The 230,686-nt window shown below is 56.5% G+C and carries 167 protein-coding genes, 3 tRNA genes and 1 pseudogene (2 of these 171 only partly in view); 104 read left to right on the top strand and 67 right to left on the bottom strand.

From position 1 onward, the window contains the following. A protein-coding gene (locus ACGY09_RS09820; RefSeq protein ID WP_397571395.1) for a hypothetical protein crosses the window boundary here: on the top strand, positions 1–1,857 show its 3' portion. It extends 87 nt beyond the left edge of the window; the window shows 1,857 of its 1,944 coding nt (coding positions 88–1,944); the start codon falls outside the window, past its left edge; its stop codon occupies positions 1,855–1,857. A 137-nt stretch (positions 1,858–1,994) separates the two neighbouring features. On the opposite strand, the gene ACGY09_RS09815 is transcribed toward ACGY09_RS09820, so the two are convergent. After that, a complete protein-coding gene (locus tag ACGY09_RS09815) occupies positions 1,995–3,266 on the bottom strand; it encodes a tagaturonate epimerase family protein (protein ID WP_373650440.1) in 1,272 nt (423 codons plus the stop codon). A 407-nt stretch (positions 3,267–3,673) separates the two neighbouring features. Between ACGY09_RS09815 and ACGY09_RS09810 the strand changes: the two genes are divergently transcribed. Both ACGY09_RS09810 and ACGY09_RS09805 read left to right on the top strand, forming a co-directional pair. Next, a complete protein-coding gene (locus ACGY09_RS09810) occupies positions 3,674–4,462 on the top strand; it encodes an SDR family NAD(P)-dependent oxidoreductase (RefSeq protein WP_397571394.1) in 789 nt (262 codons plus the stop codon). A 269-nt stretch (positions 4,463–4,731) separates the two neighbouring features. Next, entirely contained in the window at positions 4,732–5,796 is a 1,065-nt protein-coding gene (locus ACGY09_RS09805; protein WP_397571393.1) for a ThuA domain-containing protein, read from the top strand. 282 nt (positions 5,797–6,078) lie between these two features. Here the strand turns inward: ACGY09_RS09805 and ACGY09_RS09800 are convergent, their stop codons facing one another. Then, complete coding sequence (locus ACGY09_RS09800) at positions 6,079–8,193, bottom strand: prenyltransferase/squalene oxidase repeat-containing protein (protein WP_397571392.1); 2,115 nt, start codon at positions 8,191–8,193, stop codon at positions 6,079–6,081. 732 nt (positions 8,194–8,925) lie between these two features. Between ACGY09_RS09800 and ACGY09_RS09795 the strand changes: the two genes are divergently transcribed. Together ACGY09_RS09795 and recG are read left to right on the top strand one after the other, a co-directional pair. After that, a complete protein-coding gene (locus ACGY09_RS09795) occupies positions 8,926–9,117 on the top strand; it encodes a hypothetical protein (RefSeq protein WP_373650444.1) in 192 nt (63 codons plus the stop codon). Positions 9,118–9,420: 303 nt separating this feature from the next. Beyond that, positions 9,421–11,520 (top strand): ATP-dependent DNA helicase RecG, encoded by a 2,100-nt coding sequence (gene recG, locus ACGY09_RS09790; RefSeq protein ID WP_397571391.1) that lies wholly within the window; start codon positions 9,421–9,423, stop codon positions 11,518–11,520. A gap of 120 nt (positions 11,521–11,640) precedes the next feature. Here recG and ACGY09_RS09785 read toward each other — a convergent pair whose 3' ends face one another. Next, positions 11,641–11,958, bottom strand: a complete 318-nt coding sequence (locus ACGY09_RS09785; protein WP_373650446.1) for a hypothetical protein — start codon at positions 11,956–11,958, stop codon at positions 11,641–11,643. 306 nt (positions 11,959–12,264) lie between these two features. Continuing rightward, a complete protein-coding gene (locus ACGY09_RS09780; RefSeq protein ID WP_397571390.1) occupies positions 12,265–13,452 on the bottom strand; it encodes a hypothetical protein in 1,188 nt (395 codons plus the stop codon). Positions 13,453–13,752: 300 nt separating this feature from the next. On the opposite strand from ACGY09_RS09780, the gene ACGY09_RS09775 reads away from it, so the two are divergent. The 10 genes from ACGY09_RS09775 (at position 13,753) to ACGY09_RS09730 (ending at position 27,121) form a co-directional block, all read left to right on the top strand. Beyond that, positions 13,753–15,144 (top strand): aspartate aminotransferase family protein, encoded by a 1,392-nt coding sequence (locus ACGY09_RS09775; RefSeq protein ID WP_397571389.1) that lies wholly within the window; start codon positions 13,753–13,755, stop codon positions 15,142–15,144. 375 nt (positions 15,145–15,519) lie between these two features. Beyond that, entirely contained in the window at positions 15,520–16,698 is a 1,179-nt protein-coding gene (locus ACGY09_RS09770) for a cupin domain-containing protein (protein ID WP_397571388.1), read from the top strand. Positions 16,699–16,994: 296 nt separating this feature from the next. Beyond that, on the top strand, positions 16,995–17,810 hold the full coding sequence (gene fdhD / locus ACGY09_RS09765) for a formate dehydrogenase accessory sulfurtransferase FdhD (protein ID WP_397571387.1): 816 nt from the start codon (positions 16,995–16,997) through the stop codon (positions 17,808–17,810). After that, a complete protein-coding gene (gene fdhF, locus ACGY09_RS09760; protein ID WP_397571386.1) occupies positions 17,807–20,737 on the top strand; it encodes a formate dehydrogenase subunit alpha in 2,931 nt (976 codons plus the stop codon). Before fdhD ends, fdhF begins: the two co-directional genes overlap by 4 nt. Positions 20,738–20,915: 178 nt before the next feature. After that, a complete protein-coding gene (locus ACGY09_RS09755; protein ID WP_373650452.1) occupies positions 20,916–21,392 on the top strand; it encodes a DUF1641 domain-containing protein in 477 nt (158 codons plus the stop codon). Between the two features lie 67 nt (positions 21,393–21,459). Continuing rightward, positions 21,460–22,026, top strand: coding sequence for an antibiotic biosynthesis monooxygenase (locus tag ACGY09_RS09750; protein ID WP_397571385.1), 567 nt, complete (start codon positions 21,460–21,462; stop codon positions 22,024–22,026). A 54-nt stretch (positions 22,027–22,080) separates the two neighbouring features. Continuing rightward, the gene (locus ACGY09_RS09745; protein WP_397571384.1) at positions 22,081–23,298 is read left to right on the top strand and encodes a trans-sulfuration enzyme family protein; all 1,218 of its coding nucleotides are present in this window, start codon (positions 22,081–22,083) and stop codon (positions 23,296–23,298) included. A gap of 156 nt (positions 23,299–23,454) precedes the next feature. Next, on the top strand, positions 23,455–24,201 hold the full coding sequence (locus ACGY09_RS09740; protein ID WP_397571383.1) for a DUF1080 domain-containing protein: 747 nt from the start codon (positions 23,455–23,457) through the stop codon (positions 24,199–24,201). Between the two features lie 182 nt (positions 24,202–24,383). Then, the gene (locus ACGY09_RS09735) at positions 24,384–25,361 is read left to right on the top strand and encodes a DUF1080 domain-containing protein (RefSeq protein WP_397571382.1); all 978 of its coding nucleotides are present in this window, start codon (positions 24,384–24,386) and stop codon (positions 25,359–25,361) included. Positions 25,362–25,600: 239 nt separating this feature from the next. Then, positions 25,601–27,121, top strand: a complete 1,521-nt coding sequence (locus tag ACGY09_RS09730; protein WP_397571381.1) for a sugar ABC transporter ATP-binding protein — start codon at positions 25,601–25,603, stop codon at positions 27,119–27,121. Positions 27,122–27,217: 96 nt separating this feature from the next. On the opposite strand, the gene ACGY09_RS09725 is transcribed toward ACGY09_RS09730, so the two are convergent. Further along, complete coding sequence (locus ACGY09_RS09725; protein WP_397571380.1) at positions 27,218–29,833, bottom strand: tol-pal system YbgF family protein; 2,616 nt, start codon at positions 29,831–29,833, stop codon at positions 27,218–27,220. A 125-nt stretch (positions 29,834–29,958) separates the two neighbouring features. Continuing rightward, positions 29,959–32,832, bottom strand: coding sequence for a hypothetical protein (locus ACGY09_RS09720; RefSeq protein ID WP_397571379.1), 2,874 nt, complete (start codon positions 32,830–32,832; stop codon positions 29,959–29,961). A gap of 486 nt (positions 32,833–33,318) precedes the next feature. On the opposite strand from ACGY09_RS09720, the gene ACGY09_RS09715 reads away from it, so the two are divergent. Beyond that, on the top strand, positions 33,319–34,692 hold the full coding sequence (locus ACGY09_RS09715; RefSeq protein WP_397571378.1) for a BBP7 family outer membrane beta-barrel protein: 1,374 nt from the start codon (positions 33,319–33,321) through the stop codon (positions 34,690–34,692). A 133-nt stretch (positions 34,693–34,825) separates the two neighbouring features. Next, complete coding sequence (locus tag ACGY09_RS09710) at positions 34,826–36,010, top strand: DegT/DnrJ/EryC1/StrS family aminotransferase (RefSeq protein WP_373650461.1); 1,185 nt, start codon at positions 34,826–34,828, stop codon at positions 36,008–36,010. A gap of 175 nt (positions 36,011–36,185) precedes the next feature. On the opposite strand, the gene hemW is transcribed toward ACGY09_RS09710, so the two are convergent. Continuing rightward, positions 36,186–37,334 (bottom strand): radical SAM family heme chaperone HemW, encoded by a 1,149-nt coding sequence (hemW, locus tag ACGY09_RS09705; protein ID WP_397571867.1) that lies wholly within the window; start codon positions 37,332–37,334, stop codon positions 36,186–36,188. 104 nt (positions 37,335–37,438) lie between these two features. Further along, the gene (locus tag ACGY09_RS09700) at positions 37,439–38,329 is read right to left on the bottom strand and encodes a 1-phosphofructokinase family hexose kinase (protein WP_397571377.1); all 891 of its coding nucleotides are present in this window, start codon (positions 38,327–38,329) and stop codon (positions 37,439–37,441) included. A gap of 562 nt (positions 38,330–38,891) precedes the next feature. On the opposite strand from ACGY09_RS09700, the gene ACGY09_RS09695 reads away from it, so the two are divergent. Next, positions 38,892–40,442, top strand: coding sequence for a hypothetical protein (locus ACGY09_RS09695; protein ID WP_397571376.1), 1,551 nt, complete (start codon positions 38,892–38,894; stop codon positions 40,440–40,442). 440 nt (positions 40,443–40,882) lie between these two features. Here ACGY09_RS09695 and ACGY09_RS09690 read toward each other — a convergent pair whose 3' ends face one another. After that, a complete protein-coding gene (locus ACGY09_RS09690) occupies positions 40,883–42,346 on the bottom strand; it encodes a hypothetical protein (RefSeq protein ID WP_373650464.1) in 1,464 nt (487 codons plus the stop codon). A gap of 280 nt (positions 42,347–42,626) precedes the next feature. Between ACGY09_RS09690 and ACGY09_RS09685 the strand changes: the two genes are divergently transcribed. Together ACGY09_RS09685 and ACGY09_RS09680 are read left to right on the top strand one after the other, a co-directional pair. Continuing rightward, positions 42,627–42,863 (top strand): hypothetical protein, encoded by a 237-nt coding sequence (locus ACGY09_RS09685; RefSeq protein ID WP_397571375.1) that lies wholly within the window; start codon positions 42,627–42,629, stop codon positions 42,861–42,863. 81 nt (positions 42,864–42,944) lie between these two features. After that, positions 42,945–43,970, top strand: a complete 1,026-nt coding sequence (locus tag ACGY09_RS09680) for an NAD-dependent epimerase/dehydratase family protein (protein ID WP_397571374.1) — start codon at positions 42,945–42,947, stop codon at positions 43,968–43,970. Between the two features lie 106 nt (positions 43,971–44,076). Here the strand turns inward: ACGY09_RS09680 and ACGY09_RS09675 are convergent, their stop codons facing one another. Continuing rightward, the gene (locus ACGY09_RS09675; RefSeq protein ID WP_373650467.1) at positions 44,077–44,910 is read right to left on the bottom strand and encodes a hypothetical protein; all 834 of its coding nucleotides are present in this window, start codon (positions 44,908–44,910) and stop codon (positions 44,077–44,079) included. Between the two features lie 178 nt (positions 44,911–45,088). Next, positions 45,089–46,720, bottom strand: coding sequence for a hypothetical protein (locus ACGY09_RS09670; RefSeq protein ID WP_397571373.1), 1,632 nt, complete (start codon positions 46,718–46,720; stop codon positions 45,089–45,091). A 530-nt stretch (positions 46,721–47,250) separates the two neighbouring features. Here ACGY09_RS09670 and ACGY09_RS09665 point away from each other — a divergent pair. The 4 genes from ACGY09_RS09665 (at position 47,251) to ACGY09_RS09650 (ending at position 55,198) form a co-directional block, all read left to right on the top strand. Continuing rightward, positions 47,251–48,045: a hypothetical protein gene (locus ACGY09_RS09665; protein ID WP_397571372.1), complete on the top strand. Its 795-nt coding sequence runs from the start codon at positions 47,251–47,253 to the stop codon at positions 48,043–48,045. A gap of 361 nt (positions 48,046–48,406) precedes the next feature. Then, positions 48,407–50,008 carry a family 16 glycoside hydrolase gene (locus tag ACGY09_RS09660; RefSeq protein ID WP_373650470.1) on the top strand — a complete coding sequence of 534 codons (1,602 nt, stop codon included), beginning with the start codon at positions 48,407–48,409 and terminating at the stop codon, positions 50,006–50,008. 310 nt (positions 50,009–50,318) lie between these two features. Beyond that, the gene (locus ACGY09_RS09655) at positions 50,319–53,885 is read left to right on the top strand and encodes a PVC-type heme-binding CxxCH protein (RefSeq protein ID WP_397571371.1); all 3,567 of its coding nucleotides are present in this window, start codon (positions 50,319–50,321) and stop codon (positions 53,883–53,885) included. Positions 53,886–54,082: 197 nt separating this feature from the next. Next, positions 54,083–55,198, top strand: coding sequence for an ABC transporter permease (locus ACGY09_RS09650; protein WP_373650472.1), 1,116 nt, complete (start codon positions 54,083–54,085; stop codon positions 55,196–55,198). A gap of 3 nt (positions 55,199–55,201) precedes the next feature. Here the strand turns inward: ACGY09_RS09650 and ACGY09_RS09645 are convergent, their stop codons facing one another. The 3 genes from ACGY09_RS09645 to ACGY09_RS09635 form a co-directional block, all read right to left on the bottom strand. Next, on the bottom strand, positions 55,202–56,713 hold the full coding sequence (locus tag ACGY09_RS09645) for a PQQ-binding-like beta-propeller repeat protein (RefSeq protein WP_397571370.1): 1,512 nt from the start codon (positions 56,711–56,713) through the stop codon (positions 55,202–55,204). A gap of 168 nt (positions 56,714–56,881) precedes the next feature. After that, positions 56,882–58,708, bottom strand: coding sequence for a S1 RNA-binding domain-containing protein (locus ACGY09_RS09640; protein ID WP_397571369.1), 1,827 nt, complete (start codon positions 58,706–58,708; stop codon positions 56,882–56,884). 232 nt (positions 58,709–58,940) lie between these two features. Further along, positions 58,941–59,930 (bottom strand): tetratricopeptide repeat protein, encoded by a 990-nt coding sequence (locus ACGY09_RS09635; RefSeq protein WP_397571866.1) that lies wholly within the window; start codon positions 59,928–59,930, stop codon positions 58,941–58,943. Between the two features lie 558 nt (positions 59,931–60,488). Between ACGY09_RS09635 and ACGY09_RS09630 the strand changes: the two genes are divergently transcribed. Then, on the top strand, positions 60,489–61,118 hold the full coding sequence (locus ACGY09_RS09630) for an adenylate kinase family protein (RefSeq protein ID WP_373650475.1): 630 nt from the start codon (positions 60,489–60,491) through the stop codon (positions 61,116–61,118). 129 nt (positions 61,119–61,247) lie between these two features. On the opposite strand, the gene ACGY09_RS09625 is transcribed toward ACGY09_RS09630, so the two are convergent. The 3 genes from ACGY09_RS09625 to ACGY09_RS09615 all read right to left on the bottom strand — a co-directional run bounded on the left by ACGY09_RS09625 (position 61,248) and on the right by ACGY09_RS09615 (position 66,952). Beyond that, positions 61,248–62,237, bottom strand: coding sequence for a carbohydrate deacetylase (locus tag ACGY09_RS09625; protein ID WP_397571368.1), 990 nt, complete (start codon positions 62,235–62,237; stop codon positions 61,248–61,250). Then, positions 62,234–63,082: a glycosyltransferase gene (locus ACGY09_RS09620; RefSeq protein WP_397571367.1), complete on the bottom strand. Its 849-nt coding sequence runs from the start codon at positions 63,080–63,082 to the stop codon at positions 62,234–62,236. The genes ACGY09_RS09625 and ACGY09_RS09620 overlap by 4 nt, the downstream gene beginning before the upstream one ends. A 171-nt stretch (positions 63,083–63,253) precedes the next feature. Further along, complete coding sequence (locus ACGY09_RS09615; RefSeq protein ID WP_397571366.1) at positions 63,254–66,952, bottom strand: hypothetical protein; 3,699 nt, start codon at positions 66,950–66,952, stop codon at positions 63,254–63,256. 563 nt (positions 66,953–67,515) lie between these two features. Between ACGY09_RS09615 and ACGY09_RS09610 the strand changes: the two genes are divergently transcribed. From ACGY09_RS09610 to ACGY09_RS09590, 5 genes are all read left to right on the top strand, one after another. Beyond that, positions 67,516–69,384, top strand: coding sequence for an MFS transporter (locus tag ACGY09_RS09610; protein WP_397571365.1), 1,869 nt, complete (start codon positions 67,516–67,518; stop codon positions 69,382–69,384). Between the two features lie 176 nt (positions 69,385–69,560). Then, positions 69,561–71,153, top strand: a complete 1,593-nt coding sequence (dacB, locus tag ACGY09_RS09605; RefSeq protein ID WP_397571364.1) for a D-alanyl-D-alanine carboxypeptidase/D-alanyl-D-alanine-endopeptidase — start codon at positions 69,561–69,563, stop codon at positions 71,151–71,153. Positions 71,154–71,462: 309 nt separating this feature from the next. After that, a complete protein-coding gene (locus ACGY09_RS09600; protein ID WP_397571363.1) occupies positions 71,463–72,689 on the top strand; it encodes a M16 family metallopeptidase in 1,227 nt (408 codons plus the stop codon). A gap of 59 nt (positions 72,690–72,748) precedes the next feature. After that, a complete protein-coding gene (locus ACGY09_RS09595) occupies positions 72,749–74,470 on the top strand; it encodes an SMP-30/gluconolactonase/LRE family protein (RefSeq protein ID WP_397571362.1) in 1,722 nt (573 codons plus the stop codon). A gap of 168 nt (positions 74,471–74,638) precedes the next feature. Then, positions 74,639–76,747 (top strand): elongation factor G, encoded by a 2,109-nt coding sequence (locus ACGY09_RS09590; RefSeq protein ID WP_397571361.1) that lies wholly within the window; start codon positions 74,639–74,641, stop codon positions 76,745–76,747. A 380-nt stretch (positions 76,748–77,127) separates the two neighbouring features. Here the strand turns inward: ACGY09_RS09590 and ACGY09_RS09585 are convergent, their stop codons facing one another. Further along, positions 77,128–77,319, bottom strand: coding sequence for a hypothetical protein (locus tag ACGY09_RS09585; protein WP_397571360.1), 192 nt, complete (start codon positions 77,317–77,319; stop codon positions 77,128–77,130). Between the two features lie 1,034 nt (positions 77,320–78,353). On the opposite strand from ACGY09_RS09585, the gene ACGY09_RS09580 reads away from it, so the two are divergent. The 3 genes from ACGY09_RS09580 to ACGY09_RS09570 all read left to right on the top strand — a co-directional run bounded on the left by ACGY09_RS09580 (position 78,354) and on the right by ACGY09_RS09570 (position 84,061). Further along, a complete protein-coding gene (locus ACGY09_RS09580; protein WP_397571359.1) occupies positions 78,354–81,311 on the top strand; it encodes a TolC family protein in 2,958 nt (985 codons plus the stop codon). Between the two features lie 88 nt (positions 81,312–81,399). After that, positions 81,400–83,256: an efflux RND transporter periplasmic adaptor subunit gene (locus ACGY09_RS09575; protein WP_397571358.1), complete on the top strand. Its 1,857-nt coding sequence runs from the start codon at positions 81,400–81,402 to the stop codon at positions 83,254–83,256. A gap of 91 nt (positions 83,257–83,347) precedes the next feature. Further along, complete coding sequence (locus ACGY09_RS09570) at positions 83,348–84,061, top strand: ABC transporter ATP-binding protein (RefSeq protein ID WP_373650487.1); 714 nt, start codon at positions 83,348–83,350, stop codon at positions 84,059–84,061. Positions 84,062–84,420: 359 nt separating this feature from the next. Here ACGY09_RS09570 and pgsA read toward each other — a convergent pair whose 3' ends face one another. Then, positions 84,421–84,993 (bottom strand): CDP-diacylglycerol--glycerol-3-phosphate 3-phosphatidyltransferase, encoded by a 573-nt coding sequence (gene pgsA / locus ACGY09_RS09565; RefSeq protein ID WP_397571357.1) that lies wholly within the window; start codon positions 84,991–84,993, stop codon positions 84,421–84,423. A gap of 225 nt (positions 84,994–85,218) precedes the next feature. Here pgsA and ACGY09_RS09560 point away from each other — a divergent pair, with 225 nt between their 5' ends. Next, entirely contained in the window at positions 85,219–85,458 is a 240-nt protein-coding gene (locus ACGY09_RS09560; protein ID WP_373650490.1) for a hypothetical protein, read from the top strand. A 268-nt stretch (positions 85,459–85,726) separates the two neighbouring features. Here ACGY09_RS09560 and csrA read toward each other — a convergent pair whose 3' ends face one another. Further along, positions 85,727–85,921 (bottom strand): carbon storage regulator CsrA, encoded by a 195-nt coding sequence (gene csrA, locus ACGY09_RS09555; RefSeq protein WP_373650491.1) that lies wholly within the window; start codon positions 85,919–85,921, stop codon positions 85,727–85,729. Positions 85,922–86,300: 379 nt separating this feature from the next. Between csrA and ACGY09_RS09550 the strand changes: the two genes are divergently transcribed. Continuing rightward, positions 86,301–87,221 carry a ThuA domain-containing protein gene (locus ACGY09_RS09550; protein WP_397571356.1) on the top strand — a complete coding sequence of 307 codons (921 nt, stop codon included), beginning with the start codon at positions 86,301–86,303 and terminating at the stop codon, positions 87,219–87,221. A gap of 324 nt (positions 87,222–87,545) precedes the next feature. Here ACGY09_RS09550 and aspS read toward each other — a convergent pair whose 3' ends face one another. Next, positions 87,546–89,309, bottom strand: coding sequence for an aspartate--tRNA ligase (aspS, locus tag ACGY09_RS09545; protein WP_397571355.1), 1,764 nt, complete (start codon positions 89,307–89,309; stop codon positions 87,546–87,548). Positions 89,310–89,796: 487 nt separating this feature from the next. Between aspS and ACGY09_RS09540 the strand changes: the two genes are divergently transcribed. Beyond that, the gene (locus tag ACGY09_RS09540) at positions 89,797–90,357 is read left to right on the top strand and encodes a carboxypeptidase-like regulatory domain-containing protein (RefSeq protein ID WP_373650494.1); all 561 of its coding nucleotides are present in this window, start codon (positions 89,797–89,799) and stop codon (positions 90,355–90,357) included. Positions 90,358–90,531: 174 nt separating this feature from the next. Here the strand turns inward: ACGY09_RS09540 and ACGY09_RS09535 are convergent, their stop codons facing one another. After that, entirely contained in the window at positions 90,532–91,395 is an 864-nt protein-coding gene (locus ACGY09_RS09535) for an ABC transporter permease (protein WP_373650495.1), read from the bottom strand. 274 nt (positions 91,396–91,669) lie between these two features. Between ACGY09_RS09535 and ACGY09_RS09530 the strand changes: the two genes are divergently transcribed. After that, complete coding sequence (locus tag ACGY09_RS09530; protein ID WP_397571354.1) at positions 91,670–93,100, top strand: DUF1501 domain-containing protein; 1,431 nt, start codon at positions 91,670–91,672, stop codon at positions 93,098–93,100. Between the two features lie 132 nt (positions 93,101–93,232). Here ACGY09_RS09530 and ACGY09_RS09525 read toward each other — a convergent pair whose 3' ends face one another. The 8 genes from ACGY09_RS09525 to ACGY09_RS09490 form a co-directional block, all read right to left on the bottom strand. After that, a complete protein-coding gene (locus tag ACGY09_RS09525; protein WP_397571353.1) occupies positions 93,233–94,012 on the bottom strand; it encodes a TatD family hydrolase in 780 nt (259 codons plus the stop codon). Between the two features lie 337 nt (positions 94,013–94,349). Next, complete coding sequence (locus ACGY09_RS09520; protein ID WP_397571352.1) at positions 94,350–94,790, bottom strand: hypothetical protein; 441 nt, start codon at positions 94,788–94,790, stop codon at positions 94,350–94,352. Between the two features lie 139 nt (positions 94,791–94,929). Beyond that, a complete protein-coding gene (locus ACGY09_RS09515) occupies positions 94,930–96,564 on the bottom strand; it encodes an NADH-quinone oxidoreductase subunit N (RefSeq protein WP_397571351.1) in 1,635 nt (544 codons plus the stop codon). A 54-nt stretch (positions 96,565–96,618) separates the two neighbouring features. Continuing rightward, positions 96,619–98,208 (bottom strand): NuoM family protein, encoded by a 1,590-nt coding sequence (locus ACGY09_RS09510; protein WP_373650500.1) that lies wholly within the window; start codon positions 98,206–98,208, stop codon positions 96,619–96,621. Between the two features lie 59 nt (positions 98,209–98,267). Further along, on the bottom strand, positions 98,268–100,697 hold the full coding sequence (gene nuoL, locus ACGY09_RS09505; RefSeq protein WP_397571350.1) for an NADH-quinone oxidoreductase subunit L: 2,430 nt from the start codon (positions 100,695–100,697) through the stop codon (positions 98,268–98,270). Positions 100,698–100,833: 136 nt separating this feature from the next. After that, positions 100,834–101,145 (bottom strand): NADH-quinone oxidoreductase subunit NuoK, encoded by a 312-nt coding sequence (nuoK, locus tag ACGY09_RS09500; protein ID WP_373650502.1) that lies wholly within the window; start codon positions 101,143–101,145, stop codon positions 100,834–100,836. 50 nt (positions 101,146–101,195) lie between these two features. Next, complete coding sequence (locus tag ACGY09_RS09495; protein WP_397571349.1) at positions 101,196–101,888, bottom strand: NADH-quinone oxidoreductase subunit J; 693 nt, start codon at positions 101,886–101,888, stop codon at positions 101,196–101,198. After that, entirely contained in the window at positions 101,885–103,153 is a 1,269-nt protein-coding gene (locus tag ACGY09_RS09490) for an NADH-quinone oxidoreductase subunit H (protein ID WP_397571348.1), read from the bottom strand. Before ACGY09_RS09490 ends, ACGY09_RS09495 begins: the two co-directional genes overlap by 4 nt. Before the next feature lie 379 nt (positions 103,154–103,532). On the opposite strand from ACGY09_RS09490, the gene ACGY09_RS09485 reads away from it, so the two are divergent. The 5 genes from ACGY09_RS09485 to mnmA all read left to right on the top strand — a co-directional run bounded on the left by ACGY09_RS09485 (position 103,533) and on the right by mnmA (position 108,524). Further along, positions 103,533–103,808 (top strand): hypothetical protein, encoded by a 276-nt coding sequence (locus tag ACGY09_RS09485; protein WP_373650505.1) that lies wholly within the window; start codon positions 103,533–103,535, stop codon positions 103,806–103,808. A 640-nt stretch (positions 103,809–104,448) separates the two neighbouring features. After that, complete coding sequence (dapB, locus tag ACGY09_RS09480; protein WP_397571347.1) at positions 104,449–105,249, top strand: 4-hydroxy-tetrahydrodipicolinate reductase; 801 nt, start codon at positions 104,449–104,451, stop codon at positions 105,247–105,249. A 113-nt stretch (positions 105,250–105,362) separates the two neighbouring features. Beyond that, complete coding sequence (locus tag ACGY09_RS09475) at positions 105,363–106,622, top strand: aminotransferase class V-fold PLP-dependent enzyme (protein ID WP_397571346.1); 1,260 nt, start codon at positions 105,363–105,365, stop codon at positions 106,620–106,622. 133 nt (positions 106,623–106,755) lie between these two features. Then, positions 106,756–107,193 carry a Fur family transcriptional regulator gene (locus tag ACGY09_RS09470; protein WP_373650508.1) on the top strand — a complete coding sequence of 146 codons (438 nt, stop codon included), beginning with the start codon at positions 106,756–106,758 and terminating at the stop codon, positions 107,191–107,193. A gap of 146 nt (positions 107,194–107,339) precedes the next feature. Next, entirely contained in the window at positions 107,340–108,524 is a 1,185-nt protein-coding gene (gene mnmA, locus ACGY09_RS09465) for a tRNA 2-thiouridine(34) synthase MnmA (RefSeq protein WP_373650509.1), read from the top strand. Between the two features lie 201 nt (positions 108,525–108,725). Here the strand turns inward: mnmA and glgX are convergent, their stop codons facing one another. Together glgX and ACGY09_RS09455 are read right to left on the bottom strand one after the other, a co-directional pair. Next, entirely contained in the window at positions 108,726–110,957 is a 2,232-nt protein-coding gene (gene glgX, locus ACGY09_RS09460) for a glycogen debranching protein GlgX (protein WP_397571345.1), read from the bottom strand. Between the two features lie 325 nt (positions 110,958–111,282). Further along, positions 111,283–111,768 (bottom strand): DUF6194 family protein, encoded by a 486-nt coding sequence (locus tag ACGY09_RS09455; RefSeq protein WP_397571344.1) that lies wholly within the window; start codon positions 111,766–111,768, stop codon positions 111,283–111,285. Between the two features lie 233 nt (positions 111,769–112,001). Here ACGY09_RS09455 and ACGY09_RS09450 point away from each other — a divergent pair, with 233 nt between their 5' ends. The 8 genes from ACGY09_RS09450 to ACGY09_RS09415 all read left to right on the top strand — a co-directional run bounded on the left by ACGY09_RS09450 (position 112,002) and on the right by ACGY09_RS09415 (position 118,613). Next, positions 112,002–112,349 (top strand): DUF2089 family protein, encoded by a 348-nt coding sequence (locus ACGY09_RS09450; protein WP_397571343.1) that lies wholly within the window; start codon positions 112,002–112,004, stop codon positions 112,347–112,349. Then, positions 112,300–113,142 (top strand): hypothetical protein, encoded by an 843-nt coding sequence (locus ACGY09_RS09445; protein ID WP_397571342.1) that lies wholly within the window; start codon positions 112,300–112,302, stop codon positions 113,140–113,142. The genes ACGY09_RS09450 and ACGY09_RS09445 overlap by 50 nt, the downstream gene beginning before the upstream one ends. Before the next feature lie 406 nt (positions 113,143–113,548). Continuing rightward, a complete protein-coding gene (locus ACGY09_RS09440; RefSeq protein ID WP_397571341.1) occupies positions 113,549–114,064 on the top strand; it encodes a hypothetical protein in 516 nt (171 codons plus the stop codon). A 321-nt stretch (positions 114,065–114,385) separates the two neighbouring features. Then, entirely contained in the window at positions 114,386–114,775 is a 390-nt protein-coding gene (locus tag ACGY09_RS09435) for an HU family DNA-binding protein (RefSeq protein WP_373650515.1), read from the top strand. A gap of 203 nt (positions 114,776–114,978) precedes the next feature. Next, positions 114,979–115,200 (top strand): hypothetical protein, encoded by a 222-nt coding sequence (locus tag ACGY09_RS09430; protein ID WP_373650516.1) that lies wholly within the window; start codon positions 114,979–114,981, stop codon positions 115,198–115,200. Between the two features lie 289 nt (positions 115,201–115,489). Next, positions 115,490–116,452: a dihydroorotate dehydrogenase gene (locus ACGY09_RS09425; protein ID WP_397571340.1), complete on the top strand. Its 963-nt coding sequence runs from the start codon at positions 115,490–115,492 to the stop codon at positions 116,450–116,452. A 98-nt stretch (positions 116,453–116,550) separates the two neighbouring features. Then, positions 116,551–117,945, top strand: a complete 1,395-nt coding sequence (locus tag ACGY09_RS09420; protein ID WP_397571339.1) for a (Fe-S)-binding protein — start codon at positions 116,551–116,553, stop codon at positions 117,943–117,945. Between the two features lie 281 nt (positions 117,946–118,226). Continuing rightward, the gene (locus ACGY09_RS09415) at positions 118,227–118,613 is read left to right on the top strand and encodes a GlsB/YeaQ/YmgE family stress response membrane protein (protein ID WP_373650519.1); all 387 of its coding nucleotides are present in this window, start codon (positions 118,227–118,229) and stop codon (positions 118,611–118,613) included. Positions 118,614–118,731: 118 nt separating this feature from the next. On the opposite strand, the gene ACGY09_RS09410 is transcribed toward ACGY09_RS09415, so the two are convergent. Further along, on the bottom strand, positions 118,732–119,499 hold the full coding sequence (locus ACGY09_RS09410) for an SMP-30/gluconolactonase/LRE family protein (protein WP_397571338.1): 768 nt from the start codon (positions 119,497–119,499) through the stop codon (positions 118,732–118,734). Positions 119,500–119,991: 492 nt separating this feature from the next. Between ACGY09_RS09410 and rbsK the strand changes: the two genes are divergently transcribed. The 4 genes from rbsK to ACGY09_RS09390 all read left to right on the top strand — a co-directional run bounded on the left by rbsK (position 119,992) and on the right by ACGY09_RS09390 (position 124,793). Continuing rightward, the gene (gene rbsK / locus ACGY09_RS09405; protein WP_397571337.1) at positions 119,992–120,957 is read left to right on the top strand and encodes a ribokinase; all 966 of its coding nucleotides are present in this window, start codon (positions 119,992–119,994) and stop codon (positions 120,955–120,957) included. A gap of 363 nt (positions 120,958–121,320) precedes the next feature. Continuing rightward, on the top strand, positions 121,321–122,736 hold the full coding sequence (locus ACGY09_RS09400; RefSeq protein WP_397571336.1) for a flagellar hook-basal body protein: 1,416 nt from the start codon (positions 121,321–121,323) through the stop codon (positions 122,734–122,736). A gap of 452 nt (positions 122,737–123,188) precedes the next feature. After that, positions 123,189–124,127, top strand: coding sequence for an alpha/beta hydrolase (locus tag ACGY09_RS09395; RefSeq protein WP_397571335.1), 939 nt, complete (start codon positions 123,189–123,191; stop codon positions 124,125–124,127). Positions 124,128–124,151: 24 nt separating this feature from the next. Continuing rightward, positions 124,152–124,793: an adenylate kinase family protein gene (locus ACGY09_RS09390; protein WP_397571334.1), complete on the top strand. Its 642-nt coding sequence runs from the start codon at positions 124,152–124,154 to the stop codon at positions 124,791–124,793. A 547-nt stretch (positions 124,794–125,340) separates the two neighbouring features. Here ACGY09_RS09390 and ACGY09_RS09385 read toward each other — a convergent pair. Genes ACGY09_RS09385 through ACGY09_RS09370 form a run of 4 tightly spaced genes read right to left on the bottom strand, consistent with a single transcriptional unit; the run spans position 125,341 to position 130,317 of the window. Next, entirely contained in the window at positions 125,341–126,375 is a 1,035-nt protein-coding gene (locus ACGY09_RS09385) for a sugar ABC transporter substrate-binding protein (protein WP_397571333.1), read from the bottom strand. 56 nt (positions 126,376–126,431) lie between these two features. Next, positions 126,432–128,099, bottom strand: a complete 1,668-nt coding sequence (locus tag ACGY09_RS09380; protein ID WP_373650526.1) for an ABC1 kinase family protein — start codon at positions 128,097–128,099, stop codon at positions 126,432–126,434. Between the two features lie 33 nt (positions 128,100–128,132). Beyond that, positions 128,133–128,726 carry a 3-isopropylmalate dehydratase small subunit gene (gene leuD, locus ACGY09_RS09375; protein WP_373650527.1) on the bottom strand — a complete coding sequence of 198 codons (594 nt, stop codon included), beginning with the start codon at positions 128,724–128,726 and terminating at the stop codon, positions 128,133–128,135. A 43-nt stretch (positions 128,727–128,769) separates the two neighbouring features. Then, positions 128,770–130,317, bottom strand: coding sequence for an MFS transporter (locus ACGY09_RS09370; RefSeq protein ID WP_397571332.1), 1,548 nt, complete (start codon positions 130,315–130,317; stop codon positions 128,770–128,772). A gap of 303 nt (positions 130,318–130,620) precedes the next feature. Here ACGY09_RS09370 and ACGY09_RS09365 point away from each other — a divergent pair, with 303 nt between their 5' ends. The 10 genes from ACGY09_RS09365 to atpC all read left to right on the top strand — a co-directional run bounded on the left by ACGY09_RS09365 (position 130,621) and on the right by atpC (position 138,674). Further along, positions 130,621–130,857, top strand: coding sequence for an AtpZ/AtpI family protein (locus ACGY09_RS09365; protein WP_373650529.1), 237 nt, complete (start codon positions 130,621–130,623; stop codon positions 130,855–130,857). 21 nt (positions 130,858–130,878) lie between these two features. Further along, positions 130,879–131,268, top strand: a complete 390-nt coding sequence (locus tag ACGY09_RS09360; protein ID WP_373650530.1) for a hypothetical protein — start codon at positions 130,879–130,881, stop codon at positions 131,266–131,268. Positions 131,269–131,308: 40 nt separating this feature from the next. Continuing rightward, the gene (atpB, locus tag ACGY09_RS09355; protein ID WP_397571331.1) at positions 131,309–132,295 is read left to right on the top strand and encodes a F0F1 ATP synthase subunit A; all 987 of its coding nucleotides are present in this window, start codon (positions 131,309–131,311) and stop codon (positions 132,293–132,295) included. Between the two features lie 61 nt (positions 132,296–132,356). Further along, entirely contained in the window at positions 132,357–132,680 is a 324-nt protein-coding gene (gene atpE, locus ACGY09_RS09350; protein ID WP_373650532.1) for an ATP synthase F0 subunit C, read from the top strand. 47 nt (positions 132,681–132,727) lie between these two features. Then, positions 132,728–133,402: a F0F1 ATP synthase subunit B gene (atpF, locus tag ACGY09_RS09345; protein WP_373650533.1), complete on the top strand. Its 675-nt coding sequence runs from the start codon at positions 132,728–132,730 to the stop codon at positions 133,400–133,402. Between the two features lie 13 nt (positions 133,403–133,415). Then, complete coding sequence (gene atpH / locus ACGY09_RS09340; RefSeq protein ID WP_397571330.1) at positions 133,416–134,060, top strand: ATP synthase F1 subunit delta; 645 nt, start codon at positions 133,416–133,418, stop codon at positions 134,058–134,060. Next, a complete protein-coding gene (gene atpA / locus ACGY09_RS09335; protein WP_397571329.1) occupies positions 134,011–135,537 on the top strand; it encodes a F0F1 ATP synthase subunit alpha in 1,527 nt (508 codons plus the stop codon). The genes atpH and atpA overlap by 50 nt, the downstream gene beginning before the upstream one ends. Before the next feature lie 112 nt (positions 135,538–135,649). Beyond that, positions 135,650–136,540, top strand: a complete 891-nt coding sequence (gene atpG / locus ACGY09_RS09330; RefSeq protein ID WP_397571328.1) for an ATP synthase F1 subunit gamma — start codon at positions 135,650–135,652, stop codon at positions 136,538–136,540. 92 nt (positions 136,541–136,632) lie between these two features. Further along, a complete protein-coding gene (gene atpD / locus ACGY09_RS09325; RefSeq protein WP_373650537.1) occupies positions 136,633–138,072 on the top strand; it encodes a F0F1 ATP synthase subunit beta in 1,440 nt (479 codons plus the stop codon). A 191-nt stretch (positions 138,073–138,263) separates the two neighbouring features. Beyond that, positions 138,264–138,674 (top strand): ATP synthase F1 subunit epsilon, encoded by a 411-nt coding sequence (gene atpC, locus ACGY09_RS09320; protein ID WP_373650538.1) that lies wholly within the window; start codon positions 138,264–138,266, stop codon positions 138,672–138,674. A gap of 99 nt (positions 138,675–138,773) precedes the next feature. Here atpC and ACGY09_RS09315 read toward each other — a convergent pair whose 3' ends face one another. Beyond that, on the bottom strand, positions 138,774–139,499 hold the full coding sequence (locus ACGY09_RS09315) for a uracil-DNA glycosylase (RefSeq protein WP_397571327.1): 726 nt from the start codon (positions 139,497–139,499) through the stop codon (positions 138,774–138,776). Between the two features lie 131 nt (positions 139,500–139,630). Between ACGY09_RS09315 and ACGY09_RS09310 the strand changes: the two genes are divergently transcribed. Next, positions 139,631–140,548: an alpha/beta hydrolase gene (locus ACGY09_RS09310; protein ID WP_397571326.1), complete on the top strand. Its 918-nt coding sequence runs from the start codon at positions 139,631–139,633 to the stop codon at positions 140,546–140,548. A gap of 130 nt (positions 140,549–140,678) precedes the next feature. Here the strand turns inward: ACGY09_RS09310 and gatA are convergent, their stop codons facing one another. After that, positions 140,679–142,166: an Asp-tRNA(Asn)/Glu-tRNA(Gln) amidotransferase subunit GatA gene (gene gatA, locus ACGY09_RS09305; RefSeq protein ID WP_397571325.1), complete on the bottom strand. Its 1,488-nt coding sequence runs from the start codon at positions 142,164–142,166 to the stop codon at positions 140,679–140,681. Between the two features lie 129 nt (positions 142,167–142,295). Continuing rightward, on the bottom strand, positions 142,296–142,496 hold the full coding sequence (locus ACGY09_RS09300; protein ID WP_373650542.1) for a DUF6800 family protein: 201 nt from the start codon (positions 142,494–142,496) through the stop codon (positions 142,296–142,298). 943 nt (positions 142,497–143,439) lie between these two features. On the opposite strand from ACGY09_RS09300, the gene ACGY09_RS09295 reads away from it, so the two are divergent. From ACGY09_RS09295 to ACGY09_RS09285, 3 genes are all read left to right on the top strand, one after another. Next, positions 143,440–144,729 (top strand): beta-ketoacyl-[acyl-carrier-protein] synthase family protein, encoded by a 1,290-nt coding sequence (locus ACGY09_RS09295; RefSeq protein ID WP_397571324.1) that lies wholly within the window; start codon positions 143,440–143,442, stop codon positions 144,727–144,729. A 373-nt stretch (positions 144,730–145,102) separates the two neighbouring features. Continuing rightward, a complete protein-coding gene (proC, locus tag ACGY09_RS09290; RefSeq protein WP_397571323.1) occupies positions 145,103–145,927 on the top strand; it encodes a pyrroline-5-carboxylate reductase in 825 nt (274 codons plus the stop codon). Positions 145,928–145,998: 71 nt separating this feature from the next. Then, positions 145,999–146,069 (top strand) — tRNA-Gly (locus ACGY09_RS09285). Positions 146,070–146,264: 195 nt separating this feature from the next. Here ACGY09_RS09285 and ACGY09_RS09280 read toward each other — a convergent pair. Then, positions 146,265–147,188 carry a PP2C family protein-serine/threonine phosphatase gene (locus ACGY09_RS09280; protein WP_397571322.1) on the bottom strand — a complete coding sequence of 308 codons (924 nt, stop codon included), beginning with the start codon at positions 147,186–147,188 and terminating at the stop codon, positions 146,265–146,267. Between the two features lie 564 nt (positions 147,189–147,752). Between ACGY09_RS09280 and rpsU the strand changes: the two genes are divergently transcribed. The 4 genes from rpsU (at position 147,753) to ACGY09_RS09260 (ending at position 151,770) form a co-directional block, all read left to right on the top strand. Further along, a complete protein-coding gene (gene rpsU / locus ACGY09_RS09275; protein ID WP_373650546.1) occupies positions 147,753–147,983 on the top strand; it encodes a 30S ribosomal protein S21 in 231 nt (76 codons plus the stop codon). Positions 147,984–148,628: 645 nt separating this feature from the next. Beyond that, complete coding sequence (locus tag ACGY09_RS09270) at positions 148,629–149,480, top strand: MlaE family ABC transporter permease (RefSeq protein WP_397571321.1); 852 nt, start codon at positions 148,629–148,631, stop codon at positions 149,478–149,480. A gap of 58 nt (positions 149,481–149,538) precedes the next feature. Beyond that, positions 149,539–150,537, top strand: a complete 999-nt coding sequence (locus ACGY09_RS09265) for an ABC transporter ATP-binding protein (RefSeq protein WP_397571865.1) — start codon at positions 149,539–149,541, stop codon at positions 150,535–150,537. 54 nt (positions 150,538–150,591) lie between these two features. Continuing rightward, positions 150,592–151,770, top strand: a complete 1,179-nt coding sequence (locus ACGY09_RS09260; protein WP_373650549.1) for an MlaD family protein — start codon at positions 150,592–150,594, stop codon at positions 151,768–151,770. 215 nt (positions 151,771–151,985) lie between these two features. On the opposite strand, the gene ACGY09_RS09255 is transcribed toward ACGY09_RS09260, so the two are convergent. After that, positions 151,986–153,143, bottom strand: coding sequence for a hypothetical protein (locus ACGY09_RS09255; RefSeq protein ID WP_397571320.1), 1,158 nt, complete (start codon positions 153,141–153,143; stop codon positions 151,986–151,988). 288 nt (positions 153,144–153,431) lie between these two features. Between ACGY09_RS09255 and ACGY09_RS09250 the strand changes: the two genes are divergently transcribed. Further along, complete coding sequence (locus tag ACGY09_RS09250) at positions 153,432–155,288, top strand: hypothetical protein (protein WP_397571319.1); 1,857 nt, start codon at positions 153,432–153,434, stop codon at positions 155,286–155,288. A 114-nt stretch (positions 155,289–155,402) separates the two neighbouring features. Here ACGY09_RS09250 and coaD read toward each other — a convergent pair whose 3' ends face one another. After that, entirely contained in the window at positions 155,403–155,921 is a 519-nt protein-coding gene (coaD, locus tag ACGY09_RS09245; protein WP_373650552.1) for a pantetheine-phosphate adenylyltransferase, read from the bottom strand. A 73-nt stretch (positions 155,922–155,994) separates the two neighbouring features. Next, entirely contained in the window at positions 155,995–157,455 is a 1,461-nt protein-coding gene (locus ACGY09_RS09240; protein WP_373650553.1) for an MATE family efflux transporter, read from the bottom strand. Between the two features lie 483 nt (positions 157,456–157,938). Between ACGY09_RS09240 and ACGY09_RS09235 the strand changes: the two genes are divergently transcribed. Genes ACGY09_RS09235 through ACGY09_RS09225 form a run of 3 tightly spaced genes read left to right on the top strand, consistent with a single transcriptional unit; the run spans position 157,939 to position 161,934 of the window. Further along, positions 157,939–159,471 carry an SGNH/GDSL hydrolase family protein gene (locus ACGY09_RS09235; protein ID WP_397571318.1) on the top strand — a complete coding sequence of 511 codons (1,533 nt, stop codon included), beginning with the start codon at positions 157,939–157,941 and terminating at the stop codon, positions 159,469–159,471. Beyond that, positions 159,468–161,297 (top strand): carbamoyltransferase, encoded by a 1,830-nt coding sequence (locus ACGY09_RS09230; protein ID WP_397571317.1) that lies wholly within the window; start codon positions 159,468–159,470, stop codon positions 161,295–161,297. Before ACGY09_RS09235 ends, ACGY09_RS09230 begins: the two co-directional genes overlap by 4 nt. Continuing rightward, a complete protein-coding gene (locus ACGY09_RS09225; RefSeq protein WP_397571316.1) occupies positions 161,263–161,934 on the top strand; it encodes a DUF5989 family protein in 672 nt (223 codons plus the stop codon). The genes ACGY09_RS09230 and ACGY09_RS09225 overlap by 35 nt, the downstream gene beginning before the upstream one ends. Before the next feature lie 119 nt (positions 161,935–162,053). Here ACGY09_RS09225 and ACGY09_RS09220 read toward each other — a convergent pair whose 3' ends face one another. Further along, positions 162,054–163,550: an APC family permease gene (locus ACGY09_RS09220; RefSeq protein ID WP_397571315.1), complete on the bottom strand. Its 1,497-nt coding sequence runs from the start codon at positions 163,548–163,550 to the stop codon at positions 162,054–162,056. A 13-nt stretch (positions 163,551–163,563) separates the two neighbouring features. Beyond that, the gene (gene hisA / locus ACGY09_RS09215; RefSeq protein WP_373650558.1) at positions 163,564–164,301 is read right to left on the bottom strand and encodes a 1-(5-phosphoribosyl)-5-[(5-phosphoribosylamino)methylideneamino]imidazole-4-carboxamide isomerase; all 738 of its coding nucleotides are present in this window, start codon (positions 164,299–164,301) and stop codon (positions 163,564–163,566) included. A 393-nt stretch (positions 164,302–164,694) separates the two neighbouring features. On the opposite strand from hisA, the gene ACGY09_RS09210 reads away from it, so the two are divergent. Next, positions 164,695–165,858 carry a 3-oxoacyl-ACP synthase III gene (locus tag ACGY09_RS09210; protein ID WP_397571314.1) on the top strand — a complete coding sequence of 388 codons (1,164 nt, stop codon included), beginning with the start codon at positions 164,695–164,697 and terminating at the stop codon, positions 165,856–165,858. Positions 165,859–165,872: 14 nt separating this feature from the next. Here the strand turns inward: ACGY09_RS09210 and lexA are convergent, their stop codons facing one another. Beyond that, positions 165,873–166,463, bottom strand: coding sequence for a transcriptional repressor LexA (gene lexA / locus ACGY09_RS09205; RefSeq protein WP_397571313.1), 591 nt, complete (start codon positions 166,461–166,463; stop codon positions 165,873–165,875). Positions 166,464–167,879: 1,416 nt separating this feature from the next. Here lexA and tkt point away from each other — a divergent pair. Beyond that, complete coding sequence (tkt, locus tag ACGY09_RS09200; RefSeq protein WP_397571312.1) at positions 167,880–169,919, top strand: transketolase; 2,040 nt, start codon at positions 167,880–167,882, stop codon at positions 169,917–169,919. Positions 169,920–170,250: 331 nt separating this feature from the next. Here the strand turns inward: tkt and ACGY09_RS09195 are convergent, their stop codons facing one another. Then, on the bottom strand, positions 170,251–170,559 hold the full coding sequence (locus tag ACGY09_RS09195; protein ID WP_397571311.1) for a DUF167 domain-containing protein: 309 nt from the start codon (positions 170,557–170,559) through the stop codon (positions 170,251–170,253). Between the two features lie 119 nt (positions 170,560–170,678). Then, positions 170,679–170,918, bottom strand: coding sequence for a small basic protein (locus ACGY09_RS09190; RefSeq protein ID WP_373650563.1), 240 nt, complete (start codon positions 170,916–170,918; stop codon positions 170,679–170,681). Between the two features lie 258 nt (positions 170,919–171,176). Between ACGY09_RS09190 and ACGY09_RS09185 the strand changes: the two genes are divergently transcribed. Next, positions 171,177–171,247: transfer RNA gene (locus ACGY09_RS09185), tRNA-Gln, on the top strand. Between the two features lie 925 nt (positions 171,248–172,172). Next, a complete protein-coding gene (locus tag ACGY09_RS09180) occupies positions 172,173–173,132 on the top strand; it encodes a DUF1571 domain-containing protein (protein ID WP_397571310.1) in 960 nt (319 codons plus the stop codon). Between the two features lie 170 nt (positions 173,133–173,302). On the opposite strand, the gene aroE is transcribed toward ACGY09_RS09180, so the two are convergent. The 5 genes from aroE to ACGY09_RS09155 all read right to left on the bottom strand — a co-directional run bounded on the left by aroE (position 173,303) and on the right by ACGY09_RS09155 (position 181,551). After that, positions 173,303–174,781: a shikimate dehydrogenase gene (gene aroE, locus ACGY09_RS09175; RefSeq protein WP_373650589.1), complete on the bottom strand. Its 1,479-nt coding sequence runs from the start codon at positions 174,779–174,781 to the stop codon at positions 173,303–173,305. Between the two features lie 105 nt (positions 174,782–174,886). Then, a complete protein-coding gene (gene mutL / locus ACGY09_RS09170; RefSeq protein ID WP_397571309.1) occupies positions 174,887–176,923 on the bottom strand; it encodes a DNA mismatch repair endonuclease MutL in 2,037 nt (678 codons plus the stop codon). Positions 176,924–177,392: 469 nt separating this feature from the next. Further along, a complete protein-coding gene (locus tag ACGY09_RS09165) occupies positions 177,393–179,843 on the bottom strand; it encodes a hypothetical protein (protein WP_397571308.1) in 2,451 nt (816 codons plus the stop codon). Between the two features lie 132 nt (positions 179,844–179,975). Continuing rightward, entirely contained in the window at positions 179,976–180,758 is a 783-nt protein-coding gene (locus tag ACGY09_RS09160; RefSeq protein ID WP_373650592.1) for an SDR family NAD(P)-dependent oxidoreductase, read from the bottom strand. Between the two features lie 259 nt (positions 180,759–181,017). Then, positions 181,018–181,551: a thioredoxin family protein gene (locus ACGY09_RS09155; RefSeq protein ID WP_397571307.1), complete on the bottom strand. Its 534-nt coding sequence runs from the start codon at positions 181,549–181,551 to the stop codon at positions 181,018–181,020. Positions 181,552–181,735: 184 nt separating this feature from the next. Between ACGY09_RS09155 and ACGY09_RS09150 the strand changes: the two genes are divergently transcribed. From ACGY09_RS09150 to ACGY09_RS09140, 3 genes are all read left to right on the top strand, one after another. Further along, entirely contained in the window at positions 181,736–181,987 is a 252-nt protein-coding gene (locus ACGY09_RS09150) for a VF530 family DNA-binding protein (RefSeq protein WP_397571306.1), read from the top strand. 228 nt (positions 181,988–182,215) lie between these two features. After that, on the top strand, positions 182,216–183,481 hold the full coding sequence (locus tag ACGY09_RS09145) for an exonuclease SbcCD subunit D (protein ID WP_397571305.1): 1,266 nt from the start codon (positions 182,216–182,218) through the stop codon (positions 183,479–183,481). 241 nt (positions 183,482–183,722) lie between these two features. Continuing rightward, complete coding sequence (locus ACGY09_RS09140; RefSeq protein WP_397571304.1) at positions 183,723–186,878, top strand: AAA family ATPase; 3,156 nt, start codon at positions 183,723–183,725, stop codon at positions 186,876–186,878. A 274-nt stretch (positions 186,879–187,152) separates the two neighbouring features. Here the strand turns inward: ACGY09_RS09140 and ACGY09_RS09135 are convergent, their stop codons facing one another. Both ACGY09_RS09135 and ACGY09_RS09130 read right to left on the bottom strand, forming a co-directional pair. Beyond that, positions 187,153–187,251, bottom strand: a complete 99-nt coding sequence (locus ACGY09_RS09135) for a 50S ribosomal protein bL37 (RefSeq protein ID WP_373650597.1) — start codon at positions 187,249–187,251, stop codon at positions 187,153–187,155. 637 nt (positions 187,252–187,888) lie between these two features. Then, positions 187,889–188,905, bottom strand: coding sequence for an AAA family ATPase (locus tag ACGY09_RS09130; protein WP_397571303.1), 1,017 nt, complete (start codon positions 188,903–188,905; stop codon positions 187,889–187,891). 321 nt (positions 188,906–189,226) lie between these two features. Between ACGY09_RS09130 and murA the strand changes: the two genes are divergently transcribed. Then, on the top strand, positions 189,227–190,624 hold the full coding sequence (murA, locus tag ACGY09_RS09125; RefSeq protein WP_397571302.1) for a UDP-N-acetylglucosamine 1-carboxyvinyltransferase: 1,398 nt from the start codon (positions 189,227–189,229) through the stop codon (positions 190,622–190,624). A gap of 221 nt (positions 190,625–190,845) precedes the next feature. On the opposite strand, the gene argH is transcribed toward murA, so the two are convergent. Together argH and ACGY09_RS09115 are read right to left on the bottom strand one after the other, a co-directional pair. After that, positions 190,846–192,255, bottom strand: coding sequence for an argininosuccinate lyase (gene argH, locus ACGY09_RS09120; protein WP_397571301.1), 1,410 nt, complete (start codon positions 192,253–192,255; stop codon positions 190,846–190,848). Between the two features lie 228 nt (positions 192,256–192,483). Then, on the bottom strand, positions 192,484–193,398 hold the full coding sequence (locus ACGY09_RS09115; RefSeq protein ID WP_397571864.1) for a metallophosphoesterase family protein: 915 nt from the start codon (positions 193,396–193,398) through the stop codon (positions 192,484–192,486). A 407-nt stretch (positions 193,399–193,805) separates the two neighbouring features. On the opposite strand from ACGY09_RS09115, the gene ACGY09_RS09110 reads away from it, so the two are divergent. From ACGY09_RS09110 to ACGY09_RS09100, 3 genes are all read left to right on the top strand, one after another. Further along, complete coding sequence (locus ACGY09_RS09110) at positions 193,806–195,047, top strand: NAD(P)/FAD-dependent oxidoreductase (RefSeq protein ID WP_373650601.1); 1,242 nt, start codon at positions 193,806–193,808, stop codon at positions 195,045–195,047. A gap of 319 nt (positions 195,048–195,366) precedes the next feature. Continuing rightward, positions 195,367–195,924: a hypothetical protein gene (locus tag ACGY09_RS09105; protein ID WP_373650602.1), complete on the top strand. Its 558-nt coding sequence runs from the start codon at positions 195,367–195,369 to the stop codon at positions 195,922–195,924. A 299-nt stretch (positions 195,925–196,223) separates the two neighbouring features. Next, positions 196,224–198,917 (top strand): O-antigen ligase family protein, encoded by a 2,694-nt coding sequence (locus tag ACGY09_RS09100; RefSeq protein WP_397571300.1) that lies wholly within the window; start codon positions 196,224–196,226, stop codon positions 198,915–198,917. Between the two features lie 150 nt (positions 198,918–199,067). Here the strand turns inward: ACGY09_RS09100 and ACGY09_RS09095 are convergent, their stop codons facing one another. Then, the gene (locus tag ACGY09_RS09095; RefSeq protein WP_397571299.1) at positions 199,068–200,870 is read right to left on the bottom strand and encodes a hypothetical protein; all 1,803 of its coding nucleotides are present in this window, start codon (positions 200,868–200,870) and stop codon (positions 199,068–199,070) included. A 55-nt stretch (positions 200,871–200,925) separates the two neighbouring features. Next, positions 200,926–202,014: a hypothetical protein gene (locus ACGY09_RS09090; protein WP_397571298.1), complete on the bottom strand. Its 1,089-nt coding sequence runs from the start codon at positions 202,012–202,014 to the stop codon at positions 200,926–200,928. 342 nt (positions 202,015–202,356) lie between these two features. On the opposite strand from ACGY09_RS09090, the gene ACGY09_RS09085 reads away from it, so the two are divergent. From ACGY09_RS09085 to ACGY09_RS09055, 7 genes are all read left to right on the top strand, one after another. Beyond that, positions 202,357–203,592, top strand: coding sequence for a cytochrome-c peroxidase (locus ACGY09_RS09085; RefSeq protein ID WP_397571297.1), 1,236 nt, complete (start codon positions 202,357–202,359; stop codon positions 203,590–203,592). 870 nt (positions 203,593–204,462) lie between these two features. Then, positions 204,463–205,536, top strand: coding sequence for a PepSY domain-containing protein (locus ACGY09_RS09080; RefSeq protein WP_397571296.1), 1,074 nt, complete (start codon positions 204,463–204,465; stop codon positions 205,534–205,536). Positions 205,537–206,232: 696 nt separating this feature from the next. Next, entirely contained in the window at positions 206,233–207,219 is a 987-nt protein-coding gene (locus tag ACGY09_RS09075) for a DUF1559 domain-containing protein (protein WP_373650608.1), read from the top strand. A gap of 51 nt (positions 207,220–207,270) precedes the next feature. After that, positions 207,271–207,717: a carboxypeptidase regulatory-like domain-containing protein gene (locus ACGY09_RS09070; RefSeq protein ID WP_397571295.1), complete on the top strand. Its 447-nt coding sequence runs from the start codon at positions 207,271–207,273 to the stop codon at positions 207,715–207,717. A 185-nt stretch (positions 207,718–207,902) separates the two neighbouring features. Further along, positions 207,903–208,949 carry an ABC transporter substrate-binding protein gene (locus ACGY09_RS09065; protein ID WP_397571294.1) on the top strand — a complete coding sequence of 349 codons (1,047 nt, stop codon included), beginning with the start codon at positions 207,903–207,905 and terminating at the stop codon, positions 208,947–208,949. Then, on the top strand, positions 208,922–210,007 hold the full coding sequence (locus ACGY09_RS09060; protein WP_397571293.1) for a FecCD family ABC transporter permease: 1,086 nt from the start codon (positions 208,922–208,924) through the stop codon (positions 210,005–210,007). Before ACGY09_RS09065 ends, ACGY09_RS09060 begins: the two co-directional genes overlap by 28 nt. After that, a complete protein-coding gene (locus ACGY09_RS09055) occupies positions 210,004–210,801 on the top strand; it encodes an ABC transporter ATP-binding protein (RefSeq protein ID WP_397571292.1) in 798 nt (265 codons plus the stop codon). Before ACGY09_RS09060 ends, ACGY09_RS09055 begins: the two co-directional genes overlap by 4 nt. Before the next feature lie 118 nt (positions 210,802–210,919). On the opposite strand, the gene ACGY09_RS09050 is transcribed toward ACGY09_RS09055, so the two are convergent. Together ACGY09_RS09050 and ACGY09_RS09045 are read right to left on the bottom strand one after the other, a co-directional pair. Further along, on the bottom strand, positions 210,920–211,621 hold the full coding sequence (locus ACGY09_RS09050) for a hypothetical protein (protein WP_397571291.1): 702 nt from the start codon (positions 211,619–211,621) through the stop codon (positions 210,920–210,922). Between the two features lie 8 nt (positions 211,622–211,629). After that, complete coding sequence (locus tag ACGY09_RS09045; RefSeq protein ID WP_397571290.1) at positions 211,630–212,259, bottom strand: hypothetical protein; 630 nt, start codon at positions 212,257–212,259, stop codon at positions 211,630–211,632. Between the two features lie 358 nt (positions 212,260–212,617). On the opposite strand from ACGY09_RS09045, the gene ACGY09_RS09040 reads away from it, so the two are divergent. Then, entirely contained in the window at positions 212,618–213,907 is a 1,290-nt protein-coding gene (locus ACGY09_RS09040) for an MFS transporter (RefSeq protein ID WP_397571289.1), read from the top strand. Positions 213,908–214,230: 323 nt separating this feature from the next. On the opposite strand, the gene ACGY09_RS09035 is transcribed toward ACGY09_RS09040, so the two are convergent. Continuing rightward, positions 214,231–215,670: a neutral/alkaline non-lysosomal ceramidase N-terminal domain-containing protein gene (locus ACGY09_RS09035; RefSeq protein WP_397571288.1), complete on the bottom strand. Its 1,440-nt coding sequence runs from the start codon at positions 215,668–215,670 to the stop codon at positions 214,231–214,233. A 286-nt stretch (positions 215,671–215,956) separates the two neighbouring features. Then, positions 215,957–216,790 (bottom strand): DUF1559 domain-containing protein, encoded by an 834-nt coding sequence (locus ACGY09_RS09030; protein WP_397571287.1) that lies wholly within the window; start codon positions 216,788–216,790, stop codon positions 215,957–215,959. A gap of 446 nt (positions 216,791–217,236) precedes the next feature. On the opposite strand from ACGY09_RS09030, the gene ACGY09_RS09025 reads away from it, so the two are divergent. From ACGY09_RS09025 to ACGY09_RS09005, 5 genes and pseudogenes are all read left to right on the top strand, one after another. Beyond that, positions 217,237–217,617: a YciI family protein gene (locus ACGY09_RS09025; protein WP_397571286.1), complete on the top strand. Its 381-nt coding sequence runs from the start codon at positions 217,237–217,239 to the stop codon at positions 217,615–217,617. A 566-nt stretch (positions 217,618–218,183) separates the two neighbouring features. Then, a pseudogene (locus ACGY09_RS09020) lies at positions 218,184–218,444 on the top strand (AAA family ATPase); the annotation flags it as partial. A gap of 130 nt (positions 218,445–218,574) precedes the next feature. Continuing rightward, positions 218,575–220,086 carry an IS21 family transposase gene (istA, locus tag ACGY09_RS09015; protein WP_397571285.1) on the top strand — a complete coding sequence of 504 codons (1,512 nt, stop codon included), beginning with the start codon at positions 218,575–218,577 and terminating at the stop codon, positions 220,084–220,086. Between the two features lies 1 nt (position 220,087). Next, the gene (gene istB / locus ACGY09_RS09010; protein ID WP_397568067.1) at positions 220,088–220,867 is read left to right on the top strand and encodes an IS21-like element helper ATPase IstB; all 780 of its coding nucleotides are present in this window, start codon (positions 220,088–220,090) and stop codon (positions 220,865–220,867) included. A 193-nt stretch (positions 220,868–221,060) separates the two neighbouring features. Continuing rightward, a complete protein-coding gene (locus ACGY09_RS09005; protein WP_397571284.1) occupies positions 221,061–221,789 on the top strand; it encodes a hypothetical protein in 729 nt (242 codons plus the stop codon). 1,297 nt (positions 221,790–223,086) lie between these two features. Here ACGY09_RS09005 and ACGY09_RS09000 read toward each other — a convergent pair. Continuing rightward, positions 223,087–223,159, bottom strand: a tRNA-Phe gene (locus tag ACGY09_RS09000). Positions 223,160–223,452: 293 nt separating this feature from the next. Here ACGY09_RS09000 and ACGY09_RS08995 point away from each other — a divergent pair. The 4 genes from ACGY09_RS08995 to ACGY09_RS08980 all read left to right on the top strand — a co-directional run bounded on the left by ACGY09_RS08995 (position 223,453) and on the right by ACGY09_RS08980 (position 229,524). Continuing rightward, on the top strand, positions 223,453–224,379 hold the full coding sequence (locus ACGY09_RS08995) for a M48 family metallopeptidase (RefSeq protein WP_373650619.1): 927 nt from the start codon (positions 223,453–223,455) through the stop codon (positions 224,377–224,379). A 161-nt stretch (positions 224,380–224,540) separates the two neighbouring features. After that, entirely contained in the window at positions 224,541–225,983 is a 1,443-nt protein-coding gene (locus ACGY09_RS08990) for a serine/threonine protein kinase (RefSeq protein WP_373650620.1), read from the top strand. A gap of 285 nt (positions 225,984–226,268) precedes the next feature. Then, positions 226,269–228,035, top strand: coding sequence for a protein kinase (locus ACGY09_RS08985; protein WP_397571283.1), 1,767 nt, complete (start codon positions 226,269–226,271; stop codon positions 228,033–228,035). A gap of 370 nt (positions 228,036–228,405) precedes the next feature. Then, entirely contained in the window at positions 228,406–229,524 is a 1,119-nt protein-coding gene (locus ACGY09_RS08980; RefSeq protein WP_397571282.1) for a serine/threonine protein kinase, read from the top strand. A gap of 125 nt (positions 229,525–229,649) precedes the next feature. Here the strand turns inward: ACGY09_RS08980 and ACGY09_RS08975 are convergent, their stop codons facing one another. Together ACGY09_RS08975 and ACGY09_RS08970 are read right to left on the bottom strand one after the other, a co-directional pair. Continuing rightward, positions 229,650–230,462, bottom strand: a complete 813-nt coding sequence (locus ACGY09_RS08975) for an ABC transporter permease (RefSeq protein ID WP_397571281.1) — start codon at positions 230,460–230,462, stop codon at positions 229,650–229,652. Continuing rightward, positions 230,462–230,686, bottom strand: the 3' end of a protein-coding gene (locus ACGY09_RS08970; RefSeq protein WP_397571280.1) for an ABC transporter ATP-binding protein. Its footprint extends 702 nt past the window's final position; 225 of the gene's 927 nt are visible here — the last part of the coding sequence; its start codon lies beyond the right edge, outside the window — the gene reads right to left on this strand; it ends in the stop codon at positions 230,462–230,464. The genes ACGY09_RS08975 and ACGY09_RS08970 overlap by 1 nt, the downstream gene beginning before the upstream one ends.

Here is a 230,686-nt window from a genome sequence, read left to right as displayed (position 1 = left end):
CTGTCGGCGACTCAGGAAGCGATCGAGATGCGGTATCGCCGCTTTGAGATCACCCTGGAACAACTGAGCGACTATCTGCGCAAGACCGATGCCACCCGGTCCGAACTGTTGCTGCGTGCGATCGGCAAAAGCAAGGAAGGTCGAATCACGGACCAGTTCAAATCACTGACCGAACTGCTGAAGAAAGACCAGTTGGGGGACGCGGTCGAACGGCAGGAAATGGTTGTGGCCGAGCTCCAATCGCTGCTGGAACTCTTGATGAGCGAGGCGCGAAAAGACGACCTGGAGCAGGAAAAGAAACGCATCCAGGAATTGATTAAGGACGTCACCAAGCTCATCGGTAAGGAAACTGATGCGCGAGCGAATACCGAGCGGGGGGCGAACGCTGCGGAACTGCAGAACCAGCAGAAGCAGGTTTCTGATGAGACGAAAAAACTGGCCGAGAAAATTAAATCTCAGGATGCAGCCAAAAAAGGAGCTGATTCCTCGACGGAAAAAGAGGCGGGAAAGAATGCCGACAAATCGGGCGGCAAATCTGGAGACGATCAATCCGAAAAGAAAGAATCCGATTCGCAGGACGGAGGAGAATCGGACAACGCGGACAAGCCCGACAGTGGCGACGACTCTCAGGAGGGAAAGCAGCCCTCGCCCGACCAAAAGGGAAAGTCGAGTCAAAAGGGGCAAAAATCGAGCGACGCCAACGGCGAACAGAAGCCAGCGGATGCCGAAAAACCCGCTGGCGATGAAGATGCGAAACCCGAGGAGGGGGAAAAGGGTTCTACTGAAGACGAAGGGGCACCAAAGTCGGATGACCCTGAACAGTCCAAAAACGCTCAGGAAAAATCCGAGAACGGGAAGCAGGGGAAACCTCAGCCCGGAAAGAAACCCTCTGGCAAGCCCCAGAAAGGAAAGCCTCAGCAGGGAAAGCCGCAAGAGGGAGAACCTCAGGAAGGACAGGAGCAGCAGGAGCAACAAGAGGGACAGGAGCAGCAGTCCGACTCGCAAGAGCAGGAATCAAGTCCTCAAAAGCAACCCCAGAAGACTGCGGGACGTGACGAAATTGAGCGAGCCCGACAGGAAATGGATCGTGCAATTGAAGAGCTGAAGCGGAATAACCGCAAGGGGGCTTCCGACAAGCAGGATCAGGCCATTGCCGAACTGATGAAAGCGAAAGAGAAGCTGGAAGAAATTCTCCGTCAGTTACGGGAAGAAGAACGTGAGATGGTGCTGGCGCAACTGGAAGCTCGCTTCCGCGACATGCTGCAAAAGCAGGAGGCCGTCAATAACGCGACTCTCGCGATTCACGCGGTGCCCGTCGACAATCGGACCGATCGCCATCGGAATCGATCGGTCGAGCTGGCTCGAAATGAAGAAGAGATTTCATTGCTGGCCGCGAAGGCCCTGACACTGCTCAAGGAAGAAGGTTCTTCCGTTGCCTTCCCGGAAGCGGTCGAGCAGATTCGGGACGACATGCTGACGGTCGCACGTCGACTGGAACGAGTGGACGTTGCCGAGATTACCCAGAACATCGAAGAAGATATCGTGGAAGGATTGCGGGAAATCATCGAAGCGCTGCAGAAGGAAATTGAGAAAGCCAAAGACAAAAAGCAGGAACAGCAACAGCAGCAACAACAACCCCAGGAACGGCAGAAGGAACTCGTCAATAAGCTGTCGGAGCTGAAGATGTTGCGTTCGCTGCAATATCGGGTGAACCGGCGGACGAAACTGCTGGGCCGAATGGTCGATGGTGAGCAGGCGCTGGACGGGGATATTCTCAATCAATTGCGGCAATTGTCGGATCGACAGTCCAAGGTCCAACGTGCCACGTACGATCTTTCGACCGGCAGGACGGAATAGCGAGCCGTCCTCGCGCGATCACGGATCGGCGGATCTCCAATACGTTGAAGTCCACTGGTATGACCACGTCTCACCAGTGGACTTTTCAGTTCGTTACACCTGATCCGCAGTGCGTCACCTCTGCAGAATCAGAAGCCTTACATCCCAGCGTTGAGGGCGTCCAGGTGTCTCACGAAGTGTTCGCGCAGCACTTCTGTGTAGCTGGCCACGTTTGCCGCCAGAAGCGATTTGACTTCCTTCCCCAGGACGGGATCCGTCAGTGTTGAGCCGAACGTGCAGTGCAGAATCTGCCTACCCGGTTCCGTGAAGCCCCGGCCCTGAGGGACGTCGCTCCATCGCTCAAGGTAATGGACTTCAAGCTGCCCGGCGTCAGGACAGTCCGTGGTCGAGGGGGCCGAGTCGAGTGTCGCGGAAACGTGGTAGGTGGCTTTATCTCGCATGTAGCGGTCACGTGCGAAATCGATGATCCGCCGGAACAGGGATGCGTCATGGTGAGCCACAACTCGAAGTGCTTCGAGATAGCTGGTTCCTGCGGTTTTGACGTGGAAGCAGCCCTTTGTTGCCCGTGCCAGCGAGCCGTACATCGAGAGTTTGTCAGACCCGGAATGCAGGCTGAGCTTATAGGGTCCCAGCAGCCTGGCGATGGCGGCGTGATCGGCCAGGGAGCGATCCAGCAGACTGGGATCTCCCTTGAAGTCGACACCTTTCTCAAAGTCGCCAATAAATCGCGGGGCCAGACTGACGAGCTTCATTCCTCGAGAAAGTGTCTGGTCGGCGATGATGTAGTGTTCGGCAAGTGTTGTCGGTTGATCGGTCTCGTCGACACTCAGTTCGATCTCGTAGTCGCGCTGCGCGGCAGTCTGGACCGTGCGAATGTGATCTGCAAGAGAGACCGCTGCGTTGATGGCCCGGCCGTACTTCACCGCCGCACGAAGACAGGCTTCTTCGGTCAGTTCAATCGTGGTTCCGGACGAGAGTGTCACCCGGCGACCTCGGTAGGACTCGATCCAGTTGACTTCGCCGGCCAGCGAGGCGAATTTTTCTCGCACCTCGTTTTCAGGATAGTCATCCGCCTTCTGGTCAACGTGACCGGATGGGTCGATGGTGAAGAAGGTAAAACCGACGGCGGCTGTCTCATCGACGTCGTTCGTCGTTTTCAAGTGGTCTGCGTCGGCGCCGATATCACCCTTCCAGCCACATTCTTCGGCCGCTCGTAGTGCATCCGACATCACCTGGGAAGGGGTGCGTGAGGTTCGCGACATTTCGCGAATCGACTGTTGCGGGAAGATCGGCAGAATGCCCGCTCCTGCTTCCTGCATCGCGGCGACATGGCCGGGGGTGGCCAGACCGATGCGATCGCCAAATCCGAAGCTGGGGGTCATGCCGAGTGTTTTGCACTGCAACGCCATTTCTCGCCTCACGTGAGTAGTTAGTCGGGATCGTCGTGGGAAGATATATAACCGAAGAATAGGGGCCTGTCGCGGGAGCAATGGTTTGATGAGTGGTGACCGTGAACAGTCGAGGGCATCCGAACAATCGCTGCCGCGATTTGATTTCGTGCCTGACCGTGTTCCGGGTGACAATCGGTCCGCTTGTTAATCAGGAACGTTACGGTCAATATTCTGTCTTCCTGCCAAGTTTCGATCCGTGAACGTGCTGTCCAGCGGGGTGGGAGTGTGCCCGGTCTGCGATGGATCCCCGCCTGATGCGAATCAGAGGGATGAACCAGCAATGGACGACGCTCCGGCCCCCTTGCGAAACAGGCGCAGTCGCTGTGGAAGAGTTTTTTTCATCTGAAATATCGGAAGAATGTGTCATGAGTACAGGTGAGTACCTGCAAGGGATGTTCGGTCTGAATGGGCTGACGGCTGTCGTGATTGGCGGAACCGGGACGCTGGGTGGGGCCTTTTGTGATGCCCTCGCCAGCGCGGGAGCCCACGTTGTCGTTGTTGGGCGAAACGACGAACATGGCAACGAGCGGGTACGCCTGATTAAAGAACGAGGCGGCCATGCCGAGTATTTCTCTTGCGATGCCACCCGGCATGATGATCTGGATCGGCTTGTGGAACACCTCAAGTCCAGTCACCGCGAAGTCAATGTGCTCGTGAACGGTGCTGGCGTGAACTCGCCCACCCCGTTCCTGGAAATTGGCGAAGAAGAGTGGGAACGCATTCTGAACGTCAATCTGCGCGGCGTTCGCCTGGCCTGTCAGGTCCTTGGTAAGTATATGCTCGATCAGGGAACGAAGGGCTCGATTATCAATATCGCCTCGGTCAGCGCCGGCCCGCCTCTGTCGCGCGTATTTACCTATTCGCTGTCGAAGGCGGCCGTGATCAGCCTGACGCAAAACCTGGCACGGGAATGGGCGACAAAAGGCATCCGCGTGAACGCTCTCTCGCCCGGTTTCTTCCCTGCAGAGCAGAACAAAAAGGTTCTGACGCCGGATCGTGTGGAAAGCGTCATGCGTCACACTCCGATGAACCGGTTTGGTTCACCGGAAGAGCTTGCCGGCGCCATCCTGTTGCTCGCCTCGCCCAACGCGGGAAGCTTTTTGACGGGGCATAACCTGCTCGTCGACGGCGGCTTCACCGCGATGACGATCTGATGGAAGTATGGTGACTCGCCGTTAGGTCGACTCGCATCGGCAAAGCAGACTCAGTTCGATGTTACGGCGCTGCTCGCCGGATCGGTGGCAATCCTGAGAACGTTCGCAACAACTCAGGAAACTGCAGTGGTCAGTTCGGAGGGGGCCGGAGCCCCGCGTCACTTCGCCGAGTATCCTTGAGGTGTCGCGATGAGCGCAAATTGCACATGATTTTATGGGTCACGTCGGAAACCGAAATCCTCATTCCGTTACTCCTGGAAGGACACAACGTGCATAAGTCGACAATCGCAATCGGGATGTGCGGCATCAGTCCCCGCATTCGCCGCCTGGCCTGTGTCATGAGTGCCTTGCTCGCCATGTCGGTTTCCGGAACCGTACGAGCTGACGAGTCGTGGCTGAAGTTCCCCGGTGGGGAAGGGCCTGGAAAAGGGAAGCACATTGTGCTGGTGGGGGGAGATGAAGAGTACCGTTCGGAAGAATCGCTGCCTCAACTCGCCAAGATTCTCTCCCGACATCATGGATTCGACTGCACGGTCCTGTTCGCTATCGATCCGCAGACCGGGGAAATCAATCCAGACGTCAACAACAACATTCCCGGAACCGAGGCACTCAAGTCGGCCGACCTGATGATCATCGCGACACGATTCCGCAATCTGCCTGATGAACAGATGCAGCACATCGTTGAGTATCTGGAGTCAGGACGGCCGGTGATGGGGCTGCGGACGGCGACACATGCCTTCAACATTCCTGCCGGGACGAAGTTCTCTCAGTATTCGTGGAACTCCAGCGATAAAGCCTATGAGCAGGGGTTTGGTCGGCAGGTCTTAGGCGAAACATGGATCAGCCATCACGGAAACCACGGCTCGCAGAGCACCCGGGGAATCCTGGTGAAAGACCAGGCAAAGCATCCGGTTCTGACAGGGATCAAGGATGGCGAGATCTGGGGACCGACTGACGTGTATGGTGTCCGGTTGCCGTTGCCTGGGGACAGTAAGCCACTGGTCCTGGGACAGGTCGTGCAAGGAATGAAGCCCACTGATCCCCCGGTGGAGGGTGCTCAGAACCAGCCGATGATGCCAATCGTCTGGACGAAGTCTTACACGAGTTCATCCGGAAAGACAGCGCGCGTGTTCACGACAACTATGGGATCATCGACAGACCTTGAGAACGGACCCCTTCGTCGACTGCTGGTGAATGCCGTCTATTGGAGCGTCGGGCTGGAAGACAAAATCACCGATCACCTGAAGACCGATCTGGTAGGTGACTATCAGCCATCGCCGTTCAATTTCGGCGGGTATGTGAAGGGCCGCAAACCGGAATTCTATGGTAAGTAAATCTGCCTCGGTCGCCGACGGGTGTACCGGATGGCTCACACGAAGGGCATACGCTCTGCACGCCCGCGGTGGTTTGTCGAAGATCGACCCCAAGCAACCGTCAATGTCAGGATGTCCGAAGGTCAGGGTGGGGCTGAGGCCGCCGGCCGGCTTTCAGGTTTTGGGATGAATAAACCCCTGCTTCGCTGTCACCAGTGAAGCAGGGGTTTTCTGTTTGCTGCGGTGTCATCGCAGGCAGGTGTCAGTGGTACCAGTCCGGTCTGGCCACAGAGCCCGGGCGGCTCAGGCAATCGCCTTGCGGTAACGGGCGAGTGCCATGAGTGGGAAGTACAGCGCGTAGTAGTGGTACTTGAGGTAGAACACGCGGGGGAAACCGGTTCCGGTAAATTCGTGTTCGTACCATGTTCCGTTCGGACGCTGTGTGCTGAGCAGGTAATCGACACCCCGCTGGGCGGCTTCAGAGTGGGCTTCACCGGCGGCAATCAGTCCCAAGAGAGCCCAGGCGGTTTGTGAGGCTGTGGGGACGCCAGTGCCGCGCAGAGTCGGATCATCGTAGCTGTTCGCTGTTTCGCCCCATCCGCCACATTCCTGCTGATGATCCTTAAGCCATTGGACGGCTCGCTGGATCCGAGGATCGCGGGCAGGAATGCCGTGGGTCACCAGGCCGACGATCACCTGCCATGTCCCGTAGATGTAGTTGACGCCCCAGCGGCCGTACCAGCAATGATCCGGTTGCTGGTCTTGCCAGATAAAGTCGAGAGCTTTCTTGTGGACTTCGCTGTCAGTGCGGATGCCGACTGCGGCGAAGCTTTCGAGGACTCGCGCGGTGATGTCGGCCGTGCTGGGGTCGATCATCGCGTTATGGTCTGCAAAAGGAACCTTCGTCAGGACTTCACGTGTGTTGTTCGCGTCGAAGGCACCCCAGCCCCCGTCTCGGCTTTGCATGGCTTTCAGCCACATCACACCGCGGCGCATTGCATTCACCATGGGCGACGCGGCTTCGAGTTCGGCGATGGCCTGTTCGGCGCTGGCGGATCGGCCGCTGAAGACAACTGGAGCATTGGGGTCTGTTGCGGCACGGTCGTCGAACAACTCCATCGTCCAGTCGGTTCCCATTCCTTCAGGAAGGCATTTCCCGAAAGCGATCAGCACCATCGACGTGTCATCGACGTCGGGATAGAACTCGTTGTTGTATTCGAAGTACCACCCCCCAGGGGCCAGCTTGGGGTTACGTAACGACCAGTCTCCCTGCTGGCGAACCTCTTTTGAAAGCAGCCACTGCAGCGATTTGCGAATGGCCGGATCGTGACGTGGAACTCCGGCATCCCGCAAGGCGATGGTCGCAATCGCAGTGTCCCAGACAGGAGAGAGGCAGGGTTGCAGTCGCAGGCGTGCGACACCCTTCGCGTTGACGTCGCGGATCATCAACTTGTCGAGCTCTTCGAACTGCGACACGATGACCGGTGAATCATCCGGGTAACCGAGGCAACGAAGTCCGATTAATGTCCAGACGATTGGCGGGAAGATCGCGCCGAGGCCATCACTGTCTTTCAGTCGGGCGAGAATCCATTTTTCGCAGAGTTTGATCGAATGCTTTCGCAGGGGCTTGATACCGAGTCGTTCACCAAACTTGATGGTCTGATCGACGCGCTGGAAAAACTTCGTCCAGTTAATCCAGCCTTGCGACGGCCCTTCATGGTTCACTCCACCGATCGTGGCGGGCAGCCTCTTTTCAGGTGAGGCATAGAGCTCGTCGATCTGATGTTCGGGTGGAAGAGTCGTCTTCGGCTGACAGGCCCACAGCAGGCTGAGGGGGACGATGATCGTGCGAGACCAGGCAGACATCTCATAGATGTTGAACGGTGCCCACAGGGGCAGCAGGATCATTTCAGGAGGAACCGCAGGACACAGCTCGTACGGGATCAGACCGAGCATCGCGAGATAGTAGCGGGTGAAGCTGTTGACCTTCTCAACACCTCCCGCACGCAGGATGGCTTCCCGAGCGCGGACCATGTAGTCAGCTTTGGGGTCATGGCCGGTGATTTTCAGTGCGAGGTAAGCCTTCGCCGAACCACTGATTTCCAGGGGACCGCCGGGGAACATGCCCCAGCCACCATGGTCGCACTGCTGATCGAGCAAGTAGGCGGCAGCTTCTTTTGCCTGTTCTGACTGGCCCTTGCCGAGGAAGGCCAGCAACAGGATGTACTCGGATTCAAGGATGGTGTCTCCTTCCAGTTCGGCACACCAGTGGCCGTCTGGTTGCTGGAGACTCAGCAAGTGATCGCGGGTTCGTTCGATGCCCTGTGCCAGGGAGGTGATGGAAGACGCATCACGCGCGACTGTCATCGTTGACTCGCCTGCGTGTTGCGATCCGATACCCGCTTGCTTCGAACTCATTTCAGGCCTTTCTTCCGTGTTACTGACTTCGATGTCATGAATGCGGCGGATCGTATTCGGCAACTACTGCTGATGACAACAGAGATTTTCGTCCTCGTATGTGATGAGCGAGGTCGATGGATGTGCCAATGGGCTGCGATGTTCATTCAAGACCGCAGAGCAACATGATGAGCGGCTGCGTCCAGGGATCTTTGCAGGTGGTATTTCGACTTGGGGAGCCTGGTGCTTCAATTCGCCTGGTTGCGAGAAATCACTGTTTTTTATGGGTTTTTACGGTGTTGCGTGGTTCGTGTGGATGACTCGGCCAGGGCTTGGCTGACACTCTATGACAGTTGTCATAGTAACAGAGGCGACGTGTGGTGAGGCATCAATGAAGGTCATCGTTAAGACCAGTGAGATGGGCTTGAATGAGTCTCGAAAGTTCAAAAAAACAGAGAATTTATGTGGTGTCGGGGCGAGAAATGGCTTGAACAAAAAGATGAAATTCGTAGGATGATCGCAGTTTGTTGTTGGAACTCGTAAGGATATCACTGTCAAGTCAACAAAAAGTGGTCGCTGCCGTGGCTAACTGATGTTGTGAGTGACGAATGACGAGACCAACAGGCGACTTGTCAAGGTTGACAAGTCGAATGGAATCGATGTGGATGATAAGTCTTAGCCGTACTGCTTAGCCCGGTGCGCCAGCGGTCGAGACAAGTCACTCACGGGGTCTCTTGGAAAGAGGACTTGAAAATGGCTAAGAAGAAGGCTGCTGCTCCAGCTACGAAAGCTGCTCCTGCTACGAAGGCTGCGCCAGCTGCGAAGGCTGCTCCTGCTACGAAGGCCGCTCCTGCGAAGAAGGCTGTTAAGAAGGCCGCTGTTAAGAAGGCTGCCGCGAAGAAGGCTGCTCCTGCCAAGAAAGCCGCCAAGAAGGCAGCGAAGTAGGCCCTAAAGCCACGTTTTTCGGCTTCAGTATCTCATCGATACTGAACTGCGTCGCTTGATGCGATGCGCGTACTACAACAAGCAAGAGGGGGTTGGTTTTCCAGCCCCCCCTTTTTTTTGCATCTGCATTAAATAGCATGGCCCGCTAAGGTGGTTTCACCATTGTTGCGAGATCTGGCAGGCCAGTGTGGGGATGGGTGCCGTCACGGGTGGTTGCCCGGATGTGAGCTGGAAAAATTGGAGTCCCGTCAGGATGATGAACGGTGATTCTGTTCTGTCAATCGTCTTTGATTCGCCGCAAGAATGTCGCCTAACTCTTCTGACGACCCGCTGCAAACACCTGTTCGATTTCTCCGCGGGATTGGTCCAGCGCGCTCTGATCTGATGGCGCGGCTCGGGATTGCGACGGTCACAGACCTGCTCTGGAATCTGCCTCGCGATGTTCTTGATCTGACTCACATTTCAACGGTCTTTGAGCTGAAGGAAGGGGTGTTGTCGACCGTCTTTGGTGTTGTTGTGGATCGGGATTCCCGCCATACCTCGACGGGGAAGACGATGACGGCGATTCTGCTGCAGGCTGATGGTGGGTTCGTGCGGGGGGTTTACTTCAATCAGCCTTATATGCTGAGAAGGTTTGAATTGGGGCAGCGAGTTCTCTTTTCGGGGAAGCCCAAATTCATTGCCCGGCGCTGGGAGTTTTCTCATCCCACTGTTCAGTGGCTGGGTGATGAGGAGATCGAAGAAGGGGGCCGGGTGCTGCCGGTTTACTCGCTCACTGAAGGTCTCTCGCAGCACGAAATGCGCAGACTGATGAAAGGGGTAGTGGAGGAGTATGCGGAGTTGGTTCCGGACCCGCTGCCCTCTGGCTTTCGATCTCGCGCCAATGTGATTGAGCTCACGTCAGCACTGCGATGCGTGCATTTGCCTGCTTCCATGGATGAGTATCGGGCCGGGATGCGTCGGATCGTGTTTGATGACCTGCTCGAGTTTCAACTGGCGCTGGCGATGCGTCGCCGATTCTGGAGGGCCGAGAATGCGGCCGTTCCTTTACAGACCTCGGCCAAAATCGATGCACGAATCAGGCGACTTTTTTCATTTCGCTTAACGCCAGGGCAGGATCGAGCGATTGCCGAGATCGTCGAAGATCTGGGGCGACCCTATGCGATGCATCGGTTGCTGCAGGCGGATGTGGGTGCCGGGAAAACCGCGATCGCGATTTATGCCATGCTGGTGGCGGTTGCGGCCGGGGTGCAGGCGGTGATTATGGCGCCGACCGAGGTTCTCGCGCAGCAGCACTGGAGCACCATTGATGCTCTGCTCGAAGGGAGTCGGGTAGAGCGTCGTTTGTTAATTGGAGGGTTAACCGCTGCTCAGCGTCGCGCGACGCTCGAGCAGATTTCCTCGGGTGAAGCGCAGCTGGTGGTGGGGACTCAGGCGGTTATTCAGGATGCCGTTGCCTTCAAGAAGCTGGGGCTAGCGGTCATTGATGAGCAACACAAGTTCGGAGTGGTCCAGCGATCTCGCTTCTCATCGGGTGAGACGGCACCTCATGTCCTGGTGATGACGGCCACACCCATACCTCGAAGCTTATGTCTCACGCAGTACGGCGATCTGGACTTAACCGTCATCTCAGATTTACCGCCGGGGCGTCAGCGGGTGGTGACCAGTCGGGTTGTGGGAAGTGGATCAGCCCGACGGGCTTGGGACTTTATTAAGCAGAAGTTGAGGGATGGGCGTCAGGCCTACGTCGTTTGCCCTCGGATTGAAGACAATCCGACAACGGCTTCCAGTGCGGATGTTTATGGGAGTGCTGAGGCCATCTATCGCGAACTGTCGGAGCGGGAGTTTCGGGAGTTTCGTGTGGGTCTCGTCCATGGTCAGCTTGATCGCGATGAGCGAGTCCGGACGATGGAGATGTTTCGCAATGGTGAACTCGATCTGCTTGTGGCCACAACGGTCATCGAGGTGGGGATCGACGTTCCCAATGCGACCATGATGGTGATTGAACAAGCAGAGCGGTTTGGTCTATCGCAACTTCATCAGCTTCGCGGTCGGGTGGGTCGGGGTAAGGTGCAGGGGTACTGCTTCCTGTTCTCCGATTCGGATTCGCCAGAGGCGGCCAAGCGTCTGGCGGCGATGGAGTCGACAGCCGATGGGTTTAAGATTGCGGAGGCAGATTTTGAGCTGCGCGGACCGGGTGACGTGTTGGGAACGAGACAGAGCGGGTCGCTGCCGCTGCGTGTCGCTGACCTCAATCGGGATCAGGCCCTGCTGGATGAGGCGCGCGTGGCGGCGTTCAATCTGGTCGAGTCGGAAGAGTTTGATCAATTGGACATGGCGCCGCTGAAGATTCGTGTGCTTGAGCGATTTCATCGCTCAATGGATCTCCCCCAAACGGGTTGATGTCGATTTCGCGGTTCGCTCTGGAGTAAGAGCGGGTAGACGAGACGAGGACTGGCACTCATCTCGTCTACCAGGGTGTCAGTTCAACGGCCTGTCCGGCTCGAAAGCCGCAACGAACCGTCATCGAATATAGATACCAAATCCTGGAGTGCTCAGTCCGAATCCAGAACGGCCATAACCATACCCGGGGCCATACACAGGACCGTAGGCAGGTCCATACGCGGGGCCGTATACGGGAGGGTATGAGTACACGGCGGGAGGGGGCACAATGACTCGAGGTGGGGCCACATATCGATACCCCCCATAGAATCCTGGGCCGTATCCGTACCCATGTCGATGGCCATGGAATCCTCGAGGCCCGTGAGCCGACGCGGTTCCCCCCGCAACGCAGATCAGACCCGCCACCGCCACCAGGGCAACTACTGTTCGTCGCAACATGTTCTTATCCTTCTTTCATGAAATTAAGTTGTCTCAACCACGGAAGGATAGAAAGCAGGGTTCGTGCCAATCGGCAGAAACTGCGGGCGGGGATCGCTTCGGGGGCTCGATTTCAGTTGAAAATCAGATTGACGCGTGTCATTTGTTTTCCTTTGATTTTGTTTAATTCATTTTGGAGTACGATTTTGTGGGGAATGGTTGTGTGCTGATATTGATTCGGGCTCTTCACAGGAAGTGAGTCAGATTGTAGGCGTGATTCTCTTCTGTGTTGTCGAATTGATGTGGCGTGTTGTCGATTGTGTCGCGTTATTCGGACGTGAGTTTTTCGGAAGGGGCTTTCTTCTCGTCTGAGTCGGTCGGCGGTGAGTTTTCGGTGTCCGGTTTCTGCAAGCTGGGCAGCGGACTGATCGAGCCGTCTACGTGGACCTCGATTTCCAGCGGGACAGGGGCTTGACCGTCGGCGTGAGTTTGTCCGACGATCTTAAAATCCGTCACTCCTGGGGGAAGCAGGAAGTAGTAGCCTCCCTCTCGATCCTGGTAGACGCATCGGTACAGCGTGCGCGCGTGTTGCGCTACCAGTTCAAAGCCAAGGCCCTGGACCAGTGCGGGGATTGCCATGGAATCTCGGAAGACCGTAATGCTCTGGGCGCTGGTCTCTTTCGCGATCACCTTGCTGTATGTCTCAAGGAACGCGGTCGCAGAGGTAGTGATCTGGGAGAAACGCTTCTCTTCCAGGTTGAGAAGCTGATGAGACAGGTATTTCTTGAGTGTCGGCAGCTCGTCCAGTTCCACTCGATAGAACCGCGCCTGCTCGCCCGCATCGAGACTGACGGCGAGGCCTTCCGTCGATCCTTTCAGTCTGATTTGCATCATCTGGCTGTTGAGGGGGACGGGGTTTTGCTCCAGTTGGCTGAGGGCTTCGTCGACAAATTCCGAGGGAAGTTTGAAGTGTGATTTGCGAATCACGACCGGAGGAAGGTCCAGGCTTTCTGCCGTCTGTGCGCTGACTCGCCCTGTGATTTTGGTGCTCATCGATAGCGAAAATGCATAGATTCCGGCTGCGATGAGGGCCACTGCCAGAAGAGTGAATCCGATCCCTTTGGCCAGCGGGTTGGGTTTCTTCTTCTTTTCAGGGCGGCGAGTGATTGCTCTCGCGCGGGGCGGTGTTTCGACGGGCAGTTTTCCGAGGCGGTCGGACACCGTTTCCGAGGGGGGCGGGAATTGCTGTTCGGAGTGGGTCAGTTCGGGCGGTGCCTCTGCAAACACGATGGGGCCATCCGTGTCGGGTTCGTCCTCTGCGGCCTGTAACGTCACAGGCTCATCTTCCTGCTTGAACAGTTCGACTTGCTGAGGGGCTTCGGTGTGAAGCGGTTGCGATTTGGATGGGACGGTGATCCGCATGGCGCATTTGGGGCATCGCCCTTTGCCCCCTTTGGCGCTGTCGGGAACACGGATGATTGCCTGGCAGTACCGGCAGGGGAACTCAATCGCCATGAGGGTCGGTTTCTCACAGAGTGAGGGGAATGTCACTTTCAGTTGTCATCCCATCATGCGGGTGACAACTGAAAAAGCAATCGGCCAAGTCGATTCCGGCTGCAGCGGGTCTGATGAAGGTAAGCGGAACGCGAATTCCACTTCGTCCGCGCAGAGCTGTGTGCTGCGCCTCGGAATTTCAACAAAATCGACGTGGCATCGCGGTTTTGTACATCAGCAGGCTTTTACCGATACCTGAATTTTGAAATACTCAAACAGACTTGAGAAAGGTACGGCTAAGACTTACAGGAAGACCACGCGATGACTGTGTCGATTGAATTCCCCAACGAAAACCGTTCAAACGTTGCTCGTAAGATTGTTGCTCAGCACGAACCCGTGGCGTTGCGGACGTTCACACCATCCCAGGCAGTCTTTGCCAAGTCGGCAGGTGTCTACCACTGGACGCCGGAAGGTCGAAAGCTGTACGACTATTCTTCCGGTGTGCTGGTTGCCAATCTGGGCCACAATCCCAAACGCTGGCTGCAGGCGCTGGGGCGGTATATGGGTTGGTCGCCCGAGTTTTTCGGTGGATCCCCCGCAGGGGCGAACGAGTATGTCCCCGCGGTAACGCTGACGGCGTACAACGGGATTACCGAAATCGAAACACAGGCTGTCGAACGTCTGCTGGCGAACCTTCGCCGCAGCAAAGGGAGTGAACGGCTCGACACAATCGTCTGGGCCGCTTCGGGATCGGAAGCGGTTCAGAAAGCAATCTGGGCAAGTCTTTCCCGGGATCGAACCCGAGACATCATTCTGGCGACCCGTTACGGGTTTCACGGAAAGAAGGGGCTCGCGAATGCCGTAACCGGATCAGAAAAGGATGCCGAAAGAGATCCACGAGTCCGATTCATCAGCTTCCCGATGGAAGAGATTATCGACGCGGGCTTTGATCCCGCCGCGATTGACCTGTCTAAATATCAGCAGGAACTCGAAGACCTGTGGCGCCAGTTCGGGCGGAAAATCTCGTGCCTGATTACCGAACCGTATCTGGGGGGGGGAGGAAGTTTCCATCCTCCTGCCGCTTATCATCAGATGCTGCAGAAGTTCTGTCGCGAGCATGACATTGTGTTGATCTTCGATGAAGTCCAGGCCAACTTTGGCCGGACCGGGGCGATGTACGCCTTCGAAGCTTATGGCATCGAACCTGACATGGTGGTGCTTGGCAAGGGCTTGGGGAACGGTATTCCGGTCGCCGCCGTAGCGTCTCGTGGTGATGTCTTCGCCACGATGAAGTATGGCGAGGCCTCCGATACGTGGAGTGCCAATCCGCTTTCCTGTGCAGCGGTTCTGGCAACGCTTGATGAGTTTGAATCGACGGACGTTCTGAATCATGCCCGCAAGCTGACGCCCCTCTTTATCAAGGGACTGGAACGCCTGAAATCAACTGGACTGGTGAACCACGTACGTGGGGAAGGGCTGGTGTTTGGGTTTGAGTGCGCCAGTGTTGGACAACTCACTGCCGGTGAAGTCGCCGCGAAAATCGTGCAGGCGTGTTACGTCGGTCAGGACAATACCGGCATTCACCTGCTGGGAGCTCTCGCAGGCAAGGTGCTGCGCGTCAGTCCACCGCTGACGATCACGGTGGAAGAAGCCAATCAGTCGCTCGACCTGTTGTATGACCTGATCGCATCACTGGCGAAAACAATTCGGTAGTCAGATTCCCCGTAAGACTTTTTCTGATGACAGGCGAACCGGACGGGGTGGTGCGCCTGTTCTTCTATTGAATTTCTCGACTTTTCATTTTGCTGAAGTGAAACGGATGTTTCACGCCGGTACCGGCGCGCTTTGTCGCCGCGGTTGTTGCTGATGTCCCATCATGAGCGGGAGAAATCGCGCGCTGCCATTCTCCCTCTGCCGATCCCCCAGCGTCTCTCCCTGAGCGGCTGGGCTGTCCACGTCTTACGCTAAGTAATTCGACTGCCTCCGATCCCGTTCCCGGTTGATGTTTGTTGCGGGGGCGAGGGGCAGGTCATTTGTGTCGAGTGTGATTTCCTTCAGACTTCTCTGACGTATTGAATAGGAGTAATCATGACTCAATTCGGTCGGCGTGATTTCCTGTCGGTTGCAGCCTCAGTCGGTGCCGTTTCGACATGGGCCCTTGCAGGCACCCAGGAGGCCGAAGGGGGAAACTCCACCTTCATGAATAACGTTCCCGATCCCTTGCTGGCGGACAAGGAACTGCCGACGTTCAAATTTTCACTGGATAAGTCGGTCGGCAAAGTCATCGGCGGAAGTTCGGGAAAGGAAGCGACGGTGCTGCAGCTTCCGATTTCCAAAGGGATCGCTGGCGTTTCGATGATTCTCGAACCTGGTGCGATGCGGGAACTTCACTGGCATGCTACGGCTGCGGAGTGGGCGTTTGTGCTGAGTGGTCGGGTGCGCACATCGGTGATTGATCCTCAGGGGAACGCAGAGATCAACGATTTCGGTCCCGGTGATGTCTGGTATTTTCCACGCGGCCATGGGCACATGCTCGAGTGTCTCGGGCATGAATCGTGTCACTTCATTCTGATCTTCGATAATGGATACTTTTCCGAGTTCGGCACCTTCAGCGTATCAGACTGGATTGGTCATGTTCCTAAGTCGCTGCTCGCCAAAAATTTCGGGGTCCCTGAGTCTTCGTTCAATGGCTTCCCCAAAGAAGAAGTCTACTTTGCGCGAGGTGCCGTTCCTCCGGACAATCAGCCGATTCCCCTCCAGAACAAGAAGTTGCCTGCTCAAACGCACAAGTATGAGCTGCTGTCTCAGTCACCTCATGCCACGTTCAAAGGGGGGAGGGAATGGCGAGTTGATTCCACTTGTTTTCCGATCTCGACCACCATTACTGGAGTGATCCTCGATCTCGAGCCGGGCGGTTTGCGAGAACTGCACTGGCATCCCACGGCAGACGAATGGCAGTATGTGATTGACGGCAACATCAGCGTCACAATGTTTGGCTCACACGGACGGTATCGGACTGAAGAGCTGGAGCGAGGGGACGTGGGCTATATCCCACAAGGATACGGTCACTCCATCGAGAATATCGGATTAAAACCATGTCGTGTGCTCATCGGATTCAATACAGGGGTCTATGCCGGGATCGATCTGTCGCAATGGCTCGCCGGAAACTCGCTCGATGTGCTGGCAACCAACTTCAGCAAGCCTGCCACCCTGTTTGAGAAGTTCCCTCACAAAGATGTTTTTATTGCGGATCAAGAAGGTCACTGACGCTGGATCGGTCAGTTCTTCCGAACAGTTCCAGGCACTCTGTGAAGGGAAATTCGGAAAGGGATGAAGTGCCTGTGGCTGCTGAATCAGAGCGGAATGCAAGCTCAATTTACTCGACTGACTTACCAGAAGTCGAGCAGGATCCGTGCGGGCGTTCTGCCAACTGAGCATGTCTGGGGAGTTCGCACCTCCATCCGGTACGCCAAGTTATAAAGGCGATTCCAATGTCTTTCTTCAATGCTGGCCTGACACGGTCCCCGATTCAATGCGTTGAGGGTGGAACTGTCTCGACGGAGATGGATGAGGTATCCATTGAAGAGCCACTGCAGATCGAACTGACGCATGTCAGAGGTGGGAAAAAACATCGCTACTCGGTGGCGGTCATGATGCGTACTCCCGGGAATGACGCAGAACTGGCCGCAGGGTTTCTCTTCACGGAAGGGATCATCAAAAGGCACGATGATTGGAGCCGAATCGAGTACATCGACAATAACCATGTACTGGTCGAGTTCAGCCGATACGCGTATCTGGACGTCTCCAAGCTGGAACGCCAGTCGTTCGTCTCATCGAGTTGCGGCGTCTGTGGCAAGAGATCAATCGCCGCAGTATTCTCAGAACAGCAATATCCTCTCACCCCCGGCAGCCCCCGTCTCGAGGTCGACCTGATCCATCGTTTGCCGGAGATTCAGCGAAAGGCTCAGGATAATTTCCACCGCACGGGAGGAATTCATGCGTCGGCTCTGTTTGACGCCAACGGCAATCTGCTGTCCCTGTTTGAGGATGTTGGACGCCACAATGCGCTCGACAAATTGATCGGCAATCAAATGTTCGCCGACAAGCTGCCTCTTACGCAGCACATCCTTCTCTTGAGCGGTCGCGCGAGCTTTGAACTGATCCAGAAAGCCTGTATGGCGGGGATCCGGGTCGTGGCCGCCGTGGGGGCTCCCTCAAGTCTCGCGGTGCAACTCGCAAGAGAGACATCGATGACACTCCTGGGCTTTGTTCGTGAGAACCGTTTCAACGTATACGCCGACGCCGGTCGTCTTCAATTTCACCGTACCTCAGCGCCCGAGGTTGATTCCCAACCGACTGAAGAGAGCAAACTTCAATGACCACAATGACACTCAATGGAACGGTTCACGAAGTGAACTCGGGAGAGCGATTGATCGACGTGATTCAGCGGGCGGGGGTCGAGTTACCGTCGGTCTGCTACCACTCACAGCTTGGGCCCCTTAAGACGTGCGATACCTGCATGGTCGAAGTAGATGGGCAACTTGTCAGGGCGTGCGCCCTGACGGTGGCCGATGGGATGTGTGTGGTCACGACGACGAATGCGGCACGTTTGGCACAGAGACAAGCCTTCGACCGGATTTTGGCCAATCACATGCTTTACTGCACTGTGTGTGATAACAACAACGGCAACTGCACGATTCACAACACGACGAAGATGTTGAAAGTCGAGCATCAGGAAATTCCGTTCGAACGGAAACCATACGAGGTCGACAATTCTAATCCCTTTTATCGGTACGATCCTGATCAATGTTTGCTGTGCGGTCGATGCGTCGAAGCTTGTCAGAACGTGCAGGTCAACGAAACTCTGTCGATCGACTGGACGGCGGAACATCCGCGCGTGCTCTGGGACGGCGGAGCCGACATCGGCAATTCCAGTTGCGTCTCGTGTGGGCACTGTGTCACGGTTTGTCCCTGCAATGCGCTGATGGAAAAGTCCATGATCGGCCACGCAGGGTTTCTGACAGGGATTCCCAAAAAGGCCCTGGATGGAATGATCGATATCGTGAAGGGGGTAGAGCCCGAATCAGGATACAGTGCCATCCTGCAGGTGTCGGAAGCCGAATCGGCGATGCGAAAATCACGCGTCCGCAGGACTAAAACGGTCTGTACCTATTGCGGAGTGGGATGCAGTTTTGATGTCTGGACCAAAGACCGCCACATCCTCAAAGTGGCACCGGAAAAGGGACCTACGAATGGAATCTCGACCTGCGTCAAAGGGAAATTTGGCTGGGATTTTGTGAACAGCGAAGATCGACTCACGTCGCCGTTGATTCGCGAGGGGGACTCGTTCCGTCAGGCAAGCTGGGACGAGGCTCTTGATCTGGTCGCGCGGCGGTTTGCGGAGATCAAACACCAGAATGGTCCTGACGCGATTGCATTGATCTCTTCGTCGAAATGCACCAACGAAGAGAGTTATCTCATGCAGAAGCTCGCCCGAGCGGTCATCGGGACAAACAACATCGACAACTGCTCTCGCTACTGTCAGGCCCCCGCGACGGTGGGGCTCTTCCGGACAGTCGGGTACGGCGGAGATGCCGGTTCTATCTCTGACATCGCGCAGGCAGGGCTGGTCCTGATCGTTGGCAGTAATACCGCGGAAAGCCATCCCGTTCTCGCGACCCGGGTGAAGCGAGCTCACAAGTTACACGGGCAGAAACTGGTCGTCGCGGATCTGCGCGAGCACGAAATGGCACGGCGTGCAGATGTGTTCTTCCAGCCTCATCCGGGCACGGACCTGGTCTGGCTATCAGCGATCAGCCGCTATCTGATTGATGAAGGTCTGATCAATCATGAATTCCTCGGTCGCTGGGTTCATGGCCTGGAGGAGTACCGACGAAGTCTGGAGATGTTCACTCTGGAGTTTGCCGAGACGACGTGCGGAGTTTCCGCTGCCACCTTAATGAAGGTGGCTCAGATGATCGCCGCGGCGGATGGGGTGTGCGTGCTGTGGGCGATGGGAGTGACTCAGCACACCATGGCCTCGGATACGTCGACTGCCATATCGAACCTGCTGCTGATCACCGGCAATTACATGCGGCCGGGGGCAGGTGCCTATCCGCTACGAGGGCACAACAACGTACAGGGGGCCAGTGATCAGGGAGCCATGCCGGCAATGCTTCCCGGTTACCAGTCGGTGACGGATCCCGAGGTCCGAGCACGCTTTGAAAAGGCTTGGGGCGTCACCTTGCCTCGCACTACGGGCCTGGATAACCACGAAATGGTCGACGCCATTCGCGATGGCCAGCTGAAGGCGATGTACCTGTTTGGTGAAGAAATGAGTCTTGTTGATTCCAACGCGAACTATGTCGAAGAGCAGTTCTCGAAGCTGGAGTTCTTTGTCGTTCAGGACATTTTCTTTACCCATACCTGCCAGTTTGCGGACGTGATTCTTCCCGCCGCCCCGAGTCTGGAAAAAGAGGGGACTTTCACGAGCACGGAACGACGGATTCAGCGACTTTACGAAGTCATGGAGCCGCTACCAGGAAGTCGTCCCGACTGGCGCATCATTCAGGAATTGGCCAATCGAATGAATGCGGGATGGAATTATCGACATCCTTCCGAAGTGATGGACGAAATGGCCTCACTCACCCCGTTATACGCGGGTGTCTCCTATGAACGGCTGGAGGGTTATCGCTCGCTTCAGTGGCCCGTCGCGGAGGACGGAACTGATCAACCGCTACTTTACACCCAGCAGTTTGCATTTCCCGACGGAATGGCGAGGCTATACCCGATCGGCTGGACAGTGCCGACAGAACAGCCGGATGCCGAGTACGACTTGCATCTGAACAACGGCAACTTGCTGGAGCATTTCCACTCGGGCAATCTGACCTACCGCGTCCCCGGGATCAAAACCAAGACGCCGGATGTTTTTGTGGAAGTCTCTCAGGAACTGGCTCGAGAGCGAGGTATTCAGAGTGGCACGATGGTGGAACTGACATCACGTCACGGCAAGATTCAACTCCGGGCTCTTGTGACAGACCGTGTGAAAGGCCATCAGTTGTTCATGCCGATGAATTCTGCGGAGTCGGCTGTGAACCGGTTGACGGGCAGCAACACGGACGCCGTAACGCACACGCCGGCATACAAAGAAACCGCGGTTCGTATGCGCGTTGTTGCGGGTGATATTCGCAGCCCGCTGCCCCGAATCAATCATCGCTTCGGCCATCCTACGCCAAAGCCGGGTGTCGAAGTCGAACTGAAGTGGAAGCGGAAAGACTATTCCGTACCAGGAGGCGACCTGGTTTAGCTCGAACCCTATTCCCGGCCGACGTAAGCAATTGACAACTTTTATTAATACAGCAGGACCTCAGGAATTCTGTCGTCGTCTCACTGGTTCCGCGGCTCCGGATGACTTCGCGTGGATGACGCACGTCGAAATTCCAGGTGGACTTACCACTTCCAACACAAATGGGAAGAGTGACAACATGGCAAAACCGATCCCGAAGAACATCAACCACCCTGATCCCCGGATTGAACTTCAAACGAGACTGCAGAATGCTTCTGTTGAGCATGCCGAGGCAATCCTGTCGGGGCTGGAGACGCTGCAATGCCTGCACGAGTGCGGGGCTATGGAGTTCGTTCGCGGACTGCTGGGGTCCAGTGACGAGGTCCTTCAGATCGCTGTCGATGCCGCAAGGACTCCGTCATCCATTCGAGGGATTCGGAACTTGATTCTGCTGATCAACATGTTCAGCGAAGTGGACCCCGAAACGCTGAAGGCGGTGACCCGTACACTGCCGCAGGCGCTCAAGTCGATGAGTGCGAGCACGGAAACTCCCTCCACATGGCGACTTTTCACAGAATTGTTACGGAATCAGGATACTCGACGAGGGCTGGGTGCAATGAATAAAGTCCTGGCCACGTTCGGACACGAACTGTCGGCCGCTCATGGGGCTCAGTGAGCCCAAGAGACATTCAGTTCCTGCATGAGAGACGCCGGGCGTTCCGAATCCTACGACAACTCAGGTGATGATGAGCGAATCGAAAATCAAACCGGCTGATACGATCACCGTCCTTGTCACGAGGAGGATCCGAGATGGCGGAGATGATGCTTTCGAAGATGCTCTGAAACAATGGATCCCGCGACTGACCCGGTTTCCGGGACATCTGGGAGTTCAGATGTTGCGTCCCTTACAGGGGGACCGGGAATACGGTGCGGTCATCACCTTCCGGTCAACGCAGGACTGGGAAGCATTTCAGCAATCATCCGATTACCGGCAGTTTCTCGAAGAGATCAAGCCTCTTCTTGATACAAATCCTGGGTTTGTCACTGCCAACGGCTTGGAGAGCTGGTTCTTACCTCCGGAAGATCGTGGTGCATCCCTGCCACCACGCTGGAAGATGGCGATTGTGACCTGGATGGGAGTGAGCTTTACGGTCTATATCGTGACGACATTGCTGGCCCCGCATCTGAGCAATTGGCCGTGGCTGCCGAGATTTCTGTTGAGCAACGCGTGTGTCGTTAGTGTACTGACATGGTGCGTGATGCCGGTTCTCACCAGCGTCTTTCGTTCGTGGCTTTCTCCGCGAACTTGAAGTTTAATAGCATCGTTCCGGTCGCCGCGCGATGTTCAACGGAAGTATCTTGCTATGACTGATCAGCCATCCAACGCATCCAACGCATCCAACGAATCCTCGCCTGATCCCGCCACAATCGCCGCTCGAGCCGGGTTGGCCCCCCCGTTCACAACGCGATCAAGTTCTCCTCCAATCTATATGACCACGGCGTTCGACCTTGAGTCGCTCGAACAACTCGATTCCGTAGTCGGAGGGCGAGAGAAAGGGTACATCTACACCCGTGATGGCAACCCGAACCATGAAGCGTTCGCAACCGATGTAGCTCAACTGGAACATGCCGAATCGGGAGTTGTCACCGCGTCCGGTATGGGGGCTCTAACTGCGATTCTGATGGCCACCATGAAGACGGGTGACCATGTCCTCGCGGCCCGCGTGCTGTACGGTCGCACGGGGCAGCTTCTGGCTCATCTGGCGGCCTCATTCGGCATCCATGTGACTTACTTCGATGTTGAAGATGTGGCCTCACTCAAGTCACTCATCACACCTCAGACGCGGCTGTGCATTGTGGAATCGATCTCTAATCCACTGCTCGAAGTGGCCGACCTGCCGGCGATTGCGGCCGTTCTGGATCAGATCCCCCTGCTGGTCGACAACACGTTCGCAACCCCATGTCTGCTGCGACCGATTGATTATGGTGCGTCGCTGGTCTGGCACAGCGTCTCCAAGTATCTGAACGGACACGGGGATGTCATGGCGGGTATCGTCGTCGGGCCAGAGGGGCTCATTCGCAAGATTCGAGCCATGTCCAGTCTTTATGGAGTGAACGCCAACCCATTCGAGTCATGGCTGGCCACACGCGGACTTCGGACTTTGCCGCTGCGTATGCAGCGAGTTTCAGCGACGGCTCTCGAAGTTGCGCGGTTTCTGGAATGTCATCCACACGTTGCGAAGGTCTACTACCCGGGGCTGACCAGTCATCCAAACTTCGAACGTACTCAACGACTTTTGCCGCATGGACAAGGTGGGATGCTGGCGTTTGAAATCACCGGTGGTCGACCAGCGGTGGACGTGTTGTTTCGGCGGCTAGCTGAAGTAATTCCCTTTTCCCCCACGTTGGCGGATGCACGGACAACCATGTCCTATCCGGCAGGAACTTCCCACAAATTCATGAGTTCCGCAGCGCGAGCGGAATATGGAATCGGGGATGGCCTGGTTCGACTATCGATTGGGCTCGAGGCGCCTGACGATCTCAATCGGGAACTGGGTGCTGCGCTGTCACCTCCTGTTTGATGTTGGACACTAGGCGAATCCCAACGCGCTGAGATATCATTCCGCTTCGCACTCAATCCTCTAAGTCACATTCGAGCCGGTCACCTTCTTCAGAGGTGGGAACCGGTCGGAACTGACTTTTTGCCCGTTCGAGCATAACAGGAAAGTAGTACTCTAATGAGATGTTTTGGATTGTTGGTCGTTTGTGCCGTCTTCTTCAGTTCCATTGAGGCTGCGGATTTCCCTCGCGAGAAATTTGACGACTCGGCATTCGAGACGATCTTTGATGGCAAGTCGCTGAAAGGCTGGCACGTCAGTACACAGACAGGGCACAGTGCGGCGAGTATGCATACCAGCGGGGGACGCTGGAAGCTCGAAGACGGTGCCATCATCGGCAGTCAGGACATTCCCGGAAATGGGGGAATCATTCTGACAGACCGGGCGTTTGGAAACTTCGAAGTAATCGTCGAAATGAAGAATGACTTCGGACCCGACAGTGGTCTGTTCCTGAGAAGCAACGAACGGGGGCAGGCTTACCAGTACATGATCGACTACCACGGTGGTGGAAATCTCGCCGGCATCTATGGCGAAGGCTTGTCGGGCGGTATCCACCACCGCAACTTCGATTTCCTCGACGCCGTCACCAAAATCAAAACGATAGACTCACTCATTCCCTGCCCGGTTCAGCCGGCTGACTGGCCTCAATTCTGGAAGCACGGCGAATGGAATGAACTTCGGGCCCGGATTGAAAGCAATCCCCCGAAGATCACCACCTGGATCAACCAGGTGAAGTTCATGGAGTTCACCGATACAGAGAAGCGGCATTCGGACACGGGAAGTATTGCGCTTCAGGTCCATGGCGGCGGGGACTATACGAAACAGTACGTCCGTTACCGGAACGTCCGTGTTAAAGAGTGGAAATAGCTTCTGCGCTCCGGAAAAATTGACGGGACTCACCTGCGTCAATCAGCGAGTTGTCTGTTCCCCCGCATACCTGCATGTGGGGGTGTCGATTGAAGTCCCACATTACGGCCGCACATTTCAGTTCCCTGTACCTTCAAATTTTTCTGTTATTGAATTCTGTCATTGATGAGGAGTCGCGTCTCATGAGTCGTACATGGATTACCTCTGCCATCGTGTGCGGGTTGCTCGCCAGCACACCCTTGATGAGTCAGGACAAACCAAACGCCAAGCTCGCGTTCCTCGATTCAAAGTCGGCTGGTCCCGACTACCAGATTCAAGGTGAATACATCGGCAAAGTGAACGGGAAGACGATCGGGGCGAACGTGATTGCCCGTGGAGACGGCAAGTTCCACGTTGTCGCCTTCCCGGGGGGCCTGCCGGGCGCGGGTTGGGAACCTGGTACTGCAGAAAAGATCCAGCTCGATTTCGAGACAAAAAACGGGGTTGTCAAAGCCGTTGATCAAGGCAATGAAACGACCATTTCCAATGGCATTATCTATGTGAAACATGGTGATTACAAAGGCGAACTGAAGCGACTCCATCGGGAATCGCCCACGTTGGCCAAGTCGGCACCTGAAGGGGCGATTGTCCTCTTCAATGGGACCAACACCGATCAGTGGGAACCGGGTAAGCCCGAGGACGTGGGACTGATGGGGGTGGGGACTCGCACGAAAAAGGTCTTCACCGACTATCACCTGCACCTGGAATTTCGCACGCCGTTCATGCCAAACGCCACGGGACAGCAACGTGGTAATAGTGGATTGTATCTGGGTGACCAGTATGAATGTCAGATTCTCGACTCGTTCGGTCTGGAAGGACTGGACAACGAGTGCGGGGGAATCTATCGAAATGCCAAGCCCAAGGTGAATATGTGTTACCCGCCACTCGCGTGGCAGACGTACGATGTGGACTTCACCTGTGCCAAATTTGATGCCGATGGAAAAGTGACCGCTCCGGCGCGAGCCACGATTCGCCACAACGGCGTCGTCATCCATGACAACATCCCGCTTTCCCCGACCCCCGGGGGAAAGCAGTCGGACGAGAAACCCGGAGCCATTTTCCTGCAGGATCATGGTGACCCGGTTCGCTTCCGAAACATCTGGCTTGTCGAGAAGAAGTAGCACCACTCTAGCTCAGATGGTCGCTCTGGCCGTCGTTGCGGGATGTTGAGGGTAAAGAAATTGCCCATCAGACCCTCCACGCCCCCTTCAGGGTGTGGAGTGGTTGATGTACCGTCTCGCACTTGGCTGATCAATGACCATGGCGATGAGAGCTGTCGTTCATGTCGCTCGGGCGGGTAATGACTCGCCCGGTGATTACGACATCGCTCAGCGATTTCTCAGTGATAGATTGAGTCTCGATGTCGACGACACCCCCGCCTCCGCTCCTTGATTGTCGAAAGATCGGTGTTCGCTATGGGGGCGTTGTCGCGCTCACCGATGTCGACCTGAGTCTGCAAGCAGGCGAAGTTCACGGTGTCGTTGGTTGTAACGGGGCTGGTAAAAGTACCTTGATGAAGGTTCTGGCCGGCGTGGTGCCGGACTATTCCGGCGAAATTCTGCTGGACCAGAAACCCGTCCGATTAAGCTCACCGCGCGCGGCACTTTCTCATGGCATCGCCATGGTCTATCAGGAATTATCTGGCATCGAGCAGCTTTCCGTCGCTGAAAATCTGTTTCTCGGACGGCAGCCGGTCACTGCCTGGGGGCAGGTCAACTGGAAGGCGATGAACCGCAAGGCGACAGAAGCACTCGCGCAGCTCGATATCCACATCGACGTCCGGAAGCGGCTGGGCGACTTCCCCCTGGTGATTCGCCAGATGGTAGAAATAGCCCGGGGACTCGACAGTGGTGCAAGGATCCTGATCCTGGATGAGCCGACCAGTGCGCTCAGTCTGCCCGAAGCCAAACGCCTGTTTGAGCTGATTAAACGCTTGCAGAAGCGCGGAGTCTCCATTGTCTTCATTAGTCACTTTCTGGAGGACGTACTGGCGATTTGTGGCCGCATCACCATCATGAGAGACGGGCGAAAACTGGCGACTCGCCCCGCGTCCGAGTTAAATCGGGCCACGATTCTCAGTCAGATGGTCGGTGCGGGGGAAGGCGCGTCGTCAGAGGAGTGTATCGAAACTATTCTGCCTGCTGCCGTATCGGGCGTTCCCCGAATCGAATTGAAGGGACTGACCCGTGCAGGGCTATTTGATGAGATTCACCTGGACGTGAAGCCGGGTGAGTGCCTGGGGCTGTATGGTTTTGTCGGGGCAGGCCATCAGGAGCTGACACACGCCATTGCGGGAGCATTGCGTTTTGAACGGGGAGAGATCCTGCTGGACAGCAAATCATTCCGCACGGGAGATGTCGCCACGTCCGTGAAGGACGGAGTTGTGCTGGTGGCGGCAGATCGCGCGGCAACGCTGGCTCGTCGTGCACCGATTGCACACAACATGACGCTGGCTCACTTGCAGAAGAACCTGGGCAACTGGATCGTTCGTCGTCGAGAACTGAGCGTCTGTCGTCCAATGCTGGAAACCGTCGGCTGTCGACCTCCTAACCCGACTCTCCGTGCCGGTGCATTGTCGGGCGGAAATCAGCAGAAAGTCGTCCTGGCCAAGTGGCTGTTGGGGCCGATCCGGGTACTCCTGCTGGAAGAGCCCACTCGGGGGATGGACGTACACGCCAAGGCGGAAATCATGGAACTGGTCGCGAAACAGAAACGACAGGGGGCCGCAGTGATCCTCGCGTCCACCGAGCCCGAACTGGTTCTCTCCCACGCCGACCGGATTGCGACGTTTGCTCGAGGCAAGGTGACGCATGTCTTCGGTGAAGGGCGCGTGACCAAACATGATTTGATGCGACACGCCGAAATCGAATCTCAAAACTGACTCGCTGTCGCCGTCATGTCCACCCTCACCAGTGAGCCAGGTCAGTGGGCGACTTCGCCGGGCGTTTGCGGAATCGAATGAAAAACGCTGTGGGACTCATTTTCCTTTCGAGAGACTCTTTTCGAGCGCATCAAACTGAGGCTTCAAATCCTTGCCCCCCAGTTCCGGGTACAGGACTTTGGTGATTTCCAGCAGTTTCCGTCCTTCATCCAGTTGATTCAGACGCACGTAACACTGAAGGACTTCGTACCGAGCTGTCATCCATTCGGTTGTCCCCGGCTTGTTGAGTGTTTCAACCCGCCGCCAGAGTTGCTGAGCCAACTTCTGTCCGTCAGTCGCTGGCGATTCACTGAGGAGCGCTGCCAGTTGCCGTTGTTTTTCAGGGTGTCTGGAGGTGGCCTCCGACAGGGACCGAGCTAACTCGAGAGCTTCTGAAACCTGGCCTGTGATCAGGTAGGCGTTCACGAGATTCTGCTGAAGTTGTTCCTTCTGGGCCTCTGAGAACTTGTCTGCCTGTGTCAATAATTTCTGACCAGCCCGGATCACGAGACGTGCGAGCGGAGGACGTTCATCGACAGGAGCCGCGACCGTAACACTGGAAAGCTGAGCGACAATCTCCAACTGTTCGGCTGGTGAAAGCGATGAACTCTCGAGCGTTTTTCCGGCCTCGAAAAAGTTTCCGTCCCGCGCGAGCAGCAGGATTTCAAATGGAACGCTCCGTGACTTGAGTGTCGCAATCGCTTCGTGACCGTCCGTGCGTGAGGCGTTGCGAGCTGTAAATTGCTCGACGCGATTCAACCATGCGCGGGCCTGCTCGTATCGACGTGCCTTTGCCGAAGTGTGAGCGGCGTCGTGTGAGGGCGAAGATCCTGGGGTCGAATTTTCCGTTCGTGAAGCGTCTGCCTCCATCAGCAGAATCGAGACGAACCTGAGCGCAATATCGGCGTGGGTTGTCGACCATTCTTCTGCCGGTGGTGCGCCAGCTTCCAGGTATTTTGAAAGTGTCTCGATCGCGGCTTTCGTGATCTCGGTGGAAGGAAGTTGCCGCTCGCGCATGCGGCGCAGAATCGCCTCATATGATCTCGCTGCTCCCGCCATGGCTTCGAGTGCCCGGGGATGGTCTGCTGCGACCTGGAGGTACAGCGGAAGTGCTGCTGTCGACTGAAGTCGCTGTTCCTCCAACTGTCCTTTGAGAAACCGGACTTCATTCGCGGTTTCATCCAGAGGGTAATCGGTCAGGTGTCGATCAAGTGCCTCGGTGTAGGAACCGCGTCGCGCCAGCGTTCGGTGGGCGTCATAGGCTCGTCCGAGGGAGTATGTCCCTAAGAGATGAAAGTTTGCCGATCGGGGCGAGGAGGGGTAATCCTGGACCAAACGAAAATACTCTGTTGCGGCAGCGTCAAACTTCTTGCCGTTCAGCAGGATGGATGCTCCCGTGGAACCCAGTTCCATCGCCAGATCGGTTTGACCATGGCTCTGAGCGACCTTTTCCGCTGCGGAGTATTTACTGACCGCTTCTTCAAATCGGCCGGATGTGAAGTCGGTTCGAGCCTGTTGCATCAGGGCATCGAGTTCCGGCCCGTACTGATGCGCTGATTTGGAGTCGGCCCAGAGGACGTGGCAACGTCGAGCCCAGTAGCCGCCGACTTGCTGCTCACACCGTTCGATCGCCGCCGCAATCTGTTCCGCCAGCTCATCGGAAAGAGCTTCCTGTTTCTTTTCGATCGTCACATCGCGCAAGGCAATTAGCGAACGGGTTCGCAGAAACCAGAGCTCTCCGGTCAGTCGACGTCGCTTGCTTCGGACCTTCACGAGAAGATCTGCCGCGTCGATGGGACGCTGCTGGTCGAGCAGAATGCGGGTCTGTTCTGCCAGCATTTCATCCGATGGCCCGGCTTCAGTCTTCTCTGCAGTTCCGATGACAAGGCCGATCAGTTCGGTCGCCCGGTCGAGCCTGCCTGCCAGTCTGGCACAGGTGGCCAGCAGGATCCGAGCGCGTGTCTGAAGAGGTTCGTCGGCAACTCCGACCAGTTGTTTCATGTACTGCTCGGCGCTGGCAACATGGGCCGCTCGGTCGGCGGAGTCAGGGGATGCCAGTTCAGCCAGATTTCGATATCCCACGCCCAGTTCCCAGCGGACCTGGTGCAGGAGCAGTCGCATCTGGTGATTCGTCGGTCCACTGGTGTCTGCTTTTTTTCCGGTCATATCAACCGGGGGATCTACGAGCATCTGCTCGATCGGACGCAGAATTTCGATCCCCGCGATGGCAGTGGAATGAGCCCGTTCCAACAGTGCTTCGTCGTACGGATGATACTCCCGTTCTGCCCGCATCCAGGTGCTCTCTGCGATCCAGACGGATGCGAGTTGAGTTCGCAGAAGCAGCATCGCGCGCGGGTTCAGGGGGGCCTGATCCAGACGTTCTTCAATCAGTGTTCTCGCTCGGATCCATGAGGCGTCGCGCTGGTCATCGGGCAGATTTCCGGCCTGTTCAGCCAGCGTGCGGGAAAGCTGAATCGTGAGTTCATTTTGTTCAGTCGGGAGGATCGACGGATCGGACAATCGCGACATGGCCTCGGCGATCGCGATGGCGTGGAGGCTGCGCTGGCGTAACTGTTCGAAATATCGGACGAGATTCTCATCTGCCTGGCCGAGGGACGTATGCAGCACAAGGAAGAAAAAGAGTGCAATCAGTCGAAGACGGCCGTATCGCATTTCGTTTCGAATCCTCGCACATCGCCGGCCAACAGGAAATTGTCCTCATGACAAGAAAGATGCCCCGGAAGCGGTTGCTCCGGGGCATTATACGTCTGAAAACTCAGGATTTCTCAACAGCCTGATTACTTGAGGATGTCATGGACGATCTGAATCGTCTCATCGCGTCGATGGGGCTTGCTGAGATGCTCGGCCGAGATTTCCAACTGAATTTTGGCATCGGCTTCTTCGATCGGTTCCAGAGTCAATTCGAAGCCAGCGTTTCCTTGAGGATTCAGTTCATCGATCGATTCAAAGAGGATCTGATCGCCTTGCTGCTGGTATCTGCGACCGCGGACTTCGACCAGCCGCAGTTCAGGCGGAATTCGCAGGCTCAGTCGAACATTGCGGGCCGGAGCGGTGCCTGAATTTTTCAGCTGCATCTTTGAGGTGATCCGGTCACCCACTGAGACCACCCCCGTGGCACTCAAGGTTTCCATCTGAAGCTCAGGACGTCCGACGACCTCGACAGTAGAATTGACCGATGCCGTACTGCCGGAAGCCCCCGTCGCGGTGACCTTACCTACGTGTGTTCCTGTTTCTTTCGGTACGTATTTGACGCTGACGGCAAGGTCGTCTCCGGGGCCCAACGGGCCAAGTGTCCAATGGACGGCCCGTTGTTTGGGATCGTATCGGCCCCCTTCTGAGGCCGCTTCAAATTCCATTCCTGCCGGAACCACTTCCGAAATTCGCACATTGGCTACGCGCTGGTTTCCTTCATTGCGGATATTGCTGGTGAAGGTAGCGGGCCGGGATACGTACACGCGGTTGTGTCCGGATCGCGTCAGGACCAGAACTTCACCAACCACATTGATGGTGTGGTCGAGTTCTTTCTTGATTCCGCTGTCCGCGGTCAGGATGGCACGGTTCGTTCCCGTTCCAGTCGACATCGCGGTGACGGGGAGCACGATTTCACGGACTTCGTTCGGTGCCAGCTTACCGATGGCACATTCGATGTCGGTCCCTTCATCGTGTTTGAAGTTCTCGGGGATGATATCACGGACCAGAATGTTACTGGCGTCGACCGTCCCGATATTCTTGAGATAGAAGATCAGATCGACCGTCTGTCCCGGACGGACTTCGTGCGGCGCTTTGACAGTGAAGTCCAGTTGAGGAGTTGCGACCTGGATCTCTGCAGAAACTTCTGTGGCAAAGTAGAGTCGTGCCACGCTGCCGATCGGCCCTTCCTGTTTGGGAATCACCTTGATCGAGATCTTTTTCTCTTCGTTCGGCTTCAAGACAAGTTCGTTCCAGATCAGTCGCTTCCCGACCAGTTCTGCACGGGGTGATGTCCCCATCAGTTCGGTCCCTTTGGGGATGCGATCTTCGACGACCACATTGTGAGCGACAACGCTGCCCGTGTTTCGCACGATGATCGTGTAGATCAGTGGTTGATCGACCACTGCCTGATGCTGTGCGACTTTCTCGATCGTCAGTCGTGGTTGCTGCACGCCCTGTTGCGAGGGGTCACCTGCCACGCCATCTCCAACCAGATCACTTGGAGCGATGCTATCGGGATCGGAACGACGCTTGGCTGGCTCCCGGGGCGAAAACGGTTCGCGGTCTGAATCGTCTTCCTCACGCGTGTCTCGCTCGAACATCTCGGGTTCGGGCAGACGGCGATTGGGAGTGGTCTGTGGCTCCAGAGGAAGTCCGGGGAGCGAAAGCCGCTTTCTGTCAGAAGCAGGCGATTTCGGTGCTGGCTCATCATCCACAGGGAAGAGTCCGGGCGGGGTACTCAGTGTGTCCGTGGAGGGATTTCCGAGTGCTGGAACGGGCTCTCGCTTCGGTTCCGGAAGTGACTGGATCTGCGATTTGGCAGGGGGAGTCACTTTGGTTTTTGATTTGGGGGCAGGCTCTTCTTCCGCGTCGAATTCTTCGAATGCAGGAGGGGCCTCCACAGCGGAGGGGGTCTCATCCTCTTGCTTTTCTTCTTCCACCATTCCATCGCCTGGCAGGAGAGGATCAGACTTGGGTTCTTCCTCGATCGATTCGGGCTCGTCCTGAGGAGGGGCGTCCTTGTCCGTTGCGGCCTCTTCGGGGGTTTCCTGGAACGAAGGTGCTTCGGTGGCGGCAGGCTCGGCCTTCTTTTCCTGACCCTCGGTTTTCTTTTCTTTACCCAGAGTCGCGCGGCGTGAGCGTGGGATGACGGCCTCATCTCCAAAGTCGATGACGGACTTTGAGGGGGCCGGTTCGGCGACTTCTTTCGTTTCCGCCTTCGTCGCTGATTTTTCTGAGGGGCTGTTTTCTTCTGTTACTTCTTCGAGTTCGTTAAAAGCGGGGGGAGCTTCGTTGACGGGTTCGGTCTCAACGTCTTCTTTTTCTGCCGGTGAGTCGCCGTCGAAGGGATCAAATGATGCTTCAGGAGCCGCGCTGGGCGCCTCTTCTTCTGCTTGCTCCTCTTCTTCAGAGGCTTCGGCAGATTGTTTCATTGATGGTTCATCGGAATCAGAGAAGAGGGATTCTTCTTCTTCGTCGGGAAGGCTCTGCGGTGCTTCTGTTGCCTCTTCTGGCACTTCCAGTTCGACGAGTTCAACATCATCCCGGAAGCTCAGCCCTCTGGCGGGTGGCTGCAGATCAATGGCAGCAACTTGTCGATCAGACGAGGACCGGGCTTTCGTCGCTCCGCCCATTGCGGTTTTGACGGTGGCTTTCTCGGAATTGAATCGTCCGACCAGATCGATTCGCCCTTCCTCATAAGTATCGGTGGGGCGCTTGCGCGGAACGGGCGAGCGTTGCTCATCCAGGCGCGAGACGGAGACTGACGAAGCCGCTCCGGCGTCTGGTGCTTCGCTGTCAGTCTCTTCGGCGGAATCTTCAGGAGTATCGACATCACCCAAGGCAACCGATGGATGCATCGTCGCAGCGCGGTTCATCCCCTGTTGTGCCTGAAAAACGGCGAATAATCCAACGCCGATCACTCCCACCATGACGGTGAGCTTCCAAAATCCGTTCCACATGGGAATCCCTTCCCCCAAATGCCCCCCGATAATCGCGAAACCACTGCATTGTGGTCGTTGCGCCGGTCAGAGCATGAGGTGGTGCCACTCAATGAACATCACAATTCAAGCATCCCTGCCGGAGTTGAATCGAGTGTCTCTAACAGATTTACAATCATCTGGAAAGAGGAGTCTCCTTAAAGATTGCCTCAAGATCAAGGTGGAACAATGCCCAAAATCAGAATCTTCCTCACGATCTGACTTAACGGAAAAGTTTTTCCAGAAGTTTCACGATCGTCAGAACCGATACTTCAGGCATAGGCGTTAGTGTCGGTGCGTCAATGGCAATACGTAATGTTGACGACACTGAAAGACCCGTCGGGATGCACTTGTCAGGGAAACATCATGACCGGACGGATTCCATTCGGTTTGCTCACAGTACTGGCTGCATTGGTATCAGTGCCAATACAGGCTCAGGGCCAAATGGGACCGCCTACTGGAAACGGAGTGCAGCCTGCTGGGTTTCACACCTTTCACGAGGCGGCCATACCAGGCCAGTACCACGGGAGACCTCAGAGCTACCAGCGTAGCGGCGTGGAGCGATATCCCGGTCCGCCAGCACCCACGATCTACGAGGAGCTGCCTGACGATCTGGGATTTCTTTACGACGAAAGTCCGCTGGGGAACTTTCTCACGGACACGTTCCGGCATGCCTGGTTCCGCGGCGAGTATCTGCTGTGGAACATTTCGGCTCCAGGCGATGTATTGCTGGGGGCTCAACCTTCCAGCGGCGTCGTCGCTGTGAACAACAGCAATCCCTTATCGAATTACGGGTTTCCTGGACGACAGCAGCTTGCCGAAAATGTGCAGTTTGCCCGAACTGTGAATGGCGTCAGCGGTGCTGCCATCGCCCCTGGTCTTGACTCGTTCTCCAATAACAACCTGAATGGATTCCGCGGTACGTTCGGACTGCCGGTTTCGACAGGGACAGTGGAATTGGGTGGTTTTGTCCTGCAGGACAGCGGCAATACCTACAACGGTGGTAATACACTTGCCAGCGTGTACGAGTCCGGGGTCAATCGGGGAATCGGAACGGGCTACATCCAGGAGCAGATCGACGCGAATCCAGCCGTCGTCATCGGCGGGAATGTCGGAGCAGACGGAAACCCCGCGACGAACGGGCAACAAGCTCAGTTCATCACGCAGCCTGTGCTCGTCAACGGCGTTCCTCAGAACATGACGGCCACATCCTCTGCCATCGACTACGACGTCAGCTATCAGGCCAAACTGCTGACATCGGCCTGGGGTGCAGAAGGTAACTACGTTCTGGACAGTCCGGACCCCAATGCCATCATCCAGCTTCGACCGATGATCGGTGGTCGTTACTTCAATATCCGTGACCGCTTGAACCAGTTCGGCCAGTACAACGAGCAAGACGCGATCGATCCTACGATCAATAACGTGATTTCTCGAACGATTGACTCAGCCGGTAACAACAACATCTTTGGTCCTCAGCTCGGTTTGCGAGCCGAAGCGATGCACTCCCGATTCCTGATCGGTGTCGAGCCCAAGTTCACCTTCGGTATGAACACCTGGAAAACCAATCTGGATACGACCAACGTGTTCGGTTCCGACGATCCGGCACAGAGCCTGACGCTGAAAGGAACGACATTCAGTCCCTTGTTCGACGTGAAATTCTACTCGAACGTGGCACTTTCGAAGAACTTGTCGGCCTTCGTTGCCTACAACTACATCTGGGTGGGTCAGGTCAACAAGAGCTACAACGACGTCGTCTACAACCAGCCTGACTTCCGTCTGACTCGAAACTACTCGGGGACGACTCTCCAAGGACTTTCGTTCGGACTTGAGCTTCGCTACTAGCGTGAATTTCAAGGGTCAAAATGAAAACCGCGATCAACGTCGCGCTTCATCTTGACCCCAATCACCTTCCCACCTAGATTCCGCGACCTGAATCACTTCATCGATGTCAACGGATGCGAAAGGAATCGCAGAGATGACCTACACCTTGGGTATGACTGACGAAAGACCGATTCCGTTTATCGATCTGGTACCCCAGTTCAACGCCATGTCTGAAGAAATCATGGCGACCGTGGAGCGGGTCTTTAAGGAACAGAAATTCATTCTGGGCGAGGAAGTCTCGGAACTCGAACGAGAAATCGCCGAGTATTGCGATGCTCGCCACGCGATTGGGTGTAACTCGGGAACAGATGCTCTGATCATTGCTCTTCAGGCGATGGGAATCGGAGAAGGCGACGAAGTGATTACGACGCCGTTCTCATTCTTCGCGACGGCAAGTTCCATCTGCCGCGTGGGAGCCACCCCCGTCTTCGTCGATATCGATCCTGATACCTACAACCTTGATCCGCGTGCCGTGGAAGAAGCTGTCACGCCGCGTACCAAAGCAATCATGCCGGTTCATCTGTTCGGCCAGTGCTGCGAGATGGATGCTCTCTGGCGAGTCGCTCAAAAACATGACCTGCAGATCGTCGAAGACGCTTGCCAGGCGATTGGGGCAGAGTACCAGGGCCGAAAGACGGGCGTCCTTGGATCCGTCGGCTGCTTCAGCTTTTTCCCGACCAAGAATCTGGGTGGGGCGGGCGATGGCGGGATGATGACCACGGACGATCCCGAACTGGCTCAGCGACTGAAACGACTCCGAGTCCACGGGGATGTCGGACAATACGAACATATTGAAGTCGGCATGAACAGCCGGCTGGATGCCCTGCAGGCAGCCGTCCTGCGAGTCAAGCTGCGACAGCTTGATCATTGGACCGAAGCCCGGCAGCGGAACGCTGATCGCTATGGCGACATGTTCCGCCAGGAAGGGGTCCTTGATTCGATCGCTCTACCCAAGGTCGGTGCAAATCGCCGCCACGTTTTCAATCAATATTGTATTCGGGTGCGACACGGAAACCGCGACGCCCTGATGCAGGAACTGAAATCGCGCAAGGTCGGTTGTGCCGTCTATTATCCCAAGCCGCTGCACCTGCAAAAGTGCTTCAAGCATCTGGGATATCGTCCCGGCCAGTTCCCCGAGGCGGAAGCCGCATCACGAGATATCCTCGCGCTGCCCAGCTATCCGGAACTTCCCGCCAGCGATCAGGCTCGGGTCGTCACGGCCGTGACCGAAATCTGTCATGAGTTTCGTGCGGCCCGCAGTCAGAAGCGTGCGGCCTGACGCCCCTCTTCCTACTGTGTTACGGCAGTTCGGTCGACGTTCAACGATCACCGAACCGCAACACAGGTGGGCGTGACAACATCGACGAATTTGAGACTCTCACAGCTTAATCCACGTGATTAAGCTGTTTTTGTTTACGGTTTCTGTGTGACGATGCGGCTTGCCGGATGTCGCCTCACAGAAATTCCATTGCCACACGATCCGCAACGAATCGACCGGCAAGCGTCAGTTTCACGGTTTCACCATCATCTGTGACCAGTCCCAACTGAATCTGCTCTTTGAGGGTGTCTCTGTAAAGATCATCGAATCTGATGCCCGTGCGAGCAAAAAACTCTGTTCGCTGAAGTCCGGCGATGCGACGAAGTCCGAGATAGACGAGTTCTCGGGCACGATGATCGGGGGCCAGTTCTTCCGCATCGGCAACAGGGGATTCTCCCCGTTCGATCCGTGACAGCCATCCGAGGACGCTCCGGATGTTCGTTTCACGCCGGCCTCCAACGTAACGGGCGGCACCCGGCCCGAAAGCCCAGTACTCGTCTCCGCTCCAGTAGACCTGATTGTGCCGACATTCAAATCCGGGACGGGCGTAGTTCGAGATTTCGTACTGATGAAATTGCGCCTGGGGCAGGATCTCCATCGCGAGGGCGTACTGATCCCTTTCGAGTTCCTCATCGGCTGCCTGTAACTGACCTCGCTCACGGCGAGTCCAGAACTCGGTCCCTTTTTCAAAGGTGAGGCCGTATGCGGAGATGTGAGCTGGTTCCAGATCGATTGCCTGACGCAGCGTGCAGCGCCAATCCTCCAGTGTCTGGCCCGGTACTCCAAAAATGAGGTCGAGCGAAATGTTTTCGAATCGCGGCTTGAGGCGTCGCATCACGTCGACGATTTGAACGGGATCATGATCTCTCTCCAGCAGCTTCAACGACTGGGGTGAGAATGATTGCACTCCCAGGCTGATTCGGTTGACTCCCGCTTCCTGCAGGAGTTGCAACTTCTCTTCGGTCAGATCGAGCGGGTTCGCTTCGACACTGAATTCCGTTTCCGGTGTGTGTGGAAACGTTCGTCGAACGAGTTCAAACAGGCGTCGCAGTTCGTCAGGATGAGGATGAGTAGGTGTCCCGCCGCCGAAAAAAATTGTCTTTACGGGGACCGCTGGGGGAACGTGCGCCGTTTCAATCTCAAGTTCCAGTGCACGCAAATAATCTTGCACCAGATCATCACGCCCCGCGACCAGCGTGAAATCGCAGTATCCGCATCGATGTGCGCAGAACGGAACGTGGATGTAAACGGAGTGTGGAATTTGTCGCTCGTACAGTCTGATCAATGAGAAAAACGCTGATTTCGTGCCGGTCAGTGGGGCGGTCGCATGTGATGGCACGTCGGTGATCGCAGGCCGTCGCTCCGACTCCCAAGGTCATGCGTGCGTCATCAATCCTCGATGAGTTTTGTCAGGTTCCTCGCTGGAAGCAACTCTTGGGCATTCATCACGGCAGCACGAATGCCGATCTCCAGACACTGCCGCATCGGATACTGGTGATCGATTCCCGCGGCGATACCGGCGGCCAGGCAGTCTCCGCAGCCAATCGGATTGATCACATTGACCTTGGGGATTGGAAGCTTCAGCAGCCCATCCGGTCCGAGAGCCAGTAACGGTGCTTCGCCCTGACTGACAACAACCCAGGCAGCACCGCGATCTCGAATCTCTGACATGGCCGACACCAGAGCATCTTCGGTCGTCAGCCCCCTTCCCACAGTCCGCGAGAGTTCCTCACGATTGGGCTTCACGACGAATGGTCGAAGCGGAAGGGCTGCCTCGAGTTCTGCTCCTCGGATGTCCAGCACGGCTTTGGTCGTCGTTTGTTCGAGAAGTCGCCGGTAGAAATCAGCAGGAGTCGTCTCGGGCAGCGATCCACTCAGCACGACGACATTGGCAGTCCGGGATTCCACAGCGAAGGCTGAAAGGAACGCGGCCCGATCTTCGTCCGGGATAGGGTGCGAGTTCTCGACCAGTTCTGTCGTTCTTCCTGTGGTTTCGTCCAGGATGGTGGTACAGGTCCGGGTGGGGACCTGCGACCGAATCCACCGGACTGAAACTCCCAGACGGGCAAAATCGGCCGCGATCAGCTCGCCCGAGGGACCCCCCACCAGGCACAGCGTTCTGGCAGAGGCACCCAACTGGTGCAGTGCCGCTCCGACGTTCAGAACTTTGCCAGATCCGCACCAGGCGGAGCGGTGGGCTCGGTTGACTTCACCGGGCACAAATTGCCGGAACGACAGTACCTGCTGCCAGGCGGGGGTTAATCCGGCGGCGAGAATCACGGATGTCGATCCTTTTTCGTTGTGGGATAGAAGTCGTTGGAAGGTATGGGGAAAGCTGATCCAGAAATTCCGACCATCGTGGCTGTGCAATCAATACTGCGGCGAGGGGGGAAATCCCCATCTTGCCAGAGGGAGAATTCGGGATTTTCTTGACTGACCCGACGTCAGGCTGTTAGGGTAGTCCAAGTGGTGCAACGACTCCAGCCCCATGCATTTCCGTATCCACACATCGTGGAAATTTTGCCTCTCTCCAGTTCCTCATAATTTAATTTGGTTTCCAGCTCGGTTCTGAATTTCCTGTTGAGGATGCTCTGGTTCCCGGCGATGATTGAACGATTGAATGACAATTCGCTTTTGCTCTGCGGACAACCAGGCACGCAACGAACTCGCCCACAAATGTTAAAGCCGCGAAAACCGGTACTGCGATCGGGTGGCAAAACAGCGCCGATGTGGTTAATTTGTCGCGACTAACAAAACCGGGCTTGGTGCTGAGACCCTCATGTCCATGAACCGACTTCGTCAATATTCGAACCCACACCATTCTGATGTGAAGGATGGGTCCATGCACGACCTTCATCGGGCCGAATCCTCATCCTCGTCGCAGTGGGTGGGAACCGTCTCCCTTTGGAATCTGCTCACGCGGGCTCGGTCGCTCCGGCTCACTTTGGCCGTCGGGATGGCGATCAGCTTTTCTGATTCAGTGTCATTCGCACAACCCGGGCTGAACCGGCCTGCGGTACCCAAGAAAAAAGCCGACTCAAAGCAGACCAAGAAAAGCACCCCCGACAAATCCACGTTTGAGCAACCCGATCCTGATTGGCTTCCTCCCTCATTTCAGCCGTTGCCTGAACCACCGGCGATTATGGAACTGGAACAGCCGATTGCGACGGCTGACGAGGTCGCAAAACTCAAGAAAGACTTCAGTGGCAAGTTTGCCAAGGTTTTGCGTGACTGCGATCTGAGCACGAACGGAAAACAGGTGATCGCCGGGGGACTTCGTTTTAAACTGGCGGAAATGACCCAGGGCGAAAAGCGGAAACTGCTGCCGGATCTGCACAAAACCCTGATGCGAGAAATTACAACCGGCATCGGTAGTCCTGGAAGCAAGCCCGCAGACGTTGCCAGCACAACGCAATTCGTCAATCAGGAGCTTCTCAGACAGGTTCCTGAGCTTCTGGTCAACAATTTCTATGTCCGGTTGCATGCTGTTCTGATTCTCAGCGAGCTGGATTATGCACCCGCACATACGCTTCTGGTTCAGATGATCTCGGCGAAGGATATCGAAGAAGACCCTGTAAACGGGCAGCCTCAGGCAGTCAAGATTGCAGCAATGCAGGGACTGATCCGCATCCTGAAGTTCGCTCAGCCACAGGCCACTGTGAAGGAACGCGGAACGATCGCGGTCGCGATTGTGTCCGAGCTGGCAAAGCCAGAAAATCACTGGTGGTATCAGCTTCGATTAATTGAGGGGCTTCGGAACATGACCGTTGCCCTGGACACCGCGAACAACACTCCCTTTGTGATTCAGTCATTGCTGGCCGTTGTGAAGGACCCGAATCGCGTCTGGACGGTTCGAGCCAAAGCCTGCTACGCCCTGGGACGAGTTCCTGTTCCGCCCGTGGTCAAAGTCGATGATCTTGTGACGGCGATCTCTGAGTGTGCCCTGCAGATGGCCAATGACGCCCAGGCGAAGCCTAACAATCCGATCTGGAAGGGCTGCTTCTGGGACCTCTATCTTGCCTTTAAGCCAGACGGTTCAAAGGATAAGGATGGCAAAGACAAAGATCTCGACGCTGAGGGTAAAGCCCTTGGCGGCCTATTGGCACGTTTCCGTCCAGTCGCTCAACCTGCCTACGATGTGATCGTCCCGATCTGTTCCGGAGTGATTCAGGGTAAGGCTCCCGATCCGGGGGACGTCCAGAAACTCGGCGGATTCGTCCGGGCTCGACTGGCCATGCACGGCGGTGCCCGTGATATCATTCCTGTGAACAATCAGGTTCCCGAAAAGCCCGCGGAGCTTCCTGATTCAGACCGGCCGACGAACAACAACGCCGGCGTCGTCCCCGCGGTACTTCCGAACAACAGCAGTGTGCCCGCCGGGATCAAGCCCTGATCCAACGCTGACGGCTTCAGTTGCACGTCACTTGGCGTCTCAGGTGAGGTTGTGAAGTCCCGGTGTCGTCGTTGGAATGTGTCTCACATTCGTTGGTTTCGTCCTGGAGATTCCTCTTCCAGCCGATCCGAATGAGTCCCGCGTCGGCTTCGCGCTTTGATCCGGCTCCATCGTTCCGCCCGGGTGAATCGAGCCTTTGATGTTTCGCCGATCCGTGGCCTGCTCTCATGGGGGGCTGTTCTCGCCTCGGCTGGTCGAACTGTGAGCAGATAACGTTATCCGTTTGAACTGTTTCGCCTCGACTGGAAATCCCACTACGGAATCCCGCAGTCCGTCAATCGCTCGGATCGTTCACTGGCACCTCCCATGAAATGCGAAGAACCCGGCTTTGTCTGTCGGACAAAACCGGGTTCTCAAGATTCATTCGACGACTGCGTCGACTATTCTTCGATTGGCAGCGGGACTTCTGCGAACTCCGATGGCGACTCATTCACAATGACGTCATCGATGGCCGATGCTGGACCTTCGACATCAAGAGCAGCCGTCCGGTTCTCAATTACTTCCTGAGCCAGCCGTTGTGCTTCATCGCTGATTCGTGGGGTAGAGACTTCGACCAGAGGACGAGAAGCACGGGTGACCTTGGAAAGTTGTTCTTCGATCTGGCCCAGTTCAGCGAGTTCCTTCTGAATGCTCACCAGAGACTGAATGTGGGCATTCAAGGTTTCGCGGAAACCACGCAGAGTTTCGATCGTTTGAATCGCTTCTGCAACAGAGCCCGTCTGATCAGCCAGAGTCGACTCAAGCTTCAGCAGGTTCGCCAAGTTCTGCTCCGAGGTGGCGATCATCGCTTGTTCGCCCGCAAGCTTTTCGTTGATGCTCAGCAGATTCGCCAGGTTCTGTTCAGAGACGGCTGCGGTTGATGGATCGGATGCCAGCTTCCCCTGGATGTTGAGCAGGCTGACCAGATTCTGTTCCGAAGCGGCCACGTTCAGTTCGTCGCTCTTCAGTTTGTTCTGAATGTTCAGCATCCGGTCCAGGTTTTCTGACGAGGCAGCCACGTTCAGTCCGCCTGCAATCAGCTTGGAGTTAATCGCAATCAGTTTTTCAGCTCGTTCAGCAGCGATTTCTGCCTGCTGTTCTCCCACAGCCAGGCGACCCTGAAGGCTGACGACTTTGTCTGCAACACTTTGAGCTGCTTCCAGGTTTTCTGCGGCGGCGTAGAGTTCGGCCTTGAGCGAAGCGAGTCCGGTCAGGCTGGTGCGGGCGAGTTCCATCTTATCGGACTGACGCTGCAGGTCGTCACTCAATCCCACCAACTGAGCCAGAGAAGCCTGAGCCTGATTGATGTCTTTCCCCTGTGCTGAAGCGGTCTCTTTGAGCGAGATCAACTGCTCAAGTGATGCAGTGGCGCTCTCGTGAGATTCGCGCTGGTCGATGATGTTGTTCTGAAGCGACGCCATCAGGTCGAAAATCTGAACGGCACCGATCGTCTTCGAGTGCTGGTCAATGATGCGATCCTGCAAGATGTCCATTCCAGCGATTGCTGAGCTGACGACATCGTTCTTGGCAGCAACTTCAACCAGTTCGCTCCGCAGATCGTGAATCGCACGAAGAGCACGCTGTGCGTCGAGCGTTTCGGCCTGCTGGATCCGCAGGTTGGTGAGCAGGCTGTTGGTGTCGCCGACATAGTCGCCGACGGCCGTCAGCTCTTGCACACGCTGTTCCATGACATGAAGGGTCGATTTCACCTGGGCCAGTTCACGAGCGGTTGGCTGGGTCACGAAAAAATGCAGACCGGCAAAGCCGAGTGCGGCTCCCGTCAGCATCTTCAACCAGGACTGTTTAGACTGTTCGGCAAGTTGATTTTCAATCACACTCGATATTGATTGTTCGTTCGTAAGCATTGGCTGCTCCTCATCCCGTCGAAACGGAAGAACATTAAAAGGGGCAGGCCATCCGGGGCCGGAATTCTCATCCTGAAGTCGCGGATCATCCACCATGGAAAATCCGCTCCTCCTAGAATATCGCCTTGACTGTTCGGCAAACTTTGCCGTTTGACGAAGACTTGTCGACGCGATTCGAATCATCAGAGAAACTGGATCGATTGTGTGGGTTGGGATTGCTATCCCGCAGGTGAGAGACGACGTTAAATCATGCAAGATTTCAGAAAGAGTGAGGGCCTGCATGCGATATCGGGAAGAGGAGAGTGATGAATACGAAGTCGAAGATGACCAGGAGGATGACGGTTATGTTCCCTGCCCTCATTGCGGCGAATTGATGCTGGAAGCAGCGGACTATTGCCCGGCTTGCGATCGGTGGATTTCTTCCGAAGATGCAGCGAAAAAACCGCGACCCTGGTGGATGGTCGTTATCTTGATCATCCTGCTGGCGACCTTCCTCCTGACTGTCTTGCCATTCTGACCATGTCGGCCTGGTGTGAGGGCTCAAGAAGACGGGTTGCAGCATGCCGAGCTCACGTTTTTTCCTTGAAAGTGCAACTGAATGCGAGTTTTGGTTACCGGTGGAAATGGGTTCCTCGGGAAGGCAATCGTTGAACGACTGGTCGACCGGGGCGAACAAGTCTGCTCACTCCAGCGCAGCGACACGCCCGAGCTTAAGGCTAGGGGAGTCGAGTGCTTTCGCGGCAACCTTGGTGATGCGGCGGCCGTGGATCAGGCCGTCACTGGTTGCGAGCTTGTCTTCCATGTCGCTGCCAAAGCGGGGGTCTGGGGTCGTTACGAGGATTACCATCGCATCAATGTCGTCGGCACAGAAAACGTGATCAATGCCTGCCGGCGACACGGGGTTTCGAGGCTGGTTTACACCAGTTCGCCCAGCGTGGTGTTCAACGGGAAGGACGAGACTGGCATTGATGAGTCCGCTCCGTACCCCGACCACTATTTGACGCATTATCCCCAGACGAAGGCGCTAGCAGAGCAACGGGTGATTGCCGCGAATGGAGCCGATCTGGCAACGGTAGCTCTTCGGCCACACCTCATCTGGGGGCCCGGTGATAACCACCTGATTCCGCGATTGATTCAACGAGGACGAGCGGGCGAACTGCGCCGTGTCGGTGACGGCCGAAATCTGGTTGATGCCACCTACATCGACAATGCGGCTGATGCCCACTTGCTTGCTGCCGATCACCTGATGCAAGGTTCTGGGTGTGCCGGTAAAGTCTATTTCATCTCCAACGGAGAACCTTTGCCGTTGTGGGATCTGATCAACCGGATCCTGGGATGCGCGAACGTCGCACCGGTGACTCGAACTGTTTCAGCGAATGTCGCTTACGCTGCGGGGGCGGCCATGGAACTGGTCTACAAGCTGACAGGACGACAGGATGAACCAAGGATGACGCGGTTTGTCGCCCGCCAGCTTTCAACCAGTCATTGGTTTCGGCTCGATGCGGCGCGCAGGGATCTGAACTACGTTCCTCAAGTCACCGTCGAAGAGGGGCTTAGACGCCTGGCGCGGCACTTGTCTGATGTTGGCCTGGATCGGGTGGAAGTGGGAAACAAGCATGCCTGAAAACGCCAGCAGGCAGGTCCGATTTGACGATCGGGACCTGCCTGATGTTTCAATCAATCAAGATTCTTCAGCGTGGGCTGTTCTGCGGAGAGCATCCTCGCTGAGATCAGCGCGTAACGGTGTTTCGCGTCTGCCATACCGAAGCAGCCGAGGGAACGCCATTGAACATGGACGTCTTGCGAACCGGGGCCGACGCTTCCTCTTTGGGAACAGGGACGCTGCGTGCGGGAACGGTTTCATAGTCACTGGAAGAAGATGAATGAGCTGGGTCGGAAACTGCGGGAGTCGGATAAAGGGCCGCAGGGTTGTATGCCGTCTGGGGCAGAGGAGCCACGACCACCGGAACTGTTGAAATTGTCGCCGTGGTGTACGGAGCGACCATGGTGGTGGTGTAAGGAACCGTCGGGTAGACCGGCGGCAGGTAGCTCATCTGTGGTGTCATTCGAGCCGGCCCGAAGGCACGGCGGGTGTTGCATGTATTGCAGCCCGGAGCGGCAACGGCCATCGTCTGGACCGGAACTTCTTCGGTGACAAGCTGCACAGACTGGACCGGGACCATTTGTGTGGTCATCGTCGGAACTCGTCTCGTGACCTGTACCGGCACCGACACGGTCTTCACCTGTCGCTGAATGGTCGTCTCTGCAACTTGCTTGGTGACCGGTTTCGGGACCCAGACCATCTGGTATCCCCCTTCATCGACCGTTACGTTCCGCGTCGTCGTGATTGGGACGTTCTCGACGACTTGCTGCTGCTGCACCTGAGTCTCTGTCACATCGCAGAACGTCGTGACGGCCTGTGGGCGCAACTGCGTCGTAACGACGGGACGCGTCTGAGAGATGGTGCAGTTGAATGGAGTTCCTGCAATTTGAGCAGAGGCACCTGAGGGAATCAGGCCACCTAAACCCGCGATAGCGAAGCAATGCAAAAGTGTGCGGTTCATGGATCCGGCTCCTCTGGTTCTCAATTGCTTGATGGCTGGCGACCAAGCTCGGTTGATATGACGGTGCCGACTCGGCACAAGACCCGCTCTTCGTCACATCGACAACGCGACCTCGCAGACTGAAGCGAAAATCGGCAAAATCAAAATAATCTGCCTGATCGCTACTTTCCGGTCGTGTTTACGGCGCTGATTGCCGCTGCACGTAGCCTCTATCGGCAGGAAGTGCCGCTTGTGATTGCTCAAATCGGCGAAAGACCCGCACAAATTCCGGCTCACATTGACGGAGAAGCAGGCTGGGTAAAACCGCCACGAGGAGTGCAAGTACGTAACTCAGCACGGTCGTCCGGGGAAGTGCTTTGAAGAGCAATGCTCGGAAGGTCCCCTGTTGTTCTGCCGAGAATCGATCGTTCAGCATGTGAATGGCTTTAAACACGATCAGAGTAACTGCTGCTGCCATGATTGTGACCAGTAATAAACTCTCGCGAAACAGTTCTGAAATGATGAGCGATCCACTCGAAAAGAAACATAAAACGGGCAGGCCGGTCAGCAGTAGCAGTGTGCGAGTATGGAATCGAGGTTCGGGAGGAAGAGCTGCCCCGCTGGACCCTGCGTTCCCGACGGTTAACAGGACTGCACACATCAACACGTTGAGCTGTTGCTGCATCAGCCACGTCCCACAGAGCCCGATCCGCGAGAATGTGTAACTTCCCATCAGTGACAGCCCCGATAGGCTGAGGAAGGCATATGCGATCAGATTTCGCTGATCAGCCGTATCGAACACTTTCAGTGCCCCCCAGATTGCGCCACCGACAGAGGCGATCACCACCCATTCGTCAAATGAAGCCAGCAGGTCAGGAGAGAGCGGCATCACGAACCGGAACCAGCCGATGCGGTTTGCGGAGAGACCGCCGACGACATACAGCAAAGCCAGTTCAGCGGGAACGTTCCTGATGATATTGATCTGGGAAGCATGAAAGGGGAACAGACCGGAGACGATCGCGAAACCGATGGAGATGACGAGCAGCATCCACGGGAAAATCTCGCTTTGATAATGAAACGCCAGTTCGTTTCGCGTCGTCCAGCGCTGGATATCCTGAACGATACTGGAGACGCTTGTTGAGAGTGCTGGCGTTCCGATGGAATCCTGCAGTTTCATCCACGGGATCGACACGACCAGCAGAGAGAAACCCATCAGAATCAGTGAACCACCCCAACATTGTTCCCACAGATACCTTTCGGTGATCGCGCGTCGTTCTGTCGGTCCATAGTTTCCGATCAAAAGACTCAGGCTGGCGACGCTGAGTCCCGAAAGCAGCAGGAAGACGATGACGTCGTTCGCGAGCAACGTTCCCAGGGCTGCGGACTGAAAGAAAAGTATGAGGGGAACGGAAAAATTCCTGTCGCTCTGCGAAGGCTTGAACCGGTAGACGACGAGCGTGGTCACGACCGACAACAGGAGTGCCGGGAAAATGTTGACTCCGTCAGCGACGAATCGATGATTCTGGATTCGTTCGCTTCTCATGCGGTCCAATTTGCGTCGGACCTGTTCTGGGGCGGCGATCTCGCTATTTTCTGGGGATTGAGCCTGCTCGGCAAATCGAATAATCGCAGCCTGGTTGACCAGGTCAGACTCATAGTGCCACTCGATCCCGACGAGGATGAGCAGCGTGCAAAAGCAATTCGAAACAGCGAAGTATCGCGTCAGATCCGGGGCCTTGAGTACGGCAACGGAGGCGGAAACAAATCCGATCAACGGCGACAGCACGAGCAGCAGCGGAAACTGATCTCTGAGTGATGTCAGCCAAGCCATGGAGTTCCAATCCTTTTCGCAGGAATGCTAAGCGAAGCCAGGCAGAATCGGTAGCCTTGGAGCCCGACGCACGATTCTATGAATTGCTCTCGTCGGCTGCGGAATTCGTCATCGAGACCGTGCGGCGGGGCCTGATCAACGAAGGGGTGCCTTTCTCATTAAGTTCCGCCTAGGAGATCGCTTGTGTGTACGAGATTGCCTGGCGATTGAGTGCTTGTACACATCGGGATTCACTGGATGTCCAAAATCGAACCCCTACGAATGTGGTGAGCCGTCCAGAATGAAGAATTTGTTGGAGGATGTGCGGGTCGGTTTTCAGGAATTGTGAAAAAACGGTTTGATTCGTCGGCAATCAACCGTACCGCCGCCTCTGGCTTTGACGACACAGTAGCGTGATAAAAGGCCGAGCGATACGATTTCGCCTTCCCCATGGAAGGGTGACGTTCACTCGGCGAATTGAACTCGCCCTTGTCCAAGACAGGCCACGTCTTCGGACAATTTTTGATTCTGTTACTCCTTGGGAAGTTGAAATGTCGCATTCCGGTTCTGCGGAAGTTGTGCGTGAAGAAACCGAAGCCTCGTTGATCGCTCGTGCGCAAGTTGCCGTCAGCCGCTGTAACTGGGAAGTCGGTGAATGTGCCGCACTGTGGACGAAGCGATTTGCGCGAGGACGAACCGACGCAGACTTTGCGGCGCTGGTCTCTCTAAGCGCCGATCAGGTTTACCAGCGACGACGTGTCTGGGAAACCTTCGGAGACGTCAGCGGTAATTACTCGACGCTCAAGTGGTCTCACTTTTATGCGGCGATTAACTGGGACGATGCTGCGGAATGCCTGCAGTGGGCCGATGATGTCCAGGCCGGTGTCGCGGAAATGAAGGCCTGGCGCCGTGCACAGCGCGGTGAGGACCTGAGCACCCCAGCCGTCGATGAAGCCCTGGACGGCTTGCCGACGGAACCCGCACTGGCCCGTGAAGCCGCTCCCTTTGATCATCAGTCAACGTTTTCGGTGTCAGCAAATCAGTCTGACGAAGGTGAAGAAACGTCAGCACCAGTTCCACCGTTCGGGAATCGATTGCCCGAAGAGACAACTGAGTACGCTCCTTTCAATCCCCACGCGACGACCGTCCCGCCACGCGAAACGGGGGAACGACCTAATCTCAGCACCGAGCAGATTGCCAAGCGGTTTACGACGACGATCGAACGGTGCCAGAATCTGCTGACCCCGCAGTTCTGCGAGGAATTCGCTGAGCTTCCCGAAAAGGTCCGTAAACGCCTGCTGAAGGCGGTCGAGATGCTTGCGGAAAAAGTCAGGGAGATTGGCTAGTCGGAGTGAAGATCTCCATCGATGGTGACTGCGGTGTCATCGAAATCACAAAAGTCTCTCGCCCTGGATCGGGAACGAACGAAATTCGTGGCCCGATCCAGGGCGTTGTGTTTTGGGAACCGCAAACTTCGCGATCGAATGTCTGCGTGCCGCAGGAAGACGGTTCCGACATTTTTCCAGGCCGCATCCGCGCTCGATCCACTTGCTCACTTCATCGCGCAGGTGCGTCCCTTCGCAACTCGGCACCAGTTGCGGATCGAGTTCCGAATATGCTCAAATACCGATTCGTCAATCTCTTTCCCGATCGGCGGGTCGATATCCCCGGCAAAACACATTCACGATGAATCAACAGGAGATGCTCATGCGCATTCGGATGGGATGGATACTGTGTTCGATGGTCATGACCGCTCTGGTAATGTCCTCAACGGTACGTGCAGAGGATGGCTGGGTTTCCATCTTCGACGGCAAGACGCTGGAAAAATGGGACGGCGATCCCGAACTGTGGAGCGTTGAAGACGGGGCGATTACCGGCAAGACCACTGAAGACAAACCGATCAAGGCGAACACCTTCCTCATCTGGCGTGGTGGAGAGACTGCTGATTTTGAGCTGAAGCTGGAATACAAGATCATCAACGGTAACTCGGGGATTCAGTACCGAAGTTTTGAACTTCCTGATCGGAAGTGGGGAATCGGCGGTTACCAGGCCGATGCCGAAGCGGGGGACAACTATTCCGGAATCAACTACGGTGAAAACTTCCGCGGCATCCTGGCCCTGCGTGGAGAGAAAACCGTGATTGGCGACGACCACAAACCCAAGGTGGTCGAAAAGTTCGCTGATACCAATGAGATCCAGGCGAAAATCAAGAAGGAAGACTGGAACGAGTACCATATCTCTGCGAAGGGATACGTCTTCGAACACCGGATCAATGGCGTACTGACCTCAGTCGTCACCGACGAAGACAAAGAACAACGACGTGCCAAAGGTCTGCTTGCTTTCCAGCTACACGTCGGTCCCGCGATGAAAGTTCAGTTCCGCAATATCAAGCTCAAAAAGATTTCCGCGGAAGGGAAGACCAGCGATTCGGGTAAGAAGAAAGCTCTTCTGATCGCAGGTAATCCCAGCCATGGATTTGGTGCTCATGATCATCTGTCGGGCTGTTCTCTGCTGGCTCGCTTGATCAACGAGAGTGGCCTGCCCGTGACAGCCGAAGTCCATTCCATCCAGAAGCAGGGATGGCCTTCCCCAGAGAAGCTGGCCGCCGCGAATACGATCGTGATCTATTCAGACGGTGGAGCAGGGCATCCCTTCAATGCTCATCTGGAAGAACTCGATGGATTGGCGAAAAAAGGGGCTGGCATCGTCTGTATTCACTACGGAGTCGAAACTGTTGCCGGTAAGCCGGGAGATGCATTCCTGGACTGGATCGGTGGATTCTTCGAACCACACTGGTCCGTCAATCCCCACTGGGTTGCCGACTACAAGAAGCTGCCCGAACATCCGACAACGCGCGGGGTCAAGCCGTTCTCGACCAATGACGAGTGGTACTATCACATGCGATTTCGAGAAAAGATGGATGGCGTCACAGCGATCCTGACCGACCTGCCGCCGAAAGAATCACTCAGCCGTCCCGACGGTCCTCACAGCGGCAATCCCGAAGTTCGTAAGGCGGTCCTTGAGCGGAAAGAACCACAGCACACGGCATGGGCTCGCGTACGTCCTGACGGTGGTCGCGGTTTCGGAACGAGCGGCGGACATGTTCACTGGAACTGGGGCAACAACCAGTTCCGCAAGCTGATTCTCAATGCCATCGTCTGGACGTCGGGAGCGGATGTTCCGGCTGACGGGACCCCCGCAGGGAATGTTACCGTCGACGATCTGCTGCAGAATCACGACGAAGCGATTCCCGCTGATTTCAACAAAGCGATGATTCAGGCGATGCTGGATCAGTGGAACAAGAAGTAAGCAGGACTGGTCTACCGGGGCACGGTCACTTCGCCATAACAAGGGAGTGACCGGATCGCTCCTCACGTTCGACGTTTGAAAATGCACGGGGTGACGCCCAGAGTGTCGCCCTGTATCGTCTGCAATTCGCTATCTGCCTTGTCGGTCTGCAACAAATGCGGCTCTCGTCCGCTGGGTGAAGTTGAGGCTTCGAGCCGGTCAGATCAATGGCTCTTCCACTTCGTCTCGGATTCTTCCACTGGCGGTCCCTGATCATCCGCCCCTCACACGGTTAGATGCAGTTCCTCTTGCCCATTGGAGCGATGCGTTCATGCTCTCACGTGCTCTGAACTTTTTTGCCTTGCATGTTGCCATCTGTTCGTGTGCCATGGCCCAGGACCCGGTCTGGCAATCCAAGGTGATCAACACGCTGACTCCGGGGCACGCCGTTGAGGTCGATGTGGATGTCGCAGGGGCGAAAGAGCTCTTCCTTGTGGTCCGCGATGGGGGGGATACATTCACTGCCGACTGGGCTGATTGGGCCGAGCCCCGGCTGATCCTGGACTCCGGTGATAAGCGGCTCACTGAGCTGAAATGGAAATCGGCTTCAGCCGACTGGGGCCAGGTACGAATCAATCAAAACGCCGATGGCGGTCCTCTTCGTATAAACGGCAAGGCCGTGGAATACGGGATTGGCGTGCACGCGAATTCCGTTGTGGCCTTCGACCTGCCCCCCGGAGTTAAACGGTTCAAGGCGCGAGCGGGAATCGACAACGGAGGATCGGACCAGGGAGCGTCCAGTTCGGTTCAATTCCTCGTCTTCACAACAAAACCTGGGGCGAAATACCTTCAGCCCTCTGGGGGGACTCCCGGCGGAAGCCGCGACCCACAGGACGCGGTTTCGGGGCTGGATGTCGCAGAGGGTCTGGAAGCCACACTCTTTGCTTCGGAAGCTTCGGGGTTACTGAGTCCAGCCAACATCGACATTGACCATCTCGGTCGCGTTTGGGTCTGCGAGGTCGTCAATTATCGTGGTCGCCTCGGCGAGCGGGCCGAAGGGGACCGGATCCTCATTCTCGAAGACTCGAACAGCGATGGTGTGGCTGATAAGCAGCACGTTTTCTACCAGGGACGCGAAGTGGATTCCGCCATGGGAATTTGTGTTCTCCCCACAGCCACGGGCGAAGGAACCAAAGTCATCATCTCGTGTGCGCCGCACGTCTGGATCTTTACGGATGACGATGGAGATTTGAGAGCGGACAGAAAAGAGCTGCTGTTCAGCAAAGTCGGCGACCCGCAGCATGATCATTCCACACACACCTTCGTGATGGGGCCTGACGGCAAGCTGTACTGGAATATGGGAAACACCGGACGCCATGTCTTCGACAAGGATGGCAAGCCCGTCATCGACGTGATGGGCCGGGAAGTCAATGAACGCGGAATGCCGTATCGCCAGGGGATGGCGTTCCGCTGCAATCTGGATGGGTCTGAGTTCGAAGTCCTCGGTCACAACTTCCGGAATAATTACGAGGTGACCGTCGACAGCTTCGGTACCGTCTGGCAGTCAGACAATGACGACGACGGGAATCAGGGGGTGCGGATTAACTATGTGATGGAAGGAGGCAATTTCGGCTATACCGACGAGATGACCGGTGCGGGATGGCAAACTCCCCGTACGAACATCGAAGCCGAAATTCCACGTCGCCACTGGCATTTGAATGATCCCGGAGTGGTTCCCAACCTTGTGCAGACGGGCGGCGGGTCTCCCACCGGGATCTGTGTCTACGAAGGAACCTTGCTTCCGAAGCTGTATCAGAACCAGATCATCCATTGCGATGCGGGGCCGAATGTCGTCCGGGCTTACCCTGTGAAGAATTCTGGTGCGGGATATTCCGGCGAGATGGTCAGTATTCTGCACGGTGCCCGAGATAACTGGTTTCGCCCCTCTGATGTTTGCGTGGCACCGGATGGTTCACTGATCGTGGCCGACTGGTACGATCCGGGTGTCGGGGGCCATCGTATGGGAGACGCCGAAAAGGGGCGTCTCTTCCGGGTGGCTCCACCCAAGACTTCATACCAGATTCCCAAGTTGGATGTTTCGACCCCTAATGGGGCGGCTGATGGACTGAAGAGCCCCAACCTTGCGGCGCGTTATCTCGCGCGGACGACCCTGCTGTCGTTTGCGACTCGGGATGCGGGGAAGACTGTTGGCATCCTCTTCAATCGCTTCGAGCGAGATTCTGACCCTCGGTACCGAGCCCGCGTGCTGGCGATTCTTTCGCAAATTCCCGCCGCGCGAGAAAAAGCGATTTCGACCGCAATCAGCGATCCAAACCCGGATCTCCGAATCGCCGGTCTGCGACTGGCACGTCAGAAATTGCCGACAATCGACAGCGACAAGCATACACAGGGATTAGTCAAGATTCTGTCGACGCTGGTGAGCGATTCGTCGCATCAGGTCCGACGAGAATGTGCCTTGGCGCTTCGGCTTTTGAAGTCCTCTGTGAAGGCGGAGTTGTGGGGAAAGCTTGCTGTCCAGCATGATGGAACTGATCGATGGTATCTGGAAGCGTTGGGTATCGGTGCTGATCAGGACTGGGACAACTGCCTTGCTGCCGCCGCCAAAGCCGCAGGTAACCCGTCTTCCGAGAAAATCGTGGCAAGTCCCGTCGCCAGAGACATCCTCTGGAGATCCCGCGGAACCGCGACCCCCGAAGATCTTTATCAGATCCTCGCGTCCGACTACGTGACGGAAGCGGACGCTCCCCGCTATCTGAGAGCATTCGACTTCCTCACAGGACCGGCCAGAGAAGCCGCGCTCATCAAATTGGCGTTTGGTCAGTTTGGCAGTCCCGCAAAAACCCAGTACGTGAATGCAGAAGCCATCAGTCGACTTCAGCGATTCGATCTCGCTCCCAATTCACCTGAACTGGCGGCGATGAATCGAGTCCTGGATGGAATGAAGGGGCAACCCTCATTCGTCCAGCTTGTGGGAAAGTTCAACGTCACAAATCGATTTCCTGACCTGCTCGCCCTGACCCAATCGATGCCCGACGAGCAAACGGGTGTCGACGCCGTTCGGGTGCTGGTAGACAAGAATCAGAAGGATCTGCTGAACGCAGCTCTCAGATCCACTGAAGGAACGTCAGCTGTCGCGGTTGCCACCGCGCTCAGCCACTGCGGAAGTGCACAGGTCGCAGAAATTTTGTTGCCCCTGGTTGCAGATCAAAGCTTTGCCTTGGATCTCCGACGGGAAGCGATCAAGGGGGCTTCTCGATCACGGCAGGGGGCAGCGGAACTGATTAAACTTGCCGAGTCGAACACGTGTGATGAATCACTGATTCCCGCATTGGCTGCTGCACTGCATAGTTCGACATTTGACGACGTGCGGAAGTCGGCTGAAAGGCTGTTTCCGTTACCTCCCGGTAAAGATTCGAAGCCACTTCCTCCCCTGGAACAGCTGGCTCAGATGAAGGGAAACAGTGGTAACGGGCAGAAGCTGTTCGCATCGACGGCGAAGTGCAATACCTGTCACGTCGTCCACGGGCAGGGGAAAGAGGTTGGTCCGAATTTGTCAGAGATTGGATCTAAACTGAGTCGACAGGCTCTGTACGAGTCGATCATTTTTCCAAGTGCGGGGATCAGCCATAACTATGAATCCTGGACGATTGTGCTCGCAGACGGGACGTCGCAGACCGGGATCATCGTCAGCGAAGACGGTGAGAAAGTGATCCTGAAGGGGAGCGATGCCATCGTTCGCACCTTCCCTGTCAAGGCGATTGAAGAACGCAGCAAGCAGACCGTTTCGCTCATGCCTGCTGACTTTGCTAAACTCATTTCTCAGGAAGAACTCGTCGACATCGTCGAATATCTCACCACACTGAGGAAGCCACGATAATAACGTCGAACTCCATCGAATGAATTCTCGATAGAGCTCGACGCTACGTCGGTGTGCCTGTTCTGTATGTCAATTGGACGTCTCCGGTGATGCGAAACCTTGATGTTTCCTCGCCTTCGAGGGGATCCAGGCTCGCTGGCCTGAGATCATTTCGCTGCGATTGCTTTCATCCACTTTTGCTAACGTGAAGCTGCTTTATGTCGAAACCCGAAGAAGCTGGGCTCGCTCCCCGATTTCAACTTGCGGACTTCGCGCCGCTGATCAGTTTTTTCACGCTCGTCCTGGTTTTCTCTGTTATTGCCAGTGACTTCCTGAGTCTCACTACGTTGACGCTTATCTTGAAGCAGGGAGCCGTTCTGGCCATCGCCGCAACAGGACTGACCTTTGTCTTGCTGTGTGCCGAGATCGACCTCTCAGTAGGGATGGTCGCGCTGCTCTCGGCTTGCCTGTGCGGGGTCCTTTGGGAATCGTCATTGGCTGCAGGGCCAAAGGAAGTGAACGGGGCCGGGAACGTCTCGTACCTTGCAACGGGGCTCGTGATCCTGATTCCTCTTTTAGCGGCAGTGTTAATGGGACTGTTGTCAGGTTGGCTGACAATCTCATCGGGACTTCCCAGTTTCATTATCACACTGGCAATGATGAACATCGCGCTGGGGCTCGCCCGGTTCCTGACTCGCAGTCAGAAATTCGCGGTACCGCCAGTTCTGGGAGAGTTGGGGAACTCGCCGCTGCTCGAATTGCACTTGGGGCGATACGGGACTCTCAGTATTCCTCTGAGCGCCGCTTTGGCCGCCGCGGTTATGATTGCGGCCCACCTGGTACTGCAGCACACCCGTTTCGGCCGGTACGTCTACATGACGGGTGGCAATCGTCAGGCGGCCCGGCTGGCAGGAGTCAGAACCGAACGGATCGTCATCGCCTGCCTGGCAATTTGCGCGACGACCGCCGCGTGTGGAGGAATGGTCAACTCAGGCCGCATGAACAGCGTCAGTCTGGACCAGAACGCCGATCTCCTGCTGGATGCCGTCGCGTGCGTGGTTCTCGGCGGCACGAGCCTGTTCGGGGGGGAAGGGAGTATCGGTCGAACCCTGATTGGTGTGCTCAGTTTTACCGTTCTCAAAGTTGGACTGAACATTACGAACGTGGAACGACTGATCAAGCAGTCCGCACTTTCACCACAGCTTAAAGAGGAATGGCTGAAGGCGAGCTGGGTGACCCATTTTGATCTCCTGCGACCGTTCCTGATGGGTGTTGTCCTGCTGCTGGCACTTGTGATTCACGGCCGGCTGGTCAAGCACCGCAGCGATTCGTGACGGCTATTTCGCGGAGGATTCGGCCTTGGCGATATCGAGGCAAATCAGGTAGTCCTCACCCCGGAGGTAGAGTCGTCCGTGTGAAACAACCGGAGCGGCCCAGGCTGGATAGCGGATCTGGGGGTAAACAGCCCGGCTAATCTGCTCGTATTTGTCTCGGCTCAGTTTACCCAGGACGAGGATCCCGCGTTCACCCAGCATGATGAACTTGCCATCCACGGCGGTCTTCGAGCCACGGCCGAAGAACGTCACTGGCTTGCCTTCGCGATCCACGATTCCCCCATCGGGACTCGCACGAAGTTCCGTCGGGGCTCCTTCGAAACCATTCGTTTCCCACAGCAGTTCGCCACTTTTCAGGTCAACACACTGCAGCATCGCTTCGCCTTCGTGGCGACCACTGAATCCGTAAATACAGCCGTCCTGGAAGATCGGGGTCGACCAGTGTGTCGACATGCCTCGCTTATTGCGCCAGACGACCTCGTAGTCTTGTCCGTCGGGTTTGACTTTCAGCAGCGCCGCCCCCGTTTCATAGGCGGCCGAGAGGAAGATCGTATCGGCAACGACGACAGGTCGAGCCGCATTCACTGACTCGTGGACCCGGGACCGGAACCAGTACTTGAAGCGAACATTCCCATTGGTCGGGTCCAGCGACACCAGACCGTGCCGCACCAGGCACAAGAGGTGCCTTGTCCCGTGGATGGTGGCAACAATGGGTGACGAATAGCTGACGACCATTTCGTCGCCGGTCCACCGGTATTTTTTACCGGCCTGATCAGTGGCGACGCCGTCCCAGGTATCTTTGCCGACGCTTTCCCAAATGACCTCGCCAGTCTCCGCATTGAACGCGACGACGCCGGAATTGGGTTGTCCCCCGACGAGGACGATCAGCAGATTTCCTTCAAGAATGGGCGTACAGCCCGCACCGAAGAAATGTTCCGGGACGTTCCATTTCTTAGTGGTCTCGACTTCCCAGATCAGCTTGCCTGACTGCAGGTCGAGGCAGACCAGCCGACCTTGCGCGCCGAAAGTGTAGCAGCGATTCGCGGTCAGCACGGGAGAACATCGCGGGCCGTTGTTGTATCCGTACGGGTCCGAGAAGTCCGTTTCGTACTCATGCGTCCAGAGCCGTTCGCCGTTCTGTGCGGTGAGGCATTCAATCACGTCCCGGTCACGCTGGCGGTGATGGACAACGACATGCCCGTCGAGGATGGAGGGAGAGCTATAACCTTTGCCGATTCGCTTGCCCCACAAGACTTCGGGACCATCCTCGGGCCATTCGTCGAGCAGGCCTTTTTCGTCCGAAATTCCGGTACCGTGAGGGCCGAGGAAAATGGGCCAGTCGATTCCAGGCCGTTCATCCCGTACCGCCGCTTTTCCGGGAGAAGCCGATTTCGCTTTCGCCAGATCATCTGCGGCATGGACGAGGGACGTGCTGAACGTCGTTGATACCGCTCCTCCACAACCCAGTGCCACACAAACCAGTGAACTGAACAGTCGGGGAAAAGTGAATCTCATACGTCCCATCCGACAAACGGTGACCATTGCACTCGGTTCGCGCATCGCCTTGGTCTGGCAGCGAAAACTGAGTCTAAAAAAAGCCGTTCAGGGAGCAAACAGAAGTTTGCCACACCTGACGGCTTCGGAATAAGTCATAGAGCAAGCAGTCGCAGACTGCTTATTGGATCAGCGGTTGAAGTCGCCAGGGTTCCCAAAAAGTCCCCCGCTGCTTCCCATCGCTTTGCCACCACGCAGTGGTTCTTTGCGTTTGCGTTCGTACGGCTCGCCTTTGCCGGGGGCCAGATCTTCGTCTTTCGGCTTTTCCGGCTTCTGCTTGAGGGCCTTCAGTGACAGGCTGATTCGCTGGCGGTCAGGTGCGACTTCCAGGACTTGTGCCTGAACTTCCTGGCCGATGTTGACGACATCAGTCACTTTGCGGATTCGCTGGTGATCCATTTCGCTGATGTGGATCAGGCCTTCGACTCCCGGTTCGAGTTCAACGAATGCACCGAAGTCAGTGGTTCGTGTGACTTTCCCGGTCACTTCTTTACCAACGGCATAGTTGGTTTCAACGCTGCCCCAGGGGTTATGTGTCAGTTGACGCATTCCGAGGCCGATTTTCTGCTTCTCCCGGTCAAGCGACTGCACGACCACTTCGCACTTCTGGCCTTCCTGAAGAACTTCAGAGGGATGCTTTACTCGCGTCCAGCTCATCTCACCGATATGGAGGAATCCGTCGGCACCACCCAGATCGATGAAGACACCGTAGTCCTTGATCGTCTTGACCGTACCGGTGAACTGCTGGCCAACTTCGACCTTTTCCCAGAACGCGACCGCCAGTTCCTTCCGCTCTGCGATCATGACAGAGCGACGGCTGACGACGAGGTTGCGCTTGGCTGGGTTGAGTTCGGTAATCTGTACCGTCAGCTTCTGTCCGACCAGAGCGTCCATCGAAGAGACGAAACCAAGGTCGACCTGACTGGCGGGAAGGAAGGCTCGCAAACCACCGACGGTGACTTCGAGGCCGCCTTTGTTTGTCTTGTTGACGATACACTCCGTCACCTGGCCAACGGTGAGTTCGTCCCAGTTGCCGCGTGCCTTACGGGTCGCCTTGGGCAGGTTCACCAGAATGACGCTGTTTTCCGGATCGTACTTTTCCACGATCACGAGGAACTCTTCGCCGACGCGCGGCTGCTTTCCCTGTGGGAACTGCCGAGCGGGCAGCAGACCGGGAGAGCGATAACCGACTTCGCAGAATACGTCGTCAGCGGTGACGCTCTGAACCTTGGCCTTCAGTTTGGTGCCCGCTTCTAACTGATCTTCGGAGGCGGGAAGTTCTTCTGCGATGGCCGACGAGGTCGGAGTCACGGCACCGGCGGGCGGGGCGGTGGGGGATGTCATCTGGCCGGACATCGCCGCTTCGATTTCTTTTTCGAGACTGTCATCCAGTGCGACTTGCTTTGGAGGCAGTTCGATATGGCCGATGGGACCACTGGCTGTACTGGTCTGGGCCTGAGCTGCGGCCGCGGCAGCGAGGGTTGCTGCTTCGGACTCGACTTCCGCTCCAATGCTGCCCACAGCGCGCGACGACTGGCCGCTGACGTCCGGGTTCAGGACGGGCTTCTTGCGAGCTTCTTCGCCGGTTGCGGCAGCCGTCTCGGATGTTGGCGTGGATTCGCTCGCGGGAGCATCTGCAGAGGACATCGCGGCGACGGGGGCGTCGGTTGCGCTGCTGACAGCCTGTGATTCGGTCGGTGTTACCACGGCGGGGTCCATTGCGGCGACGGGCTCTGCCACGGTGGCCTCTTTCGTTGTGAGTGTATCCGCCGACGCTGAGGCGACCGCAGCATGAGCGGCCGACAATGCGTCCGGGGTTAGCGGCTGTCCAGCCACCGAACCGACGTGTGGTTCCGCCCCTGTTTGCGAAGTGGGTGTCGCGGTCGGGCCGTCATGACTTGTCGTCTGTGCAGCCGGAGTTTGAGCGTCCCCAACCATCGTCTCATCACCATTCATCGTACCAACCCCAACTCGTCGAATGACTCGCGCAACGCCGAATTGCGATGCGCCGATATGTAACCTTATCAAACGGGAACTGTTTTGCGAAATCCGTCTTATTTTTGATCTAGCAAAACCGTTCCACGTTCAGATTCCCCGATCGAATTCGGGCTACGGTAATCGAATCTGCCAGGGAACGCCAGTTTTCCGTATCGCTTTCACTGAATTCTGACAAAACGGTTCCAGATTTCTAGAGATCGGGCATTGGCACGGGAGCACCCGGTAGCGGGGCAAGTTGCCCTCGTTTCGTGCCATTCTGTTCGCCACGATCCCCTGCGAATCCCTCTGCTCCCTGTGCGGGAAATGGCATCGGCAGGGGGACGTCGTTTAATTTCGGGATCGCGGGATCAACGGGCTCGTCCTGCGGTGCAGCAGGGGCGTTCGCCGCGTGATCGAGAAACGCCAGGATGTGACTGTTGTCCCCTTGTCGTTTCATTCGATCGGCGGCCTCAAGAAATTCGCGACTTCGGGCGTCCCCTTCAAAGTGCAGCAGCACGCCCAGCACAAACAATCGGTCCGATTCTCGATAGTCCTCCCGCACCCAGTCCATCACTTTACTGATGATGGACGAGCGGACGACGTCGCTTTCGGGGCCGAACAGGATCTTGGACTGGTTCCCCGATGCCGGAATGGTAGGGTCAATGAAGACGGCACGTTTCAGTTCACGGATCGCCGGCTGAAAACTTTGAATCGTGATGAGACTCAGCCCGAGTCGCAGGTGAGCTTCGGCCCGGTCAGGAGCTGCGTCCACCGCGGCCCGATAGGCCGCACGCGCATCGGACCATCGTTGTTCGCGCAGCCGCTGGTCTCCCCGGGCCTGGTGCTGAAGACTCCGCAACCGGGCCGCAGGACTGGAGGGAACCACAGGAACCTTGGTCGGCTCGAACGGTGTCTCACGCTGCTCGTTGGGAACGAGGAACGACGGTTCACTCATGGGCTGCGGGATCGTCAGGTCGGGGGTAAACGGGTTGATTCGTGGGGAAGGATAGTAGCCAACCTGATACGAGATGGTCCGTGTGTACCCCGGTCCCATGAATCCACTGTAGCCCATCGCCGGTGCGACCACCCACGGGGACCAGTGACGACGGAAGCTGTAGCGATGGTCACACTGTTGTGCGTCGGCCACGGTCGGCTCGTACAGAGCAACAAGGCTAAGAAGCATCACCAGCCAGGGCTTCATCACTCAAAGCTCCCTTCTTCGTTGTGTGACTGTTGCAACAGCATCGTGTGCGCTCCTGGGCCGTGAAGCCAAAAATTCGTCAGCGGAAGCACAATCGGAAATGGCTGCAGCAGTGGTTCATTTGGCATTATCAGATGCGAGCTGCGCGGGTGCAATATAACCTCTCAAATCCGTCAGGTTTTCCGGGGCACAGCAGCCGCGGATTTCAGATATGCTTGAGACTCCACGTGAGCCGAAGACCGTCCGAGCGGGGAATGGAAACGGGTGAAGTCCCCTGGTGGCAGGAGACGATTCTGAGACTGTTGAGTCTAAAAGGCTCACCAGATTAAGATGCCTGCAGCGTTTTCCGTTTCCAGATGAAAGCCCCGGAACCGGGGGAAGGGAAATCGAGAATGACGTGATGCGGATGAGAATGATAATTCGCCGCGGATTTGCAGAATGTTCGGCAGATATTTTCCCGCCGCAAGAGACGGAACTCTGGTCATTGCTGATCGTCACGCCTGACGCATTACAAATCGTGAATCGACCGACCGAGAATCAACCGACGAAGGGTGACACATGTTTGATGGACGATTTCCGACGGTTCTCCTGTTTGGAGCACCGGGGGTCGGAAAGGGAACGCAAGGATCAATTCTGGGGCAGATCCCCGGCTTTTATCACCTCTCTTGTGGCGATGTTTTTCGCTCGCTGAACATTAACTCGGCGGAAGGGCGTGAGATCTATCAGTTCAGTTCTCGCGGACAACTGGTTCCTGATGAACTGACGGTCCGTATCTGGACCAAGGCTCTGAACGGACACATTGCTGTGTCCCGTTATCGTCCGCCCGATGAACTGCTGGTCCTCGATGGGATTCCCCGAAACCCCAATCAGGTGGAAATGCTGAAGAACACCATCAATGTTCTCGCCATTATCCATCTGATTTGTGTCGATGAATCGCAGATGATCGACCGCATCAAGCGTCGCGCGATCCGCGATAACCGGGCTGACGATGCGAATGAAGATATCATCAAGACCCGGTTCAACGTTTATCGAGCTGAGTCGGAACCCGTCATCAACTGTTACCCGAAAGAACTGATTAAGTGCGTAGACGCGATGCAGTCGCCTCCCGAAGTTCTGGTCGACGTTCTTCAGCACCTGATCCCGATCCGGAACAAGTGGTTGTCGGAACTTCCTGAAGCACCGATGTAAGAAAGCGTCTCTTGCGGAGTCGTGAGCCATGAGCCGGTCATCTCGACCGGCTCTCGCTTTTTGCAAACACACCCGCGTGGAAACCGGATTCGCCGGACTCCCCGCGCGGGGTTGCTATGCCTCCGAAATTCAAGTCGCCTCAGTGGCCCATGTCTCAGTGGCCAAGGCAGAGAGTCGGCCCAGACTGAACTGCCGCGAGCGGAGTTCTTCTGCGAGTTTCGAACTGCAGAGGAGTTTGAGCTCCTTCGATCGGAATTCCGCCAGGGGATCAAACCAGGGATCCGATTCCGCTGGGGTGTCCGGGCCGGGATCGATGGCGGGATGAACCCCGATTTCTGTCATCCTTGTTCCTCGTGCACTCGCGAGAAACCGCGTCATTGTGGCGTCATCAATGCGGCCAGCGTGCGACGTTCCAAAAAATCGATCTGGAAACGCGACGTTGGTGTTAGCCATCCGTCGCCGAAATGCCCGCGCGAAATGTCGTTTGACCAGTCCAAGTCCCCAGCCTGTGACGTCCCCCTGCAGCAGGACGCTACGGAACAGGCCCCGTTCGCAGGCAACTCTCACTGTCGGGATGGCGTAGTCGTGTAACAGGGCGGGGACAATCGCTGCGATTCGCGGAATCAGTTCAATGTATTGATGGCCATTCAAATGCGTCGGGTGGTGGCCCCGGGCGATCATCCATTCGATCTGGGCTCGGAGTTCTGCTTCGACGGATTTCATTTGAGCGTCGCTGGCATGATTAATACGAGCGAACAGTTTGCCGATCCCGGGGAAGCACCCCTCCTCGTCGAGTAACTCCGGCGAGAAGTCATTCGATGTCAGCGGTCGGCCCTGGGTCAAATTCAGATGGATGCCCAGGTCAAACGGGATGAGGGGGTCGCTCAGCATGTGGCGACGTTCGAGGGAAGAAAGTCGACGTGTCTGCACGTCTGCCATCAGGGCCGGCCACACGCGGCAGGCATCTTCTGCAGCAGGAGCATTCGCCAGGAGCGAAGTGCTCGTTAACAGACCCTCGCGAAAGGCTGCCTCAATTCCCGCGTTCACGGCCGCATTCATGCCGAAGTCATCTGCATGAAAGACGATTGAATGCCGGGGACTCGAAGAGGCCGACATCATGCCGCCTTCCTCGCCGGCGTCGTCGCGGCGGAGGTTGGATTGAGCACTTCGATATCGGGGTGATAGCCGTTTCGCAAGCCATGCAGTCGGACACCGACGACGTCAATGAGCATCGGAATGGCATTCCGCGTCAGTGAGATTGTGGTTGAGTAGTCGTTGACGAGCGTTACCGCAACTTTCTCAAAAGAAAGGTTCAACAGATGGGTCAAATAGACGACCTCGGCGTCGAACGCGAAGCCGTTGACAATCGTCCGCGAGAAAATCATTCGAGCGGCACGGCGACTGAAAACTTTCAGTCCGCACTGGGTATCAGTGATCTCTCGGGAGACAAGGCACATCATGCAGGTGCGGAACACGAACGAAGCCAGTGTCCGCATCAACCGGCGTTCCACGCGCGATGTGGCTCCTTCGATGGTTCGGCTTCCGAAGACCACGTCTCGCCGGCCGGTCTCGATGATCTGGTAAGCAGTCTTCAGCGCGTCCAGGTCGTAGGGGAGGTCTGCATCGGTGAAGCCGATCACCTTCCCGCTGGACGACATCATCCCGTTACGGATGGCGGACCCTTTTCCACCATTGGTCTGTCGGATCGTCGAGAACCTGCGGCCGAATGCTTCGGTCAGCTTTGCGGTTTCATCACGACTGCCATCGTCGACGACCAGGACACGGTAGTTAATCCCCCAGGCATCCAGATACGACTTTGCGTCCGCTAACGTCCTTGGGAGCCGTGCCTCTTCGTTGTAGGCCGGAATGACGAGCGTCAGGTCATGATCGACGTGTGTCTCTTCCTGAAGTGACTTGGTGGCCATCTTCAAGATGACAGTTTTTGAGCTTCCAGCAAAGTGCATCTCGGTGCGCTCCATCGCCCCAGGGCCGCCGCAGACAGGTCGTTCTCTGCGGCCGTTTATTCGTTGTAAGAGGATACTTCGAATGAGGATGCGCGCCTATGGCAGCCTGCCTGGACGGCATTTTCTGCCGAATTTCGCCCACCTCATTGGGAAGGTTGCTTTGCTGCGGAATTACCAGTTGAACGACAGAAGTGTCGACGGTGGAGGGGATTCACTCTGCTCATGATCCCAGAATTTACGCCAGTCTTCCCAGTCAATGTCGTGCAAATTGAACACCAGCGCCCCCATGGGGAACGCGGTCAAACCAGCCGCGCGCGCGGCGGACCGAGGGCGGGGATGAGCGACAGGTTGATCGTCCAGAACGTAGTGAACTTCGTGTTCGTAGTTGCGATGCGGCCAGACCACCAATCCCGTCGAGTTGATGTCGTACGCGTGTCGCTTTCGATCGGCGGGGACTCCGTTGCTGGCCACAGACTTCGAGCCAGGTTGTGTGGATTGGGCCAGTTGAATTTCAATTTGTTCCCGGACCAGATCGACTGCGGCGAGCTTGTAAAGACCCATTACAGCGACTTTGAAGACTTCGACATCGCGAGCCGGTAACTGACTGAGCCATCCTGGTTCCCGGACTGTGGCAACGAGCCAACCGGATTGCTCTGCAAACTCCAGTTGCAAGGGCGTATCCGCAGGGAAAGCTGTTTCTTTGCTGCTCTTGTCGATCCAGATGACCACTCGATTGGTGGCGAGTTCGACGTCGCGGACCTGAAAGCGGTCGTCGCGGAAAGTGCGACTGATATCGAGTAACGCAACAAGTTCACGTTCGATGAAGTGCCTGAGCGCGGCTGCTTCGTGATGCAGTCGCTCGGCGAAGCGGGCCTGGTTGTTCCACGAGAAAGTATCGACGTCACGTCTCGCCGCGCGTCGCTGTTTGGCAAACAATTTCGGGATCGTCCCGGAATGGAAACCGGGGCAGAGAAGCCGGAGCAAGGTCTCTCCATGATCGCCGATTCGCACTGGCCGCAGCTTGGGAGAGCGGTTGGCTTTGTAAAGCCGCCAGTTCTCTTTGAGTTCCCACGCGAGGAATCCAAAGACTCCGGGGATACACATGAGGATCAGTGTCGAGGCGGTATAGGCTGTCGCCACTCGGAGATCAAACAACCGTACGAGACTCTGGCCGAGCGGCAGGTAGAACGTGGCGAACAGGATTTTGTGTGAGACTGTGACAACGGGAAAATGTTTGATCGGATTCAGTTGAGGTTCGATCAGCAGCGTCACGCAGAACCGGACGACGCCATGAATGAAGGACCAGATGAGTCCAAAGATGGCTTTGGCTCCGAGGGTCAGATGGGACTCACCACTACGGAACCGTAACCATTCATCGACCGCATAGAGAATTCGCTCAATCCAGTCGGTCAATGCACGAAAGACATCCACGATCAGTGTGAACATGCCCATGACGAGATGGACGCGGATGCGATACCAGGTACGTCCGAAGAATTCGCGGGCCAGTTCTTCAGTGTCACGCCCGACGCGAGAATTCAGAACGACAAACGACGCAATGAAGATGGCCAATCCCCACCAGCGGTTGAGAAGACTGTAAAAGCCCAGATGAGGAAGGACCTGCCAGAAGAAGAATGTTGCGATGAGCGGGGCGAGGGCAAACCGACGGAAAAGCATCATGGGAAAACTTTTCATCAGCCAGTCGACCCAGGGCCAGCGGAGCACTGCTCGGGGTACTTCAACCAGCAGCACCTTGAGCACGGCCCAGGATTTGACCAGAAACCAGATCACCCATTGTCGGAACCGGGGGAAGTGAATCAGCATGAAGATCACACACCCCAGAATCAGCATCGCCTCGTGGCTGTAGACCAGATGGCGACCATGTCCCGCAGCGTGTTGCTGCAGCACTGCGGGAGGGATGGCTGTCTCATCCGCCTCGTCCAAAGTTGGCGGTGGCTCTTCGGCTACGAGTTCCGAATGGGGTACCGGTTCATCTGCGACAGTGGCATCAGCGACGGGGGGCAGAACTTCAGGTTGATCCTCGGCTTGTTGTGCTTCGACCGGAGCTTCGCCCTCGTGTCGTAATTCATCGTGCGGATGAAGCTCCGCCGCGACGTGCTGCGGAGCGGGACCGAAGCCGAGGATGAGATGTCCAATTTCTTCGATCGACATTAGCAGCAGGAATGAGAGGCCAAACGGGAGAGCGATATACTGCGTCAGTAATCGGCCCCAGTGGATTCCGTAGGCGAGTGAGTTCAGTTTCTGGAGAAAACGCAGGTAGAAGGGACCGCGCTGATAAACCCCGGCCAGCGAGACTGACATCAGTTTGTCGGCACGAAGCAGTGGGTCACCCTTGAAGAATTCTTTCACATCGACCAGATCGGGCATCTTGAGCTGGTTACGGGAAATGGTGTCCCGCAATCCTCCTAGCGTGATGAAGCCTCGCTCAACGATGCCGTCGGAAAGCTCCTGCACCATCTTCTTGAGTGCCACTCGCTCGACGATGCTGGCTGGGACGAATCCGGCATCCTCCAGATTTCGCTCGATCGTTGGTCCGACGCGCGATCGCAAAATCTGCTCGGCGGCATCGGCGGCCTCGTGAATCAGGTGGCTTAGTTCAGTCTGGCCCTCGGGATCGATATCAATGTTCGGCACGCGCAGCGCGGCACGACGCAGATGCTTCGACATCATGACGATTCGCTGCATCGGCAAGGGGCGTTTGAGTGGCGATTTTCCCAGGCTGAAAGCCCATCGCAGCAGATCCACCCGGTAAATCTCCTGCTCGCTGTCGATACAGACAGACTGCAGGTCGTAGAGCAGCCGCGCGTTTGGATTCCAGAATCCCGTTTGAGCGGCGGGCAACAGCTTTTCGCAGATCGCGATCCAGGGAAGTGCTTCCTCATCGCTGAATTCCAGCGCTGCCTGCAGTCGATTCACCAGTTTCTGGACTTCACTTCGCAAAAGATTACGAGCATCGTCAATTGACGTCTCTGGAGCGACTTCCAGGGCTGACTGGAGCGTTAAGGAGGCGCGAACGTGGTTTCCTTTTGCGCTGATCCTGGCGGCTTTTCGGATAAGACTTTCGTAGTGACGGGCCGAGCGGCGTGGGACCTTCGACGGGACAGGCTCTTTCTTCACTTCTGTGGTCAGTGCGTAGTTGATCTCCACATCCGCCGGGATATCGCGAGCCAGGTCCAAGGGTCGCGTCTCGTCCAACAGGCGAGTTGCATCACACTCGCGATTGATGACCTTCAGGACCTGATCTGCGGGAGGCAGGCTGGGGAAGTAGAGAGGAATCAGCCGCGAGGCAAAGGCGGTCAATTCGTGGTACACCGCGACGAATTCAGAATAAACGTTCCGATCGTCGTCGGGTTTGGTCAGCATTTGTTCGGCGCGCAGAACCGACCGAATTTCATCAAATGCGGTCTGGCCGAGCTGGTCGATCCGACTGCGCAACTCAGATGCCGTCATGCGGCCTCGACTGGCGTTCTTCAGCATTTCGGAGTCGATGCGGGCATGAAAGACCAATCGCCAGTAATGCCGCAGCAATTCTTCCCGAGTCATCTTTTCAAGCTGATCTTCTTCGGGTTGAGCGATCAGAATGATCTGCTCAGGCAGGGCAGCACGGTCACTGACGCCGAGCTCGTCACGATTCACCAGCCAAAGCAGGCGATCCCGCTGAATGACATAAGTCTTGCGGTGAGGGGGCTGCTGCAGTGGGCTGGCGATGTCGAGTTCGTTCTGCAGCACACGGCGGACGACACGCGGCAAGACGAAGTAGATGCCCGGCTGTTGTTGACGCAATCGACGCTCGACGTCATTCGCCATCTGAAGCGAGGCGGGAAGTGGCGGCGATTCGATCGGAGCAGACATGGTACTTCTCGGGGGCTGAATCGGGGATGAGGGAATTACCCGCTTCACGTACTACGACAAAAACTCGGCGATCACGAGATGAACGCAGAAAAGGGACGGGCGGACCAATTCCTCGAGTGAACGGCAGCCACGATTTCAACGCAGCTTTGCGGCTACTTCGTCAACCAGGGAACTGATGTCGCGTCGAAGCCTACATCTTGCCTGCCGTCGCGGCAAGGTGTGTTGCTTTGTTACTCGCTTGGTTGACTGAATCGTTCGACAGTCATACCGTGCACCGCCAGAAAACTGGACGAGGCAAGGACATGTGCATTCCTTAAAAAGGTTCGCACAATTCGACCGTGGGGTTCCAGGCGCTTCAGGAGACCCACGGGCAGGACTTGCGGAACTTCACCCCGCAGCTTGAATCAGGGCATGAATGATTCCAGATTTGTTTCCGAGGGAGACCGATTGGAATTCTACCGCCGATGCTGGATGGATAGCGGGGATGAAAAATTCCGTAAGTCTGCCCAAATTCTCGCCGAACTCGATGACCCGCGTAATGACGACCGGTAACGGAGATTCGCATGACAGATGAAGCGACCGTGACACCCCCGCAGGATTCAGAATCCCCCACGATTGTGCGGCATGCAATCCTGACGGTTTTGACTTTGATGTCAGTGTTGCTTTATCTGGACCGTTTCGCGGTCAATATCGCGTCTGAGTTCATCCGCGAAGATCTGCAGATGACGCAAACGCAGATGTCCTGGTTCATCAGCGCATTTTTCTGGTCTTACGCACTTTGTCAGGTTCCCGCCGGCTGGCTGAGTGACCGTCTGGGCGGTCGCGCGATGATGACCCTCTATATCATCGCCTGGTCCATCTTTACCGGGTTGATGGGGGCTGCGAGTGCCGTCTGGGTCGTCCTGTGGCTACGCGTTTTCTGCGGTGCCGCTCAGGCGGGTGCCTATCCGACATCGGCCAGTCTGATTCGACAGTGGTATCCCATTTCGAAGCGGGGAATGGCGAGTTCTCTGGTGGGATTGGGAGGCCGCTTTGGTGCTGTGCTGGCCCCGCTCATGACCGCCTGGCTGATCCTGTACTTCGTCGGAGATTCCTCAGCCTCGAAGCTGGCCCCGACCGACTTTCTGGATCCGGTCGCGCTGCTGGCCCGTTTCGATGGTCCTCTCGATAATGCCACTCCCCGCGATAAGTTCATTTCTGGTTATCTGGCTCAACTTCCTGAAACAGAACGTTCCCAGCTACGCGATCATGCGGCGCTGGCGGCGGCTCAACTTAAACAGCAGGAACAAGAAGCGAAGCCAACTCCATTACTCGATCTGGCCGACTGGGTACCCCGATTCGGTGCGAACGATGTCCCGGAAGTTCCGGAAATCCCCATTCAGTTCCGGGAGGCGATCGATGCCTTTGCCGCACGGGTATCAGATGCGAACCTGATCGACTTTACTGCTGTTCCCGTACGACTGCCTGCGGATGCTCAACGGCTGCTGGCCCGGCGTCAGCAGCAGAACGATTTGAGTGAGGCAGAATCGACGCTGCTCAACCGGTCGGCTCTGGAAGTTCTGTTTCCTAAAGAGATTCGCAAATATCAGGGACGGGGCTGGCGACCGACCATCATTCTCTACGGTTTTATTGGAATCGGTGTCGCTCTGGTGCTGTTCGTGGTCGCTCGAAATCACCCGGAGAGTCATCCCTGGTGCAATGGGGCCGAACTCGAAGTCATCAATGATGAACCGACTCGCTGGGCGAAAAGCAGGGAGCCAGGTAATCCAACGTTCCCGTGGCGTGCATTCCTGACCAGCCTGAGCTTGTGGGGAAACAGCCTGACACAGTTCTTTACGAATATCGGCTGGCTCTTCGTCGTGACGTCGCTCCCTCGGTACCTCGACAATGTTCACAGCGTCCCGTTGGTAACAAAGGGAGTCATGACTGCGTTTCCGAGCGGCCTGGGGATTCTGGGGCTATTCGCCGGTGGACGTGCGACTGACTGGGCCTTTCATGTTTTTGGACTGAAGAGCGGTCGACGAATCCCGCTGGTTGCTTCCCGTTTCGTTGCCGCAGGGGGTTACGGACTGTGTCTGATTGTCAGTGCACTCTTCACACCGACTCCGGAAAACTGGTGGCTCCCCTGGCTGTACATCGTTGGTCTGTGTATCGCATCCATGTCGGTCGACTTCGGCTCCCCCGCCATCTGGGCCTACGCTCAGGATGTCGGCGGACGCTATACGGCATCGATCCTGGGTTGGGGGAACATGTGGGGGAACCTCGGTGCCGCCGTTGCACCGCTGGTCTACAACATGGTGCTGGGTGAAAACCCGACCGTGGGGGACTGGAACAATGTCTTTCTGATGTGTTGTGGTGTCTTCGTTCTGTCCGGCTTCTGTGCCATGCTGCTCGATTCTACAAAGCCGCTGACGGTTGAGCGCGCCTCATGAAGCAGTGCGGCCTACATTATTGAATTAAAGGGGTCTGACTGCACGTTAACACTTCGCGAAATGACTCCCGCCAGCCGTATGCGAGGACGTGTGCAGGATGAATTCCTGCCGGTGCACGATTATCATTTTCCGGATTCTATCTACTGGATACCCCCCCTCCCTGGAGATCCTGTTCCATGTCGTTGATCGAAAGTCTGCGTGATGGAAAGTCTGGAGTCATCCGAAATGCACTCCTGCTGGGATTCGTGTTTTGTCTTGCCTGGGGAAACCCACTTGGCGCACAAGAGACGCTCATTCAGGGACTGGAAAAGATCACTCAGTCACCTCGATTCAAACATGCGCACTGGGGAGCATTATTTGTTGATCGGGAAACGGGCCAGGTTGTCTTTGAGCACAACACTGACAAGCTGTTCATTCCTGCTTCGACAACCAAGCTCTACAGTGTCGCGACCGCACTGAAGGAATTCGGTGCGGAGTATCGCTTCCGAACTCCGGTCGTCCGACGAGGTGACGTTTCTCCCGAGGGTGTGTTGGAGGGGGATCTCATTCTCGTCGCTTCGGGCGATCTCAGCTTCGGTGGACGAACATCCCCGGAGGGGACTCTTGCCTTTGCTGATGGGGACCACACGTATGCGAACGGAAATCCCGATGCAGAACTGACGGCACCCGACCCGTTGGCGGGGATTCAGGAACTGGCGGAACAAATCGCCAAATCAGGGATCAGGCGAGTACGGGGTGATGTCCTGATCGATGACCGACTTTTCGAAAAAGCGGAATCATCGGGAAGTGGACCCAGTCAGGTGACGCCTGTCCTGATCAATGACAATCTGATCGACTTTCAGTTCAAGCCGACTCAGCCGGGATTGCCTGCCGAACTTGTCGTCCGACCTGCAACGAGTGCTTTTCAGGTCGAATCCAAAGTCCTCACTGTCGGAAGTGATCAGTCTCCGGAGATCGAAATTCGGGATCTCGGCTCAGGCAGATTCTCGATTACCGGGCAGGTGCCGGCCGGGCATACACCTGTATTGCGCGTGCACGAAGTTGCAGATGCGGCATCTCTGGCGAGAACGGTGCTGATTGAGGCTCTGTTGCGAAAGGGTATACAAGCTGACGCCCCCACACTGGCTGAAGCCCAGAAAGATCGATTGCCACGAGTTGACGAGGTCAAGACTCTGCCCAAGGTGGCTGAGTTGACGTCTCTCCCCTTTTCCGAGTCCATCAAGCTGATATTGAAGGTGAGTCATAACCTGCATGCCAGTACGCTCCCCTTACTCGTCGCGGCCAATCATGGCGAGACGACCCTCGCTGCGGGGCTCAAACGCCAGCATGATTTCCTGAAAGAGGCTGGAGTCGAAGTCGAAACAATTTCGTTTGCAGGAGGTGCCGGGGGAACGCGTAGCGATTACGTGACACCTCGTGCGACCGTCCAACTGCTTCGGTACATGGCAACGCGTCCGGATTTTCCGATCTATCAAGCCGCACTTCCCCGGTTGGGAGTGGACGGGACACTGGCAAAAAACATCCCCCCCGACAGTGCCGTGCGAGACAAAGTCCAGGCCAAGACCGGGACTCTCTATACTGGCAACACGATGAACGGAACCACCCTGATGACCAGCAAGGCGCTGGCCGGCTACATGACAACGGCGAAGGGAAAGAATTTGATCTTTGCCATGTTTGTGAACAACGCTCATCTGCGGGACGGTGTCACGGCGAAGACGTTTGGTGATGACCTGGGAAAGTTCTGCGAGGCTATCTACCTGAAAGAATGATGTTCCCCGTGAGATCGCGTGAGGCCGTTGGCCAACAGAGCTTCACTCCCCCCAGTCGTCGAATTAGGCAGTCGTCGAATCAGGATGCAAGCCGTCGCGTGTCACGCCTGCGTTTCCACAGGATGCTGCCCTCAAGTTCGTTTCGCTGTTGCAGGATTCCGGGAGACCACATGAAGGGACGCAGGATAGAGACAGGGAGACCGGATGGGGTTGGTTTCCAGCGTCGTGGGCGGGCTTCGCTGCTGGAAACCTTGAGCAAACTTGGTTAAACCTTGATTTTTACCCCCGTTCCAAGAACAGAAAGTATGCATGGCTTTTCATCATCTGACGCTCGACAACGGCCTGGAGGTTGTGGCCGAGACGAATTCCGCAGTTCACAGTGTGGCATTTGGTTTCTACGTCAAGGCAGGAGCTCGCGATGAAACTCCTGAAGTCTCGGGCGTCAGCCATTTTCTGGAGCACATGGCATTCAAGGGGACCGAGCGTTTCTCGGCCGAAGACGTGAACCGGATCTTCGACGAACTGGGGGCCGACAACAACGCCGCCACCGGTGAGGAAAGCACTGTCTATTACGCAGCCACGCTGCCGGAATATCTGCCGCAAGCGTTTGAGATCCAGTCGAGTATTCTGTTTCCCACTTTGCGGCAGGATGACTTCGACATGGAAAAGAAGGTCATCCTGGAAGAGATTGGCATGTATGCCGATCAACCCTCTTCAGTCGCTTACGACAATGCCATGCAGACCCACTTTCGGGGCCACCCATTAGGAAAGTCGATTCTGGGAACGACGGAAAGCGTGAGCGATCTGACCTCCGATCAAATGCGAAAATACCACCGCGAGCATTATCTCGCGGGCAACATCGTGCTGGCAGTGACCGGAAATACAGATTGGAACAGTGTCGTCGAACTGGCTCACCGGCACTGTGCTCACTGGCCACAGGGGAAATCAAGTCGCCCTGTTGTAGCTGCCAACCCTTGTCCGTCGACGCGATTCATCCCCAAAGCCGACTGCCAGCAAGAGCAGATTATTCAGCTCTCCCCCGCTCCCTCAGGCTGCGATCCCCTGCGATTCGCCGCGGAGCTCATGGCGGTGATTGTGGGCGACGACTGCAACAGCCGCCTCTACTGGGAACTGCTCGATCCCGGCCTCGTGGAATCGGCGGAGCTCGGCTACTACGAATATGAAGACACAGGTGCGTATCTCACGTTCCTGAATGGTCCTCCGGAAGAGACCGAAGCCAATCTCGAACGGATCGCTCGCATCTACGCTGACGTCAATCGGAATGGCATTACCGCAGATGAGCTGGAACAAGCCAAGAATAAAGTTTGTTCCCGACTGGTCCTGCGTGGTGAGCGGCCGATGGGACGCCTGGGGGGGCTCGGCAATAACTGGCTGTTCCGCCGGGAATACCGCAGCATCGCCGATGACGTCCATATCGTGCAAAGTCTGCAACTGTCCGATATCCGCAAGCTGCTTGATCAGTACCCTCTCGGCCAGATGACTACGATCGGGGTGGGGCCACTGGAAGATCTGTAACAACGTCCGGCAGGCGTTATAAAAATAACTGACACGAAGCCCGTCCAGGAAATTAAAAGATGCCGAAATCGACTCTCGTGCGTGCGATCTGTGTGCTCTGTGTTTCGTCCTGGTTAGCTGCGCTCGTGCAAGCCCAGGAGATCCCCCAGGGCGAGCTTGTCAAATACACCTTTGATCAATCGAAGATCTTCCCGGGGACCACACGTGAAGTGTCGATCTATATCCCCAGGCAGTACGACCCGGCCACGCCCGCGTGTCTCTACGTGAATCAGGACGGAGTTCAGTACAAGGCTCCTGAGGTCTTCGACGAACTGATTCATAAAGGTGAAATGCCCGTAACGATCGGTGTTTTTGTCACTCCTGGAGTCGTCAAGGCGACCTCGGATCAAGCCTTGCCGCGGTACAACCGCAGCTTTGAGTACGATGGTCTGGGTGATGGATACGCTCGATTCCTGCTCGAAGAACTGCTGCCGAATGTCGAAACCAGGCAGTCGACGGATGGTCGAGCCATTAAGTTGTCCAAGAAGGGCAATGATCGAGCGATCGGCGGTGCCAGCAGCGGGGCGATCTGTGCGTTCACCGCCGCTTGGGAGCGTCCTGATTCCTTCCGCAGGGTGTTCAGTGCCGTCGGTACCTACGTGGGCCTGCGCGGCGGGCACGGCTATTCGACGCTGATTCGCAAATACGAGCCCAAACCGGTTCGCATCTTCCTGGAAGACGGCAGCAACGATCTGAATATCTATGCCGGGGACTGGTGGACTGCCAATCAGGCGATGGAACGTTCACTGACATTTGCCGGGTATGAAGTGACGCATGAATGGGGTGAAGGGGGACATAACGCCGAAGCCGCCACGAAACTGTTCCCCGCTGCCATGCGATGGCTATGGAAAGATTGGCCTGCGGAAGTCAAAGCCGGCCTCGGATCCCCTCAATTGCAGGAACTGCTGATTCCGGGAGAAGACTGGAAACTGGTCGGTGAAGGTTACAAGTTCACCGAAGGACCTGCGGTGAATGCCAAGGGGCAAGTCTTCTTCAACGATGTCGGAGCGGGGAAGACGTATCAGGTGACTTCCGAAGGGACCGTCAAAGAGTTTCTCGGCAATTCGAAGCGAGGCGACGGACAGGCTTTCGGTCCCGATGGCCGGCTGTATGCCAACGCGGGTGAAACGAGTCAGGTACTGGCCTGGGACCCGTCTGGCCAATCAAAGGTGATTGCTGAAGGATTTCGGGGCAACGATCTGGTCGTCAATCACCAGGGAGGCATCTACGTCACGAACCCCGGCTGGAATGGAACTGATCCGAGCAACGTCTATTACATCAGCCCGACCAGCGAGAAAAAAGTGGTGGATACAGGACTGAAGTTCTCGAACGGCGTGTGTCTGTCTCCTGATCAGTCGCTGCTCTATGTTGCCGACAGCAGAACGCATTGGGTTTACAGTTATCAGGTTCAGCCAGACGGTTCGCTGAACCACAAGCAGAAGTATTTCCATCTGCATGTACCTGATTCGGCTGAAGACAGTGGAGCGGATGGAATCCGATGCGACCGAGACGGACGGGTCTGGATTGCCACACGATTGGGACTGCAGGTGTGTGATCAGCCCGGCCGAGTCAACTGCATCATTCCAACGCCCAACGGCAAGGTTTCTAACCTGACATTCGGGGGTGAAAACTTTGACACGCTGTACTGCACCTGCGGCGATCGAGTCTATTCCCGCAAGGTGAAGGTCAAAGGGGCGAACGGCTGGGATGCTCCTAACAAGCCGACGACGCCAAGACTTTAATTTGCGACACCGGCGTCATTCTCCTGCGAGAATGTTTCGTTTTGCTTTTGCCTCAAACTGAGGACCCCTTTGAAGAAAAACTGGAATTCCCGATTGTGAGTCGTGAGAATAGCGGACACGTCCTGTCTCCTGTTCGAGCGCATCCGTTAATCGAAAATGGGGGTTCTCATGTCCAGATTCAAAGCGGAACAAATTCGCAACATTGTTCTTGTAGGACACGGAGGAGTAGGAAAAACAACGCTGGCCGACCAGATGTTGTTCAAGGCCGGTATCGGATCCAGGGCTGGCTCGGTCGATGAAGGGACCAGCCAGCTGGATACCGATGAGGAAGCCCGCCAGCATCACTTCTCGATTTCCTCAGCGATGGTTCATTTCGAACAGCAGGGAGTTCGAGTCAATGTCATCGATACGCCTGGGTATCCTGACTTTGTTGGTCAAGTCATTAGTGCGGTCTGTGCCGCCGAAACGGCGATTATCACTGTCAGCGCCACTGCGGGTGTCGAAGCGAATACCCGGCGAACATTCGAACTGGCCGGCCAGGCCCAACTGGGGCGGTTCATCGCCATTAACAAGCTTGATCAAGAAAACGCGAACTTTGCGGAACTGGTCGAAGCCATTCAGGAATCGTTCGGAGCCATGTGCCTTCCGATCAACGTTCCTTGTGGCGTTGCTTCAAACTTTCACGCCGTTACCAGCACCTTGAGTCAACCGTTTGGTTCGAATGGTGCCGTCATAGATCCCTCCGGCTACGGTGCCGCGATCATGGACATCATCGCGGAAACTGACGATGCATTGATGGAACGGTATCTGGATGGTGCAGAGCTGTCAGCAGACGAAGTTCTTGAGGGGGTCAGGAACGCCGTTCAGGCAGGGACCCTGATTCCCATCATCTGCATGAGCGCCAAGACGGGTGTCGGGGTTTTGGAACTGATGGATGCCATTACGGACTTTGCTCTACCTCCGGGAAAACTGGTCCGTCATGCGACCAGCGAAACCGGAGAAGAAGTGGAAGTCAATGCGGCAGAGGATGCACCGTTTGTCGCTCAGGTATTCAAGACACGAATCGATCCGTTCGTGTCCAAAATGAGTTTCATCCGTGTCCTCTCAGGAAAGATGTCCAAGGACGCGACCGTCCGCGACATGCGCACCGGACGCGGGATCAAAATTCATCAACTCCTGGACGTTCAGGGAAGTCATGTCGAGGCGGTGGATGAAGCCCACGCGGGTGATCTTGTCGTGGTGGCCAAAGTCGATGAACTTCAGGTTGGAGATACTCTGGTCAATGGCGACCGCGGAGTGTTCATGCCGCGGCTGGTCTTTCCTTCACCGATGTTTGGTGTGGCTGTGGAACCCAAAAGCCGGTCTGATCAGCAAAAGATTTCCGGCGCTCTCCATAAGATCGAAGAAGAAGACCCCACCTTTCACATCACTCGCGATCCGCAAACACAGGAAATGGTCATGCAGGGGATGAGTGACCTGCATCTTCAAATTGTGCGAGAACGACTGCACAAGCGAGACAAGGTCGACGTTGTCACTCATCCCCCCAAGATTCCTTACCGAGAGACGGTCACCGGGCAGGCTGAGGGGGCCTATCGTCACAAAAAGCAGTCGGGCGGTTCTGGTCAGTTTGCAGAAGTGCATCTGCGTGTCTACGCCCTTCCGCGAGACCTTGAGCCCAAAACGTACTTTACCCGTGAGCGGTTCGAGAGCTTACGTGAGCACCACTATGACCCGCACCTCAATTTCGCCTTTCTGGATTGCGTGACGGGGGGCACTGTTCCCAATCAGTTTATTCCCGCCGTAGAAAAAGGGATCCGCGAGCGAATGGAACAGGGGGTCATCGCGGGATACCAGGTGCAGGATGTGGCTGTGGCACTCTTTTTCGGGAAGGACCATCCCGTCGATAGCAACGAAGCGGCATTTCGGACGGCAGCCAGTCGATGTTTTCGGGATGTCTTCAAAATGGCCCGGCCGTCATTGCTTGAACCGATGATGCACCTCGAAATTACAATTCCCGGCGAATCGGTGGGAGATATTACAAGCGATTTGAACTCCCGCCGGGGCCGGATGGAAGGAATCGACTTATTGCCCCAGGGAATGCAGATCGTGCGTGCGCGAGCGCCTCTGGCTGAACTGATGACCTATGCACGCACTCTTTCCAGTATGACAGGAGGTCGTGGATCCTACGTGACCGAATTCAGTCATTACGAACCTGTGCCTGCCCACGAGCAGCAGAAGATCATTGCTGCTTCAACAGTGAAGTCTGACGACGATTGATACCGCGGGTAGTATCCCCACGCTCCGTCGAAAGCGACATCCCGGCTCCAATCTCAGGCCGGCTTGCCGACGACTCGCAATAATCGCCGCGAGATGTACGTGCATTCACAGGTGGGCAGCGATGCGGGACATCGGCTGCCCCTTGTTCCAAAGGAGAACCTTCCATCGTTTCATCCAGGGAACGTGGAAGAGATCAAATGTCGCCGATGCGATGGGCTGGTGAAAGGCACCCCTGATCCTTCCCGGCTGTCAGCGAGCCTGCGGTGGAAAGGATCTATGCATTGTGAGAATCAGGAGCCCGATTTCCCCGTCAGCATTAGGCCACCTCGACGTTCCTGCCTGAAACGGAGGTGGCTAATCCGGGCACACGAGTGCAAAAGTTACTTTGCGGCTTTCTGGTCCAGAATTGCGACAAGCTCACGGATCTCGGTCAATTCGGCCTTTCGTTCCTCTTCGATCGTGTCCGGGACCTCTCGGATTTCAAGCATGCGACTGCTGCGCACGAAACGCAGCCCGCGCAACAGCAGTTCGCGTTGTCGGTCTGTCAGTTCCAGATGAAGCAAGTCATTCATAGATGGTTGTCCGTCTGCTCATTGAGTGCGTAAGTTTTTCTGCAAGGACGAAATTGTACGCCATGATTTGGCGGATGCTAGTCGCCGGATCAAGGCCGCACAAGCGATTTGCCCGCCCCACTCGATTGTAGCAACTTGTGCAGCCACTTGGTGGGATTCCTGATTCCCCCTGTGAAGGTTTTACAATCCCTCGCACCGTCACGGAGAACTCTTCGCGATGGCAAGCTGACAGCACATCTGGTGCCGAAGTTTTGGTTGTCCTTCTTTCCAATACTCCACACATCATCGTGAATGCGACTGGCAATCTTTGCCGTTTTGTCTCGCGAACGCTTGAACGGCACGACCCCTCCAGTCTTTTGTCTCTGGGTCAACAGTCTGGGAAGCTCGGGTGACTCTGTGGATTGGCTGAATTTTAGGGATCATTCGGATTATTCCTGCAGGCGCCAAGGATCCCGCGACGAATCTTGTTGTGATTGACACAAGTACTCAGGTTCCGCGCCGAGGTAGGTTCCCTTGATCATTGCCTCCCATCCTTACGAAGTGGCCGATTTTGGTGTGACTGCTCGAGCAACGCGCCTGCAGTATGAAGGGACGAGGATGCACTTTGCCGGGCTGGTTTCGAAGGGGAATTCGAACACGGGTGACCGGTTGCGATGGCGTAGAGCGGCGCAACAGGCGGAGGTGATCCGAAGAAGTTCCGCGGAGCTGCGACGGCAACCCCTCTTTGCTACCCACTTCGCAGGCAGCGAGGGGACTCAGAATAGCTCCGTTCGTTCGCCGAGGGGGCTGTTCCCGGCGTCCTTCCCGCGAGGCGTCCTGCCGCTGGAATCCGAGTGGCGTGGCGATGTGTCTTGCAAAATCTGGTTTAAGAACCTGGTGGCATTTTTCGTGAAGGCCGGAAGAGTGAACTCTTCGGACGGTCCGCAGTCGCACGACCCTGTCAATAAGCCCAGATCCCCTTAGCTGGCGATGCAGCAAATGCAATTTGCATTGAGTGTGCATGCGGGCGCTGAGTCAATTGAAAGGGAAGTGGCATGAAATTGAAAAACAACACCAAGGGACGATTCTGGCTGGGGCTGACGCTTTGTGCCGGTCTGCTCACCTCTGGGTGCTCGCGCAATTTCTGGCGCTCTCAGGCAGATTTCGATTCGTATAACCTATTGAGCCAAAAGCAGTTCAGTCCTCTGTGGACACTTCCCCGCACGACGGTCGAACCAGACGAACGTAGCCGATTCTACGATCCGTATGACCGTGATCTTCCGCCGCTCCCCCCTGATGACGAAGCCGCAAGCCGTTACATGGAATGGGTTAACGGGATGCGGGGCTACAAGAGCTGGCACAAGTTCGGCCAGCTGCTCTCCGTCGAAAACCCGCAATGGCTCGCCAATTTTGGAATCGCTCCGGATTCGTTCCACGACGGCTACCTTCTTTCAGACGGGGTGAGCTACGAAACGGACCTGGAAAAACTTCCGACAGGTGATCCCACCCGCCTCGTGCCGACGATCGAAGACATGACGTTGGGGCAAGCAATCGAGCTGGCGGCGATCCACAATCGTGAGTATCAGACGCAGCTTGAAAACCTCTTTCAGTCGGCCATGCAGTTGTCGCTGGATCAGTTCCAGTTCCAGGCCCGTTATCTGTTTGGTCGCGCACCCGTGGCCCCGTCGGCCAACTTGCCAGGAACGACCGTTCCTACGGGAGTGCTCAACAGCACGACCATTCCCGGGGAAGGAACAGCGCTGGGGCTGACCTCGGCGGGCGGAGTGAGTCAGGTGCTGCCCACCGGGGGCCAGTGGATCGTCGGATTGGCGAACAATACACTTTGGTTGTTCTCAGGAGGGCAGCGGACTTCATCGCAATCAGTCCTGTCCTACTCTCTCGTTCAACCTCTGTTAGCCGGTGCGGGGAGAAAATTCTTCCTGGAAAACCTGACCTACAGTGAACGTAAGGTCCTCTACGATACCCGTACGCTGGCCCGTTATCGCAAGATCTTCTTTGCAGATGCCGTCGTGAACGCCACGGGCGGGGGGAACAGTGCGACTCAGACCATTCCACCATCGACCGGTGCCAACAATCCATTTCCGGGGACTCTGGTCAGTGGGATCGCTGCGACCATCGCGTCCGGGGCGTCAGGGTCGTCCGCGGCGAGTTCCCAGGGAACGAGCGGGTACCTCGGGCTACTGTTTCAGTTGCAGCAGGTGCTGAATCAGCACGAAAACGTCGAGCTTCTGCGGGTTCAAACGGAACGTCTGCGGGAACTGGTTGCCCAGACTCCCTTCCGTCGATTGCCGGAAGGAGCACTGCCGAATGGGATTACGTTCCCTCCGCAACTTGCCAATAAGGTCGATTTCTCGCTTACCACTCGCCGTCTCCGATGGAAGGACGCCGACGGGATGACGGACAACGAACTCCGGCAGCTCCTGGCGGTCAGCGACGACGTCGCCTATCAGGAAGCCGTCCAGGAGATCTATGACCAACTGCGGATCGGAGTGACGACTCTGGATGTGCTGCAGGTGGCGAACACACTCACGAACTCAGAACTGTCGGAACGCAACTTTAAGCTCAGCTACGACAACCAAATTGATAGCTATAAGTTCTTTCTGGGGCTTCCGATCGACATGCAGATCACGATCGATCGTTCGATGCTGAAACAGTTCGAGCTCACCGATCCACGCCTGATCGAAACCGAAGGCCGAATTGTCGGGATGGTGCGGGCGCTGGCGCAAATCGATGACGAAAACCCTGCGGAGGCCGATTTGCGCTTCATCGTCGACCGCTTCGCCAAACTGGTGGACATGGTTCGCGAGCAGGGAGTGGAACTTGTCGAAGCCGACATTGCCAAAGTCGAAGAGAATATGCCCAACCGGCTCGCCGGGTTGCTGTGGGACGAATCCAAGGAAACGGTCGAACGTTTGTTCGAGCGAGACCAGATCATCTTCCGCGGCGTGAAAGGGACATTCGAAGATGTCGTCAGTGACCTGGGACGGTGGCAGGAGGAGTTAGAAAATCCTGCGACAACGAAAGAGCAGCGGATGAAAATGCTGAGTCAGCTCAAAGACAGCCGCGAAGAGCTGTTGCTGATGACTCAGAACTTGCGCGTGCTGCAGACGAGCCTCCGGTCGGAATTGATTACATTGGTGAAGTTTGATATGTCTTTGGAGGAGGCTGTTGAGCAGGCGTTGACTCACCGGCTGGATCTGATGAATGCGCGTGGGCGGGTGATGGACGCGCGGCGAAATATGGAAGTTGCGGCCAACAGGCTGGAAGCAGTGCTTAACGTCGTTGCTCAAGGTAACTTAGGAACAACCCCCACGGGCAACCATCCGTTGGACTTCCGTGGAGCCAATAGCGACTTTCAGATCGGCCTGCAGATGACCACGCCACTGGATCAGGTGCAGGTCCGAAATGCGTATCGAAGTTCTCTGATAAATTATCAGCAGGCTCGCCGCGCTTTCATGTTGCTTGAAGATCAGGTGAAGTATGATATCCGGTCCAGTTGGCGAAGCTTAATGTTGAATCGCCAGAACTTTGAGCTTACTCGGAAAAGTCTGCGTCAAGCGGCGCTGCAGTTTGACATTAACGTCGCCAACAACTTGAACCCGAAAACACAAGTTGCGGGACAAGCGGGAACGACCTCGCTGGGTCAGACCGGTTTGAACCTGATTAACGCTTTGACCCAACTGCTGAATGCCCAGAACAATTTGATTCGAATCTGGGCTCTGTATGAGCGAAACCGGATTAACATTTACCGTGATATGGATATCATGCAGATTGACGAGCGGGGCCTCTGGATTGATCCAGTTTACCAAAACCTGGGTGGCAACGATTCGTCTTCCAACCTGAACGGCCCCGCCAATGACATCCCACCAGAGCCCTCGTTCATCGAATTCGAATCCGCTTCCGACTCAGGGAGCAGTCGAAGCACATTCCCCGGAATCTCACGGGTCAACTCCTTCGCGCCCGCTGCCCCGGAAACGCCGGAACTGGATTAAGGTCATCCTTCTGGGGGGCGTTACTCTCGGGGGTGTCGTCCTCTGGCCACAGTTGAAGTCCCTTTCGTCGCAGGTCTCCACCGCGCTTGTGAGGACCCCGGATCAAACCGATGGTCTGGTCATCGAAACCGCCAAGCGGGGGACCTTCCAGATTACCGTTGTCGAGAAGGGGACTCTCGACAGTATGAAGAATGCGATTCTCTCCAGTAAGGTCGAGGGCCAGACAACGATCATCAGTATCGTTCCGGAAGGAACGAACGTGAAGGCGGGCGACCTGGTCTGCGAACTCGACTCGTCGGTTCTCGCCGATAAAGAGACGCAGCAGGAAATCGCCGTCGAAAAGGCGAAAGCCGCTTTCGAGCAGGGGAAAGAAGACCTCCGGATTCAGGAGGCTCAAAACGAGAGCGACATCGAAGCCGCCAATCTGAAGCTGAAACTGGCTCAGATCGATTTGAAAAAATTCATCGAAGGGGATCTGCTGCAGCAGAAAAATGATCTGCTGGGACGAATCAAACTCGCTGAAGAAAATCTTTCCCGAGCACAGGAAAGTTACGAGTACGTTCAGCGACTCGCGAAAAAGGGATACCGAACGCAGAACGATCTGGAATCGGAGCGAATCGCCGTCGAAACGCAGAAGATCAATCTGAAGCTCGTCCAGGGCGAGTTTATGGTTCTCGAGAAGTACACCGAGGGCCGTACGCTGGCGGAACTGGAAGCGAACGTCAAAGAATACGGCCGCGAGATTGAGCGAACGGAAAGCAAGACTCGTGCGGCCCTGTCACAGAAAGTCGCTGAACTGCGGGCTCGCGAGCTGACCTACGAAGTCGAATCCAAGAAATACGAACGTCTGGTCGCTCAGATCAAGGCTTGTAAGATCTACGCAACCCAGGACGGCCAAGTCGTCTACGCAAATATTCGCGATGGTCGCCCGACAGAGAACGTCATGATCGATGTCGGGGTTGCGGTCCGCGAACGCCAACCGATTATTAACCTGCCTGACCTCGACTCGATGAAAGTGAACGCTCGAATTCACGAGTCTCGTATCAGCATGGTCCGACCGGGTATGTCGGCCATCGTGAAGATCGATGCCTATCCCGAAGAAACGTTCCACGGCGAAGTCGATTCGGTCGCCTCCGTTCCCAGTTCGACGGGAGGATTCGGCAGCACGACCCGCGAATATGACGCCGTCGTTCGGATTACCGATTCCTCAGACAAGGTCAACAAACTTCGACCTGGTCTCACCGCCAGCACGGAAATTCTGGTTGAACGTCGTGAAGACGTTCTTCAGATCCCGCTGCAAGCCAATCTCTCGTTTGGTGCCAAGCAGTATGTCTTCGCGGCGAATGGACGGAAGGTCGAACTGCGTGCCGTGAAGGTGGGGAAATCCAATGCGAACTTTCTCGAGATTCTTGATGGTCTCACGGAAGGTGAAGGGGTCGTGATGAACCCCCAGTCAAACTTCAAGAAAGAGATTTCGGACCTCGAAGCAGAACTGGCCAAAGAACTTGGCAAAGAGGTGCCCAAGCTGCCCGAAGGGCTTACGCCACCTAAATCAGATGCTCCAGGAGTGTCTCCGGGACAACCCGGTCAGCCTGGTTCAGGGGCACTCGCATCTCTCGGAGGACCTGGCGGTGCCAGTGGTGCGGTGGAAGCGGCGGAGCGTCCCGTGGCAGGTGGACCACCCCGAGGGGAAGGAAAGCCTCCCGAGGGAGCTCGTCCACCTGGTGGATTCGATCCAATGGCCCGCTTCAACTCGATGGACAAAGATCAGGACGGAAAGGTGACCCGGAGCGAAGCCGAAGGCCGCATGGCCGAAAACTTCGAGAATTTTGATTCAGACTCCGACGGAAGCGTTACGAAAGACGAATTCCTCGCCGTCATGGCCAAGTTCCGTGCAGCAGGTGGCCCTCCGGGGCAGCGCCAAGCGGAATCTGGCGGCAACTGATCCTGATCAACTCGGAACTCGTTCAGAGTCTGATCTCATCCGACGCCCCCGCGGGATGAATTCGTACGAACGTTGAAATCGGTGTTTTCTTATGGCGATGGCCGCACAGCTCATTGAATTGACCAAGACCTACCATTTAGGCGAAAACGTCGTTCGGGCTCTGCGAGGCGTCACGGCTGATTTTCCCGAAGGTGATTTCGTCGCCATCATGGGCTCGTCGGGCAGTGGAAAAAGTACGCTCTTGAACTTGCTGGGGGCTCTCGATCGACCCTCCAGCGGGAAATACATCCTCTCCCGCTACGACGTCAGTACGCTCAACGACGACCAGTTGTCCGAGATCCGCAATCGACTGATTGGCTTCATCTTTCAGTCCTACAACCTGATTGCCCAGTACACGGTGCTGGAGAATATTCAGGTCCCATTTCACTACCGAACAGATCGGCGAGTGATTGGTTCCGAGGAGATGAATCGAACAATCGACCTGGCGGCGAAGGTTGGACTGGCCGAACGTTTGGATCACCGTCCCTTTCAGTTGTCGGGGGGACAACAGCAGCGTGTCGCCATCGCGCGTGCTCTTGTGATGGATCCCCAGATCATTCTGGCGGACGAACCGACCGGGAACCTGGATTCGACGACTGAAAAAGAAATCATGGAACTGTTGACCGGCCTCAATCAGGAAGGCCGGACAATCATCATGGTGACCCACGAAAACTCGGTCGCACGCCTGGCGAAGCGACAGATCGTCATGAAAGATGGCTTGATCGCCAGTGAAGGTCTCTTCTCGCTCGACTCCAACAGCAAATAGCCCAGCTGGTTAGTCGGGGTGTGCGACGGCGTCGCACAGAACCTCCTGATTCGTGGAAATCCGAGAGTGCGTCTGACGCGAGCCCCCGGACAGGTCGACTTCCGAATCTCGCTACTTGAGCGCCGCTCACTCAAGTGCCTGGCCCCCTCGGGGCCTGGCCGCGCACAGTGATGTTGCGAGGGCAGTGGGAATTTGGGTGGCCCGCATGGGTGCGGGGGACAACACGCGAAGTCATTCACCCCATTCGCAGATGTTGTCTGGTCAGGCGACTCATTTCTGATGACACAGCAGTCTGGTAATCCGCGCAGTGACCGTCATCTTGCCTCTTCGTACGTCTCAGGCCCATCTCGATCTGGGGGTTATCGGATCTGACTCAAGATGCGGATTGCACGAATCACATAGTCGTATCCGCTCCAGACTGTGACGGCGACCATTGTCCAAAGGAGGCCGTCGCGGATCTGAGCGATGCTCACCCCCGCTGCGGACCAACCCGAGACGGACGGATCCAGCGAAATCATCGCCACAATGGCGGCCGCACACTGGAGGAACATTTTAAGTTTCCCGGATGCCGAAGCCGAGAAGTCCGCCCCTTGTTGTTCAAGGAAGCCGCGCAGGCTGGTGACCAGCATCTCGCGGCCAATCACAATGACGGCCATCCAGGGGGTGACCCCGGACTGTGGATGGGGAAGCAGGAAGAGGAATGTTCCGCCGGTAATGAACTTATCGACGAAGGGGTCGAGGATCCGGCCCAGTTGCGTAATTAACTGGTATTTTCGAGCGATGTACCCGTCCAGTACGTCAGTGGCCACGGCAAACAGAAACAGCCCGGCGGCCCAAAGCCAGTTCGCCCCTGCCTGAATCATGCCGAAGAGCACAAACGAAAGAAACAGTCTGGCGAGAGTAATCAGATTCGGTGCATTCAAATTACGCATATTGCACTCTCGGTATAACGCAGCAGATTGAGCGGGAATTGTCAGGACAGTATGTCTTCGATGGTTGCAATGCAGAATGGTAACCATTGTAATGGATGTAGAGATGCTGGCCACTGGGGGCCGGCAAGCCGCAAGGGTCAGCGGCGCGGTCAATACGTCGAAAGACGGTCACCATCATCTGCTCCAAATGAGTTGTGAGCCGATGAGGAAGGTTGGAAGAACGAAATGCTTAAGTCTCCTATGATGTGCTCATTGCTGATGGCGTTTGGAATCTCGGCAATGATTCTCGGCTGCGAACCTGCAAAGCAAGAAACCAAAACACCTCCTCCATTGGCTTCTTCCGCCCCAACGGGTGGTGGTTCGACCACCGGTGGCGGCGCTGAAGTCCCCGCAACACCTTCGACTGGTGCTCCTGAAACTCCCGCTGCTCCTGCGGAAGGCGAGCCGGCCAAGCAGCCAGAGTAATGCTAATATCGATCGGGCGACCGCAAGTAGACGGTGCTGCCTGAGATGGCAATAAACGATGCAAGCCGGACTTTTTAGTCCGGCTTGCGTTTTATTTGGGCGGGCGACAAGGCAAAAGGCGTTGCTTGCAGAGTTTTCATTGTCCGTCGACTTGATCAATTGTGCAGAAAATCGGCGAAGTGCGGCGACTCAGTCCGAATGCGCCAAATGATGGCAGATGTCGTGAAAATGAGAATGGATGCCCGGGGTCTATCATCCCACGCCTTGATTACTTCGTTGCCTCTTCTGACTTTCGCTGATTCTCTCGCTGAATCGCTTCGTAGACTTCCTGTCGATGGACGGGGATGTCTGTCGGGGCTTCGATCCCCAGGCGAACTTTGTCGCCACGAATGTCGACGACGGTGATTTTGATGTTGTCGCCGATGAAAATACTTTCATCGCGCTGTCGAGATAGAACGAGCATTTGCGTGTCTCCTTATTCGGCGTTCGCGGCGTCGTTCGTACGCCATGAACGTTTCTCCAAGTTGTTGTCTCTCCAGTTCCTGACACTTCGCAGTCGCCGTCAAAAGCATTCTAGACATCACAGCCGAGCGAGTGACCACTCTGGTAGGCGGGAGATCGATTTCGGGAGTGTGTGGCCTTTGACTTGCGACGCACTCCTAATCGTCATCTGATCATATCGAGGGAGAACTCGACATCGCGAAAATTGCAGGTTCAGGGAATTGTTTCGCGAAGCTCGCAAGCCGTAGCGAATAATCCGTGTACCGTGCGAGTCCCATTCGTGCATGCTATAACGATCGCACCAGACATTCGTCCCATTGCGCCTTTGCGGAGTGATTTTCATGCTGCGACAGACTTGGCCGCACAGATTCTCAAGTTTTGTTTGGCTGTTTCTAAGTTTTTTTATTGTCACAACTTGCGTAACGCCTCTCGATGCGGACGACAAGGTTCGTGCGCTCATCGTTGACGGCCAGAACAATCATGACTGGCGAACCACGACGCCGCTGCTTCAGGCGTGTCTGGAAGCGACAGGACGTTTCCAGGTCGATGTTGCGACCGCGCCCCAGCAGGGAAAACCGGCTGCCGAATGGGATGCCTTTCGCCCTCAGTTCGACCAGTACCAGGTCGTAATCAGCAATTACAACGGTCAAAGCTGGCCCCAGCCCGTCCAGATGTCGCTGGAGGAGTTCGTCGCAAAAGGGGGCGGTTTAGTGATTGTTCATGCTGCCAATAACGCCTTTTCGGATTGGCCCGAATACAACAAGATGATTGGGCTGGGTTGGCGAGGCGCTGAATTCGGATCACGCGTTACGGTGGGTAAAGATGGCAAACCTCTTATTTTGCCGAAGGGTGAGGGCCCTGGTGCCGGGCATGGTTCTCAGCATGACTATACGATCGTCACCCGAGATCGACAGCACCCCGTCATGTTGGGAATCCCTGCGGAATGGATGCACGTCAAAGACGAGCTGTATCACGGCCAGCGGGGGCCCGCTGCCAACATGCACATCCTGGCAACAGCCTTCTCGGCAGGCTCCACGAATGGGACTGAAGAACACGAGCCACTGATCTGGTGGATTCCTTACGGAAAAGGCAAGGTCTTTACGACATTGCTTGGTCACGGCGATTACTCAATGAAGTGCGTCGGTTTCCAGACGACATTCGGACGCGGCGCGGAATGGGTTGCGACGGGCAAAGTCACCATTCCGGTTCCGAAGAATTTTCCGACTGCAACCGCGACCGCCTCGGTTGAGGGGGCGAAATAGCCAGGTGTCCAGTTGACTCGGGTGGATCGCGAAGTCCGCCTCCCGTGCATGACGGCAGCACATTTCCCCGCAGTCAACGTCCCGCTTGCCCACTTGAAGGGGACACGGATAGGGAGCTGCCCGACCCATTCAATTTCTCCGTGAGTCACTCTCTTCTGACCAAGCGGGGGGACGTATAGGTCACCGTGGAGAATTAACAAAACACCTCGCGTCCGGCTTGTAATGCCCGACGCGAGGTGTTTGTTTATTCGCACGAACGGTTGATGGAGTTCGACGATCCTGACATCGGGATCTGCCCGGTGCCCGGTGCCGATCTCCATAAGCCTACTTCGGCACGTCCACCTTGATGTGCAGGTCGCGAAGTTGTTTCAGGTCGACCGGAGCGGGGGCGCCGGTCAGCATGTCGCTGGCTTTCTGGGTCTTGGGGAAGGCAATTACGTCGCGGATGTTGTCCGATGCAAGGAACAACATGACCCAGCGGTCCAGACCCAGTGCAACTCCCGCGTGCGGCGGCGCCCCGTAGCGGAGTGCTTCCAGCAGGAATCCGAAGCGTGCTTCCGCTTCTTCGTTTGTGATGCCGAGCAGATTGAAGATTCCCTGCTGGACGGCGGGGTCGTGGATTCGGACGCTTCCGCTGGCGGCTTCATATCCGTTGCAAACGAGGTCATACGACTGCGCTCGTACTTTCCCCGGATCCGTCTGCAGCAGAGGAATGTCTTCTTCGACCGGTTGGCAGAATGGGTGATGTTCTGCGTCCCAGCGTTTCTCTTCTTCGTTCCATTGAAACATGGGGAAGTCGAGCACCCACGCGATCTTCAGTTCCTGAGGATCGTAGAGATTCAGTTCTTTACCCAGGCGCAGACGCAGTGCCGATAACGCCGCACAACTGACTTTGAACGTGTCTGCGACGCAGAACAACAGGTCACCGGCCTTCGCCTGCAACTTGGTGATGATGGCCTGCTGATGTTCGGGGCTGAAGAATTTGGCGATCGGCGAGTCGAGGCCGTCCTCTTTGACGCGGAAGAACGCCAGCCCTTTGGCACCGTACTGCTTGACGAATTCGGTCAGTTCGTCGATTTGTTTGCGGCTGTACTTTTCGGCGGCTCCCGGGACGCAGAATCCGCGTACCCGGCCGTTGGCTTCGATCGTTGACTTGAACACGCCGAAATCACAATCGCGGGCAATCTCTCCCAGATCAATCAGTTCGAGTCCGAAGCGAAGATCCGGTTTGTCGCTGCCATACCGCTCCATGACATCACGGTGGGTCAACCGTGGAAGAGGGAGTGGCAGATCGGTTCCACGAAGAACCTTGACCAGCCGGGCCATCAGGCCATCGATCATTTTGAGGATGTCATCCTGTTTCACGAACGCCATTTCGACATCGATCTGCGTGAACTCGGGCTGCCGATCTGCACGCAGGTCCTCGTCGCGGAAACATTTGGCGAGCTGGAAGTAGCGGTCGTAACCGGCGACCATCAGAATCTGTTTGTAGATCTGAGGCGACTGGGGAAGTGCATAGAAGCTCCCTTCGTGCACTCGACTGGGAACCAGATAGTCGCGAGCCCCTTCCGGAGTGCTGCGACCGAGCATCGGTGTTTCGATTTCGAGGAACTGCTGTTCGTCGAAGTAGTCGCGAGTGGCCTTTGACAGCTTGTGCCGCAGGATCAAGGCCTGCTGAACACCAGGTCGACGCAGGTCCAGAAAGCGGTACTTCAGGCGAAGCTCTTCGTTCGGGAGATCCGATTGGGTCGGAAAGAACGGCGGTGTCTTGCTCTTGTTGAGCACTTCCAGCTGGCGGCCTTTAACATCGATTTCGCCCGTTTCCAGCTTGAGGTTCTGCATGTCAGCAGGGCGTGCGACGACTTCGCCCGTCACCTTGATGACATCTTCGTTGCGAAGGGAGCGGGCGACGGCATGCATTTCGGCGAATGAGGGACTGAAGACGACTTGTGTAATGCCGTAACGATCTCGCAAGTCGATGAAAACAAGTCCACCGAAGTCACGGTAGGTATCGACCCAGCCGCACAGAGTGACTGATTGTCCGACGTGGGCCGTTCGCAATTCACCGCAGGTATGAGTCCGAAGCACGTAAGTCAATCCTTACTAGTTTCATGAAGCCGCCGGATCGAAAGAGAACGACCCGTATCGAGCAATGTCGTCACAGCTGTAGTGACCCGATAAATCACTCGAAGCGGCGATTATAGGTTTACCCCGACTGATGGGGAAGCAGCCGGGACACCACAAAACAGGCCGCCTGATGCTGCCCCGCAGGCCAGCCTGGAGTCGAAATTGGCTGTTTTAGACGTCAAATGACCACTTGAAGTGCAGAATCCGCCGATCTTCAGGCCCGATTGATCACAAAGTTCAAAAAAAAGGCATCTGGCGTGGTGAGCGTGGACCATTCCAATTGACCGGTTTCAGCCCCCGGCTATACTCCGCCCCGTCCCGTCCAGCATCACATCTCAGTTAACTCTCTCTGCAATTTACCCACTGTCATGTCTGTTCCCGAGCGGCGACGTCTGCGATCGGAACAGGACCTTTCGACTCGTCGCTATGGAAATTCAAGGAGGAACGCATGTTCGGAATTCGCTTCGTCAAGGGCATGGCCGTCAGCCTCGCCGCATTCGGTATGATGGTCCCGCAAACCCGTCTGCTGGCAGACACACCTGCCGCAAAGGCGCCGGTCGCGAAAGCGGGCAAGGTCAACCGAGTACCTGATCTGGTTCTGACCGCCGGTGGCACCATGACGGGGCGCGTCTGCGACCACTCCGGCAAGGTGATCGAAGGGGCAAAAGTTGTTCTCAAACAGAACAACAAGGAAATTGCTCAGACTGTGACGAACAATGAAGGAACCTACTCCTTCAAGAACCTCAAGAGCGGTATCTACCAGGTTGGTTCCGGCAATACCGATGGTGTGTTCCGTGTCTGGTCTGAAAAGACCGCTCCTCCTTCCGCCAAAGAGCATGCTCTGCTCGTGATGGGCGAAAACGGGGCTCGCGGACAGTTCGGTGCCGTCGACCCGACTCTGGTTCTGCTGACCGGCGGTGTGATTGCTGCCGTGGTCCTCAGTGCCATCGCTGTCAGTGAAATCAACTCGGTGAAAGACACCGTCAATCAGATTCCCATCTCGCCCTGATCCGCGAGACGCAAGTCAGTGAAGGATCCCTCCAATCGTCTCCCCCCAGACGATTCATACCGTCGACGGCTCGCCCTGAGTTGTCGACGGTTTTTTCGTTTTCACAGAGGGACCGCGTCAATTACCCCTGTGCCACACGTCACTTACCCCTGGGCCAGAGGGCATTTCCGTATGTCAGATACTGTCGGCTAGAAACCGGTCAACGCGACGAAAGTACCACGCTCCGGAAAGCAGCAGACAGGTGAGAGAAGTCAGGGAGATCAGGACCAGGGTCCCGTGCGGAGCATTGGTTCCGAACAGCGTCCAGCGAAAACTGTCGAGTAAGGCCGCCATCGGATTCAGGTGATAAAGCCCGATCCACTCGGAAGGGATAAGACTCGATTCGTACAGCACCGGACTGACGACCATTCCCAGTTGCAGCATGAATGGGACGACATATCCAAAATCCCGATAATGTGCATTCAGTGCAGAAAGCCACAGCCCAATCGAGAGTCCGCACAGGACCGTCAGAAAAACGACGAACGGAGCAAGGATCACGGCGGGGCCCGGCACGACCCGGAACCAGAGCATCAGCAGCATGAGAACCACCATCCCGATGCCAAAATCGAGAAGGGGGCGGAGGCAAGCTGATAAGGGAAGGGCGAGTCGAGGAAAATAGACCTTGGTGACGACCTGGCGATTATCCACGAGGCACGCCGTCGACGCAGCCAGTATCCCGGAAAAAAGCTGATACAGGAGCAACCCGGAAAAGCTGGTCACCTGATAGGGGAGACTACCCTCGACGGGTTCCGTCTTCAGCATGCGAAAGAGGCCTGTGAAGACAACCATCTGGGCGAGCGGTTGCAGGATTGTCCACGCGATTCCGACTGCGGTCTGACGATAGCGGACCTTGATGTCACGTTCGGCAAAGATCCAGACCAGCTCGCGATATCGCCACAACTCTTTCAGGTCGAACCAGGGAGAATAGTGGTCGGCATCGACGACGATGAGCTCCGAATCGACGGGTGGATCCGAGGAAACACTTTCGGGAAGACTCATCTTTGTCGCAAACTTTCGAGGTTAAGGCCGAACGAACGATTGTGTCATGATAGTCGCCCAGAATAAGGGGCGTCCACGAACTTGCTCACGGTGGGTGTCAAGCACCAGATTGAGTCGCACGATTGAACCAATTCCTCGTACATGCCACAAATTCGGGGCGAGCAATTGCCAGTTTCTGCTGTAGAATTGTGCCGCATGCGGCGATTGACGGTCGGCTAAAGCACCTGAGTTGAGAATTTTTCGACGCCTGTTTCCGGTCGAGAGAGGGTCGTCTATGGAAAAGCCTTTCATTTCCCGTCGCGATCTGTTGTCTTCCACGGCGTGCGGCTTCGGTTCGCTGGCCCTCGCCAATCTGTTCGCGCGCGACCAGCTTTTCGCAGATGAGCCGCAGTCTGAACTGAATGGCGGACTGCATCACCGGGCCAAAGTTCGGCGGGTCATCCAACTTTTCATGAATGGCGGCGCAAGTCAGATGGACTTGTTCGACTATAAGCCGCTCCTCTTTCAGAAGGGGGGCGAGGATTTCGATCCTGGCGAAGGGATTCGAGTCGAAGCCGCAACGAGTGCCCCGGGAAAGATACTGAGGCCGCCATTCGAGTTACGACAGCACGGTGAAACCGGACGCTGGGTATCGGATCAGCTTCCGCACCTGGCCAGGAAGGTCGATCAACTGGCTTTCTGTATGGCAATGCAGTCCCGGACCAATGTTCATGGGCCGGGAAGTTATCTGATGAATACGGGGTTTCTCTTGCCCGGCTTTCCCTCAATGGGGGCCTGGATCAGTTATGGTTTGGGAAGTCTCACGGACAATCTCCCGACATTCGTGGTGCTCCCCGATGCACGCGGGCTTCCCTATAACCAGAAGGGGAATTTTTCAGCCGGTTTTCTGTCGTCGACTCACCAGGCAACGATTCTCAACACCAGTCTGCCGGCACCGATTCCAGATCTCCGTCCTCCGGAATCCGCTCATTTCATCACTGAAGAAGCGGATCGGGAAGGTCGGGAATTGCTCCGGAAACTCAATCACCAACACTTGGCTGTGAACCCGGGGGACTCTCGTTTGGACGCTCGGATCTGTGCTTATGAACTCGCTGCGCGGATGCAGTTGAGTGCACCCGAGGCTCTGGATATCCGAAGTGAAACAGAGGCGACGCAGAAAGCCTATGGACTGGATGAGAAGAGAACCGAAGACTTCGGTCGTCGCTGTCTGCTGGCTCGGCGACTGATCGAACGGGGTGTGCGGTTCGTTCAGGTCTGGAGCGGGGCAGGTGGAGCTGCCAACAACTGGGACAATCACACGAGTATCGTTAATGAGCTTCCACCCATGTGCGGCTCGACCGACCGCCCGATTGCCGCGCTGCTGGAGGATCTTGAGCAGCGCGGACTCCTCGAAGACACGCTGGTTCTATGGAACACGGAGTTTGGTCGGATGCCCTTCTCTCAAGGAAGCGAGGGGCGAGACCACAACGGCGGAACATTTGTCGGCTGGCTTGCGGGGGCGGGGGTCAAAGCCGGTGCGACCTATGGCGAAAGTGACCCCTGGTCGTGGCGTGCCGAGCGTGACGTGACAACGACGTATGACTTTCACGCAACGGTTCTGCACCTGCTGGGGATTGACCACGAACGTCTGAGTGTTCGTCACAATGGGGCTAACAGACGACTCACCGACGTACATGGACATGTGATTCACGACGTCCTGGCGTAGTAAGTGTTCCCTGAATCTGCTTGCGACTCTTCCCTCAGACTGTGCACCGTTTGACGTTGGAACGAATTCCGTCAGACGCGAACCGGGTCAACTCAGAGCGACGCCTGCTCGAAACGGAAACGTTCCGTTTCCTCAGCCGACTGGAAGCCGAAAGATCCGTCGAGCATTCGCCGTGGTCGCTTCGGCAATCTCTTCTTTCGAAACTCCGCGAATTTCGGCAAGGCAAGCGGCCGTCAAACGGACGTGGGCTGGCTCATTCCGCTTGCCGCGAAACGGCGTCGGCGCGAGGTACGGCGCATCGGTTTCGATCAGCAGTCGATCGAGCGGAATTGTCGCTACTGTTTTGCGGATCGTTTCATTCTTCTTGAAAGTCACCATACCACTGATGGAAAGAGACATTCCCATTTCCATGCAGACGTGGGCGGTCTCGACAGAGCCACAGAACGAATGCATCACCCCATTGAGGGGGCCGCGTTCCGCATGTGTTTTCAGTTGCTTGATAACCGCTTCCTCGGCATCGCGACAATGAACGACAAAAGGGAGATCCAGTTCGCGAGACAATTCGAGGTGCCGATCGAAGAATTCGGCCTGCAATTCGATGGGCGAATGATCCCAGTACTGATCGAGGCCTGTTTCGCCTAATCCCACAACCTTGGGTGATTTCGCCAGAGCGACAATTTGCTCCCAATCACCCGGATTGGCAGCCGCGACATAATTCGGATGAAGTCCGACAATCGCGTGGACCTGGGGAAAACGTTCGGCCAGTTCGAGAACGCGGCGACAGCTTTCCAGTGTAATCCCCACCGCCAGCATCGCCTTAACGCCCGCATCGACCGCGCGGGTCACGACTTCTTCACAGTCCTGTGTAAAGGCGTCTTCGTCGAGATGGCAATGGGTATCAATCCACTCCATTGTCTCTTTCCCTAATTCTTAAAGTGCAAAATTCTGTCTGACATGCCTGGCGGGACGATACCTTCGTCCTCTGGCTGAACCTGAGCCGTGAGTGCGAAGTCTCATGAGCCAGCGAAGAGAAGAACCGCGTCAGTTGACTCAATTGAGCCAGACAGAATGCCCCCAGGCAGGGACAGCACCGTCACGCGGTGGCGGTCCTCGGGGAGAGACGATAGCACTTCAACCGCTGACGGGTAAGTGGTCGAAGTATTCCGCGGGACGTCGTGCCCCACGATTCCAGAGCAACGGGCAGAAAGATAGGGAATTGGGCTGGTACGACAATCCGGGAGAAAAAACTTCACACCGTCGCTTTTGCCCCGGCCGGCACCAGGTTGTTCAGTCGCTCGGTCAGCTCACGTTCCGATGTCAGGATTTCGCTGATGAGGGCGCTTGCTTCCGGATCGTGAATGCAGGTGTGAGACGCCTCATCCAGCACCGTTAGCAGTTCCTGCTGGTTCACGCGGATCAGTTTCAGCAAATAATTGAGTGACAGAAAATGCAGGTCGGTGTAATCCGCAGGAAACCCGCCGAAATCGATCGTCCAGCGTCGCTCGGTGAGCAGAGCGGAAAGTTTTGCGACGTGTTCCTGCTGAACGGCCACAATTTTCTGGAACTCTGCTTCGACTCCCTTTTGAGACCGGCTGGACCACGAGCTGCATTGGCCAACATATTGAAGCAGGCTTTTTCCGAGCGCGATCAGGAGTTCGTTGAGCCTGGCATTGTGTTGCACGTGTGCCATAAGAAACTAGCCGTCTATGAGAACAAAAGGGTGGCCCGAGGGAATCGGGCCGGGATCGATTTTACTAGTCACTGACTTCAGTTGTGCTTTGGTTTGGTCGACCGGTCGATGTGACGATCACCGAGGGTCCATCTGCGGTTCAAAAAAAGGCATGGGCCGCCTGAAGTGCGACTTTCGTCAGTGGATCAATAATGATCCCCAGGAAAACCACCATTCCTGAGACCAGCATGACGTACATCGCAGGAGAGGAACTGGCCGGCATGGAGACGGTGGCCGCCCCGGAGGGCCGAGAATCGATGCACATGATTTTGGCGACGCGGAGATAGTAGAACAAACTGATCACGGTGTTGAGTCCCCCCGCAGCGAGGACCAGCCACATGAACCAGTGCACGTGCGTTGATTCATAAACCGATGCGAAAATAAATGCTTTCCCGTAGAAGCCGCCGAGTGGCGGAATGCCGACCAGGCTGAACATGCAGATCGCCATGCAAATTGCCAGCACGGGAGCCTGCTGTGCCAAACCCTTGTAGTCTTCGATCTCTTCCGAAAAAGTCTGGTTCCGAATCAAGGCGACGATGGCGAAGGCCCCCAGATTCATGAACAGGTAGACGCCCATGTAATAGAGCAGCCCTTCCATCGCGCGAGGACCGTTTCCGGGGTGTGCAACCTGAAAGGCTGAGTCCGTTCGCACACTTTGCAGGACCAGCAGTGCTGCAATTGCCATCAGCGAGTAACCGGCGTGTGCAATGGTGGAATAGGCGAGCATTCGTTTGATATTTCGCTGCGAATAGGCGGCCAGGTTGCCGAATGTCGACGTAACAATCGCCACCAGTCCCAGCCCGAGTCCGCACGAAAGTGAAAGCTGCGAAAGAGCACCTGAGCCGTCCCCGGCCAGGGCCAGCGACAGACGAACGAGCAAGGCGAATGCCGCTGCTTTGGAAGCAACCGACAAGAATCCACCGACTTCAGCGGGAGCACCGTGAAAGGCGTCAGGGCACCAGAAATGGAAGGGGACCAGTGACAGTTTGAAAGCGAACCCGACGGAAATCATCAGGAGTGCGAGGACCGCACAGCGGGTGGCGGGATCCTGCATTCCCCCGCGATTCGCGAAGACGGCCTGGAACCGCTGGGCCAACTCGGGAAACTCGGCCGTTCCCAGTAGACCCGCAAGGAGGCTGATGCCGAACAACATCACACCGGCCGACCCGGCTCCATACACAACGAATTTCAGGGCTGCTTCACTGCTTCGGCGGCGACCTTTCAGGAATCCCGTCATGACGTAACTGGGAACGCTGGCCATCTCGATTCCCAGGAAAAGAATCAGCAAGTGATTCGCGCTGGACATCAGCATCATGCCCACCACAGCACCCGACAGCAGCGAGTAGAAGTCAGGAGCGTCCTCGTCGTCAGGAATCCCTGTCAGGACGGTCAGGGCGATCACGAAGACAAGGAAAAAGGTGAGGAACCCACGGAAGAACGTCGAGAACTCATCGTGAACGGCCAGACCTGTGAAAATCTCGACGCCGACCGCTTCACCAACCGTGAATTGCCAGAACTGCGACAAGATGAGAACGAACGCGCCCATCCCTCCCGCCACGGCAAACCAGTGTGTCGGGATGATCTTGTCGAGACTGGTCAGTCGTGCCAGCAGCATCAAGATGATCGAGCCGGAAAGAATCAGTTCCGGCAGGATGATCTTGAGCGAGCGAAGCAGGGAAACCTGCCCGGCAACGTCACCACTCAAAAACTGCTGATATAGAGCTTCAAAATCCATCGGATTCGCTATCAGTAAAGCGGCTTGCGGATGTGGAACAACGAACGCCGGCAACTACTTCCATTGCGATGTCTGCATGGCAGTCACCGCGCCGTACAGCGCCTCGTATGAGGATGCAAGGCTCTCTGTCAGTACCTGAACCGATGCCTGCATCGGATTGAACAGCAGTTGAGGCAGCACGCCAAACAGAATCGCTGTGGCGACAAGCGTGTAACCAATCGCGAGTTCGCGCGGATTCATTTCGACCAGTGCTTCCGGGTGGGGGCCTTTGTACTCAGGACCCAGATAGACCCGTTGCAGCGTCCACAGGATGTAGCCTGCGGTCAGGATCACTCCGCTGGCAGAAATAATCGCCAGCAGGGGGCTGAAGTTCCAGCAGGCCAGGACCGAAAAGACTTCGCCGACAAAGCCGCATAGTCCGGGCAACCCCAGTCCAGCGAAGAAGATGACTGCGGCCAGGCCTGAATAGTGCGGCATAAACTGAGCGATGCCACCAAACTTGTTGATGTCACGGTGATGGACCCGGTCGTAGAGAACTCCGACCATAAAGAACATCCCGGTGGAGGAAATCCCGTGGGCAATCATCTGGAACATCGCCGCATTGATTCCCATTTCCCAGTACGAACGCCCCAGCGTCCGACCGTCGACGATCTTCCAGACCGCGATTCCAATCAGGACATAGCCCATGTGACTGACCGAACTGTAAGCGACGAGCCGCTTGAAGTCGGTTTGAGCCATCGCTGCAAACGCACCGTAAATGATGCTGAAGACGCCCAGCCCGACGAGAAAATACGCGGCATACTGTGCACCATACGGAGCCAGCGGGAACGCGATGCGGATGATTCCGTAGCCCCCCATCTTGAGCAGCACCCCTGCCAGTATCATGGAGATTGGCGTGGGGGCTTCGACGTGGGCATCGGGCAACCAGGTGTGGAAGGGGAACGCGGGCAGCTTAATCGCGAACCCGATGAACAGCATGATGAAGGCGGCGATCTGCATCGTCGTCCCGTATACGGGGGCCTTACCATCACTGGTTCCCGCGGCGATACGAGCCATTTCCAGCAGGTCGAATGTGCGGTCACTGTTGAAGTAGAACATCAACATGGCGATCAGCATCAGCACAGAGCCGGCCAGCGTGTAGAGGAAAAATTTGATGGCCGCATATTCGCGCCGAGGTCCACCCCAGATCCCGATCAGGAAATACATCGGCAGCAGCATGACTTCCCAGAAGACGTAAAACAGCAGGAAGTCGAGTGCAGTGAAGACGCCCATCATGCCGGTTTCCAGTAACAGGAACAGCATCAGGTAGCCTTTGAAGTTCTTCTCAATGCTCCAGGAAGCCAGCATTGACAGCAGACAGACAAAGCCCGACAGCACAATCAGCGGCAAGCTGATTCCGTCGACTCCCAAAGTAAAATTTGCGTTCCAGTTGGGGATCCAGGGAACCGAAATCCGGCACTGCATTCCCGACTGGGATGGATCGAACTGCGCCCACAACTGCAGGGTCAATGCGAACGTGAGCGCCGTTCCCAGCACTCCCCAGTATCGCATCGCCTCCTTGGCTTTCGCGTCAAAGCACAGCAGCGGGATCGCCCAGACGGCTGGCAAGAAGACGATACAGGTCAGGATTGTTTCCGAACTCATGATGAATTTCATTCCCTCATTCGTGCATCAACCATTCAGATGGCAGGCAGAATCCAAGATTACTTCGGAATTGTCGTGTACAAGGCACCGAACAACACGATGACGCCGACCGCGATCCACATCACATATTGCCGCAGGTGACCGGTCTGAACGGCCTTCAGCGATGATCCGACTGTGTATGTCATGCTTCCGACCAGATTGACCAGACCATCGATGAACGTCTCATCGAACTTGCGGTCAAGTTTGGACACCATCACTGTCAGGCCGGCAGCTCCGTGCAGAATGGAGTCAAGCACCTTCCGGTCAAAGTTCACGCACCACTTGGCGACGACATGAACGGGGGCAACAAACATCACATCGTACAGCGTGTCGAATCGCCATTTGTCGACCAGGAAATCATAGACTGAAGAAAATTGCCTGCGAACCTGATCCGGGTCAACCGACTTTTTCACGTACAGCAGATAAGCGAGGCCCATACCGACGAAGGCAGCGACCAAAGCGAGAAACCCCGCCATCGCGTGAACGTGGTGGACGTCACTGTCATGCCCGTGATGGCTGGGAAGTGTGACTTGTGATGCTCCTGCGGACACAACGCGAGTCGCGGCCGGGACGGTCTCGCTGTCGGTGATCAACCGATACAGCGGTCCACTCTCGCCGGGCCAGGCACATGCGGCTGCAAGGACTGCCAAGACGATCAGCGGAACGGTCATGATTCGCGGATTCTCGTGGCAGTGCTCATAAACATGAGCATCACGAGGTTCGCCCGCGAACGTCATGAACCAGAGGCGGAACATGTAGAATGACGTGATTCCTGCCGTGACCAGAGGCGTGATGAACAGCAGGAAATGGTTTGGATTTAATTCGCTGTAGGCCAAAGCGGAAGCGACGATGGCATCCTTGGAGTAAAAGCCCGAGAATCCGATGGCGGTCCCTGGAATTGCCAGCCCCGCAATGGCGATCACGCCGACGAGCATGGTGTAAGCGGTGATCTTCATCTTGTGGCGGAGTCCGCCCATCTTCCGCATATCCTGTTCATGGTGGCAGCCGGCAATCACACTGCCCGAGCACAAGAACATCAGCGATTTGAAGAAGGCATGCGTCACGAGGTGGAACAGTCCCGCTCCCCAGCCCGCGACTCCGATCCCCAGCATCATGTAGCCGAGTTGACTGATCGTGGAATAGGCCAGGACCCGTTTGATGTCCGTTACGACCAGGGCGATTGTGGCTGCGACGAACAGGGTAATGCAGCCGATGTAAGCAATCCCCAGCAGCACTTCAGGAGTAAACACGGGGTAGAACCGGCCTGCCAGATAGACACCAGCGGCGACCATGGTTGCCGAGTGCACGAGCGCGGAAACGGGAGTGGGACCTTCCATCGCGTCGGGGAGCCAGGTGTGGAGCGGGAACTGGGCACTCTTTCCGATGCTGCCCGCAAAAATTCCCAAGCCTGCGGCGACCAGTAGTGAATAACTGATCGTCAATGGCAGTCCGTCTCTTTCTGCGCGGTGGCCATGAGCGTCGCGCAAGTGGACCTGCTGACCGTCGTCTGAGACGTCGAGCGTCCCGTCGTTTCCACGAACCATTGTGAACAGGCCTGCCTCGGCGTGTTCCCCTTCGCCGCGATCCCCGAACTGGAAAGTCCCGAACGAGGTCCACAGGATCATCATCCCGATCAGAAATCCAAAGTCTCCGACACGGTTCATGATGAACGCTTTGTTGGCTGCGGTGCTCGCCGATTTCCGCTCAATGTAGAAACCGATCAACAGGTAGCTGCACAGACCGACCAGTTCCCAGAAAATAAAGACCTGGAAAATGTTGCCGGCCAGAACCAGACCGAGCATCGAAAAGCAGAACAGCGAGAGATAGGCGAAGAAGCGGTAAAATCGTCCGGGGCGACTGAAGTGCCCTCCGTTGTGAAGGTGGACTTCATGGTCTTCGTATTCTTCGGTCAGCTCTTCCTGCATGTAGCCGATTGCAAACAGATGAATGCACGTCGCGATGAAGGTTACCATCGTGAACATGACCAGCGTCAGACTGTCGATATACCAGTCCAGCGAGATCCGCAGTCCACTGAAACGAGCCAGTTCGTAGTAGGTTCCGGAGAAGTACTTCGGAGCAGCGGGAGTCGGGTGAGCCGCCTCAGCGTGATCGTCCGCCGGATGGGTGTCTGCATGCACAGCCTCAGCGTGCGCCTTGGCATCGTCGTGGTGGGGGGCCGAGCTGTCATGGTGTTCGGCGTCGTGCGACCCCACGTGAGCATGATGTTCGGGCTCTGACAAGGCCGCCCAGTGTGTCTGGTTGCCCCAATAGATCAATGCGGAAAGGCTGCAGAGAAAGCCGATGCCGATACACGCCACGGCCGTGTAGGCGGCACCCTGATGCAGTCGATGCGACCATCTGAGCCAGTAGATCTCGACGACGAAGCCGACAAGTGGCAAGAGCCATGCCACCGTCAGCAGATACATCAATACTTCACCAGTCTCAGTCATAATTCCATCACTGAATATGTGGGCTGGACACAGACTGATTCGTCCGTGGTTTCTGATCTCTCTTTATTTCAGCCAGTGCACGTTACTTGCAGCGATTCATTTCGCAAGTGACGGGCACAGTTCACCTGGAAGATCGCTATCCCTGCAGCTCGTTTCCTCGGTCCACATCGATTGTCAAATGGTTGTTATAGAAGTTGAGAGCGATCGCGAGTGCCACTGCCGCCTCGGCAGCTGCCAGAACGATGACGAAGAGTGCCGTTGCCTGACCGTCCAGACCCAGTGGGGTATAGCGAGAGAAGGCGACGAAATTGACATTCGCGCCGTTCAGCACCAGTTCGACCCCCATCAGGATCCCGATGCCGTTTCGCTTTGTCGCCATGCAGACAACGCCGCAGACGAATAACACTGCACCTACCATCAGATAGGCATTCAGGCCAATTTCACCCATGATCGAATTTCACTTTCCAGACTGACGGTGGCTGTGAGCAGCGATCGCCATTATTCCAGACTGACAGCTTCTTCCGACACGGCGCGTCGTTTTGCCCGCGCGAGGTATGCAGCTCCAATCAAGACGACAAGCAGATGAACGGAAACAATTTCAAATGGCAAGAAATATCCAGGGGCCAACCCCTGTGCTCCTCCTTCGGCAAGGTTTCGATCCACACGCATTCCCAGGAAGCTCATCCCCAACTGCCGGATCGTTCGCCCCTGTTGCACGCGTGCTTCCAGATCTGCTTTCGCCTGTGTTGATCCGGTATTAACGAGTACCTCTTCGGCGTGTGCACCGAGCGTCAGGTCGGCGAGAACAGGTGCTGCCGGGATGGTCGGTGATCGGGCAGTGATATCGGCCCAATCGACATACCCGATTGAAGAGATCAGGACGAAGAGCAGCAGGACTCCCACTGCGGCACCCATGATGCCTTCCGCCGGTGAAGTCTTGATCGTGGAATAGGGTCCACTGGCAGTCAGCATCACACCGAAGACCAGCAGGACGACTGTACCACCGACATAGATCAGTAGCTGGGCAGCTCCGAGAAAATCGGCATGGAGCAGAAAGAAAAGTGCCGCGACGGAACCAAGAGATACAACCAGCCAGAACGCCATTCGAACCACGTTCTGTGATGCGGCGACAGCAATCGCGCCACCACAGGCAAGAAAGGCGAATGTGTAGAACAGAAGTTGTTCAATCATTGTGGTCCCCCCTTGCCCTCTGACGCGACGTGAATGCCAGTGGCTGTTGAACGGAGGACCGCTTTTTCACCGAGTGGTGCACCAGCCAGAATCGGACGTGAAAAGACAGTGGTGAGTGTCAGTGGCCACAGAACGGCCATCAGAAAGAGAAAGCAACTGATCGGGACGAGGTACTTGAGGCAGGTGGTCATCACCTGATCGATTCTCAGGCGAGGCAACGTCCACCGAACCCAGATCTGCACAAAGACCAGCAGACAGGCTTTCGTAATCAGGACGATCGCGCCGAACAGATTTGCAATGTACGTCCCGATCGAAAAGCCTGAAATCCAGCCACTTCCCGTACCACGCAACCCGTCGAACAGGCTGTCGATCATCAGACCGTCGTGCCAGCCTCCCAGAAACAGAATTGCCGCCACGGCGCTGACGGCAAACATGCTCGAATATTCGGCGAGAAAGAAGATCGACCACCGGAAGCCGCTGTACTCGGTATGGAAACCGGCGACCAGTTCGCTTTCGGCTTCGGCAAGATCGAAGGGGGCTCGTTTGACGCTAGCTGTTGCCACTGTGAAGTAGGCGAAGAAGGCCAGAAAGGTGAAGGGGTCATGAAACAGAAACCAGTTCCAGAAGCCGCCCGACTGCAACCGGCCGATCACCTGGAAGTTCAGCGATCCGGCGATCATCAGCGGTATCAAGGCACAGATCGCGAGTGGGATTTCATAGCTCACCATTTGAGCCGCTTCGCGCATTGCGCCGAAAAGTGCCCATTTCGAACCGCTCGAATATCCCGCGAGAATAATCCCGAGGACTTCGAGTGACATGAGTGCCAGGATCAAAAAAGCTCCGCATTCTGCTGCAACGGCGACCCAGCCGTCGGAGATGGGCAGAACCATGAACGCGCCAAAGGATGCGATCGTTGCGAGATAGGGTGCCATGCGGAAAACGAGGTTGTCGGCATCCTTCGGAACAAGGTCTTCCTTCTGGATCAACTTGATGCCGTCTGCAATCGTTTGCAGCCAGCCGAAACTGCCACCGACACGTGTGGGGCCCAGGCGGTCTTGAATACGACCGGCGACTTTTCGTTCGAGCCAGATGTAGAAGACGGGAAGTCCACCGAACAACCCCAGAAGCAGGGAGGCGTGGATGACTGCTGCCAAGAGGAAAGCAACAAGAAGAAGTGTCTCTGAATCAGCGGGAATTTTCGCCGTAGACGAGATTACCCTGACCAGGAAGTCCTGCAACGTGATTGAGGCCAGCAAGCCATGCATGGGTTGTGTCCATTCGGAATCGAGCCCGCCCACATGATGGGAGGCGGCAGGGAGCGGGCCAACTATGCCAGATGGATTTCACCCTTTCAAGCGAGCCGAACATCTTTCGCTACCATTCCCACGAATGGGAAGTCATTTGACTCCACGGACCTTGGTAACCTTTTCTCAAAGCGCCGCGTCATAACCGCAGCAGGTCATTCATCTCCAATTGTCTGCCTCGTCTGGGGTAGACGAAGGGCGACTGCTGGGGCTCAATCATTCAGGCTCCTTCGCGACTGTGCTTGATTTCAGGCGTGACTGTTCGATATTGTCGGTTTTGGAATCCGTTCCAAAGTGACTCGATGAACCGTTTTTGACCGTTCAGATTGGCGAGGTTTTGATGGCGAAGAAAAAAGCCACGGGAGGGCTTGAAGGATCTCGAATTCGAGTAAAGGGTGGCGTTAACTCGCCCGAATTTCCCGAGATCTCATTAGCAGGTTGGACGGGCTCCGTTGTGGAAACATCAGGAAAACCTCCCAGCCAGTCGGTGATCATCGAATGGGATGCCACCACGCTGGAGACCATGCCCAAAGAGTACGTTGAGAAATGCGAGTCCGAGAATCTCTTCTACTCGATGGCCAGCCTGAAGGCCGATGACGTGGAAGCCGTCATCTGAATCTGTCATCGCACGGATGCAGGTACTTCTCTGACTCTGCTCGATTCTGCCAGCAGGCAGGTCGCGCAAGTGTGAGCGATTGCGCAGCGGGCCAACTGCGGTATCCGCTCGGCGACCTCTCCCCGCAGCGAAGGGGTGATGCACGCGGGGGAGGGGATGAGTGTGTTGCGGTGAGCGTCTTTGCGCCTGTTTCATTGTTGCGATCACATCAAGTCGCTCGATGTCGTTAAATCGCTGGGTTTCTGATTCTTCTGACGGTTGTCTCTCACTTTTGTTGATCAAGTGGTCCCGTTCTCTGCTGCCGAGCGTGGAACATCACGGGAGCTGTCTCGACCATAGACGCCTCTGACTCGTCGAAGCTGAGTTGAATCGGCGGTTGGTCGGTTCTGCCGGACGTTTTGCTCATGTCGGCGTCCCTCGTGACCCTGCTGCGAACTGCTGATCGCGGCCTGCCGGTCCGGTGTGCATGTGGGGTTGTCTTGAGTCGTTCATCGGAGTGCCCGCATGCTGTCTGGTCCCGTTCGACAGAGTGAAATTGGATCGCCGTGGCTGCGCCGGGCAGGGGCCCATTTTTTTGGGAGTCGAATTGCATTACAATCGCGGCTTGTGACAGACACAGCGGAATGAAGAGGATTTTTGAATGTCAAACGCTCTGAAAGTAGGAGTTAACGGTGCCGCCGGACGGATGGGGCAGCGTGTGGTCGCGTTGGCCCATCAGGACAAAGCACTGCAAGTTACCGCCGCCTTCGAGTCTGCGTCGTCCCCCAAGCTAGGTCTCGATGCAGGAGAACTGGCCGGGATTGGCAAGCTGAATGTGCCGCTGAGTGCCACCATCGATCAACCGGTTGATGTGATCATCGATTTCTCGACCCCCGAAGGGTGTGCTCATATCCTGACGCTCAGTAAAGAGCGGAAGATTCCTCTGGTGATTGCCACCACAGGGCTGACAGAATCACAGCGAGCCGATGTCGTCGCCGCGTCAAAGGTGATTCCGGTTCTGATGGCTCCCAGCATGAGTCTCGCAGTCAATATCGCGATGAAACTTGTCGCGGATGCTTCTCGCGCCCTGAAGGACCATTCGAGCGGGGTCGATGTAGAAATCATCGAACGACATCATCGCTACAAAGAAGATGCACCCAGCGGAACGGCACTGAAGTTCGGCGAAATCGTGGCTGCGGAGATGGGGCAGACCGAACACAAGCATGGACGGGAAGGGCGCACAGGGCAGCGTCCTCGGAATGAGATCGGCTATCACGCGCTGCGAGTCGGGGACAACGTCGGCGAACATACGATCGTCTACGGAATGCTGGGAGAAACCCTCGAAGTGGCGGTTAAGGGGCAATCTCGAGACAGCTACGCGGTGGGATCGCTGACCGCTGCCAAGTTTCTGGTGACTCAGTCACCGGGGCTGTACTCGATGAAAGACGCTCTCGGTCTATAATTTCTCTCGGCGTGGCACCGCTTATTGTTCCGGAGCCAGACGCCTTGGCCTGGTTCTAGAAACCTCGACCTGCGCTTTGAGCAGGTCGAGGCCATGCGACGAAAATCTACCCCATGTCTATCACCGCTGATCCTGCTTTCGATGTTGAGTCGATTCGACGCGACTTTCCTATTCTCGCGCAGCGACTTTCAAACGACCGAACCCTGGTCTATCTCGACACGGCTGCGACGTCTCAAAAACCGCGTGTCGTCATCGATAAAATGGTCGAATGTTTCGAGCACTTCAATTCGAACGTCCATCGGGGCATCCACGAATTGGGGGATCGGATGACCACGGAACTGGAAAACGCACGTGAAAACGTCCGCCAGTTTATCGGGGCCGCCGACGTCGACGAGATCGTCTTCACATCCGGGACGACGATGTCGCTGAACATCGTGGCTCATGGGTGGGCAAGAAAGTTCCTCAAACCTGGTGATGAGGTCCTGGTGAATGCCATGGAGCACCACGCGAATCTCGTTCCCTGGCAACTCGCGGCCCGCGCGACCGGAGCGGAACTGAGATACATCCCGTTGACCGATGATGGCCGACTGGACCTCTCCAGACTGGATGAGGTTCTGACATCGCGGACCCGACTGCTCGCCGTCACCGCAATGTCGAACGTGCTGGGGACGGTCAATCCGATTGCGGAACTGGCGCGGAGAGCCCATGACGTCGGTGCGTTGATCTGCGTGGATGCGGCTCAGAGTGTGCCGCACGGTCACACGGATGTGCAGGGAGCGAAGATCGACTTTCTGGCATTTTCGGGACACAAGCTTTACGGCCCTACCGGCATCGGTGTGCTGTATGCTCGCCGCGAATTGCAGGAAGCGATGGACCCGTTCCTGGCGGGTGGTCACATGATTCGTGAGGTGTTCGAGCAGTCGTCGACCTGGGCGGATCCTCCCGCCAAGTTTGAGGCGGGGACCTGTCCGTTTGTCGAAGCGGTCGCCATGAGTACCGCGATCGACTATCTGCGCGCCGTGGGACTTGACAGGATCGCTCAGTACGAACATCAGTTGTCGAGCTACGCCCATCAGCGGATGAGGGGAATTCCTGGAATTCGGCTGCTCGGGCCGTCGGTCGACCACAAGGGGGCGATCCTCAGCTTTGTGATTGAAGGGCTGCATGCTCACGACCTTTCCGATCTTCTGGATCGTCAGGGAGTGGCTATTCGGGCGGGACATCATTGCACGATGCCCCTGCATGACCTGTATGGCCTGACGTCGTCAGCTCGCGCAAGTCTGGCCTTTTACAACACGCGCGGCGAAGTTGATAAACTGGTCGAGGCAATCCTGGGGGCCCAGAAGGTTTTTCAGCGACCGAAACGGAAGTAGGACGTATCCGGGAGAGAAGGCTTTGTCGCGGAATCGGCTGTGAATTGCCTTTCGCAGTTTGTTGAAGGTATCCTTTTGTGTCTTCTCTTCCCTGTCCCTCGAGAAGGTGTGTAAGCCGCAAGAACGGTTGAATATGACTCAAAACATAGACATTGACGCCGTTAGCAAGACGCGGAAACTTCTTTCTGACTGCGGACTGAGAACGACAGCAGCGCGACTGGCGGTGATGCACTGGTTGCAGCGGGCCACGTCTCCAGCAACACATGCGGAAATTGCGGCCGATCTGGTTCCGCTTGGTTTCGACAAAGCGACGGTGCTCCGAAACCTCACCGATCTGGTCGAGGCAGGCCTGGCAACACGCCGGGAACTCGGGGACCACGTCTGGCGATTCGAGATCCGTGACGTGTCGCACCCTGATGGATGCCAGCACGCCCATTTCATTTGTGTCGATTGCGGTAGTGTGACCTGCCTCCACAAGGTCGAACTGCCCAAGTCTGCAATCAAGTCGGTGACCGAGATTGGCCGAATCACCGAAATCCTGATCCGTGGCCATTGTGTGCTCTGCCAGTGAGAACAGGCCTTATCCAGGACCCTCCGATGGTCTGGATTGATCGGCTGTCAAAAAACGCGGCTCTGGTCAGGCGTCGCCGGTCTTAATTGTGTTGATGATGACGCCTTTCAGCGTGTTTTAAGTAATTTCCAGGAAGTCCGGGCATAATGGCGATCCGCGTGGTGCTGGCGATGAGTGGTGGAGTGGACAGCTCTGCCGCTGCCGTGCTGCTGAAGCAGCAGGGATACGAAGTCATCGGACTGTTTATGCGGTCTGGTGCCGTCGAGGAAACCACTTGCCGAATCGAACCCAAGCCCAAGGCTTCCTCTGCTCCCGCTGTGGTTGACGCGTTACCGTCCCCACCGCTGCCGACCCTGCCGATTCTTGGCGCGAAGGCGAACAAGCAGGGTTGTTGCAGTGCCTCGGATGCAGCCGACGCCCGCCGCGTGGCGGACGTTCTGGATATCCCCTTTCACGCACTGAACTTTTCGGATGCGTTCGGCAGGATCAAGGACTACTTCGTCGATGAGTATCTTGCGGGGCGAACGCCGAATCCCTGCGTGATGTGCAACAACTGGCTGAAGTTTGGAAAGTTGTGGGACTTTGCCGTCAGCGTCGGTGCCGAGCGGATCGCGACGGGGCACTATGCGCGGATCGGAACGATCGACGGCGAACCCGCCTTGCTGCGTGGGCGAGATCGATCGAAAGATCAATCGTACGTTCTGGCGGGAATTAACCGCGAGATCCTCGATCGAATCATGTTCCCTGTCGGTGACTTCAATAAGCCCGAGATCCGTGAACTGGCAGGAGAAGCGGGACTTCGCGTGGCCACCAAGCCCGACAGTCAGGAAATCTGCTTCATCCCTGACAACGACTACGTCGGCTTTCTCGAACGGTATCGCGGTCGACCCGACATGGCGGGTGATTTTGTGGACCCCTCCGGTAATGTTCTGGGCAAACATTCCGGATACGACCAGTTTACGATCGGACAACGTCGTGGGTTAGGGATCACCTTCGGTGAACCTCGCTTCGTGATTCGAATCGAGCCGGACACGCGGCGCGTTGTGCTGGGCAAGTACGAAGATCTGGCCTGCTATGAGTTAGAAGCAGATGGGTTAAGCTGGCTCAAGGACCACCTGCCGGAGAAGTTTGACTGCCTCGCACAGATTCGCTATCAGCACACCGCCGCCCCCGCAGTGGTTGAACGGATATCGGACGGACGTGTTCGCGTGCAGTTCGAAGCACCCCAGTACGGCGTCGCTCCGGGGCAGGCGATGGTCCTGTACGAAGGCGATCGCGTTCTCGGAGGGGGCTGGATCTGTCAGCCCGCGCGAAGTGAAGTTCACGTTTGAAGCAATGAAGTTCGCGATAAGGCCGTCGTTCCGGGGTGAACACTTCTGTGGGAGACCTCAGCCCATTCGAGAAGGTCTCCCTCAAAATTCGGTACGCATTGTCAGCCCGCGATCGGAACCCAGTGCCTGGTCCAGCCGCTGGTCGCCGCTCTGTTGAGTCCGATGTAGGAGTTTTCGCAGTTCGTATTGGACTTGCGCGGATCAGGGGTTTCCGGGGCGGAACAGGGGGAAGCGAATACGCTTCTGCCAGCGCTGGTCCCTCACGAATTGCCAGATCTGTGACTTGGCCCGATCGACGAAAGGTACTTTTGGACGATTCAGCCTGAGAACAGCCAGGGAATGACCTTCCAGTGGATACGGTTCCTGGAACGTCAGCCGCTTCAAGAGGGAATCGGTTGCCGTGTCGAGCAGGGGTTGCCAGAACTCATTCTCGGCGTGCGGGGGCATCAGGAAGGGGATCGAGTCGTTGTGCGAATTGAACAGGATGAGGAGCGTGTCCCCTGAGATGGGGCGCCCCTTTTCATTGATCTCGTCTTCCATCTCCCCTTCAAGTCGCATTCCAAGGCAACGGGTGTAGTCCTTGTTCCAGTCTTCATCCGTCATCTGCTGGCCAAGCGGAGTGAGCCAGACGACGTCCTTGACCAGCTCGCCGCGAATCATTCGTCCCTGAAAAAACTTTCGTCGCTGCAGGACGGGTTGCGACTTCCAGAGTCGAATGACTCGCTGCGTGAATTCCAGGAACCGTCTTTCTTCTTTCGTCAGTTTCCATCGCAGCCAACTGATCGGGTTGTCCTGACAGTAGGCGTTGTTGTTGCCACCTTGCGACTGACAGAATTCATCCCCGCTGCGAATCATGGCGACCCCCTGTGATATCAGGAGAGTGGTCATGAAATTTCGCTTCTGCTGTTCGCGAATTTTCAGTACTGCCGGGTCATCTGTGGGGCCCTCGGATCCACAGTTCCAGCTGATGTTGTGATTATCTCCGTCGTTATTGTTTTCGCCATTGGCTTCATTGTGCTTGTGGTTGTATGAAACCAGATCATGCAGTGAGAATCCGTCGTGAGACGTGACGAAGTTGATGCTCGCGTAGGGGCGGCGGCCTGTTGCTTCGTAGAGATCACTACTGCCGCACAGGCGTGTGGCGAACTCGCTGGCGGTGTGTCCGTCGCCGCGCCAAAACTTGCGCACGCAATCGCGATACTTTCCGTTCCACTCGGTCCACAGGACGGGGAAGTTCCCCACCTGGTAACCCCCCGGCCCGACGTCCCATGGTTCGGCAATTAACTTCACCTGGGACAGGATGGGGTCCTGGTGGATAATGTCGAAGAACGCCCCCAGCTTATCGACGTCATGAAGTTCACGTGCCAACGCCGCTGCCAGATCGAAGCGAAAACCGTCAACGTGCATTTCCTGCACCCAGTAACGCAGGCTGTCCATGATCAATTGCAGAACGCGGGGCGACTGCATGTTCAGGGTATTTCCGCAGCCGGTGTAGTCCTGGTAATAGCGGCGGGGGTCAGCGAGACGGTAATAGGAGGTGTTGTCGAGCCCTTTCAGGCACAGTGTCGGGCCTAGATGATTTCCTTCGCAGGTATGGTTGTAGACCACGTCAAGAATGACCTCAAAGCCATTTCGATGAAGCTGGCGAACCATCCGCTTGAATTCATTGACCGTCTGCTGCGGGTTCGGGATCGAGGCGAACCGCATCTCGGGCGCCAGGTACGCCAGCGTGTTGTAACCCCAGTAGTTTGTGAGTCCTCGATCGACCAGAAACCGTTCGTCGACATGGTGATGGACGGGCATCAGCTCGACCGCCGTCACTCCCAGGGACCGCAGATGTCGAAGCGTTCCTTCACACGCAACGCCGGCGTATTTTCCGCGGCTTTCGCGCGGGACCCAGGGGCTTTTGCACGTGAAGCCCTTGACGTGCATCTCATAGATGAGCGTTTTATGCCAGGGGGTCTTGGGGGGCTTGTCGCCGCCCCAGTTGAAGCGGGGATTGATGACGGCGGCGAGGGGGGCCGAATCCGCATTGTCGCGCTCATCAAAACTGAGATCACCAGCCGGATCGCCGATGTGGTAGCCGAACGCGGCGTCGTTCCAGATCAGGTCTCGTCCGATTCCCTTGGCGTAGGGGTCGAGCAGGACCTTGTTGGCATTAAACCGAAATCCCCGCTCGGGATCGTAGGGACCGTGGGCACGAAACCCGTAGAGCTGTCCCGGTCTGATGTCAGGAAGATATCCGTTCCAGACATGATCCGTCTGATCGGGAAGGGGGATCCGGGCCGACTCTTTTGTCGCGAGGGGAGAGTCGAAAAGACACAAATCAACCTGAGTCGCGTGTTCAGAGAACACCGCAAAATTGACCCCTTTGCCGTCCCAGGTGGCGCCAAGAGGTGCGGGGCGGCCAGGCCAAACTCGTTGATGTGCCATCCTGACAAAACTCTCCGTCTGGGCAAATCGTGTCGCAACGTCCAATTTTTTAAGAATAGTCTTCCGTAGTCCCTTCACGGAAGAGCGAAGATCGACTTTATCGCCGACGATCGAATTCTGTTGCGGAAGTCCGATGTCCATAAGTCAGCACTCCGCATTCGGGTGGTTTGGGCGGTTGGCGTCCATGTCGCTCATCAGCGGGGCGGTTCGAGATCTCTTATGATTTCGACTGTGATGCTGATTGTCGCAAATACGGTCCGATCGAGTCCTACCGTGATGATCATCGTCTTGAGTCTGCCGGGCCAAAGGATCAGGGGATATCCACTCAAGTCTGGCGAAAAGCTTTCAAAGACTTCAGGTACGCAGCAGCGATCAGTGGCTCAATGGTCTCGCGGAATGTCTCACGTGAGGGGTTGAGAATGCAGACCCAACCCTGGGCGGCGTAGACGGGGTGGGGCATAAGCCGATTCACTGCGGCAAAGTCTTCGGTTGCCGCAGGTGTGGTCGGTTCGCGGAACTTGTCTGTGGAGAGACCGAGGGCGCTGCGGAAATCGTCCTTTCCCAGTCCCAGGTTCAGGCGGAAGATTCCGGGGCGGTTGAGCTGCGAGAACTCATCGAACCCCGGGTAATCTTTCACGACGATGGTGGCGTAGGGGAACTGACGCTGCGAAGGGAGATTTCCATCAGGGTCGTAAATAAAAAAGCTATCGCCCCAGGCAGCTTCCGGTGCACCGCTTTCGCGTGACGCGACCAAGACTCGGGTCCCGGGACACTTCAACTCGATGAACTGTCTGATCGCTTGCGGATCCATCGCGCCTCGCAATTCAAAATGGGGGAATCACTACTCATGCGTCATGGAGTCAATCAGGGTGGTCGAGCAGGGCAACAATACCAGAAGCTCAATTCCAGACCAGCTCAAGCCTGCGCAGTGACAACGGAACCCGCCAGCCCCAACATCCTGCTGCGGGCTCTCATGGAAATAAAGTGCAAAAATTCTCAGAAAAATATTGAATATTATTGATCTAGAATGAATAATATTCAGTTATGAGCAATAAGAAGTGGATCGATCTGCTGGACGACGAAGATCTCGCTTTTCTGAAGCGTTTCGTGCTGGCGTCCGGCTCATTGAAAGAGATGGCGAAAGCATATTCCATCTCTTATCCCACTGTGCGACTCCGTCTGGACCGTCTGATCGCCAAGATTGAGGTCTTTGACAGCCAGTCACGGATGAGTGACTTCGAGCGAACATTGCGCGGACTTTTGATCGACGGAAAGATTGATCTCAGCACACTGAAGACCCTACTGGCCGCACACGCGAAAGAAAACGAGAAGGGGACGAATCATGTTTCTACGGATGATGTTAGTCGCGGTGCTTCTGCTGACTTGCCGTAATAGTGCCTCTGGTGAGGCCCCGACGGTGGAGCTCACTTTTGCGAGTCTGGAAGAGATGGGTCAGAACGCGGTTTCTTCGGCGGGACCGGCCAGTGAACCCGCCGTCATCGTTCTGGGTAGCGATCAGCCAAGCACAACACGGGTCGCCGTGTGTGAGTCACCGGGTATTCTCAATCATCAGTACGTCGTAAGGGGGCGAGTCAAGTACGAAGACGTCGCCGGGGATGGGTATCTCGAGCTGTTGAATGACTTTGGCTCGAACGGAGAGTTCTTTACGCGAACACTGTCAGCGACGGGGCCGATGTCAAAACTGACCGGTACATCGGATTGGCGCGAGTTTGAACTCCCATTCGATGGCAATCCGGGAAGGAAGCCACGGCGACTGACACTGCGCGTGGTGTTGCCCGGACAAGGGAAAGTCGCCATCGCGCAACCTCTGATGGTCCTTTCAGCGGGCCAGGCAGGGGATTGGTGGTCGATTCAGCAGGGAGGGTGGGTCGGGGGAATCGGTGGCATGCTTTTAGGCATCTTTGGCGGTCTGGCGGGACTGTCTGCACGGAGAAAGAGGAAACATCTAGCTGTGAGCATGTGTTCCACCGCGATCGCGTTCTCGCTGGTCTCACTGATCGCGGGAATCGCTGGTCTCGTGATGCGGCAACCGTTTCACGTTTTCTATCCACTGCTTTTAATCGGCGGGATTGGAGCGTTCGCAATCGGGCTGAACCTGCGAAATCTCTTGCAGCAGATCCGCTCTGAAGAACTTCGGAAGATCCAGGCGGCCGACGCCGTCTGACCGCGCGCCGTTTAATTTCGCGCGGACAAGCCTGGCGAGATCTCCTTCTCAGCATAGCTCTTCTCCCGCCTCACGCAGAGTTGAGGAGATCACGCCATTTCCAGAGTGTCGCACCCGGGTGACGAGACTCGCCACGACATTTGGCTCTCGCTCGTGGAACGAAGCGAGTTTCCCCTCACCGGCGGTTTTTGCCGGCGACTGGCGTTCTAAAAGGGGGATGGCTATTCTCACCCAATCCGTGTTGAAGTGTTCCAGCTGAAAGACAGCTATTCGGACAGGTAGCACCGCGAGGCGAAGGCGGCCACCGGTTGAGACCCTGTTTGGGCCTGATTGTGAAGTACACTTCCACAGGAACGTGATTTTCGTGGCTGATATTGACGCTTGGCGTCTAGAGGTTTTTCGAATCATGTTAACTCACAAGCCCCAGGCCATTTCGGGAGTCAGTCCGGATCACGAAACGGTGATCGAAGAGTTGTATCCGTCGATTGCTCATACTGCTGTGGGCGAACTGATTCATCGGATACTGAATTGCATTCCCACTCGCATCTGGGGAATGAAGGTTTCGAACATTCTGTTCGGATTGCCGCTGGCCCCGCTGGCTGCCTTGACCTACTTGTGGATGAAGGTCTTCGGTTCACGTTACGTTTTAACGAACCGAGTCGTAAAACGTGTCAAATCAATCGGTTACCGGCAGTTCGAATCGATTCCCCTTTCGCAGATCGTCACTGCGACAGTCGAGCCCGAGTCGGTGAGAGACTTTTACAAGACGGGCGACATTCGTCTTACCGGTGCCGGAGGCCAGCCACTTCTGGTGCTGGAAGGTGTCCCGCGCCCCGAACGGTTCTGCCAGGTCATTCAGGAGGCCTGTGATGCGAAGCGCCTCGTGGCCAGTTCCCTTGCGCGGATCAATGCACGACATTGAGATCCGCTGCGGTGGTTCGATTTGATCTAAGTGTTTTCCATATTTCTGTTTAGAGTGGACTCACGACTGTCTCTCCGAGAGCGCAAAGAGAACTTTGCCGATTGGAGCGGTTTTCCCAAAAGTTCCGGATGTCAGGTGCCGATATTGTCAGCGAGGGAAGAGTGCGCGTCGGCCTGCGGCGCTCAGTTTTCTCTTCGATCTGAATCGTCCAGACGAGGCGACTTGACATTAAGTCTTTCTTGGGTATACAGTTGAGTCTCATCAGCACCATCGAAAACTGTTCGACTGTTCCAAGTCGTCATTCTTCGGGAGACTCAGGTCATGACCAAGAAAGAAATTGTCAAAGAGATCTCAGAAGCCCTGGGGATGACTCAGCTCAAGACGAAAGAGATCGTCCAGAAAACGTTCGATGCGATCGTCAAGACGCTCGTCGCAGACGGGCGAATCGAGCTGCGGAACTTCGGAGTTTTTGAAGTCAAAAAGCGTGCGGCCCGGAAGGCGCGGAATCCACGAACTGGCGATAAGGTCTTCGTACCTGAGAAGTTCGTGGTGACGTTCAAGCCAGGCAAAGAGATGGAGGAAAAAGTCCGTCAATTGGAGATGGAGGCTGCGGCCAAAGCGGCCATTGAATCAGCCGACCATCACCAGCTCAACGGAGCGCCCGAACCAGTCACGATCGCCCCGGAACTCCCCACCAGCCTCCCTGAATGATCTCTTCTGCAGTTGCAGTGGCGGTCATTGCGTGGCAGGTGTGAAGTCGGTGTGATCGAGATATCACAAAGGCGTCATACCAGCGGATTGACTGCTGGTCGAAATACGGAAGTATCGATCACGGCACTGCACCTGTGAAAGATCTTATCGCAGACACATTGCGCGAACGAAACCGCCTGCGGGCGGTGGGCACGGAGGCCATCATGCGAAATCGGCTGTACATTGCATTGTTGCTGCTGGGTTGCAGCTTTGGGCAGATCGGCTGCATTGTCCCGATCTATTCGTCATCACCCGATGTTCGTGCCCGTCAGTTGATTTACGCCTCTGAAGGTTATCGGCACATTCCCGAAATCTGGGAACGTATCTGGTCGCTTGATATGCCAGACGTCGCGACTCCCTACCGTACTCACGGTGGTGTGATCTAGTTTTCTGATTAATGCGTTCGCAGATCGTTCCGGTTCGCTCTGGCGGCCCTGTACGGCCTATGATGCGGGTGTGAGATCCGCTGTGAGGAAACACCTTGCAGCGTGAAGTCTCCATTCGGGTCGTCGTTCGCTTTTGTTCCAGGAAATTCTCGCGCTCCGGGCTGCGTGAATGTCGTCACGGCGCAAGGGCGTGTACGATATTCACGTAATGACGGACAGGCAGGGTCGAGCAGCCAATGGGGCCGCAGTCGACGCGACTGGCCTGCGTCATCCAGAAGAGAATTGCCTCGTGCCGCGCCTTGATGTCCAACTCAATCGAATTCATCTGAAGAATCCAATCCTCGTGGCGTCCGGGACGTTTGGGTACGCACGCGAGATGGTGGCGTATGCTGACTTTTCCCAACTGGGAGGAGTCATTCCTAAAACCGTGACCCCCTTGCCCCGTCCCGGTAACCCGCCGCCGAGAACGGTCGAAACGACCTCGGGTTTGTTGAATTCGATTGGCCTGGACAACGATGGGTTGGATGTCTTCATCGCCAAGCACCTGTCTGCGCTGCTGGAGTTGGGGACTGCGGTGATTGCCAATATCGCCGGGAAGAACACCGGTGAATTCGTCGAGATGGCCCGCAAGCTGAATCAGTTCCCCAAGCTGGCGGCGCTCGAACTGAATATCTCATGCCCTAATGTTTCGGGCGGCGTTGACTATGGGACTAATCCCGCGATGACTGCTGAAGTGGTCTCGGCGGTTCGTAACGCCTGCGATCTTCCCATCATCGCCAAGCTCACCCCGAACGTAACGAATGTCGTCGAGATTGCTGCTGCCGCGAGCGATGCAGGGGCAGATGCTCTGTCACTCGTCAACACATTCCAGGGGTTTGCCGTCAACTGGCGGACGCGCCGACCGATTCTGGGAAATGGAATTGGCGGACTCAGCGGTCCCGCGATTAAACCTCTCGCACTGCGTGTTGTCTGGCAGGTGGCCCAGGCCGTGAAAACGCCGATCATCGGAATTGGCGGTATCCAGTCGATCGATGATGTCATGGACTTTCTTGTCTGTGGTGCGTCTGCCGTCCAGGTGGGAACCGCAAACTTCTATAACCCGACTCTCGCATCGAATCTGGTGAGCGACCTCGAGTCGATTCTGGAACATGAAGGGTGTGAATCGGTCAGCGACATAGTCGGAACGGTTCTCCCTTCGAAAGTTGCTCAGATGGCTTCACGGGTTTCGTGCGACGTCGCGAAGGCAACTTGACCGGTCCGCTCTATTAACCCGGGGCGTCGTTGCTACAATTCCCCTGCGGTTCTCCCTCAATTTTCGCTGCACTGCTTCGTCTCGGATATCCGTTCAGCATGACAGACATCGCTGCCTCGCCGAATCATTCGACTCAACTCCCCGTCCTCTCCAACGGTCCGGCCGCTTCGGATCAACCGCGAGTCGGGAGCGGGATTGACTACGAACGATTCCTCGACTGCGTTCATTGCGGTCTCTGTACCGCCGCATGTCCTACGTACCTCGAGACCGGGAACGAGAACGATAGTCCTCGCGGCCGTATCTACCTGATGCGAGCGGTGACCGATGGTCGTCTGGAGCTGACAGACACGGTCAAAGGACATCTCGATCTGTGTCTGGATTGCCGAAGTTGCGAGACGGCCTGTCCTTCGGGCGTGCAATACGGCCGGCTGATCGAGCCGTTTCGGGTTGAGATGCAGCAGCATGAAATGGCCAGGGCCGGCAAGAAAGGCTCGCAGGGTGACTGGTTCCAGAAGTGGATTCTGTACGGGCTGTTCCCGTATCCTTCGCGGCTACGCTGGGCACTGGCCCCGGCGAAGTTGATGCAGGTCCTGCACCTGGACCAATTTGCAGAGTGGACTGGACTGACGAAACTCTTGCCCGAGCGGTTGCGTCGCATGCAGCGACTACTTCCCCCCCTGAAACCACGCGAGCCCGGTCTTCCTGAGTTCCTGCCAGCCATTGGTCCGCGACGCGCTCGCGTGGCACTCTTCACCGGCTGTGTGGCGGATGCCATGTTCCACCATGTGAACTGGGCGACCGCGCGAGTTCTCCAGGCCAATGGGTGTGACGTTGTGATTCCCCGCAGCCAGGCTTGCTGCGGAGCAATCCATTATCACAGCGGAGCAGGGCAGCCTGCGCTGGATCTGGCGCGGACAAATTCGGGTGCATTCGCGGCCGAGGATCTCGATGCCGTCATCGTGAATGTCGCCGGTTGCGGTTCAATGTTGAAAGATTACGGTCATGTCGCTGCGGAAATGGCTCCGAATGATCCGGTGGTCGCTCAGGAACTGAATCGCTTTGTCGGCAAAGTGAAGGATATCAGCGAATTCCTGACCGCTCTGGGGCCGATTGCCCCCAAGGGCGAAGTCCGGATGAAGGCCACGTACCACGATGCCTGTCACTTGTGTCACGCCCAGAAGATCCGTGAGCAGCCACGCGAACTGTTGTCACTTGTTCCCGGACTGGAGCTGGTGCCGCTGAGCGAGTCCGAAATCTGTTGCGGTGCCGCAGGGAGTTATAACCTGACGGAAGGTGAAATGGCCGACCAGTTGGCCAGCCGCAAGATCAAGAATATCCTCGCAACAGGGGCCGAGACGGTCATTATGGGGAATGCCGGCTGCTCATTGCAGATCCAGGCCGCACTTCGACAGGCAAAAAGCCCTGTCTGGGTCGCTCACCCCATGGAGATTCTGGATCTGAGCTATTCCAGAGGGCAGCAAAAGTCGAACTGACCCCAACAGCCGTCCAGGTGGTGGGGTGAGTGGTCGTCGAACGGACGTAAGAGACTCCGTTCCTGCTCTGATCACCAGAACGCATCTCGCAACTCAGTCGTTACCCGGAACGCCGATCTTATCCGCTTTTGGTTGCGTGACGGGGTGGTGTGGGGCGACTTTGCGTTTTTTGGCGATTGTAGTGATGGATCGCGGCCTCATGTGTCGATGTCATTTCCCGGCGGAGGATGAGTCCATTTCGCATCCTCGTATTCGAACGCGAAAACGAAACGGACATGACCATGGCGGAACCGACCTTAGTCGCGACGATTGAATTGCTGGCGCAGGAAGCGCTGATGTGGATTGGGTTTGGAACGATCGTTGGTCTCAGCGCGAAAGCTCTGATGCCTGGACGGGATCCCGGCGGAGCGATTGGCACTATGCTGATGGGGATCGTAGGGAGTCTGATTGGCTGCAGCATCCTGCTGTTGTTCGACACCAGCTTTAAGATCACGCCCATCAGCCCGATTGGATTCGCGGCCGGGACGATCGGCGCGTTTCTGCTACTCTTCTTCTTCCGCCTGCTCTCAAACTCGTACGTCGTCGAGGCCGTCGACGGCAAGGTCTCGGGCCGGCCCGGAACCGTGGTCACGACGTATCACCGCCGGCGCACCCGCAAAGCGGCGTGATTCGTGGTGCGGTGGTGAGTCTGATAGTGGAGCCACCCGCGATCACGAATGCCGTGTTCCCGGGTGGACGAAGTGGAAAATCGCTCAAGCGGCGATTAATGCCCGGGAGCGTCGATCGCTACTGGGCTGGTGCGTCATCGACAACTGGTTCCAGTTTGCCTTCCGCAGTCCTCTGATAGACAGACTTCGTGTGTGGGTCGACAATCAGCAGGTTGCCCTTCCACCAGGCCAATCCTACCGGGTTCTTCAGCGGTTCACCTGCGAAGAACGGTTCAGGTTTCTCGCCCTGCTTCACTTTCCAGATCGTCTTGGCATAGCCGTCGGCGACGTAGCCTTCCCCTTCCTTGCCGAGCACGATGTGGTGCTGGAACTGGAACGGACGTCCTTCCGTAATGACCTCGCGCTGCATTCCGTCACTTGAGAGCCGGATCACAGCGTCTTTACCGTGTGAGACGATCCACAAGCGGCCTTCATCGTCGATGGTCATGCCCCGAGGGGCCGTCACTTCCGCGATGATGTTCGGCGTGCCCCCTTCTGCGGGAATTTTCACGATCCGCTGGATTTCAATGTCTCCGGCATAGATGGTTCCATCTTTGGCCACGGCGAGCGACATGGGAATTCCGACTCCCCCTTTGGTCAGCGGCTGAGGTTGAGCGGATTCATCGAACCGATAAATCTCTCGCGTGCTGGAATCTCCCGCCAGCAGTTTTCCCTGATGATCAATCGCCAGACATCGCACGGCATTGAGCGGCGTGCGAAACTTCTTTGATCCCTGAAAATAGATCGACCACTTCCCTTCTGAAAACTTCCAGATGCCGGGAAGTTCACGGTCGGCAACGTAGATCGTGTCATCTGCCGTGACCGCGACGGCCAGTGGGTAGAGCATTCCATCAGCCGCTCGCCCCGATTGCGTAAGTCCGCTGAGCAGGCACCACGACAATAAACACAAATACGCCGGGCGTAGAGACGTCAACATCGATTCAGGACCTATGCTAAAAAGCGTACGATGAGGAACGGTGCCATCCCGCATCCGGGAAAATGATCAGCATCTACCGTAGATCGGGAACTTGAAAAGATCAGCCGTCGCCAGCATGGCGATGATTCCGGGAATCACTCAACACAGTGACGCAGCGAAAAGTATAACGAGCGATGCCGAGATGTTGCCATTCAGGCAACTCCTCTGGCAAGACAAGCGGGAAGACAGACGCCCAGATTGCAGGTCAGAACGGGAAATGGGTCAGAGCTTCGAGACAGTCCAAACTGTGAGGGGCGGCCGGAGGATTGAGTCCGCTCCATTCACTTGCAGGGGGGAAGTCGGTACGTTTCCACCGGTTCCCCTTGTTTATTTTGACTCCACCTTCTCTGCAAAGTGTTCTCTATGAGCAGCGCGTCTGAGTCTGACGTCAGTTCACCCCGCATCGTCGTTGTCGGCTCCATTAATATGGATCTCGTCGCGCGGATGAGCCGTCTGCCACGGCCCGGTGAGACGGTGCTCGGTACCTCGTTCCAGACGATCCCGGGAGGAAAGGGTGCGAATCAGGCTGTTGCCGCTGCACGACTGGGGGCGAACGTCATGATGATCGGGTGTGTCGGCAAAGACGCGTTCGGCGATACGCTGCGGAGAAACCTGCAGGACGCGGGAGTCAATACGGTCCACGTACTGGATTCTCCGGATGTCTCCAGCGGCGTGGCATTGATCGGAGTCGACGATACGGGTGCCAACTCAATTGCCGTGGTTCCCGGTGCGAACGCATTGCTGACTCCTGAGGTGGTGGCGTCCCGTGAAGAGGTGATCGCGGGGGCACGTGCCCTGATCGTTCAACTGGAAACGCCGCTGGATGCAATCGCCAGTGCCATTCGACTGGCTCATCAGCACGGAGTGACAACGATCCTGGACCCGGCACCGGCGCCGGTCAATGCTCTTCCGGATGCCCTGCTGTCCGTTGATATTATCAGCCCCAATCAGACTGAGGCGGAAGTCCTCACGGGAGTCGTCGTCAATGACTGGGAATCGGCAAAACAGGCGGCAAGAGTCCTGCAGTCTCGCGGAGCGAAAGACGTCGTTCTCAAGATGGGCGAACTCGGGGCACTCGTGCAGTTAACGGGCGGATCGACCGAGCAGATCCCTGCACACAAAGCGAATATTGTGGATACGACGGCGGCAGGAGATGCGTTCACGGCGGCACTGACAGTGGCACTGTGCGAAGGAATGTCTCTCCCAGCGGCAACGCACTTCGCGTGTGCAGCAGGTACGCTAGCGTGTACCCGTTTTGGTGCTCAGCCAGCGATGCCCGTCCGGGCCGAACTGGAGGCATGGATGAAAACCGACGCCGCAGTGCGCTGAACACAATTCGACTCTGTCACCTGTCGGCTGTAAGTCCCGGACGCCGCAACGAAGAGTGCATATTGCTGAATTTTTGTAATTCCATTAACGTCTCGACCGTTGATGTTCTGAGTGACAGTGCGCGATTGTGCCTGGGTTTCGCCTCGCCTGGAGAATTTCGAGGTGAGGACCATCGAAGACGATGACTTCGATGGGATTGAATCCAGGACGATGAGGCCGGGATGCTCCAGAATTTTCGACGGTAACGGTGCAGAATACGGTTGCAGGAGTGGCAGCCGATGGATGCCGAACGGCAACAGGATCGTAGCAAAGGACTGAAGACGTCCTGAGACCGTGACAGGCAATCGCCAAAAGGAGTTGACGATGCAATGGGTGCGGAACACTGGTTTCGTGGTTTCGCTAGCAGTACTGGCATTTTTTGTCTGTTCTGTGGCGGTCCAGCGACAGTTTGAACGCTATTCGGAACCGTTCACGTCCGACCAGCCATTTGCAGCGCTCTCCGGACCTTTGCTGAAGTGTTCTGCCGAGGACTTCAGCGACATGGGAGATCTCGGCTTCCCTCGCTTCGCCGAACGGGTCGGTGCCGACTCTGACGTCGTTTCCGCACATCAGATTCAGGAGTGCGAAGGGCGCGACCTGACGATTCGTACGAGTGATCCCCCGACGGCTGTTCCCGCCCCTGTCGACGCATATCCCGTCGATGCGCCGGGCGAAGAAGATCTTTACGAGCAAACCGGGAACGAGGCCGTTCGCAGCGTGATCGAACGAGAACTCTCACACACGACAAGCGAAGAGCGGGACATCTGGTTTGAAGAATTGAAATCACTTCCCGCCGGGGTGGTGCGTGACCTGCTGCAGGTTCGAAAGCAGCTTCGCGCCCTGCCACAATTGCTCGGCGGTGCTCCCGAAAAGCTTGCCGCCGCCGTTCCACTGCGAGAAACCCGGACGGGCGACATCATTGCCGAACCGATCTCACAAAAAATTCGGTTCCAGTCCTCGCTGGATTCCTCGCCCACGGCGGCGATTGAAGCGGCGATTACGCAGCATCAGCACAATTTGACCAACTCGAAAACGCCGGGTTACAAGCGGATTCGTGTCACGCTGGTGGATTACTACCGGCAGAGGGCTTCAATTGAAGACGAGCAGGACGAAGAGGAGTCCACTCCCGCTGCTCGGGCGGGGATTCAAGGTCTCGGCTGTCGCATGTCTCCGCCCCAACTCGACTTGAAACAGGGGCTCTTAAAGAACACGGAACGACAACTGGACCTCGCCATCAGTGGCGAAGGCTTCTTCGTCGTGAAGCGCGGAGAAACCGAGTATTTGACGAGATGTGGTGCATTCACTCTCGACAGCAATCGTCAACTCTGTCTGCTCGTCTGTTCTGACTCGGTGTTACTCCAGCCGCCAATGACCGTCCCCGAAGACGTTCGTGAGATCCAGGTGAGTGCCGACGGCACCGTGTCGATTCTGAAGAACAGCGAAGCGACGCTGGTGATCATCGGCCGTCTGCATCTGGCCCGCGTTGCCAGCTCACCTCGATTGCTGCCGGCCGGACAGACACTGTATCTGCCCACCCGGGAATCCGGTCCGATTGTGGTCGAAGCTCCATTGTCGAATGGGATTGGGGAAATTCAGCAAGGGTACCTGGAACAGTCGAACGTCGACTTCGAGGCCGAACTGGAAGAAATCGAGGACTTGCAGATGATTCTGAAGTCGCTTCCCTATCCGGCGTCTCGGCCTGTAACGGCCAGCGGCACTCCGGCAGCTCCGACTCGCTAGAGCCCGCTGATGCGTTCCCCGCTCCATGAGTCGCACCCGAATCAATCGGAACTGTGACCGGAAGACAGCGACCCGATAACGGGGATTTGACGTTTGCGCACTGTCTGCGGGAAACTGTCTGTGGCGAGATTCCTGCGGTCAAAGTCGTCTGGCAGGTCGGTGTTCAGTGAGCCGCAGTGTCCTGCGGGCCGGGCCCTCGGATCTGGGTTCGTGCATAGAATCAGCCCGCTTCTGCGAATCGGGTAAACCCTGCGCATCACGTACTTTACAACGGTGTTGACGCTGTAAAGCAGGGGTCAGCACGGTAGGTCGCTTTCGGCCGATTGTTGGAACGGCCGACGCCGTATACATTGGTGCGGCATGTGGCCTGCTTGATCGGCCCTGCGCGGATGCTGATCGCTCTGTGGCGCCCGCCGAGAATTATCGCGCCATGATGATCTTTGAGAGAGACCATGCCTTTACATCCTGAAGCCGCTGCGTTCCTGGAACAAGTCGCCCGGCAGAAGGCCTACACGTTTGAGACTGTTCCCGTGGAAACCCTGCGTCGCGCGGCGGCACTGGGCTGTAAGGCCGGGACGAATTTGCCAGATCTTGCCAAGGTCGAGAACCTCACGATCGAGGGACCCCACGGAGACGCACTGCCGATCCGGGTGTATGTCCCGCAAGGTGACGGACCATTCGGTGTCTGCCTCTATTTTCACGGGGGGGGCTGGGTCCTGAACAACCTCGACACGCATGACGACCTGGTCCGGCATCTGACGGCCGAATCCGGCTGCATCTTCGTCAATGTCGACTACCGGCTGGCCCCCGAACACAAGTTTCCTGCTGCGATCGAAGATGCTTATGCCTCCCTGAAGTGGGTGCATGCGAACCCAGACCAGTTTGGCTGGGATCCCCATCGAATCGCCGTCGCCGGGGACAGTGCCGGAGCGAATCTGGCGGCTGTGGTCTGCCTGATGTCCCGAGACCGCGGTGGACCACCGGTTGCATTTCAGTCACTGATCTACCCGATTACGGACTGCGATTTCGAACGTCCCTCCTATCACGAGAATGCCGATGGGTATTTTCTGACGCGGAAAGAAATGGGGTGGTTCTGGGATCAGTACGTTTCCTCTGCAGCACAGCGGCAGGACCCCTACGCCTCGCCTTTGCGGGCGACAACATTGAAGGGGCTGCCACCCGCTTCGATCATCACCGCCGAGTACGATCCTCTGCGGGATGAGGGAGAAGCCTACGGGGCTGCCCTGCAGGCCGTGGGAATCCCTGTGACGCTGCACCGCTACGAGGGGATGATTCATGCGTTCTTACGCCGCGTTCAACAATTTGAAACCGCACGGGATGCGATCAAACGAATTGGACAACAGCTTCGCAACGCCATCGGAACGAAGTGATTTTCTGGACTAATTGGATTCGCAATGCATAAATACGTGATCATGGGAGCGCAAGGATGCGGCAAAGGGACCCAGGCTAAGCTCTTGAAGCAGGTTTTCGAGATGGTTCACATCTCGGTGGGCGATATTTTTCGATGGCACATTCAGTCGCACACCAAGCTGGGGGCTCGTATCAAGCGTTTGATCGCTGACGGGAGAATGATCGATGACGAGATTGTCGAGCAGATCATTCGGGAGCGTCTGGCCCAGCACGACTGGAACTACGGATTCATTCTCGATGGCTTTCCTCGCACGCTGACTCAGGCTGCCTTCTTCCTGGAAAGCTACGACATCGACGCCGTGATCCATATCGATGTTCCGGATGAAGTTGTGTTCGAACGCGTTCTTGCACGACGGCTGTGCAGCCAGTGCGGCCTCGACTACAACCTGATCCATCACCGACCCGCAACTCCAGATACATGTGACGTCTGCGGCGGGAAACTGGTCATTCGCAGCGACGACAACAAAGAAGGATTACAGCAGCGACTGCGTGACTATCGGACTCAGACCGAGCCCGTCCTGCAGCTGTTCGCGAAAAAAGAACTAGTGATCCAGACGGACGGAGCCCGCGATATCGACACGATCCAGCAGGATATTCGTTCGCAACTCGGCCTGCGTAAGGTCTGAGCGGACAATGCAACGTCCTGGGTGAAGTGGGTACGTGCGACGACACGCATGGATCCGTCCGGCGAAATCTCAAACGCACGCCGTCGCCGGCTGAGGATCCTTCCGAAGACGGATTGCGATCGAATCGTCGTCTTCATGCCACTGCTTCGAAGTCTTCGTAGAAGCAGTGTCTTATCATCTTCGCACGGGTGGATAGAGCACTGCATGCCCGAAGCCGGTCAGACAGGGGCATGAGCGTTCTTCCAATAACCGAGCATGCGAGCGTCGTTATGATCAGATCATTAGTCGTCATTCAGTGCTTCAAAATCTTCGGAGAATCAGTCTCTTCCGCATTCGCGCGGCGGGATAGAGCACTGCATGCCCGAAGCCGGTCATACAGTGGCATGTGAGCTTTCGCGATCTTTTCCAGGGGCTTGCTTCGGAACTTCATTCCGATTCATCCCAGCGAGGCGGTGACCCATGGGACAAACGTCTCGCTGGCCCCGTCCAACCATTGTGTTCGGCGGATCACCAAACAAGTCAAACCAGACAAGTGCGACGATGCAGGTTACACCATGCAGTGCAGCGGGTCGGCCAGGTAATACATCGCCTGCAGGGCCTGCGGATCATCCATTGTGACCAGCGGTCCCGGCGTGATGATCTCCAGCGGAACGGAATCGACCGATTCCTTGTTGCGTGCGATGAAGTGGCCAAGGAACAGCGCTGTCTGGTGGATCCGGCAGACGGGGTTCACCGCAGAAGCGGCGAGTGTCCCCGCCCTGATGGCGTCGAGTCCATCCTTCTGGCCATCGACCGCGACGACGATCATCTTTTCGTGAATCGTCCCCTTCAGTGCCGGGATGGCGCCCAGGGCCATGTCGTCACTATGGAAGAACGCACCGGCGATCGGTGTCGTCTCCTGCTGAAGCAAGGCTTCGAAGGTGTTCCGGGCTTTTTCCTTTTTCCAGTCGCACCAGCGAACGCCCCCACCGACAACTTCGACATCCGGAAACTTTTCCACGATGTTCTCAAAGCCCCGGCGTCGACCCTGCGCTCCGCTGTGTCCATCCAGGCCCCCGATGTGGATGACTTTCCCGCGTCCACCAATCTTCTTCATCAGGTAGCCGACGCTTTTCTCGGCCATGTCAACATGATCCGGCATGACCTCGCACCAGACCCCGGTGTTGCGCATTTTGTCCATGTCAACCAGCAACGTGTCCATCGAGATGACCGGAATCCCACGGTCCCTGAGTCGTTTGACTGGCTCAGCCAGCGAATCAATCTGCACGGCCTGAAAGCAGCAGAAATCCCAATCCCGGCCGGTGAGCGAATCAATCTTGTCACGTTGCCGGCCGGGATCGAATTCGCCATCGAACCATTCGATTTCGATATTCAGCAGGCGTCCCCAAAGTTCAGCGGTTTTCTTGCCGAGTTCGCACCAGGTGCTTTGCAGTCCCGCATTGGAAAACGCCGCTCGCAATGGTCTTGCACCGTCTCCTGCGGGAGCGACCCCTGATGCGGCACAGCCCGCCAGAGACAGTCCCATGAGTCCGGTCGATCCGATGGCGAGCGATTCCAGAAAGTCACGACGTGATGCAGACATGGTAGTTCTCCCGGGTGAAGTGTTCTGAAGGAGAGCAGTTCTACACTTTTGCCCGTCTAAAGTCGTCCGCTGCGGAAAATTCCGTAGATCAGCCAGATGGCCAGCAGACTGGAAAGGAGATAGATCGGCATGGTGACCCAGATGGTGCTCGCCCCTTTTGAGATAATCAGGGCCGAAGCGACAATCAGGGCTGCAATCACCATTCCGACGACCAGCCGGTTACTTGAGCGTTCCAATTCGAGGATGAAGTGATCCAGATTCCGATGTTCGAGCTGAATACGTAAGTCGTCGGTGCTGAGCTTGTGCAGCGTGCGGCTCAGTTGGCTTGGAAGATCGTGCACGCAGTGCCACATGTGCTGAGCGTCGGCGTAGACACGCTGTGCCATCTGCGCGGGCGAATAGCGCTCACGCACAGACCGTTCGACGAAGGGCTCCAGATGTGTTGCCAGGTTGAATTCCGGGTCCAGGGTGCGGCCGACTCCTTCCAGGGTCACAAGGCAGCGGATCAGCAGCATCAGGCTGCCCGGACAGCGAATCCCGTGGTTCGTCAGGATCGCCACGAAGTCTGACAGGACGGAAGCCACTTTCAGATGAGCCAGGTCGATGCCGTAGTAGTTCGAGATGAAATCACGGACATCGATTTGCAGCAGCGCCCGGTCCACCTCCATGTGTGGTTCGCCGATTGCCAGAATCAGCTTGATGGCGGAATTGACGTCCTGACGAATGATTGCCAGCAGCAGATCCAGAAGCTGCTCGCGAGTTCTTCCGTCGATCATCCCGATCATGCCGTAGTCGAGCAGGCACAGTGTCCCATCTCGCAGAATTCGGATATTGCCTGGATGGGGATCGCCGTGGAAGACACCGAACTGGAAGGCCTGCTTCATGAAAATACGGGCGCCGTTGGCTGCGATGTCCGCGGGACCCCACTTCGAATCGGTCAGCATCGTGAGCTGGTCAATTTTCAGGCCATCGACAAACTCCATGGTGAGCACTGCGGAGGTGCTCAGGTCGCCGTAGACCCGAGGAACATACAGGGTCGCATCGTCCTCGAACAACCGGCTGAACTCGAGCATGGTTCGACCTTCACGATCGAAGTTGAGTTCACGGCGAATCGAACGTGAGAAGTGTTTGACGAGACCCGTCGGATCAAAGATGCGTGTTTCCGGAACATTCCGCTCGAGCAGAATGGCCAGTTCGTGCATCAGCAGAAGATCACGCTCGACATCACGCACCGCGTTCGGCCGACGGATTTTCACTGCCAGAGGAGTTCCGTCAAAATGGACTGCGGTGTGGACCTGTCCCAGAGACCCCGCGGCGAGTGGCGTTCGGTTGAATTCGGCGTACAGGGTGTCGACAGGACGGCCCAGTTCACTTTCAATCTGGGCGACCGCTTCTTCGGAGGAAAAGGGTGGAACACCCTCCTGGAGCTTTTGGAGTTCGAGCAGCATCTCTCGCGGGACAAGGTCCGGACGAGTGCTCATGACCTGGCCGAACTTGATAAAAGTCGGACCAAGCGTTTCGAGCGTCATTCTGATCCGCTCGACCTGCTTCAGGTGCTTGATCGGTTCAACCGGTTTCCGGCTGAACAGACGGCACCAGCGATACCAGACCGTCCGCAACCCAATGCGGTCGACGAGATCGCCGAAGCCGTGATTCAGCAGAACAGTGACAATTTCACTGGTTCGTCCGAGATTACGGAGCAGCCGAAAAGGATTGGCTTCCACAGGGATGCTCCGTTACTCGTGACAGACGACAACTCAGGCCTTAAAGGAATTCATGTAGGGCAACTGCGCAGAGGACGACTTCACGGCGTCAGCTCCTTCGAGAAGTTGACCGAGAAAGTCCCAGTTGCCCGTGGTCAGTGAGGATCTTGCACTTTCGAGGATCGTCACGGGGAACGTCAGGTCCCCTGCCTGGATCTGCTTAGCCATCAGGTCCACCTTGATCAACTGCACGGGGTTGTCCGCCACCATGCGATTCAGTCGATCCAGGTCGGCACGAGCAGCACAGACACAGGGGATGCCCAGAGTCGTGCAGTTACCGAAGAAAATCTCGGCAAAGGATTCGGCGATAATCGCCTTGATTCCCCAGCGCATCAGAGCCTGTGGAGCGTGCTCACGGGAAGAGCCACAGCCAAAGTTGCGACCACTGATCAGGACTGAGCCTGACTTGTATCGTGGATCGTCAAATGGGTGGGACTTGTCCTGCAATCGATCGTCTTCAAAGGCATGCTCGCCAAGTCCGTCGAACGTAACGCACCGCAGGAAGCGGGCAGGAATGATGCGATCGGTATCAATGTCGTCGAGCAGCAACGGAACACCGGTTCCCGTTACCTGAGTAATGCTTTTCATAATCGTTTCCAGTCAATGAAGAGGCTATTCGCAGAATATCAGATCAGTCGTGCTCGGGCTTCGGTTCTGGCAGGAAGCACGACAGAATGAGATTGAGGAGGAACAACGTGCCAGCCACCCCCGCAGCGACATAGGCGGTCTTGGCTTCCGGTGATGCTCCGGGAACAAATGATTGAAGTGCAAGATATTGCGTGACGGCGGCGAATGGCGTTCCAATCATCCGGCCGCCAATGTTCGCGGCGAAGCTCTCACCAGTGCCACGCAGGTGCATCGGATAGGCATGCGGCAGGTAGTTACCCCAGAAGCTGAACTGGGCTACGGTGAAGAATCCGGCAAGGAAAATCCCGATTCCCAGCAACGAGATATGTAATCCGTGGAACCCGGGGATCCAACTGATATCGGCGCTGAAGAAAGTCGTGTCTTTCCCTTGAGAGAACGCGATGAAGATCAGCGGCGTGAGGATCAGTCCTGGAATCAGGAAGACACGGAGCAGGTTCCTGCGGCTGGCGAAGACGACCACAAGCGCTGCCAGGGCAAAACGGCCGACAAGACCTCCAATTTCCTGGGCCTTCGTGTACTCGGCGGCTTTCTCCTGGCGAGCCTTGCCGGCGGCTTGACCAGCGGCTGCCTTGGCTTTATCCGCGGCGTCCTCCTGGCCTGCTGCGCTGGCAAGGGCTTTTTCTTTTGCCGCGCTGGCGCGTGTCTCCATTTCTGCTTTCACGGCATCGATTCCACCGACGATCTGTGGCATCTGCTGAATCGCACCGAAAGCGACTCCGTAGCTGCAGGCAAACATGGCGGTCGTCACGAGAGTCGTGGTTCGCAGTTCGGCAGAGAACAGCTCAGCAATACTGGGGCGACGCAGTGTTCCAGCAGCTTTCTTCTGGGCCCACTTGGGGGACTCGGGAAGAAATGGGCGGATGATGATCAGAGGGATGGCCGGAATAATACCGGACATCAGCGTGTATCTCCATGCGGCGTGTGGATCAGCGATTTCCCCACCGAACAGATTTAAGAATCCAGGCAAAACGATCTGCGGCAACTTGCCGGCGTAGACAAGAATCAGTCCGTTAGCAATCGCGACCAGCAATCCCCCAATGGACGAGAACGCCTGGGTATAGCCAAGTACCTTTTCGCGCTGTGTCGGGTTGTCGAAAAGTTCTGCCAGCCAGGCGACAGCGGCCACGAACTCGATACAGACACCGATGAACGTCGTCGTGCGGAAGAAAAGCAGCATTGGCAAGTTGGTTGAATATCCCGCTGCAAATGCGGAGAACGCGTAGAGCAGGATACTCCAGGTTAAGACACGGCGGCGGCCAAGCCGGTCTGTCAGATAACCACCCAGCAGGCCGAAGATCCCCCCGCAAACGGCAGGAACATAGAACAGCAAGCCGAACCAGAACGCGAAGAGTTCTTTATTGGCGGGTGTAATATTGCCGAGCTCTTTCAACGCAGGCGCAATGACGAGCGGCAGCATCAAGAGTTCGTAGATATCGAATGCGAATCCAATTGCCGCGATAATACAGATCAGCCATTGCGTACTGGTCAGTCGAAGCGGCTCAGCAGAAGTAGACGGGGCGGGAGCGGACATGAAAACTCCTCAGAGGGTGTCTCTCGGCAGGATGGAACGGCAGGGACGCGGAACCCAGAGTTTAAGCCCTGCGCGCTTCACCCACAACTAAGACGCGATGTAAGGACCAAACAGGCCAGACAAGGCGCCCGATAATCGTCAGGAGCGGAATCGCGGCTTGCCGACTTTGGCTATCGTCGCGATTGCGATGCCTCAAAAATGAGAATTCTCCTGACACGAAACCACTTGCTTTGACAGGCGAATTCCACATGGATAGGATTCCGACTTTCTGAACGAACCTTAAGCCGTTGCTGAGGCTGGCAGATGACGCAGAGCGATAATGATCGCGATGGTCGCAGTGCAGTTGCTCGGGGTTACGTTCTGGCGACGAGGGTGACGTCCATCGGGATGCAGATGGCATTTCCTTCGTTAGTCGGCTGGTGGCTGGATACTCAGTTCAATACGGGTCCGTGGTTGCTGGTGCTGGGTGCCGCTCTCGGTTTTGCTGTATCGATGCTCGAGTTGCTTCGGCTGGTGAAGGATATGAATTCCAGGGTCTGAAGTCTGGGGAGAAGGAATAGCGTGAGGGGTGACCTGCGTTCCCTGCTCTGGCGTCAGGCTTTGTTCACGCTGGTGATGGTTGGGCTGAGCGGTCTTGCTGCCGCGGTTGCATTTCAATGGGTCGGTCCCAAGGGTGTTGAAGGGGTTGTGATCTCCGGGTTACTGTGCCTGATTCCCGGTTGGCTCACAATTCTCATCGGTGGGCTCGTCAAGCAGGGGTCGCTTGCTGTTTATCTCGTCCTCGTGGCGATGATGAATCGAATGATCTTCGTGCTGGTGGGTGTGTTGGCGGTTAAGAATCTGCGGCCGGATCTAGGCTTCTACGAGTTTACGATCTGGTTGCTGACTGCATATATGGTGGCGCTGGCTTTGGAGACGTGGCTGGTCTTGTCACCCTCCAGTTCCGGTTGAGTCTGGCAGCTTGTGCCTTTTTGTAGGTTTGGCAGCGGATATGGATCCATTTCATCACGTACGAGACGGTCAAGTCTGGGAATTGCCCCGGTTTGTTCTCGATCTGCTTGGTCGCGGTGAGCACTTGGTGCTCCCGGGGCGATGGACCAAGTATATGGTCTTGCAGATCGTGGCTGCCGTTCTGGTCTTTCTTGTGTTCCGGGGGCTCGCTGGACGGGTCAAGAACGGTACGCCAGTTAAGGGTGGCTTCTGGAACTTCTGGGAAATGCTGGCACTGTATGTTCGTGACGAGATCGTCCGACCATCGATTGGCTACCCCCACGACGATCATCATGATGATCACGGCAACGCAGATCATGCTCATGCGGATCACGGAAATTCTCACTCTTCACACGGCAGTCCGGCGGTCGTACTGAGTCAGTCACACTCCGGTGCTGACGCAGTACTCGCGGGTGGTCATGTCGCCTTGACCCCTTCGGGCTATGCGGCGGTTGATGTCAGTCATCCTGCCGATAAGTTTCTGCCCTATGTCTGGAGTGTCTTTTTCTACATTCTGTTCTGTAACCTGCTCGGGGCGATCCCGTTGCTCGGTTCACCGACGGCCGATATTAATGTCACGGGAATGCTTGCTGCGGTGACATTCCTGCATGTGGTCTTTTTCGGTTCTCAAAAGTCAGGCTTCGGTGGCTTCCTGAAGTCACTTGTGCCTCATATGGACCTGCCCGGTCCGATCGCGATCATCCTGTTGCCGTTGATCTGGATCATCGAAGCAGGTGGTCTGCTGATCAAGCACGGTGTTCTGGCTGTTCGATTGTTTGCGAACATCATGGCCGGTCACACAGTGCTGGGTGTCTTCCTGGGCTTTATTGCAGTCGTGGATGGGTTCTTGTGGAACCTGGTCACGCCTGCCAGTATCCTCGCTCAGGTGGGTGTCGGTTTGCTGGAACTGTTCGTGGCGTTCCTTCAAGCCTATGTGTTTGCTTTGTTGACGTCGTTATTCATCAGTGCGGCAGTGAATCCTCACTAATGTTTTCGGTTTGCCAAATGTCTTTGGGTTTGTCCCAAGTTTCCCGGTCAGGAGAGTTAACGTGAGTCAGAATCTGCGAGTGTTGTGCTACGGTATCGCTTTGGTTTTCGCTTTCGCCGCGCCCGCTTTCGCCGCTGAAGGTGGTGCTGGTGGAATTCACTTTTCCGCTGCTTTCGGTGCCGCTGTTGTGATCTGTGGTGCTGCTTACGGTATCGGCCGTATCGGTGTTGCCGCTGTCGAAGGGATGGCTCGTCAGCCAGAAGTCGCTGGCAGCATCCAGACCGCCATGATCATTGCAGCCGCTCTGATCGAAGGTGCGACGTTCTTCGCCCTGATCGTCTGCATGCTCAACAACACTGGCTACCGTCCTTACATCGCTCAGTGATGCTTGTCCCTATCGTCCGTACTGTTTCTTGTCTGAGAGTTCTGGGTATGTTTCGGATCATCTCGCAATTTGTTGCTGTGGCCATGGTGTGCGTTGCGTTGCATGCACCTCAGGTTGCATTCGCGGCGGATCCTGTCCATGCGGATGCACATGGAGACGCGGCGCATACTCCTGACGGTGCCCATGGTGACGCACACGCTGAGGGCGGGCACGGGGAGCACGGCGGGTTGCCAATGACATTCAGCAAGGATCTTGCTTTTTTCTCATTGATTACCTTTGCCGTTTACCTGGTCGTGCTTCGAGTCGGTGCCTGGGGGCCACTCAGGGCAGGTTTGAGCGAGCGGGAACGAGGCATTCAGCAGAACATTGCTGACGCCGAAGTATCTCGCACCAAAGCCGAGGCACTGCTCAAAGAACACGAACTGAAGCTTGCCAAGGTGCAGGAAGAAGTCCGTGAGATCCTGGCGGAAGCCCGCCGGGATGCCGAGCACACCAAGCAAGAGATTCTGGCAACGGCCCAGAAGGAAGCAGACGCTTCGCGGCAGCGGGCGATTGCTGACATCGAGCGATCACGCGATCAGGCGTTGACGGAATTGTTTGACTTCGTGTCAACCAACGTCGTCAACGCAACCGAGAATGTGATTGGTCGGAGCCTTTCTGGCGATGACCATGATCGTCTCGTGAAAGAAGCACTGTCACAAATTAATGTTCGGCGGAACTAGGGAGTCGGCTGACGTGGATTCGCAAGATCTCCGCACTCAAATCTCCTCCGTGTTAGAAGATCCACGTGCCCAGTCGGTGGCAAAGGTCTACTCACACGCCTATCTCGAATCTGCCGAGAAAGCAGGCGGGATTCCTGCGGCACTGGAAGAACTCGGGTCGTTCGTCACAGACGTACTGCAACAGAACCCCGAGTTTGACCAAATGCTGCGGGCGCAGGGGTTGAGCGTCGAAGCGAAGCTGCAACTGCTTGAAAAAGTTGTGGTTCCGCGATCGACCCCACTATTCGCAGATTTTATTCGCGTTGTCGCAAATCACGATCGACTGAGTCTCGTCCCGCTGATTCATGATGCTGCCGTCCGCGAGGCCGAGCAACGCCTGAATCAGCAGCGAGTGCAGATCACGAGTGCCGCAGAGCTCTCTACCGAGACGCTCGATGCCATTCGCAGTTCGTTGGCGACAGCATTGTCAAAACAGCCGATTCTGGAAACGCGGGTCGACCCATCTCTCCTCGGCGGGATGACGATTCGTGTTGGCGATACCGTCTATGACGGTTCCTTGAAAACTCAAGTAAAACAACTTCGCGTTCGTTTGCGCGAGAGGTGTCTGAATGAAATTCAACGCGGGCGAGATCGCTTCAGTCATCAAGACGGAAATTGAAGGCTTTCGCGGACAAATACAAACCAGTGAAGTCGGCCACGTCGTCGAGGTCGGTGACGGCATCGCGCGGGTCTATGGCTTATCGACAGCCATGGCTGGCGAAATGGTGGAGTTCACCAAGAGCGGCGTTCGCGGCCAGGTGTTCAACCTGGAAGAGAACTCCGTCGGTGTGATCATCCTCGGTGACTACCTGAAGATCACTGAAGGTGAAGAAGTCCGTACGACTGGCGCACTTCTGTCGGTTCCTGTCGGGGAAAGCCTGATTGGTCGCGTAATCGATCCATTGGGTAATCCGCTCGACGGCAAGGGTCCTGTGCTGACCACCGAAACCCGTCCGCTGGAAACAACGGCACCAGGCGTCGCCGGACGTCAGCCGGTCAAGCAGCCGCTGCAGACCGGGATCAAGGCTGTTGACGCCATGACCCCTGTCGGTCGTGGTCAGCGAGAATTGATCATTGGTGACCGAAAGACGGGCAAGACAGCCGTCGCCATCGACGCGATCATTAACCAGAAGGGCGGCGACGTCATCTGTGTTTATGTGTCGTGCGGTCAGCGAGCCAGCTCGACAGCCGGTGTGGTGGAAGCTCTGACCAAGGCCGGAGCGATGGACTACACCATCGTCGTGAGTGCCTCGGCCAGCGATCCTGCTCCGCTGCAGTACATCGCTCCTTACGCCGGTGCTTCGATCGCTGAATTTTTCATGTATCAGGGTAAGCACACCCTGGTCGTGTACGATGACTTGACTCGACAGGCGACTGCCTATCGTCAGTTGTCGTTGCTGATGCGACGCCCACCAGGTCGTGAAGCGTACCCCGGGGACGTGTTCTACTGTCACAGCCGTCTGCTGGAACGTGCCGCCAAGTTGAGCGACGAGCTCGGTGGTGGATCGATGACGGCCCTGCCGATCATCGAAACCCTCGAAGGGGAAGTTTCGGCATATATCCCGACGAACGTGATTTCGATCACCGACGGTCAGATCTACCTCGAGCCGGATCTGTTCTTCAAGGGTGTTCGGCCCGCCATCAACGTCGGTATCTCTGTCTCCCGCGTCGGTGGTAACGCACAGACGAAGGGGATGAAGAAGGTTGCCGGTAGTCTGCGACTGGACCTGGCAGCGTTCCGTGAGCTGGAAGCATTCGCTCAGCTCGGTACAGAACTCGATAAGGCGACACAGCAGCAGCTTGACCGCGGTTACCGCATGGTCGAACTGTTGAAACAGCCTCAGTTCCAGCCGTTGAACGCAGCAGATCAGGTCATGAGTATCTATGCTGGTTCGAAGGGTTACTTCGACAAGGTACCGGTACCACGCGTTCAGGAAGCAGAAAGCAACCTGCTTCAGTTTATGCGAGAAGAGAAGAGCGAAGTCCGTGACGCCCTCATCAAGGGTGGGGCACTGGATGACGCCACCGAAGGTGCCCTGAAGAAGGCACTGGAAGAATGGCGTGACCGCTGGCAGGCGACCCAGGCAAAAGCGTAATTCCGAAAGCCTTCTGTTTCGGCAGGAGAACAGGAACAACCGGGAACATTTGACAGATGTCCCGGTTGCGACACCGTCCCCAATTTGAAACTGACTGCAGTACAAGAGAACCATGGCAAAAGCACGTGCGATCATCAAGCGGTTAAAAGCCGTTCGCAACGTCCGCAAGATCACGCGGACGATGGAACTGGTTGCGACCGCACGCTTCAAAAAGGCAATGGATCGAGCGACACAAGCCGCTGCTTACACACGCAAGATTTCTGAAATTGTGGCGGATCTTTCGAGCACACTTCAGGAAGGCGCGTCAGGATTCACTCATCCACTGCTGCAACAACGGGATACCGAACGAAAAAGTATCCTTTTGGTCATTACATCCAATCGCGGGTTGTGTGGCGGTTACAATGGGGGGGTGTTGCGGCACGCTCAGGCACGCATCCGCCAGGCCAAAGCGGATCAGATTCCGCTGGACATTGAAGTGTCCGGTAAGAGAGGGATCGGCTTCTTCAAGTTCCAGAAGATTTCGACGGCGCTCAGCTACACGCATTTCGAAGATAAGCCGACATTCGATGAAGTCGACGTGCTGGCAAAGCGGTACGTGGACCTGTTCATCCGGGGCGAGATTGACCGGTTGGACGTGGCTTACACCCGGTTTGAAACCATGTCCCGGCAGAAGGCCGTGATTGAGACCTTGCTGCCGATCGGAAAGCTGGAAGGGGCGGCCGCGGCACCCTCTGGCAAACCAAGCATCGAGTACGAATTTCTGCCATCACCCAAAGAAATTCTGGAAGAGATTGTCCCGGCGTCATTCAAGGCGCGGCTGTTCAAGTGCTTCCTGGATGCCGCTGTGAGTGAGCAGATCGCACGTATGGTGGCGATGAAGAGTGCTACCGACAACGCGGATGAGATGATCCGCACAATCCGTGCTCAGTATAACCGGGCACGTCAATCGCAGATTACATCGGAACTCAGTGAAATCATCGGTGGTGCCGCTGCGTTGGAATAACGCGGTGCCCCCGACCACGAGTTGTTCGCCAGTTAACCCGTTAGTTCGTTCAGAGTGGCAAAACAGACCATTCGAGAATAGAGACCACAGATATGACGACCGGCACCAATATTGGCCATGTCACACAGATCATCGGATCAACATTTGACGCGGAATTTTCGGAAGCGAGCCTGCCCGGAATTTATAACGCCGTCAAGATTGAGACCGAAGTGAAGGGGCTCAAGCTCAAGGTGACTGGGGAAGTCCAGCAGCACCTGGGTGGCGGTCGAGTCCGGTGTGTGGCACTCGGTTCCACCGACGGTATGGTTCGTGGAATGGAAGTTGTGGATACCGGGGCGCCCGTGAGTGTTCCCGTCGGTAAAGCGACTCTGGGCCGTGTCTTCAACGTGCTCGGCGATCCCATCGACGGCCGTGGTGAAGTTCCCTGTGAAGAACGATGGGCCATTCACCGTGATCCTCCGGCTCTGTCGGACCTCAGCTCCAAGACCGAACTGTTCGAAACCGGTATTAAGGTGATCGACCTGCTGGTTCCATTCGTCCGCGGTGGTAAAGCCGGTCTGTTCGGTGGAGCTGGTCTCGGTAAGACCGTTATTTTGACCGAGTTGATCGCTCGTATCGCCTCGGCTCACGGGGGTTACTCGGTGTTCGCAGGGGTCGGGGAACGAACCCGTGAAGGTAACGACCTCTGGCTGGAAATGCAGGAAGCCGAGATCGGCAGTACTGGTCGTCACGTGATTGATCAGACCGCGATGGTGTTCGGTCAGATGAACGAACCGCCCGGTGCTCGTCTTCGCGTGGCTTTGACCGCTCTGACAATGGCCGAGTGGTTCCGAGATGCAACCGGTGCTGACACCCTGTTGTTCGTCGATAACATTTTCCGATTCTCGCAAGCCGGTTCGGAAGTGTCCGCTCTGCTTGGTCGTATGCCGAGTGCCGTGGGTTACCAGCCAACACTGGGTACCGAACTGGGAGCTCTGCAAGAGCGAATCACCTCAACCAATCGTGGTGCGATCACCTCGGTGCAGGCCGTTTACGTTCCTGCAGACGATCCGACCGACCCTGCTCCTGCGACCGCGTTCGCTCACCTGGATGCATTCTTGTATCTCGAACGACGAATCGCTGAAAAAGGGTTGTATCCCGCAATCGATCCGCTGTCTTCGTCGTCACGAATCCTCGACCCGCTGGTCGTGGGTGAACGGCACTACAAGATTGCTCGCCGAGTGCAGCAGATTCTGCAGCGATACCGCGAACTTCAGGACATCATCGCAATTCTCGGTATCGATGAATTGAGCGAAGAAGACAAACTGGTTGTGCACCGAGCACGTCGTATCGAACGATTCCTCTCGCAGCCGTTCCTCGTTGCTGAGCCATTCACCGGCAAGAAGGGTAAGATTACCCCACGCGACGAAACGATCGAGAGTTTCGAAGAGCTTTGCGACGGCAAGTGGGACCATCTGCCGGAAGCCGCCTTCACTTATGTCGGTGGTATCTCTGAAGCTGCCGAGCAGGCTGAACGTATGGCCAAGGCTTAATCAGCCGGGTCGGTTTCAGGCTGGATCAGTTTGTTGAATTGGATTAACGATCTGGTGCAAGGTTGCATCAGATTGCGAGTGGTATAATGCCAGCGGGTGCCGTTTCAGGTCCCCGCTGACGTGAACTGCACGAAGTGATTCGGGACAAGACGCCGTGATTGTCCCTTTGGCTGTGGTTAAGTGAGGTCAAAATGGCTGGTGGCGACAAATTGCGACTGATCGTCGTGACTCCCGAGCGAACTTTGCTCGATGAGCCTGTCGCTTCGCTCCGTTTTCCGTTGTACGACGGTGATATCGGCATCCTGCCGGGGCGAATTCCACTGATCGGACGACTCGGAACTGGGGCGCTCCGCGTGCGAACCACGGCAGGCGAAACTGTCTACTTCATTGACGGTGGATTCGTTCAGGTACAGGGACCGGTCATCACGCTGCTGACGAATCGAGCGGTCCCGGCTCAGGACCTGTCGACTGCAGAAGCGGAGAAGCAACTCGCGGAAGCGATAGCCCGTCCCGCCAAGACAGATGAAGAAGTGGCTGTGAAGTTCGCAGACCAGCAGCGGGCACGAAAGATTCTCGCAATCACCAATCCTGCCAACTCCTGAGTTGGCGAAACAGATTTTCAGAACCCTGTCAGGCCTCACGATGGTCTGATGGGGTTCTTTCGTTTCACGTCTGGAAGATTGGGCGTAGCAGAAACTCACTCATGGGAGGAAGCTCTCGAGGCGGTGTCGGGCCTGGGTGAAAACCGCATCGAGCATCGGTTCTGTGAGTCGTCCCGTGAATGTGTTGCGGGGACTGGGATGGAAGCATCCAATGATCCAGCCCCGGTCGTCGAGCATCGGGACTTCCTTGCCGTGACCGAATTTCGGTCGTGGACCCTTGGGGGGCAGCCAGCGTTGGGTAATCGCCTGAGCGATCACGTTGGTCCACGCGGTCTGACCGAGGGCGACGATGACTTGAACGGGTAACAGAGTCAGCGTCCGTGCGATCCACTCCGAACAATTGGCGATCTCATCCTTCGTTGGCTTGTTGTCGGGTGGAGCACAGTGGCACGGATTGGTGATTGCACAGTCAATCAGCTTCAGTCCGTCATTTCGATGTGTGGCGGTCGCCTGATTTGCAAACCCGGCTTTGTGAAGAGCGCGGTACAGCCAGTCGCCACTGCGGTCTCCTGTGAAGACGCGGCCGGTTCGATTGCCACCGTGTGCGGCAGGCGCTAACCCCACGATGACGAGTCGGGCGGATGGATCGCCGAAGTTGGGCACTGGCAGCCCCCAGTATTCCCAATCGCGGTAGGCAGCCCGCTTCTGCTGAGCGACCTCCTGGCAATACGTCCGTAGCCGCGGGCAGCGTTCGCAGCCCACGATCTGGTTGTTGAGTTTGGCCCAGGCTAATTGCTGTTGTTTTGGCGTCAGGCGTCGTTCCATGTGATCAATGTCGGCAGAGGGTATGATGCGATGCGCCTGCCTGGCGCTGACACCAAGTATACGCGACCAGGGATTGTCCAGGTGGTAAAGTTCGGATCGTCGTGCGGACCAGATTCCTCGAGGGAAGATTCATGATGACACGGATTCTGTGGTTGCTGCTGCTGGTATCTGGGATGGTCGGGAGTGGGGAGGCATGGGCCCAGGATCCGGCATCGCAGCTGAAGCCAACATATGCGGAGGTCACGTACGGTCCTTATCCCCGTAATGTCCTCGATTTCTGGCAGGCAGAGGGAGCAGGGCCCCGGCCCGTAATGGTTTACATTCACGGTGGGGGATGGACGGCGGGGGATAAGAAGCAGAATACGGACAAGTATCGTCCGTTTCTCGAGAAAGGAATCTCCTGTGCCGCCATCAATTACCGCCTGACCCCGGACAATCCATTGCCCGCCCCCGTACACGATGCTGCTCGCGCCATCCAGTTCCTGAGGTCGAAGGCCAGCGAGTGGAATATTGACGGCGACCATCTCGCCGTCACGGGGGGGAGCGCGGGGGCTTGTACGTCGATGTGGCTGCTGCTCCACGACGATCTGGCGGATCCCGACTCTAAGGATGAAGTTCTGCGACAGTCGACGCGTGTTTGCGCCGCGGCGGCGTATGCCGGCCAGGTCTCAATCGATCCAAAGGTGGTGGAAGAGTGGCTGGGGCCGAACGTCCTCAAGCATCGCATGATCAATATGGCCGTCGGAGAACTGACGATCGAAGGCGCTCTGAAAAACTATGACAAATACCGCGATCTCTATGTGGAGTTTTCACCTTACAACCATGTCGACGCGAAAGATCCCCCGCTATTCCTGAGATATACCGAGGAGATGACACTTCCTTCCAGGGACGCTGGGCATGGTATTCATCACCCGGTCTTCGGGATCAAGCTCAAAGAGCGATCCGACGAAATCGGTCACGAATGTCATCTGCTCATTCCCGGCCATTCCCGCTCGGAAAAATATGAGTCAGAGACTGCGTTTCTGATCGCCAAATTGCTTGGGCAATGAGCGGACGATCCATCAGCAATTGACGGTCCGTGATAAATCACGCGCGGGGTCGGTCGCCACGAGGGGACGGCAACCGAGCTTGGCCAGAAATCTGGACCGAACAGCCGCACACACGGTTTTTTGCCGTGGACTAGATGTCATCCTGAATCGTCGTGGGGGACATCAGGTGCCAGTCGGTTTCCCGTTCCAGCATTCGGCCGGCCTGCAGCAATCGCACCTCTGCGAATGGGGGGGCGAGCAACTGGAGACCGATAGGAAGACCGGATTTTGTCAGACCGCACGGGAGCGAGATGCCCGGGATCCCTGCCAAGTTTGCACTGATGGTGTAGATGTCGGACAGATACATCGCCAGCGGGTCTTTGGTTTTTTCACCAATCTTGAAAGCGGGTGTCGGTGTGACCGGGCCGGCAATCACATCGACCTGCTGGAATGCGGCGTCAAAGTCATTGCGAATCAAGCGGCGCACCTGTAACGCCTTGGTGTAAAACTTGTCCGCGTAACCAGCGGACAGCGAGAACACGCCGAGCATGATCCGTCGTTTGACTTCGTCACCGAATCCCTCTCCGCGGCTGGCTTCGTACATCTCGGCCAAGCTCTGCGAGTCCCCTGCGGCACGATGGCCGTAGTGTACGCCGTCGTATCTGGCGAGGTTGCTGGAGGCCTCGGACGTCGCAACCAGGTAGTAGGTCGCGATCGCATACTTGGAATGAGGGAGATGAATCTCTTTGAGCTGTGCACCTTGGGATTCGTAGACCTTAAGTGCCTGGCGGACCGAGGCTTCGATTTCTGGATCTAATCCCTCGGAAAAATATTCTGCGGGGATTCCGATCTTCAGCCCTGCGAGTGGCTGATCGAAGAGCTGACTGTACGCGGGAACGGGCTGGTTCACGCTGGTTGAATCGCGTGGGTCATGTCCCGACACGGCCTCAAGCAGTGCAGCGGCCCCCTGAATGTCTGTCGCGAAGGGGCCGACCTGGTCGAGCGAGCTGGCGTAAGCAATCAGACCGTAGCGGGAGACCCGTCCGTACGTCGGTTTAAGTCCCACAATGCCGCAAAGGGCTGCGGGCTGGCGAATGGAACCACCCGTATCGCTGCCAAGAGCCACGGGAGCCATTCTGGCCGCGACGGCCGCTGCAGATCCGCTGCTGGACCCCCCGGGAATTCGCTCGATATCCCATGGGTTCCGGGTTGCTCCCCAAGCAGAATTTTCTCCCGATGAACCCATGGCGAATTCATCCATATTGGTCTTGCCGATGAGTACCGCATCGGCCTGACGCAGCTTTGTAATCGCGCAGGCGTCGTAAGGAGGGACGAAGCCTTTGAGCATGCGGCTGGCGCAGGTCGTTGGCTGTCCCCTCGTGCAGAGTACGTCCTTGGTGGCGACGGGGATCCCGGCGAGGATGCCGAGCGGGTGGCCGGAGGCACGCTTGTGATCAATCTCTTTCGCCTGGCGAAGGGCTTCCTCTTCGTCAACATGCACAAACGCGTTCAGGGACGGATCCCGCTGCCGGATTGCTTTGAGAAACGATTCTGTCACTTCGACGGAAGTGAGTTCGCGCTTGTTCAATCGGTTGAGCAGTTCACTGAAAGACAATTTCGTCAACGACGAAGAAGCCACGGCGTGTTCCTCATGAGATGTGTCGAGACTGGTGCGGGCGACACCGCGCAGCTCGTCTCAATAACGAAAAAGCACGAACAAGACCAATGCCTTGCCGTGCTTTGAGTATCCCGAAAACCGAAGCCCGAATTACTTGCTGGCCTGCTCGGCTTTGATTTCTGCGACGCGTTCTTCAAGATTGTAGAAAGGGCTGAGCCGACGAACTTTGGTCGCCAGTACAGCCTTATCGGCCTGTGCGGTGGCCTTGATGTACTTGGCTACCAGCTTCTGAATTTTGACCTTACGGTGTCGTCGGCGAGCAATCTCGCGATCTCGTTCAATGCGAGGCATATTTCAGTGTCTTCTTGAAGCGGGATTGAAGAAAATGATTTCGTATCGTGTTCACCGCAGGCGATCTCGCCAGTCAGGTGAGAATACAGCCGACGATGGATGCAAGCGTAATCAACGCAACTTCTTGTGGCAGGTTTTGCAGCGCACACGCATGCCGACAAGCTTGTTGCACTTGGGGCAGCGTTTGGCCTTGCGAGCCAGCTTCAGTTTCGTTCGGGGACGATAAACCATGACAGAACCCTCGTCGTTCCCTGCCAGACGCAGAAGAACCAATTTGCATTACCGGTTTTCGTGACCACTGCTCGCGGATCAGTTCGCCATGCGAAGCCAAAATCGAGCCAAGTCCCGATACATTAATTATTTACTGTTATCGACTGAATGGGGGTGAGTCCGTAGTTAACAGGCGCAATCCCATTCGGGGTCGAGCAGTCTACTCGTTGTCGGTAGGCCATGCAAGCCAAGCCAGTGTTTGTTGCTGATTCTTCAGATCAAATTGAAAATTTGCTGTATCACACCGCGAAGGGGATTGCTAAAATTGTCGGCGTCCGTTCCGTGGATTCGCTGGGACGGCTTGTTTGAGTGGGTCTCAAGCAGGTCGTGAATCTCGTGACGGATACGCAGTGTTTTGGGTGTTTTTGGTTCCAGGTGTTTTCAACAAACAATTGCTCAGTCCGCTGAGGAAGAAGGTTTGTTCGTTCGGCGTGTACCGAATAGGCCACGTCGAAGAAACAGTATCGACTGGATCAGGTTCAAAATCCGATAGAAATTCAAGATCGGGTGTGTAACCAGGTCACGTGTACTTCTGTGGCTCAAGAGGTCGCTGTTCGCGTCCCCTTTGTGCACCGGAAACCTGAATATTCAGCGAGCGGCAAGGACTGCTGGACGAGAGTGGAAACTCTTTGGCGCGGGGAGTCCGTAGTCAAAGTTTTTACGGGGTCAGGCGATGATGGCTGGTTCCGATTCCCACCGCGTGGTCGTCACCGGTGTTGGAGTGGTGTCACCGATTGGCATTGGGCAAGATGCGTTCTGGCAGAATCTCATTGCCGGACGTTCCGGAATCGACTTGTTAACGGCGTTCCCTTCGGGGGGCTTGCCGTCCAAGTTGGCTGCGGAAGTCCGCGATTTTGATCCGGTCGAGCACATCTATCACCGAAAATTTCTGAAGGTCATGTCACGCGACATCCAGTTGGGTGTTGCCAGTGCTTCGATGGCGATGGCCGATGCGGCGTTGCCTCGTGGAGCGATCGATCCTGAACGGCTGGGCGTCGAATTCGGTGCCGGACACATGTCCGCGACACCGGAAGAGCTGGCGGATGCGGCGAAGCATCTGCAGCAGACGGCTGATGGCGTTTCGTTCGAAGGCTGGGCCGAAGATGGTCTCGGCGAGATTGCTCCCTTGTGGCTGCTGAAGCAACTTCCCAACATGCCCGCGTGCCATGTCGCCATCGAACACGATGCGCGCGGGCCGAACAATACGATCACCAGTTGCGAGTCGTCCGCTCTTCTGGCACTGGCCGAAGGGATGCGAGCGATTGAACGGGGTGCGGCTGACGCCATGATCGTCGGCGCCTGCAGTTCGTACATTCACCCGCTGGAAATTGCACGGCTGAATCTGTACGAAAACCTTTCGCGTGGTGACGATCCGCGTTACGCCTGCCGGCCGTTCGACCTGAATCGGGACGGGACCGTTGCCGGGGAAGGAGCGGCCTCGTTTGTGCTGGAACGGTACGATCATGCGATCCGCCGCGGTGCACCCATCTACTGCGAGATTCTCGGGGTCGGGGCTGGCTGCGATGGTAGCGATCCTGCCAATCGTGCGAGCGGTCTGGGGTTAGCCCGATCGATCGATGCGGCTCTCAAGCGATCGAATCTGACGCCGCGCGATCTGGGGCATATCAACGCCCATGGTAAGGGGACTCGCCGAGACGACGTCGCGGAAGCGAGTGCCTACTACCGGTCGCTGGGGACGATTGCCGAGTCGATTCCCGTAACGGCCCTGAAGAGTTACTTCGGGCATTTTGACGCTGGAGCCGGTGCGGTCGAGCTGGCAGGTAGCCTGCTGGCAATGCGACATGGTCAATTGCCCATGACGCTCAACTATCGCACTCCCGATCCACTTTGCCGGCTGAACATTGTCCACGATGAGCCGATGAAGATGTCCAACGGGATTGCACTCAGCGTTAACCGGACTCGCATGGGTCAGAGTGCTGCTGCTGTGATTCGTGCTGTCTGACAGACAGATAGCGTAAGGTTGGGTCACAGGGCGGTCCACTTAAGACTGTCCGCTGAATTCTTGGAAAACCGCAGGCATTGCTGCTTGCGGTTTTTCTGTTGCTGTCGCCGAAGTGGACGCCTCCGAGCCCACGGGAAGGGTGAGTTGTTCGCGGGAATGGTTATTCAAATCTTGTGGACGGTTTTACCCGAGATGTGAGCCCGAATTTCGCCTCGTTGCACCTTTCGTCTACACTGTTCCTCTACACTGTGTGGGGGCTGTGTAAACCGTCCTGGACCTGCACGGACGAGTTTGGCGACTCTCGCTGTAATCTGTTTTGAACTCACTGCTTTTGATGATCACTGTTGAATTTCACTGTTGAGGAGACTACGCGATGACCGGCGAATCGAAACCTCTCACGATCGGCTTTGTCGGGGCGGGGCAGATGGCGACCGCACTGGCAAAGGGGTTTCGGGATGCGGGGTCGGTACCTGCCTCGTCAATCGTCGCCTGTGACGTGTATCCTGCTGCCGGAGAGCGATTCGTCGAGCAGACGGGAGGGCGGCTCGCTCCGTCCAGTGCTCAGCTCGCTACCGAAGCTCAGGTTATCTTCCTTGCTGTCAAACCACAGCAGATGACGCAGGCCATGGCTGATCTTCGGAAGTCACTTGGTGCCGGTCAATTGGTGGTCTCCATTGCTGCAGGGGTGACTCTCAAGACGCTGGCAGCCGGGTTGGGAGAACAGGTTCGAACGATTCGCGTGATGCCCAATACTCCCAGTCTGGTCGGCTGCGGTGCCAGCGCGCTGAGTCGCGGGGCAAGCGCGACCAGCGACGATGTGGCTCTTGTTCAGAAGCTGCTGTCGAACGTGGGCGTGGCCGTTGAAGTGCCGGAAAAGCTGATGGATGCGGTAACCGGGCTGTCCGGAAGCGGGCCGGCTTATGTCTATCAGGTAATTGAATCTCTCAGTGATGGTGGCGTTCGGATGGGGTTGCCTCGGGATACGGCGACGAAGCTGGCTGCCCAGACCGTGTTGGGTGCCGCGCAGATGGTCCTCACCACAGGTCTCCATCCCGGTGCCCTGAAGGATGCTGTGACGAGCCCCGGGGGGACCACAATTGCGGGGATTCATGCACTCGAGCGAGGCGGTTTGCGCGGAGTTTTGATGGATGCCGTCGAAGCGGCGACAGAGCGTGCGCGCGAACTGGATGCGTCGTGATCGAATTTCGCCCCTTCTGATTCGCATGACGGCTTGACCGCTGCGTAAAGGGTTGGTAGGTTGCGGCGAATGCGGGTGTAGTTCAATGGTAGAATGAAAGCTTCCCAAGCTTTAGGCGAGGGTTCGATTCCCTTCACCCGCTCTTTTCAAGCTTCTTCCAGATTGGTACTTGCAACGAATCTTGCAAGGCACGATGGGAGACGCTTTTCTAAGGTTGAGACGCTTTATCTCCCGGGCGCGATAGCGCCGGTCTCTCTCCGCTCGTGGGCTGCACTCTTATAGACTCGCGTCGCCTGGAGTCTCCCGTCGTCCTGCCCTTTGCCGTGTCTGCATTGAATTACGCAGACTTCAGGTAGTCTCCGATAATGACCGTCACGTTGTCACGGCCTCCTGCGGCGAGTGCTGCATCGATCAGTTGCTGGCATGATTCCTGGGTTGAGCTCTTTCGGGCCATGATCTGGGAAATGTGAGATTCACTGGCCATGTCAGTCAGGCCGTCTGTGCAAAGGAGCAAGCGGTCGCCATCCTCAAGCTCGATATGCGAGGTCTCGACGTCGAGCTGATTAAGGTTCCCCCCGAGGCAACTGACGAGAGTGTTCCGGAATCGCCTGGCTGCTTCGTCGAGGGAGTTGATGAGTCCGGCTGCGAGCATGGATTCCGCGAGTGTCTGGTCTTTGGTCAGCCTGTGCAGTTTGCCATCCCGGAACAGGTAAGCACGCGAATCTCCCACGTGGAAGATGAACGCGTCCCAACCCACTGTCAAAGCCCCGGTCAGGGTGGTTCCCATGCCGCGGTACTCACCCTGGGCACGGGCTTCATCCTGGATTCGCTGGTGGATGAGATGCATGTAGACGTTGATGGCTTCTTCCAATTCTATCCGTTCAGCTTGAGAAAGGTTGAAGTGCCATTTGAAGGCTTTGCCGGTCAGCTCCCAGCACGTTTGCAGAGCGAGCATGCTGGCCAGTTCGCCAAAGGCGGCGCCACCGATCCCGTCGGCAACCGCCAGTGAATAAGCTTCATCGCTATTCCCTTGATAGGCGTCGGTGGGCATGTTTGTCAGCAGGACGTCACGACCTCGGTATCGCCGAACGACCGAATAATGGTCTTCATTGTTCGTTCGGAGTAATCCGCGATGAGACAGGGCGCCGAACTCCGTTTTCACACGAACCGCCTCGTCACCAAAGTACTTGGTCGCAAGTTCATCGTAGTCGGGCTTCGCTGGGCGAAACCATTGCGTGTCCTCGATTCGCGAAGTTGCCACGACTATGTCCTTTCTGGCACGAGATGTGACTGTCGGAGTTTCATCTCTATTGTAGACATCCCGGTTCATGAACGTCTGTGTACATCTTGTTATCTTTTCGAGGTGACCGAGTCACTGCGGGTCGGATGATTTCAGCGCCAGTTTGTCTTGATTCGGCTATCGGCGCTGCCTAAAGCGCTTTCGTAGAGGTCAACTTGGATTACTCCTCGTCTCCTCTAGGCCGTTGCAGCGAGTGAAACCTCGTGAGAATGAAGGAGCAATCATTGTTCCGTCGCCCGAAAGCCTCTCGGGAATTGAAGGAATGAGCCGGAGAAATTGGCTTCAGAGAGTGGCAGCCACGCTGCGGGATCTATAAATTCTCCGTAATTCTGCAGCGAATCGCCGATTCGTACCCGATCAAGCGCATTCGGGTCCCTGAATTGGGCTCTGCCGGTGAATTACGGGATGTCTTCGCTTCCCACACCCTCGCTGCGTTGCTACACTTTCTCCCCGGCTCTCGCCTTGGTACGTACCGGTACAGGCTGAAGTGCGAACATTTCTCAAAACATCCGATGGGAGGATTGTGTGGTTAAGTTGCGGTTGCGGGACAATGAGGGAATCAATGACGCGGTGAAGCGGTTTCGTAAATTGGTTGAACATGCGGGCATCAAGAAAGAGATGCGCCGACGTGAATTTTACGAAAAGCCAAGCGAAACCCGCCGTCGTGCCCGTCGTCGCGCCGAACGTCGTTCACGGATTCAGCGAATGGTCGGTGGGGGCAGCCCTTCCGCACCAGCCGGTAAGCCAGATCGATAAGTTCGAGAGTTTACAGCAGTTCTGGAAATGTTCAGCACTCAACCAGCCATTCTTCGGAATTGATGCTGGAGCAGGGAACGGTACAACGTCGTCATAGCGGTTTCACGCACGTGCTTCAGGCGCGGCGTGGCCGCTGCGGCTGGAACAGCCTGGATTTCGATCACGCCGGGCTGTTTATTCCCGGACCGCAGTTCTTTGTCCCTGCGATGTTATGCACTCTGAAGCGATGATGTAGTAATGGGGCAGTAGAGTCTGCTCTGTGGCATCGCCTGTCTCATGCGGTGCTCGCACGTGCCATGAGTTTGGAAGACCTTCTCTTCGGTCGTCCCCGGCCCCGATTTTTGCGGTTTGCCGAGGCAATTCGATCGGTTTCGCCCTCTTCTCTTTCTCTCAAGCTTCGTTCATCTCAGCGGGGCCCCGTGTTGATTTGACCTGGCGATGGTCCCCGGAAATCGAAAAACGGGCATGCTGAGTCGCTCGATCGCTCATGTATGACGGCGAGACGGAACTGACTCTCTGCAGCCGGAACGACGCAGATCCCTGGCGGCAAAAGTGAACTCGCCACAAATTCGGCTTTCGGCTATTTCTACCGCTGTCACGCCACCTGGCTGAGTGACACTGCGAGGCAATACGCGAGAAGCACGAGTGTCGACATCATTGACTGCCGCGGAAGCTGGTCCTGCGACTCCGACTTTCGTTCACTGGATTGGACGGAAGACGCTCGACCTGTTCATTGCCATCGGCGATCTGGTGACCTTCACCTGGCAGCTTTGGGGTTTTCTGTTTGCACGACTTCCGCGCGGTCGCGTGCTCTGGCCGATCTTTTACGAAGTGGGCGTTCGAAGCGTCCCGGTTGTCTGCATTACGGGGTTGTTCATCGGGATGGTGCTGGCGGTGCAATCCTATGATACCTTGAGTCAGCTTCACTTCGAGATTCACATCGGTTCCGTCATTAACGGGACTCTGGTGAAGGAACTGGGGCCGGTGCTGGCGGCCGTGATGCTGGCAGGGCGAGTCGGAAGCTCCATCGCTGCGGAGATCGGCACGATGAAAGTCAGCGAGCAGATCGATGCTCTGAAAGCCCTCGGAGCGGACCCTGTGGCGTATCTGGTGGTTCCTCGCTTTCTGGCCTGCTTCTTAATGATCCCGGCGCTCACCATGGTGGCAGAAGGGGTGGGAATTTTCGGGGGCTGGTTTGTGAGCACCCAGGTTTATGGGGTCAGCGGTCATCACTTCTGGGATTTCTCAGATCGATTCGTCAGCGGTTTTGATGTGATTACCGGGGTTGTGAAGAGCATGAGTTTCGGGGCGGCGATCGCCATCGTTGCCTGTCACCGGGGTTTTCGTTGTGGATCCGGGGCAGAAGGTGTCGGCCGCGCTGCCACGGAAGCCTTTGTCATGTCATTTATCGCGATCCTGGCACTCGATCTGGTACTGGCGCTGACCACAATTCAGCTCGTGAAGACCTTGGAAATGCTTGGAGTTCCGGTCACCTAGTTCCGGACAGGCCCTCAGGCATGATGCTCACTTACTGGAATGGATGTCAGCGATTGTGATGGATCACGAACAGTCAACTCAGCTCGAAACCTCGTCGAACCGCGACCCGGCGGACCATGCCGCGTCGCTTCCCTCGCTACCGGGGTTACAGGTCACCGAGAGACTCTCCGCCAATTCACAACTCCCGCCAACTCCATCGTTGGCTCAGGCATCCCACCGACCGATGACGACTGGTTCTCGCGCGAGCCGTCCGGCAGCGGCAACGGCCCGGGGCAGCACACTGGCGATGGAACTTCGCAACGTGTCTCAGTCGTTCGGAACTCAACAGGTCCTCCGCAACATCTCGCTGGAAGTACGACGAGGGGAAACACTGGTCCTCATCGGTGAGAGCGGTTGCGGAAAGAGTGTCACCACAAAACTGCTGGCGGGGTTGCTGAACCCGACGCAGGGAGATGTCTTGTGGGATGGCCGACCCGTGAGTGACCGCAGTCCTGCTGAGCGGCGACGTGATCGACTGCGACTGGGGTATTTGTTTCAGGGAGCGGCTCTCTTCGACAGCATGAATGTGTTCGAGAACATCGCTTTCGGCCTGCGTGAAAATACGATGCTGAACGAATCGCAAATTCGTGACATCGTCCATGAGCGGCTTCGGGAAGTGGGACTGCCCGAGAGTACCGCACGGAAGCAACCGTCCGATCTCTCGGGGGGAATGAAAAAGCGAGTCGGGCTGGCGCGTGCTCTGGCGATGTCGCCTGACATTGTCTTTTATGATGAGCCGACAACGGGATTGGATCCCGTGATGAGCGAGGTCATCAACGAACTCATCGAGCAGACGCAGGCCCGCCGTCAGGTCACCAGTGTGGTGGTGACACATGACATGAAAACCGTTAGCCGTGTCGCTGATCGCGTCGTCATGTTCTACCCGCTGGCCCGGTTGGGAGCGGGGGAGTCACAACTGGTGTTTGAAGGTACGCAGGAAGACGTCTTTGAGTGCGAGGATCCCCGCGTCGCTCGATTCGTGCGAGGTGAACTCGATCCGCGCCGGAATGCGGGGTAATCCCGATCCGTCTCAGCAGATCTATGCAGTGACTGTCGTTTAAGAAGGAAAATCATGGCCACGGAACGGCAACTCCAGTTTCGAGTCGGTGTGCTGGTCACGGTCGCTCTCTCGATTTGTATTGGACTGGTGGTCTGCTTTGGTGATGTGCAGCATCTCTGGAAGAAGAGCTACCCTCTGGTCGTCCAACTCGATAGCGGCACGGGACTCTACCCCACTGCGCCCGTCCTGTTGTGCGGCCTGAATATCGGTACGGTCAAACAGGTTGAACTCGATAAACAGGGGCGGGGCGTCAACGTCATCGTCGACATTCAGGAGGGGATCGATTTCCCCAAAGACACCCGCGCCGTCGTGACCAGATCACTGCTGGGGGAGTCGGCGATTGAATTTGTCCGAGGAACAGACTCGGAAATTCTGAAGCCCGGCAGCCGACTGCCAGGGCAGACTGCCGTCGACCCACTGGTGATGGTACAGCGACTGGAGGCCAGAACGACCGATTCGCTCAGTGCCTTCAGCGAAACCAGCCAGGAATGGCGGAACGTAGCCCGGAATCTGAATCAATTGATGGAGACGCGGCGAGGTAACCTGACGGAAATCGTCGAGAACGCGGCGGAGTCACTGCACCAGTTCACGGCGACGATGAAGACTGCGAACCAGTTGATCGCGACCATCAACAAGGTGGCGGCTGACCCCGCCTCACAGCAGGCGGTCAGGGAAACATTGACTGGTCTGCCGAAGCTCGTCACGACCACGAAAGCCACGGTGGATGAGACGCGGCTGGCAGTGGCGTCAAGTCGTCAGATGATCGACAGTCTCAACCGGAATCTCGTGAATCTCTCTCAGGTAACAGAGCCCCTCGGGCAACGTGGCGACGAAGTGGTGTCCAAGGTCGATAGTGTCTTGGGGAAGATGGACGCATTCCTGACGGAACTGAATCACTTCGCCAAGGAGGTGAATCAGCAGGACGGGACGCTGCATAAATTTATCGCTGATCCCACGCTGCACAATCAATTGGTTCGCTCAACCGAGTCTGCCAATGTCCTGCTCAAGAACCTGGACCCGATTCTCAGGGATCTGCGTGAGTTCAGCGATAAGATCGCGAGGAACCCGGAAGTTCTGGGACTGGGGGGAGCGGTCCGTCCCAGTAAAGGTCTGAAAGACGCCGAAATGAGATCCCAAACTCACAATGGAGTTTCTCCCAAGACCATCGTCCGCGGGAATAACCCCGAATAATTTCACTGCAAGGGCCGTCGACGGACCGCTGATCAGGGGCGCGATTGCCGACGGATTACTCCGTGAAACGCTGTGACGCAAAAAGAAAACGCCCCTGTTCAACGTCCGTCGCAGAGGGGTCAAACACAGTTCTGCGAAGAACGTTCGCGCTTGATCTCCACGTATGGCACCGCCGTCGCGGTGGAGAGGGTGCTATTGCCAGTTCCTCATCGGAATTATTTGGTTGAGGAGGTTGTGGCTTCTGCGGGAGTGATCGCGACACCGGAACGGTCGCAGACGCGAACTTGGAATGTCCAGGCCTGAGCCCAGTCATCGGTTTGCTCGTTCTGGCAGATTTTCAGCAGGATCGTGTTCGGACCTGGCTTCAGCTTCGCGCTGACCTTGTACTGGTCCAGGAAGGAACCCCGGTGATATTCTTCGTGTCCGAAGATCTGCACGCCATTGACCCAGATTTTCCAGGCATTGGGAGTTCCCAGACGGAATTCGACGTCCCGTGCTGCATCGGAAACAAAGGTGGTTGTCGCGTAGGTTACCGCGCCTTTGAAGGGTTCCGTTTTCTTGGCGATATCGAGGATCCCGTACTCATCGTCCGTTGAGTATTCTTTCCACTCAACCTCGCCCATTTTGCCCACGTATTTGGCCTTCAGGTTCAATTCGCGTTCGGGTGGATAGGCGATATTGAAGCCTTTCTTGTCGGTGTTATCGAACGGACCAATCAGAGACCACTTTGTCAGAAAACCGAAGTGTTTTTGCAGATCAACCGTCTCGCCAAGTTCCCGCAGCGGTTTCACGATCTCTTTCACCTGATCATCGTCGATCGCGCCGGAGAGTGCGGTGGTCAGCAGTTTCCGTTCGGTCTCTTTGTCGTCCTGTTCATGTGCTTTGGTGGCTTGTGCCATTAATCGAGCGACAGCATCGCGCCGAAACTCGGAACTGGTGTCCTGCAGCATTCCCGGAATTAACCGATCAGATGCGGTGGCATCGACCTTCAGCAGCCATTCATACGCAAGTCGACGAGCTTCGGGGGAACGAGCGGTGTCTTTGACGAAGCTTTCGAGAGACTTAGCGGGAAGGTTTCCCGTGGTCTTCAGTGTTCGATCGGCGATGGTGTCGACGGCGGATCGAAGCCAGTTTACGGCAAGCGGATTGGCATCTTCGAAGTTTTTGAGGATGACGGGCAACGCGTCGGTCGGCGCCTGCGACAGTTCTTTGACGGCGGCGATCGCTGCGGAATGACGGGCTCCTTCCGGACCGACGGACTTGATCGCTTTGATATTTTCTTCGATCGATGCGGCATTCGCCTGCAGAGCGGGGGCCAAGGAAACTGCAAAGCATGCAATGAAGACTGTCCAACTCCAGGCTCTTGACCGCATCGATGGCTCTCCCGCAGCAGTTCGTTCTCGTGAAAACTCTCTTTATCTGGGCTGACCAGCTTCAGATGAGAATTGACACGAATTCTACCCGTAGCGCGGGACAAAAGACTACTGTCTCATGCTGGTTGCGCCGGAGCGGCCGTGTGGATAGGATTGTGCCCGGGCGGATGACAACGTTGCTGCTGCCAGGTTTTTGTGGGCACGATCGATGAACGGATCGTTGTCGCGTCGATGCTGAATTTCCGGGCTGCCGTCAATCAATGGACTAATCCTTTACAGGAAGCACCTATGAACCCTTTGCGCGATGCGAGGCACAGGTTGAAGAGTCACTTGAACGTAGTGCGATTGCTGACGGCAGCAGTTCTCGGTCTGGCGGTCGCCGGTACGGCTCCGAATCTTCTCGCGTCCCCGCCCAGCATCGTCGTCGACACTCCGATGCATCCTCCCTACTGGGCTCTTTTGGAGCGTGAACTGCTCAGACAGAATGCGAGCGCCTGCCGCGAATTCTTCGACAAGTACTTTGACGAACGGGGTTGGCTGCTGTGTGTTGAGCGATGGGGCGGTGATGACGGACCCGATGATGCAATCGAAAGCTGTCTGGACTGGCCGCTCGTGCATGCGTTAGGGGGCGATGACGACGTCCTTGCGATGTATAAAAAAGCGTGGGAAGGCCATCTTCGACAATACACGTTGGCAAAAACCGTGGATGTTCCGCTGGCCCGCGACGGGATGTACTTCAAAGAGTTCCCTGTCATGATGGATTGGCTGCATAACAGTGAGGGACTGGTCGTCTTTAACTTGCAGGGACTGTCAGATCCTCAGGATCCTGCATTCCTGCAGCGCGTCAAACGTTATGCGGGATTCTACCTGAATGAGGATCCCGGCGCGCCGAACTACGATGCAGACCACAAGATCATTCGCAGTATGTTCAACGGCAGTCGAGGTCCGTTGCTGAGAAAAACGACCGGGCTCGACTGGGCTGGTGATCCGATTGAAGTTGAGAACCGCTTCCGGCCTAAACATGGTGAGTCGACGTATGCTCAAATGCTCGAGCATTTCAAAGACTACAACGACACCGTGGGGGATCATCCGCAAAATCTGAAAGCGACGACACTGGCGCTGAATGCCTATCTGGTGACACAAGATCGGAAGTACCGGGAGTGGTTACTGGAATATGTCGATGCCTGGCATGACCGGATGAAAGAGAATGGTGATCTGATCCCGACAAACGTGGGGCTGGATGGCAGGATCGGCAGTGACGCGGGGGGACACTGGTGGGGCGGGGTCTATGGTTGGGGATTCACTGTTTATGATCCTGCATCAAAGACAATGGCCAGTCGCAATCAGCATCATGCCGGGCTGCAGGGATTTCTGAATGCCTACCTGCTGACGGGGGATGATCGCTATCTTGAGCGATGGAGAAGGCAGATCGATGCCGTGAACCGGAACGCCAAAGTCGAAGCCGGAGTCACGCTGTACCCCCGCATGTACGGTCAAGAGGGCTGGTATGACTATGTTCCCGAAAAGTATTCGGCAGGCGCCTACGAGATCGCTTACCTTTCGATGAAAGAGCAGGATCTGGCACGCGTTTCCGATCATGCCTGGTTTCGGTTTCTGAACGGCACGAATCCGGACTATCCGCAGCAGGCATTGCTGGCGGACCTGACCCGGATCCGCAATCAGGTCGACGGCATTCGCAATGACCCGACCACACCGGATACCCGTCTGGCTGATGATCCTCTGCCGTTGAATCCCGCCAGTGTGAATTCGCTGGTGGAACTCATGCTGGGTGGTCTTCCGCCAGGCCGAAGCGGTTCGGCGCTGTTCTGCCGTTTACGGTATTTTGATCCCGAGAAACGCCGGGCGGGCCTTCCGGACGGTGTGGCGGCATTGGTCGATGAGATGTCGGACAGCCACGTCACTGTGACACTGGTGAACGTTGATCAGCAGTTTTCCCGGGATGTGACCGTTCAGGCGGGTGCGTACGCCGAACATCATTTTGAGTCCGTAACGAACGGCTCGAAGGTAGAGAAAGTGGATCGCTCCAGCTTTACAGTTCAGCTTGCCCCGGGGGCGGGAGCTAAGTTGAGGATTCAAATGAACTGTTTTTCAAATCCCCCGCGCATGTCATTTCCGTGGAGGTGACGATCCTCACCGAATTGAGTGACCGGATCGTAGAAGATGTCGAATAAGGGGCTGGCGTCGGACGGTCACGAACGGTCACGGACACATGGACGATGGCAGAGTCTCGTCTCTGAGCTATTCGGGACGCTGGTACTTCTTCAAAATGGGTTCGACGACTTCCGAAGGAAGAAATTCGGCCAGCTTGCCCCTCACGCTGCCTGTTGCCAACTGAGCGACCTGTTTGATCAATGTGCTCGAGACGTGAGTTAAGTGCTCGCTGGCCATGAGAAACAGCGTGTCGATATCGGGTTCAATCGCCCGGTTAGCGAGTGTAAACGTGAACTCGGTTTCAATGTCGGACAGCGATCGAATACCGCGAAGCAGCACGCGAGCCCCGCATTGGCGGACGAATTCGACGGTCAGCCCTTCGAAGCAACGGACCTGGACGTTCTTGAGTGGTTTCAGGACTTCCAGAGCCATCGAAAGGCGTTCATCCGGTGTGAACAGCGGATGCTTCTCGGGGTTAATCCCGATTCCGACCGTCAGTTTTTCAAAGATTGAGGCACCGCGGCGAATGATGTCGACGTGACCCAGCGTCAGGGGGTCGAAGCTGCCGACATAAACCGCGTGCTGCGAGCTCAATCCCGTTGACATGATCACAAACTCCTGCAGAAATCGCCAGTGGGCCATGGAATCTGGCTGATCCTGCCGCACGGACGCTGAGGTTTTAAATGTGGTCGAGTTGCCGACGGGGTTCGACCGTGGCGACAGGCTCGCTGTGTTCGACCGGAGCGTGATCCATAATCGACATTGTCATCCACCGGCCGTTAACAAACCGGGCCAGGAACACAAACCCGAGCGTGATGACGTAAACGGAACACCAGACCCAGCTCAAAATCAGGCTTTTTCCATAGAACTCCCAGGTCAGGTAGGTCGGAATGACCAGCAGGCCCCAGGCACAAACACACGTGACGATCATTGAGAAGACAGTATCACCCGCTGCACGGATAGCGGACCCAAAGATAATTGCCATCGCGTCGAAGAACGAGTAAAGAGCGACAAACCGTAGGAGCACGATCACAACGTCCTTGGTGGCAGAAAAGTCATCCCCATCTGCGTAAAGGGCGTACGGGACCAGCAGAACCTGAGGAAACACGACGTAAATAAAGCCGCATAACAGCATGATCCCACCGCCGAACACAAAGCCCTTCCAGGTAGTTGCTTTGGCCAGTTCCGGTCGACCTTCCCCGATCCGCTGACCCACCAGAGTGGAGACAGCAATCCCGACGCCGATCACTGGAGTGAATGCAAGGGTGTTCAGATTGAAGGCAATATTGGTCGCGGCCAGTTCATGTGGCCCGATCAGGCCGATGATCATGATGAATGCCGTGAAGCCCGCCACATCAAGGAACATTTGCAGTCCACTGGGTCCCCCAAACCGAAAGAGGTCCTTCATCAGCGTCCAGTCAAAGCGACGGTGGCGGGAGAACTGGTACGGTCCGTGGACAGAGTAATAGTACATCAGAGCTGCATAACAGAGCGTTGCATAGAGGTTCGCCAGGTTTGTGGCGGTCGCCGCACCCGCGATGCCCATTTCGGGAAATGGTCCACGGCCGAAGATCATGGCCCAGTCGAGTCCCGCGTTGACAAACACCGAAGACGCATTGACCGCCAGTACGACCGTCGTCTGTCCTCGCCCGCTGAAAAAACAGGAAAGAGCCGCAGGCAGAAGCGCAGCGAGTCCACCGGTACACAGATAGCGGAAATAAGTGGCTTCAAGTGGCCACACCGTTTCGGAATGCCCCACCCAATTGAAAAACGAGTCTGACCAGAGGGCAGGCAGAAACAGCAGCAAGCCGCAGAACGTCGCGAAATAGATTCCTTGCCAGACCGAAGCGGAAACGCGATCCGGCCTTCTTGCTCCGTCGTACTGTGCGACGAACGCGTTCAGGTACGAGATGATCCCGAACGGCAGGCTCAGGCACGACCAGAACAGAATCCCCGCAGGAAGTGCCGCAGCGACGGTATCCTTCGAATACCAGGTCAGATAAATACGATCTACGACGTGCATCATCGACTGTGTGCTGGCACTGAGGACCATCGGCAGCGCAACGGCAATCAGTTCTCGATAGCTGCCGGGAACCCACTTCAGGGGGCGTTCGTCGAAGGATTCGGTTGCCGAAGACACTATGAAAACCTAACTCGAGTTTGCGGCGGGAAAAAGGGGACTGGGGAGTATGTATTGAACCGATTTTAACGGCAAGTGGATGTGAAAAGATCCTGCTTCGCAGCACTCTGTCGAGCGAGTGATCCACTCAATGTAACTCGATGCACGTCACTGGTTAGGCGATCGATCAGATGTTTCATCACTAATCAGTGACATACCCGTCCAACTCCGCGTCACTCATCACAGAACTTCATTGAAGAGAATGTGCCCCCACGCCAAGGGCGACGAGAGAGTCCGACACAGGAGCCGAGAAACGGGTTCGGAATTTTATCCCCCTGATTGTTCCAAAGTGTTCTCGCGGTGAGGAGTAGCCCGTGTTGTGGAGTCAAGCCGCTGCTCGCCTCAAGGCTTTCGCCGCTCTGCCGAAGCCAGTATCCTCGCAGGCCTTAGTCGAGCAACGAATCTTCTGGTATTTGAGGATCCCTTTCGCAAATGCGGGCGTGGATGAGTTTCCGATGGCGACGGAAAACCTGGCGAGTTGCTCCGTGGGTTTCATTGCGCGCGGCAGGGATCTCGTTGCTGATCGTGGTCGCGACCGCACTCGTGTTCGATCACTGGATCCTGGCTCGGCTGGAGAAACGGGGCCTGATCGCATCTGATGACTGGAAACGCCATAACCAGATCGTCATCGCGAATCACGAGAAAAAAGACCGTCAGATCGCCTACGAGCGACCAAAGCCAGAAGGGCCCTGCGGTGTCCGGTCCTGGCTGGGACACCCGGTTGAAAAACAGGGCCGCACTCAACATCGCCTGCTGGTGATGGGAGATTCATTCGTCTGGGGCTCTCCGTACTTGACGCTGAATCATCTGTGGTGGCGGCAACTGGCGATCGAACTCAAGCGTCGCGGATACCACGACGTGGAAGTCATCGCGGCCGGATGTTCAGGAATGTCGACTCGTGATGAACTTGAGCTGGCTCGCAGAGTCGTCCCTGATTTCCACCCTGATCTGATTCTGTGGGGGTTCGTCACGAACGATCCGGATGAACGCCTGGTTAAACAGATTCACACCAGCCAGCTCGCGCCGCCGATTCCGGGACGAATTCAAAAGGTGCTCGAGCGATTCATTCCCCGTCTCTGGGAACTGTTCAAATCCCGTCGTGCTGACAAGTTGGCCAAAAGTTATGTAGGACCGGAGTATGGGTACTCGTACGACGACTGGCTGAACCGCATCCATGAAGGGGAAAATTTTGAACGCTATCAGCAGACCGTTGCTGATGTCGGCCGTTTTATGAACGAGTCCCAGACACCTGCTCTTTTCGTGACACTCCCCGAAGCACCCATCCGATCACGATTCGCGTTCTCGTACGACAAAGTGGTCCCTTTGTGGGAAGCGGCCGGCGTTCCTGTGCTTAATTCTCTCGACACGTTCGTCCAGCAATTTCCCGATGCCGAGTCGACCGGGCCCAATTCCCTGGTGTGGGGAATCAATCCCGCCGACGGACACCCCGGTCCGCGAACGACAGCATTTCTCGCTCGGCAGACGGCCGATCGGCTCGAGCGGGACTTTCCGCAGGTACTCGGCCCACGCACCTTGGAGCCGCCCCGACTGACGATTAACGACTGGTTGCCTTACGATCTTGACGTGAGCCCGCTTGTCGAAGCGGGGCTGTGGGAACTGGACTATCCTCGCACGGAAAAATTCCTGCCGACGATGCCGCTCGGGATTCCGACGACGCTGATGGCGCTGGAACTGCCGCAATCCCTCGATGCAATCAGGCTCAGTTCATCCGGCTTGAGGTCGGCTCAGATCTGGATCTCGACGTGTGATCCGGATGAGGGTTACGACACGGGTGAATGGCACGATCTGGGGACCGCGAAGGGAACGGAGCTCAACTGGGTGATTCCCGATGGGCTGGCCCGACGTGACGTCGCGGTGATTCTGCTGAAGGCTGACGTCTCTTCCGATGATCGCCGGTTGCGACTGATGTTAGTCCCTGCTCAACCTTCCTCTTCTCGATCGGAAGGTGAGAAATGACGTCGATCCTGGGGATTTCCGCTTATTACCATGATTCGGCCGCGGCACTCGTAATCGACGGCAATATCGTGGGAGCGGCACAGGAAGAGCGATTTACGCGGGTGAAGGGGGACTCGTCGTTTCCTCATCACGCCGTGGGATGGTGCCTGCATTTCGCGGGTCTGTCGATCGAAGATGTTGATCACATCGTGTTCTATGAGCGGCCGCTCGTTCATTTCGAACGTCTGATGATGTCATCCCTGTTTACTGCCCCTCGAGGACTGCGCAGTTTCATCCACATTCTGCCCGACTGGCTCACCCGCAAACTGTGGCTTGAAAAAGAAATTGCGAAGGAACTGGGGATCGACCGGAAGATCGACTTCGTTGATCATCATCGCTCGCATGCGGCCAGTGCTTTTTATCCCTCTCCCTTTTCGCAGGCTGCGATTCTGACGGTGGATGGTGTCGGGGAGTGGTCGACAGCCACGTGGGGAGTCGGGACCGGGAACGAGATCGAACTGAAGCAGGAACTTCGCTTCCCCAATTCCCTGGGGCTGCTTTACTCGGCCTTCACGTACTACTGTGGCTTCAAGATCAATAGCGGCGAGTACAAATTGATGGGGCTGGCTCCGTATGGCCGGCCACTCTATGCGGAACGTATCCTTCAGCATGTTGTCCATCTGATGGATGATGGCACCATGCTGCTCAATCAGGATTACTTCGGATACGCCACCGGACTGGTTTCGACAACGGCCAGGTTTCACCAGTTATTCGAAGGGCCACCTCGTCAGCCCGAGACACGGATCACTCAGCGGGAAATGGATCTGGCCGCCAGTATTCAAGTGGTGATAAACGAGGCCCTGCTGCGTATGGGACGATTTATCCATTACAAGACTGGCATGAACCAGCTTGTGTTGGCGGGGGGCGTGGCACTGAACTGTGTCGCGACCGGGCACTTGTCGACCGCTGGTCCCTTTGACCAGATCTGGACTCAGCCCGCCGCAGGGGACGCGGGGGGAGCACTTGGTGCCGCTCTCAGTTTCTGGCATCGGGACTTAAATCAACCGCGACTGACAGCCAAACCTGATGGCATGCATGGAGCTTTTCTCGGACCGGATATCCCTCCGGAATCGCCTGTTGATGATGCCGTGCTTGAGGCGATGGGGGCGGTGTGGGACGCGCTGGACGAGTCCGAGTTGCAGACGCGGATCGCAACGGATATCGCGGCGGGGAAAGTCGTCGCCGTCGCGCGAGGGCGAATGGAGTTTGGGCCGCGGGCTCTGGGAGCCCGCTCCATTCTGGGTGACGCGCGATCCGACTCCATGCAGACGCGGATGAATCTGAAAGTCAAATTTCGAGAGTCATTCCGGCCGTTTGCTCCGATGGTGCTCGCCGAAGATGCCGACCGGTATTTCGATTGCCGCCAGGAAAGCCCTTACATGCTGCTCGTCTACCCTGTGACGCAGTCGCAGCGTAAAGAAGTTTCTGACGAGAAGCTGTTCGGCATCGACCTGCTGAAGCAGTCGCGCTCGCAGATTCCCGCAATTACGCATGTGGATTACTCGGCTCGATTGCAGACGATCGACCCCGCGCGAAATCCGTTCGTGTATGGCGTGCTGACCTCGTTCAAGCAGCAGACGGGGTGCAGTGTGATTGTCAACACGTCATTCAATGTCCGTGGCGAACCCATTGTGAACACGGCTGAGGACGCCTATCGTTGTTTCATGGCGACGGAAATTGACTCCCTGATTGTTGGCAATCGTTATCTGGAACGGACCCGTCAACCCTCCCCTCCCCTGGATGAGACCGCTCGTGCCCAATGGCTTCAACGCTTCGAACTCGACTGAGTTCCAGGCATCATTCAGCGCCTTTCCGTATCTCCGTCAACTTTCCGAGCGACGTGAGCGGGACGAGATCCGCCAATTAACCAGCTTCGGACTCACGATCGGGTGGCTGTTTTTTCTGCTGGGGGGCTTCTGCTGGTTCTGTGTGGTCAGTCCGCTCGATGGGTTCTGGCACGGTTTGATGCTGAGCGGCCTGGGTCTCATGGGGTGCGGGACGCTGTTGCCGCAGGCCCTTTACTGGCCGCATCGGATCTGGATGTCTCTGGCCCATTTTCAGGGGCGGCTGGTGATGACGCTGCTGCTGACGGTGTTTTACTTTTTGCTCATCTCGCCGCTGGGCTGGTGGGAGCGTCTTCGACACGGGAATGCGAATCCATTCTACTCCTGGACGACCGAACCTCCTCCGGTCACGTCTGCCTGGCAGGACCTGCCTGTCGAGGAACTGCGGGAATCGTCCGTATCCTATCGCCGTCTGAAGTCGCGGCCGCTGATCTCGCTTTTCGCCGAAACGTTCTCATTCTTTGCACGACGAGGCCACTACCTGCTGCTGCCCATTCTGGTGCTGCTGCTCGTACTGGGAATGGTGCTGTTCTTCGTGCAGTCGTCGGCACTGGCCCCGTTCATCTACACCATTGGCTGACGGCGGGATGAGAACGGGCCTGTTCCGTCCGGATGTGGAAATCGAACACCACGGCAGTGCTCTGCGCCGGCCGACGTGTGCAACGGGTCCGGCATGGGGCACTCTGACTTTGTGGTGGGTTACTCTGCGGCGGTGTCCGCTTTTAATTTTGACTTTGGAATCAGGGCGTAATAGACGATGCCGGCGGCGATCAGAGCGAGCACCCAGATGAGCTTGTCCCACTGTTCGATCAGTGTTCCGATCAGGGCGAGGAGATAAGTGGCGATCAACAGTCCTGGAGTGATGGGATACCCCCAGGTTCGATAGGGACGAGGTTCGGCAGGACGCCGGACCCGCAGGATGTAGACCGCTCCCACGGCAAGACTGTAGAAGATCAGGCCGGCGCAGATGACGGCATCGGTGATCAGGTCAAAGACTTCCTTTGGATTGGGGCTGGTCGCATAAAAGGCGATGATCATCAGCGCCGTCCAGATTCCTTGTATCAGAATCGAGTTCGCGGGGGTGTGATATCGAGGATGGACTTGCTGGATGTAGTTGGGGACCAGACCATCGCGAGCGGCGGCGAAATAGATTCTCGGGCCGGCGATCAGATTAGAATTGGCGGCTCCGAAGGTTGAGCAGCAAACGCCCAGTGCGGCGAACTTACTTCCCCATTCCCCGAACAGCACTCGAAAGACATCGGAGGCAAGTGTCGTGCTGTTGGCGACGGCGGACATCGACAGCACGAGATGGTAGCTCAGGTTGGCTCCTGCATAGACCAGGACGACCGTCAATATTCCGATCCCCAGAGCTCGGGGAACGTTCTTCTGCGGCTCACGGATCTCCTCGGCAACCGGTGCGATATTGATCCAGCCGTCGTAGGGCCAGAACACAGCGATCAGGGCCACACCGAAGGCTGCCAGGAATGTCCGCGATGTCGGTCCAGACTGTGATGCGGAATCCGCGGTCTCAGCGACGGCGACATCCGTTTCAGGTGCGATTGTCGTTTCGGGGGAGGAGACCCAAAGCGGCGAAAGATGTTCCAGGTTCATCTTTCCCATGAGCAGGGGGAGTCCGATCAGCAGGGCTAGAAAAACGAGCTTGGCAGCGGTGGCGACGTTCTGAACGGCGGCTCCCCAGCGGGTGCTGAAGATGTTGATGGCCGTTAGGCCGGTGATGATGATTAGCGATGCAGCGAACTGTCCGTAATGACCCAGCGGATAAGAGGTCGCCCCGGATGGACGCAGAAATTCGTCCAGATAAATTGCTGTCGCACAAACGAGTGCCCCGACAGAACCGGTTCGGATCACCCAGAACTCGGTCCAGCCCCAAAGAAAGGCGGGAAGTTGCCCGTAGGCTTCACGCAGGTAGAGATACGGTCCGCCTGCCTGGGGATACATTGCTGCCAGTTCCGCCAGAGCCAGCGAACCGCACAGCGTGATCAAGCCCACGAAGACCCAGACGCCAATGATGGGCAAGTATCCCCAGGCCATGAGTGCCTGATCGACTTTGCCCACCTTCAAGAAAATCCCTGAACCAATAATCGAACCGATGACAAGTGCCGTGGAGTCGACCAGTCCCAGTACTCGAGGAAGAGTCTTGGGAGCGACCCGATGCGGAGTTTCCGGATTCGACATAGATTCATGGTTCCTAGGTGGCAATACGGACAGCTTCAGCGACGTCGATTGTCCCTTCGTAGATTGCGCGTCCGACGATCGCGCCAATCAAGCGAGGGTGCTTACGGGAAAGCGCAGTCAGTTTTTCGATATCCGCCAGCGTGGTGACACCCCCCGATGCGATCACGGGGAATCCGAGTTCCGTCAGTCGGATCATCTCATCAATGGTGGCATCATCCACACCTTGCATCATTCCATCATTGGCAATGTTGGTGTAGATCACTGCGGCCAGTTCCAGATCGGAGAACTGTCGTGCCAGTTCCATCGCAGACGTCTGCGACACATCCAGCCATCCCGCTGTCGCGACCATGCCGTTGCGGGCATCCAGTCCCAGTGCAATCCGGCCGGGGAATAACCGGGTCATATCGCGAAACCAGTCGGGTTCCTTGAGTGCCTGAGTGCCGATGATGACCCGATCGATCCCCACTTCGCTCAGCATGAAGCGAATGGTGGACTCGTCACGCAGACCTCCGCCGAGTTCGCAGGGAATTTTGACGGCCCGGACGATCGCCTTGATGGCATCGACATTGACGGGCTTGCCTGCCTTGGCGCCATCGAGATCGACAAGGTGCAGTCGGGTTCCTCCCTGTCGTTCCCAATGTCGAGCCATTTCAGCCGGATCATTGCCGTAGACAGTCTCCTGGGCATAGTCACCCTGTCGCAGCCGCACACAGCAGCCGCCTCGCAGATCGATTGCAGGCAGAATTTCCATAACTGTTTCGGTGCAACGGTTGGTCGAAAATGACGGCACATTCGATCGACCGTTGCCAGATTCCTTGTTGTTCTCACCACGGGCTGACCGCGAGGAATGAGATGTTTACAGATTTTCACGTACCACAGTTTCCGCCAGAATGACTTCGGGGAGTACTGCAACAGGTCAGGATGATAGCAGTCCCGATTCGGTGCCACGATGGAAAGTGGCTGATTTTCAAAATCAGAAAAAATTCTGGTGGTGACCAGGCTGCAAGAGCCCTGTTTTTCAGGGGTTTGCAGCCACGAATACGGTAGAATCAGGTGAAATGCGATGGACGCACACTGTCTGTCGGATAAAGTGGTGTTCGTCCTTGTGCTTTACGGAATCCAGATAGGGACCGATTTTAGTCCTATGAAATATTCTCGAGTCTACATTGATGCGATCGGCTACGAACTGGCACCGGTGATCGTCACCTCAACGGAAATTGAGCAGCGTCTCGAGCCTTTGTATGAAAAGCTGAAGATTCCCAAGGGGCAGCTCGAAGCCTGGACCGGGATTCATGAGCGACGCTGGTGGCCGGAAGGGCATCGACTGAGCGACGGAGCAACGGAGGCGGCCCGCAGGGCACTTGAGAATTCCAATGTCGCCGCGCGGGATATCGGCGTGCTGATCTACGCCGGGGTCTGTCGTGAACAGTTTGAACCCGCGACCGCCTGTAGCGTTGCTGCTAACCTGACGATCAGCCCGGATGCCTCGGTCTTTGATGTCAGCAACGCCTGTCTGGGGGTACTCAACGGAATGGTTGATATCGCCAACCGCATTGAGCTTGGGCAGATTCGTGCCGGGATGGTGGTGTCGTGCGAGACTGCACGGGAGATCATCGACTATTCGATCCAGCGATTGCTTGAAGAGATGTCGATGGATTCCTTCACCAAGTCCCTCGCGACCCTGACGGGCGGATCTGGGGCGGTGGCGGTACTGCTGACGGATGGGTCGTTCTCGCGTGAACAGTCCCATCGGCTGCTGGGGGGCGTGACAAAAGCGGCACCCGAGCATCACGCTCTTTGCCGCTGGGGATTCGAATCACTGCTCCCTGCGGCCGTGAACAAAGTCGATGCGATATTGCCCTCCGTCGTCACGCATACGAAATTCGGAAACCTGCTGCCCAACCTGGTCCAGCAGAAGGTCAGCGGCCTGTTACCCGCGAAACTGTCTCACGCGTTCACTCAGTTTATGCAGACCGATTCGATCAGCGTACTGAAGCACGGCGTCGACCTGGGAATGAACACATGGCGTTCATTCCTGTCCAAAATCGGTTTCTCGCCTGACGAAATCGACAAGGTCATCTGCCATCAGGTTGGCAAGGGGCATCGCGAACAGGTTCTGGGGGCCCTCGGCATCGCCCATGACAAGGACTTCAACACCTTCCCCTATCTGGGGAATATTGGCACAGTGTCGCTTCCACTGACTGCGGCGATTGCCGATGAGCGAGGATTTCTCGTTCGCGGGGACCGGGTCGGATTTCTCGGTATCGGCAGCGGACTCAATTGCCTGATGCTGGCAATTGAGTGGTGACTTGCCGGGCGTGATCAGTACTGACGGATCACGCCAACCACGATACCAATGACCACAACGCGGTCGACGAACTGGGGATTTCCGGTCTTGCGAACCGATTCCAGTCGGACGCGGTGGATTTCCTGGTAGAGACGGCGAACGCCGATCGTTCCATCTTCGTAGGCGATCACGGCCAGGTCACCGTCACGGAACGACGGCTGCTTGTGAACGACCAGGGTGTCCCCTTCGGCGATCTGGTCATCGTTGAGGCTGGAACCACGGACTCGCAGGCAACACAGTTCGGGGGATGTGAACAGTCCGCTGAAGTCGAGGCGATCGTCGGGGTTGGCGGCAGGGAATGGCTCGCCCACCGTAATCTGGCCCAGGAAGGGGAGCACCGTCTGCAGCTGAGGGGGATTCGACAACTGAATCGCCCGTGACATGTGTGCTTCGCGGGAGATGAGCCCCTTCTTCTCCAGTGCCTTCAGGTGACACATCACTCCGTTCGGCGACTTGATGCCAAATTTGTGACCAATTTCGCGAACGGTGGGACCGTAACCGCGGGTCACAATTTTGTCGCGCAAGAAGTCGTAAATCTCTTGCTGTCGGAGTGTGAGAGAATGCATAGGATTCAATGTGTTCATCGAGATCGCCCTTAATTAACAAATACGGTGAACCCGACCATCAACCGAGACAGAGCTGACACAGATGACTGTTGCGTTTTCCGGCGCATGTCATCACGGGATGCCCTTCGCGGGCTCTCCCAGGAAACTCTTCTACCAAGTGCGCTCATCAGATCCTGATACCGCGAAAGTTGGCATGATGTTCGGGCAGTACACCTGCCAAGCAATTGACGTTCCAGAAAGCGGAGGTGCGGTTCGCAAACCCGAATCCGTCTTTCGACCACGTCGAAATGACAAATCGACAATCAATTCCAGTGTATATGTTCCCCCTCCATTTCTTTCGAGTCTGGCCTGTCTAGTTGTCGCAAATTCAGATCGGCTTCAGGTTGGCTATGCACGGTTGCGCGAATAAGTCTACTTTTCAGGGGGGTTGGAGGCCGTTCAATGTCGATCGTTCTGGCGATCGGTGAGACGATATATAAAAAAAGACTTTTGTTTTTGACGCAATTTGACGTTGCGACTCAGGGTGCCCCGTTTCGTCGAATGTGGCTACAGTCGGAATGACAGAGCTTCGAGCGACCCTCCCGGCCCCCTTGTTTTGTCACTTCCCGATGGTCTTCAGCTCATCTCTGAACAGCCCGGACGAATTGTTCATCGGATGTTGAGTCGCGTCCGATGTCGCCCGAAAGAGGGGAAGCCTGTCGCACCGTCAGCCCTTCCAAAGGTTCCACGCCGGCTACTCTCAGCAGGGTATTGCAAGTCATTTCAGCTGGTAACGGGCGGCAACGCGTGTACGTCGTGATGCTTCTTCCTGTCGACTTGTGGGTCGTGAAGGGGGCTTACGCGTCGGCGTCCGGGGGCTCTGGTCATCAAGGTCTGCTCCCGAAACCAAAAGTGTGTCGAGATTGATCAGCCCGCAGGCGATCTTTCTTTAAATGCTGTCTGAGACGTTAGTAAGGGCATGTTTCGGAAAATGTTTCTTAACTTTGAAAATTTCTAAAGGGCTCGAATTTGTCGCTGGGTTTCGTCTTCGAGGAGTGAAACGCGTGTTCAAAACCGTGGAAAACTTACACCCCTTTGGGAAACAAATTTTCCACACATGGACACGAGTTGGTGGGCAATCGCTCAGTAGCCATGGAAGCGTTTTGAGTGTCCCGACCTGTGGGGAAGGGGCTGAAAAGGTTGTCACCCATAAGTGATTTACAATTGATCATTTTCCTGTTTCGCACGTCCGAAGTGTGGGGGATTGCTCTTCCCTATATCGTTTGTCACAATTCTGCCTCTTTCGGGGAACGGGGACCGTGAAATGCGGCCGTGTTGCCTCGTCTTGCTGTATTCCGGTCGTAGTCCGGTGCGGCCTCCAATTTGCCACATTTCAGACGCCCCGCGGGGTGAACTTAGACTGCAAAGAGCTATTCCATGACTGAATCGAAACCGGCTTGCACAAAAAACCTGGATCTTCTTTGTGTCAATGCACTCCGTTTTCTGGCCGTAGATATGGTCCAGAAAGCCAACTCGGGGCATCCCGGCCTTCCTCTGGGGGCCGCATCAATGGCCTACGCCCTCTGGGATCGGTCGCTGAAGCAGAATCCCGCGGATCCACAATGGCCGGATCGTGACCGGTTTATCCTGTCTGCAGGGCATGGGTCGGCACTTCTTTATGCCCTGCTGCATGTCAACGGGTTTGATTTGTCGATCGACGAACTGAAACGATTCCGTCAGTGGGAAAGCAAGACCCCCGGGCATCCTGAGTATCACCTGACTCCCGGAGTGGAAGCGACAACCGGCCCGCTCGGTCAGGGTTTTGCGAATGCGGTGGGGATGGCCATCGCCGAGGCCTCGCTGGCCGCTCAGTTCAATCGTCCTGGTCATACGATCGTGGATCACTACACGTACGTGCTGGCCAGTGACGGCGATCTTCAGGAAGGAATTTCGTCAGAAGCAGGGTCAGCGGCCGGCCATCTCAAGTTGGGCAAGTTGATCGTGTTGTACGATGACAACGAGATCACCATTGAAGGAAGTACGGATATCGCCTTCACCGAAGACCGCATGGGTCGATTCGCCGCCTTTGGCTGGCACGTTCAGAAGGTCGAGGACGGTAATGATCTCGACGCCATCTCGGCGGCCTTGCAGAAGGCCCGCGAAGTGACCGACAAACCGTCGCTCATTCAAGTCCGAACACAGATTGGATTCGGCAGCCCGAATAAGCAGGGGACGGCAGGGGTCCACGGTGAGCCTCTCGGTGCTGAAGAAGTGCGTCTGACAAAAGAGGCGTTGGGCTGGCCAGTTGAGCCTGCCTTCCATGTTCCCGCAGAAGCGGCCAACCACTTCCGGGAAACGGCCAAGCGAGGTGCCGCCGCTCAGGAAGAGTGGAACGCCCGCTTCAAAGAATACGCGAAGGCTTTCCCGGAGTTGGCGGCCGAGTATCAGCGAGTCCTGGCAGGGGAGCTTCCCAAGTCGTGGGAAACCAAGCTGCCGACATTCTCGCCTGCTGATGGCCAGATCGCCACCCGCGTGGCGTCCGGTAAGACGATTGCCGCAATCGGCGCTGCGGTGCCTGAGCTGATCGGTGGTTCCGCGGACCTCGCACCCAGTACGCATACCTATCGCAAGGGGGGCGGAGAATTCGAGCCCGGCAACTTCGCGGGCAAGAATATGCACTTCGGGATTCGTGAGCACGGCATGGGGGCCATTTTGAATGGTATGGCCCTGCATAAGGGGATGATTCCCTACGGTGGGACATTCCTTGTCTTCAGCGACTACATGCGGCCACCCATTCGTCTGGCGGCCCTGAATGGTCTGCGCGTGATCTATGTCTTCACGCACGACAGTATCGCCATGGGCGAAGATGGGCCGACTCACCAGCCCGTCGAGCAGCTTGTGGGTCTGCGTTCGATTCCCGGGCTGGTTGTTCTGCGACCGGCTGACGCGAACGAAACGGTCGCTGCCTGGCGTGTTGCTGTTGAAAAGAAGGATGGTCCAGTCGCGTTGATTCTCACTCGGCAGGGGCTCCCTATTCTCGACCTGGGCAAGTATCCGAAACTCACTTCCGGAGTCGGGCAGGGGGCTTACGTCCTCTCCGAGACCGCGTCGTCCGCAAAGCCGGACCTGATTCTGGTTGCAACCGGATCGGAAGTTCACCTTGCCCTTGAAAGCCAGGCGCGGCTCGCGAGTGAAGGGGTTCAGGCTCGCGTGGTGAGTATGCCGAGCACGGACCTGTTTGCTCAGCAGTCGGCGGAATACAAAGAGTCGGTCTTGCCGACCGGGGTTCCGCTGCTGGCGATCGAAGCGGGTGGCACTCTCGGCTGGAATTCCTATGTCGGTCCACAGATCGAGGTGATTGGGCTCAACTCGTTTGGGGCCTCTGCACCCGGGGGAGAAATTCTCCGCCGCTTCGGTTTCACTGTGGACAATGTTTGTGAAAAAGCGCGCGGCGTGATCGCCGGGGCGAAGGCGTAACCGACAGTGGAAACGCGAGGGGGGCTGCTCAGTCAGCCCCCTTTTTTTATGCGCGCGATCTTTCGCTGGCTGCCCGAAGTCGGCAATGAATTCAATCCCGACCGTTACGGTGCGGGCGTGTAGAGGGGAGCTCATTCTCAGGCAGTGCGGCTCGTGTCCGATCACTCGCTGGGATGTCAGGCCGCCGGTGAGAGGGGGCGGTGCAATCTCCTCGCTCGAACCAGGACTTGAACTCCCTGGCTCGATGAATGATCAGGGGTCTGACGTGAGGGTTGGGCACCGGCGGGGCTGAGGAAGGCAATGCCCCTGAGGTCGTAGCGCTGGCGGTCGCTTACTCGGGAAGGCTGCTGAGAAGTCTGGTGATCTGCGACTTCAGTTCCTGAGGGTCGATGTCGCTGACCAGAAATTTTTTCAGCGCGGAGGTGGGGCCGCTGACTAATTGAATCTGGCTTTTCCGGATTCCGAGTGAGTCGGCGAGGACCTTGGTGATTGCCGCGTTGGCTTTCCCTTTTTCAGGGGCCTGGCTGACCGCCACTTTCAGTGCCCCATCGTGAACACCCGTGATTCCGTTTCGGCGTGCGCCCGGGTGTGCTTTTACGGGAATAATGACGCCGTGCTCAGAGGGGGCCAGTTCGATCAAATGAAGCCTCGCGCGCTACAAACGAACTCAGACGGTCAGCAAAAATTTACTGACCGTCTGAGAAGTTGCTTCAGATTTTCGTGGAGACGAAGTGGCATCGCGAGAAGCAGTCGGGAAGACTACTTCTTCTTGGCGGCCTTCTTCTTGTCGTCCTTCTTTCCATCGCCTTCGGCGGCTTTCTTCTTCTTTTTCTTGCCGACAACCAGGCGAACGACGCGCAGTTTTGGAAGACCGAATGGGCTCGTTCCGTCCGCCCAGCGTTCATCGGTTTGCATTTGAGTGATACGTTCGTCGCGGGACAACACACTGCGAAGGCGAGCCAGACGCCCCTTCCGCTTCAAACTCTTGTCGATAGTCACAGCAAATTACTCCCGCCACACTGGCGATCTAAATTGAGCATACGATGCTTGAATACCCGGATGAAAGCACGCTCGACCCTGGACAGGGAGCCGCCATACGGGGGACACATCGTAGTAGGATGCCACTCGGGTTTCAAGGCGCGTTTAAGCCGAAATGTCGGCCGGGGGGATTATTGAAACAATCCGGCAGGCAAGTCAGTTTCCACACACACCTCCCCTTGCCACTCCCCCGATCGATTCGATAGATTACCGCCTCCTTACCCGATAGTGTAACGGTAGCACAACAGATTTTGGTTCTGTTTGTCCAGGTTCGAATCCTGGTCGGGTAATCTCTTTAAGTTGCTTCTCTTACGCGGCTTACAATCTTCGATCCGCGGTCGCCGGTTGAGATCACCTGATCTTCTGGTGCTGCTGATTGGTTCGCTTGAGCAACCTGTCTCAGCTTTTGTCTTTACTTCTTCTGACCGTCAACGCTGGTCCGATTTTTTACTTCGTCTACCCCCCCTTCCGCGTGTGATTTAATCTCGTTCCGGAAGCGTTCACCGGTCGCTGATATTGAGACAGGAAAATGAAGTCCGGCGGTCTTTGCCGTTTCTTTTCTGTCTGGGGCGTTGGCGAAAGGGGACGGCCTCTCACGACGATGTCTGGCCACGGCAATGTCCCGCGTTCCTACGCCAGCCCGTCTCGCGCCTGACAGCCGAAGCGTCCCGGAATGGGGTGCGGGTCTCTGACGCGTGCCTGTAGAGAGGCGTAGCGCGCGGCTCTCGGGCAGCGGGAGGCCGTTCTCTCCCTTACGTCTGTCCTCGAAGTGCTGTCATCGGGCTGCGGGCTCAGCTCAACATTCGGTTGCCGGTTTCCAGCGAACCCAGCCCGATCATCGCAGCCGATTGTAACTCATTGTCGGTACGTACCCGTCCACGCCTGTTTTTCCTTATCGGAAATACCGACGGTTGTCGGAATCGGTTGTCGCAATCGCAGGAGGCCGGCAGAATACGATTGCAGTCGAGGGACGATGTTGTCGTTCTGCATCAACGCGGCAGGCGTCACCTTTCCGGCAGCGGGATCACCATCGCTCGTTACGGAATGAGTCAGGTCGATGTCGGTTTCTTTTCTGAAATTGGCGAAATACGGCTCGGCAATCCCTTGTCTTCACTGCACAATAGGAATGGGGCTAACCTTGTGTGAATGGATGCTGTCCACCAGTGACGAATGGAGTGAACGTCTGGTGTTGCGGGATTTGGGGGAGCGAATTCAATGAGTTATGTGAGCGGATACGCCATGCGGCTTGTTGGTTGCCTGGCCCTGGGAGCGGGCGGACTGTACGTCTTCGGATCGATTCTTCCTCTCCCATTGACGTCGCATCCCATCGTCGCAAGGAAGCCGCTTCTGCCTGCGATTGAGCAGGATCTGTCGTCCGCTGCACCGGCGGATGTGGCACAGGATGGTGGTGGCGACGGCACTGCATCGCCGATCCTAGCGGAGGAGTCGGCCGAGTCCTCCGCGACGTCAACGCTTCGCCGGAAGATTGAACTTCTGGATCGAGGTCTGGCCTGGCTGCAGCAACTGAAGGACTACACCGTGACGCTTCAAAAGCAGGAAGTCGTCAACGGAGTGTTGCTGGACGAACAGACGATCTCGATCAAATGCCGGCACAATCCCTTCAGTGTTTACCTGGCCTGGCATAGTGGATTCGCTGGCCGCGAAGTGATCTACGTTCAGGGGCAGAACAGCGGCAACATGGTGGTTCACGAGGGGGGCTGGAAATCACGTATTCCCGCGCTGTCGCTCCCCACCGACGGACTTCTGGCCATGCGCGACGCTCGTTATCCCGTCACCATGGCGGGACTCATGGGACTGATCGAGATCATGCGCGGCGTGCATGCGAATGATCTCGCCAGTGCAAACTATGTCTCCTGCGAAGTCGACGAACATCGGCAATTTGACGGGCGTCCCTGCTCGATGTTCACCACGCGCTACCAATCGCGTATCGGGTCCCCCGTCTATCGTAAATCAATTACGCTCATCGATCACGAATGGAGTGTACCGCTGCATTCGCGCCACTTCGAATGGTTGAACTCGGGTGCAGTCATGGATGAAGAGCAGTTGGACGAAGCGACGTTGATCGAGTGCTACTCTTTCACCGGATTGAATATCGACTGCGGCCTGACTGATTTCGATTTCGACCGTACGAACCCCGAGTACCAGTTCCGCTGAACGGCGGCAGAAGCAAAACCAGCTATCGGTCAGACAAGCGCCCTTGCGGCGCTGTCTGATCGGTGGAAATCATACCGAAACGGGCTTGCTCATCCCGCTCCCCACTCTGGTCGATCGCGGGTCGATCGCGCGAGAAGCGTCGGAATGATCCGATCGAGGATGCTACCGAACTATGCACGCGCCGCAGAGATGCCGCGTCGCAGCGTTTCCCGCAGTTCGTCCAGTGAAGCGGGCTGGCCTGTAAAAAGTTCGAACTGGGCCGCAGCCTGGCGAACGAACATTTCCACTCCTGTGACGACGGTGCAGCCGCGGGCCTTGGCCTGTTTCACGAGCAGGGTGTTTTCAGGAGTGTAGATCGTGTCGAACACGATCATGCCGTCACGCATCCAGTGATCAAAAAAGGGTGTTTCATCCAAATTGGGAAACATCCCGACGGGGGTGCAATTGATCAGAATGTCCGCGTATTCGGCCCCGCGATTTTCCCACGTGACATGACGGCAATTGAGTTCCCCGGCCAGGACCTTTGCTCGTGATGCAGTCCGGTTGCAAACCACAAGTGCGCCCCCAGCCTTGACGATCCCCATTCCGATGGCGCGTGCGGCACCGCCGGATCCGAGCATGAGGACGCGTTTTCCCTCGAGCGTTTCACCCGGTCGCAGAGCGAGCTTCACGCTCTCGAGTGCGGCTGTGTAGTCGGTGTTGGACGAGACCCATTGCTGGTCCTTACCGCGGTACAGCGTGTTGACGGCACCGATCTGCTGGACGAATTCTTCGCACTTGGGAAACTTGGCCAGCACTGCTTCTTTATGAGGAATCGTGACGCTGAGGCCGCGGAAGTCGAGGGCATCCAGGTCCGCCAGTCCTTGAGTGAGCTGGTCGCGGGCAATCCGGATGGGGACATAGACGCCGTTGAAGCCGATTTTCCGCATCATACGGTTATGCAGCAGGGGGCTCAGACTGTGCCCGATCGGGTCGCCGATCACGCCGAACAACTGCGTCTGCGCGTTGATCGATTCGTAGAAGTACGTCTCCTGCATGTCCTGGAAAGAGAGCTGACCCGGGGCAATTTCACGATCGGGGCTGAATGCCGCGTACGAGAAGGGGGCGCCCAGCTTTGCACAAACAACGCGACTCCAGACGCCGAACTCACCCATACAGAACGCGACCGTCGGAACCTTGGCGTTCTTCACCAGCTTCAGCACACGAGCACAATCACTGGGGGAACTGGCGAGAGTGACCAGCTTGATGATGTCGGGATTCATCTCGGCCATGTTGGCCCAGATTTCCTCCACATTTTCGGGAGTTCCCTTGAAATCGTGATGGCTGACGATTCGCTTGGTCTTGCCGTATCGCGGGATGGACTTGGCAATATCGTCTTCCAGATCGACATAGTCCGCGCCCGAGATGATGGCGGTTCGAAGCAGCAACTGCCGTTCTTCTTCGGTCCCTCGCCACTTTCCGCCGTCCTGGGCTCGCCGGCAGGTGAGGACCACCGGTGTCGGTCGATCTTTCAGCAGGCGAGGAATATCGGGTTGCCGCGAAAGCCAGTCGACACGCAGTTCGACGAGCTTAGCACCTCGTTCGGACAGGGCTTGATGTTCAGCCTGCATCATTCGATGTCGCGTGCGGGCGATGGACACACAAATCATTTCAGGTGCAATTCCAATTTCTTCGGGCGGTCGTCAGCGGGTGAACCCTGCGAGCCCGTCTCCGCATCAGCTTCCACGGGGGAACTGTTGGGTAACGGCGACGCCCTATCCAAGTCGTCCAAACTGGCGATCCAGTTCCATGCGGCTGAGCGACAGCGCCGTCGGTCGCCCATGGGGGCAATGGTGTGCGTCGTCAACCAGATGTCGCTGCATCAACAAACTATCAATCTCTTCCTGTGACAGTCGCTGTCCCGCCTTCACGGCTGCTTTACAGGACATCATGTGCAACAGTTCGTCGAGAATATCGCGTCGCGCCGAGGATTGCACCCCGGCTGATCCTCCGTCCTCCAGCTTCGCGATCATCTCACGAATCAATTCCTGCAAGTCGAGCTTTCTCAGCATTGCGGGATAACTGGTGACGATCAAGGTCCCATTTCCGAAATCTTCCAGTCCCAGTCCCGCCCGTTGCAGTGACTCATTCTGTTCCAGCAGAAGTGCCGCCTCACGCGGCGTCACTTCGACCGGCTGTGGGACGAGCAGTCGCTGAGATTCGACGGCACCGGCGAGAACTCGTGTCCGCAGGTGTTCGTACATGATTCGTTCGTGCAGAGCATGCTGATCGATCACCGTGACTCCTTCGGGAGTTTCCACGATGAGATAACAGTCGTGTACCTGCATCGCACGATGAGCCGAAGCGTAAGGAAGGGACTTGATCGTCTCCCTCACCGCCTCGATCGCCGCACTTTGTCCCATCGCGGCAGGTACCTCCTCAGAGATCGACCGAAACTCGGGTTCTGTTTCGTCCGATCCCGCAAGCGGCAACGTGTGCTGCGGGTCCACTGCATGGGCGACGGCGACGGTCTCAGCGGAGTCGAAAAGATTTCCCGTGCGAGATCCTTCGGATGTGCGGCCAATCATCCAGGGCTCGGCCAGCGCAGGTGCCCCCGGTGAAGCATACGTGGTCGACGCAAACCCGGTTGCTGCCGCTGCCGTGCTGCTGTCACCCGGGACGATTTTTTCTGCCAGCCAACTGGAGATCTGCTCGGTCAGCTCGCGCTGCTCCGTCCGAACCCTCGGTTCCGGCGGTGTAAATCCGGAGAGTAATCCTCCGTTCGACTCCGTTGTGGCAGGAAGCCTTAGCTGACTCTGCAGATCCATGCTCAAGAACTTGGATCGCACCATCGACAGGAGTTGTCGAAATAACTGCTGACTGTCCTGAAACCGAACTTCGACTTTCGTCGGGTGAACGTTGACATCGACCCGGTCGGGGGGAAGCTCGATATACAGAAACGCGACCGGTTGACGTCCCACCATCAACAGACCCCGGTAGGCCTCGGTCAGGGCATGCAGCAGGGAACGGTCAGTAATCCAGCGACCGTTAAGAAAAATGTACTGGTGTTTGCGTGACGACTTGGACTGATTCGGGTGACCGACATAGCCCCACATCCGAACGTCAGACTGGGTCGACTCGACGGAAATCAGATCGTCAGTGATTTCTCCACCGAAAAAGAGCCGGAGACGATCGATCGGGCGGTCCGAGGCGGGAAGTTCCGCGACGAGCTTGTCGTTGTGACGCAGCACCATGTGGAGGCGAGGGTTGGCCAGGGCGACACGCGTGAACTGTTCATGGATGTGACCGAACTCGGTCGACATCGTTTTAAGAAACTTGCGTCGAACGGGTGTGTTCTCGAACAGGTTTCGTATTTCGATTTGCGTTCCCAGGGGGCACCCGCACGGCTTGGGAAGAACGATATCACCCAGATTAACTGTCAGTTCCATCCCATGGGTCTGGTCCGCCTGGCGCGACCGGATACGCAGCCGACTCACCTCGGCGACGGAGGCGAGGGCTTCTCCCCGGAACCCCATGGTCTGCACGCCGAACAGGTCGTCAGCCTGACGAATTTTGCTGGTCGCATGTGACGCGACTGCCAGCAACAGGTCGTCAGGGTGGATTCCTTCTCCGTCATCCACAATCCGGATCAGTTCACTGCCGCCGGCCACGATATCGACTTCGATCCGGGTGGAGAGCGCATCAACGCTGTTCTCCAGCAGTTCTTTGACCACGCTGGCCGGTCGTTCAATGACTTCTCCGGCGGCGATCTTATTGATTACGCTCGTCGAGAGTTGCTGAATCCGAGACATCAAAAACCGATCCGTGGAACAAAGCGGAAAAGCGGCCCGAGGGCTTGGGGGAATGCGGTTTAATCACCCTGCGTTACGATGCCAGGAAGAGACCCGTCGAGAAGCGAGGACCGTTCCTCGTTCCGTGACCCTCCCCCGAGGCGGGCGAATCCTGCGCTGAATGAAAGTCACTGCGGTCAGTCAGGATAACGCGACGCAGAGGATTCTCGTAGGGTTCAGATTGTTTCGGAAGGCTGGATCCGGCCCCTTTCCACCCAGGATGACGTGCAAAACGTATTATCCTTACTGATGTCAAAAATTTACGAACGATTCCGACAATTCTGTTGTTGCTGCCGAATATCAAGTCGATCGATCGACCGGATTGGATTTGAGCAGGCCGTCATCCGTAAGTGCTAATTCAAACAATCGTTTGTGCCGTTCAGCCCACGTAATGGATGGACCGTGCCAGGGGCAATCGAGGCCGCAGCTCTCAGACCAGCTTCCAGCGTTTTCGCAGCAACCATTCGGCCGTCAGCAGCAGCGTGATCAGCGTAAAAAATTCCCAGCGGTTCCAGATCGGAATCGGTTCGTCGGTTTCCAGGGGGACAGGCGTTCCCCGGGGAACCTCGGAGGTCAGCTTGTCGACATCCTCGAGAGTGTAAAGCCGACCGTGACTGGTGGTGGCTGCCAGCTTCAGGTCCGCCTTGTCGAGGCCTCGTCGCAGCATTTCGCGCTGAGGGACTTCCACTCGGAAATCGACGGAAGGGGGGGCCTCGTTGAAGGCGGGTTGCGAGACCCAGCCATGATAGCTTCCTTCGCCCAGTCGTGTGAGCTGGCCTTCGAACGCTGTGGGGAGGTCACGCAGGCGCGTCAGATTTACCGTCTGACGGCCTTCTCCTTTTTGTTCGACGATCACACTGACTCCGTCCGGATTTGTCGGCAGGAATTTTTCGTCAACGAATTTCACCCGGAGAGTCACTGGCTGGCCGCGCTGGTAGACGAGTTGATCGACTGTCAGTTCTGCTGTGCGGTCCTTGCCGATGAGCTTACTGCGACTGAGATAGCGAATGGCCTGAATCCAGTAGCGGCCGAAGTAAACATCGCCTACACGGAACCTCCAGCGCCAGGTTTCGTCCGTCGCATGGAACAGCACTTTCCCTGCAGCCGCTTGCTGCATCAGGATGACGGGCAGCTTCACATTGGCGATGCTGCTGTTTCGGGTGGGGTGTTCCGCAAAAATCCGGGCACCCGGCTTCGGTTTTGTCAGGTCGACCAGCCAGGTGAAGTTGGGCAGGCTGTTCCAGATTTTCAGGCTGTCAACGTCACTGTTACCAAGCCGGAACAGGCTGTTCCCTTTCTGTCCTTCCAGCGTCAGGACGGGGTGGAAGGTGTCCGTTGCGTCCTCCGCAGGAAGTTTGACCGCAGAAACGAGGAAGGGGAGCAAGTTTTCGATGGGTGTTCCAGCAAACTGGACCGGGTTGTATTGGGGACCTGCGATCAGGATCAGTCCGCCCCCTTTTTCCCAGACGAATTCTCGCACGTTTTCGAGGGCTGCGTTGCCCAGTTGTTTGGGAGCGAGATCGCCCAGGATCAGGACGTCAAATCGAGCGAGGTCTTCCTTCTTCACGGGAAAGTGGGAAACGGCCGTGCGGTCCTCGTCCGTATATTCGACGTCGGCTTCCTGCAGCAGCGTGCTCAGCTCGATCGATTTGTCCCGCTCCAGCAATTGTTTGAGGAAGCGGAATTCATACCGTGGACCGCTATCCGCCAGCAGCACACGAATCTTCTCTTCCCGTACGCTGACATGACGTGTTTCGGAGTTATTGGAACGATTCGACTCTTCAGGCTGCTGAGCAATTTCCAGCACATAATCGAACTCACCTGCCACGCTCGACGCATACGACAGTTCAACTGCGGTGGTCTGTCCGTCCGGCGGAGCCGCGACGTCCTGTTGGGCCAGGACGGTGTTGTCCCCCTCTTTGCGCAGTTGCAGGCTGAGCTTCTTTCCCGCGAATCCAAAGCTGCGCAGTTTGGCTCTGAAGATCATCGGATCGCCGACGAACGCGACGTCATCCACCAGCGTGTCGTAAAGGTAAAGATCCTTCGCGGCGGCTTCACTTCCCAATCCGACGATGTGAAGCTGAACACCCTTGCGTCGAGCGGACTCGGCGACGGTCGACAGTTTGTCGACGTCGGACACACTGGCGACACCATCCGTAAACAGGACAATCGCGGCGGGGGGAACTCCGCGTAGATCGCCCAGGACCTTTTTCACGGCAGGAGCAGGGCGGGTCTGGTCGCCGTCAGGTCGCAGGGTGGTCAGTTCGTGAAGTGCGGCAGAAAAAACTTCGGCTGCGGAAGGGGATTCAGTCGAATCGGGCGCGCCCCCTGTATCAGGTCCGCTCAGGTCACTGGCGTCCAGAGGGTACGCGGTTTCTGCAAATCGGTAGAGCCGAACCTGGTGATCTTGTTGAAGCTCTTTCAGCATTCGCCCCTGGTCTCGCGTCAGCAGTTGCTGTGCGATTGCCAGTCGATGCATGTCGGTACCGGTGTTCTTCGCCAGTTCGTCCACGAGCCGCGTTGACTTTGAACCGGCGGGATACTGGTCCCGTAACGACATACTCGCGGACGAATCGACCATAACAGCGACAATGGGCAGGCCTGTTCGCTCGATCGTCAGGCTGAGTTCAGTCAGCAGAGCCAGGATCAGGGCGAAGACCGCCAGTCTGAGACCTGTCAGCAGGCTCCGGTTGACCCAGCCGACTGAGGTCGCTTCGCGGCGATAAATACTGACCACGAACACAACCACGATGAAGGCACCGACCAGGACCGCCCATTGGGGTTCCGGCCAGTGCCAGTCGAATCTCCACGCTGTCCCTTCGCCCGGTCGAGGAGCACGCAGGCCAAGATACCACGCCAGAAATCGTTGAATTATGTCCATTAACACTGTTGTCGCGTAGGTGTTGGTCACACCGGAGCAGTGTCCGATGTGACCTGGCTGTCATTCAGGGATCCTTGAGCGTACAGAGAATCCCGCCGCGGTACGAGCGGCGGGATTGTGAAGGGGACACGACTACATGGAACCTTCTGCACGGTTGGACCACCAGGGAAGACTGACACCCCCGTCGATGGTGACCGTGCTGCCAGTCATATAGTCAGCGTCGTCACTCAGGATATAAGCCACGCCCTTGCCGATTTCGTCGGGGCGACCCAGTCGCTTCCAGGGAAGGGTCTGAGCGCCGGCGGCGATCTGTTCTTCGGTGAAGAACTTGCGCTCACCCGGTGTGTCGATCCAGCCCGGATGAACAATGTTGACGCGGATGCGGTGCGGTGCGAGTTCGATTGCGGCCGTGCGTGCCATGTGGTCGATCGCGGCCTTTGCCATGTTGTAGGCCATGGCAGTCGGGATGGGGATCACGGCATGGGGCGAACTGATCACCACAATCGAGCCGCCCGAGTTCTGCTTGACCATCTGCAATGCGGCGGCGCGAACACCGTAGAAGGCACCCCACATGCCGACGTCGATGGTTTTACGGAATCCTTCCAGATCCGCTTCGAGCATCAGTTGTCGGTCGGAGTAGACGGCGTTCGAAACGAACAGGTCAAGTTGTCCGAATGCTTTTGCCGTTTCGGCAACCATTTCTTCGACCCGTTCACGATTCGCGACATCCCCCTGAAGGGTGATGGCTTTGCCGCCAAATCCCCGAATCTCCTTGGCCACTTCTTCCGCTTCACCGGCGTGTGAGAAGTAGTTGATGGCGACATTCGCACCGGCCCGACCCAACTCAATCGCGCATCCGCGACCGATTCCTCGAGAAGCCCCGGTAACCAGAACATTCTTCCCCGACAGTTTCATCCCCACAACTCCCAATGCAACAACGAAGCGACGTGACCGGAGTACGTAATTTCTTCCGATCCGGATTGTCGCGGATTATTGCGCGGGATGCGAGAGATGCCACCTTCTTTCATCAAAGGGGCTGTTTTCAGAAACGCCTGACAGCGGGGCCTGTTGATCAGGCAAAGTCCATTGCGAACAGGTGGACCGAGCCCCGCCGAGAAGCCCCCGCGGGATCTCTTCATCGCTAGAGAAGGTTAGTGCCGCCGACATCGCTGCGTCAGCGTTCGAGCGTCGCGGATCCGGCCTGCTGAATTTCGGAACGTTTATCCAGAACGGTCGCGACCGTCTGCTGAAACGCTTTGACGTTCGCGAAGCCTTCGGCCTTGTGGATGAAGTCAGCCTGCGGCGTCAGAAAAACTGTGCTGGGCAGTTTTTCAACGTGCAGCATTTTGACCACTTTCTTTTCTTTGTCGTAATCGAGGTAAACGGGGATAAATTGACTCTCAATCAGAGTCACGATCCGTTTATCGCTGAATGTTTCACGGTCGAGTTTGTGACAGAACGAGCACCAGGTCGCTCCGAAGACAATCATCAGCGGCTTGTTCTGCTCGATCGCAATCTTTTGAGCGGCCTGCAGATTTTTTTGCCACTTCACCTTTGGTGTTGCGACCTTCGACGGGGTTGCGACTTTTGAGGGGGCCGAGACCTTGGATGTCCCCGAGGTCTTGGGGGCGGCATGGGACAGACTTCCCGTGACTCCAACCAGCAGTCCGGCTCTAACGCAGTCCAAGCAGAATGTGCGACGATCCATGGGCCAACCTTCCAGAGTAGTCGGACATCTGTCACTGGCGATCACTACAGATCAATATCGGCGGTTCCGAACGGTTTACTGGCCTCCTTTTCATCGAATCCCGCGACAATTTGCGGTTTTTTCTCATGTTTCCTACGATTTCGGTGAGAGACTGCCTACTTGATTGAACAGATGGACTTGCGTAGTGAACTCGACACACCCCAATGATCCGTTGCATGGTGTAACGCTCGCCGTGATGCTCGAAAGGCTGGAGCGTGAATACGGCTGGGATGGGTTGGCTCAATTCATTCCGGTCCGCTGCTTCCTGTTCGATCCCAGTATGAAATCGAGCTTACGCTTCTTGCGGAAAACGCCCTGGGCTCGTGCCAAGGTCGAAGCGCTCTACCTGCGCACCGTGTCCGACGAAGCCCCAAACGGGGAGAACAACCCGTCCTGATAAACTGGTGGATTTGTGCGTAACGATGCTGATTTGGGGTGTTTCGGGGTTTTCCGATGGTTGTGTCGATAGTACACTCTCGGCTATCCGCGCAGGGACCGCGTGCAGCGTCCTACTGAAGTTCGGTCATCGAAACAGGGGACGCACGGGAGGAATACGCAGGTCAGCGCGGATCAGTTCGACAAACGACAGGTCGAAGACGGTTGTATCGGAAGGGATGCCGTGAGGGTGACAAAACCACTTCGCTTAATTCATGCTGCGAATTTGCAGCTGGACTGCCCTTTGCGTGGACCGGGCACACTGAATGAGGATGTCCGCGAGATCGTGGAACTCGCCACGATCACCGCGTTCGATCGAATCATTGCCAAGTGTCTCGAAAAAGATGTCGAAGGATTGCTCATCACCGGCAACACGTTCGACGCCGGTTATCCCAGTCTCGCCGCAGAAGTCGCTCTTCGCGAAGGCTTCACGCGGCTGGCCGAACGTCAGATTCCCGTCTTCGTGACCCCGGGCCGCATGGACCCCGCTACGGCATGGCAAGAAATCCCCACACTGCCTGAGAATGTCAATCTTCTGCTGGAACCTCGCGAGGCCCCGGTGGAACTGATCGACAAAGGAAGGCTGCTGGCACTTCTCTTGCCCGTCACACCAGAGACATCCATCGAACCGGAAGAGCTGACACGCCTGCTGGGAGATCGGGGGGATCCGCAAAGTGGACGCCCGCTGGTGGTGGGGATGCTGATTTCTGATCGGTCGACCGACCGGCGCGATCGACCGCGGCCGTCGACGACTCGCTTCGCTGCACTGGATTGCCTGCTGTGTCCTGCCGGAACGGACACCGAATCGCTCCCTCTGATTGACGGTCATGTCCTGGCTCAGGCTGCACCGCAGGGAATGAGCGCGAGCGAAACCGGTATCCGTGGCGTGACACTGCTGGAAGTCGACGGTCAGAAGAAGACGAAGCAGATCGCCATTCCCACGGCTCCTGTTCGCTGGGAATCCCTCGTGCAACTGGTGGATCATGTCAACAGCCGTGACGACTTGCTCGAACGGATGGTCGCACAACTGGAGCGACTGCCGCTGATCGAGGGCGAAAATGTCCGGATCATCGACTGGAAGCTCGATCGTGAATCGGGTGACGCACGAGGCTGGGAGACGGACGCGATGGCGGCCGATCTGGCATCGGCACTGACGGAACTGACCGACCAGTACGAAGGGCTGCGGTATGTCCATCGGGTGCGCCCGCTGGAACTGGACCTGACCATTATCGAACCGGCACATCGCGAAGTGTTGACCGAGTATCTGCTGGCGTTGGAACGTCGGGCTCCTGCCAATCCCCAGGCTTTTTCACGCTGGATTACGGAAGCCCGAGTGGAAGAGGTCCTGAAGTCAACCCGGTGGGAAGAATGGGCCGAAGCGATTCCGACCGAGCAGGTGACTCAACTGGCACAGCAACTCGGCTGGAAATGGTGTTCGAATATCGGAAAGAAGTAGTCCGTGACCGACGCCGATCTCCCGGCCCGGTGACAGACGAATTGAAGTGATGAAGAACGATGATTGGAAAGAGAAAACCCAGGCGGCGGCAGCACTCACAGCGGGTGAGGTTCGTCTGAGCGGCCTGAATGAAAACGATGAAACAAGTTTAGAGGTGTAACCCACCTGCGTTGGTTGAGCGAATTCCGTGTAACGCTGCGTCAACACACTGCCTCATTCATCGCCGTGAGAGAAAACACTGATGCGGATCACTGGGATTGAGATCGAACGATTCGGCGTCTGGAAAGATTACCAGCAGCCTTTGAATCGCGAAGGACTGACCGTCTTTTACGGCCCCAACGAAGCGGGTAAGACCACGCTGCTGCGATTCATTCGTGGTGTGCTTTACGGTTTTCCTCCGGACGAACAACTGACGGGCCTCAAGAAAAAAGCACGTCGCGAAGCACAGTCGGGGCTCTTGCGTGTCGAACACCGATCAAACCAGTACGAGATTCGACGAACGGGCTATGGTGAGGATTCCGGCATTCTGTCCGTCAATGGGATCCCCAATGGCGAATCCACCTCCGCCTTCATGGAAGAATTGCTCGCCTCAACAGATGAAAAGCTGTTCGAATCGGTTTTCGCGGTTGGACTTCCCGAACTTCAGCAGTTTGCCACGCTGACCGCCGATCAGGTCGGTGACCATCTTTACGGCATGACCCTGGGACCTCAGGGACGCGTGCTGATGGAACTTCCCAACCGCGCAAACCAGGAACTCAATCGGTTGCTGACTGCCAACGGTGATTCGGTCATCGCACAACTGTTGAAACGTCGCGAAGAACTGTCACGGCAGACGGGAAGCACCGCCCGGCAGCGCGATCGATACCGAGAACTGCTGCGTAAAAAATCGGAACTCGACGAACGGGTGGTCAAGCAGCGGAGTCGGCAGACAGAGCTTCAGGCCAAGATCCGGGGTTACGGGCATCTGGAAAAGGTCCATCCACCCTGGTCGCGCTGCCGGGAATATCGGCATGAACTCAATCAGCTTCCTGACTTCAGCGCCTTTCCTGCGGACGGAGTGACACGCCTTGAGCGGCTTGAAATGGACATCAACTCGGCTGTCCGTTCCCGTGAGTCGCTTTTGGCAGAAGTCTCACAGATCAATCAGAAGCTCGCTTCGATTCGCATTGATCCTGAAATCCGACGGTTCTCTGGGGCCATCCAGATCCTCGTCGAACAGCGGGCCCTGACGAAGGACGTCGAGCCGCGGGTTCACGAACTCGAGGCAGAGGCCGCGAAGCAGCAGCAGGTCTTAAATGGTCTGCTCACGAATCTGGGTTCGCACTGGACGATGGAGCGGCTGGATGCGGTGCAGGATTCTCCGGAAGCCACTGCGCTGTTCATCAAAACGGCTCGTGATTACGAATCGATCGGGACGAAAACCCGTCGGATGCAGCGCCGATATCGCAAGGCAAATGGCCTGAATCGCGACAAGGAAATGGCACTGCGAACGGAACTTCAGGAGCATGGAGTTCCGGCAGAATCCTTGAATGAATCGATCGATGTTGCACAGAAGCGATTCGAGGGACTTGTCGATCTCGGTCGGTGGCATTCCAAAGAGACACAACTCGAACACCAGACCTTCGGGATCGATGAACAACTCGAACGTCTGCACGATCGCCATGGCATCCCCAACTGGATTTATGGAATTCTGGCGTGGTTCACCATCGCCGGATTCGCCCTGTTTGTCGCGGGGGCCTATGCCGCCGTTTATACCGGCTGGCTGGTGGGTCTGATCTTCATCGTCCTGTCGGTTTTCGCCGGGGCCACCGCCTGGGCCTTCCGAACGCACTTTGAGCACCATCTGCAGGAACAGGTCTCTCAACTGCGCGATCAGCGCCGCGAAATTGAGACCAATCGCTGGACCATTCTCCGTCACATTCAGACCTTCATTGATCAGAATGGATTACGTCCCTGGGTCGGGGCGGAAGTGGCACCGCAGCAGTTCGCCAGTGGAGAGCTACTGGCGAAGGCATCACGCCGGACTGCCGATCTGGAACGGGTGCAGCGCGAGTACACCCAGGTGCTGCAGCTCCGGCGCAGGCTGAGTGCATTCCGCGGAAAGTTGCAGATTCAGCAGCGGGAACTCGCAAACGCCCGGAAAAACTGGTGTCAGGCTCTCTCGAACCTTGGTTTGGATGAGACCGTCAATGTCGATGCCGCCATCGAACACTGGAAACAAGTCATCGTCGCCCGCGACCGGCGGAAGAAACATCTCGCGGTTGTGGAGCAGTCTCGCGAAATTCGCCGGTCCTTCGATCGATTCCAGAAGCAGGTCGAAGAGCTGGGCCACCGCATGCAGCGACCGTCGCTGAACTACTCGAATCCGTCCGAAGTGGTCGATCTATGGGAAACGGAGCTGCGAACCGCTCGTGAACTGGTCCATGAACGGTCTCAGCTGCGAAAACTGCATGTTCAACGACGGCGGGAAGCGGTCGACTTTCAGCGCAAGATCGATGTGCTGACCAAGAATCACGATGCCTTGCTGGCGCTGGCTGGTGTGACGCATCGTTCGCAGTTAGAGCATCGGCTGGAATTGATGGAACGGCGGAAGAAAGTCGAATCCCTGCTGGAACAGTCGACGCGCGAGCTCGAGCATCTGGTGCAGTCCAACCCGGACCTGGCTGTCGTTGAAGAAGATCTCTTGAGGTACAACCCCAAGGACGCAGCCGCGCTGATCAAGCAGTTCAATGACGAACATGATGAGCTGGACCGGCTTCTTCAGCAGACATTCGAGCAAATCGGAACGATCAAGCAGGAATCGAAACAGCTCGAACAGGACCGACGCGGCACCCGCATCCGGCGAGAGCTGGCACAGGTCGAATCAGAACTGCATTCGGCATGGCATACCTGGTTCGCCGCGTCGTTGTCGGAAGAAGCGATCGAGGAAGTGGCGGCTCAGTTCGAGCAGGCCAACCAGCCCGAAATGCTGGCAGCCGCAATCCCCTTCCTGCAGAAGCTGACACTCGGCAAGTATCACCACCTCTGGACGCCGCTCGGCCGAAAGCAGCTTTTCGTCGATGATGACAAGAATGAATCACGGCCAGCGGAACGCTTGAGCGGCGGAACGCGCGAGCAATTGTTCCTGTCGATCCGCCTGGCGATGGTGAAAGCCTTTGCGAAGAATGGCATCGATCTGCCGATGGTGCTGGACGATGTGACTGTGAACTTCGACCAGGACCGGTCTGAAGCGGCGGTCGACACGTTACTGGACTTCACACGCGACGGTCAGCAACTGCTGGTCTTCACCAGTCACCTGCACTACGCTCAACTCTTCGAGAAGCGAGGCGTTAAGCCGATCTATCTTCCTTCGCGGCATCCCACGGGGGGAGTCGTTGAAGAGCGTCGAGCCGGGTGAGTGATTGCAGGATTCACGGGCCCGAGATTCGGGTCCTGTACAGGCTGATCTCGTTTGGAACGACCCCTAAAAACGAAAAACAGGAGCGAGGCAGTTATTGCCTTGCTCCTGTTTTTCGTTGTTTCAAGGGGTTTGTCAGCTTTGCGGCCGGTTCGCAGTCAGCACGTCCGCGGTACTCGCCGCAAAACGCACAAAAGTCCGACGCAGCCGAACACCCCGAGTATCAGCCAACCGGGCTTAACCCCCGGTGATGGCAGGCACTACCTCAGTGTGATCACACACCCAGCTTGCGTCGGCGGGCTTTGCGGGCCTTCGAGCTGGCAGGACGTGAACCGTGGTTGGCCTTGTTGACCTTGCGAGTATTCTTCGCCATTTTTGCTTCCTTTGTGTTGAGACGGCGAACAATGCCGCACGTTGTCATTTTGGTTCGAGAAACCGCACCAGAATTTCTGTTCGGTTCCGGCCGAAAGTGGCCAAATATTATACCAGAACAGCCTCGTACACAACGCGGCACCCGAAAGCAGCCTGCGTTCTGTGGAAGCTTGTCCGAGATCTCGTTTCAACGGAAGAAATCGAAGGCCTGACAAACTGGCGGAATGAGTGGCTCTCCCTGCCAGTTCGCGGCGTCACAATTACTTACCGTACTTCTGCTTACGGATCTTGCGTCGCTTGATCTTCCAGCGACGATCTCGTTTCTGCTTCGTCGTCAACTTCACTTGTTTCATGTCGAACCCCTTATGGGACTAATGCCAATGTGCCGGCAATGGCCGGATTATTCGAGCCCGAGAAGATAGCAGCACATCCTGATTTCGGAAAGTGTGGACGCACCCTCGGCGAGGGATTATCGGCTACAACGGGTAAACTCACTTGCAAAATCATGCTGCGTGACGTTCACCCCGGCATTTCGCCTTCGCGTTTTTCGGTGTCGCCTGCCTTCAGTACAACGCTGCCTCCGGTCGATGTGGTTCCGCCTGTAGCTATCTGGTGACAGGCAGGGATGCGGCGTGAGGTCACACGTACTTCGGGATTTTCGGTTCCGGAACTTCGTCCAGCAGCCGGGCGACCACCGATTCCGGCGTCATTCCTTCCGCCTGAGCCTGAAAATTCGTGGCCAGGCGATGACGGAGCACTGGAATCGCGACCCGGCGGATGTCGTCGATGGACACACTCGGGCGTCCGTCCATCGCGGCCAGCGCTTTGCCGCCGGAAATGAGGAACTGTCCGGCGCGGGGACCGGCTCCCCAGTCGACCAGCTCGCGAACGAACTTGGGAGCGCTTTCATCGAGCGGCCGTGTGGCCCGGACCAGACGAGCCACATAATTGACAGTCAGGGGGCCGATTTCGATCGCGTGGATCTGTTTCTGCAGGTACAGAATCGATTTCGCGGACAGGACTTTGCGAACTTCCTGACGTTCGGTCGAGTTCGCGGCATGCAGAATCTGCTCTTCTTCCGCCAGATTCGGGTAGTCGACTTTCACGTTAAACATGAAACGGTCGAGCTGTGCTTCCGGGAGAGGATACGTTCCTTCCTGCTCGATCGGGTTTTGTGTTGCAATAACGAAGAAGGGTTCGGGAAGGCGGTACGTCGTCTGGCCGACTGTGACTTCCTTTTCCTGCATCGCCTGCAGGAGGGCCGCCTGGGTCTTGGGGGGCGTACGGTTGATTTCGTCCGCCAGCAGCACGTTGGTGAAGACCGGGCCTTCGACAAAACGAAACTCGCGGCGTCCCGCATCGTTTTCGTCGAGCACATTGGTGCCGGTGATGTCGGAGGGCATCAGGTCGGGAGTGAACTGGATCCGCTTGAACTGGACATCCAGAATTTGAGCAATCGTCGAGACGGTCAGTGTCTTCGCCAGACCGGGGACACCCACCAGCAGGCAATGCCCCCCCGTGAAAATGGCCGCGAGAATCTGCTCAATCACGGCATCCTGGCCGACGATGACCTTGTGTAATTCTTCGATCATCAATTCGCGATGTTTCCGAAACCGCTCCAGAAATTCGTCGAAATCCGGTTTCTTTTCAGCCAAGGCAGGCCCTTTCCTACTCGCAAATCAGTCACGACACCGGTCAGCCGGCCGGAATCACGCATCAGCTGATGCGGGTGGTCTCCCGATCAGGGAAATCTCAGCATCCTTTGTCTTTCACACACAGTCCACTGTACGGTACGTGAATGAAGATGAAAAGTTGTGGATCGGGATTGTCGAGACTTCCGGGCGGGACTTTCTCTGGTAGCATACAGGGGCTTGTCAGCCAGGAAGGCCGGGTCGCATCGCTTCGTGCTGCCGCAAACAGTTGACGCTGTTTCAACAGGCCGAAACGGATGCAGGTTACTTGAGGGAGGTCCAGGGATGGACATGCTTGTCGTGCGTGGAGGTCGCCCCCTGCGTGGTCGCGTTCGGGTGAGTGGAGCGAAAAACGCCGCTCTGCCGATCATGGCTGCTGCCCTGGTCGCCGAAGGGACTTCCGTTCTGCACGGTGTTCCCGATCTGGTTGACGTCACTACCCTCTCAAGTGTGCTCCGTTCGCTGGGGATGTCGGTCGATCGTCGCCCTGACGGGGCGTTAGCCCTGACTGTCTGTGACGAGCAGCGTTGTCTGGCGGACTATGAACTTGTCAGGCGAATGCGTGCCAGTGTCTGTGTCCTGGGACCGCTGCTCGGTCGGCGAGGTCGTGCCTGCGTCTCGCTGCCGGGAGGGTGCAACATCGGGCACAGGCCGATTGATCTTCATCTGAAGGGGCTGCGGGCGCTGGGGGCCCAGATCACGATCGACCGCGGATATGTCTTCGCTCGGGCTGACAAGCTGACTGGTGCCGATATCTATCTGGGGGGCTCGTTCGGCAGCACGGTCACCGGCACGTGTAACGTCATGTGCGCTGCAGTTTTTGCTCACGGAACGACAACCATTTCTGCCGCCGCATGTGAACCGGAAGTTGTCGATCTGGGACGGTACCTGAATGCCATGGGGGCAAAAATCGAAGGGCTTGGAACTCCGTTCTTACGCATCGAGGGGGTCTCTCACCTCTCGGCGGTGGAACACACGGTGATCCCGGATCGAATTGAAGCTGCCACGCTACTGATCGCAGGGGCCATTTCCGGGGGCCGATTGCAGATCGAAAACCTCGATCCGACCCATCTCGCGGCCGTCATTGATGCACTCCGCACAATCGGGGTCATGGTCGAGACGCATGACAGAACGGCGATTGTCACCGCCCCCGAGAGACTGCGGCCGCTCGATATCACAGCGCTTCCCTATCCCGGCATCCCTACGGACGTCCAGGCTCAGTTCACGGCCCTGCTCTCGCTGGCAGAAGGAATCAGCATTGTTACGGACAAGGTCTTTCCCGACCGGTTCATGCACATTCCTGAACTGATGCGAATGGGGGCGAACGTGCGCCGTGAAGGGGCCAGCTCGATTGTCAGCGGAACTCCGAATCTCACCGGTGCCTGCGTGATGGCGTCTGACTTGCGGGCGAGCGCCGCCCTTCTGCTTGCGGCACTCGCAGCAGACGGAGAATCCGTGATTCGACGGGTTTATCATCTCGATCGGGGCTATGAACGTCTCGAGAACAAGCTGAATCAGGTGGGAGCCGATATCCGCCGGGTGAACGATCAGCCGGACAACATGCCCGCCAGCCTGCAGCTTTCCGAGGACGAACAGCAGCCACTGGCCCTGGATTCCAGCGATTCACCCCCGCCCCCCAAGTTCCTGTCTCGCAAGGATGCGACGTTTCCGCAACCGCAGTAAGCGAACGGGTCAGTCAGCGCCACACCGAACGGAATGCGGGTGATACCGCAAGTCGGGGCCGGGGCGGCGAACGCTTCCCAGCTGCGGGACTCGTCCGCAAGGGGTATCGACCGATGGGGTTCCGGAAACGACGACGGGATGTCACCGGCATTACCGATGACATCCCGTCGAGCATACGGACTCGTGTCGAGCGAAACCATCTGGTGAGCAGGTCTTCCAGACTATCCTTTGAGTCGTTCTCGCCAGGCGGCGACTTGCGTTTGCACTGCGGCTCGACCGCCGCTGCCATGGCTGGAAAGGCGAGCGACGACGTTCTGAACGCCGATGTAGTCTGAGACACCTGCTTCGATCTTGTCGCAGGCCTGCTGCAGTTCGGCGAGGGGCAGGTCGGCGAGCTTACACTTCTTCGACTCACACAGCCGGACCAGTTTCCCCACGACTTCGTGACCGGTTCGCATGGGAACGCCCCGTCCGATGAGATATTCCATCAGCGTGGTGGCATCCAGGAATCCTTCCTCAAGCCGCGCGTTGATGGTTTCGACCTGCAGGCGGGCTCGTCGGACGATGTTCGGTGCCAGTTCCAGACAGGCCTGGACGGTGTCGAGTGCATCGAAGAAGGCGAGCTTGTCTTCCTGGAGATCGCGGTTGTAGGCCAGGGGGAGCCCCTTCAGAAGCGTCAGAATTTGGGTGACATCGGCGATCACGCGAGCGGACTTGCCACGAATCAACTCCAGCACATCGGGATTCCGCTTCTGCGGCATGATCGATGAACCGGTCGTGTAGGCGTCAGGCAGTTTAAGGAAGCCGAATTCCGTCGTGCACCACAGGATCCATTCTTCGGCCCAGCCACTCAGGTGAACGGCAATCAGTGACAGGTCGAAAATCGATTCGGCGAGATAATCCCGGTCGCTCGAGACGTCGAGGCTGTTCGCGGCAACGGCAATCGACCCGGTGTCCGTCGCTGCGGCACCCGTGAAGCCAAGCAGCTTTGCCGATTCGTCGCGATCGATGGGAAGGGATGTACCGGCAAGGGCGGCAGCGCCCAGTGGCAGGACGTTGACTCGTTTCAGGCAGTCAGCAATTCGCTCGCGATCGCGCTGAAACTTTTCGCAGTAGGCCAGCCAGTAGTGAGACGCCATGACGGGTTGAGCACGCTGCAGGTGCGTGAATCCCGGCAGGACGACGTCCGCATCGGCTTCACATCGCTCGACAAAGGCCTTTTGCAGTTCTTCGAGCAATCCGTCGAGGGTTGTCAGGGAATCGCGCACGTACAGCTTGAGATCCGTCGAGACCTGATCATTTCGACTGCGAGCGGTGTGCAGTTTGCGGCCCACATCGCCGATCCGCTGAATCAGGGCCGACTCGATGTGCATATGGATGTCTTCGAGTTCCGTCTTCCAGACCATCTCGCCCCGGGCGATTTCGCCCCCGATCTGGTCCAGGGTTTCGACAATCTGACGGCATTCGTCCGCAGTGAGCAGTCCGACTTTGGCCAGCATGCGAGCGTGCGCCTGCGAACCCCGAATATCGACGGCGGCAAGTCGATGATCAAAGGAAATGGATTCGGTGAATTTCTCGACGCGCGGGTCGGTCTGTTCGTCGAAGGCACCGCCCCAAGGTTTGACGGACAAGATTGGCTCCTGCAATAAAATCTCTGTATCGATCAGGCGTGATGCACGCTTTTATCAAAATCTCGTTGAAGCAGGTACGGTTCGCAACGCCCATGGGCAGAAAAACTCCGTGCCATGTTCTTGCCGGAAGGGCTGCTTCTGATCACCGGACGTGCCCCGTTCCCGACGCCGTTGGGCTGTCCCTCAAAGGGTTCAATGCACGACGCATTCGGTTCGCGCGGCGTCGGCCTAGGAACCGTGGACGGTCTCTCGAGGCCAGGTGTACCCTTTCTGCTGGCGAAAACCCTTCAGCCGAATCGTTCCGTCAGGATCCAGGTCCATGACGGAATAACCATTGTTTTCGGTACCGGCGCCCTCCACCATCGCAACCAGAGTGCAGTAGTGAATGCCGCCGATCTCGCGGAGATCGTTCTGATGGCTATGTCCCTGGAAGACTGCCAGCACCTTGCCGGACTGCTCCAGCACCTGACGAACTTCCGGGCCGTTTTTCACCCCGTGATCGTTACTCACATCCAGACGCTGATGGGCGAAGACGACCGTCTTTTTCTGAGTCCCCTTGAGGTCCGCTCGAAGCCATTCCACCTCGGCCGGAGGGATGTTGGCGTCCGTCCACTGGGAATTTTTTCGTCCATACGGTTGGCCGTCACTGCGGAAACACGCGTCGAGCACGACGAAATGAAAGTCCCCCCGGTCGAATGAGTAATAAGACTTTGATTGACCGACGGCCTCCAGAAACTCGTTCTTGGTCAGCGTATCGACGCAGTGATTTCCCAGGACATAGTGGCGATCCCGGGAAATTGCCGAGAACTCGCGATCGATCGTGTTGAGGTATCGCAGCTCTGTTTCCACGGTATCCGCGGCGTCGATGAAGTCACCCAGTTCGACGACAAAGTTCGCTGTCTGCTGCTCAAACTCGGTCGCCGCATCGGTCAGTTTCTTCAGGGTGTCGCGATAGTGACGAGTCCCCGCCGCAGGTTTATCTGCGTAGTGCAGGTCTGTAATCAGGCCCACTTTCAGCGATTTTTCATTGGGTTCCGCGAAGAGAGAGTGGGGATCGAGTACGGAGGCGGCGGCCAGGCAAAGCACACCGTGATGAAAAAAGGCTCGTCTACCGACACGTGCAGCGCTCTCGCGGTCGCTCATCATCATTTTTTCGCCTTGTGGTAAAGGAATCGAAAGGACACCCGGTGCGGAAACAAGGGCTGGTTCTCCCTTGATGAACACATCTTCGCCACGTGACCCGGGGCCGGCATGCAGGTGACGAAGATGAGTCGGGGAGTCACTCCCGGCCAGTATATCCCCCTTGGCCCGTTTTGAGGCCATGTTAGCAGGGGGGAACTGCATTCGAGCGATCTGACTGTTTTGCTGCGAATTCTCCTGAATTCCAATCTCTGATCAAAAAAGTCTTATATACGTCTCGACAAAGGTTGTTTGAACGAGTAATGTCGGTTTCGGGAAGCCGAAGTCCTGTCCGTCAGGCTCCCCGGATCCCCGCAGCGGGCCACTACTGCACCAAACCCTCGCACGGCTGAGCAAACAGGAGCGTTTAAATGACCGAGAATCAGGGTCCTCAAGTTGTCGTCATTGGTGGTGGTCCTGCCGGATCGACGGTGGCGACACTCCTGGCCCAACAGGGGATCAATGTCGAACTGTTCGAACGCGAGGTATTTCCCCGGTTTCACATTGGCGAATCATTGATTCCCGAGACGTACTGGGTGCTTGAGCGACTGAAGATGCTCGACAAGATGAAGCGGAGCCATTTCGTCAAGAAGCACAGTGTTCAGTTCGTAAACGCCAGCGGACGAAGTTCGACTCCGTTCTACTTTCACGACAACAAACCGCACGAATGTTCGGCAACCTGGCAGGTGCTTCGTAGCGAGTTTGATGAGATGATGCTCATGAACGCTCAAGAGCAGGGCGTAAAGGTTCATCAGGGGGCGCGTGTCCGGGACGTGCTGTTCGAGGGGGAACGGGCCGTTGGGATTGAAGTCACGACGCGAGAGCAGGGGACGCGAAAAATCCTGGCGGATGTCGTGGTCGATGCGAGCGGCCAGAGTTCGATGATTATCAACCGGTTCGGACTGCGGGTCTCGGACCCGCAGCTCAACAAGGGAGCCATCTGGACTTACTTTGAAGGAGCCTACCGGGACACCGGTCGTGACGAAGGGGCCACGCTGGTACTTCAGACGCACGACAAACAAGGGTGGTTCTGGTACATCCCGCAGCACGATAATCGTGTCAGCGTCGGTGTTGTGGGGGATTTCGATTACCTCTTCAAAAACCGGGGGGACCACGAGCAGACGTACCTTGAGGAACTGGACCGTTGCCCCAGTGTCAAAGAACGTGTTTCGGTCGGACGACGAGCGTCCCGTTACTATGCGACGAAGGACTATACGTACCGCTCGAGCCGTGCCTCGGGGGACGGCTGGGTGCTGGTGGGTGACGCCTTCGGCTTCCTCGATCCCCTGTATTCGTCCGGAGTCCTGCTGGCACTGAAGTCAGGGGAACTCGCGGCCGACAGCATTGTCGAAGGTCTGGCGAAGGGAGATACCTCCCGTGCCCAGCTCGGGAAATGGGAAGCCGATTATGTCCGCGGAATGAATCGCATGCGGCGACTGGTGTGCGAGTACTACGACGGATTCAGTTTCGGCCGGTTCGTTCGCCGGTTCCCTCATCTGCGAGGGGCGGTGACAGACCTGCTGATCGGTGATCTGTTCAAAGAGGAACTCGACACCGTCTTTGAGTCCATCGACCTGATGCGGAGTGAAGCTCTGAACGCCCAGCCGACCTGATCAACTTGACTTCTCTTCCTCTGATCCGGAATGCAAAATAAGGCTTCAAGCCGAAGAAGGATCGAGGAATCACTGACAACGTCGATCTGAACCAGGAAATTTCCGCTGAGCCGCACGGGCGGCTCAGCTCTTTCCCGCCGCATTGGCAAAATGCAAACCTCCCCGGGGCTTTCTGAGTTTGTCTCAGAGCAAAAGCCCCTCAATTCAGCCTGCCAGACACCTGTTTGCACGTGTTTTCCAGTTCCCTCACAGATTACGATTTTCCCGACAATCTGCGATGTGAACCACGCCCACCTAACCTGTTGCTGAGGAATCCAGGATGACCAGCCGAACGCTCGTATGTATCGTCGTGATTTGTGCGGCAGTCGTATTACTCAGTGGTGTGAAGTCACCAGCAGGGGACGATCCGCAGGGGAAGAAGGGGGGGGCCAAACGGAAACCCGAACCAACCGTTCGCTTTACCGTTGAAGCTGCGAAGGAGCGATCGGAGCTGATGCATCACATCTATGCCGCCACGCTGGACACGATGCACCATCACTATTTCCGCGTGAACAAATCGGTGCTTCCGGCGCGGGCGATGGAGGACGTTTTTGCCGATGTCGCACAGCAGACGCATTCCACTGCGCGGTGGATCTCCGTCAATACGAAGCCGATGAGTGTCGATCACGAGCCCAGCACCGACTTTGAACGAAACGCCGCTGCCGCCATCGCTTCGGGTAAGACGGAGTTCGGTGCTGTGGAAGATGGCTACTACCGTCGGGCGGGGATGATTCCTCTTTCCGCCGGATGTGTGGGATGTCATACAGGAATGGCGACGGACCCCGGGAAAACTCCCCGTTTCGCCGCACTCGTCATCAGTATTCCTGTCCAGGAATAATTCGTTCGGTACTCGTCTCCATAAAACCCTCGACGCATGCGCTGCCAGACGCTTGCGTTCGTCTTTGGCAATTGCGCGGCGTCGGCTGTGCGGATTTCGCGACCTTGGCCGGGCGGGATCGGCGACAGACCGGCAATTTCGGCTGCTGGGCGCCGATTCCTTCCGAATTGGAACCCCCTTTCTTGGCACGGGTTTCCGTCAGGTCGAATTGGTATTTGCAGAAAGAGGGGTTGCTGCGATTCTACGGCTCGTTTCGCGTGAGTCACGGAGTCAGATTACTACGCCGAGCGTGCATTGCCATGTCGCACAAAGCTATCCCGCAAAGTTCCCGCCGAAGACGCTCTACGCGGCACAATAATCCGATTTCGGACTTTGGCATTTCTTCCACCAAAGCGAACCAGCCCTTTCTGGTGACAGCGACAGACATCTGTCTGTGGGGGACCCTCATCGCGGTCTCGATTGGAATGGCAGGGCGTCTCCCCAGCGGTCAACTGGCCCTGGTCATTGGCGCTTCCGTCACGACATTCTGCTGGATCATGCATCTGCTGACGACCTCAGAACCACGGTATTCGTGGAGCGGCAGTGAATGGCTGTGGATCGCCGGGATCCTGGTCGGGGTGGCCCAGATCGTGCCGCTGCCGACAGAATATCTGCTCGCCATTTCCCCGCAGATCAAAGAAGTCCTGCCGTTCTGGTTTGATCCCGAAACAGCCGGCATCTTCCCGAGTGCCTGGAATCAGTTGTCCCTGGCACCCTGGGAAACGACATCGGGAATCGCCACGTTCGTGTCCTATGCGCTGCTGTTTCTCATCGCCTTCCAGCGAATTCGAACCGTGGATGACGTCGAACAGACGCTCTGCCGCTGTGCGCTGGCGGCGGTGGCGATGATGTGCTTCGCCCAGGTCCAGTTTCTGCTGAGCAACGGGAAGTTCTTCTGGGTCTATGAACATCCCTTCATGTCGACGATGACCTATCCGCTGGGTTGTTTCACGAATCGAAACCATCTTTCCCAGTTTCTGGCTCTCGGAACCGCTCCGCTGATCTGGTGGGTCCTTCGGCGCCTGCAACAGCAGAAAGAGGATCGGGCGAACAGCACCGGCATGCCAGACGGGATGCACGGTCTATGCGTGACGCTGCTGCTCTGTGCGCTGGGGGGGATTGTCCTCACCGTGCTGCTGACTTTGTCCCGTGGGGGACTGGCCGCTGTGGCGCTGACGACACTCGTCGCAATCATCGTGCTCTGTCGCACAGGGCTGGCCTCGGCGAAGTTTGGTTTTGCACTCATTCTGGTCGGAGTCGGCGCGAGCACCCTGTTCTCGATGAGTAAGTACGAGGCGGTTTTGGCAAATCGTCTTGAACAGGACAGCGGACGTACCGAGATCTGGCAGGCAAATATTCGTGTCGCGCAGGAATTTCCCGTCCTGGGAACCGGTGTGGGGACACATAGCGATGCCTATCAATTGCATATCCAGAACGAAGGGGAAGATGGCTATGAGTACTCGCATGCAGAGTGCGGTTATCTTCAGATTGCGTCTGAGTCGGGGATCGCCGGACTGGTCGTGACGGGACTGGTCATCGCGACCTGCTTCTGGTGGTGCCTGGGGGCACTTTGGAACAGGGATCAGAAAGCGAGTTCCGCCGCCGCGGCCATCCTGGCGAGTCTGATAGCCAACGTCGCGCATGCGGCCTGCGACTTCTTCTGGTACACCCCGTCGTGCATGATCATGCTGGCTGTGCAACTGGCTTGCGTTGCCCGGCTGTACCGTATCGCGCGGCAAAGCGCGGGGGCTCGGGCCTATACGTTCCGACTTCCACGCCTGGTTTCGGCGATGGGGATGTGTGTCGTCGGCGCTGTCGCCGTCTGGATGTTTGATCTCAAGTATCCTTCGCTGCAGGCCGCGATGTATCGCACGCACGGACCGCGATTGGAGACGTCTGAAGACAACGATCTGACAGACGAAGAATTCGAGGCGGAAACACAGCAGCGCCTCAAAGAAATTGTGCTGGCCGCGCGCGTGAATCCGCACGATGCCAAACTGCAGGAAACGGCCTGCTTTGCCTACATGCAGCTCTTCGATCTGCGACAGCAGAAGGCCGAGAACACCATGTCGGTGGGGATGCTGCGTGACGCTGTGAAAGCATCGGAATTCCCTTCCGCGGAAGCCTCCAGCGAGTGGCTCAGTCGCTCCGTCGGGACCAATCTCAAGTTCCTTAGGCTGGCCAAACGCTCTCTCAACCGGTCATTGACCAACAGTCCTTTACGGTCGAAGTCGTACATCCTGCTGGCCGACCTCAATTTTCTGGATCGCCTGGATGATGCGGACTTTCTGGAACGCTGCCTCAGCCAGTCGCTGAAACTGCGGCCCCGGGACCCCGATACGATGTATCTGGTTGGTGCTTCGGAACTGCAGGAAGGGGACATGGACCGAGCTCTCGAGTACTGGCGTCCCGCGTTCGCTGGCAGCCGCCGCATGCAGGAACGGATCGCGAACATCCTGGCCGGTCAGATGGACGTGGAATTCTTTGAAACCGAATTTCAGCCTGACTGGAAAGCACTGGAGCTCATCGGACAAGCCTACAAGAAAGTGGGGCGCGACGAAGAGGCTGAACGGGTCCAGCGGAGATACATCGAAGAAGGACTCGTCCGGGCAGAATCCCTCACGTCCGATGAGGAACTGGAAACCACCATGATCTCGGTCAGAAACGCCTGCATTGAACTGGGGGATCGCGACGAGGCGGTGAATGTATTGAAGCTGGCCGTGGAACGGTTGCCTCATTCGTACTCGATTCACTACATGCTCGGCCTGGACCTGATGAATTCCGATCGCGTCGTCGAAGCGTCAGAGCATCTCGAATGGTGCACTAACCGGCAGCCGGGTGACTCGAACCTGCGAAAACTGACCTCCAAGGCGGTCATCGAACGGCTGAAGCTGACCCCTTCTTCGATGGATGAGATCGAAGACGAAATCGAACAGACCAGTTTTCAACCCTGATCTCTCGGCGAACGGGAACAACGCGGGGGCGTGTGAGGTACCGGGTGAATCCCTGAACGCGGGGCCACCTCTCGGCTTAGAGGTAAACTCTAAGAGCCCCGCTCTGCCGGATGCGCGTGCATCGAATGGACACTCATTCGGCGTTTTGTTTCACCGCGCTGTCGGCGCCAGGAAAGTTGATTCAAATTCCAGTTGGATGTTGCCGACTTCGCAGTCGTCGAATTCGGTGGTCCGCTTCTCCAGAGAATGCTGCTTCAATTGGAACGTATTCCGGCCGGGCTTTAGCAGGCTGTCGGGAATGGGGAGCCGGACTCGATCCGGATTTGCGGCACTTGCCTTGAAACGGACCTGCGAATTCAGATCCCCGATGCTGTGCCCGTTGATCAGAACTTCGGTGATCAGTTGACCGCGGCGAAGTTCGGGAAGAAACGGGCTGCCGGGCGGGGCTTTCGGACCTGACGCCTCGAGTTCGGCGACGTCGATTGTGAAGAACGCCTCCCCGGCGGGAACGTCATTGAGCACGACCTCGCCCGAAACTTCGGTTCCGTCCGGTAATTGACGATGAAAATCGGAGCGAATGGAATTTCCCAGATGAAACCGTCGTGCGTCGACCAGAACCGACTGCCCGAAGAAACGTGGGGTCACTCGAAGGACTTCCGACCATCGAAACGTCATGTCTCCCATCAGCTGATGCCTGACCCGAAGTTGCCTGGCGTCGATATCACAAATCGTGGCGGTCAGACGCTCGGGCAGGCAGTCGGGACGGTCGACAAACGGCTGCAGTTGAATGAGGGCAGAGACACCTGTTGCCGGAATGGTTCGCTGGTTGACTGCGCGATCGGGTTGATGCCAGTTCAAGGAAACCAGTCGCGAGAGCGGGATTGATCGGGACTGACCCAGCGCTATCAGTTGAACGCTGGGAGGCGAAAGGTGGGTGATCTGACCGAACAGTTCATCTCCCGTGATGGTGACGAGCTTGTCACGCAGACCGGCGTCGATTGATCCCGCAAGTGGCTGGCTTGTCTCGACGTATCTGCGGACGTGCAGTTCATCAATCCAGAGACCGTTGCCGGAGTCTGGATTTGCAGGTCGGAAGTCGATTGATGCCAGTGGGGTCGCAGGTCCCCTGACTGTCGCGAGCGTGGAATCATCGATCAGAAACTCGACGCGGCCCCCTTGAGCACGCATCAGGAAGGTGTGCCAGCCAGGTCCAATCTTCAGCCGCGGGGGTGCAGGTGAAATCGCGATTCCCGCGATCGACACGGAATGGTCAGCTCCCACGCGGACAATCATCGATTCGGCGTCGGGGGCGTCACGGTTCCAGACGAGCCGCCACTCTCCCGCACTCTGGCTCGGATCATGCACTTGGGCAAAAAATGAGAACTCCACGCGGCCGGACAGGATCGGTGGATCGAGCGGAATCGAGTATCCCGTTGCTGACGGGTCCAGACGCAGCGACGACGTCCCGTCGGCGGCACGGTGAGGATCCAGTATCCGTCTCTCACCAGTTTCCGTCGGGGCGGATGAGTCGTGTTCAAACCCGTCGTAAAGCAGATCCGCTTCGCCGGGCGGGTTGGCGATCTGTGTGATGGCAGAGGAGGGAACTTCAACGATTTGTCGAGTCTGCAGCCGCACCTTCGTAGCGTGCTCGTCCCTAGCAAGCAACTCGCCCAGGAATCGATCCCCGCTGATCAGTGTGAACTGGTACAGAAAGCGGTGTGACCGGCTGACGCGCGGCTGGCGGGGAAGATCAATTCGTGTGCCACGGATCGTTTGCGACAGTCGAGTCAGTCCGCTGCCGAATTCGCCTGTCAACGGGGCGATCAGTTCGGCAGAGTGGCTGGGGCGAGTAACGACCTCAAGAGCTTCTTCGAGGGCAAGAACGGGCGCAGCGGGGGTGAGGATCAGTAGCAGGCAATACAGAGGCTCGGCGAATCGAATGCGACCAGACAAACAAGGATCCTCGAATCTTCAGTCTGACCATGTGAGTGGCGGTTCATTCCCCGCACTACCGGACGAGCTTTCTCACCTTATGATTACTGCTGTCCCCAACGTAGATCGCACCATCACGTGCGACGAAAACTCCATGGGGACGGTGAAGCTGGCATTTGAGCGGATCGCCGTCGGGGCCGTCCCCCGGTTTACCTGTTCCGATCAGCGTATCGATCTTCCCCGATTCCTTGTGGATGATTCGGACCGCGTGATTTTCTGTATCGCACAGTAACAGATTGCCGTCGTGATCGATGGCAATTCCTTTAGGGCCGGCAAGCTGAGCTTTTCGAGCGTCACCGCCGTCTCCTGAGAATCCCTGTTTGCCTGTCCCCGCGACATGGTGCATGATTCCCTTGGCGCGGTCGATGCGGTAAACGGAGTTGCCCTCCCGCAGGATCACATACAGATCACCATTGCTGGCGACGGCGATCGACCGGGGACCGTTTAAGGCTGATTCCGCCAGCAATCCCCCGTCCCTGGTGGCGGTACGCTCACCTGTCCCCGCGAATGTCGAGATGATCCCCGTGCTGAAATCGATTCGTCGGACCCGATGATTTTTGATGTCGCAGATGAACGCACCCGACTCACCATCGAGAACTACGGCGATCGGCAAGTTCAACTGAGCCTTCACAGCAGGACCGCCGTCACCGGCAAAGCCCGCGACTCCCGTCCCGGCGATGGTGCTGATCAGGCCCGACTTCGTGGCCACTTTGCGAATCGCCTGCGAGTTTGTGTCCGAGATGTAAAAGTTGCCTTCCGCATCAAACCGCAACTCATGAGGTTCGTGCAGCAAGGCCGACGTGGCTGCGGCGCCGTCCCCACCGTAGCCCGGCTTGCCTGCTGTTCCGGCAACCGTGGAGAGTGTCTTCTTCTCTAAATCGAGCCGCCGGACAATGTGATTGGAAAACTCGCAGAAATAGAGGGCTCCGTCCGGGCCGATCTCCAGTCCGAACGGCTGATTGAGATTGGCTTTCGTCGCCGGGCCACCATCACCGGAATAGCCCTCCTGACCACTGCCGGCCAGTGTGAAGATTTCGCCCGCGACGGCGGCGGACGCGGTGACACCGAAGACAACGAGAAGGCTGAGCCAGGTTGAAAGCTTCATACGTGGTTTCTCACATTCGTGACTCGGGTGCTGGTTCAGGTCGATGGTAGTCATCGTTGCGCAGGCATTTCAATGATACCAGAAACCGCTTCATCGCCGTGCCCATGAACGGCCGGGTCGATGGAAATCTCACAAATTCCTCACGTGTTGTCAGACTGATCAAAGCGGCGCGGGATCACGGCCCGGGGGACCCGCCCGTACCGCTTGAGCGAGCGATTAATTGAGGCATTCCGCTTGGATTATTTGGGGATCACGCCTACTCTTCTAGGATATTTGAGTCATTCCCCACGAACGCGTTTCCGTTTGGAAGCGGGCCTTCGGGGATCTTCAAGGAGACCCAGAATGAGATTCGCAACGTGTCTAGCCATCTTTCTGTCTTCCGTGCCCGTCGTGACGGCGCAGGAAAACACCTCCCCCAAAGTCCTGCTGGGATCACCCGATCTGACAGCAGGGATTCCGGGACAGGGAGAATTGACCATCGAACAGATCAAGCGATGGCTCAATAACCCCGCGAACCATGTCCCGCTGCAAGTGGAATTGCCGGAAGGGTTGTCGCTGGGGGCGAACAATATTTCGATCCCCAAGAATAACCCGATGACGCGGGCCAAAATTGAGCTGGGACGACAGCTCTTCTTTGATACGCGACTCTCGGCCGACACCACGATCAGTTGTGCCAGTTGCCATCATCCAGAAGATGCGTACGGCCGTAATACGACCTTCGGCGAAGGGATCGGCGGACAGGTCGGCGGACGCAATTCCCCCATCGCTTACAACCGCATTCTGAGCACCCTTCAGTTCTGGGACGGCCGCGCCGATTCGCTGGAAGAGCAGGCTAAGGGGCCAATCGCCAACCCGATCGAAATGGGACATACGCACGAAGCCGCGACGACCGGTTTGAAGGGGATCGAAGGCTACCGGTTGCAGTTCGAAAAGATCTTCCCCGGGGAAGGAGTCACGATCGATGCCGCAGCCAAAGCGATCGCTGCATTTGAACGGGCACTGGTGACCGGAACGTCGCCCGCCGACTACTACGAGCCCCTGCTCAACTTTGAAAAGACGTTCAAAGACGATCTGAAAGACATGAAGGCCTTCAAGGAAGACGACCGTGAATCCTATGACCTTTACTGGAAGCTCAAACGAGCCAGTAACGCTCATCCGATCTCCCAGTCAGCCAAACGGGGTCGCGAGCTGTTCTTTGGTAAGGCGAACTGCACTGCCTGCCACGCGGGGGCTAACTTCACCGACGAGAAGTTCCACAACATCGGCATCGGTATGGATAAGAAAGATCCCGATCTGGGCCGCTATGATGTCACCAAAGAAGATAAGGATCGTGGCGCCTTCAAGACCCCAACGGTTCGAAACGTTGCTCAGACCGGCCCATTCATGCACGACGGCAGCCTGAACACGCTGGAAGAGGTCGTCGAATGGTACGACAAAGGGGGCCATCCTAATCCTTACCTGAGCGACAAGATGAAAAAGCTGAACCTGACCGCTCAGGAAAAGGAAGACCTGGTCGCCTATATGATCGCCCTGCAGGGAGACCTGCCACCCGTCCGCATGGACCGCCTGCCCAAGTAACCACGCAAGTGTGATCGGGATGCCCACGTGACAATTGCATGAGGCCCGTGTGTACAACCGCACGGGCCTCATTTTTCGTACCTTGGGCACGAGGCCTCGCGTCGTCCTGCAAGAGCTTCAGCTTTACAAAGCCACCACTGGCACAATCGAACTTTTAAACCTGATTTCGACAATCTGATCGGCAATTAAGCCATTTTCTCCAATGACTGGATGGGCCGCCCGTTCGCCGCTCCTGATTTACTTCGCTGGACGGACCAGAGGCGCTGCGACACAAATCCGCGACCGTGCCCAGTCCCGAACAAACGTGAATCTGAAACCAATCTGAATTCAAAAATACTTTTAAGGGAGGAGTCGCTAAGTTCTGCAATACTCCGCAACGCTTGCCAAAATTTCATCGTGACTCATGGGGTCAAACTTGCACGCGTCACTGCCAAGAAGGTGTTGGAACGCTAACGCCACGCAGCAGCGTGTAATTCTGCTTTGCTCATTCGAGTGGGAGATGGTCTGATCGCTCGGCGAGCCGTTTGCGGTTGCCCCGCCGAAATCAATCCCCAACGCCGTCATCGCCAGGGAAAAGTTTTGCTTGTTTCCAGTGACTTGGACACGGCGAAAATCCTCTCACGTTCTCATTTGCAAAGAGAGGATTGTTCTTTTATCGTCGGCGTCACGATGCCCCCTAACCCCGCCCCAGCCCGCCATGTTTCCAATCTCTCGCCTCACATCGAGCCAATCAACATGGGGGATCCCGGTTCGAATACCCGTAACTCGATTTCCCCCCTGCAATCGCCGCTGGAATTAATGAGGGCCAGAAAATCGGGCCAAACGTCCGCTGCGGGAGCGCACCGCAGGCGAAGTTGGATCTCGAAATCAATGCTCCATCTGATCCGCCGTGGACATCTTTACGCGGGGCTCTTACTGATCCCGTGGGTCATCCTGTTTGGCGTGACGGGCTTCCTGTTTAATCACTCGACGTTCTGGCCGGAACAGCCGGTGATTCATGTTCGTCAGAGTCATACACGAGGTACCCCTGTCGCTTCGTTACCCAAAGCCGTCGACATTGCAGAAGAGGTTGTCAGTGGGATCAATGCTAAAGTTGGGTCTCGTTACAAACTTGTGAATCCTGGTTCCGTGAATTTCACGCGGGGTGCTTTTGGCGCGGTTTTGAATGGAGCTGGAGGAGACCGCTACACAGTTCAGCTCTTTCCAAACGGCACTGGGGTGATTCGTGTCGCTCCGGCCGGGGCGGCAAATGCACAAGAGGCCGAAGGAGAGCGTACCACGCAGCGACGGCGAGAGACCCCAGTTGAAAAAGTGGGAGGAAGTGAATCGTCCCGGGGACCAGATGATGAAAAGGACGGGAAAAACCAAACCGTGCCCGCAGGAGAGACTGGTCCGGTTTCTCAACCCCAATTGCCGGAACGCAATCGACGACCTGAAGCAGAGAAAGGAGCGCCGTTCGCGACTTCTCAGGGAATGCTGCTTAAAACCTCGGTGCATGAGGCCATGGAGTCTGGGCTACCGGAGGTGCTCCGCCGGCTAAAGCTGGACCACACCAAGGCAAGTAATATTCGTGCCAGTACGGTGAAGTTCAAGATGTCAGACGATGAGAAAACCTGGGATGTGACCTACGATCCCAATTCCGGTGCCGTCTCGGGCATCGATACTTCGGAATCGCCGGGTATCTCGTTTCGCATGTTTCTACTGCGACTCCATATGACGCATGGCTATTTGCCAGGAGACGGGAGTGTTCGATGGCTGTGGGTGATCATGGCAGATGCGACAGCGCTGATCATGATCTTCTGGGCGGTCTCGGGACTTGTCATGTGGTGGCAGATCAAACGGACCCGGCTTCCGGGAAGTATTTGTCTGGGGATGAGTCTATTGGTAGCAATCTATATCGGACTTGGAATGCACGAAATGATTGCGTCGGCAATCAAGCCCTGAAAGCCTGTTGAAACCCGAGACCGTCACGCGAAGTCATTCAAGACCAGCAAGACTTCGCAATTTCCGGAGCGACGGTCCCATTTCTCCGCAGGCAGCTCACGCCGATACGCCGGGTTGCGTTCGTCACAGTATGGATCCTGTCCCTGCTGCGAGCAGTCCACCTGATAAACTTGTGTTGCGTGGTCCTGTTTTGCGCGGTGAGGTTGACCCGATCTCCGTTTCCAGTACGAACGCTGTCAGATGGAATGGTGGCCCAAATGCGTCTGTTCGGATGCGGTTCCTGTGAGCCGACATCAGGAGTGATCGATATGAGGGACTGACGAACGACCAGAAATCACTGATTGCTCCGGTGCGAAATGCACCTTCTGGATCTGAGGTGCGGCCTAGTGAAAATTTCCCCAATGTGCTGATGAAATCACCACCGTTCGCCACGCGCCTCAATCAGGAATTGCTAAAACGGAATTGCCTGATTTGGCGATGGGTTCTGGTGTCAGATTCACCGTCCCGTGTTGATGTGTCGGCTGGCGCTACTGCCCAACGGTCTGGCACACAGTTTGCTTTAGAAAATCGATTCGGCCAATGCCTCGATCGCTCTCCACAAATCCCCGTTGCAAGATTGAGATCAGAATTTCTCCGAAGAACGGGCGACTCGAATTGAACTTTGATGAAACGAAACAGGAAAGAGATTTTTACGACATGAAGAAGACGCGGGGATTCACGTTAATTGAACTTTTGGTCGTTATCGCAATTATTGCCGTCCTGATCGCCCTGCTTCTGCCAGCCGTACAACAAGCGCGCGAGGCGGCCCGTCGCACGCAATGTAAGAACAATCTGAAGCAGTTGGCGCTCGCTTTCCACAATTATGCGGACAACTTCGGCATGCTTCCGCTTCCTGATATCGGAATCACCTTTGCGGCCCGCACCCCGATCCACTGGGACATGAGCTGGAGCATCTCATTGTTGCCTCAATTGGATCAGGCACCTCTGTTCAATCTGTTCAATCAGAATGCGCCGAATGGCGTATCAGATGCGGCTAATCAGATGGTCATCTCTACGACCTTGCCCGCATTCGTTTGCCCCACGACGCCCCGTAGCGGAAAGATTCAAGGTATCATTGAAGTCCAGCTTCCGATTGCCTCTGCCGTGGTCAACCCGGACTTCACCGCGGCTCCGAGTGACTACCTGATTCCTCGGAGCTTTCAGGACTCAGCTTTCACGCCGACGGAAGTCTTCGGGGCGTTCTGCAATCCCAATAGCGCTGGCACGCTTGACCTGACCCGTGCCGGGGCTCGGTTTCAAGATATCACTGATGGACTTTCAAACACGATACTTTTAGTAGAGCGAGCGGGGTTTCCGACCATCCTGGTTTCACAAGGGGGCGTAACCAAGGCACCCACCAGTTCCACTTATCCTGCTGTCGTTCAAAAGCATTACAGCGGTTGGTGGGCTTCCACTCAAAACGATCGGGTCCGCGCCTGGAATGCCCAAGGGACGTCCTATGGATCGGGTCCCTGTGTCATCAATTGCTCCAACGACTGGGGTGGAGCTTATTCGTTTCATACCGGCGGGATGCAAGCTCCGCTCGCGGATGGCTCCGTTCGCTTCTTGAGCGCGAACCTGGATAAATCGACTTTTCGCGCATTAATTGGCAAAAGCGATGCCGTCGTCGTCGGCGAGTTCTAAGGTGGAGCCTCAGATCAAAGAGAGCTTCGCACCTCGGTTTCGAAAGATCCCATGGATAAATTTTGTCCCGCATTCCTCATCGTCGCATCTATCGTTCTCCCTGGATGCAGCCATCAGAAACCAGGCAAGGATTGGCTACCAACCTATCGCACCGAGGGTTATGTCACCGTTCAAGGAGAGCCTGCAGTGGGGGCGATTGTTCGCCTGTTCCCTACCGTCCCGCAGGAAGACACAAAACCTCCTGTGATTCCAACGGGAGTCGTTAATGAAGACGGTCTTTTCGAATTGACCTCTTACAGCACCGGCGACGGCGCTCCAGAAGGGGAGTATTTCATCACGGTCGAGTGGCCCGATCCGACCATCAGCACATCCCAAAGTGCCGTGCCGGAAGATCCGCCCGATCGACTGAAACACAGGTATTCGGACCCGAAACGGTCCAAGTTGAAGGCCTCTATCTCCGCGGAAGAGAATCTGTTGGACGAAATTTCACTCGATTGAGTTGACCATTCTTCGAAGGTGCCATGCCAACGATGCGGACCAGGCTGTTCACGAGTTTATTGATATCTCTCAGCGGCATTGGCGTCGCAGTCTGGTGGCTGGTTCGGCTGTCTGCTCCACCATTCGCGTCTACCCCTTTGGTCTCCCCGACCCAGCCCATATCCATCACGGGGCGATCGAAGCGGGTGACTGACCTCGCAGGACGAGAAGTCGAAATTCCGTCGCAGGTAAGTCGCTTTGTCCTGATGCGGGGAATGGGATTGTATGATGTCGCCGTACTTTTGGGGGACGAAACGCCTGAGAAGCTCGCTGGGTGGGACTCGTCTCTCAAGACCAGCGACCGCGATGCCTATGATAAGTTCGTTGACCGATTCCCCGGTCTCGCGGAGATTCCGATGCTCGGTGACACGCTCAAGAAAAGTGTCAGCGCTGAAGGGATCCTGGCCCTCCAACCCGATCTTGTGATTGGTGGGACTTATATGATGGGCCAGACCGAGTGTCTTGATCAAGTCGAACAGGCGGGGGTTCCTGTTCTGTACCTGAGTTCCGACGATCCGTTCAGCGATCCTCAAAAGAGTTTAATCTTACTTGGCGAGGTGTTTGGTAAGCAGCAACGGGCTCGAGAAATCGTCGAATGGGTCGACCGTGAGATCAATATCGTCCAGGATCGAATGTCGCGTCTGGAAGAGGCAATACCCTCAATCTATGTCGAGGCGGGGAATTTTGGCGCGGGGAAATACGGCAACACCTTTGGCTGCAGCCCTCAAAAGAAACGGATGAATTGGGGAAGCATTCTCGCTCAAATCCGGTGCCAGAATGTGGGTGAGGACGTTTCCGGACCTTACGGCATGGGAGTCATACAACCGGAGTATTTACTGAGTCGCAATCCCGACGTCGTTGTAATCACCGGTGCCTGCTGGGAAGCGTTCCCGGAAAGCCTGCATCTGGGCTATGCCGCCGATGCGGAGAAGGCTCGGATTAATCTTCGTGCCTATCAGTCGCGTCCCGGCTGGTCCGAGTTGAACGCGGTAAGGGACGGCCGCGTCTTTGGACTGAATACCCGACTGGGCAGTCACATCATGAGTTTTGTCGCAGTGCAGCAACTTGCCCAGTGGCTTTATCCATTGGAATTCCAGGATCTCAATCCACGCCAGCGGTTGCAGGAATTTCATGAAAAGTACATGCCGATCGACTTCAGCGGAACATGGATGGTCGAATTGAAGGGGGATTGATGTCTTGTGATTCCTCAACCAGCCACTTCAGCGGTGCGCGTCGCCATCGAGGATTACGCCGGCTATTGATTCTGGTCTTGATGCTTCTACTGATCACGGGCTCGCTTGTAGTAGATCTTTTGACAGGACCTGCCGCACTATCGCCAGGAGAAGTCGCAGGGACGATTTTTCAACCGAGTTCGGTAAGCAGATCACAACGAATCATCGTGTGGTCATTTCGTCTTCCAACAGCCCTCATGGGAATCGCCGTGGGAGCTGCTTTGGGGCTGGCGGGTGGGCAGATGCAGTCGGTGCTCAACAACCGTTTGGCCAGCCCCTATACCCTTGGTGTTTCTGCGGCAGCCGCATTTGGGGCTGCCCTGGTCATTGTTTTCGGGTCTGGGGGAATCGGAATGACTTCTTCGGTTGCAATCCCTGGTGGAGCATTCGTTTCTGCCCTCGGATGCTCATTGGTGTTGTTTGCCATTGGGCGTACTCAGACTAGTGGGTCTGAAACGCTGATCCTGGTCGGAGTTGCGTTGCATTTTCTATTCAGCTCCGGACTGGCATTGGTTCAATACACCGCCACCAATGATGCGCTCAATGCCATCATTTTCTGGACATTCGGAAGCCTGCAGGGGGCGAACTGGCAAAAAGTGGGTGTCCTGGCAATCGTACTTTGCGGAACGTTTGCGGTAATACAATCAAAGGTCTGGCAGCTGACCGCTCTACAACTGGGTGATGAATACGCCCTAAGCCTGGGTGTCGACGTTGGAAAATTGAAGCTGCAAACGATCCTTGTCGTCTCGGTTTTGACAGCAACGGCCGTTTCCTTTACCGGTTCAATCGGGTTTGTCGGTCTGGTTGCCCCTCATCTCGCTCGGATGTTGATAGGTGAAGACCAGCGTTTTTTTATTTTTCTTTCGGCAGGATTAGGAGCACTCCTTGTTTCGATTGCTTCAGTGCTCTGCAAGACGCTCGTCCCGGGAACAGTGTTCCCGATTGGGATTGTGACTGCGGCCATCGGTTCTCCATTTTTTGCCGCAATGGCAATCTGGACGCGGAGAACTCGCCCATGACGTTGCGGACGGACAACGTCTCGTTTGGATACGGGGCTCGGCGCGTGCTTAATCAGGTAAGTCTCTCATTTGAACCGGGGATCACGGCGCTCGTCGGCCCCAATGCCGCCGGAAAATCGACACTTCTCAAATGCCTGTGCGATGTCCTCACTCCTGCAGGGCAGGTATCACTGAATGGCCGGCTCATTCGTGAGATGTCACGTCGAGAGATTTCCCAAGCCGTTGGCTATCTGCCACAGACAGGTTTCTCCCGCGGCGAACTCACTGTATTCGAAACGGTCCTTCTGGGGCTCTTACACAATCTTGGTTGGCGGGTTTCCTCGTCAGATGCCCGGTCCGTCTACTCACTGCTGGAGGAAATGGCGCTGGCCCCTCTCGCCGATCGGGTCATCGGCAAATTGAGTGGTGGGCAGGCGCAGCTGGTCGCCATCGCACAAGCCTTGATTCGTAAGCCTGCGATCCTGCTGCTTGATGAACCCACATCAAATCTCGATCTGCGTCGGCAATTCGAAGTTAGTTCCCTGATCCGCCAGATCACGAAATCGCGAAACCTGGTGACCGTCATTTCCATGCACGACCTGAATCTGGCGGCCCGCTATGCAGACTCGATAGCTGTACTTAAAGAGGGGGCGGTCTATGCGATGGGGACTCCTGCCGAGGTTCTGACCGCTGAAATGATGGCCGAAGTCTACGATGTCGAGGCAATCGTCAGCCGTGATGGCTCAGGCGTTCCTTCGATTTATGTTTCAGGAGCGGGAACGAATCTCGTGAGAGATCCCGGGGCTCGATTCTGAAATCGACAGGGGGTGGACGTGCTGAGTTTGGAATTTCGGCCCGTTTCGATGGCGACCTAGCCCAATTGCACGCGGGGATACTCTGCTCAAATCACGCGAGTACGAAAAGGGGTAAACATCAATAGGCTTTCGGTGGTGCATACGGCTGGTACGCCATGACCTCTTGTGCCTGCTCGGGGCGATAGTAGTTATTCATCTGCATCCACAGGTTCTCGTCGACGGACTCTGGTTCTTCCGGACGGCGTACTGCTCGCAGCATCAAGCGCCAACCTTCAGCATGTGCGGGCGCGTCCCGATGAAACGAGCCGAATCCCATTTTGACGAGTTCGCCCGGCCGCAATTGGCTGCGAACAATCTCACCCTCCGCGATCATTCGTTCGATTGCCAGATTATAGAGGACTTGCTGCGGATGGCCTGTCGGATAGTCGGGCAGGTCGACCCGGCCCGTCACGTATTCCGTCAGTGAGACATCGCCAAAGACGCAAATGATCGTTTCCAGTTTGCGAACACGTTGATCGCAATTCTGATAATCGGGGCCACTCCCATCGGGACGACCGGGAACCATATCGGAATGCCAGCCTAGCAATTGATGCAGGGGGTACCAGCCTTTGCGAAGCCAGGCGAGCTTGGATCGAATCGTCAAATGCGGATCGTCGCGCCACGATTGGGGCAACAGTTCGACGAAAGATTTCGTCGCAGGGCCGCCGAGCCGCAACGCGGTTTCACGAGAGGCCTGATAAAGATTGCGTTCTTCAGCGATGATTTGCTGTGGCACCTCCGGAGCCAACGCAATGGTTTCAAATCGAGACTGAAAAATCATAGCACCTCTCACAAGTTCGTCGCGTTGCGGATGCCATTGACAAGGGGACGATTATCGCCACGCGTGGCGCGGATCCAGAAATGAAAACCGCTCGTCTTTGCCACGGCGTGCCGATGAAATGAACCCCAGCGGTAGCGGTACATCGTGTTGGCCGGGACCTGATGGATTGTCAGCCGCTGATCACCGATCGCTGCTTCAAGTCGCGTATGCCGAAGTCGGATCTCATCCATTCCCAGCGGTCCACTGTCGCATTCTGCCGCTGCAACAGCTCCCTCCAGAAACTCAATGTGAGTTTTACCGAAGCAGCATGCAATATGCTCTGCATTGCGATTAAGGTTCGACTCTCCTGGTACGCCATCCGTTCTTCCAGGAAACGGTTCATGGCACCAGAGCATCTGCCCCTGTCGAAATCCGGAGGGGAGCCAGACGAGCGTCGAATCGATGACGAGGTGCCCGGCTTTCCACTCGTCGGGGAGCGAATCAAGAAACGCTCTTGCCACTTGGCCTGATGTCTTCCGGGCGAACTGAAGACCAGCAGCAAAGAGTGGTGTCTCACCGTGCAGGTCGCCACCCGCACACTGGAAATCCTTCATGCGAACGACCACCTCGTTCTTGCGTTGCCCATCGACAGTAGCCATTCGTCAACTTCCTCGCGCTCTCTCAACGCTTGCATCGTGTGCCTGGTTCTGTTTCCGCCCGCACAGGGGTGATCATTTGCTGCTCGAAGTGATTCGAGGGGAGCGCAAGCGGTCCCGGTAAGGATCGGTCTCCATCGGGCCGGTGAAGCCAGTTCGTTTCGAATTCTACCACTCCTCTCGGTATCATTCGACGATCTGCCATTCGATGATAACCGTCGCTTCTCGCAGGACCACGATTTGAGTAAGCCATCTCTGAGAATGAGGGCCAATTCAGTGACACCCGGCATGACGCCTGACTTGCTTGCCCCGACTACAACCATTCGTCTCCCAAGTTCCGTCCGCCTGGAAGCGTGCAACTGTGTTTTCTTCCGATCGCCCGTCCGTGATGCTGTTTCGTTTTTCTCTGTACGGATTCCTCAAAAACCAGACCTATTTTGAGCCGTTCCTCATTCTGTTCTTTCTGGAACAGGAGCTGAACTTTTTCGAGATCGGAGTCGCGATGGGGGTGGGAGCGGCTGTCTCCAACCTGCTTGAGATTCCCACGGGGGCGGCTGCTGATTTGTACGGTCGCCGCCGCTGCATGGTTGCCTCGTTTGTGATCTACATCCTGTCGTTCCTGATTCTGGCGACAGGCACAGCCTATTGGCAGCTTCTGGTTGGAGTGGCCTTGGTGGGAAGCGCCGACGCTTTTCGGGGTGGCATCCATAAGGCGATGATTCTCGATTGGCTACGTGCACAAGGGCGTGAGAATGAGCGTACCAGGATCTACGGGTATACGCGCTCCTGGTCGAAGATGGGGTCTGCGGTGTCGGTGCTGATCGGGGCCGCACTCGTTTTTATGACGTCCAACTATCGCCTGATTATCGGTTTTGCGATCATCCCGTATGTCTTGAACCTCATCAATCTGGCGACCTACCCGGCATATCTTGACGCGGTGCCCAGGCAAAAACTCTCTCTGACGGCAGTGCTACGGCATATGTATCAGGTGTCCCGCGAATCCCTGAACCATCCGATGTTGCGCCGACTGACTTGGGAAACGATCGGGTTTCAGGGAGTCTACGAAGCGGTGAAGGACTACCTGCAACCGGTGCTGAAAGTGGCTGCCCTGTCCTCGCCATTGTTTCTGGATCTTGGCGACAAGCAACGGTCCGCGCTGCTGGTCGGTCTGGTTTATTTTGTACTGCATCTGCTGGCGAGCGCCTCTTCCCGACACGCACATACCCTTTCCCAATGGTGTGGAAGTGACGAACGTGCCTCATATCGCGTCTGGCAAATCGTCGCGCGGGGTTACGTCGCCCTCTTGCCGGCGCTCTATTTCAAGGCCTCTTCAATCGTGATCCCAATTTTCATTCTGCTCGCCTGCGCACAAAATGTGTGGCGTCCGATCCTGATCAGTCGCTTTGACGCTCATTCCGATCCAAGTGTCGGTGCGACGCTTCTGTCGATTGAATCGCAGGCCGCTTCGCTGGCGACTCTGATTCTGGCGCCTCTGCTCGGGTATGTCATCGACTTGGCAACCTCGTTAGAGGGGGGCACGACTGAACGTAGCTTCTGGCCAATTGCAATCGTTGGAGCTGTCCCCGCCATTCTCTTTTCGATCGACAGGAAGACGCGCCCTCCTTCCACTTCACACGCGGGTGAAGAGTGACCCGAGTGTGAAGTGGAACTTCAGCCTTCCCACATCCTCTGCTGTTCAGGCGGATTCAAAAATGTCGGAAGTTGGGAGAATGAATCTGCCGCAGTAGCCCTGAACCTGCATGTAAAGGATTGATCAGAGTGCTGCAAGGGTGGCCATTGTGGCGGACCCGGTCGAAGTGAGAGAAATGACTCTGCCACTGATCAGCTTTCGGGTCGAACAAACTGGTACCGGGTGTCTAAACCCTGGCAATACATCTCGCGGACGTCCCCTCCGAGAGATGTCTGACTTCGAGTTTGCGGTCGTTCAGTCCCGGAAGGAATCTCGGAGAGTGGTCATTTCTTCAGGGAGTTGACGACTTTCTTCAGGCCGGCAAAGACACGTTCTTCGACATCTTCGGCCCAGCGATCGGTCGGAAGTCCATACACCATCATCGAGCTTTGACCTTCGTAGCCCCCTTCCAGCAGGACCCGGCGTGAAGGGATGTATGCCATGACATCATTGGAGTAGGCCGTGACCCACGTCTGCTCACCAAACTCGGCTTTAATCCGCAGCGAGTAATCCACCACCACCTCGCCCCCCAGAGTCACCCAAAGTTGATCGTCGCCGAGTTTCCATGCCTGGACGGGATAGGGATACTCCGTAAGTTGAATGGTGCCGGACTGCAGTCCCTTGAGGACGCGAGCGGCCCAGCGCTGGGTATAGCTGACCGGTTCGGCTGCCATCTTCTCGAGGCGGTCGATTGCCGGGAGAGCATTCATCGCCAGGGGGACCATCGCATGCTGAGTTGCCAGCGACGACTTGATCGGTTCAAGGGAATTTTTCAGGACGGCGTCCACCGCGTTTGCGAGTCGGTTTCCGTATTCCTGACACAATTCAACAGTGCGGCGCGGAAGTGGGTTTTGATCTGCTCCGCAACCCATCGTGAACAGGGCGGTCACTCCAGGGTGTTTTTCTTCGAGTGCGTACTGAGCGAAACCGGCGTAGTCACCGCACCATTGCTGGAATGCGAGCGTCGTGTTGTGGCAGGCATAAATGAAGACCACCGCTTTGAGCGATCCATCCGGTCGTTTGACGGCGAGCACCGGGACCGTATGGTCCACCGGGCCGAGCAGCAGGTTTTGTTCTCGCAGCGAGGGAACGTCGGGTTCGCGGTTGGTGCGACGATTCACGCCAAAGTCGGCCGAACCGACTCCGCGCGACAAGGTCGCGGGTTCCAGATCGGCAATCGCTTTGCCAATGGTGGAAACGATCTCGGTGACCAGCCAGTCGGAGTACTCATTGATATCCGCCATCTGCTGATCGCTAACCGGATAAATATCCAGTAACGCCCCTTTCAGCACCGGGCCACAATGCGTGTGCGAGGCGTTCAGCATGAATTGCGACTGGTCAAGTCCATACTGTGTCTTCAGCAGTTTACTGACTTCGTCGTAGATCGACTGAGGAATGCCGAGCGTATCGCTCGAAAGCACAATCCCCCGGTGGCCCTGAGCATCTTCCACGGCCAGGACCCGGATGTAGAGGTCGTGAAGTTTTCCTTCGGCGGGGGCGGTCCGCCCGCCATACCCGGCCATCCACAGTGGCTTGGAAGGGGTGATGACCGCTTTGGCGGTACCGGCCTTCCAGTTGTATTCGGAGGCCTGAAGAGGCAAGGCCATCAGGGCCACCCCCAGAACCAGCATGCGAATCGAACCTGCGATCATGGACATCAGCGGTGCTTTCGTTAGAGAAACCTGGTCGAAGTCGAGCCCCTTGAAGTTCTTCTTTGTATGCACTCGACAACATCTGGTTCAACGATACATCAATGTTTTTTCATGAATTGAAGCGCATTTGAGTCCGTGGGGGTTACAGCATCTTGTGTTGCGCAAGTCAGTGATCGATCCGCCGATGACGCAGAGCGACGCAGATTCCAAGGGCAAGAAAAACCTCTGCGAAAATCAGCACAATCTGCGGATCAATGGTTCCTGGTGACGCTGTTGCAGAGTGGAACCGGCATCCTGCCGGTTTCAGGATTTTCTGACCCCGCTTTCAATCGTGATGTGTCAGCCGCCATCAGTTTGCTTAACGATGCTGCCCGTGTTTTGCTATTCCGTTCTTATCCGTTCTGACGACGGTCAAATTCCCGTGATGAGAGGACCAGCTGAAGAAGAGAGCGTCGTCCGGGCATGGAAACGCAGATGGGCGTTGAATTTTCAGCCTGTTCTCGTGGAATCCAGCCAAATCCTTTCCCCTGATAACGTTCAGGACGTCGACTGAAACCTCATTCGAGACAAACTCAACATGCCCATCGACAAACAGGAACTGGCAACCATCCTGTGACGAGCGACCATAAGTCGCCGGCTTCGCATTGATGGTTTCGAGTTCACGCCAGTTGTAGGGGCATCCCCATGGAATAAAGTCCCCGCCGATTTCGCCGACGAGGAAAGTCTTGTCAGCTTGAGCGATGTCTCGAAACTTCACCGAACTGCTGCTTGCCATCAGGTGAGCGTTCGCAGAGTAATGTGCGACTGGGAACTCCCAATAGCGACGCACCGTTGGTTCACTGGGATTCTCAAAGTCCGGATTTGCATTCAGAAACATGCCTGCGTTTTCCGGTGAGTCCCACGGCTCTTTGTCATCGACGTAAATGTAGAACGGCGAGGCGCTAAGATACGGCAGAATGAACGTCATCCAACCGTGATACGCAACTCCTTCCTGATTGAATATTCCTCCCGTCGGCAATCCCCCAAATGCGTCTGAATAGTTGTACAGAGCCAAGCCAAACTGTTTCAGTTTGTTCTTCGATTGCATTCTCCGTGCCTGTTCACGCATTGTGACAATCATTGGCAATGAAACACTGGCGATTAAACCGAACATCAGTACAACAACAGCAATTGAGATTCTCTTTTGCCACATTTCGTTCTCCTCAATGCAGAACCGGCATCCTGCCGGTTTCAGGATTTTCAGACCTCTTCGCTGCAGGCGGGCACCGAAAAGGCACAACCAAAAAGCGGCGGGCCGCCGCGTCTCGTTTTGGACATCCATGCGAACGGTCGAACCGGAATCTTCGTGTGGCGTCTGGCGAAACGGAGCCGCGCACAGGCGGTAAGTCGCAGAGGAAGGTCAAAGTGGCGGAAGGCGTTGAAGTGGCCTTTCCTCCCCAGCTCTCTGCGACTGTGGGTACGTCGAATCCTTCGGCCCAACAGCTTTTGACACCTGCCCCGCTTTCTGTTCGTCTGAAATTTTCATTCGTTTTGTCGATCTTCCGACGGTTCATTCGACCATGGTGTGAGGAGATCGGCACGGTGACGTTCGGCCGATTACGACCTTGAGTGTAAACGGGTGTCGCAGGGGAATGCATCATGCGCGTCATGGTATTGGGGAAGGCGAGCAAAGATACCGAAGCGGGGGCGATGCCCTCTCCGCAGGCGTGGGAAGCAATGGAAAAATTTAACGAGGAACTGCTTAAGGCGGGGATTGTGCTGGCGGGCGAAGGGCTGATGCCGAGTTCAAAGGGGGTGCGAATTCGCTATTCCGGCAAGGATCGGCACGTAATGCAGGGGCCGTTCGCGGAAACAAAGGAAATCGTCGCGGGATACTCGATCTGGGAAGTACAATCGATCGACGAGGCCATCGACTGGGCGAAACGCTGTCCCCTCGAGGACGGCGCCGAGGTCGAAATACGCCCGATTTTTTCGTATTCGGAAGAGGATGTCAGCGAGATTTTGACTTCGCCTCAGTGACCCCCTGTAAAACCGACATCCTGCCGGTTTCAGGATTTTCTGACCTCTCGCTGCAGGGTGGCCACGAAAAGGCACCACCGAAAAGCGGCGGGGCGCCGCGCCTACTTTTGAACATCCCTACCTACGGCCAGACTGGAATCTTCGTGTGGCGTCCGGCGAAAAAGGATGTTCACGCAGGCGTGAGTACAACGAGGAAGAAAAAAGTGACGGAAAGCGTTGAAATCGATCGGCAGATGACGCAGAGCGACGCAGATTTCAAGGGCAAGAATCACCTCTGCGAAAATCAGCGCAAGCTGCGGATTAATGGTGCCTGGGAAGGCCGTTGCAAAGTGAAACCGGCATCCTGCCGGTTTCAGCTCTTCTCCACTGACACCAGAGCGGTCGCGGAACCAACCAGGAACGCGTAATTCGTGATCTGCCTGTCCTGTTCTTTTCCTCGTCCCATAACGTGGTTAATGTGCGACAAAAATAGATGTGGACAAAATGTCGCAACGGATGTAATCTCTGAAGCCATCGTGAGCGATTCACAAGGGAATCCGCGTTGAGCAGGGTGGGGGGCTGGGACGATGCTGCTGGAAGTGATGAGTGGGGTTGAGTCTAGACCGCTGGAGTGGGTTTGGGAGGGAGTGGTCCCGCTCGGGAAACTGACGCTGCTGATTGGCGAGCCGGGAATCGGGAAAAGCCTGGTCGCCATGGATACCATTGCGCGAGCGACACAAGGGCGACAAGGACTGGCCGAAGATGCTCGCGGGCTGCCGGGTGATGTGATCCTGTTTGCGGGTGAGGATGATCTTTGCAGCACGATTCGTCCACGACTCGATGCCGCGGGAGCTGTTGTCAGTGGGCGCCCAAACAATACCAGTGAAGGGCGCTTCAAAAGGTACCAGTTGAAGACAAAGGGGCTTTTGTTGTCTCGTGACTCATTTTCTTCACAGAAAACGAGTGCATGGGGACGCAATGGCTTATCAACTGGGCATGGACAAGATCTTATCTATTCAGCAGTTACACGCGAGCGGGATGTCGGAGCGTGGAATCGCATTGGCTCTGGAAGTTTCTCGAAACGCTGTTCGGCGTCATTTGTCGGAAATCGGGGCAAACGATACCACGGCGCCCACCGGGTCGGACGAGCCGGCCAATCACGTTGCAGAGGGCGTTTCCCGGAGCCGTTGCGAGCCCTTTCGTGATGTCGTTTTGTCGAAGCTGGAGCAGGGTCTGGACGCTCAGCGGATCTATCAGGATTTGGTGGAAGAAAACGGCTTTGAAGGAAAATACTGGTCGGTCCGTCGCTTTGTGAAGCGTCTGGGAACGTCACGGGAATTGCCGTTTCGGCGAATCGAAGTCGATCCGGGCTGGGAGCTTCAGGTCGACTTTGGAGCGGGTCGCCCGTGCCCTGATCACACAGGAACGTTACGCAAGACCCATGTCTTTCGGGCGGTCCTCAGCTATTCGCGAAAGGGCTATACAGAAGCGGTGACGCGTTTGACCACCGAGAGCTTCATACGCAGTTTGGAGAATGCGTTTTGGAGACTGGGAGGTGTTCCGAAAACCGTCGTCTTCGATAACGCCAAATGTGTCGTGCTGAAGGCCGACTGGTACGATCCGGAACTGCATCCCAAGATCAACGAGTTCTGCAAACACTACGGCTTCGTGCTACTGCCCACCCGACCAGCGACACCTCGGCATAAGGGGAAGGTCGAACGCGGCGTGGACTATGTGCAAGAGAATGCCTTGAAGGGAAGAACCTTTGAAAGCCTGGCACAGCAGAATAGCCACTTGGATCATTGGGAGAAGACGGTCGCCGATACGCGGATTCATGGAACGACGAAGAAACACGTCGGAGTGGCCTTCGAGAGTACCGAGAAGCCTTGTTTAAAACCGCTTCCGAAAGATCGATTCCCGTTTTATCACGAGGAACAGCGCAAAGTTTCTCGCGACGGTCACATTGCGATTGAACGGGCCTATTACTCGGTTCCACCGGAGTACCTGGGTCACGATGTCTGGGTCCGCTGGAATAGTCAGACGGTTCGGATCCTGAATCAACGCATGGAAAGCATCACGGTCCACTGCACGAAACCAGCTGGCCGATTCAGCACATTGAACGAACACATCCATCCTTCGAAGACTCACATGATCGAGCGCGGGCTCGAATATACGCTACGAAAAGTGCGATTTTTAGGGCCTCACGCAGCGCGTTGGGCGGAAGCCACGATTGAGGCTCGCGGTATTCCCGCAGCTCGAGTCCTTCAGGGATTGTTGAGTCTCACGAAGAAATATCAGACGGAACAAATCGATCGAGCGTGCGACACGGCCTGGCGCAGCCAGGCGTTCAACTATCGCGTGATCAAGCGGCTGCTGGAGAACCAAACAGCCGCCCAACAGCAGACCATGGAGTTCGTGGGCGACCATCCGATCATCCGATCGGTGTCGGAGTACAGCGATTTTATTCAACGTTCCCTTCACGGAGACTAAGATGATGTCTGATGGTTTAACAAACATGCTCAAGAAGCTTCGACTATCGGGATTGGGCGATTCCCTGGAAATTCGATTGCATGAGGCCTCGAGTCGTGGCCTCACGCACCGCGAGTTCTTAGAGTTGATCCTTCAAGATGAATTACTCGTGCGGGATGGCCGACAGATCTCACGCCGAATCACGTCAGCCTGTTTTCGTGATGTGAAGCGGTTGGAAGATTTTGATTTTGGTTTCAATTCCTCGATCAAAAAGAACCGAATCTTCGATCTGGCGACCTGCCACTTCATTCGAGACAAACGTGATGTACTCTGGCTCGGACCTCCTGGGACAGGGAAGAGCCATCTCTGCCAATCGATTGGTGTCGCTGCGATCCGATCCGGCTTTACAGTGTACTACCGCTCGATCTTTGACACGGTCCGCGACTTCCTTCACGACGAGGCGATGGAGGGCCACGAACGGATCCTGCAGCGATACCTCAAGCCCGATCTGTTGATCGTTGATGACATGGGAATGAAGCAGTTGCCGAAGCGATCCGGCGAGTACCTCTTCGAGATCATCATGCGCCGCCACGAACTTCGTTCGACCATGATGACGAGCAATCGCCCCTTGGATGATTGGGGCAAGTTGATCGGTGATGTCCCCAGCGCCACGGCCATTCTTGACCGCTTCCTTCATCGCGCGGAGATCGTGCAAATCACCGGCAAAAGTTATCGATTAGAGAATTCTGAAAAAGGTTCAAAAAGTACCAAAGCGCCCACCGGGTCCAAGACCGAAGAATAAGAGGGCAAACGGAACCATTTCAGACAGAACCACTCAAAATGGTATCGTTTGAGGCGCCCACGACTGGTATCGTTTCAAGCGCCCATCGACAGCTGTCAACGAACGGGTCAGTGTCGCCCAGAATTTTGATGTCGACCCACTCGCACCTGCGTCTTACGAGCGACCGAGGCTGGATGAAGATCTCTCGATCGAGATGCTCGAGTGCTGTCTGCGAGGGAACCGGGACGCGAACCAGCCTGTCCAACTGATCGTCATCGATCCGATCAATTGCTACCTGGATCACATCGACAGCCAGCAGGAAGACCGGGTCCGGGTGATGGCGTCCAAGCTGGCGGACCTGGCACAGCGGTGCAATGTTGCCATTCTGCTGATCGCTCAACCTGCTCGAGTCGGGATTGGCAAGCGAGGGGCCTGGATGCCGACAACTCGTGTGTTTGCGAAAGCGGCTCGCTCGGTCTGGCTCGTCACACAGGACCCCGACGACGGACAACGACGATTGCTGCTCCCCATCAAAACGAACCTTTGCGCGTTGCCCGCTGGGTTTGGGTTTCAAATTCAGAATCAGGCAATCGTGTGGGAGACCGACCTCGTGCCGCTGACCGCAGAGCAGTACCTTGAGGAGTCTCAAGAGCAGCAGCGACTTCAGGTCCGGCAGAAGTCGAGCGAACTGACGCGCGTGACCGACTGGCTGCGGGACCGGCTCAGTCAAGGAGAGGTCCCTGCATCGCTGCTCCGGGAGGAAGCAGCGGCGATTCAGGTGACCGAGGCGACGTTGCGGCGTGCATTGCGGTTGTTGAATTGCCAGAAGTCCAAAGAAAAATGTGCCACAGGTCGCTGGTTCTGGCGACTCCCGGAGCCGTGGGACGAGGCAGCAGTGCCGAATATCGAAGTTGCTCAACCTGCTCAAATTGAGCAACTTTAAAACCGCAGAATCGCCCTGAAAACAGGGAAGTTGCTCAACTCGTTCAACTTGCTCAACACATTTTTTTCCGTAGAACGCATTGGTTTTCAATCGGAGGGACGAACTTCTGCGAAATATGTAAGAGGCCGTTGGTAGATGTGGCTGGCAAAGATTCCTCAGGACATTGGTATTCCACTGGAAGAGACGAACCTCTGAAGTTCGTGCACTGTGCGCCACCAGGTTCTCCCTTGCAGCAGCTTTTCTTCGTGTTTCCGTTTCAGTGCCGCGTAAACGGGGACTTCCGCAAGCGTCCATGACCTTTGTTCGAAATAGCCCGCGAATCCGACTTCTAATTGCTCGAATGGCTTCCATGGAATTAGGCCGTAATCAGCTATTGTTTCCCGATGTCGACGTGCGGGGTACATCGGCCATAACTGAAGAAAGTCGTCTCGAATTTTCATGGAGACGGCAGTAACACGCATTAAAGTGTAACCCCGTGAAGAATGCTTGTATTGCTCAGTGCAGAACCGATCCCAGATGGGACAGCGTTCCTGAGACCACAAATCGCCACCCACCGCCGTCATCCGAAAACAGACATTTGCCTGCGGAACAGTCGTTCTGAGCACGCCATGGTCGCAAAGTTTCAGTAAACGCGACACGAGCTCTTTGTCATTGAGTGTATGCGTATATCCCAGATGCCACTGCTGGTGAAAAATGCTTTTTCGCAAGAGTCGGACCGATGTAGCGCTACAGTCGAAGATTGCATCGAGCAAGATTAGGTCATCGTCGTCAAGCCAGGTAGCGTGCGTACGGAATGGCAGGTTTTGCATTTTTTGGTGCAGCGAGGGTTCGCTGCAGGCGGTACGGTTGCGGTTAGGGGCAAAAATTGTTTGCCAACCGCTATCCTGGTCGAATTGAGAAGTTGATCGTTGTGGGCGTGTTAGATTCTGTACCAGTTCGAAAGTCTCACGCCTCGCCGCCTTTTTCCCTTCAGGTGAGCATGCGGCTATCGGGTGGAAAGCCGGCCCGAACGTTCTCCAAATGCCCATTGTCAGGTTGGTCGCGTCGGCCTGTGAGGGAGGTTGAACAGAAGGGCTAAGGAGATGGGTGGTGTAATCTTTTTCAATGACGCTCTGCTGGCGATCGAGTTATTTAGCCGGATGGGCTGGGATTTTGCCTGAGGTCGCAAGAATTCCCTCGCAAAATGCTTAGCGGCGGGAAAGCTAAAAGAAAATCACCTCGCGCGATGTCCGTGTATACGGATTCGGGAGTAGCCTAAGGGGCTCGGCGCAATGGCTGGCCGTTGAAAATAAAAAAGTGGCTGGGGCCGGGATCGAACCGGCGACACCAGGATTTTCAGTCCTGTGCTCTACCAACTGAGCTACCCAGCCGACCATAGGCTCGGTGACGAGCATGTCATGGGGGACGAGGATCATACCCATTTGATTCAGTTTCGCAACTGATCCGGGACGCTCAACTTTCTGAAGTTCGTCAAAATTGGTTCCTGAGCCTGTTTCAGCGGAATAATTTGCCGGATCCGATTTTTGGTAACCCGAAATTCGCTCAAATGAGAGAACCTGCGCGGGATAGCGGACGCTGCGGCAGCAGGCTCGACTTGTCTGGATTGAAGTTCTGGCCGATACAAACGGTGCGGAATTGTCACATTTTCAGCGAGTTGTCTGGCATGAGTTTTCATCAGCGAATCATTACCCGTCGGACCATGATCGCCAGTTCTCTGGCCGTCTGGTGTTGCGGCTGTCGTCATGCACCGATCACCGGGCGTGGTCAACTGCTCGCGATCCCCGAAACGCAGGAAGTTTCCATGGGACTCTCGGCCTATGAAGAGGTCGTGAAGAAAGAGAGCCTGTCGACAAATCAGCAATACATTGACATGGTCAATCGAGTGGGACATCGGATTGCCCAGATTTCTGACCGGCCGGATTACGAATGGGAATTCAAAGTTCTCGCCACGCCCGAGCAGAATGCCTTCTGCCTGCCCGGGGGGAAGGTGGCGATTCACGAAGGAATCCTGCCGATCTGCGAGAACGAAGCCGGACTGGCGGTCGTGATGTCGCACGAGATTGGACATGCACTCGCTCGACATGGCGGCGAACGGATGACACAAAATTACGTCGTCCAGGGGGGGCAGATGCTGCTTTCCTACGCCACAAAGAATCAGGACGAAAAACGCCAGCAGATGATCCAGCAGGCCTACGGCGTCGGGACCCAATATGGCGCGGTGCTCCCCTTCAGCCGCAAGCAGGAACTGGAAGCAGACCACATCGGCGTGATGCTGATGTCGAAAGCGGGTTACGACCCCTCCGAAGCTCCTCAGTTCTGGTCCAGGTTCGCCGCCAGCCACAAAGGCCAGCAGCCATCAGAGTTTATGTCGACGCACCCGAGTGACGAACGACGTGAGCAGGCTTTGGTCAAGCTGCTTCCCGAGGCACGGGAGCTTTATGCGGGTGCTGGAGAAAAAATCGGGATCGGCGAGTCGATCTCCGTGACGCAGATGGCAGCGCATCAGGAAGATGCCGAACTGAAGTCATTACCCGTTTCCGGTGCGTCCGCATCCAAGTCGCTGACCCCTGCGAATGATGATTGGCGCTAGAAAGGGCTTCGAGGCACCTGTGAAGGGGCCGGAGCTGTTCCCTTGCGGAATCGGTAAAATCTTTGTGGATCGCCAAAACGGACGCCACGTGCGAGAATCCTTCCACGTTCACTCCCTGATATAATGGCCACGGGAGTGTCTTCCAGGGGGAGTCGTGGATCATGGAACCGCAGTGGATCTGGCCATTTGAGCTGCTCGATAAGCTTGGCGAAGGGGGCATGGGTGTTGTCTACCGTGCGCGCTACGTCGGCAACAATCGACAAGTTGCCGTGAAGCTCATTCCCAACGATATCACGGCAAACGCGACCGTTTTTGCCCGGTTCGAACGCGAACTGGATGTTTTGAAGCAGCTTTCGCACCCCAACATCGTGCATTGCTTCGGCGGGAGTTGTGAGAGCAAACAACGATTCTACGCAATGGAATACGTTCCCGGCGGGACGCTTTCCGACTATCTGCTCGAGAAGGGGGCTCTCGGCTGGGAAAACGCCGTCGATTATGCCATTCAGATGTGCGATGCGCTGCAGTATGCCCATGAAAAAGGGGTGACGCACCGCGACGTGAAGCCGGCGAACTTCCTGATGACGAAATCAGGGCAATTGAAGCTGAGTGACTTTGGACTGGCCTCGATTGTTTCTCAGGGACGGCTGACGGCGTCGGGGCGCACGGTGGGGACAATTCTCTATATGTCTCCTGAGCAGATTCGGGGGGGGCCGGTCACAAATCGGGTTGATCTGTATGGTCTGGGCTGCGTGATCTTTGAGATGCTTTCGGGCCGAACACCCTATAGCGGAGAGACCGCGGCCGAGGTGATGCAGCGGCATCTGAAGGACCCTGTCCCCCACGTGGCGGCGATCGTGCTGAACTGCCCGTTGGAACTCGATCAACTGGTGTGTGAACTGCTTGCGAAGGATCCGGCTCAGCGGCCTGCCACGGCGGCAGAAGTGAATCGTCGCCTGCACGAGATTCTGCTTCCCGGCCGTAAGATGGTTGCCGTCGAACCGAGCCTGTTTGGCTCTGGCAAACAGCCCCCGGTCAAGATGATCAAGGCGAAGTCCTCACCCGCGTCATCGAAACGGGCGGTCGCTCCCGAAGCGACGGTCTCGAGTCGGATTCCCTGGGGAATTGCGGGTGTCGCTTCGCTGATGTGCCTGTTTCTGGCTTATGGCTGGATGCAATCCGCTCGGCAATTGCGACAGGCGGAACAAAACTGGGTGTCACTGCTGGATCACGGTGAACCGGGCGTGCGGGTGGTCGCCGCCAGTTCATTGGCCAAGTTTCCCTCGCTTAGTCCTGATACGATCTCCAGACTGAGTGACTGTGCGTCGTTACCTCATATCGATCTGCAGCTTGCGTCGCTGCGAACCCTGTCCGCTCACGCCTCGCAGTCACGCTCACTCGCCGCAGAACTGCTGCGGATTCAGAAATCGGACGAAAGTTCGGCCGTTCGGGCGGAAGCGGCAACCGTGCTGACGGCCATTCAGCAGTCAAGCCGGCCGTTCTCTTACTTCTTTTTTGCCCTTGAGGGGATCATCGTGCTGTCGCTCATCGGGGCCGGATTTGGGGGCTGGTGGATCTGGAACAAATTTAAAGCCTTCGCCAATTAGCTTGAGAAACTGGTCTCGTGACTGGCCCGTGTGAGGTAAACTGTTCTGAGTCCTTCACCGCGAAAAAACGTCATTTGGTCGCTTCAACTGCGGCAGTGACTGTAAGAGAAACGACGAGTTTGGGAAGTGGTACCTTCAGCCTGAAATCGGGATTCCTGTCTGGCACGTGAGAATTTTTACCGATAATTCTGTGACGTCCGTATTGAATTGTTGACCAACTCCCTGAGCGTCACAAGAATACTTTTTGTGGCATTTTCGAGGTATTCCTGCCAGAGCGCGCGGATCATGGCGACATCACAAGCTGTTGAATCCTTCTGGCTCCAACTCACCAAAAGCAGGCTGCTCACCGCTCAAGAAGTGAAGGCAGTCGCTGATGAACTTGCGGGCGAAGGTGTCGATACGGACGCTCTTGCCGCGAAGAAACTGGTCCAGCGTGGTCTGATTACCCGTTATCAGGCGGACCGACTTCTTGAGGGGCGTTCCCGGGGTTTCTTCTTTGATGACTATAAACTGCTGGATCTTCTCGGGATCGGCGGGATGGGCTGGGTTTATCGCGCCCAGAGCGTCAGTACCGGTCAGACGTTCGCACTGAAGGTCCTGCTGGACCAGTTGAAGCAGGATCGAGGGCTGCTGGCGCGTTTTGAACAGGAAGTCCGTGCGGGGCAGCGGTTCAAGCACGAGAACATCGTGCGGACATACGAATCAGGCAACGCGGGTGGCTTGCCCTACATGATCATGGAGTTTGTGGAAGGACCCAGTCTGCTGGAACTGCTGCGAATGCGCGAACGGAGTCGGCTTCCCTGGCAGCAGGCCTGCGACATCGCACGACAAGCCGCCAACGGACTGCATCATGTCCACCGGGCCGGTTTCGTTCATCGGGACATCAAACCCCAGAATCTTCTGGTTGACCACAACGGACTGACCAAAATCCTCGACTTCGGTCTCTCAATGAAAAAGGATGGCGAAGACGGGGACGAGTTCTCGATGGCGATGATTTTCGGGCATGAATGCGTCGGGACGGCGGCTTATACCTCGCCAGAGCAGGCACTCGACAGTCTGACCGCGGATGCTCGATCCGATATCTATAGTCTGGGCTGCACATTGTTTGCGTCGCTGACGGGGGATACCCCCTTTCCTTACTCGCGGACATCGGAAGTCCTGAAAGGGCACCAGTCGGTGATCCCTCGCCACGTCAGCGATATGGTGCCTGCCATCCCCCGGGAGGTGGGTGATCTCGTTGCGAAAATGCTGGCCAAGAATCCCGCGGACCGTTTCGCTTCGGCGGCCGAGGTCGCCCATGCTTTGGCGCCGTTCTCCAAGACGTTACCGGTGGAATTCAATTTCAGCCGAATCCTGGCAGAGCGAAATCGGGGGGCGGAAGAAAAGCTGGCCGAACTCCAGAAGCGGCAGCGATCAGCCTCGGGGGCGGCAAGTTCCACAGCCAAGCTGACGGCGGGAAGTTCGGTTGCCAGTTCGACAACAGCCGCATTGCCGCAGGAGGCGAATCCCTCGGCCCCGGCGGGACCGTCCGTGATTCGTCGGGGTGGATTTCGGTTTGAAAAACCCCCTTCCATCACGATGAAGCAAAAGATCGAAAGCGTGGCTCATTCCGACGCCAGTTCGATGAAAGCCATCAATTCCGGCATGGTCCTCCAGCCGTTCACCGGGGGGGCAGCGATTCCACTCGTGAAGGACCCCTTCGTGATTGGGCGTCGCGGGGACTGTGATCTGCAAATTCAGGATAACGCGGTCTCCGGAAGACACTGCGAGTTGCGATTTGACGGAACCGCCTGGACCCTGATTGATCTGAACAGTCGCAACGGAACCCGCGTGAATGGGGCACTAATCCAGGAACACCGGCTGAAACTGGGTGACAAGATCATCGTAGGGCCGTCGCTGGCTCTGCGATATACTCATCCCGCGAAGGAATCGGCAGCACGCTGGGCAACCCGCGTCCGTGTCGGATTGCTGGTTGTGCTGGGGCTGGCGGGACTTGCGGGGCTTGCGGGGCTTGTCGCTGCGGGTCTCTGGATGTGGGGTGGCCGGGGCTGACGAACCGGTGCCGCTGTCCCAACGGGCGGCTCGACGAACTTTGGCCGGCGGGGACGTTTTAAAAAACCTGCGGGAACTCCCGGCAATCGTGGCTCGTCGAAGGGGGGAGTTGGCACGCTCTCCTTTTGGAAACCAGACTTTGCCTGTGGAAACGCCCCGTTGTGGGGGCAGGCCGTCAGGTTAACGTCTCACCGGTCGACTTGTTTCCAAATGCGAGGTGAATTGTGGGCAATCGCCGAACAATCGGCTTGTCCGTCGTGTCACTTTGAGGCTATTCTGACCCGCCAAACGTCGGGTACCATGTGACGCCGGAAAGACCGCTGCGTCTGCGACATGGATTAACAGGGATCGATGGGTTGTGGGGACTTGAATGTCAGTCTCAGTGGATGGGTTCCTGCAGCACCTGAGCGACAGTGGGATTCTGTCGCCAGAAGAACTCCTGGAACTCGAAGCACAGATTCCCTCGACCAAGCGATCGCACGACGCGCTGGCTCTGGCACGCGAACTCGTTCGGCTGAAAAAGCTGACGCCGTTCCAGGCGAACCGTTTGTATGCCGAAAACCCCGCCCCGTTGATTCTCGGGAATTATGTCCTGCTCGAGAAAATCGGTTCCGGTGGCATGGGAAAAGTCTACAAGGCCCAGCATCGCCGGATGAAGCGAATTGTGGCGGTGAAAGTTCTGTCTCAAACAGCCCTTCAGAGTTCGAACGTCGTCAAGCGATTCCTGCGTGAGGCGGAAGCGGCCGCGAAACTGAGTCACCCGAATATCGTCGCTGCGTTCGACGCGGACGAGATCGACGGGATCCCGTTTCTGGCCATGGAATTTGTCGAAGGTGAAGACCTGGCCGCCTGCGTCAAGTCGTCGGGGGCGATGACGATTGAACGGGCACTGGACTGCGTGCTGCAAGTGGCCAGGGGGCTGGAGCATGCACACCATCAGGGAATTGTCCATCGCGATATCAAGCCGGCCAACCTGTTACTCGACGCTCACGGAATTGTCAAAATCCTGGACATGGGTTTGGCCCGGTTTCACGATTCCAGCGATTCAGCGATGCCTGTCGCGGAGACCGCCGGCATTACTCAGGCTGGTAGTCTTGTCGGGACGGTGGATTTCATGTCGCCCGAACAGGCGATCGATTCCCGCAGCGCTGACCATACTTCTGATATTTATAGTCTGGGTGCGACACTGTACTACCTGCTGACTGGCAAGCCGATGTATGAAGCGGCCACGCTGATGGCCAGACTGCTGGAACATCGCGATGCCCCGATTCCGTCGATTCGCGCGGTCCGTGGCGACGTTCCTGCTCAGATTGATGTCATCTTCTGCCGTATGGTGGCCAAGAAGAAACAGGATCGATACCCGACAATGACGGACCTGATCACTGATCTGTTGAACTGGCAGAATGTCGCTTCGTCAGAGGGGAGTTCCTCCAGTGAGGATTTGACGGTCCCTTCCAATGTTCTCAACCTGATTTTCGGCGACGATTGAGAGGCGAATACCGACCGGTGAATAAAGTAAGCCACCTCCCGCAGCAAGCGGGTGGAAGCGGTTCGGTGCATGAGTTCGCCCCCGACGGGGGGACTTGGCTCTTGATGTCGGGCAGTTCGATGAGTCTACATGTCGGATTCGGCGGCCGACGAAAACTCGCAGGCACGCAGTAGAACAACCGAGCCGGCAACCAGCAGGGTGGTAAAAAGGATCAGGATACCGACGTGCTGCCACGGGGGCTCACTGCCGATTAATGTCTGCATCGCGGGGGAATCCCGTCGGGCGAGCGAGACCTGACACCATTCGGCGGCGAGGGAGCGCAGACGATACTGGACGGTGAATTTATTAATCACCGCGGGAACGAAGCTGATAATCAGTTCAAAAATCAGGGTGTAGGCTACGGCAAGAACCATCGCGCGACGGGGCATCACAACGCCGAGAAGGAGATAAATGGCTGCATAGGCCGGGGCGGAAAGCAGGATCAGTCGGACCATCGTCCACCAGACTTGAAGCGCCTGCTCCGCCTGGGCGAACTGACACAGTAGGACTGAGACTGTGAGGCCGAGAATGGCGGGGGGAATGACCCAGGTCACAGATGCGAGGTATTTCCCCAAGAGAACAGCCGTTCCGCCGTGAGGACGTACCGCCAGATAGACCCAGCTCCGTCGTTCCAGTTCCGCTGAAACGGCAGGAGTCGCCCAGAGGAGCGTTCCCAGCATCGCCACGAGCATGGGAACAAGAGCAAACAGCAGCCAGACGCAAAGTTCCACCCACATGTCATCCGAAACGCCTGGAACGTCTGCGTCTCTTTCCACGGTGAAGACGACCAGTCCGACGATGAACACCGGAAACAGGGCCAGTACCCACCACCAGAGCATTCGCTGCCACGTAAAGGCCCGCTTCCATTCGAACAGAAACACTGCACCGACGTTGCCCATTAGAGTTCACCCCGGTGCATCTTCATGAGAGAGTTAAACAAAGACTGCAGGGAATCATCCGCCGACCGCATTTCCAACACCTGCAGGCCCCATGCATCAAGCCAGCGCGGCAGGTTCTGATAGATTGGGTCCGGAGTTTTGGTCGAAATGACGAGGGTATCACCCGTGATGCGGACGGAATCGGCAACGCGTTCTTCAATGAATCGCGATGCCAGACGATGCGG

It is taken from the genome of Schlesneria sphaerica (assembly GCF_044336245.1).
In the GTDB taxonomy this organism is placed as follows: Bacteria; Planctomycetota; Planctomycetia; order Planctomycetales; family Planctomycetaceae; genus Schlesneria; species Schlesneria sphaerica.
Note: the sequence above shows the minus strand (reverse complement) of the source record. Positions and strands in the feature narration are given on the sequence as shown.

Coding starts and splice junctions, on each gene's coding strand:
- ACGY09_RS09540 (WP_373650494.1), top strand. CDS start 89,797: ATGTTCGGAATTCGCTTCGTCAAGGGCATGGCCGTCAGCCTCGCCGCA.
- aroE (WP_373650589.1), bottom strand. CDS start 174,781: ATGATTTGTGTGTCCATCGCCCGCACGCGACATCGAATGATGCAGGCT.
- ACGY09_RS09030 (WP_397571287.1), bottom strand. CDS start 216,790: ATGTGGCAAAAGAGAATCTCAATTGCTGTTGTTGTACTGATGTTCGGT.
- ACGY09_RS09235 (WP_397571318.1), top strand. CDS start 157,939: ATGAGTTTCCGATGGCGACGGAAAACCTGGCGAGTTGCTCCGTGGGTT.
- ACGY09_RS09250 (WP_397571319.1), top strand. CDS start 153,432: ATGAACCCTTTGCGCGATGCGAGGCACAGGTTGAAGAGTCACTTGAAC.
- ACGY09_RS09365 (WP_373650529.1), top strand. CDS start 130,621: ATGACGCAGAGCGATAATGATCGCGATGGTCGCAGTGCAGTTGCTCGG.
- ACGY09_RS09620 (WP_397571367.1), bottom strand. CDS start 63,082: ATGCACTTTGCTGGAAGCTCAAAAACTGTCATCTTGAAGATGGCCACC.
- ACGY09_RS09570 (WP_373650487.1), top strand. CDS start 83,348: ATGGCGATGGCCGCACAGCTCATTGAATTGACCAAGACCTACCATTTA.
- ACGY09_RS08985 (WP_397571283.1), top strand. CDS start 226,269: ATGGCGACATCACAAGCTGTTGAATCCTTCTGGCTCCAACTCACCAAA.
- ACGY09_RS09815 (WP_373650440.1), bottom strand. CDS start 3,266: ATGGCGTTGCAGTGCAAAACACTCGGCATGACCCCCAGCTTCGGATTT.
- ACGY09_RS09810 (WP_397571394.1), top strand. CDS start 3,674: ATGAGTACAGGTGAGTACCTGCAAGGGATGTTCGGTCTGAATGGGCTG.
- hisA (WP_373650558.1), bottom strand. CDS start 164,301: ATGGAAATTCTGCCTGCAATCGATCTGCGAGGCGGCTGCTGTGTGCGG.
- ACGY09_RS09695 (WP_397571376.1), top strand. CDS start 38,892: ATGCACGACCTTCATCGGGCCGAATCCTCATCCTCGTCGCAGTGGGTG.
- ACGY09_RS09110 (WP_373650601.1), top strand. CDS start 193,806: ATGACCGAGAATCAGGGTCCTCAAGTTGTCGTCATTGGTGGTGGTCCT.
- ACGY09_RS09455 (WP_397571344.1), bottom strand. CDS start 111,768: ATGGATCCGCAAGCGATCAGACAGTTCATCGAGTTGAAGTGTCCCGGG.
- ACGY09_RS09600 (WP_397571363.1), top strand. CDS start 71,463: ATGGCTTTTCATCATCTGACGCTCGACAACGGCCTGGAGGTTGTGGCC.
- ACGY09_RS09625 (WP_397571368.1), bottom strand. CDS start 62,237: ATGATGTCGGCCTCTTCGAGTCCCCGGCATTCAATCGTCTTTCATGCA.
- mutL (WP_397571309.1), bottom strand. CDS start 176,923: ATGTCTCGGATTCAGCAACTCTCGACGAGCGTAATCAATAAGATCGCC.
- leuD (WP_373650527.1), bottom strand. CDS start 128,726: ATGAAAAGCATTACTCAGGTAACGGGAACCGGTGTTCCGTTGCTGCTC.
- ACGY09_RS09795 (WP_373650444.1), top strand. CDS start 8,926: ATGGCTAAGAAGAAGGCTGCTGCTCCAGCTACGAAAGCTGCTCCTGCT.
- ACGY09_RS09085 (WP_397571297.1), top strand. CDS start 202,357: ATGAGATTCGCAACGTGTCTAGCCATCTTTCTGTCTTCCGTGCCCGTC.
- ACGY09_RS09310 (WP_397571326.1), top strand. CDS start 139,631: ATGATGACACGGATTCTGTGGTTGCTGCTGCTGGTATCTGGGATGGTC.
- tkt (WP_397571312.1), top strand. CDS start 167,880: ATGACTGAATCGAAACCGGCTTGCACAAAAAACCTGGATCTTCTTTGT.
- ACGY09_RS09045 (WP_397571290.1), bottom strand. CDS start 212,259: ATGGCTACTGTCGATGGGCAACGCAAGAACGAGGTGGTCGTTCGCATG.
- atpF (WP_373650533.1), top strand. CDS start 132,728: ATGTTTCGGATCATCTCGCAATTTGTTGCTGTGGCCATGGTGTGCGTT.
- ACGY09_RS09770 (WP_397571388.1), top strand. CDS start 15,520: ATGACTCAATTCGGTCGGCGTGATTTCCTGTCGGTTGCAGCCTCAGTC.
- ACGY09_RS09100 (WP_397571300.1), top strand. CDS start 196,224: ATGTCGCACAAAGCTATCCCGCAAAGTTCCCGCCGAAGACGCTCTACG.
- ACGY09_RS09510 (WP_373650500.1), bottom strand. CDS start 98,208: ATGAGTTCGGAAACAATCCTGACCTGTATCGTCTTCTTGCCAGCCGTC.
- ACGY09_RS09445 (WP_397571342.1), top strand. CDS start 112,300: ATGTTTCTACGGATGATGTTAGTCGCGGTGCTTCTGCTGACTTGCCGT.
- ACGY09_RS09595 (WP_397571362.1), top strand. CDS start 72,749: ATGCCGAAATCGACTCTCGTGCGTGCGATCTGTGTGCTCTGTGTTTCG.
- ACGY09_RS09635 (WP_397571866.1), bottom strand. CDS start 59,930: ATGAAGCCCTGGCTGGTGATGCTTCTTAGCCTTGTTGCTCTGTACGAG.
- ACGY09_RS09390 (WP_397571334.1), top strand. CDS start 124,152: ATGCATAAATACGTGATCATGGGAGCGCAAGGATGCGGCAAAGGGACC.
- ACGY09_RS09180 (WP_397571310.1), top strand. CDS start 172,173: ATGAGTTATGTGAGCGGATACGCCATGCGGCTTGTTGGTTGCCTGGCC.
- ACGY09_RS09105 (WP_373650602.1), top strand. CDS start 195,367: ATGACCAGCCGAACGCTCGTATGTATCGTCGTGATTTGTGCGGCAGTC.
- ACGY09_RS09475 (WP_397571346.1), top strand. CDS start 105,363: ATGTCTATCACCGCTGATCCTGCTTTCGATGTTGAGTCGATTCGACGC.
- fdhF (WP_397571386.1), top strand. CDS start 17,807: ATGACCACAATGACACTCAATGGAACGGTTCACGAAGTGAACTCGGGA.
- ACGY09_RS09530 (WP_397571354.1), top strand. CDS start 91,670: ATGGAAAAGCCTTTCATTTCCCGTCGCGATCTGTTGTCTTCCACGGCG.
- ACGY09_RS09585 (WP_397571360.1), bottom strand. CDS start 77,319: ATGAATGACTTGCTTCATCTGGAACTGACAGACCGACAACGCGAACTG.
- ACGY09_RS09560 (WP_373650490.1), top strand. CDS start 85,219: ATGCTTAAGTCTCCTATGATGTGCTCATTGCTGATGGCGTTTGGAATC.
- ACGY09_RS09315 (WP_397571327.1), bottom strand. CDS start 139,499: ATGGAACGACGCCTGACGCCAAAACAACAGCAATTAGCCTGGGCCAAA.
- ACGY09_RS09050 (WP_397571291.1), bottom strand. CDS start 211,621: ATGATTTTTCAGTCTCGATTTGAAACCATTGCGTTGGCTCCGGAGGTG.
- ACGY09_RS09730 (WP_397571381.1), top strand. CDS start 25,601: ATGTCGACGACACCCCCGCCTCCGCTCCTTGATTGTCGAAAGATCGGT.
- ACGY09_RS09740 (WP_397571383.1), top strand. CDS start 23,455: ATGAGATGTTTTGGATTGTTGGTCGTTTGTGCCGTCTTCTTCAGTTCC.
- ACGY09_RS09025 (WP_397571286.1), top strand. CDS start 217,237: ATGCGCGTCATGGTATTGGGGAAGGCGAGCAAAGATACCGAAGCGGGG.
- ACGY09_RS09135 (WP_373650597.1), bottom strand. CDS start 187,251: ATGGCGAAGAATACTCGCAAGGTCAACAAGGCCAACCACGGTTCACGT.
- ACGY09_RS09655 (WP_397571371.1), top strand. CDS start 50,319: ATGCTCTCACGTGCTCTGAACTTTTTTGCCTTGCATGTTGCCATCTGT.
- ACGY09_RS09725 (WP_397571380.1), bottom strand. CDS start 29,833: ATGCGATACGGCCGTCTTCGACTGATTGCACTCTTTTTCTTCCTTGTG.
- ACGY09_RS08990 (WP_373650620.1), top strand. CDS start 224,541: ATGGAACCGCAGTGGATCTGGCCATTTGAGCTGCTCGATAAGCTTGGC.
- istB (WP_397568067.1), top strand. CDS start 220,088: ATGATGTCTGATGGTTTAACAAACATGCTCAAGAAGCTTCGACTATCG.
- ACGY09_RS09005 (WP_397571284.1), top strand. CDS start 221,061: ATGCTCGAGTGCTGTCTGCGAGGGAACCGGGACGCGAACCAGCCTGTC.
- ACGY09_RS09155 (WP_397571307.1), bottom strand. CDS start 181,551: ATGGATCGTCGCACATTCTGCTTGGACTGCGTTAGAGCCGGACTGCTG.
- rbsK (WP_397571337.1), top strand. CDS start 119,992: ATGAGCAGCGCGTCTGAGTCTGACGTCAGTTCACCCCGCATCGTCGTT.
- ACGY09_RS08995 (WP_373650619.1), top strand. CDS start 223,453: ATGAGTTTTCATCAGCGAATCATTACCCGTCGGACCATGATCGCCAGT.
- ACGY09_RS09415 (WP_373650519.1), top strand. CDS start 118,227: ATGGCGGAACCGACCTTAGTCGCGACGATTGAATTGCTGGCGCAGGAA.
- ACGY09_RS09140 (WP_397571304.1), top strand. CDS start 183,723: ATGCGGATCACTGGGATTGAGATCGAACGATTCGGCGTCTGGAAAGAT.
- ACGY09_RS09525 (WP_397571353.1), bottom strand. CDS start 94,012: ATGGAGTGGATTGATACCCATTGCCATCTCGACGAAGACGCCTTTACA.
- ACGY09_RS09610 (WP_397571365.1), top strand. CDS start 67,516: ATGACAGATGAAGCGACCGTGACACCCCCGCAGGATTCAGAATCCCCC.
- ACGY09_RS09750 (WP_397571385.1), top strand. CDS start 21,460: ATGATGAGCGAATCGAAAATCAAACCGGCTGATACGATCACCGTCCTT.
- nuoL (WP_397571350.1), bottom strand. CDS start 100,697: ATGACTGAGACTGGTGAAGTATTGATGTATCTGCTGACGGTGGCATGG.
- coaD (WP_373650552.1), bottom strand. CDS start 155,921: ATGTCAACGGGATTGAGCTCGCAGCACGCGGTTTATGTCGGCAGCTTC.
- ACGY09_RS09210 (WP_397571314.1), top strand. CDS start 164,695: ATGAAATATTCTCGAGTCTACATTGATGCGATCGGCTACGAACTGGCA.
- ACGY09_RS09160 (WP_373650592.1), bottom strand. CDS start 180,758: ATGAAACTGTCGGGGAAGAATGTTCTGGTTACCGGGGCTTCTCGAGGA.
- atpG (WP_397571328.1), top strand. CDS start 135,650: ATGGCAAAAGCACGTGCGATCATCAAGCGGTTAAAAGCCGTTCGCAAC.
- ACGY09_RS09720 (WP_397571379.1), bottom strand. CDS start 32,832: ATGTGGAACGGATTTTGGAAGCTCACCGTCATGGTGGGAGTGATCGGC.
- ACGY09_RS09265 (WP_397571865.1), top strand. CDS start 149,539: ATGGATCACGAACAGTCAACTCAGCTCGAAACCTCGTCGAACCGCGAC.
- ACGY09_RS09755 (WP_373650452.1), top strand. CDS start 20,916: ATGGCAAAACCGATCCCGAAGAACATCAACCACCCTGATCCCCGGATT.
- ACGY09_RS09745 (WP_397571384.1), top strand. CDS start 22,081: ATGACTGATCAGCCATCCAACGCATCCAACGCATCCAACGAATCCTCG.
- nuoK (WP_373650502.1), bottom strand. CDS start 101,145: ATGGGTGAAATTGGCCTGAATGCCTATCTGATGGTAGGTGCAGTGTTA.
- ACGY09_RS09580 (WP_397571359.1), top strand. CDS start 78,354: ATGAAATTGAAAAACAACACCAAGGGACGATTCTGGCTGGGGCTGACG.
- ACGY09_RS09230 (WP_397571317.1), top strand. CDS start 159,468: ATGACGTCGATCCTGGGGATTTCCGCTTATTACCATGATTCGGCCGCG.
- ACGY09_RS09800 (WP_397571392.1), bottom strand. CDS start 8,193: ATGAGTTCGAAGCAAGCGGGTATCGGATCGCAACACGCAGGCGAGTCA.
- ACGY09_RS09490 (WP_397571348.1), bottom strand. CDS start 103,153: ATGCATGGCTTGCTGGCCTCAATCACGTTGCAGGACTTCCTGGTCAGG.
- ACGY09_RS09690 (WP_373650464.1), bottom strand. CDS start 42,346: ATGCTTACGAACGAACAATCAATATCGAGTGTGATTGAAAATCAACTT.
- mnmA (WP_373650509.1), top strand. CDS start 107,340: ATGGCGATCCGCGTGGTGCTGGCGATGAGTGGTGGAGTGGACAGCTCT.
- ACGY09_RS09515 (WP_397571351.1), bottom strand. CDS start 96,564: ATGGATTTTGAAGCTCTATATCAGCAGTTTTTGAGTGGTGACGTTGCC.
- ACGY09_RS09055 (WP_397571292.1), top strand. CDS start 210,004: ATGACGTTGCGGACGGACAACGTCTCGTTTGGATACGGGGCTCGGCGC.
- ACGY09_RS09550 (WP_397571356.1), top strand. CDS start 86,301: ATGCTGCGACAGACTTGGCCGCACAGATTCTCAAGTTTTGTTTGGCTG.
- ACGY09_RS09535 (WP_373650495.1), bottom strand. CDS start 91,395: ATGAGTCTTCCCGAAAGTGTTTCCTCGGATCCACCCGTCGATTCGGAG.
- lexA (WP_397571313.1), bottom strand. CDS start 166,463: ATGCATTCTCTCACACTCCGACAGCAAGAGATTTACGACTTCTTGCGC.
- ACGY09_RS09670 (WP_397571373.1), bottom strand. CDS start 46,720: ATGGCTTGGCTGACATCACTCAGAGATCAGTTTCCGCTGCTGCTCGTG.
- ACGY09_RS09260 (WP_373650549.1), top strand. CDS start 150,592: ATGGCCACGGAACGGCAACTCCAGTTTCGAGTCGGTGTGCTGGTCACG.
- ACGY09_RS09710 (WP_373650461.1), top strand. CDS start 34,826: ATGACCTACACCTTGGGTATGACTGACGAAAGACCGATTCCGTTTATC.
- ACGY09_RS09495 (WP_397571349.1), bottom strand. CDS start 101,888: ATGATTGAACAACTTCTGTTCTACACATTCGCCTTTCTTGCCTGTGGT.
- ACGY09_RS09255 (WP_397571320.1), bottom strand. CDS start 153,143: ATGCGGTCAAGAGCCTGGAGTTGGACAGTCTTCATTGCATGCTTTGCA.
- ACGY09_RS09080 (WP_397571296.1), top strand. CDS start 204,463: ATGCTCCATCTGATCCGCCGTGGACATCTTTACGCGGGGCTCTTACTG.
- ACGY09_RS09780 (WP_397571390.1), bottom strand. CDS start 13,452: ATGGCGATTGAGTTCCCCTGCCGGTACTGCCAGGCAATCATCCGTGTT.
- ACGY09_RS09420 (WP_397571339.1), top strand. CDS start 116,551: ATGACAGACATCGCTGCCTCGCCGAATCATTCGACTCAACTCCCCGTC.
- ACGY09_RS09300 (WP_373650542.1), bottom strand. CDS start 142,496: ATGCCTCGCATTGAACGAGATCGCGAGATTGCTCGCCGACGACACCGT.
- ACGY09_RS09675 (WP_373650467.1), bottom strand. CDS start 44,910: ATGAACCGCACACTTTTGCATTGCTTCGCTATCGCGGGTTTAGGTGGC.
- ACGY09_RS09785 (WP_373650446.1), bottom strand. CDS start 11,958: ATGTTGCGACGAACAGTAGTTGCCCTGGTGGCGGTGGCGGGTCTGATC.
- atpA (WP_397571329.1), top strand. CDS start 134,011: ATGAAATTCAACGCGGGCGAGATCGCTTCAGTCATCAAGACGGAAATT.
- istA (WP_397571285.1), top strand. CDS start 218,575: ATGGCTTATCAACTGGGCATGGACAAGATCTTATCTATTCAGCAGTTA.
- glgX (WP_397571345.1), bottom strand. CDS start 110,957: ATGGCACATCAACGAGTTTGGCCTGGCCGCCCCGCACCTCTTGGCGCC.
- ACGY09_RS09685 (WP_397571375.1), top strand. CDS start 42,627: ATGCGATATCGGGAAGAGGAGAGTGATGAATACGAAGTCGAAGATGAC.
- ACGY09_RS09485 (WP_373650505.1), top strand. CDS start 103,533: ATGGCGAAGAAAAAAGCCACGGGAGGGCTTGAAGGATCTCGAATTCGA.
- ACGY09_RS09090 (WP_397571298.1), bottom strand. CDS start 202,014: ATGAAGCTTTCAACCTGGCTCAGCCTTCTCGTTGTCTTCGGTGTCACC.
- ACGY09_RS09450 (WP_397571343.1), top strand. CDS start 112,002: ATGAGCAATAAGAAGTGGATCGATCTGCTGGACGACGAAGATCTCGCT.
- atpC (WP_373650538.1), top strand. CDS start 138,264: ATGGCTGGTGGCGACAAATTGCGACTGATCGTCGTGACTCCCGAGCGA.
- ACGY09_RS09070 (WP_397571295.1), top strand. CDS start 207,271: ATGGATAAATTTTGTCCCGCATTCCTCATCGTCGCATCTATCGTTCTC.
- ACGY09_RS09220 (WP_397571315.1), bottom strand. CDS start 163,550: ATGTCGAATCCGGAAACTCCGCATCGGGTCGCTCCCAAGACTCTTCCT.
- ACGY09_RS09385 (WP_397571333.1), bottom strand. CDS start 126,375: ATGTCTGCATCACGTCGTGACTTTCTGGAATCGCTCGCCATCGGATCG.
- ACGY09_RS09775 (WP_397571389.1), top strand. CDS start 13,753: ATGACTGTGTCGATTGAATTCCCCAACGAAAACCGTTCAAACGTTGCT.
- recG (WP_397571391.1), top strand. CDS start 9,421: ATGTCGCCTAACTCTTCTGACGACCCGCTGCAAACACCTGTTCGATTT.
- ACGY09_RS09395 (WP_397571335.1), top strand. CDS start 123,189: ATGCCTTTACATCCTGAAGCCGCTGCGTTCCTGGAACAAGTCGCCCGG.
- ACGY09_RS09060 (WP_397571293.1), top strand. CDS start 208,922: ATGGATGGTCGAATTGAAGGGGGATTGATGTCTTGTGATTCCTCAACC.
- ACGY09_RS09370 (WP_397571332.1), bottom strand. CDS start 130,317: ATGTCCGCTCCCGCCCCGTCTACTTCTGCTGAGCCGCTTCGACTGACC.
- proC (WP_397571323.1), top strand. CDS start 145,103: ATGACCGGCGAATCGAAACCTCTCACGATCGGCTTTGTCGGGGCGGGG.
- atpD (WP_373650537.1), top strand. CDS start 136,633: ATGACGACCGGCACCAATATTGGCCATGTCACACAGATCATCGGATCA.
- ACGY09_RS08980 (WP_397571282.1), top strand. CDS start 228,406: ATGTCAGTCTCAGTGGATGGGTTCCTGCAGCACCTGAGCGACAGTGGG.
- ACGY09_RS09435 (WP_373650515.1), top strand. CDS start 114,386: ATGACCAAGAAAGAAATTGTCAAAGAGATCTCAGAAGCCCTGGGGATG.
- ACGY09_RS09165 (WP_397571308.1), bottom strand. CDS start 179,843: ATGGACATAATTCAACGATTTCTGGCGTGGTATCTTGGCCTGCGTGCT.
- murA (WP_397571302.1), top strand. CDS start 189,227: ATGGACATGCTTGTCGTGCGTGGAGGTCGCCCCCTGCGTGGTCGCGTT.
- ACGY09_RS09430 (WP_373650516.1), top strand. CDS start 114,979: ATGCGAAATCGGCTGTACATTGCATTGTTGCTGCTGGGTTGCAGCTTT.
- ACGY09_RS09665 (WP_397571372.1), top strand. CDS start 47,251: ATGTCGCATTCCGGTTCTGCGGAAGTTGTGCGTGAAGAAACCGAAGCC.
- ACGY09_RS09650 (WP_373650472.1), top strand. CDS start 54,083: ATGTCGAAACCCGAAGAAGCTGGGCTCGCTCCCCGATTTCAACTTGCG.
- ACGY09_RS08975 (WP_397571281.1), bottom strand. CDS start 230,462: ATGGGCAACGTCGGTGCAGTGTTTCTGTTCGAATGGAAGCGGGCCTTT.
- ACGY09_RS09115 (WP_397571864.1), bottom strand. CDS start 193,398: ATGAGCGACCGCGAGAGCGCTGCACGTGTCGGTAGACGAGCCTTTTTT.
- ACGY09_RS09295 (WP_397571324.1), top strand. CDS start 143,440: ATGATGGCTGGTTCCGATTCCCACCGCGTGGTCGTCACCGGTGTTGGA.
- pgsA (WP_397571357.1), bottom strand. CDS start 84,993: ATGCGTAATTTGAATGCACCGAATCTGATTACTCTCGCCAGACTGTTT.
- ACGY09_RS09630 (WP_373650475.1), top strand. CDS start 60,489: ATGTTTGATGGACGATTTCCGACGGTTCTCCTGTTTGGAGCACCGGGG.
- csrA (WP_373650491.1), bottom strand. CDS start 85,921: ATGCTCGTTCTATCTCGACAGCGCGATGAAAGTATTTTCATCGGCGAC.
- ACGY09_RS09440 (WP_397571341.1), top strand. CDS start 113,549: ATGTTAACTCACAAGCCCCAGGCCATTTCGGGAGTCAGTCCGGATCAC.
- dapB (WP_397571347.1), top strand. CDS start 104,449: ATGTCAAACGCTCTGAAAGTAGGAGTTAACGGTGCCGCCGGACGGATG.
- ACGY09_RS09590 (WP_397571361.1), top strand. CDS start 74,639: ATGTCCAGATTCAAAGCGGAACAAATTCGCAACATTGTTCTTGTAGGA.
- ACGY09_RS09470 (WP_373650508.1), top strand. CDS start 106,756: ATGACTCAAAACATAGACATTGACGCCGTTAGCAAGACGCGGAAACTT.
- ACGY09_RS09660 (WP_373650470.1), top strand. CDS start 48,407: ATGCGCATTCGGATGGGATGGATACTGTGTTCGATGGTCATGACCGCT.
- dacB (WP_397571364.1), top strand. CDS start 69,561: ATGTCGTTGATCGAAAGTCTGCGTGATGGAAAGTCTGGAGTCATCCGA.
- ACGY09_RS09615 (WP_397571366.1), bottom strand. CDS start 66,952: ATGTCTGCTCCGATCGAATCGCCGCCACTTCCCGCCTCGCTTCAGATG.
- ACGY09_RS09735 (WP_397571382.1), top strand. CDS start 24,384: ATGAGTCGTACATGGATTACCTCTGCCATCGTGTGCGGGTTGCTCGCC.
- ACGY09_RS09075 (WP_373650608.1), top strand. CDS start 206,233: ATGAAGAAGACGCGGGGATTCACGTTAATTGAACTTTTGGTCGTTATC.
- ACGY09_RS09520 (WP_397571352.1), bottom strand. CDS start 94,790: ATGGCACACGTGCAACACAATGCCAGGCTCAACGAACTCCTGATCGCG.
- ACGY09_RS09410 (WP_397571338.1), bottom strand. CDS start 119,499: ATGCTCTACCCACTGGCCGTCGCGGTCACGGCAGATGACACGATCTAC.
- ACGY09_RS09400 (WP_397571336.1), top strand. CDS start 121,321: ATGCAATGGGTGCGGAACACTGGTTTCGTGGTTTCGCTAGCAGTACTG.
- ACGY09_RS09645 (WP_397571370.1), bottom strand. CDS start 56,713: ATGAGATTCACTTTTCCCCGACTGTTCAGTTCACTGGTTTGTGTGGCA.
- fdhD (WP_397571387.1), top strand. CDS start 16,995: ATGGATGAGGTATCCATTGAAGAGCCACTGCAGATCGAACTGACGCAT.
- atpB (WP_397571331.1), top strand. CDS start 131,309: ATGGATCCATTTCATCACGTACGAGACGGTCAAGTCTGGGAATTGCCC.
- ACGY09_RS09640 (WP_397571369.1), bottom strand. CDS start 58,708: ATGAATGGTGATGAGACGATGGTTGGGGACGCTCAAACTCCGGCTGCA.
- ACGY09_RS09680 (WP_397571374.1), top strand. CDS start 42,945: ATGCGAGTTTTGGTTACCGGTGGAAATGGGTTCCTCGGGAAGGCAATC.